General features: G+C 46.3%; 196 protein-coding genes. 101 read left to right on the forward strand and 95 right to left on the reverse strand.

Annotated features, from left to right (window positions below; all coding sequences use genetic code 11):
- Positions 1-134: 134 nt before the first annotated feature.
- From SD450_RS13010 to porX, 7 genes are all read right to left on the reverse strand, one after another.
- A complete protein-coding gene (locus SD450_RS13010; protein WP_318344887.1) occupies positions 135-1,841 on the reverse strand; it encodes a helix-turn-helix domain-containing protein in 1,707 nt (568 codons plus the stop codon).
- Between the two features lie 101 nt (positions 1,842-1,942).
- A complete protein-coding gene (locus SD450_RS13015; RefSeq protein WP_318344888.1) occupies positions 1,943-2,302 on the reverse strand; it encodes a DUF4258 domain-containing protein in 360 nt (119 codons plus the stop codon).
- 6 nt (positions 2,303-2,308) lie between these two features.
- Entirely contained in the window at positions 2,309-3,508 is a 1,200-nt protein-coding gene (locus SD450_RS13020; RefSeq protein WP_318344889.1) for an alanine dehydrogenase, read from the reverse strand.
- Between the two features lie 43 nt (positions 3,509-3,551).
- The gene (locus SD450_RS13025; RefSeq protein WP_318344890.1) at positions 3,552-3,791 is read right to left on the reverse strand and encodes a hypothetical protein; all 240 of its coding nucleotides are present in this window, start codon (positions 3,789-3,791) and stop codon (positions 3,552-3,554) included.
- Positions 3,792-4,186: 395 nt separating this feature from the next.
- Complete coding sequence (locus SD450_RS13030; RefSeq protein ID WP_318344891.1) at positions 4,187-4,315, reverse strand: hypothetical protein; 129 nt, start codon at positions 4,313-4,315, stop codon at positions 4,187-4,189.
- Positions 4,316-4,490: 175 nt separating this feature from the next.
- A complete protein-coding gene (gene tsaE / locus SD450_RS13035; protein ID WP_318344892.1) occupies positions 4,491-4,907 on the reverse strand; it encodes a tRNA (adenosine(37)-N6)-threonylcarbamoyltransferase complex ATPase subunit type 1 TsaE in 417 nt (138 codons plus the stop codon).
- 7 nt (positions 4,908-4,914) lie between these two features.
- Positions 4,915-6,459 carry a T9SS response regulator signal transducer PorX gene (gene porX, locus SD450_RS13040; RefSeq protein WP_318344893.1) on the reverse strand — a complete coding sequence of 515 codons (1,545 nt, stop codon included), beginning with the start codon at positions 6,457-6,459 and terminating at the stop codon, positions 4,915-4,917.
- A gap of 36 nt (positions 6,460-6,495) precedes the next feature.
- Between porX and SD450_RS13045 the strand changes: the two genes are divergently transcribed.
- The 21 genes from SD450_RS13045 (at position 6,496) to hisIE (ending at position 26,034) form a co-directional block, all read left to right on the forward strand.
- Positions 6,496-7,722 carry an HD domain-containing protein gene (locus SD450_RS13045; RefSeq protein WP_318344894.1) on the forward strand — a complete coding sequence of 409 codons (1,227 nt, stop codon included), beginning with the start codon at positions 6,496-6,498 and terminating at the stop codon, positions 7,720-7,722.
- A 23-nt stretch (positions 7,723-7,745) separates the two neighbouring features.
- A complete protein-coding gene (lpxD, locus tag SD450_RS13050) occupies positions 7,746-8,786 on the forward strand; it encodes a UDP-3-O-(3-hydroxymyristoyl)glucosamine N-acyltransferase (protein ID WP_318344895.1) in 1,041 nt (346 codons plus the stop codon).
- Positions 8,767-10,179 carry a bifunctional UDP-3-O-[3-hydroxymyristoyl] N-acetylglucosamine deacetylase/3-hydroxyacyl-ACP dehydratase gene (locus SD450_RS13055; RefSeq protein WP_318344896.1) on the forward strand — a complete coding sequence of 471 codons (1,413 nt, stop codon included), beginning with the start codon at positions 8,767-8,769 and terminating at the stop codon, positions 10,177-10,179. The genes lpxD and SD450_RS13055 overlap by 20 nt, the downstream gene beginning before the upstream one ends.
- Positions 10,180-10,965, forward strand: coding sequence for an acyl-ACP--UDP-N-acetylglucosamine O-acyltransferase (lpxA, locus tag SD450_RS13060; RefSeq protein WP_108425573.1), 786 nt, complete (start codon positions 10,180-10,182; stop codon positions 10,963-10,965).
- A 4-nt stretch (positions 10,966-10,969) separates the two neighbouring features.
- Entirely contained in the window at positions 10,970-11,536 is a 567-nt protein-coding gene (gene efp / locus SD450_RS13065; protein WP_318344897.1) for an elongation factor P, read from the forward strand.
- Between the two features lie 3 nt (positions 11,537-11,539).
- Positions 11,540-12,475, forward strand: a complete 936-nt coding sequence (locus SD450_RS13070; RefSeq protein WP_318344898.1) for a UDP-3-O-(3-hydroxymyristoyl)glucosamine N-acyltransferase — start codon at positions 11,540-11,542, stop codon at positions 12,473-12,475.
- Positions 12,476-12,536: 61 nt separating this feature from the next.
- On the forward strand, positions 12,537-13,409 hold the full coding sequence (gene sucD / locus SD450_RS13075; protein ID WP_318344899.1) for a succinate--CoA ligase subunit alpha: 873 nt from the start codon (positions 12,537-12,539) through the stop codon (positions 13,407-13,409).
- A gap of 194 nt (positions 13,410-13,603) precedes the next feature.
- A complete protein-coding gene (fabG, locus tag SD450_RS13080; RefSeq protein WP_318344900.1) occupies positions 13,604-14,353 on the forward strand; it encodes a 3-oxoacyl-[acyl-carrier-protein] reductase in 750 nt (249 codons plus the stop codon).
- A 5-nt stretch (positions 14,354-14,358) separates the two neighbouring features.
- Positions 14,359-16,389, forward strand: a complete 2,031-nt coding sequence (locus SD450_RS13085; protein ID WP_318344901.1) for a vWA domain-containing protein — start codon at positions 14,359-14,361, stop codon at positions 16,387-16,389.
- An 11-nt stretch (positions 16,390-16,400) separates the two neighbouring features.
- Positions 16,401-17,216, forward strand: coding sequence for a prohibitin family protein (locus tag SD450_RS13090; protein ID WP_318344902.1), 816 nt, complete (start codon positions 16,401-16,403; stop codon positions 17,214-17,216).
- A 203-nt stretch (positions 17,217-17,419) separates the two neighbouring features.
- The gene (hisG, locus tag SD450_RS13095; RefSeq protein ID WP_318344903.1) at positions 17,420-18,277 is read left to right on the forward strand and encodes an ATP phosphoribosyltransferase; all 858 of its coding nucleotides are present in this window, start codon (positions 17,420-17,422) and stop codon (positions 18,275-18,277) included.
- 9 nt (positions 18,278-18,286) lie between these two features.
- Positions 18,287-18,736: a GNAT family N-acetyltransferase gene (locus SD450_RS13100; protein WP_318344904.1), complete on the forward strand. Its 450-nt coding sequence runs from the start codon at positions 18,287-18,289 to the stop codon at positions 18,734-18,736.
- On the forward strand, positions 18,720-20,009 hold the full coding sequence (gene hisD, locus SD450_RS13105) for a histidinol dehydrogenase (RefSeq protein ID WP_318344905.1): 1,290 nt from the start codon (positions 18,720-18,722) through the stop codon (positions 20,007-20,009). The genes SD450_RS13100 and hisD overlap by 17 nt, the downstream gene beginning before the upstream one ends.
- A 59-nt stretch (positions 20,010-20,068) precedes the next feature.
- Positions 20,069-21,115 carry a histidinol-phosphate transaminase gene (gene hisC / locus SD450_RS13110; RefSeq protein WP_318344906.1) on the forward strand — a complete coding sequence of 349 codons (1,047 nt, stop codon included), beginning with the start codon at positions 20,069-20,071 and terminating at the stop codon, positions 21,113-21,115.
- Positions 21,116-21,117: 2 nt separating this feature from the next.
- Positions 21,118-22,254: a bifunctional histidinol-phosphatase/imidazoleglycerol-phosphate dehydratase HisB gene (hisB, locus tag SD450_RS13115; protein ID WP_318344907.1), complete on the forward strand. Its 1,137-nt coding sequence runs from the start codon at positions 21,118-21,120 to the stop codon at positions 22,252-22,254.
- A gap of 166 nt (positions 22,255-22,420) precedes the next feature.
- Entirely contained in the window at positions 22,421-23,005 is a 585-nt protein-coding gene (gene hisH, locus SD450_RS13120) for an imidazole glycerol phosphate synthase subunit HisH (protein ID WP_318344908.1), read from the forward strand.
- Entirely contained in the window at positions 23,006-23,422 is a 417-nt protein-coding gene (locus SD450_RS13125) for a GNAT family N-acetyltransferase (protein ID WP_318344909.1), read from the forward strand. It abuts the gene before it with no gap.
- Between the two features lie 3 nt (positions 23,423-23,425).
- The gene (gene hisA / locus SD450_RS13130; protein WP_318344910.1) at positions 23,426-24,172 is read left to right on the forward strand and encodes a 1-(5-phosphoribosyl)-5-[(5-phosphoribosylamino)methylideneamino]imidazole-4-carboxamide isomerase; all 747 of its coding nucleotides are present in this window, start codon (positions 23,426-23,428) and stop codon (positions 24,170-24,172) included.
- On the forward strand, positions 24,150-24,665 hold the full coding sequence (locus SD450_RS13135) for a DinB family protein (RefSeq protein ID WP_318344911.1): 516 nt from the start codon (positions 24,150-24,152) through the stop codon (positions 24,663-24,665). Before hisA ends, SD450_RS13135 begins: the two co-directional genes overlap by 23 nt.
- Before the next feature lie 12 nt (positions 24,666-24,677).
- Positions 24,678-25,433 carry an imidazole glycerol phosphate synthase subunit HisF gene (gene hisF / locus SD450_RS13140; RefSeq protein WP_318344912.1) on the forward strand — a complete coding sequence of 252 codons (756 nt, stop codon included), beginning with the start codon at positions 24,678-24,680 and terminating at the stop codon, positions 25,431-25,433.
- 4 nt (positions 25,434-25,437) lie between these two features.
- Positions 25,438-26,034 (forward strand): bifunctional phosphoribosyl-AMP cyclohydrolase/phosphoribosyl-ATP diphosphatase HisIE, encoded by a 597-nt coding sequence (gene hisIE / locus SD450_RS13145; protein ID WP_318344913.1) that lies wholly within the window; start codon positions 25,438-25,440, stop codon positions 26,032-26,034.
- 13 nt (positions 26,035-26,047) lie between these two features.
- Here the strand turns inward: hisIE and SD450_RS13150 are convergent, their stop codons facing one another.
- The 5 genes from SD450_RS13150 to SD450_RS13170 form a co-directional block, all read right to left on the reverse strand.
- On the reverse strand, positions 26,048-26,770 hold the full coding sequence (locus SD450_RS13150) for a head GIN domain-containing protein (RefSeq protein WP_318344914.1): 723 nt from the start codon (positions 26,768-26,770) through the stop codon (positions 26,048-26,050).
- Positions 26,771-26,954: 184 nt separating this feature from the next.
- On the reverse strand, positions 26,955-27,620 hold the full coding sequence (locus tag SD450_RS13155; RefSeq protein WP_318344915.1) for a hypothetical protein: 666 nt from the start codon (positions 27,618-27,620) through the stop codon (positions 26,955-26,957).
- Between the two features lie 72 nt (positions 27,621-27,692).
- Positions 27,693-28,778, reverse strand: coding sequence for a hypothetical protein (locus tag SD450_RS13160; RefSeq protein ID WP_318344916.1), 1,086 nt, complete (start codon positions 28,776-28,778; stop codon positions 27,693-27,695).
- Entirely contained in the window at positions 28,762-29,301 is a 540-nt protein-coding gene (locus SD450_RS13165; RefSeq protein ID WP_318344917.1) for a hypothetical protein, read from the reverse strand. Before SD450_RS13165 ends, SD450_RS13160 begins: the two co-directional genes overlap by 17 nt.
- Entirely contained in the window at positions 29,301-29,840 is a 540-nt protein-coding gene (locus tag SD450_RS13170) for an RNA polymerase sigma factor (RefSeq protein ID WP_318344918.1), read from the reverse strand. The genes SD450_RS13165 and SD450_RS13170 overlap by 1 nt, the downstream gene beginning before the upstream one ends.
- 182 nt (positions 29,841-30,022) lie before the next feature.
- Between SD450_RS13170 and SD450_RS13175 the strand changes: the two genes are divergently transcribed.
- From SD450_RS13175 to SD450_RS13190, 4 genes are all read left to right on the forward strand, one after another.
- Positions 30,023-32,428: a TonB-dependent receptor gene (locus SD450_RS13175; protein WP_318344919.1), complete on the forward strand. Its 2,406-nt coding sequence runs from the start codon at positions 30,023-30,025 to the stop codon at positions 32,426-32,428.
- A gap of 3 nt (positions 32,429-32,431) precedes the next feature.
- On the forward strand, positions 32,432-33,280 hold the full coding sequence (locus SD450_RS13180) for a DUF4249 domain-containing protein (RefSeq protein ID WP_318344920.1): 849 nt from the start codon (positions 32,432-32,434) through the stop codon (positions 33,278-33,280).
- Between the two features lie 117 nt (positions 33,281-33,397).
- A complete protein-coding gene (locus SD450_RS13185; RefSeq protein WP_108425548.1) occupies positions 33,398-34,561 on the forward strand; it encodes a vWA domain-containing protein in 1,164 nt (387 codons plus the stop codon).
- A 7-nt stretch (positions 34,562-34,568) separates the two neighbouring features.
- Positions 34,569-36,038, forward strand: a complete 1,470-nt coding sequence (locus tag SD450_RS13190) for a MoxR family ATPase (protein WP_318344921.1) — start codon at positions 34,569-34,571, stop codon at positions 36,036-36,038.
- A gap of 9 nt (positions 36,039-36,047) precedes the next feature.
- Here the strand turns inward: SD450_RS13190 and SD450_RS13195 are convergent, their stop codons facing one another.
- From SD450_RS13195 to epsC, 3 genes are all read right to left on the reverse strand, one after another.
- Complete coding sequence (locus tag SD450_RS13195; protein ID WP_318344922.1) at positions 36,048-36,530, reverse strand: hypothetical protein; 483 nt, start codon at positions 36,528-36,530, stop codon at positions 36,048-36,050.
- Positions 36,531-36,684: 154 nt separating this feature from the next.
- Positions 36,685-37,569, reverse strand: a complete 885-nt coding sequence (cysM, locus tag SD450_RS13200) for a cysteine synthase CysM (protein WP_318344923.1) — start codon at positions 37,567-37,569, stop codon at positions 36,685-36,687.
- A complete protein-coding gene (epsC, locus tag SD450_RS13205; RefSeq protein ID WP_318344924.1) occupies positions 37,562-38,353 on the reverse strand; it encodes a serine O-acetyltransferase EpsC in 792 nt (263 codons plus the stop codon). The genes cysM and epsC overlap by 8 nt, the downstream gene beginning before the upstream one ends.
- Positions 38,354-38,445: 92 nt before the next feature.
- Here epsC and SD450_RS13210 point away from each other — a divergent pair, with 92 nt between their 5' ends.
- Positions 38,446-39,126 (forward strand): DUF2461 domain-containing protein, encoded by a 681-nt coding sequence (locus SD450_RS13210; RefSeq protein WP_318344925.1) that lies wholly within the window; start codon positions 38,446-38,448, stop codon positions 39,124-39,126.
- On the opposite strand, the gene SD450_RS13215 is transcribed toward SD450_RS13210, so the two are convergent.
- The gene (locus tag SD450_RS13215; RefSeq protein WP_318344926.1) at positions 39,115-39,528 is read right to left on the reverse strand and encodes a glyoxalase; all 414 of its coding nucleotides are present in this window, start codon (positions 39,526-39,528) and stop codon (positions 39,115-39,117) included. The genes SD450_RS13210 and SD450_RS13215 overlap by 12 nt on opposite strands.
- 164 nt (positions 39,529-39,692) lie before the next feature.
- Here SD450_RS13215 and SD450_RS13220 point away from each other — a divergent pair, with 164 nt between their 5' ends.
- From SD450_RS13220 to SD450_RS13235, 4 genes are all read left to right on the forward strand, one after another.
- Positions 39,693-40,457: a 3-keto-disaccharide hydrolase gene (locus tag SD450_RS13220; RefSeq protein ID WP_318344927.1), complete on the forward strand. Its 765-nt coding sequence runs from the start codon at positions 39,693-39,695 to the stop codon at positions 40,455-40,457.
- A 67-nt stretch (positions 40,458-40,524) separates the two neighbouring features.
- Positions 40,525-41,049 (forward strand): hypothetical protein, encoded by a 525-nt coding sequence (locus SD450_RS13225; protein ID WP_318344928.1) that lies wholly within the window; start codon positions 40,525-40,527, stop codon positions 41,047-41,049.
- A gap of 39 nt (positions 41,050-41,088) precedes the next feature.
- Positions 41,089-41,988, forward strand: a complete 900-nt coding sequence (locus SD450_RS13230; protein ID WP_318344929.1) for a DUF72 domain-containing protein — start codon at positions 41,089-41,091, stop codon at positions 41,986-41,988.
- A gap of 166 nt (positions 41,989-42,154) precedes the next feature.
- Positions 42,155-42,565, forward strand: coding sequence for an acyl-CoA thioesterase (locus SD450_RS13235; RefSeq protein ID WP_151888862.1), 411 nt, complete (start codon positions 42,155-42,157; stop codon positions 42,563-42,565).
- Positions 42,566-42,568: 3 nt separating this feature from the next.
- Here the strand turns inward: SD450_RS13235 and SD450_RS13240 are convergent, their stop codons facing one another.
- Positions 42,569-43,852, reverse strand: coding sequence for a dipeptidase (locus SD450_RS13240; RefSeq protein ID WP_318344930.1), 1,284 nt, complete (start codon positions 43,850-43,852; stop codon positions 42,569-42,571).
- A gap of 131 nt (positions 43,853-43,983) precedes the next feature.
- On the opposite strand from SD450_RS13240, the gene SD450_RS13245 reads away from it, so the two are divergent.
- The gene (locus SD450_RS13245; RefSeq protein WP_318344931.1) at positions 43,984-44,763 is read left to right on the forward strand and encodes a hypothetical protein; all 780 of its coding nucleotides are present in this window, start codon (positions 43,984-43,986) and stop codon (positions 44,761-44,763) included.
- A 15-nt stretch (positions 44,764-44,778) separates the two neighbouring features.
- Positions 44,779-45,132: a hypothetical protein gene (locus tag SD450_RS13250; protein ID WP_318344932.1), complete on the forward strand. Its 354-nt coding sequence runs from the start codon at positions 44,779-44,781 to the stop codon at positions 45,130-45,132.
- Positions 45,133-45,529: 397 nt separating this feature from the next.
- Here SD450_RS13250 and SD450_RS13255 read toward each other — a convergent pair whose 3' ends face one another.
- Positions 45,530-46,393 carry a sigma-70 family RNA polymerase sigma factor gene (locus tag SD450_RS13255; RefSeq protein ID WP_151888866.1) on the reverse strand — a complete coding sequence of 288 codons (864 nt, stop codon included), beginning with the start codon at positions 46,391-46,393 and terminating at the stop codon, positions 45,530-45,532.
- A 245-nt stretch (positions 46,394-46,638) separates the two neighbouring features.
- Here SD450_RS13255 and SD450_RS13260 point away from each other — a divergent pair, with 245 nt between their 5' ends.
- On the forward strand, positions 46,639-48,150 hold the full coding sequence (locus SD450_RS13260; protein ID WP_318344933.1) for a DEAD/DEAH box helicase: 1,512 nt from the start codon (positions 46,639-46,641) through the stop codon (positions 48,148-48,150).
- A 103-nt stretch (positions 48,151-48,253) separates the two neighbouring features.
- Positions 48,254-49,492, forward strand: coding sequence for a glycosyltransferase (locus SD450_RS13265; RefSeq protein WP_318344934.1), 1,239 nt, complete (start codon positions 48,254-48,256; stop codon positions 49,490-49,492).
- A gap of 11 nt (positions 49,493-49,503) precedes the next feature.
- Here the strand turns inward: SD450_RS13265 and SD450_RS13270 are convergent, their stop codons facing one another.
- The 9 genes from SD450_RS13270 to SD450_RS13310 form a co-directional block, all read right to left on the reverse strand.
- Positions 49,504-51,186, reverse strand: a complete 1,683-nt coding sequence (locus tag SD450_RS13270; protein WP_318344935.1) for a CocE/NonD family hydrolase — start codon at positions 51,184-51,186, stop codon at positions 49,504-49,506.
- Entirely contained in the window at positions 51,183-52,223 is a 1,041-nt protein-coding gene (locus tag SD450_RS13275; protein ID WP_318344936.1) for an agmatine deiminase family protein, read from the reverse strand. The genes SD450_RS13270 and SD450_RS13275 overlap by 4 nt, the downstream gene beginning before the upstream one ends.
- Complete coding sequence (locus SD450_RS13280) at positions 52,223-53,110, reverse strand: carbon-nitrogen hydrolase (RefSeq protein WP_318344937.1); 888 nt, start codon at positions 53,108-53,110, stop codon at positions 52,223-52,225. The genes SD450_RS13275 and SD450_RS13280 overlap by 1 nt, the downstream gene beginning before the upstream one ends.
- A gap of 153 nt (positions 53,111-53,263) precedes the next feature.
- Entirely contained in the window at positions 53,264-53,863 is a 600-nt protein-coding gene (locus SD450_RS13285; RefSeq protein ID WP_318344938.1) for an antibiotic biosynthesis monooxygenase, read from the reverse strand.
- Between the two features lie 127 nt (positions 53,864-53,990).
- Complete coding sequence (locus SD450_RS13290; RefSeq protein WP_318344939.1) at positions 53,991-54,575, reverse strand: porin family protein; 585 nt, start codon at positions 54,573-54,575, stop codon at positions 53,991-53,993.
- Positions 54,576-54,832: 257 nt separating this feature from the next.
- Positions 54,833-56,287, reverse strand: a complete 1,455-nt coding sequence (locus SD450_RS13295) for a Gfo/Idh/MocA family protein (RefSeq protein WP_318344940.1) — start codon at positions 56,285-56,287, stop codon at positions 54,833-54,835.
- Between the two features lie 211 nt (positions 56,288-56,498).
- Positions 56,499-57,080 carry a Swt1 family HEPN domain-containing protein gene (locus tag SD450_RS13300; protein WP_318344941.1) on the reverse strand — a complete coding sequence of 194 codons (582 nt, stop codon included), beginning with the start codon at positions 57,078-57,080 and terminating at the stop codon, positions 56,499-56,501.
- Positions 57,073-57,708, reverse strand: coding sequence for a DUF5343 domain-containing protein (locus SD450_RS13305; protein ID WP_318344942.1), 636 nt, complete (start codon positions 57,706-57,708; stop codon positions 57,073-57,075). The genes SD450_RS13300 and SD450_RS13305 overlap by 8 nt, the downstream gene beginning before the upstream one ends.
- A gap of 181 nt (positions 57,709-57,889) precedes the next feature.
- Complete coding sequence (locus tag SD450_RS13310; RefSeq protein ID WP_318344943.1) at positions 57,890-60,061, reverse strand: endonuclease MutS2; 2,172 nt, start codon at positions 60,059-60,061, stop codon at positions 57,890-57,892.
- A 285-nt stretch (positions 60,062-60,346) separates the two neighbouring features.
- Here SD450_RS13310 and SD450_RS13315 point away from each other — a divergent pair, with 285 nt between their 5' ends.
- The gene (locus SD450_RS13315) at positions 60,347-61,012 is read left to right on the forward strand and encodes a uracil-DNA glycosylase (protein WP_318344944.1); all 666 of its coding nucleotides are present in this window, start codon (positions 60,347-60,349) and stop codon (positions 61,010-61,012) included.
- Between the two features lie 2 nt (positions 61,013-61,014).
- Here the strand turns inward: SD450_RS13315 and SD450_RS13320 are convergent, their stop codons facing one another.
- From SD450_RS13320 to SD450_RS13350, 7 genes are all read right to left on the reverse strand, one after another.
- Positions 61,015-61,863 carry a substrate-binding domain-containing protein gene (locus SD450_RS13320; RefSeq protein WP_318344945.1) on the reverse strand — a complete coding sequence of 283 codons (849 nt, stop codon included), beginning with the start codon at positions 61,861-61,863 and terminating at the stop codon, positions 61,015-61,017.
- Positions 61,864-61,907: 44 nt separating this feature from the next.
- Positions 61,908-62,792 (reverse strand): nucleoside phosphorylase, encoded by an 885-nt coding sequence (locus tag SD450_RS13325; RefSeq protein WP_318344946.1) that lies wholly within the window; start codon positions 62,790-62,792, stop codon positions 61,908-61,910.
- Between the two features lie 4 nt (positions 62,793-62,796).
- On the reverse strand, positions 62,797-63,729 hold the full coding sequence (locus SD450_RS13330; protein WP_318344947.1) for a DUF1835 domain-containing protein: 933 nt from the start codon (positions 63,727-63,729) through the stop codon (positions 62,797-62,799).
- A gap of 143 nt (positions 63,730-63,872) precedes the next feature.
- Positions 63,873-64,202, reverse strand: coding sequence for a translation initiation factor (locus tag SD450_RS13335; protein ID WP_318344948.1), 330 nt, complete (start codon positions 64,200-64,202; stop codon positions 63,873-63,875).
- 35 nt (positions 64,203-64,237) lie between these two features.
- The gene (locus tag SD450_RS13340) at positions 64,238-64,579 is read right to left on the reverse strand and encodes a DUF5615 family PIN-like protein (RefSeq protein ID WP_318344949.1); all 342 of its coding nucleotides are present in this window, start codon (positions 64,577-64,579) and stop codon (positions 64,238-64,240) included.
- Entirely contained in the window at positions 64,579-64,800 is a 222-nt protein-coding gene (locus SD450_RS13345; RefSeq protein WP_318344950.1) for a DUF433 domain-containing protein, read from the reverse strand. Before SD450_RS13345 ends, SD450_RS13340 begins: the two co-directional genes overlap by 1 nt.
- 105 nt (positions 64,801-64,905) lie before the next feature.
- Entirely contained in the window at positions 64,906-65,856 is a 951-nt protein-coding gene (locus SD450_RS13350) for an isopenicillin N synthase family dioxygenase (RefSeq protein WP_318344951.1), read from the reverse strand.
- A gap of 111 nt (positions 65,857-65,967) precedes the next feature.
- On the opposite strand from SD450_RS13350, the gene SD450_RS13355 reads away from it, so the two are divergent.
- From SD450_RS13355 to SD450_RS13385, 7 genes are all read left to right on the forward strand, one after another.
- Positions 65,968-67,944, forward strand: coding sequence for an alpha-ketoacid dehydrogenase subunit alpha/beta (locus SD450_RS13355; protein ID WP_318344952.1), 1,977 nt, complete (start codon positions 65,968-65,970; stop codon positions 67,942-67,944).
- 132 nt (positions 67,945-68,076) lie between these two features.
- Entirely contained in the window at positions 68,077-68,520 is a 444-nt protein-coding gene (locus SD450_RS13360) for a lipocalin-like domain-containing protein (protein WP_318344953.1), read from the forward strand.
- A gap of 7 nt (positions 68,521-68,527) precedes the next feature.
- Positions 68,528-69,220, forward strand: a complete 693-nt coding sequence (locus tag SD450_RS13365) for an OmpA family protein (protein ID WP_318344954.1) — start codon at positions 68,528-68,530, stop codon at positions 69,218-69,220.
- A gap of 169 nt (positions 69,221-69,389) precedes the next feature.
- Positions 69,390-69,722 (forward strand): hypothetical protein, encoded by a 333-nt coding sequence (locus tag SD450_RS13370; RefSeq protein WP_318344955.1) that lies wholly within the window; start codon positions 69,390-69,392, stop codon positions 69,720-69,722.
- A gap of 114 nt (positions 69,723-69,836) precedes the next feature.
- On the forward strand, positions 69,837-70,754 hold the full coding sequence (locus tag SD450_RS13375; RefSeq protein ID WP_318344956.1) for an EamA family transporter: 918 nt from the start codon (positions 69,837-69,839) through the stop codon (positions 70,752-70,754).
- A gap of 67 nt (positions 70,755-70,821) precedes the next feature.
- Positions 70,822-71,382 carry a DUF4251 domain-containing protein gene (locus SD450_RS13380; protein WP_318344957.1) on the forward strand — a complete coding sequence of 187 codons (561 nt, stop codon included), beginning with the start codon at positions 70,822-70,824 and terminating at the stop codon, positions 71,380-71,382.
- A gap of 227 nt (positions 71,383-71,609) precedes the next feature.
- On the forward strand, positions 71,610-72,803 hold the full coding sequence (locus SD450_RS13385) for a PQQ-dependent sugar dehydrogenase (RefSeq protein ID WP_318344958.1): 1,194 nt from the start codon (positions 71,610-71,612) through the stop codon (positions 72,801-72,803).
- 6 nt (positions 72,804-72,809) lie between these two features.
- Here SD450_RS13385 and SD450_RS13390 read toward each other — a convergent pair whose 3' ends face one another.
- Together SD450_RS13390 and SD450_RS13395 are read right to left on the reverse strand one after the other, a co-directional pair.
- Entirely contained in the window at positions 72,810-73,142 is a 333-nt protein-coding gene (locus SD450_RS13390; protein WP_318344959.1) for a hypothetical protein, read from the reverse strand.
- A gap of 257 nt (positions 73,143-73,399) precedes the next feature.
- Entirely contained in the window at positions 73,400-73,525 is a 126-nt protein-coding gene (locus SD450_RS13395; protein WP_318344960.1) for a hypothetical protein, read from the reverse strand.
- A 41-nt stretch (positions 73,526-73,566) separates the two neighbouring features.
- On the opposite strand from SD450_RS13395, the gene SD450_RS13400 reads away from it, so the two are divergent.
- From SD450_RS13400 to SD450_RS13410, 3 genes are all read left to right on the forward strand, one after another.
- Entirely contained in the window at positions 73,567-73,944 is a 378-nt protein-coding gene (locus SD450_RS13400; protein WP_318344961.1) for a hypothetical protein, read from the forward strand.
- A 21-nt stretch (positions 73,945-73,965) separates the two neighbouring features.
- A complete protein-coding gene (locus SD450_RS13405; RefSeq protein ID WP_318344962.1) occupies positions 73,966-74,415 on the forward strand; it encodes an HAD domain-containing protein in 450 nt (149 codons plus the stop codon).
- Positions 74,416-74,874: 459 nt separating this feature from the next.
- Complete coding sequence (locus SD450_RS13410; RefSeq protein WP_318344963.1) at positions 74,875-76,056, forward strand: DUF4062 domain-containing protein; 1,182 nt, start codon at positions 74,875-74,877, stop codon at positions 76,054-76,056.
- 7 nt (positions 76,057-76,063) lie between these two features.
- On the opposite strand, the gene SD450_RS13415 is transcribed toward SD450_RS13410, so the two are convergent.
- The gene (locus SD450_RS13415) at positions 76,064-76,684 is read right to left on the reverse strand and encodes a JAB domain-containing protein (protein WP_318344964.1); all 621 of its coding nucleotides are present in this window, start codon (positions 76,682-76,684) and stop codon (positions 76,064-76,066) included.
- A 132-nt stretch (positions 76,685-76,816) separates the two neighbouring features.
- Positions 76,817-79,015 carry a transferrin receptor-like dimerization domain-containing protein gene (locus SD450_RS13420; protein WP_318344965.1) on the reverse strand — a complete coding sequence of 733 codons (2,199 nt, stop codon included), beginning with the start codon at positions 79,013-79,015 and terminating at the stop codon, positions 76,817-76,819.
- A gap of 528 nt (positions 79,016-79,543) precedes the next feature.
- On the opposite strand from SD450_RS13420, the gene SD450_RS13425 reads away from it, so the two are divergent.
- The 10 genes from SD450_RS13425 to SD450_RS13470 all read left to right on the forward strand — a co-directional run bounded on the left by SD450_RS13425 (position 79,544) and on the right by SD450_RS13470 (position 87,033).
- Positions 79,544-79,867 (forward strand): ArsR/SmtB family transcription factor, encoded by a 324-nt coding sequence (locus SD450_RS13425; RefSeq protein ID WP_318344966.1) that lies wholly within the window; start codon positions 79,544-79,546, stop codon positions 79,865-79,867.
- A gap of 2 nt (positions 79,868-79,869) precedes the next feature.
- Positions 79,870-80,334: an SRPBCC family protein gene (locus tag SD450_RS13430; RefSeq protein WP_318344967.1), complete on the forward strand. Its 465-nt coding sequence runs from the start codon at positions 79,870-79,872 to the stop codon at positions 80,332-80,334.
- Positions 80,335-80,351: 17 nt separating this feature from the next.
- A complete protein-coding gene (locus tag SD450_RS13435; RefSeq protein WP_318344968.1) occupies positions 80,352-80,738 on the forward strand; it encodes a DoxX family protein in 387 nt (128 codons plus the stop codon).
- 2 nt (positions 80,739-80,740) lie between these two features.
- Entirely contained in the window at positions 80,741-81,322 is a 582-nt protein-coding gene (locus SD450_RS13440) for a YdeI/OmpD-associated family protein (RefSeq protein WP_318344969.1), read from the forward strand.
- Positions 81,323-81,343: 21 nt separating this feature from the next.
- Positions 81,344-81,697 carry a VOC family protein gene (locus tag SD450_RS13445; RefSeq protein WP_318344970.1) on the forward strand — a complete coding sequence of 118 codons (354 nt, stop codon included), beginning with the start codon at positions 81,344-81,346 and terminating at the stop codon, positions 81,695-81,697.
- Complete coding sequence (locus SD450_RS13450) at positions 81,694-82,317, forward strand: YdeI/OmpD-associated family protein (protein ID WP_318344971.1); 624 nt, start codon at positions 81,694-81,696, stop codon at positions 82,315-82,317. Before SD450_RS13445 ends, SD450_RS13450 begins: the two co-directional genes overlap by 4 nt.
- A gap of 62 nt (positions 82,318-82,379) precedes the next feature.
- Positions 82,380-83,657, forward strand: coding sequence for an aminotransferase class V-fold PLP-dependent enzyme (locus SD450_RS13455; protein ID WP_318344972.1), 1,278 nt, complete (start codon positions 82,380-82,382; stop codon positions 83,655-83,657).
- A 53-nt stretch (positions 83,658-83,710) separates the two neighbouring features.
- Positions 83,711-85,723, forward strand: coding sequence for a M13 family metallopeptidase (locus SD450_RS13460; RefSeq protein ID WP_318344973.1), 2,013 nt, complete (start codon positions 83,711-83,713; stop codon positions 85,721-85,723).
- A 131-nt stretch (positions 85,724-85,854) separates the two neighbouring features.
- On the forward strand, positions 85,855-86,457 hold the full coding sequence (locus SD450_RS13465; RefSeq protein ID WP_318344974.1) for a YkgJ family cysteine cluster protein: 603 nt from the start codon (positions 85,855-85,857) through the stop codon (positions 86,455-86,457).
- Positions 86,458-86,604: 147 nt separating this feature from the next.
- A complete protein-coding gene (locus tag SD450_RS13470; RefSeq protein WP_318344975.1) occupies positions 86,605-87,033 on the forward strand; it encodes an FKBP-type peptidyl-prolyl cis-trans isomerase in 429 nt (142 codons plus the stop codon).
- A 61-nt stretch (positions 87,034-87,094) separates the two neighbouring features.
- On the opposite strand, the gene SD450_RS13475 is transcribed toward SD450_RS13470, so the two are convergent.
- Positions 87,095-87,331: a hypothetical protein gene (locus SD450_RS13475; protein WP_318344976.1), complete on the reverse strand. Its 237-nt coding sequence runs from the start codon at positions 87,329-87,331 to the stop codon at positions 87,095-87,097.
- 118 nt (positions 87,332-87,449) lie between these two features.
- Between SD450_RS13475 and SD450_RS13480 the strand changes: the two genes are divergently transcribed.
- The 3 genes from SD450_RS13480 to SD450_RS13490 are packed head-to-tail and all read left to right on the forward strand — an operon-like array spanning position 87,450 to position 89,584.
- Positions 87,450-87,692, forward strand: coding sequence for a helix-turn-helix domain-containing protein (locus SD450_RS13480; RefSeq protein WP_318344977.1), 243 nt, complete (start codon positions 87,450-87,452; stop codon positions 87,690-87,692).
- An 18-nt stretch (positions 87,693-87,710) separates the two neighbouring features.
- The gene (locus SD450_RS13485) at positions 87,711-88,262 is read left to right on the forward strand and encodes a hypothetical protein (RefSeq protein ID WP_318344978.1); all 552 of its coding nucleotides are present in this window, start codon (positions 87,711-87,713) and stop codon (positions 88,260-88,262) included.
- Positions 88,259-89,584: a hypothetical protein gene (locus tag SD450_RS13490; protein ID WP_318344979.1), complete on the forward strand. Its 1,326-nt coding sequence runs from the start codon at positions 88,259-88,261 to the stop codon at positions 89,582-89,584. Before SD450_RS13485 ends, SD450_RS13490 begins: the two co-directional genes overlap by 4 nt.
- A 102-nt stretch (positions 89,585-89,686) precedes the next feature.
- On the opposite strand, the gene SD450_RS13495 is transcribed toward SD450_RS13490, so the two are convergent.
- The 3 genes from SD450_RS13495 to SD450_RS13505 all read right to left on the reverse strand — a co-directional run bounded on the left by SD450_RS13495 (position 89,687) and on the right by SD450_RS13505 (position 92,991).
- Positions 89,687-90,448 (reverse strand): universal stress protein, encoded by a 762-nt coding sequence (locus tag SD450_RS13495; protein ID WP_318344980.1) that lies wholly within the window; start codon positions 90,446-90,448, stop codon positions 89,687-89,689.
- Positions 90,449-90,587: 139 nt separating this feature from the next.
- Positions 90,588-91,958: an aldehyde dehydrogenase gene (locus SD450_RS13500; protein ID WP_318344981.1), complete on the reverse strand. Its 1,371-nt coding sequence runs from the start codon at positions 91,956-91,958 to the stop codon at positions 90,588-90,590.
- A 244-nt stretch (positions 91,959-92,202) separates the two neighbouring features.
- Complete coding sequence (locus SD450_RS13505) at positions 92,203-92,991, reverse strand: hypothetical protein (RefSeq protein ID WP_318344982.1); 789 nt, start codon at positions 92,989-92,991, stop codon at positions 92,203-92,205.
- Positions 92,992-93,148: 157 nt separating this feature from the next.
- Between SD450_RS13505 and SD450_RS13510 the strand changes: the two genes are divergently transcribed.
- The gene (locus SD450_RS13510; protein WP_318344983.1) at positions 93,149-93,292 is read left to right on the forward strand and encodes a hypothetical protein; all 144 of its coding nucleotides are present in this window, start codon (positions 93,149-93,151) and stop codon (positions 93,290-93,292) included.
- A 52-nt stretch (positions 93,293-93,344) separates the two neighbouring features.
- On the opposite strand, the gene SD450_RS13515 is transcribed toward SD450_RS13510, so the two are convergent.
- Positions 93,345-93,599, reverse strand: coding sequence for a MoaD/ThiS family protein (locus SD450_RS13515; protein ID WP_318344984.1), 255 nt, complete (start codon positions 93,597-93,599; stop codon positions 93,345-93,347).
- Between the two features lie 215 nt (positions 93,600-93,814).
- On the opposite strand from SD450_RS13515, the gene SD450_RS13520 reads away from it, so the two are divergent.
- Complete coding sequence (locus SD450_RS13520) at positions 93,815-94,897, forward strand: vWA domain-containing protein (protein WP_318344985.1); 1,083 nt, start codon at positions 93,815-93,817, stop codon at positions 94,895-94,897.
- A gap of 70 nt (positions 94,898-94,967) precedes the next feature.
- Positions 94,968-95,915, forward strand: a complete 948-nt coding sequence (locus SD450_RS13525) for a 3-keto-disaccharide hydrolase (protein ID WP_318344986.1) — start codon at positions 94,968-94,970, stop codon at positions 95,913-95,915.
- Between the two features lie 53 nt (positions 95,916-95,968).
- On the opposite strand, the gene SD450_RS13530 is transcribed toward SD450_RS13525, so the two are convergent.
- A complete protein-coding gene (locus SD450_RS13530) occupies positions 95,969-96,580 on the reverse strand; it encodes a 3-keto-disaccharide hydrolase (protein ID WP_318344987.1) in 612 nt (203 codons plus the stop codon).
- A 150-nt stretch (positions 96,581-96,730) separates the two neighbouring features.
- Here SD450_RS13530 and SD450_RS13535 point away from each other — a divergent pair, with 150 nt between their 5' ends.
- Positions 96,731-96,898, forward strand: a complete 168-nt coding sequence (locus SD450_RS13535) for a hypothetical protein (protein WP_318344988.1) — start codon at positions 96,731-96,733, stop codon at positions 96,896-96,898.
- On the opposite strand, the gene SD450_RS13540 is transcribed toward SD450_RS13535, so the two are convergent.
- The 4 genes from SD450_RS13540 to SD450_RS13555 all read right to left on the reverse strand — a co-directional run bounded on the left by SD450_RS13540 (position 96,895) and on the right by SD450_RS13555 (position 100,712).
- Positions 96,895-98,340 carry a M14 family zinc carboxypeptidase gene (locus SD450_RS13540; protein ID WP_318344989.1) on the reverse strand — a complete coding sequence of 482 codons (1,446 nt, stop codon included), beginning with the start codon at positions 98,338-98,340 and terminating at the stop codon, positions 96,895-96,897. The two genes, SD450_RS13535 and SD450_RS13540, sit on opposite strands and share 4 nt — an antisense overlap.
- A 151-nt stretch (positions 98,341-98,491) precedes the next feature.
- Entirely contained in the window at positions 98,492-99,151 is a 660-nt protein-coding gene (locus SD450_RS13545; protein ID WP_318344990.1) for a peptidoglycan recognition protein family protein, read from the reverse strand.
- Positions 99,152-99,364: 213 nt separating this feature from the next.
- Positions 99,365-99,799, reverse strand: coding sequence for a 3D domain-containing protein (locus SD450_RS13550; protein ID WP_318344991.1), 435 nt, complete (start codon positions 99,797-99,799; stop codon positions 99,365-99,367).
- A gap of 40 nt (positions 99,800-99,839) precedes the next feature.
- Positions 99,840-100,712, reverse strand: coding sequence for a pirin family protein (locus SD450_RS13555; protein ID WP_318344992.1), 873 nt, complete (start codon positions 100,710-100,712; stop codon positions 99,840-99,842).
- A 51-nt stretch (positions 100,713-100,763) separates the two neighbouring features.
- Here SD450_RS13555 and SD450_RS13560 point away from each other — a divergent pair, with 51 nt between their 5' ends.
- A complete protein-coding gene (locus SD450_RS13560) occupies positions 100,764-102,098 on the forward strand; it encodes a serine hydrolase domain-containing protein (RefSeq protein ID WP_318344993.1) in 1,335 nt (444 codons plus the stop codon).
- Between the two features lie 1,026 nt (positions 102,099-103,124).
- Here SD450_RS13560 and SD450_RS13565 read toward each other — a convergent pair.
- Positions 103,125-103,967 (reverse strand): 1,4-dihydroxy-2-naphthoyl-CoA synthase, encoded by an 843-nt coding sequence (locus SD450_RS13565; RefSeq protein WP_318344994.1) that lies wholly within the window; start codon positions 103,965-103,967, stop codon positions 103,125-103,127.
- Positions 103,968-104,247: 280 nt separating this feature from the next.
- On the opposite strand from SD450_RS13565, the gene SD450_RS13570 reads away from it, so the two are divergent.
- The 3 genes from SD450_RS13570 to SD450_RS13580 all read left to right on the forward strand — a co-directional run bounded on the left by SD450_RS13570 (position 104,248) and on the right by SD450_RS13580 (position 108,070).
- Entirely contained in the window at positions 104,248-106,242 is a 1,995-nt protein-coding gene (locus SD450_RS13570) for a Piwi domain-containing protein (protein WP_318344995.1), read from the forward strand.
- The gene (locus SD450_RS13575) at positions 106,230-107,270 is read left to right on the forward strand and encodes a PD-(D/E)XK nuclease domain-containing protein (protein WP_318344996.1); all 1,041 of its coding nucleotides are present in this window, start codon (positions 106,230-106,232) and stop codon (positions 107,268-107,270) included. The genes SD450_RS13570 and SD450_RS13575 overlap by 13 nt, the downstream gene beginning before the upstream one ends.
- 374 nt (positions 107,271-107,644) lie before the next feature.
- Positions 107,645-108,070, forward strand: coding sequence for a thiol-disulfide oxidoreductase DCC family protein (locus SD450_RS13580; RefSeq protein WP_318344997.1), 426 nt, complete (start codon positions 107,645-107,647; stop codon positions 108,068-108,070).
- A gap of 557 nt (positions 108,071-108,627) precedes the next feature.
- Here the strand turns inward: SD450_RS13580 and SD450_RS13585 are convergent.
- From SD450_RS13585 to aroC, 4 genes are all read right to left on the reverse strand, one after another.
- Positions 108,628-108,972 carry a GIY-YIG nuclease family protein gene (locus tag SD450_RS13585; RefSeq protein ID WP_318344998.1) on the reverse strand — a complete coding sequence of 115 codons (345 nt, stop codon included), beginning with the start codon at positions 108,970-108,972 and terminating at the stop codon, positions 108,628-108,630.
- A gap of 280 nt (positions 108,973-109,252) precedes the next feature.
- On the reverse strand, positions 109,253-110,425 hold the full coding sequence (locus SD450_RS13590; RefSeq protein WP_318344999.1) for a flavohemoglobin expression-modulating QEGLA motif protein: 1,173 nt from the start codon (positions 110,423-110,425) through the stop codon (positions 109,253-109,255).
- Positions 110,426-110,512: 87 nt separating this feature from the next.
- The gene (locus SD450_RS13595; RefSeq protein WP_318345000.1) at positions 110,513-111,832 is read right to left on the reverse strand and encodes a dicarboxylate/amino acid:cation symporter; all 1,320 of its coding nucleotides are present in this window, start codon (positions 111,830-111,832) and stop codon (positions 110,513-110,515) included.
- A 56-nt stretch (positions 111,833-111,888) separates the two neighbouring features.
- Complete coding sequence (gene aroC, locus SD450_RS13600; RefSeq protein WP_318345001.1) at positions 111,889-112,953, reverse strand: chorismate synthase; 1,065 nt, start codon at positions 112,951-112,953, stop codon at positions 111,889-111,891.
- 194 nt (positions 112,954-113,147) lie between these two features.
- Between aroC and SD450_RS13605 the strand changes: the two genes are divergently transcribed.
- Complete coding sequence (locus SD450_RS13605; RefSeq protein WP_318345002.1) at positions 113,148-114,065, forward strand: UDP-2,3-diacylglucosamine diphosphatase; 918 nt, start codon at positions 113,148-113,150, stop codon at positions 114,063-114,065.
- On the opposite strand, the gene SD450_RS13610 is transcribed toward SD450_RS13605, so the two are convergent.
- Positions 114,036-116,942, reverse strand: coding sequence for an FAD-binding and (Fe-S)-binding domain-containing protein (locus SD450_RS13610; protein ID WP_318345003.1), 2,907 nt, complete (start codon positions 116,940-116,942; stop codon positions 114,036-114,038). The genes SD450_RS13605 and SD450_RS13610 overlap by 30 nt on opposite strands.
- Positions 116,943-117,031: 89 nt before the next feature.
- Here SD450_RS13610 and SD450_RS13615 point away from each other — a divergent pair, with 89 nt between their 5' ends.
- Together SD450_RS13615 and SD450_RS13620 are read left to right on the forward strand one after the other, a co-directional pair.
- Positions 117,032-117,532: a hypothetical protein gene (locus SD450_RS13615; protein ID WP_318345004.1), complete on the forward strand. Its 501-nt coding sequence runs from the start codon at positions 117,032-117,034 to the stop codon at positions 117,530-117,532.
- Positions 117,533-117,634: 102 nt separating this feature from the next.
- The gene (locus tag SD450_RS13620) at positions 117,635-118,750 is read left to right on the forward strand and encodes a TlpA disulfide reductase family protein (protein WP_318345005.1); all 1,116 of its coding nucleotides are present in this window, start codon (positions 117,635-117,637) and stop codon (positions 118,748-118,750) included.
- Between the two features lie 186 nt (positions 118,751-118,936).
- Here SD450_RS13620 and SD450_RS13625 read toward each other — a convergent pair whose 3' ends face one another.
- Positions 118,937-119,587 carry a rhomboid family intramembrane serine protease gene (locus SD450_RS13625; protein ID WP_318345006.1) on the reverse strand — a complete coding sequence of 217 codons (651 nt, stop codon included), beginning with the start codon at positions 119,585-119,587 and terminating at the stop codon, positions 118,937-118,939.
- A 52-nt stretch (positions 119,588-119,639) separates the two neighbouring features.
- On the opposite strand from SD450_RS13625, the gene SD450_RS13630 reads away from it, so the two are divergent.
- The 3 genes from SD450_RS13630 to SD450_RS13640 all read left to right on the forward strand — a co-directional run bounded on the left by SD450_RS13630 (position 119,640) and on the right by SD450_RS13640 (position 122,224).
- Complete coding sequence (locus tag SD450_RS13630) at positions 119,640-120,536, forward strand: lysophospholipid acyltransferase family protein (RefSeq protein ID WP_318345007.1); 897 nt, start codon at positions 119,640-119,642, stop codon at positions 120,534-120,536.
- A gap of 115 nt (positions 120,537-120,651) precedes the next feature.
- Complete coding sequence (locus SD450_RS13635; protein ID WP_318345008.1) at positions 120,652-121,635, forward strand: sterol desaturase family protein; 984 nt, start codon at positions 120,652-120,654, stop codon at positions 121,633-121,635.
- 76 nt (positions 121,636-121,711) lie between these two features.
- Positions 121,712-122,224 (forward strand): YybH family protein, encoded by a 513-nt coding sequence (locus tag SD450_RS13640; protein ID WP_318345009.1) that lies wholly within the window; start codon positions 121,712-121,714, stop codon positions 122,222-122,224.
- Here the strand turns inward: SD450_RS13640 and glmM are convergent.
- Positions 122,221-123,612 carry a phosphoglucosamine mutase gene (gene glmM, locus SD450_RS13645; protein WP_318345010.1) on the reverse strand — a complete coding sequence of 464 codons (1,392 nt, stop codon included), beginning with the start codon at positions 123,610-123,612 and terminating at the stop codon, positions 122,221-122,223. The genes SD450_RS13640 and glmM overlap by 4 nt on opposite strands.
- A gap of 91 nt (positions 123,613-123,703) precedes the next feature.
- Here glmM and SD450_RS13650 point away from each other — a divergent pair, with 91 nt between their 5' ends.
- The 4 genes from SD450_RS13650 to SD450_RS13665 are packed head-to-tail and all read left to right on the forward strand — an operon-like array spanning position 123,704 to position 127,937.
- On the forward strand, positions 123,704-124,297 hold the full coding sequence (locus SD450_RS13650; RefSeq protein WP_318345011.1) for an acyl carrier protein phosphodiesterase: 594 nt from the start codon (positions 123,704-123,706) through the stop codon (positions 124,295-124,297).
- The gene (gene ggt / locus SD450_RS13655) at positions 124,285-125,967 is read left to right on the forward strand and encodes a gamma-glutamyltransferase (protein ID WP_318345012.1); all 1,683 of its coding nucleotides are present in this window, start codon (positions 124,285-124,287) and stop codon (positions 125,965-125,967) included. Before SD450_RS13650 ends, ggt begins: the two co-directional genes overlap by 13 nt.
- 11 nt (positions 125,968-125,978) lie before the next feature.
- A complete protein-coding gene (locus tag SD450_RS13660; RefSeq protein ID WP_318345013.1) occupies positions 125,979-126,905 on the forward strand; it encodes an ATP-grasp domain-containing protein in 927 nt (308 codons plus the stop codon).
- Between the two features lie 36 nt (positions 126,906-126,941).
- Positions 126,942-127,937 carry an SMP-30/gluconolactonase/LRE family protein gene (locus SD450_RS13665; RefSeq protein ID WP_318345014.1) on the forward strand — a complete coding sequence of 332 codons (996 nt, stop codon included), beginning with the start codon at positions 126,942-126,944 and terminating at the stop codon, positions 127,935-127,937.
- A gap of 4 nt (positions 127,938-127,941) precedes the next feature.
- Here SD450_RS13665 and SD450_RS13670 read toward each other — a convergent pair whose 3' ends face one another.
- Entirely contained in the window at positions 127,942-128,694 is a 753-nt protein-coding gene (locus tag SD450_RS13670; protein ID WP_318345015.1) for an XRE family transcriptional regulator, read from the reverse strand.
- Between the two features lie 215 nt (positions 128,695-128,909).
- On the opposite strand from SD450_RS13670, the gene SD450_RS13675 reads away from it, so the two are divergent.
- Together SD450_RS13675 and SD450_RS13680 are read left to right on the forward strand one after the other, a co-directional pair.
- Positions 128,910-130,172, forward strand: a complete 1,263-nt coding sequence (locus SD450_RS13675; RefSeq protein ID WP_318345016.1) for a putative DNA modification/repair radical SAM protein — start codon at positions 128,910-128,912, stop codon at positions 130,170-130,172.
- A 111-nt stretch (positions 130,173-130,283) separates the two neighbouring features.
- Positions 130,284-131,057 (forward strand): TIGR03915 family putative DNA repair protein, encoded by a 774-nt coding sequence (locus tag SD450_RS13680; RefSeq protein WP_318345017.1) that lies wholly within the window; start codon positions 130,284-130,286, stop codon positions 131,055-131,057.
- A 333-nt stretch (positions 131,058-131,390) separates the two neighbouring features.
- Here SD450_RS13680 and SD450_RS13685 read toward each other — a convergent pair whose 3' ends face one another.
- Positions 131,391-131,912: a hypothetical protein gene (locus tag SD450_RS13685; protein ID WP_318345018.1), complete on the reverse strand. Its 522-nt coding sequence runs from the start codon at positions 131,910-131,912 to the stop codon at positions 131,391-131,393.
- A 211-nt stretch (positions 131,913-132,123) separates the two neighbouring features.
- Between SD450_RS13685 and uvrA the strand changes: the two genes are divergently transcribed.
- The 5 genes from uvrA (at position 132,124) to SD450_RS13710 (ending at position 141,586) form a co-directional block, all read left to right on the forward strand.
- Positions 132,124-134,985, forward strand: a complete 2,862-nt coding sequence (gene uvrA / locus SD450_RS13690) for an excinuclease ABC subunit UvrA (protein WP_318345077.1) — start codon at positions 132,124-132,126, stop codon at positions 134,983-134,985.
- An 18-nt stretch (positions 134,986-135,003) separates the two neighbouring features.
- Positions 135,004-135,690: an LOG family protein gene (locus SD450_RS13695; RefSeq protein WP_318345019.1), complete on the forward strand. Its 687-nt coding sequence runs from the start codon at positions 135,004-135,006 to the stop codon at positions 135,688-135,690.
- An 11-nt stretch (positions 135,691-135,701) separates the two neighbouring features.
- On the forward strand, positions 135,702-138,539 hold the full coding sequence (locus tag SD450_RS13700) for a gluzincin family metallopeptidase (protein ID WP_318345020.1): 2,838 nt from the start codon (positions 135,702-135,704) through the stop codon (positions 138,537-138,539).
- A gap of 159 nt (positions 138,540-138,698) precedes the next feature.
- Positions 138,699-141,110 (forward strand): alpha-ketoacid dehydrogenase subunit alpha/beta, encoded by a 2,412-nt coding sequence (locus SD450_RS13705; protein ID WP_318345021.1) that lies wholly within the window; start codon positions 138,699-138,701, stop codon positions 141,108-141,110.
- 98 nt (positions 141,111-141,208) lie between these two features.
- A complete protein-coding gene (locus tag SD450_RS13710; RefSeq protein ID WP_318345022.1) occupies positions 141,209-141,586 on the forward strand; it encodes a DoxX family protein in 378 nt (125 codons plus the stop codon).
- A 1-nt stretch (position 141,587) separates the two neighbouring features.
- On the opposite strand, the gene holA is transcribed toward SD450_RS13710, so the two are convergent.
- On the reverse strand, positions 141,588-142,589 hold the full coding sequence (gene holA / locus SD450_RS13715) for a DNA polymerase III subunit delta (protein WP_318345023.1): 1,002 nt from the start codon (positions 142,587-142,589) through the stop codon (positions 141,588-141,590).
- Between the two features lie 26 nt (positions 142,590-142,615).
- On the opposite strand from holA, the gene SD450_RS13720 reads away from it, so the two are divergent.
- The 3 genes from SD450_RS13720 to SD450_RS13730 all read left to right on the forward strand — a co-directional run bounded on the left by SD450_RS13720 (position 142,616) and on the right by SD450_RS13730 (position 145,046).
- Positions 142,616-143,062: a type I restriction enzyme HsdR N-terminal domain-containing protein gene (locus tag SD450_RS13720; RefSeq protein ID WP_318345024.1), complete on the forward strand. Its 447-nt coding sequence runs from the start codon at positions 142,616-142,618 to the stop codon at positions 143,060-143,062.
- A gap of 12 nt (positions 143,063-143,074) precedes the next feature.
- Positions 143,075-144,076: a glycosyltransferase family 2 protein gene (locus tag SD450_RS13725; RefSeq protein WP_318345025.1), complete on the forward strand. Its 1,002-nt coding sequence runs from the start codon at positions 143,075-143,077 to the stop codon at positions 144,074-144,076.
- A 97-nt stretch (positions 144,077-144,173) separates the two neighbouring features.
- Positions 144,174-145,046, forward strand: a complete 873-nt coding sequence (locus SD450_RS13730) for an OmpA family protein (protein ID WP_318345026.1) — start codon at positions 144,174-144,176, stop codon at positions 145,044-145,046.
- Positions 145,047-145,097: 51 nt separating this feature from the next.
- On the opposite strand, the gene SD450_RS13735 is transcribed toward SD450_RS13730, so the two are convergent.
- Positions 145,098-145,718, reverse strand: coding sequence for an L-threonylcarbamoyladenylate synthase (locus SD450_RS13735; protein WP_318345027.1), 621 nt, complete (start codon positions 145,716-145,718; stop codon positions 145,098-145,100).
- A 273-nt stretch (positions 145,719-145,991) separates the two neighbouring features.
- Positions 145,992-148,322 (reverse strand): ATP-dependent helicase, encoded by a 2,331-nt coding sequence (locus SD450_RS13740; protein ID WP_318345028.1) that lies wholly within the window; start codon positions 148,320-148,322, stop codon positions 145,992-145,994.
- Between the two features lie 139 nt (positions 148,323-148,461).
- On the opposite strand from SD450_RS13740, the gene SD450_RS13745 reads away from it, so the two are divergent.
- The 5 genes from SD450_RS13745 to SD450_RS13765 all read left to right on the forward strand — a co-directional run bounded on the left by SD450_RS13745 (position 148,462) and on the right by SD450_RS13765 (position 151,962).
- On the forward strand, positions 148,462-149,001 hold the full coding sequence (locus tag SD450_RS13745; protein WP_318345029.1) for a DsrE family protein: 540 nt from the start codon (positions 148,462-148,464) through the stop codon (positions 148,999-149,001).
- Between the two features lie 11 nt (positions 149,002-149,012).
- Complete coding sequence (locus SD450_RS13750) at positions 149,013-150,299, forward strand: amidohydrolase (protein ID WP_318345030.1); 1,287 nt, start codon at positions 149,013-149,015, stop codon at positions 150,297-150,299.
- A 38-nt stretch (positions 150,300-150,337) separates the two neighbouring features.
- A complete protein-coding gene (locus SD450_RS13755; protein ID WP_318345031.1) occupies positions 150,338-150,553 on the forward strand; it encodes a hypothetical protein in 216 nt (71 codons plus the stop codon).
- 40 nt (positions 150,554-150,593) lie between these two features.
- Entirely contained in the window at positions 150,594-151,367 is a 774-nt protein-coding gene (locus SD450_RS13760; protein WP_318345032.1) for a hypothetical protein, read from the forward strand.
- 73 nt (positions 151,368-151,440) lie between these two features.
- Positions 151,441-151,962, forward strand: a complete 522-nt coding sequence (locus SD450_RS13765; protein ID WP_318345033.1) for a DUF7935 family protein — start codon at positions 151,441-151,443, stop codon at positions 151,960-151,962.
- A gap of 93 nt (positions 151,963-152,055) precedes the next feature.
- Here the strand turns inward: SD450_RS13765 and SD450_RS13770 are convergent, their stop codons facing one another.
- Positions 152,056-152,970: a patatin-like phospholipase family protein gene (locus tag SD450_RS13770; RefSeq protein WP_318345034.1), complete on the reverse strand. Its 915-nt coding sequence runs from the start codon at positions 152,968-152,970 to the stop codon at positions 152,056-152,058.
- Positions 152,967-155,051, reverse strand: coding sequence for a M1 family metallopeptidase (locus SD450_RS13775; protein ID WP_318345035.1), 2,085 nt, complete (start codon positions 155,049-155,051; stop codon positions 152,967-152,969). Before SD450_RS13775 ends, SD450_RS13770 begins: the two co-directional genes overlap by 4 nt.
- 46 nt (positions 155,052-155,097) lie before the next feature.
- Between SD450_RS13775 and recG the strand changes: the two genes are divergently transcribed.
- A complete protein-coding gene (gene recG, locus SD450_RS13780) occupies positions 155,098-157,203 on the forward strand; it encodes an ATP-dependent DNA helicase RecG (RefSeq protein ID WP_318345036.1) in 2,106 nt (701 codons plus the stop codon).
- A 30-nt stretch (positions 157,204-157,233) separates the two neighbouring features.
- Here recG and SD450_RS13785 read toward each other — a convergent pair whose 3' ends face one another.
- The 3 genes from SD450_RS13785 to SD450_RS13795 are packed head-to-tail and all read right to left on the reverse strand — an operon-like array spanning position 157,234 to position 159,060.
- Positions 157,234-157,605, reverse strand: a complete 372-nt coding sequence (locus SD450_RS13785) for a nuclear transport factor 2 family protein (protein ID WP_318345037.1) — start codon at positions 157,603-157,605, stop codon at positions 157,234-157,236.
- Positions 157,602-158,192: an FMN-dependent NADH-azoreductase gene (locus SD450_RS13790; RefSeq protein ID WP_318345038.1), complete on the reverse strand. Its 591-nt coding sequence runs from the start codon at positions 158,190-158,192 to the stop codon at positions 157,602-157,604. The genes SD450_RS13785 and SD450_RS13790 overlap by 4 nt, the downstream gene beginning before the upstream one ends.
- Positions 158,193-158,235: 43 nt before the next feature.
- Positions 158,236-159,060: a sigma factor-like helix-turn-helix DNA-binding protein gene (locus SD450_RS13795; RefSeq protein ID WP_318345039.1), complete on the reverse strand. Its 825-nt coding sequence runs from the start codon at positions 159,058-159,060 to the stop codon at positions 158,236-158,238.
- A 261-nt stretch (positions 159,061-159,321) separates the two neighbouring features.
- Between SD450_RS13795 and leuC the strand changes: the two genes are divergently transcribed.
- The 4 genes from leuC to leuB all read left to right on the forward strand — a co-directional run bounded on the left by leuC (position 159,322) and on the right by leuB (position 164,128).
- Complete coding sequence (leuC, locus tag SD450_RS13800) at positions 159,322-160,731, forward strand: 3-isopropylmalate dehydratase large subunit (protein WP_318345040.1); 1,410 nt, start codon at positions 159,322-159,324, stop codon at positions 160,729-160,731.
- Positions 160,732-160,812: 81 nt separating this feature from the next.
- The gene (gene leuD, locus SD450_RS13805) at positions 160,813-161,409 is read left to right on the forward strand and encodes a 3-isopropylmalate dehydratase small subunit (protein ID WP_318345041.1); all 597 of its coding nucleotides are present in this window, start codon (positions 160,813-160,815) and stop codon (positions 161,407-161,409) included.
- Between the two features lie 21 nt (positions 161,410-161,430).
- A complete protein-coding gene (locus tag SD450_RS13810; RefSeq protein WP_318345042.1) occupies positions 161,431-162,948 on the forward strand; it encodes an alpha-isopropylmalate synthase regulatory domain-containing protein in 1,518 nt (505 codons plus the stop codon).
- Positions 162,949-163,069: 121 nt separating this feature from the next.
- Entirely contained in the window at positions 163,070-164,128 is a 1,059-nt protein-coding gene (gene leuB / locus SD450_RS13815; protein ID WP_318345043.1) for a 3-isopropylmalate dehydrogenase, read from the forward strand.
- 69 nt (positions 164,129-164,197) lie between these two features.
- Here leuB and SD450_RS13820 read toward each other — a convergent pair whose 3' ends face one another.
- The 11 genes from SD450_RS13820 to SD450_RS13870 form a co-directional block, all read right to left on the reverse strand.
- Positions 164,198-165,790, reverse strand: coding sequence for an NADP-dependent glyceraldehyde-3-phosphate dehydrogenase (locus SD450_RS13820; RefSeq protein ID WP_318345044.1), 1,593 nt, complete (start codon positions 165,788-165,790; stop codon positions 164,198-164,200).
- Between the two features lie 161 nt (positions 165,791-165,951).
- Entirely contained in the window at positions 165,952-167,220 is a 1,269-nt protein-coding gene (ilvA, locus tag SD450_RS13825) for a threonine ammonia-lyase (protein ID WP_318345045.1), read from the reverse strand.
- Positions 167,221-167,235: 15 nt separating this feature from the next.
- Entirely contained in the window at positions 167,236-168,711 is a 1,476-nt protein-coding gene (gene ilvC, locus SD450_RS13830) for a ketol-acid reductoisomerase (RefSeq protein WP_318345046.1), read from the reverse strand.
- Positions 168,712-168,733: 22 nt separating this feature from the next.
- On the reverse strand, positions 168,734-169,261 hold the full coding sequence (ilvN, locus tag SD450_RS13835; protein WP_318345047.1) for an acetolactate synthase small subunit: 528 nt from the start codon (positions 169,259-169,261) through the stop codon (positions 168,734-168,736).
- Between the two features lies 1 nt (position 169,262).
- Positions 169,263-169,820: an O-methyltransferase gene (locus SD450_RS13840; RefSeq protein WP_318345048.1), complete on the reverse strand. Its 558-nt coding sequence runs from the start codon at positions 169,818-169,820 to the stop codon at positions 169,263-169,265.
- Positions 169,821-169,845: 25 nt separating this feature from the next.
- Positions 169,846-171,579, reverse strand: a complete 1,734-nt coding sequence (ilvB, locus tag SD450_RS13845; RefSeq protein WP_318345049.1) for a biosynthetic-type acetolactate synthase large subunit — start codon at positions 171,577-171,579, stop codon at positions 169,846-169,848.
- A 48-nt stretch (positions 171,580-171,627) separates the two neighbouring features.
- Positions 171,628-173,304 carry a dihydroxy-acid dehydratase gene (ilvD, locus tag SD450_RS13850; RefSeq protein ID WP_318345050.1) on the reverse strand — a complete coding sequence of 559 codons (1,677 nt, stop codon included), beginning with the start codon at positions 173,302-173,304 and terminating at the stop codon, positions 171,628-171,630.
- Positions 173,305-173,676: 372 nt separating this feature from the next.
- On the reverse strand, positions 173,677-174,516 hold the full coding sequence (locus SD450_RS13855; protein ID WP_318345051.1) for a 5-oxoprolinase subunit C family protein: 840 nt from the start codon (positions 174,514-174,516) through the stop codon (positions 173,677-173,679).
- Positions 174,509-175,243, reverse strand: coding sequence for a 5-oxoprolinase subunit PxpB (gene pxpB / locus SD450_RS13860; RefSeq protein WP_318345052.1), 735 nt, complete (start codon positions 175,241-175,243; stop codon positions 174,509-174,511). The genes SD450_RS13855 and pxpB overlap by 8 nt, the downstream gene beginning before the upstream one ends.
- Positions 175,240-175,983, reverse strand: a complete 744-nt coding sequence (pxpA, locus tag SD450_RS13865) for a 5-oxoprolinase subunit PxpA (RefSeq protein ID WP_318345053.1) — start codon at positions 175,981-175,983, stop codon at positions 175,240-175,242. The genes pxpB and pxpA overlap by 4 nt, the downstream gene beginning before the upstream one ends.
- A gap of 190 nt (positions 175,984-176,173) precedes the next feature.
- A complete protein-coding gene (locus tag SD450_RS13870) occupies positions 176,174-177,370 on the reverse strand; it encodes an Nramp family divalent metal transporter (protein ID WP_318345054.1) in 1,197 nt (398 codons plus the stop codon).
- 211 nt (positions 177,371-177,581) lie between these two features.
- On the opposite strand from SD450_RS13870, the gene SD450_RS13875 reads away from it, so the two are divergent.
- Complete coding sequence (locus SD450_RS13875) at positions 177,582-177,998, forward strand: hypothetical protein (RefSeq protein ID WP_318345055.1); 417 nt, start codon at positions 177,582-177,584, stop codon at positions 177,996-177,998.
- On the opposite strand, the gene SD450_RS13880 is transcribed toward SD450_RS13875, so the two are convergent.
- The 7 genes from SD450_RS13880 to SD450_RS13910 all read right to left on the reverse strand — a co-directional run bounded on the left by SD450_RS13880 (position 177,995) and on the right by SD450_RS13910 (position 188,225).
- A complete protein-coding gene (locus SD450_RS13880; protein WP_318345056.1) occupies positions 177,995-178,405 on the reverse strand; it encodes a hypothetical protein in 411 nt (136 codons plus the stop codon). The genes SD450_RS13875 and SD450_RS13880 overlap by 4 nt on opposite strands.
- 164 nt (positions 178,406-178,569) lie before the next feature.
- Positions 178,570-180,105 (reverse strand): YifB family Mg chelatase-like AAA ATPase, encoded by a 1,536-nt coding sequence (locus SD450_RS13885; RefSeq protein WP_318345057.1) that lies wholly within the window; start codon positions 180,103-180,105, stop codon positions 178,570-178,572.
- A gap of 119 nt (positions 180,106-180,224) precedes the next feature.
- On the reverse strand, positions 180,225-182,618 hold the full coding sequence (locus tag SD450_RS13890) for a penicillin acylase family protein (RefSeq protein WP_318345058.1): 2,394 nt from the start codon (positions 182,616-182,618) through the stop codon (positions 180,225-180,227).
- 83 nt (positions 182,619-182,701) lie between these two features.
- On the reverse strand, positions 182,702-184,681 hold the full coding sequence (locus tag SD450_RS13895; RefSeq protein WP_318345059.1) for a protein-disulfide reductase DsbD family protein: 1,980 nt from the start codon (positions 184,679-184,681) through the stop codon (positions 182,702-182,704).
- A complete protein-coding gene (tilS, locus tag SD450_RS13900; RefSeq protein WP_318345060.1) occupies positions 184,678-185,985 on the reverse strand; it encodes a tRNA lysidine(34) synthetase TilS in 1,308 nt (435 codons plus the stop codon). Before tilS ends, SD450_RS13895 begins: the two co-directional genes overlap by 4 nt.
- Positions 185,986-186,401: 416 nt before the next feature.
- Positions 186,402-187,685 carry a chorismate-binding protein gene (locus tag SD450_RS13905; protein ID WP_404828247.1) on the reverse strand — a complete coding sequence of 428 codons (1,284 nt, stop codon included), beginning with the start codon at positions 187,683-187,685 and terminating at the stop codon, positions 186,402-186,404.
- 6 nt (positions 187,686-187,691) lie between these two features.
- Entirely contained in the window at positions 187,692-188,225 is a 534-nt protein-coding gene (locus SD450_RS13910; protein WP_318345062.1) for an NADPH-dependent FMN reductase, read from the reverse strand.
- Positions 188,226-188,355: 130 nt separating this feature from the next.
- Here SD450_RS13910 and SD450_RS13915 point away from each other — a divergent pair, with 130 nt between their 5' ends.
- The gene (locus SD450_RS13915; RefSeq protein WP_318345063.1) at positions 188,356-189,552 is read left to right on the forward strand and encodes an acyltransferase family protein; all 1,197 of its coding nucleotides are present in this window, start codon (positions 188,356-188,358) and stop codon (positions 189,550-189,552) included.
- A 65-nt stretch (positions 189,553-189,617) separates the two neighbouring features.
- On the opposite strand, the gene lpdA is transcribed toward SD450_RS13915, so the two are convergent.
- The 9 genes from lpdA to SD450_RS13960 form a co-directional block, all read right to left on the reverse strand.
- The gene (gene lpdA, locus SD450_RS13920) at positions 189,618-191,021 is read right to left on the reverse strand and encodes a dihydrolipoyl dehydrogenase (protein WP_318345064.1); all 1,404 of its coding nucleotides are present in this window, start codon (positions 191,019-191,021) and stop codon (positions 189,618-189,620) included.
- Between the two features lie 570 nt (positions 191,022-191,591).
- On the reverse strand, positions 191,592-192,731 hold the full coding sequence (ribB, locus tag SD450_RS13925) for a 3,4-dihydroxy-2-butanone-4-phosphate synthase (protein ID WP_318345078.1): 1,140 nt from the start codon (positions 192,729-192,731) through the stop codon (positions 191,592-191,594).
- Positions 192,731-194,242, reverse strand: a complete 1,512-nt coding sequence (locus SD450_RS13930; protein ID WP_318345065.1) for an LptF/LptG family permease — start codon at positions 194,240-194,242, stop codon at positions 192,731-192,733. The genes ribB and SD450_RS13930 overlap by 1 nt, the downstream gene beginning before the upstream one ends.
- A 3-nt stretch (positions 194,243-194,245) precedes the next feature.
- Positions 194,246-194,893, reverse strand: a complete 648-nt coding sequence (locus tag SD450_RS13935) for a LolA family protein (protein WP_318345066.1) — start codon at positions 194,891-194,893, stop codon at positions 194,246-194,248.
- A 4-nt stretch (positions 194,894-194,897) separates the two neighbouring features.
- Complete coding sequence (locus SD450_RS13940; RefSeq protein ID WP_318345067.1) at positions 194,898-197,279, reverse strand: DNA translocase FtsK; 2,382 nt, start codon at positions 197,277-197,279, stop codon at positions 194,898-194,900.
- A gap of 61 nt (positions 197,280-197,340) precedes the next feature.
- Positions 197,341-197,706 carry a diacylglycerol kinase gene (locus SD450_RS13945; RefSeq protein WP_318345068.1) on the reverse strand — a complete coding sequence of 122 codons (366 nt, stop codon included), beginning with the start codon at positions 197,704-197,706 and terminating at the stop codon, positions 197,341-197,343.
- On the reverse strand, positions 197,699-198,205 hold the full coding sequence (gene tpx, locus SD450_RS13950; RefSeq protein WP_318345069.1) for a thiol peroxidase: 507 nt from the start codon (positions 198,203-198,205) through the stop codon (positions 197,699-197,701). Before tpx ends, SD450_RS13945 begins: the two co-directional genes overlap by 8 nt.
- 116 nt (positions 198,206-198,321) lie before the next feature.
- Complete coding sequence (gene nhaC / locus SD450_RS13955; RefSeq protein ID WP_318345070.1) at positions 198,322-199,800, reverse strand: Na+/H+ antiporter NhaC; 1,479 nt, start codon at positions 199,798-199,800, stop codon at positions 198,322-198,324.
- Between the two features lie 453 nt (positions 199,801-200,253).
- Positions 200,254-201,453 (reverse strand): aminotransferase class I/II-fold pyridoxal phosphate-dependent enzyme, encoded by a 1,200-nt coding sequence (locus SD450_RS13960; protein ID WP_318345071.1) that lies wholly within the window; start codon positions 201,451-201,453, stop codon positions 200,254-200,256.
- A 149-nt stretch (positions 201,454-201,602) separates the two neighbouring features.
- Between SD450_RS13960 and SD450_RS13965 the strand changes: the two genes are divergently transcribed.
- Positions 201,603-202,064: an Lrp/AsnC family transcriptional regulator gene (locus SD450_RS13965; RefSeq protein ID WP_318345072.1), complete on the forward strand. Its 462-nt coding sequence runs from the start codon at positions 201,603-201,605 to the stop codon at positions 202,062-202,064.
- Positions 202,065-202,314: 250 nt separating this feature from the next.
- On the opposite strand, the gene SD450_RS13970 is transcribed toward SD450_RS13965, so the two are convergent.
- Positions 202,315-202,446 carry a hypothetical protein gene (locus SD450_RS13970; protein WP_318345073.1) on the reverse strand — a complete coding sequence of 44 codons (132 nt, stop codon included), beginning with the start codon at positions 202,444-202,446 and terminating at the stop codon, positions 202,315-202,317.
- Positions 202,447-202,478: 32 nt separating this feature from the next.
- Between SD450_RS13970 and SD450_RS13975 the strand changes: the two genes are divergently transcribed.
- Entirely contained in the window at positions 202,479-203,627 is a 1,149-nt protein-coding gene (locus tag SD450_RS13975; protein WP_318345074.1) for a BspA family leucine-rich repeat surface protein, read from the forward strand.
- 117 nt (positions 203,628-203,744) lie between these two features.
- Here the strand turns inward: SD450_RS13975 and SD450_RS13980 are convergent, their stop codons facing one another.
- Positions 203,745-204,005 carry a hypothetical protein gene (locus SD450_RS13980; protein ID WP_318345075.1) on the reverse strand — a complete coding sequence of 87 codons (261 nt, stop codon included), beginning with the start codon at positions 204,003-204,005 and terminating at the stop codon, positions 203,745-203,747.
- A gap of 36 nt (positions 204,006-204,041) precedes the next feature.
- Between SD450_RS13980 and SD450_RS13985 the strand changes: the two genes are divergently transcribed.
- Positions 204,042-205,750, forward strand: a 1,709-nt coding sequence (locus SD450_RS13985) for a BspA family leucine-rich repeat surface protein (protein ID WP_318345076.1), incomplete at its 3' end; no start/stop codon positions are given.

The raw sequence follows: 205,750 nt of genomic DNA on the forward strand, positions 1-205,750 counted from the left end.
TTTCGGGGTTTTATTATACCTAAATATACGAATTAATTATCTGATAATCAAATAATTATGTCGCTTCTGAACGTGCCAACATAAGAAGAAGCCACAAACCATGAGCATAAATCAATAAGCTCTCCCCCTTTTTTCTACAGTTCCAATTGTAGTAATTGCTTGAAAAAAACACCGGGAGTCACCCCGATTTTATTCTTAAAAGCTGTTGAGAACACTCCCACGGAATTGAATCCATACATTTCCGCAATTTGGATCATGGACTTTGTTTTCACGATTTCAGGGTTTTCTTTCAAATGGTTTACGGCATGGGTGATTCTCAAGTCTTTCAGGTAATTGGCAAAGTTTTGTCCCTTATACGTGTTCACCACCTTGGACAGATAGGAGCTGTTGGTGTTCAGTTTTTTGGCCAAACTTTGTTGGGTCAGGGCATTGTCCAAAAATCCTTGCTGCTCTTCCCATATTTTAAGGTTCTTCAAAACCATATCTGCCGTCTCTTCGTCCAATTTGTTTTCCAAGACCTGTGTGCTTCCCTCATAACCTTCACTTTCCAGAAGTATGCTGTGGCTCATTGCATGGTTGAGTTTTTTCTTGGTGGTGGTATATTTGATGTAATACGCAGCCAACCCAATGAGCATGACCCCAGATATGACATAAAGCCAGGTAAGCCATGTGTTTTTGGTCGAAATGATATTGCCGAGCAATTGCTTCTCTTCCTCCTGCATGGGGAGATCAAACTTTTTTAGGGTGATCTCGCGTAGGTTCTTTTGGGTTTTGAGCAACAGGCTGTCATAATATACAAGCCTATCCAGATATCTGTCCACCAATTGTTTTTCATTATTATTGATAGCCTCCTTCAACAAAAATTGATAGACTTCATTTGAATTATCATACAGAGGACAATCAAATCTTCCCATTATACTATCATAAGATTCAAAGTACCTTCTTTTATTTTCCGTATTTCCCAACTTACCTTCAATCATTCCCAAATAAAATTGAATGTCCGCCTTCGAGGTGCCACTCTCTTCTCTCACATATTTTTCTAACGTATCCCTTGCCTTTAATAACCTTCCCTCATAATAATTTATCTGTGCTTCAAGTATCCTGAGTTCATTTATAATCGGTTTTTCTTTTTCCTCCATAGCGAGTTGCAAACCCTTATTGATATAAACTGTTGCTGAATCTGTATCTTCATTAAAGGCAAAACACCTAGCCATGCAACAGAGATTTTCCAAATGAACTTCTTTGTAATCCAGGACTTCATTTTTTCTTTCCTCCAAAAATTCCATGTTCCTTCTTTGGAGCAAGATAGCCTCGCTTTCTTGACCAAACTCAGCCTTAATATTAGCAAGTATGGCCAATGTCCTAATCATTAAGTCATAATGATTTATCTTTTTGGAAAAATTGAAGCACTGAATAAAAGCTTCAACTGCTTTTTCATCATCATAATTACTATATAAAATATTTGCTTTAGTATAATATGTAAGTGCCATGAAATCATCATATTCCTTTGTTTTCCTCTTCTGAATACTGTTGGCTACGGATATTGCGGAATCAATACTTTTTAACCCATCGGAAATGCCCAAATCATATGACCTAAGGCGGAGTGCCTTTGCCAATTCCAATGTATCCTTGCCACTTTTGGCTTTTCTCGCATAAGCATGGAACACTTTGGCATTAAATAGGGAATCTTCGCTGGAAACCAATAAATCATACATTTCCTTATAATCCATGTCCGCTAATTCTTGGGACACATGGGAATCGGATTGCGACTGGCTACGGATAGAAATCAGGAGAATAAGTAACAATTGTATTTTGAGCCATATCTTGAAAAAATACGCCATTTTATAGATTCCTTTTAAATATGTAAGAAATATAGGTCAATAAGTATTAATTCTTTTACAAAAATTGACGAATGTGCCTTTTGAATTGATAAATGCCGTTTTTAAGGTTTCTCAACAACATCAAGGATCAGTGAGTCTGGGCAGTTTTTGAACTTGTACAAAGTTTTTTCCTTTTCCACATAATAAATTTTACAAGGCTCTGCCTTGGTGTCGCTTTTGCCAAAATCCACATCGCCATCGGTCAAAATGGATTTGACCATCACGGTGTCCCGATATGATTCCGGAACAGCATCTCCAAAGGAGATGGGTTTGGAGCGCATGTCCTTCAATACCCTACAATTGGGAAAATAGCAGAAATCCATACCTTCGCCCCCGGATTTTTTTTTCAAGAAGAATACCAAAAACACTATCCCGATGGACAGTCCTACCAAGTACCATCCCAATCGCCTTAAAAATCCCATGCGTATTTAAAAAATAAGAAAGTTAATATCGCTATAATTCATTCCAAACCATTCGCCGACCGATTTATTGGTCAAAATGCCATGGTACATATACAGGCCGCTGCGCAACCCCTTGTCGAACCGTAACGAATGTTCCAAGCCCCCATCTTCACCAATTTTCAGCAGATAAGGAGTAAAAATATTGCTGATGGATATGGAAGAGGTCCGCGGATAACGGGACGGGATATTGGGTACCCCGTAATGGATGACCCCGTATTTTTCAAAAGTGGGCTTGGTGTGCGTGGTCACCTCCGAGGTTTCAAAACAACCGCCCATGTCTATGCTCACATCAATGATCACCGCGCCTTTTTTCATGTTTTCCACCATGGAACTGCTCACCACGACAGGGGAACGGTCCTTGCCCCGTGTGGCACCAATGGCCACGTCGCAGCGTTTCAAGGACTTTATTAGGTTCTTGGGCTGGATGGTGGAGGTATAGACGGTGCGGTTCAGATTGATCTGTAAGTTTCTGAGTTTGCTGATGGAATTGTCGAACACCTTGATGTTGGCCCCAAGTCCCAAAGCGGAACGGGCCGCAAACTCCCCAACGGTCCCAGCCCCAATGATCACTACTTCCACGGGGGGCACCCCGCTGATGTTCCCGAACATCAGTCCATTGCCCTTGCCTGTGGCGGCCATCAGTTCCGAAGCGATGAGTATGGAGGATGTGCCCGCAATCTCACTCAGGGAACGCACGGCAGGATAGTTGCCATCCTCGTCCCGAATGAATTCAAAAGCGATGGCGGTCAGCCTTTTTTTGGCCAAGACCTCAAAATATTCTTTTCGCTGGGTCTTTATCTGCAATGCAGAAATGACAATGGTCTGGGGATTCAGCAAATCGATTTCAGATAGGGTGGGAGGCTCCACTTTAAGGATGATGGGACACGAAAACACCTTTTTGGTATCCCGCGTGATCTCTGCTCCGGCGTTGGTATAGTCAATGTCCGAGAAATTGGCACCATCCCCGGCCCCGGATTCCATGAGCACCCGGTGTCCATGTGCCGTGATGGCATTTACGGCATCCGGAGTGAGGCAGACCCTCTTTTCCTGGTATTGGTTTTCCCTTGGGATTCCTATAAATAGTTCGCCCTTTTGTTTAAGGACTTCCAAAGTTTCTTCTTGGGGCAGCAATTGCTGTTTGCTAAAGGGGGAAGAAGGCTCGTTCATAAGCAGTAAATCTGTTCAGCATACCATCAGGTATTTAACAAATTTACATTTTTTTTGAAAGGGTCTTCCGCCGTAGTTCGAGTTTCTCCCGTTCCTTGCGCAATTCCTCTTTTTCCTTCAATATTTGGAGTTCGGTGTCCATCGCATCCAGATCTATTCCATGCACATGCTTGTCCACCAATTTGACCCTTATAAAGTATACAATGGGAACCACCACCATAGTTACGGCCACGACATATAGAATTTCATTTTCATCGATGCGATTGCTATTTGAGTAATTCAAAACAGTATACAGCTGAAAACTGTACATTGAAATTGGAATCAAAATGGCATGGTACCACCAGTTCTTAGAGGTTACGAACCAAATGACCAACAGGAGCAATGGAACAACCTTACTTAAGTAAAAGTAAATTGCCGTGCTTACGTCTCCAAAATTATTTTCATTTACAGTAATTCCCAATATGGTTAAAGTTGTAGCATCTTGTGGCAAGTATTTATAGCTATAAAACATTATGGGAGATATCGCTATAAATAATGCAATAGCACCTTCTATAATGAAACGCTTTCTTATCGTAGATTTTTTGCTCATCACTTTGTTAACTCAAAAAACCTAGGATTATTGTAAAAAAAAATCCCTTTTCGAAAAAAGGGATTCATACTTGTAGGATGAAAGTCAGATTAAACCTTAACGATTTTTGACTTTTCAATACTTACAGTTTGCTTCTTGTCTATAGATACAGTAGAAACAGCAGTCATTGCCAAAAAAGCAACGGCAAGTAATCCAAAAAAAACTTTTTTAGTGTTCATCGTAAAAGAGTTTTTGGTTAATAAATGAATTCATTCACAGGACAAATGTAGGAAAATATTTCAACCTGACCTACGTTTCATCGATAAAATTGGTTTTTTAACGCAAAAAACAAACGTTTTATCGAATAGTTATTGCCCTGCACAATAATTTCGATGAAGATATAGGAATCAGTTGTTAAGAAACATTTAACTCGATTGAGCGTGTGTTTTCATCGACAAAGTGCAGGAATACACCCACAGCGTCGCTTGGGATGAACGACTTTATCTTTTCCGGCCATTCAATGAACACCCAGCCATCTTGTGCCAAGTAGTCCTCGAAGCCCATGTCCAAAGCTTCTATTTCATCGTTCAATCGATAAAAATCAAAGTGGTGGGCGATGAGCCTGTCGTTTTCCCCGCGATATTCGTTGACCAACCCAAAAGTAGGGCTATTGGCCTCGTCCACAGCGCCGAGTTCCTTCACCATGGCCTTGACCAATGTGGTTTTTCCAACACCCATGTCACCATAAAAACAGAGGACCTTTCCCGGAGCGGTCCTGATAACTTCCTTGGCCACGTCCCGGATTTCGTTCAATTGAAAAGTTTTCTTCACTAGTGCATCATTTAGCTTCCAAAACTACAAAAGGAACGATCATTTCTTCCAAAGAAACCCCTCCATGCTGGTAGGTATTCCGATAATAGCTCACATAATGGTTATAGTTGTTGGGGTAGGCGAAGAAGAGATCGTTCTTCGCAAAGATGAAACTGCTGCTCAGGTTGATGTTGGGCAGGTGTATTTCCTGGGGATTCTTGGTGGCCAACACTTCTTTGTCCTCATAAGTAAGGCTTTTTCCCGTTTTGTAGCGTAGGTTCAGGCTGGTTTCACGATCACCAATCACTTTTGAGGGTTGCTTCACGTTGATGGTGCCATGGTCCGTAGTCAGGATGAGCTTCATGCCCAAGGCCTGTGCCTGTTGGATGATTTCCAGCAAGGGGGAGTTCTTGAACCAACTCAAAGTCAAGGAACGGTAGGCCTTGTCGTTGGAAGCCAATTCTTTCACCACCTCCATTTCGGTCTTGGAATGGGACAGCATGTCCACAAAATTATAGACCACCACGGTGAGGTCGTTTTCCTTTTGTGATTTGAAATTCTGGGCCAGTTGCTTGCCCTGTTTTAGGTTATTGATCTTATGGTATTCCCATTTCAGGTCGAGTCCCAATCGCTTTAGTTGGGCACCCAAAAATTCAGCCTCAAAGAGATTTTTCCCCCCTTCATCAGTGTCATTTTTCCACCAATTGGGATACTGTTTTTCCATCTCCAAGGGCATCAAACCAGAAAAAAGAGCATTCCGGGCATATTGTGTGGCGGTGGGGAGAATACTGAAATAGGCACATTCCTGCTTCTTTTTATAATGCGCGGAAAGGATCTCTTCGAAGGCCATCCATTGGTCGTATCGAAGGTTATCGATCACCACCATCAAGGTTTTGCCCCCTTTCAGTTCGGGCTGCACCTTGTTCCGGAACAGGGTGTGCGACATGATGGGTGCATTCCCATCCTTGAACCAGCTTTTGTAGTTTTTATCCACAAACTTGCCAAACTGTGAATTGGCCTCTACTTTTTGGGATTCCAAGATCTCGAACATCCCGGTATCCTCAATGTGTTCCAATTGCAGCTCCCAATAGATCAACTTCTTGTACAGATCCACCCATTCCTCATGGGAATTGACCATGGAGAGGTCCATGGCTATCTTTCGGAATTCCTGTTGGTAATTGGAGGTTGTCTTTTCCGAGATCAATCGGGAGTTGTCCAAACTCTTTTTTAGGGAAAGTAAAATCTGGTTGGGATTCACGGGCTTGATCAGGTAATCCGCGATCTTGGAGCCAATGGCTTCGTCCATGATGTATTCTTCTTCACTTTTGGTGATCATGACCACTGGAATGGAGGCATCGTACTTTTTGATCTCGTTCAAAGTTTCCAGACCGGATATGCCCGGCATGTTCTCATCCAGAAAAACAATATCGAAAAATTGTTCCCTGAGTTCCTCCAACGCATCCTGTCCGCTTTGGCTGGTGACCACTTCGTAGCCCTTGCCTTCCAAAAAAAGTATATGTGGTTTGAGCAGATCGATCTCATCATCTACCCAAAGAATTGTAATCTTGTTCATATAGTGATTATCTTTGTGGGATAAAAACAAAAATCCTTGGTAAAAACCAATAAGCTTAACGTTTTTAACGACCCAATTTACGGTTTTATTGGAACTCCCAACGAACTAATTTTTAGACTCATTGCCCATCCTTATTTTCAAAGGTTGCGGAGAATATCCCAAATGGGTCTTTCCTATTTGGTGTATCCAGGGGCCCATCATACTCGGTTCCACCACGCGTTGGGGAGCATGCACTTGATGACAAGGGCTATCCAGGTCCTAAGGGTGAAAGACGTTGAAATCACAGAAGAGGAAGAAAACGGACTGCTCTGTGCCATACTGCTCCACGACATCGGCCACGGCCCATTTTCCCATGCGTTGGAAGGCGTCGTGGCGAAGGACCTGAGCCATGAAAAGCTGTCGTTGCAGTTCATGAGGGCCTTGAATGATGAATTCGACGGTCAACTGGAAACCGCCATATCCATCTTTATGGGTGATTATCCCAAACCTTATATGAACCAACTGGTGTCGAGCCAATTGGACATGGACCGTTTGGATTACCTGAAGAGGGACAGCTTCTATTCAGGGGTCACCGAAGGCAACATCAATTCCGAACGACTCATTTCCATGCTCAATGTGGCCAATGGCAATCTGGTGGTGGAGGAGAAGGGAATCTATGCCGTGGAGAAGTTTCTCATGGCCCGAAGGTTCATGTACTGGCAGGTATATCTCCATAAAACAGGTTTGGCTGCCGAGCAATTGTTGATACGGGTCATGCAGCGCGCCAAGATATTGCTTGCCAAGGGCGAGGAACTGTCAGCAAGTCAATCCTTGTTGTTTTTCCTGAAACAAGAAGGGGCGATTGCCTTCAACAAAGAAATTCTTGAAAAATTTGCCCAGTTGGACGATGTGGACATACTCAGTGCCCTAAAATCATGGCAGTTCCATGATGATTTTGTGCTTTCCAAAATGTGCCGGATGCTGCTCAACCGGAAACTGTTGCACATCAAGATCAAAAAACGCCCATCCGACGCAGAAAAAATGAATGGAAAATTGGAAAGAATCATGCAAAAACACGATCTTTCACTCGAAGAAGCCTCCAACTTTGTATTTGAGGGAGAAATATCGAACAAGGCCTATAGTCAGGAACAACAGGCCATTTACATTCTCAAAAAGAGTGGAAGAATAACCGATGTGCTCAAAGAATCCGATCAGCTCAGCTTGAAGGCACTTTCCAAAACCGTTACCAAATATTACAGCTGCTACCCGAAGGAAGCTGTTTGACAAATTTTGTTACTTTTGCACAAATGAAATTTACAGCTACCCAAATTGCCGGCATCCTAGAGGGGGAAGTTGAGGGAAATCCTCAAATCGCTGTCCATAAATTATCCAAGATCGAAGAAGGGGAGAAAGGGTCGCTGACCTTTTTGGCCAATCCAAAGTACACCTCATACATCTATTCCACAAAGGCCTCCATAACCATAGTGAACAAAGACTTTGTTCCGGAACAGACCTTGTCCACCACATTGATCAAAGTGGACGATGCCTACAAGTCGTTCTCCAAATTGTTGGAATATTACAACCAGGTGAAGAAGAACAACAAAGTTGGGGTGGAAAACCCTGCTTTTGTATCTGAAAGTGCGGTGTATGGTGAAGGTTTTTACTTGGGTGCTTTTTCCTATTTGGGCGACAATGTGAAGATCGGTGACAATGTGAAGATATACCCCAACGTATATATAGGTGACAATGTGACCATAGGCAACAATGTTGTGGTCTTTGCCGGGGCGAAAATCTATTCGGAATCCTTGATCGGGAACAATTGTGTCATCCACAGTGGAGTGATCATCGGGGCCGATGGTTTTGGGTTCACCCCCAATGCCGATGGAGAATATAGCAAGGTTCCCCAGACCGGGAACGTGATCCTGGAGGACAATGTCGATGTAGGTGCAGGAACCACCATAGATAGAGCTACTTTGGGCTCCACCATATTGCGAAGGGGCGTGAAGCTGGATAATCAAATTCAGATAGCCCACAATGTTGAAATAGGGGAGCACACTGCCATTGCTGCACAGACAGGTATAGCGGGCTCAACAAAGATTGGAAGAAATTGCCTCATTGGAGGGCAAGTGGGCATCGTAGGCCACATCACCATAGGTGATAGGGTTAAGATTCAGGCCCAATCGGGAATCGGAAGAAACGTAAAGGATGATGAAGTACTCCAAGGGTCACCGGCCCTTAGTTATGGAGACTTCAACAAATCATATGTACATTTTAAGAATTTGCCCAAGCTGGTAAATCAAATCTCCAACATAGAAAAAAAGGTTGAAGGTGAGCAAAATAAGCAATAAACAACGCACCATTGCAAAGAAGGTGACCCTACAGGGCGTAGGTTTGCACACAGGGGAGAATGTGACCATGAGTTTTTTGCCTGCAAAGGAAAACCATGGATTTGCATTCAAGAGGATAGATCTGGAAGGCGAGCCCATCATTGAGGCCGATGCCAATTATGTGGTCAACACCCAACGTGGCACCAACTTGGAAAAGAATGGGGTGAAAATCCATACTTCGGAGCATGTACTCGCTGCTTTGGTGGGATTGGATATAGACAACGTCCTTATCGAATTGGATGCACCAGAACCTCCAATTATGGACGGTTCCTCCAAGTTTTTCGTCAAGGCCTTGGAAGAAGCGGGCATTGTGGAACAGGAGCAAGAACGCGAGGAATACATTGTAAAGGATGTTGTGTCCTATAAAGACGAAACCACGGGCAGCGAGATCACCGTTATCCCATCCGATGAATACCAGATCACCACAATGGTCGATTTTGGGACCAAAGTATTGGGCACCCAGAATGCTACCTTGGAAAAAATAAGTGACTTTAAAGAGGAAATTGCCGATGCGCGAACCTTTAGCTTTCTGCACGAACTGGAAATGCTCTTGGAGCATGGCCTGATCAAGGGAGGTGACCTCAATAATGCCATCGTCTATGTGGACAAGGAAATATCCGAATCCACCATGAAAAAATTGGAAAAGGCTTTCAACAAGGAAAAGCTGTCTGTAAAGCCCAATGGCATCTTGGACAATCTCACCCTCCATTACCCCAACGAAGCGGCACGCCACAAGCTGTTGGATGTTGTGGGCGATTTGGCCTTGGTAGGCTCCCGGATCAGGGGAAAAGTGATTGCCAACAAGCCAGGACACTTCGTGAACACCCAGTTTGCCAAAAAACTCTCCAAGATCATCAAAATTGAAAAAAGGAACAAAGTACCCACCTACGATCTGAACCAGACCCCGTTGATGGATGTCACCCAGATCATGAACATGTTGCCGCACAGACCGCCATTCTTGTTGGTGGACAAAATATTGGAACTTTCGGACTCCCATGTGGTGGGCGTAAAGAACGTGACCATGAACGAACCTTTCTTCGTGGGGCACTTTCCCGGAGCACCTGTAATGCCTGGCGTGCTTCAAGTGGAGGCCATGGCACAGACGGGGGGAATCCTTGTGCTGAGCACGGTCCCTGACCCTGAAAACTACTTGACCTTCTTTATGAAGATTGATAATGTGAAGTTCAAGCAACAAGTGGTTCCAGGGGACACCTTAATATTTAAATGCGATCTGATTTCCCCTATCCGTAGGGGCATCTGCCACATGCAGGCCTATGCCTATGCCAATGGGAGATTGGTGTCTGAGGCCGAACTGATGGCACAGATCGTTAAAACAAAAAACACAGACTCGTAGATGAACCAACCTTTAGCATACGTTCACCCAGGGGCCAAGATTGCCAAAAACGTGGTCATTGAGCCCTTTACCACTATCCATAACAATGTGACCATCGGGGAAGGGACTTGGATCGGTTCCAACGTAACCATCATGGAAGGCGCACGAATCGGCAAAAATTGCAACATTTTTCCCGGGGCCATAATATCGGCCATGCCGCAAGACCTCAAATATCAAGGAGAGGAGACCACAGTACATATCGGCGACAACACCACGATCAGGGAGTGCGCCACCATCAATAAAGGTACCTCGGACCGCATGAAAACCGTGATAGGCAACAACTGTCTCATTATGGCCTATTGTCACGTGGCCCACGATTGCGTAGTAGGTGATGGCTGTATTTTTAGCAACAACTCCACTTTGGCAGGACATGTCACCATCGGTACCAACGTAGTCTTGGCCGGAATGGTAGCCGTACACCAATTCGTATCCATTGGCAACCATGCCTTTGTGACCGGGGGGTCCTTGGTCAGAAAGGATGTGCCACCCTATGTGAAGGCGGCAAGGGAGCCTTTGTCCTATGTGGGGATCAACTCCATTGGGCTGCGAAGAAGAGGGTTTGAAGCGGACAAGATCCGGGAAATCCAGAATATCTACCGAATCCTTTATCAAAAAAACTACAACAATTCACAAGCGGCATCCATTATAGAAGCAGAAATGGAAGCCACCCCAGAGCGTGATGAGATCTTACAGTTCATCAAGGACTCGCAAAGGGGCATCATGAAAGGCTATTTCAGTACAAATTAAATATATGGCAAATACTTCTGATATACGAAAAGGGTTGTGCATCCGATACAACCACGATATCTTCAAGATCATCGAGTTTCTTCATGTGAAACCAGGCAAAGGCCCGGCCTTTGTGCGTACAAAACTAAAAAGTGTGACCACGGGAAAGGTCATTGACAACACCTTTTCCGCAGGACATAAAATAGAGGATGTAAGGGTAGAGACACGTACCTACCAGTACTTATATCCAGAGGGTGAAACCTTCCATTTCATGAACACGGAAGACTATAACCAAATCTCTTTGCCAAAGGATTCCCTTGATGCACCTGATTTGCTGAAAGAAGGAGAGGTTGTGACCATTATCTTCAATGCAGAGGATAACAGTCCGTTGTCCGTGGAAATGCCGGCCAGTGTTATTTTGGAAGTGACCCATACCGAACCAGGTGTGAAGGGCAATACGGCTACCAATGCCACAAAACCTGCCACAGTGGAGACCGGGGCGAGGATCAACGTGCCACTTTTCATCAATGAAGGGGACAAGATCAAGATCGACACCGAGAAAGGTGCCTATCTGGAACGTGCTAAAGAGTAGGGAATGAAATTTCCCAGGACCCATTCATTAAAGGAGATTGCCGAAATCATCGGTTCCGAATTTGTCGGGGACGAAACATTTCCGGTTTTGGGGATGAACGAGATCCATGTGGTGGAAGAAGGCGACATTGTATTTGTGGACCATCCCAAATATTATGACAAGGCCTTGCAGTCCAGGGCCACCGTGGTACTCATCAACAAAGAAGTGGAATGCCCCGAAGGTAAGGCACTCTTGGTCTCCGATGATCCCTTTAGGGATTTCAACAAATTGACCAAGCATTTCAAGCCTTTCGAAAGGGCGAACAGCAACATTTCTGAAAGTGCGGAAATAGGCGAGGGCACCATCATCCAACCAGGGACCTTTATTGGCAATCATGTAAAAATTGGTAAGAATTGCGTCATCCATCCCAATGTCACCATTTATGATGGCTGCGTGATCGGGGACCATGTCACCATTCACGCCAATACCGTTTTGGGGGCGGATGCCTTTTACTATAAAAATCGTCCCGAGGGATTTGACAAACTATTGTCAGGCGGGAACGTCGTCATTGAAAACCATGTAGATATTGGGGCATCTTGCACCATAGACAAGGGCGTGACCGCAGCAACGACCATCAAGGAGGGATCTAAACTGGACAATCAGATTCAAGTGGGCCACGATACCATCATCGGAAAAAAATGTTTGATTGCATCCCATGTGGGCATTGCAGGTTGTGTGGTGATCGAGGACGAAGTTACCCTTTGGGGGCAGGTCGGGATTACCAGTGGGGCCACCATCGGAAAAAAAGCCGTCATTTTGGCCCAAACAGGAGTAGCCAAATCCTTGGAAGGTGGGAAAACCTATTTTGGAAGTCCAGCTGAGGAAGCACGTGAAAAGCTCAAGCAAATGGCCTCGGTGAAAATGATTCCGGAAATCCTTCAAAAACTCAAAAAGAATTAAAAAATCGATAGATTAAAACCATAGCAAACCGTATTTTTGCACCTATTATTAAGTTAAACCTATGAGCGTCTTAGTAAACAAAGATTCAAGAATAATTGTACAAGGATTCACCGGTAGTGAAGGAACCTTTCACGCCGAGCAAATGATCGAATATGGAACCAACGTTGTCGGCGGTGTCACCCCAGGAAAAGGTGGTCAAGAACACTTGGGCAAACCCGTTTTCGACACTGTGGAAGAAGCCGTTAAGGAAGTAGGTGCCGACACCACAATTATTTTTGTACCACCCGCATTTGCTGCGGACGCCATCATGGAAGCTGCCAGTGCAGGTATCAAGGTGATCATCACCATTACAGAAGGTATCCCTGTGGCCGACATGGTAAAGGCCAATGACTATATAAAAGGTATGGACTGTACCTTGATCGGTCCCAACTGCCCAGGTGTCATCACACCAGGAGAGGCCAAAGTGGGTATCATGCCCGGGTTTGTCTTCAAAAAAGGGAAAGTGGGCATTGTATCCAAATCAGGTACCCTTACCTACGAAGCTGCGGACCAAGTAGTGCGACAAGGTTTGGGCATTACCACCGCCATTGGTATCGGAGGAGACCCCATCATTGGGACCACGACCAAAAAAGCAGTGGAGCTTTTGATCAACGATCCTGAGACCGAATGTGTGGTCATGATTGGGGAAATTGGAGGTCAATTGGAAGCCGAAGCCGCCAGATGGTACAAAGAAAGTGGCAGCAAGAAGCCCATTGTTGGTTTCATTGCAGGGGAAACTGCCCCGGCCGGACGTACCATGGGACACGCCGGAGCCATTGTGGGAGGAAGCGACGACACTGCACAGGCCAAGAAAAGAATCATGCGCGAATGCGGTATCCATGTAGTGGATTCACCCGCGGAAATCGGAGCCAAAGTAAAAGAAGTGGTTGGATAACCAACCGTTAAATCCTATACAAATCCCGTTCAATGCGGGATTTTTTTTCGTCTAAACGTAAAACAACCACTATATTTGGCGGACAACCGTTCCAACACAATGGTTGCACAAAACCAGTCAAGACCATTGCGGTCATAGACCGAAATGTTGATTGGCAGACAAGTCTGACCACTTAAAAAACTAAATAACAAGAGATGAAACTTTTGGAAGGAAAAAATGTCATCATTACCGGAGCAAGCCGGGGAATTGGAAGAGGAATTGCCGAAGTCTTTGTAAAGCACGGGGCCAATGTTGCCTTCACCTATAGTTCCAGTGAAGCACCTGCCTTGGAATTGGAAAAAGAACTCACGGGCATGGGCGTAAAGGCCAAGGCATACAAGAGCAACGCTGCCAGCTATGCAGATTCGGAAGCCCTTGTGGCCCAAGTTCTGGAAGATTTTGATGGACGTATCGATGTTTTGATCAACAATGCGGGCATCACCAAGGACAATCTGTTGATGCGCATGGGCGAAGAGGATTTTGATTCCGTGATCGAGATCAACCTGAAATCCGTTTTCAACATGACCAAGGCCGTTCAGCGTACCATGCTGAAACAGCGCAAGGGATCCATCATCAACATGAGCAGTGTGGTAGGGGTGAAGGGCAACGCCGGACAGACCAACTACGCCGCTTCGAAAGCAGGTATGATCGGGTTCACCAAATCCGTGGCACTCGAACTTGGATCTAGGAACATCCGTTGCAATGCCATTGCACCAGGTTTCATTGAGACCGAGATGACCGAGAAATTGGATGAGAAAACAGTTCAGGGCTGGAGGGATGCCATTCCGTTGAAAAGAGGTGGGTCTCCCGAAGATGTGGCAAACGCCTGTCTGTACTTGGCATCCGATCTTTCCGACTATGTTACCGGACAGGTGTTGAACGTGGATGGTGGCATGCTAACCTAGAATGAATGGAGCTGCACACGGTGTTCCTTATTGTTCTTGCCGCGATCATCGCGCTAGGCGTTGTATTTTTTCAATACTACTATAGGAACCCTAGAAAAGGTCCGTTAAAGATCATATTGGCCGCATTGAGGTTCATTGCCTTGTTTTGCGGCCTTTTACTTTTGATCAACCCCAAATTTGAAGACAATGATTACTATCTGGAAAAAGCGAATTTGATCCTGATGGTGGACCATTCCACTTCCATGAAAGAGGCCACAACGGAGGGAACTCTTTCCGAAGTATTGGAAAAAATCAGGGGGAATTCACAACTTCAAGATCGTTTTTCCATTCATGGGTTTGGTTTTGGAAGTACAGTTGACCAAACCGACTCCATTGTCTTCAACCAAAGGAATACCGATATTTCCAAAGCCCTTTCCACGGCCAATGAGCTTTTTTTGAATGGCACCAATGCCGTCATACTGATCACGGACGGCAACCAGACGCTGGGAAGAGATTATGAATACCTCAATTTGGGCGGAAATCTATCCGTAAACCCAATCGTGGTCGGCGACACTACCCAGTATGAGGATATTTCTGTTGGGCTCATCAATACCAACACCTACGCATTTCTAAAAAATAAGTTCCCAGTTGAAACCACCATCCGCTACCAAGGTTCCGCAGCAGTTTCCAAAACCGTGACCATTTCCATCAATGGTAATAGGGTCCATCAGCAAAGGGTGGAATTGGATGGTTTGAAGAACAGCCAGACCCTGAACACACTTGTGGAGGCCCAAAGCGTAGGGATAAAGACCATCAAAGTGGAGGTAGGTGCTTTGGAAAATGAAAAGAACACGACCAACAACGTAAAGGAAGCAGCCATTGAGGTGATCGATGAAAAAACCAATGTGGTGATTGTTTCCGATATGCTCCATCCGGACATCGGCGCACTGAAAAAATCCATTGAGGCCAATGAGCAACGATCGGTCTCCATTACCAAACCCACTGGAACTGCCCAAGATTTGGAAGAAGCGGATATTCTGATCTTGTACCAACCCAATAGGAATTTCCGTCAGGTATATGAGTTTTTACAAAATTCAAAAGCCAATTATTTCACCATAACGGGCAGCAAAACGGATTGGAACTTTTTGAACGGGGCCCAGCAAAGCTTTTCGGTGGATAACAGCCAATCCGAGGAAATCTTGCCCATTTTGAACAATGCCTTCGGAATTTTCGGCCTTGGGGAGTTCAATGTGGACGGTTTCCCGCCCTTGGTCGGCAACCTTGGGGATATTACGTTGAAAAAAAGCGGGGAAGTCATCATGTCTCAAGAAATCCGAGGAGTAGATCTGGACAAACCTTTGTTTTCCATCCTTACTGAAGGAAAGCAACGAGAGGCGGTACTGTTCGGGGAAAATATTTGGAGGTGGCGGGCCCAGACCTATCGGAACGATCAGAGTTTTCAAAAATTTGATGATTTTATGGGAACCCTGATGGTCTATTTGACCTCCAACGACCAGCGGAGCAGATTGGATGTGGACTATGCGCTCATATTTGAAAATGCCAGCATGGCCAAGATCAGGGCATCGTATTTTGACGAAGGCTATCAATTTGACCCCAATGCACGCATTTCCATTCAGATTGAGGGAACGGACAACGATTTCTCCCGTGAATCGCCCATGTTGTTGAAAAGCACCTATTACGAAGTGGACCTTAGCGATTTAGCATCGGGCGAATATCGATTTACCGTTTCCGTGGAAGGTGAAAACCACAAGCGTTCCGGGGTTTTCCGAATTTTGGATTTTGATCCTGAAAAACAGCTTACCTCCGCCGATCATAAAAAATTGGGTCGCTTGGCTGGAAAGACTGATGGAAAGTTGTATTATGTGGACAATGTGGAAGCATTGATGGAAGATCTTGCGGCATCAGAACAGTTTCTTCCCGTTCAAAAGAGCAGAAAGAATGTGGTATCTTTAATAGATTTCCGTATTTTACTAGGATTGATGGTGCTTGTCCTTGCGGCAGAGTGGTTCATCAGAAAATATAATGGATTAATGTAAATAATAAGTATATGGACAAATTACCAAAGGTTGTTTTGCCTGCCATTGCAGGTATCATCATTCTCATCATATTCATCTCAAAATCCGCAGTGACCATAGGTTCCGGTGAAGCCGGCGTTCTGTACAGGACTTTTGGCGGTGGGGTGGTAACGGATGAACCCCCACTGGATGAAGGTTTTCATATTGTGGCCCCTTGGAACAAGGTGTTCATCTATGAGGCCCGTCAACAGGAAAGACTGGAAAAAATGAACGTGCTATCCTCCAACGGGTTGGATATCAAGCTCGAAGCATCGGTCTGGTTCCAACCTAAATACAACGAATTAGGGAAATTGCACCAGGAAAAAAGCGAGCAGTATATTGAACGTGTATTACTTCCTGCAATTCGCTCTGCTGCCCGAAGCGTGGTAGGAAGATACACCCCGGAACAGCTCTATTCCAGCAAGCGGGATGCGATTCAACAGGAAATTTTTGAGGAGACCCAGAAAATTGTGGCGGACCAATACATCCAACTCAATGAAGTATTGGTAAGGGATGTGACCCTGCCACCCACAATCAAGGACGCCATAGAACGCAAATTGAAGCAAGAGCAGGAATCATTGGAATATGAATTTCGATTGGTGACCGCCCAAAAGGAAGCCGAAAAGGTACGGATTGAAGCCCAGGGTAAAGCGGACGCCAACCAAATATTGAGTGCTTCCCTGACCGATAAAATATTACAGGACAAGGGAATCGAAGCCACTTTGAAGTTGGCCCAGTCCCCAAACGCCAAAGTGGTCGTAGTGGGATCGGGCGAGGATGGGCTTCCCCTTATTTTGGGAAATAACTAAATAACGCTTTTTTGATAAAAAAATATGTTCTACATTTGACATGTAATGAGAAATAACACTGTACATCATCACCATTTTTATACTTGCCCTCAAGCGAGATAGAAGTGTATTGTTGTAACTAAAATATATTCTAACCCGTTTGAGAAATCAAGCGGGTTTTGTTTTTATGCCCATTTGGTTTTTCGAACAAAACAGTTGAACTAATGACAAAAATTCGGATTGCTGTACAAAAGAGCGGTCGCTTGAACGAAGATTCGCTTCAGATTCTAAAGGATTGTGGTATTTCCATCGACAATGGAAAGGACCAACTAAAGGCCACTGCAAGAAACTTTCCTTTGGAAGTTTTCTATCTGCGAAACGGGGACATTCCCCAATATTTAAGGGATGGGGTAGTGGACATTGCCATTATCGGGGAAAATGTATTGGTGGAAAAAGGAACTGACATTGCTGTGGCAGAAAAACTGAATTTCTCCAAATGTCGCGTGTCCCTTGCCGTGCCCAAAGGGGTCAAGTACAATTCCGTCAAGGATTTTGAAGGAAAGAAGGTCGCGACCTCTTACCCAAACACGGTGAACGAATACCTCAAATCCAAAGGAGTCACGGCAGAATTGCATATCATCAACGGTTCGGTGGAAATAGCACCCAACATTGGCTTGGCCTATGGTATTTGCGATATTGTTTCGAGTGGCAGCACCCTGTTCAAGAACAATTTGAAGGAAGTGGAGGTCATTTTGCAAAGTGAGGCCGTACTGGCCGTTTCGCCCACAATATCCGAAGAGCGGAAAGAAATCCTCAAGAAAATACAGTTCAGGATCCAATCCGTGCTCCAAGCCAGACAGAACAAATACATCCTGCTAAATGCCCCCAACGACAAGCTTGATGAAATCATTTCCATTTTGCCCGGAATGCGCAGCCCCACAGTATTGCCCCTGGCAGAAGAGGGTTGGAGCTCCGTTCACTCCGTCATCACTAGGGATACCTTCTGGGAGGTCATCGACGAACTGAAGCAAGCAGGTGCCGAGGGCATTTTGGTCTGCCCCATCGAAAAAATGGTCCTTTAGGTTTGGAAGATGGAAGCGCAGTATACCATAAAATGGATTCCGAAGGAAAAGCTCAAGGACATTTTGCCGTTGGCGTATATCCTCAACCGAGAAAAAATTCCTCTGGGAGTATTGGAAAAACGACTGACCGAGATGATTCCCATGGGCTATAAATGCATCGGGGTGTATGACGAAGAAGAATTGATCGGCATTTGCGGCGTATGGGTACTCAACAAACTCTATTCGGGAAGACACGTAGAACCCGATAATGTCATCATTTCTCCCAACTATCAAGGAAAGGGCATTGGCGAGCTTATGATGGATTTTTTGTTCAACTACGCCAAAGAAATTGATTGTGAGACAGCAGAAGTCAACTGCTATGTTGAGAATACAAGAGGAAAGAAGTTTTGGGAGACCCATGGTTATGTTCCCTTGGGCCACCATATGATAAAAAAATTGAAAAATGAACAGAGTCAATAACCCCAAAAGAGAAGACTGGCCCGAGATACTTAGACGGCCAACCCAAACGGTGGCCGATATTGAAAAAATCGTGGAGTCCATTTTTCAGGAGGTACAAATGGATGGGGATGGGGCCATCAAAAAGTATACAGACCGGTTTGACCAAGTTCAATTGGATACCTTTTTGGTGACAGCCGACGAAATCAAGGAGGCGTCCGATTCGGTTCCAACTGAACTGAAAAAAGCCATTTCCCTAGCGAAATCCAACATTAAAAAATTCCATGCCGCCCAAAAAACAACCAAAGTAGAATTGGAAACCATGCCCGGAGTGATGTGTTGGCAGGAAAAGAGACCCATCCAAAAAGTGGGACTTTATATTCCCGGGGGAACAGCACCCCTGTTCTCAACCATTTTGATGTTGGCTGTTCCTGCAAAATTGGCGGGTTGCAATGAAATTATATTGTGCACACCGCCGGACAAAAAGGGAAACGTAAACCCCACCATCCTCTACGCCGCACAACTGTGTGGAGTGACAAAAATATTTAAAGTAGGGGGCATTCAAGCCATTGCAGGAATGACGTTCGGCACGGAAACCATTCCCAATGTGTACAAAATATTCGGTCCTGGGAACCAGTTTGTAACGGTGGCAAAGCAATTGGCCACCAAATATGGGGTTGCCATCGATATGCCAGCCGGACCGAGTGAGCTTTTGGTCGTTGCTGATGATTCTGCCAACCCTGCCTTTCTGGCTTCGGATTTGTTGAGTCAAGCAGAGCATGGGACCGACAGTCAAGTGATTTTGGTTTCCACGTCGGAAAAATTGATAGATGCTGTTGAAAAGGAAATTGAATTCCAAATAAAGGCATTACCTAGAGTAGCCATTGCAGAAAAATCGATTGGGAACAGCAAGCTCATCTTGGTGCAGAATGATGAAACGGCCATGGATTTGATCAATCACTATGGCCCGGAACACTTTATTGTGTGTGTGGAAAATGAAGATTTTTACCTCCAGAACATCCAAAATGCCGGTTCCGTATTCATTGGTGATTATACGCCCGAAAGTGCCGGGGACTATGCTTCGGGCACCAATCATACCCTGCCGACCAACGGCTACGCCAAGCAGTACAGCGGTGTAAATCTGGACAGTTTTATGAAGAGCATGACCTTTCAAAAAATATCAAAAGAAGGGATGGAAGCGATAGGTCCTTCCATCGAATTGATGGCGGAAGCCGAAGGATTACAGGCCCATAAAAATGCGGTGACTCTTCGCCTAAATACGATAAAATCAAACTAAATGTCAGGTCGAGCCCTTCGACTACGCTCAGGATAAACTAAAGTAGAGACCTCAATGATATGACTAAAACCTTCAACATAAATAACATCGTCAGGGAATCTGTAAAGGCCCTAAAACCCTACTCTTCGGCGCGGGATGAGTATGTTTCCGATGGATCTACCATGATTTTTTTAGATGCCAACGAAAATCCCTACGAAAATGGGGTCAATCGTTATCCCGACCCGTACCAAAGGAGCTTGAAAGCGGTTCTTGCCGAACAAAAAGGGGTGTCCGAGAGCAACATGCTTTTGGGCAATGGCAGCGACGAAGTTTTGGATTTGATCTACAGGGCCTTCTGTGAGCCCCATCAAGACAATATCATCACCTTGCCGCCAACGTATGGCATGTACAAGGTTTTGGCCGGAATCAATGCTGTGGAAAACAGGGAAGTGTTGTTAAACAAGGATTTTGAACCTGATGTCCGAGCTATTTTATCGGCTGTGGATGAAAACACCAAACTGATTTTCATTTGTTCTCCCAACAATCCAACCGGTAATTCCTTTAAAAAGGAATATGTGGAAAAACTATTGGAATCCTTCAACGGGTTGGTGGTCATTGACGAGGCTTATATCGATTTTTCAGCGCAGGAAAGCTGGTTGCACAGTTTGAACAACTATCCCAACCTGATCGTAACCCAAACCTTGTCCAAAGCCTATGGCCTGGCCGGAATCCGATTGGGCATTTGCTACGCATCGGAAGAGATCATTGCCATTTTGAACAAGATCAAACCACCCTACAACGTCAATCAATTGACCCAACAAAAAGCGTTGCAACGTGTTCTGAACGAAGATGCCGTGCAACAGGAAGTGGTTCAAATTTTGGAAGAACGGGCAAATCTGGAAAAGGCTTTACAGCACTTGGACTTTGTGGAGCAATTATATCCCTCCGATGCCAATTTTGTATTGGCCAAGGTCGATGATGCCGACAAGCGGTACCAACAATTGTTGGAGCAACATGTGGTGGTGCGAAACCGAAGCACCCAGCCCCTTTGCGAAAACACGTTACGGTTTACGGTAGGGACCCCAACTGAAAACAAAGCATTGATAGCCATTTTAAAGCAACTATAACCATGGGCAAAAAAGTATTATTCATCGATCGCGATGGGACCATCATCAAGGAAACCGTTGACGAACAGATAGATTCCTTTGAAAAATTGATTTTCTATCCGAAGGTATTCACCTATTTGGGGAAAATCGCCAAGGAACTGGATTATGAACTGGTCATGATCACCAATCAGGATGGATTGGGCACCGACATTTTCCCCGAGAACACTTTTTGGCCTGTTCACAATTTCATCGTCAATTCATTTGAAGCGGAAGGGGTGGTTTTCGATAATGTCTTTATCGACAAAACCTTCGCAAAAGACAATGCTCCAACACGCAAACCGGGCACTGGAATGTTGACATCTTATTTTTCGGAGGAATACGATCTTGCCAATTCCTTTGTGATCGGGGACCGTTTGACCGATGTGGAACTGGCCAAAAATCTTGGGGCAAAAGGTATTTACATCAACGATGAAACCCATTTGGGAACCGGGGAAATCACCGTAAAACGGGAAGAATTGGACCCTTACATTGCCTTGGAGAGCAACGATTGGGAAAAGATCTATGAATTCTTGAAACTGGAAAACCGCGTTGCCGAGATCAGCAGAAAGACCAACGAAACGGATATCCAGATCAAGTTAAATCTGGACGGTACCGGTAAAAGTGACATAAAGACCGGATTGGCCTTTTTTGACCACATGTTGGACCAATTGGCCCGCCACGGACAAATGGATTTGACCATCAAGGTAGATGGAGATCTGGAGGTGGACGAACACCACACCATTGAAGATACTGCCATTGCTTTGGGCGAAGTGTTTGCCAAAGCCCTGGGCAACAAATTGGGCATTGAACGCTATGGGTTTTGTTTGCCCATGGATGATTGCCTGGCTCAGGTCGCCATTGATTTTGGCGGAAGGAACTGGCTGGTTTGGGATGCCGATTTCAACAGGGAAAAAATTGGTGAAATGCCCACGGAAATGTTCTTTCATTTCTTCAAATCGTTCACGGACGGGGCCAAGGCCAATTTGAATGTAAAAGCGGAAGGCACCAACGAACACCATAAAATCGAAGCCATATTCAAGGCATTTGCAAAATCCATCAAAATGGCGGTAAAACGGGATGTGGAGAAAATGGTATTGCCATCAACAAAAGGAATGCTCTAAAAGTTGGAAGTACGAAACTCGAAGTACGAAGGCCAATGAAGAAGGATTTAAAAAATAAGAGCAGAGCATTTAGCGTAAATTTTCTTCCATAAAAACAGCAAGAACCAATGGAAAGTAATAGTATAGATAAACAACTTCGTACTTCGTACATCAAACTTTGTACTTTATGAAGATAGTCATTATTGATTACGGTGCTGGAAACATCCAAAGCATCATCTTTGCCATCAAACGGTTGGGATATGATGCGGTGTTGTCGCATGACGCCAAGGAAATCCAAGAAGCGGACAAGGTGATTTTTCCTGGAGTCGGGGAGGCCAGTTCGGCCATGGCCAAATTGAGAGCAAGTGGTTTGGACGCCGTCATACCAACATTAAAACAACCCGTTTTGGGCATTTGTCTGGGCATGCAACTCATGTGCCGTTCCTCCGAGGAAGGGAACACTGAGGGGCTTGGTATTTTTGACCTCGACGTGAAGAAATTTTCAAATAACGTAAAGGTACCTCAGATCGGCTGGAACCAAATCACCGATCTGAAAACCGATTTGTTCAAAGGGATTCCTGAAGAGTCCTATATCTATCTGGTACATAGTTTTTACGCCCCATTGGACAAGGAAACCATTGCCAGTTCCGAATACGGATTAGCATATAGTGCGGCCCTTCAAAAAGACAATTTTTATGGGGTACAGTTTCACCCCGAAAAGAGCAGTGATATAGGCAGTGCCATTTTAAACAATTTTCTAACGGTTATTTAGATGGAATTCTACATCTCTGAAGACAAGGCCCAGTTGGACTTCGAAAAAGTCCACAAAGAAATCAAGGCCACCTATTGGGGCGGGTACAGAAGCCCGGAGGAAACCAAACGAACCATTGACAACAGCATTTGTTTTGGACTTTTCAATTCCGACAACGAACAGATAGGTTTTGCCAGATTGTTGACCGATTCCGTGGTATTCGCCTACATCATGGATGTGGTAATCTTTGACCCCTACAAAGGTCGCGGATTGGGCAAAATGCTGATCAAGCACATCATGGACAGGCCCGATGTACAAACCGTAAAAACGGTTGCACTAAAAACGAAGGATGCCCACACCTTATATGAGGCGTTCGGCTTTGAAAGAGTAGGAAATTCAGAAATGTGGTTGGCCATCGACCGCGCAAAATATGATTAAGCCATGAGATTGATTCCGGCCATAGACATTATCGAGGGGAAATGCGTTCGGCTTTCCAAGGGGGATTATGGGACCAAAAAAGTCTATAATGAAAATCCGTTGGAAGTTGCCAAACAGTTTGAATCCCACGGTATCCAACACCTTCATTTGGTGGATCTGGATGGTGCAAAATCCAAACACATTGTCAACCATAAGATTTTGGAGCGCATTGCCTCCCAAACTAGCCTAAAAATTGATTTTGGAGGAGGTCTAAAATCGGACGAAGACTTAAAAATCGCCTTTGAAAGTGGAGCTTCGCAAATTACTGGCGGCAGCATTGCCGTAAAGGACAGGGACACTTTCTTGGGTTGGTTGCAGGCCTATGGTCCTGAAAAAATTATTTTGGGGGCCGATGCGAACAACGAAAAAGTGGCCGTGTCGGGCTGGTTGGAAGAATCCGAACAGGAATTGGTTCCATTTATCCAACATTATCAGCAGGAAGGCATTCACTATGTGATCTGTACCGATATCAGCAAAGATGGGATGTTGCAAGGACCTTCATTCGATTTGTACCAAAAAATCCTGTCCCAATCGGCAGCAGGGTTGAAATTGATTGCCAGCGGGGGCATTTCTGCCTTTGACGAACTTCCCAAACTGGCCGAAATGGGCTGCGAGGGGACCATTATTGGCAAGGCCATTTATGAAAATAGAATCAGTTTAAAACAATTGGAACAATACATTCTCGAAAATGGACAAGGAACAAGAGCTTAGGGATGAACTGATCTGGAACACGGGCTATCGCATGAACGAAAGCCTTCGTATGATCAAAATCTGCTTGGACAAATTGCCAGAGGACAAAATTTGGCTAAAGCCGAACGAGTCCAGCAACAGCATTGGCAACCTGATACTGCATTTATGTGGCAACATTACCCAATATGGGATAGCTTCCATCAAAAATGAAGAAGACAATCGCAAGCGCGACGAGGAATTTGAGGCCACATCGGGGTACACCAAAGCGGAACTGATCCAAAAACTGTCCGACACCATTGATGAGGCAAAAAGGGCATTTTATGAAGCACCCTTGGATGAACTGCTGCGTAAAAGATTTGTGCAGGGATTCAACTTTTCCGGGGTGGGGAACATCATCCACGTCACAGAACACTTGTCCTATCACACAGGGCAGATTGCGCTTTGGACCAAACTATTGGAAAACAAGGACTTGGGATTTTATGATGGTGTGGATTTAAATGTAAAGAACGAATAACGAATTCAAAGAATGCTTACAAAACGAATCATACCCTGTCTGGACATCAAAGACGGACGTACCGTGAAAGGTGTCAATTTTGTGGACCTTCGGGATGCCGGAGATCCTGTGGAATTGGCTTCCATTTATGCCAAGGAAGGCGCGGACGAGTTGGTGTTTTTGGACATTTCTGCCACAGAGGAAAAGCGTAGGACCTTGGCCGAACTGGTCTATCACGTAGCGGAGACCATCAACATTCCGTTTACGGTGGGCGGTGGTATTTCTTCGGTGGAAGATGTGGATATTTTGCTCAAAAATGGAGCGGACAAAGTTTCCATTAATTCCTCGGCGGTAAAAAGACCGGAACTCATCAACGAATTGGTGGCCAAATTTGGTTCCCAGTGTATTGTGGTCGCCATCGATGCCAAACAGATTGATGGCATTTGGAAAGTGCACTTGGTGGGAGGAAAAGTTCCAACCGAAATCAATCTATTTGAGTGGGCCAAAGAAGTGGAAGAGCGTGGAGCAGGGGAGATTTTGTTTACCTCCATGGACCATGATGGCACCAAAAATGGGTTTGCCAACGAAGCCTTGGCGAAATTATCGGGATTGGTGAACATTCCCATCATTGCATCGGGAGGTGCCGGGACCATTTCCCATTTTACCGATACCTTTGTGAAAGGAAAAGCAGATGCCGCCTTGGCAGCCAGTGTCTTCCATTTCAAGGAGATTGAAATACAAGATTTAAAGAACGAATTGAAGAAGGAAGGGATTCCTGTAAGAATTTAAAATGATGAAAATAGATTTCGACAAAAACCCAGAAGGCCTCGTACCGGCCATCATCCAAGATGCGAAGACCAAGAATGTGCTCATGCTGGGATATATGAACCAAGAAGCATTCGATACTACCCAAAAAACGGGAAAAGTGACCTTTTTCAGTCGTTCCAAGCAACGCCTTTGGACCAAAGGCGAGGAAAGTGGCCATTTTCTGAACCTGGTCGACCTAAAGGTTGATTGCGATAACGATACCCTTTTGGTCAGGGTGAATCCCGTTGGACCCACCTGTCACAAAGGAACCGACACCTGTTGGGCAGAAGAAAATGCACAAGCCTATGGCTTTTTGTCCACCTTGGAAAACATTATCGAATCCCGAAAAAATGATCCCGACAATCCAGATAGCTACGTGGCGTCTTTGTTCCGAAAAGGCATCAACAAAATAGCCCAAAAAGTAGGGGAGGAAGCCGTGGAGACCGTTATTGAGGCCAAGGACAACGACGATGATCTTTTCCTGAATGAAAGTGCCGACCTATTGTTCCACTACCTCATCTTGTTGAAGGCCAAGAACTTTAAGCTCAGTGACGTGGTCAATATCCTGGAGCAGCGACACTGACCACGCCAATGATTCAATCTTTTTTGGTGACGTGCGAAGACCCAGACAGCTCACTTTTCAATAGGATCGCGTCTCCCTTATAATTCAAGGTACTGGCGCCAGAGGCCTTCACCCTAATGGTTTCTTCCACCGAGAGAAATGCGGTACTGGCACCCGAAAGATCAATGTCCAAATTGGAAATGTCCAACCCATAATCCAATAAGTCACTGCTTCCCGAAAGTTCCGCATCCAAGAATGAAATGCTTCCTGACACATCAATGGAAGAAGCTCCATCAAGATCCACCTCCAATCGGTCAGCAATCATTTCCCCTTTGAAATCGGAGGCCCCGGAAACCCCAATTTTTCCATCCTGCACTTCCCATTGATCGTCCAAGGTCAATCGGGATGCTCCGCCGAGACGAAATGTGGATAGAGTTGGGGTGGTAATGTAAGCGTTCATAACGGCCTTACCTTGTATCGAGGTATGGCTTTTCAATCGGATGACCAATTCGTCACCGTCTTTTTCTACCACAATTTTGTCATGCAAGTTGTCATTGGCCGCGATACGGATGCCTTGGTCAAGCTCAGAAAAATGGACATAGACTTGAAATGCATCGGAAACCCTTAAGCCAGTATAGCCCTCTATGTCGTGATATACCGAAGTCACCTCGCCATGGGCATGGATGGTGTCATGGTCGCAGGAAGAAAAAAGGGCCAATAGCCCAACGAGCAGTATGGCATTGATTCGTGTTTTCATTTTGTTCGATTTTTGATTGATGTGATGACTATTTGAAAATACTACCGATTGATGAATGGGATAGAGACCCATTGAAAAGGAATGGCGGACCATCCCTTCTTTTCATTTTGGGTGAATACCTGTTCGTTTTTTGAATAGACCCGCAATGTGTTGATCGGATGGTGAAAGCGATTGAAATTTCCCATCAGTCCAGTTGTTTTCGATATCGGTTACGGCCCATGTTGAAGACTCCCAGTTTTACCCCGATTCCGCCCGAAAAACCATTGAGGCGTTCTATCGGACTTTGTGCGAGATCGATCCTACTGGTCATCCTGTAGCGCACCCCCGCTTCCAATTGGACATATCGGGACACATTGAACAGAACGTTCATGCCGGGTTCCAATACAAAAATGGCGTCGATATCATCTTCGTCAAGGTCCACATTTTCATCCCTTCGAACCGCGTCATGGTCCACATAGCCCATACCACCGCCACCGATCAGCAGTGGAAACGACAGACTCACCCTTGACTTTCCAAAAAGAATGGGTTCCAAATGCAATCCTCCATATACGGCAACAATATCATCGTTGTTGACCGTCCGTGGATTGAAAATGTCCTGTTGGGAATAAAGGATGTTGGCCATAAAACCGACCTCGAACTGACGGTTGGCCACATAGGCCACTTTCAGTCCCCCGATGTAGGTGTCCTCGCCCTCAATTTCCCCAAAATAGGTGGACAGGCCCAAATAGACCCCATGCACCACATTCTTGCGGTCGTTGAAGGTGATGTATTCCCCATCATCATCCTGGGCAAAGCTCAATAGACCCCAGAACAGAAAGAGTAGGGGCAATGTCGTTTTTTGATTGATCATATGCATGCGATTTTTTGATTGATTTTTTCTAAAGACAATGTATTCTCCAAAAGGTTGCACCATTGGTATTATTTAATCGTTCAACGTTACAATTCCCTTTTCCCCATTGATGGAAATGCTCCCTTTTTTCTCCTGTCCATAGGTCGCTTCAATTTTGCGGAGCCTGCGTCCCTTGTCCAACATTTCGGAGTTGACATTCTCAAAGGATTTGGGCAAGCGCACCACTCCTTCCTCCAGAGTAGCGGTGAAACGGTGGGAAAAATTGGTGACCGATAGACTGATATCCGCCGATTCCTGTTCGATGGATATTTCTGCGGAAGGGTTGGTGATCTCGTACACCCTAAAATCCACAATCTTTAGCTTCAGGTCCACTTCTTGGGCCAATCGGTCCAACTTGAACGTGGTGAATTCCATACTCCCGTACAAGGTGCCCGCCTCGCTCACCAAAATATTGTCCTTATTGGAATAGATTTCCAGTGAACTGACCGAATGGATATTGATTTCGGTGCCATCGCTCCGCAAACGCAAGCTTTTGGAGTCTTCCATGTCCAGTTCACCGTTTTTTAGCTCCAAATCGGCATAATTCAGGTTCTTGGCCCTTACTTTCCCATATTTTAAGATAATGTCCGCTTTGTTCAAATTTTCCCCGATCCACAGATTCCCATGCTCGATTAAAGCGGTCAATGGACCATCGCAATTTTCCAGGACCACATCCCCAAAACGGTTGGTGACCTTTATCCCCGCCTTTACGGGAAGGTGTATCTCGTAATCGATCTGCACATGGCTTCGGTCAAAATCGATGGGGTTGTTCCGATTGAAAAAGTCGGCAAACCAGCCCGTATTCTTATTGGATATTTCGGAAACAATGGAAACATAGCTATTGCTTGTCTTGATCTCGGGGTTGATGCGTTGCAACAGATCTTCGGCATTTTCCTTCCTGCGATGGTTCACCTTGATCGAAATCGTAATGGAAACTTTGTTCTGGTCCCATCCCTTGAGGGTCACGTTTCCATACTTGTTCTCCAATTGAAGTTCACCGGTGCCCAACAGTGGAAAACTCTTTTCGATGGTCTTTTGTACCCTTTCCTGTGCTTTTGCCCCATGTACCGCGAACAGCACCAAGGCCATCCACAATATCTTTTTACAACGTGTACCCATAATCATCATCCATTTTTTTAGAATCGTTCAACTGCCGTAATAAATTTTCAATGAGTTCAATACGCTTTTTATAATTGCCCACAATGGCTTCCAGCACCTGCTCATTGTCAAGGTTCTTTTGCATTTCTTTCTTCAAAACATCATATTCCGCATCCAACTCGTCCATAAAGGACAGGAACTCGGCCTTGTTCTCTTCGGAAAGGCTGGGATTGTTCTTGACCAACTGCACTTGATAGGAGACCAGGTCTTTGTAGTACATGTCTATTTCCATCAATTCCTCGGAAGCATATTGTGCATTGTCGGTGCCATTGCCCAACCAGACCAGCCCGAAGAACGAGGCAAATCCCACCAATAGCAACACGGATGCCGCTATGCGGAACAGGGGTCTTCTCCAAAGAGGAATCACTTTAGGTTCTTCCTTCTTCAGCTCCGCAGTGATCTTGACCCACATTTTGGCCTTGTCCGCCCTCTCCCCATCAAATTGGGCGGCATTGCGTCTGATATGTTTTTCAAAATTGTCCATTACAATTCATTGATGATTTCCAATAATTTTTTCTTGGCCCTGTGGTATTGGGATTTGGATGTACTGGTAGATATGCCCAATATCTCCCCGATTTCCACATGATCATATCCTTCAATCAAATATAGATTGATGATCTCCCGATAACCGTCCGGGAGTAGGGCAATGCCCTTTTTCACTTTTACGATATCCGTTGCCTCGGCCTCAATGGGCTCTTCATCCGCCAAATGGAACTCGTGCACCTCCATGGGTACTACGGGAATCCGTTTGGTTTTCAGATGGTTGATACTTTTATTGATGACAATGCGCTTGAGCCAGGCACCAAAACTGCTTTCATACTTAAAGTTGTCCAGGTTCTTGAAGGCATCCACAAAACTGTCCTGCACAATGTCTTCCGCATCTTCCGTATTGCCCAAAAACCGAAGCCCCACGTTGTACATGGCATCCACATAGCGGGAATACAGCTCATATTGCGAGCTGGCATTTCCTGCTTTGCACTGTTCCACTATGGATCTATGCGTAAAACGGATGTCTGTTTCCAATGGCTTAGGTTGATGCCTTGTTTGAGCTAAAGACAAATGCAAAAGTAAATGGTTGCACCAGTGTGGAGAAACTTATCAAAAATTTTAAAAAAAGTACAAAAAAAGGAATCCGTGCAACCCTTCATTTTTTGTGCTGTCTATGGTTCTGAACAATAAAAATACAATCATCAAAACATCAAAAAATGAACAGAAGATCACAAGTGGGCCCAGTGACCAAAACCACCGTTTGGTTACTGTGGCTTTTCCTTTTGGGCTGTGCACTGGCCATGGGACAGAACAGTTACACCGTAAGCGGGACCATTACCGACAAAAGCAACGGGGAAACCCTTTTTGGGGCTTCGGTGCTCTTGGCAGGGACCTCAATCGGGGGAATAACCAATGAATATGGTTTTTATTCCATCACGGCCCCGGCCGGGGAATACACCCTTAGGATTTCCTACATGGGCTACAATGAGATTCAGATGAAGATCAATCTGGATAGGGACCTGAAAAACGATGTAGAAATCGCTGAATTCTCCACCGAATTGGACGAAGTCGTGGTCACCGCAGACGAACCGGAACGGGCCCTATTGGGCAAGCCCGAAATGAGCGTGGTCAAAATGAACATGGGCACCGTCAAACAGATGCCCGTAGTGCTCGGGGAAGTGGATGTGCTGAAATCCCTGCAAATGTTGCCCGGCGTCACCAACAATGGGGAAGGTACCGGAGGTTTCCATGTTAGGGGAGGGGCACAGGATCAAAACCTGGTATTGCTCGACGAGGCCATCATTTATAATACTTCGCACATGTTCGGTTTCTTTTCGGTGTTCAATGCCGATGCCATCAAGGACGTGAAACTCTACAAAGGAGGCATCCCGGCCCGTTTTGGGGGTAGGGTCTCCTCGGTATTGGACATCCGTCAAAAGGATGGGAACAACAAAAACTTTGCCCTTACAGGGGGTATCGGTGTCATCTCCAGCAGGCTAACGGCCGAAGGGCCCCTCTTTGGAGACAAGGGTTCCTTTTTGGTTGCCGGCCGCCGTTCCTATGTGGATCTATTGCTCAAAGCTGCAGGAGAGGAAAACAGTGTCAGCTTTTACGACCTGAACCTGAAGACCAATTATGCCATCAATGCCAATAACAAACTTTTTCTGAGTGGTTATTTTGGCAGGGATGCCTTTAAACTGGGCAGCAGTTTCGACAGCAGCTACGGTAATGCTTCGGGCAACCTCCGTTGGAACCACATCTTCAATGATCGTTTGTTCTCCAACCTTTCCGCTATTTGGAGCCAATATGACTACGACTTGGAGTTTGCCCAGGATGAATTTGAATGGGTCTCTTCCATCACCAATTACAACCTTAAGTATGATTTCAAATATTATTTGAGCGATGCCTTCAGTTTGGATTTTGGGGCCAATGGCATCTACTATGATTTTGATCCAGGCGAAGTGAACCCAACGGCAGACACCTCTCCGGTAAATCCATTGAAATTGGACCAAAAAAGGGCATTGGAAAGTGGCATCTATATCAATGCAGAGCATAAACTGACCCCCAGCCTGACCTTACAGTACGGTATGCGGTACAGTGCCTTTTCGCGCTTGGGCGGACAGCCCATCTCCGAATATGCGAACGGGCAACCAGTGGTGTACAATTCCCTGTTGGGCATTTATGAAAGGGGTGAGGCCACAGGGGAAACGGAGTATGCCAAAAGTGAGACCATTGAGACTTTCGGTAATCTCGAACCTAGGGTTTCACTGGCCTATCTTCTCAATGAGGATTCGTCTATCAAGGCTGGGTATTCTAGAACGGCACAGTACATTCACTTGTTGTCGAACACTTCATCGGTGACTCCATTGGATGTCTGGACGCCCAGTGGCCCTTTTATCAAGCCGCAGTTGTCCAACCAATATGCCTTGGGCTATTTCCGTAATTTTTTGGACAAGGCCTATTCTTTGGAAGTGGAGACCTATTACAAGACGGTGGACAATCGAATCGATTATATAGATGGGTCTGACCTGATTGGCCAGAATACCATAGAAACCGAAATCTTGAATGGGGAAATGCGTGCCTACGGACTGGAACTCCTACTTCGCAAGAATGAAGGTGATTTCACAGGGTGGGTTGCCTACACGCTTTCCAAATCCGAACAGCGGACTTTGGGAGGGACCGCGGGTGGTCCGGGCATCAACAATGGCGACTGGTACAATTCCGCTTTTGACCGGACCCACGATATTTCCGTTTCTGGGGCGTATCAGTTGAACGATCAATGGAGCTTTGGGACCAATTTGGTCTTTCAAACAGGAAGACCGGTGACCTATCCCAATGGACAATATGTGTACGAAGGTCTCTCCATAGCCAGTTATGCGCCACGAAATTCGGACCGTTTGCCCGCCTATCACCGAATGGACATTTCTGTGAACTACAAGCCTCGGAAATATCAGAACAGACGCTTCAAAGGGGAATGGGTGCTCAGCATCTATAACCTCTACAACAGAAAAAATGCAGCATCGATTTCCTTTGGTCAAAATTTGGAGACGGGTGCCAATCAAGCGACCCGGACAGCCATTTTTGGCATTGTTCCCTCATTGACCTACAACTTTAAATTCTAAACTATGAAAGCACTAAAAAAAATCATATTTGCCATGATCATCATCGTTTTTGCCTCATGCGAAGACGTGGTGGATGTAGAGGTCCAGGATGGTACCACACGATTGGTGGTGGAGGCATCCTTGAATTGGGAAAAGGGAACCGAGGGGAACCAACAGACCATCCGTTTGAGCGAATCCACTCCATTTTTTGGCACGGGAACCAATACGCAGGTCACTGGCGCATCTGTGGTCGTAACGAATGATTCAAGCGGCGATGAATTTGTCTTTATCGACCAAGGGAATGGGGAATATCTTTCCACGACTTTTGAACCTGTATTGAACCAAACCTATTCCTTGCGTATCGAGCACAACGGAGAAGTCTATACCGCCACCGAGACCATGACCCCTGTGACCGACATCACCGACATTTTTCAAAACCGAGAGGAAGGATTCAATGACGAGGAATTGGAAGTCCATGTGGTATTTAATGATCCCGAAGAGGAAGGCAACAATTACCTCTTCAAATTTTATCGGGAAGGTGATCTGCTGCCAAGTTTGGAAGTGGGCGAGGACAGGTTCTTGAACGGAAATGAGATAGATTGGTGGTACGAGATCGAAGAGGACGAAGATGAAAACATTGAACCTTTTCAGCCCGGAGATGTATTGCAGATTGAAATGTATGGGATTTCACGCCCCTATTATGACTACATCAAGATCTTGGTCGAACAATTGGGCGGCACTGGCCTTTTTGAATCTACCCCGGTAACGGTTCGGGGGAACTGTATCAATGAGACAAATCCAGAAAACTATGCCTTTGGATACTTCAGGTTGACCGAAGTGGTGAAGGCCAGTTACACCTTTGTAGAGGAATAGTTTAGGTTGGCTTGATGCCGAAGCGTCGGGTTTCTAGGGCCCGGCGCTTTTTTTATGCCTGCGTTAAGATTTTTCTAAAGCAACGGCCCTTACATAGAAATGTCTTAATTTTATGTGATGGCTATGAATACAAGAAAAGGGTTTCGTTTTACCACTTACGAAGCTCCCGACCAAACCCCGTTCGAAAAACTCTTCGAGATTTTTCAGGAACTTGTCACACACACCTCGGGTGATGTGGAAGAAGCCTTGGACTGGCTCCGTGAGTTGGACAAGGAATACGAGCTTACCGATGACGATTACACCATCGACGATTTTATAGAAGACCTCAAGGCCAAGGGATACATCCGTGAAGAATTTGACATGGATGGCGAAAAAGGCGGTGATGGGGAAGAAGGTGATGAAAAAGGCGGTGGAGGGAACCTTTCCATTACGGCCAAACTGGAACGCATGTTGCGCCAGCGCGCCTTGGATCAAATCTTTGGCAAGATCAAAAGAAGCGGCTCCGGAAACCACAAGACCGGAAAGTCGGGCAGGGGAGATGAGCATACGGGCGAGTTTCGGGAATATCGTTTTGGGGATTCCCTGGAACACATTTCCATGACGGAAAGTCTTAGAAATGCACAAGTGAACCACGGATTGGACAATTTCTCCTTGAGTGAGGAAGATCTCGTGGTCGAGGACACCCAGTACAAAGCCCAGATGAGCACTGTACTGATGATCGATATCAGCCACAGCATGATCCTGTATGGTGAGGACCGCATCACCCCGGCCAAGAAAGTGGCCATGGCACTTGCTGAATTGATCACCACCCGTTATCCGAAGGACACATTGGATATTTTGGTCTTTGGAAACGATGCTTGGCCCATTCCCATAAAGGATTTACCCTACTTGAGGGTAGGTCCCTATCACACCAATACGGTGGCTGGACTTCAATTGGCCATGGACATGCTCCGCAGAAAACGGAACACCAACAAACAGATTTTTATGATCACTGACGGAAAGCCTTCATGCTTGAGACTTCCCAACGGGGATTATTACAAGAACAGTGTGGGACTAGATGATTATATTGTGGAAAAATGTTATGCAATGGCCCAACAGGCCAGAAAACTCCACATCCCCATAACCACCTTTATGATTGCCGAAGACCCTTACCTGATGCAATTTGTACAGGAATTTACCAAGGCCAACAAAGGCAAGGCCTTTTACACAGGGCTGAAGGGATTGGGCGAAATGATATTTGAAGATTACGAACAGAACAGAAAACGAAGAATTAAAGGATAAAGACCTTATGAAATTGGAACATACCAACATAAAGACTTTAGGTGAATTGAAATCTGCTGGATACACAAGCAGGAGCATCAAGGATGAATTGCGTGAAAACCTATTGGCAAAAATTTCCAAGAAAGAAGAAGTGTTCGAGGGCGTATGGGGTTATGAAAACTCCGTGATCCCAGAATTGGAACGGGCGATTCTGTCGCGACACAACATCAACCTTTTGGGACTTCGGGGCCAGGCCAAGACACGCCTCGCCCGCTTGATGGTGCAGTTGTTGGACGAATGGATGCCCATTGTGGCCGGTTCTGAGGTACACGATGACCCCTTGGCTCCCATTTCACGGTATGCCAGGGAACTCATCAAGGAAAAAGGGGACAAAACCCCCATAGACTGGATTCCAAGGGAGGAGCGTTTCTATGAAAAATTGGCTACACCAGATGTTACCGTGGCCGACCTGATCGGAGATGTGGACCCTATAAAAGCCGCCAATCTGAAATTATCCTATGCCGATGACCGTGTGATCCATTTTGGGATGATCCCAAGGGCCAATCGGTGCATCTTCGTCATCAACGAATTGCCCGATCTACAGGCCAGGATCCAAGTCGCCCTGTTCAATATTTTGCAGGAAGGTGATATACAGATCCGTGGGTTTAAATTGCGATTACCGCTGGATATGCAGTTTGTGTTTACGGCCAACCCTGAAGATTATACCAACAGGGGGAGCATCGTGACCCCATTGAAGGATAGGATCGGTTCGCAGATTTTGACGCATTATCCCGAAAGTGTGGACATTGCCAAAAAAATCACCAAACAGGAAGCAAAGTTGGATCAACGGCAGTCAGACAAGATCTATGTGCCAGAGATTGCCATGGATGTGTTGGAACAGATCAGTTTTGAGGCCAGAAAAAGCGAATATGTGGATGCGAAAAGTGGCGTGAGTGCCCGTATGAGCATCACCGCTTTTGAAAACCTGTTGAGCACTGCCGAGCGCAGGGCCGTCTTGGCCGGGGATACCCAAACCGTGGTCCGTCTGAGCGATTTCATGGGTGTGATCCCATCCATCACTGGAAAAATTGAACTGGTGTATGAAGGAGAGCAGGAGGGGGCAGGCTTTGTTGCCGAAACCTTGATCGAGGAAGCCATAAAATCACTCTTTTCCGAATATTTCCCCAAGATAGACAAGCTCCAACGCAAAGATGCCCAAACGGAATACGATGAGTTGATCAGCTGGTTTTTTGAAGGGGAAGGGTTCGATCTTTTGGATGATGACACCGATGCCGCTTACCGAAGTAAATTGGATAGTATTGCTCCGCTCAACAATTTGATCAAGGAATACCAACCTGAAACCTCCAAAGAGGATTCCTATTTCTTGAAAGAGGTATTACTTTGGGGCTTGGTGGCCCACAACAAATTGAGCAAACACCGATTTGTCCAAGGTTTTCAATTCAAGGATATGTACGGAAGCTATATCCGCGGGCTATAAGAAGGTTGCTTATTGCCAAATATTGAGGTTGTCGTTGTAATTTTCAAAATTGTACACGCCAACATATCGTCTTCTGAGCCAGAAGGTATATATCGTCAATATGGGCAAAATACTGTACAACACCAGAGTAAGGGTTGCCACAGGCTTAAAAGTCATGGGAATGACATGTTCTTCGTAATACTTCACCGAGCCAATAACTTGAATGCTATCATATATCTTGAAAACATACACGATCATGATGGCGTAGAGCACATACTCAATGTTCCGCATTTTGGGATCGGGAAGCTCTCCCTCGGAAATTTTGAACCACACCACATAGAGATACAACAGGTGCACTAAGGCCAAAAGGGGAAATATATAATTGTCCGCTTTTAGGAAATAGAACTTGTTGGTGTACACACCGTAAAAGTCCAATACGATCAGAACCAACAAAACGGCCAAAGAGGCCAGTATGTTTCTTTTCCAGGTAATGATTTTCGAAAGTGTATTCATATCAAACAGAGATTTGGGACTCTAATTTGATATAAAGAACGGGGTTTGAAATGACATTATTTTAAACAGATCGACGAACCGCCGGCAATGTTGGATAATCAGAAAAATCTGATATGAAACTCCGAATAGTTGATAGTAAAATGAGTTGGAAAACTTAATCGAACAGGTCTGAAGAAAGGTATCGGTCCCCTCGGTCGCATACAATGGATACGATGGTTCCGCTCTCCAAAGTTTCGGCCAACCTGAAGGCCACAGTGGCGGCCCCACCACTGCTCATCCCTGCAAAAATTCCTTCTTCCTTGGCCAATTTCTTCGCCATGAGCGCGGCATCCGCTTCACTGACCTCCATTACCGTGTCCACTTTTTGCGGATTGAATATTTTGGGAAGATATTCCTCTGGCCATTTGCGGATCCCAGGAATTTTGGAATCGTCCGTAGGCTGCACGCCCACAATCTGGATGTCCGGATTTTTCTCCTTCAAAAAAGTAGAGGTCCCCATAATGGTTCCCGTTGTCCCCATACTTGATACAAAATGGGTGATCTGACCGTCAGTATCGCGCCAAATTTCAGGACCTGTGGTTTTGTAGTGGGCCTTCCAATTGTCCTCATTGGAAAACTGGTTCATCATGATGTACCCTTCATTCGCTACTTTGGCCTCGGCATAATCGCGGGCACCCTCAATGCCCACATCGGCAGGGGTCAGGGTTACTTTGGCACCATAGGCCCGCATGGTCTGAACTCGTTCCTTGGTCGAATTTTCGGGCATCACCAACTCAATGTCCAATCCAAAAAGACTGGCGATCATCGCCAGTCCGATCCCCGTGTTGCCGCTGGTGGCCTCGATCAATTTGGAGTTCTTGGAAAAATCCCCTCGTTCCAGACCGCTCTTAATCATGTTATAAGCGGGCCTATCTTTGACGCTACCGCCAGGATTGTTGCCCTCGAGCTTAAAGAGTACTTTGACGTTGGGATTAGTGTTTAATACCTTGGCCTCCACCAAAGGTGTGTTGCCAATCAGGTCTAATATGGTTTTAGACATTGGGTGTTGTCTTTATTTTGATTTCGGGGGTATGGTAAACTTTTGAATTGGGAGGTATAGAAGAAGTGATCCATGCATTTCCCCCGATAATGGAGTTTTCGCCCACTACCGTATCACCTCCCAAAATGGTGGCATTGGCATAGATGGTGACATTGTTCTGTATGGTGGGATGCCTTTTCGTCTTCTCCAGATTTTTGGCCACATAAAGGGCGCCCAGTGTTACCCCTTGATATATTTTTACGTTATCATGGATGATTGCCGTTTCCCCAATGACCACACCCGTGGCGTGATCGATGAAAAACGACCTTCCAATCTTGGCCCCGGGGTTGATGTCCACACCCGTCTGTCTATGCGCATACTCTGTCATCAATCTGGGAATCAATGGTACGCCCTGTACATATAGCTCATGCGCCAATCGGTAAATGGCAATGGCATAAAACCCTGGATAGGCCATATAGATTTCCTGTAGGGACAAGGAAGCGGGATCACAATTCAGGATAGCCTCTGCATCCAAATTGAGTTTTTCCAAAATCTCGGGCAAATGGGAAACATATTCGTCCCACAATTCATTGTTGGGCCTTTCGAGTTCCCAGCAGGCCATGTCCAATAAGTCGTTGAATTTTTTCTCCAATAGCTCCAAATTCACCGCCACAGGGGTGTTGGAATCAAAAAGGGTATAAAAGAGGGTATCGGTGAAATCTTCGGTCTCTTGTTTCAGTCTGAAATCCAGATAAGGGAGCTTTTTGTGCCGATTCAGTTCCGAAATTATTTTTTTCTTGTCCATACTGCACTTTGTTGTCTTAAAATTAGATAAATCCTTACCATATGCAGATAGAAAAAACTAACTTTAGTTTAAAAATAACATATTATCGACATATGGTTGATCATACCGCTATTTCCAAAACGACTTTCGATTTTTTGAAGGAACTGGAAAAAAACAACAATAAGGAGTGGTTCGAGGCAAACAAGGCCACTTTCAAATCCCATGAAACAGCGGTCAAGTCTTTTTTTGAGGCGGTCAAGGACAAGTTGAGCCATCATGACGAGATCGAGAAGATGAAAATGTTCCGCATTTATCGCGATGTGCGCTTCTCCAAGGACAAAACTCCCTACAAGACGCATTTGGCCGCGTCCTTTTCCAGATTGGGAGCCCATCTGCGAGGCGGGTATTACATCCATTTGAAGCCCGGAGGGTCTTTTTTGGCCACCGGATTTTGGGACCCCAACAAGGAAGACCTGTTCAGGATCAGAAAAGAGCTGGAAATGGATGCCGAAGAGTTCCGAAAAACCATCAACCAAAAAACGTTGAAATCTGTGTGGGGGGATATCCAGGGAGATGCTCTAAAGACCATGCCCAAAGGCTTTGATAAAGAACACCCAGATATTGATTTCATCAAACTAAAGCAGTTCATCTTTGTCCGTAATTTCAAGGACAGCGAGGTGCTTTCAGGGGAGTTTTTGGAAGAGGTGGACAAGTCCTACCGTGCCATCAGGCCCTATTTTGACCTAATGAGCAACATTCTCACCACCAATTTGAACGGGGAATCAGTGCTGTAGCAGGACTTCATGGTCCAGAAGTTGCACTTGGTCCTTCAACCGTTCGATGACCATGTTCATCATCCGCTTGTTCAGTGCCGAGGAATTGGAGATATAGTCCCGATACTCCTCAACGGTAAACTGGCCAATGACCATTCCTTTTAGCGAGTTCCTGAATTTGATGTCCTTTTGGATGGCCCTTTCGATGTACTGGAGCTTTTTTTCAAGGGGGAGATCATAAAAAACACCTTTGTGCTTCCCCACATAATTCTTGAAAGCCTCGATCAGCAAATCGTTCTGAATCTTGATCACAGGTCGTAAAGTTTGGTTCTGAAAACGTTCATCAAAACCCATTTCGCTATTAAAATGTGACTGTTTAACGTCCGGACGAATGTCCAAAAGACTCTTGGATCGTGAATCCATGGCAGAAGTTTTATTAAAGTTACATATTCAAAAAGGCGATACTTTTTCAATTCACAATAATTGTCAACGATGTTATGAACAGCTTCATTTTCATCAACAGAAGAATCGTATGTCCCAATTTGAGTATCTTTAACCAGAACCAAAACAATCGAAAACCAAAAAACATGCGCATAAAATTTCTTGGCCCGGTCATTTCCATTCTTTTGATCACGGCCTGCAAGAATGACAAACAGAAACAGGAACCTGAAACTTGGCACACCAAAAAAGTGGCCCTGGAAAACGAAACGCACAACCAACTGCTCGATATTGAAAAAGAGCAGGGGTGGGAGCTACTCTTTGATGGGAAGACCCTGAATGGGTGGCACCTGTACAATGCTCCGGGTGCCGATTTGGCTTGGGAGGTCAAAAATGGGGAACTCTACTGCAATGCCAAGGATGAAAGCAAACAGCAAGGGGACTTGGTCACGGACAAGGCCTATGAGAACTATGAACTGGTCTTGGAATGGAAAATCTCTGGTCGGGGCAATAGTGGCATTTTCATCAATGTGCAGGAAAAACCGGAACTGGGTGCGGCTTGGCAGAGTGGACCCGAATATCAGATTCTGGATCCAGACCACATGGACCAAGACGTAGCAGTCAAAAAATCAGGTTGTCTTTATGCGTTTTCGCCACAGGAAAATGAGGCCGAAACCAAATCGGGGCAATGGAACCAAACACGCATCAAGCAGGTGGATGGAAAAGTGGAGTTCTACCTGAACGGGACACTTACAGCGGTCCAAGACTTTACCACGCCAGAGTGGGAAGAAAAAGTGGCCGCGACCCATTTCAAAAACCATCCGGAGTTTGGAAAATATACGCAAGGAAAGATAGCCCTTCAGGATTGGTATTTTGAAGCCTGGTTCCGGAATATAAAGATCAGGGAGCTGTGATAAGGTTTGGTTTTATAAAATCAGTCTACGTATTACCCGCAGTGATACTACTTTTGATAAAAACAATATGAAAAGAATTCTGATTCTTCATTTTTTTATACTGGTCATAAGTTGTGCGACTAATTCTAGAATTGAAGAAAGCGAGTCTTTGGCAAATCAATTGAACAACACAAAGTACAAGTTGACCTTGCGAGATGATTGGCATCCTTTTTTAGATATTCATGGAGAATTAAGCTATAAGCCAAAACAGTATTCCAATGAATATCCTGATGTGTATATTAGTATTGGGAATATTCCAACTACGAGACACCAAAATATGCCTTTGGGCAAAGTGGTAGATAGAATAACCACTCCAATAGATTATCATGAAAACTATTCAATAAAAAAAACATTCATCCAAACTAAATTTGGGGAAACCTATGTTGTTGACGAACAATTTAGGTTGAACTCTAAAAATTATATTACTAGAACCATGTATTTTAAACATAGTGAGGAATATCTTTCTTACCATTATGGCGCAAGTGCAAGGTCATTTAACAAATATATCGATGACTATGCTTCCATATTTGAAAGTTTGGAGTTCAAAGAATAGTCCTAGTTTTGTAGCACAAAAAGAATACATTCAAAAACCATGAAATTCGGAAAGGTAGAACATCCAGAGCTTATCGACTTCACCATCCCGAAGGACCACCCCGACACGGCGACCCTTCTTTCAAAATATAGCGAAGATGGCGATACGCAAGTCTATGTGGGCTGCGCAAAATGGAACCGTCAGGACCTCAAGAATTTTTATCCTTGGGGCACCAAGGACGAATTGGCCTACTATTCCTCCCAGTTCAATTGTATAGAACTCAACGCCACTTTCTATCGAATTTTTCCAGCTGAGCAGTACGAGAAATGGTATGAAAAGACCCCGGAGGGATTTAAGTTCTTCCCCAAAATGAGCAATGAGGTGAGCCATTTGCGCCGTCTCAACGAGCAAGTATATCCCGTGGTAGATCATTATTTGGAGGTAACTTCCTTACTAAAAGAAAAACTGGGTACCATTTTTCTGCAGATGCACAACAACTTTGGTCCCAAAAACTGGGACAGGGTAGCGCGGTTTGTGGAATATTGGCCCAAAGAATTTCCCCTGGCCCTGGAGTTCCGGCATACGGACTGGTTCAATGATGAAAAAGTGGCCGAAGAACTTTATTATTTGTTGCAAGAGAACGGCATTGCCAATGTGCTGGTGGACACGGCTGGTAGGAGGGACCTAATGCACATGCGCCTTACCAACAATGAGGCCTTTATCCGATATGTCGGCGCCAACCACGAATCTGATCTCCCACGATTGGATGATTGGGTGGAACGTCTGGTCGCATGGAAATCCCAAGGACTGAAGAATATCCATTTCTTTGTACACCAAAACCTAGAGCTCGAATCCCCTTTGCTATCGGCCTATCTCATCAAACGGTTGAATCCGGCATTGGGTTGCAATCTGCACGTCCCCAAGAATACCTTGAACACGCTGGGGGACCTGTTCGGTTGATCTCAAAATCATCAATTTTGGAATGTGGAGCTTCCAATTTTAACGACTCCATACTACCTGATACTGAAATATTTCAAATTGATAAATACGGAAAATTCACTCCCGCGCCGAGGAAAACCTTTGCGATATTGCGCTACCTTTGTTCCAAATTTTAAAAGTTTCAACCATGCGATTTCATACAAGGAAATGGGTAAAACCAGAGGATTTGAACGCCAATGGAACTCTTTTTGGCGGTAGGGTACTGGCCTGGGTGGATGAGGAAGCTGCCCTATATAGCATCATTCAGTTGGAGAACAAGAAAGTGGTCACCAAATATATGTCCGAAATCAATTTTATGAGCACCGCTGTGGAAGGTGATATCATAGAAATAGGTATCGATGTGATCAAATTCGGGACAACCTCTATATCCCTGAACTGTGAGGTCAGGAACAAAATGACGCACGAAAGCATTGTCACCGTGGACAACATCATCATGGTAAACCTAGATGAAAAAGGAAATCCCAAGCCCCATGGAAAGACCAAGATCGAATACGTAAAGGACCGTTTGGCCAAAAAGGAAAAGGAAGAAAATTCCTGATCCTTAGTTGAGGGTCTTGGCCACGGCCTGGACTTCGTCCAGAACGCGCAATAGGTTTTCTCCCCACAATTTGGCAATGTCCTCTTCGGAGTAGCCACGTTTCACCAATTCCAAGGTCACGTTGAAGGTCTCCGAGGCATCGGACCAACCTTCAATACCGCCACCTCCGTCAAAATCGGAGCTGATACCGACATGGTCTATCCCGATCAACTTCACGATGTAGTCGATATGGTCCACAAAGTCGGAAACATTTACCGCGGGTGGAACGTTCGGATCCTTTTCTGCCAATTCCTCCCCAATATCCCTTACTTTACCATAATTTTCAAAGAATTCCTGGCGTTGTTCCGGAGTCAACGAAGCAAACTGCGAACGTTCGTACCATGCTATCCCTAGGGAATCGGCCACTTTTTGGTACACACCTTTCATGTATTCGGCACGCGCCTCGTGTTTTTCCGTGTTCAGATAAGAACTAAAGGCCACTGTTTGGACCACACCACCATTTTCCTTCAGCATCAAAAGCTGCTCATCGTCAAGGTTTCGGCTATGTCCGCACAACGCACGCGCGGAGGAGTGGGAGGCAATGATTGGCGCCTTGGAGAGCTCCACCATCTGTACCATTGCTGCTTTGGAAGGGTGGGAGATATCGATCATGATCCCCAATCGGTTCATCTCGGCCACCGCTTGCTTGCCCAGCTCGCTGAGCCCATTGTGCAGCCAAATGCTATCCTGCTCTCCCGTATTGGAATCGCTGAACTGGCTATGGCCATTGTGCGCCAATGAAATATAACGAGCACCCCGCTTATGGTATTCTTCAAATTTGGACATATCCTCTCCGATCGGATAGGCGTTTTCGACCCCGATCATTGCCACTTTCTTTCCAGAGGCCACAATGCGTCTCACATCGGCAGAATTCAAGGCCAATTCTATTTGGTCAGGAGCGATTTCCTCGCACAGCCTATGGATGGCCTCAAACTTAGAGATTGCATTCTCGGATGCCTTGGCATAACCCTCGGCGTTCAGGGAGTCCTGTCCGGTGTAAACGATCAGCCAGGCCACATCCAGTCCACCCTCCTCCATTTTGGGAAGGTTCACCTGGGTGTCCAGTCGTTGGGTATAGTTGATGCTGTCCGTGAAATTATTGATGTTGATATCGTCATGCGTGTCGATGGTGATGACGGAATCATGGATCCGTTGTGCTTTTTCTTCCAAGGTTTCAGCTTTTTTGGGTTGTTTTTCCCCACAGGAAATGAACAAGAGTAGGCTACAGAAAAGATAAAAGTGTTTCATGGTCGGTTTTTTACACCTACAAATAACGCAATTTGACAACAAAATCCGAATCCTACGGAACAATAAATTGTGATCCCTTGGTTTTATCCAGATTTTTAGTATGGAATATTAACTTTTTTACCCGTACAATTTTGGGAACACGAGAACTGCTTTCATACTTGGAAAAACTGGAAATAGGATTGAGCTCTTTTTCTTATGAGGAACTGGGCACGGTAGAGGCCGGTGAACTGAAAAAATCCTTTGAAGTATTCAAACATGGCCTAGAGGACAAAGTCTTTGGCGTGAGCGAGATCAAACAGCTTGAAGAAATTTGCCAAAGAGCGGGCATTCAAGGCTTGGGAGGAAACCCTGTGGACCGACAAAAAGCAGCCCAAAAGCAGCCTACCATTATGAAATTGATCAGTGCCCTGGAAAACACCCCATTGAACAACGAACAACGGGAACTGCTACAAGCACTGAGGACACTGGTCCAAAGCCAGGAAAACAATAAAACGAATATAGGAAACCCTATGCCAGCATATTTTCATACCATAGAAAGAAACCTCGAACCGGATGCGGACCACAGCATAAGCCTGAAATCCGTTTTGGAGGAATGCATGGGCCAAATGGACCTTATGGAAGAATTGGTACGGATGTTCCGGCAAAATGTACTGGAGTTCATTGGCGGTGCCCATGTCCATATCAAAAATGAGGACCACGAATCCTTGGACCTGGCCTGCCAGAAAGTGGTTCCCAATCTTCGGATGATGAAGACCTTTGGTCTTTTGGAGACCGTACAGCAAATGGCCATCCTCTGTAGGACGGACAAGGACATGAAACACCTTTCGTTCCTGTACAATCAGTTCTTGGCGGAATTTCCCAAAGTTGATGAGCAAGTGGACTTCGAAATGCAAGTGCTCAGAGCCATTTAAAAAAAAACGAACATCATGACAGAAAACGGACTCCCGACCTACCTGCAAAGTGTTTTTTACCCCTTGTTCCAGCACACCAAAGATCTGGAGTGCCGATTGATGCTCATCAATGAAATGTTGGAAGTGGGGGACAAGAAGGAAATCCCGTTCCTGGCCGAACTGGAAACCCACGAAGATCCCAAGATCAGCAACAAGGCCTTTGAGATCAAATGCGCCCTTTTGTCCAAGTTGGGGCTGATCACGGAGAGCGAACGCAGAAGGTTGCCCATGAACCTTTGCTTTATTTATGACGAATTCAACATCAGGCCGAGCAAGGTGGATCCCGATCTTGATTTTGAAGTGGCACTGGATATTTTGGAAACAAAATGAAAATGGGATTTCACAACCATTGTCCCGCGTTTCGCCACAATTTGTTGTCATCCCATAATCTTTGGACTAGATTCACGTTATAACCAAGGACCCAAACATAAACCGACGACAGCGATGTTATACGATACCTACGGAGAAGAATACTTGGCATTCCTTCAAGAACTCAACGAGATCTTGAGCATCAATGAACTTGCCGAACTTGATTATTTATAGTTGCTAACCCCAAATGTTGCCCCATGAAAAATCACAACCAAGAAAACACAGCCTACCTGAACTTTATCCGGGATTTGAACGAAATGCTCGTTGATTCTGATATCAATCAATTGAGCCACCCTTAAGTGTTTATGGATATCATGGAAAAGGGGATGCAGTAGTGCATCCCCTTTTCTATTTTCGGTCACCCCAAATACGATTTTAAGATCTTGCTCTTGGAAGTATGCCTCAGTTTGCGGATGGCTTTTTCCCGTATCTGTCGCACACGCTCACGGGTCAGGTCAAAAGTGGTCCCGATTTCCTCAAGGGTCATGGAAGGCTGGTTCCCGATGCCATAATACAACCGCACCACATCAGCTTCACGGGGCGATAGGGTGTCCAGCGCCCGGTTGATTTCCGTGTTCAGGGACTGGTGCATCAGGCCTTTGTCCGGTTTTGGGGAATCCCCGGCCCTGATCACATCATACAGATTGGACGTTTCCCCTTCCTTGAGCGGGGCATCCATGGACACGTGTCTGCCTGTGTTTTTCAACGATTGTTTCACCTCTGTAACGGTCATGTCCAGTTCCTTGGCGATTTCCTCTGCGGATGGTGGCCGCTCATGGGCCTGCTCCAGATAGGAAAATGTTTTTTTGATCTTGTTGATGGAGCCAATTTTGTTCAGGGGAAGTCGGACCACCCTTGATTGCTCCGCAAGGGCCTGAAGAATGGACTGCCTGATCCACCAAACCGCATACGAAATGAACTTGAAGCCCCTGGTCTCATCAAACCGTTTGGCCGCTTTCACCAAGCCCACATTTCCCTCGTTGATCAGATCGGGCAGCTTGAGTCCCTGGTTCTGGTACTGCTTTGCCACGGATACCACAAAACGGAGATTGGCATTGGTCAGCTTTTCGAGGGCCAATTGGTCCCCGGCCCTGATCTTTTGGGCCAGTTCCACCTCTTCCTGTGCGGTTATCAAATCGATTTTGCTGATGTCCTGCAAATATTTGTCCAGTGATTTGGATTCCCGGTTGGTGACCTGTTTGATGATCTTTAGCTGCCTCATTCCTGTATATGGTTTCTTAGTGTTATAAGCTTACATAATACATTTTTATGCCCTATTTTCCAAACCGTAAATGTTATTGTTATCAAAATGTTATACCCAAAATCAGGAATTGGAAGAAATTACCCTTCTAAACCAATTGTTGATAGTATCTTGATAGAAAAGCAAGGTCACTTCTTCCCTGAAGCCCAAAAAACTCCTAATTTTGTAGGGTTTTTTAATTTGGAACCCATCTAACCCATTTTCCTTTGGAGGTAAAGAAAGAAATCAACAAGAAAACCCTATACGATTACCAGCAAGAAGACCTACGCAAGATCTTCAAGCATCTGGATGAGCTCCCGGAAGGGACCAACATCCTGTACCAATTGCCCACAGGTGGGGGCAAAACGGTGGTGTTTTCCGAAATTACCCGAAGGTTTATCCAGAATACCGGCAAAAAAGTGATGGTGCTCACCCACCGGATAGAGCTGAGCAAACAGACCTCCCAAATGCTCCACGGTTTTGGGGTGGCGAACAAGATCATCAACAGCGAGGTCAAGGAACTCCAGGACCAGGCGGACTATATGTGCTTTGTGGCCATGGTGGAGACGCTGAACAACCGGCTACAGGAGGAAAAGGTGAAAATTGACAACATAGGCCTTGTCATCATCGATGAAGCACATTACAATTCCTTCCGTAAACTGTTCAAATACTTTGAAAAATCCACCATTCTTGGGGTGACCGCAACGCCTTTGAGCTCCAACATCAAGCTCCCCATGAAGGACCATTACAAGCACCTGATCATTGGGGAATCCATCAAATCATTGATTGAAAAGAACTTTTTGGCCAAGGCCAACCTGTACAACTACGATGTGAGCCTCAAAACCCTCAAACTGGGCATTCACGGGGACTATACCGTAAAATCTTCCGATGAGTTCTATGGCAACCACAGTATGTTGGGCAAACTGCTGTCCGCCTATGAAGAGATCGCAAAGGGGACCAAGACGTTGATTTTCAACAATGGGATCAATACGTCGTTGTATGTGTATGAAACCTTCAAGAAGGCCGGATACAACATCCGTCACTTGGACAACAAGAACACCGCAAATGAACGACGGGAGATCTTGGACTGGTTCGCGGAGACCCCAGATGCCATCCTGACCTCAGTGAGCATCCTCACCACAGGTTTTGACGAACCCACGGTGCAGTCCATCATCCTGAACCGGGCCACTAGATCGCTCACGCTCTATTTTCAGATGATCGGAAGGGGGTCTAGGATACTGCCCAACAAGGACGAGTTCAACGTGGTGGACATGGGGAACAATATTGCCCGCTTCGGACCATGGGATTCGCCCGTGGACTGGCAGGAAATTTTTCATTTCCCTGATTTCTATCTGGAGAACATCAAGAACGATGAGGATATTGAACGTGATTTTGTCTATGAAATGCCCGATGAGCTTCGGGCAAAGTTCAGCAAGTCCGACAACATCACCTTTGACATCAAGGAAGAATACAAAAAGGTGTTTGCCGAAGGAAAAAAATCCAAATTGGTGCTGGAGCGCAGCATAGAACAGCATGCCCAAATCTGTGTGGAGAACAGTGAGGATGTGTTCGATGCCCGCCTGCTGGCCAAAGAGCTGAAGGATGAGATTGCCTATCGGGTGAAGCAGTATTCCTATTGCATCATGAACAACACCAAAAACTATAAAGAATGGCTGGAGGAAGATTATGAACGAAAACTGCGTTCCAGCATCTCCCAAAAATTTGCCGCACGCATGTAGGGAGTTATTATGTTATTTGGTTATTGGGTTATTTGGATTTAGTGCAACTTGCGGCCAAGCAAAGACAACTTGAATCTTGGAATTGTAGCGAAAGCCCTTTCGTATGGCAAAAAAACTTCTCGTCATCGGCCATGTGTGGCCAGAACCAAAGACCACGGCAGCCGGTTGCCGCATGTTGCAATTATTGGAAACTTTTATTGCATTTGGGTATGAGATCACTTTTGCATCCACTGCAGCAAAAACTGAATTCAGTCTGGATTTGACTAGTTTGGGCATTACTGAGGCAACCATTACCCTTAACCATTCCAGTTTTGATGACTTCTTGGTCAAACTGAAGCCCGATGCAGTAGTTTTTGACCGTTTTATGGTGGAAGAGCAGTTTGGCTGGCGGGTCGCTGAGTTTGCCCCCAAAGCTTTGCGCATCCTCAACACCGAAGACCTTCATTCTTTGCGAAAGGCCAGGGAAGGGGCCTTGAAAAAAGACCGGGAGTTCACGTTGGACCAATGGAGAAACCATCCGATGACCCTTCGGGAAGCAAGCAGCATCTACCGGAGCGACATCACCCTGATCATCTCCCTATATGAAATGGACCTCTTGCAACAAGAATTGGCCATTCCCGAAGCTCTCCTGTTTCATTTGCCTTTCATGGTAGATGCCATTTCCCCGAAAACTGCCCAGCAATGGCCAAGTTTTGAAGAGCGGAGCGATTTTGTGTGTATTGGCAATGGAAAGCATGCGCCCAATGTGGATTCCCTTGTCGTATTGAAAAACTCCATTTGGCCACTCATCCGAAAGGAATTGCCCTCTGTCAATCTCTATATTTATGGGGCTTACCTGCCACAGATGGTCAAGGACATGCACCATCCCAAAACCGGATTTCATGTGGAAGGTTGGGCCGAAAATGTGGGTGATGTGCTCCAAAAATACCGATTGCTCTTGGCTCCTTTACGTTTTGGGGCGGGCATCAAAGGTAAATTGTTGGACGCCATGATCCACGGCATTCCAAGCATCACAACTTCCATCGGTTCGGAAGGCATGCATGCTGGACTACCCTGGAACGGAGCCGTTACGGATGATTGGGCTTCTTTTGCAAGAGCAGCGGTGGAATTATACCGACATCAAGAGCAATGGACGGCCGCTCAAACCAATGGAACCGTCTTGATCCATATCCTATATCAAAAGGAAAACCTCCAAAACAGACTGAAAATACATTTAAGCGAGGTGACGGAATACCTGGCCCGTCACAGAGACCAAAATTTTATTGGACGCTTGTTGCACCATGAAACTTTGACCAGTACAAAGTACTTGGCCAAATGGATCGAGGAAAAGAACCGGAAGTAGCCATTAAAAAATCAATCCTTCCAAATAGGTACATTGATATGACTGTCATTGTGCCATTTGACAAGCAATGGTTCCGATGCATCTTTTAGGGTTTCATCGGACACCAATTTCCCAGAACCGTAATTGATGACTTCAAAAGGATGTTTATTGATATTGAGCAAAATGACAAGTCGGCTGCCCTTTGTGATCTTTTTGCTCACAAATCGGGTGTTATCGAAGGGAATGTTCTCCTTTTTACGGGGTCTTAATAATTGTCGCTTGGTATTATCCTCGGCATAGCTGGCCCTTCCCACAAATCGGGTGAGAAAAAAATAGCTTCCGTCGGGCCTTTGTTCATATAGGGCAAGGGAGATATCCATATCTTTTTTGTTGATGGTCGCTGCAAGGTTTCCCGAAAATGAGCCGTTCGCCAAAAAATCCCTTTCAAAAAGTCTTGATTTGAAAACCAAACCATTACTTGTATCCAACGTATCAAAAACAATCTCTGGGGTAAAATAATTATTTTGGTTTTCCCTGTCCTTAAAATCCACCAACAGTTCCCTAAACGCTTTCTTTACAGGTTTTTTGTCGGACAGTATATGCCCATCCAGATAAAGGGTCAAGGTATCATTGCTGATTTCGTTAAGGCTTGGTGCATGTTTCCATTCATTTGTCCCCATCACTTGATAGTTCACCTTGTCTTTGAGCAATCCTGGCTTTGGTTTTCCCTTTAACACGTAATCGAGCCAATCGTAGGCCAAATTGGACATGCTGACATTTGCAACGCTGTCGATTTCATAGCCCATCAAGTTTTTGGAAGGATTGCGCTGGCCTCCCCAGTGATCGTACGGACCGATCACCAAATAGTGTTCTGCTTTTTTTCGGTACTTGTTGTGCAGCTTGAAATATTGTATGGCCCCAATCTGTGAGCCGTCATAATATCCAGTCGTTGTCAGGATAGGAATGTTGATCTTCGCATACTCTTCGGGCATAGGGACCATGGATTGCCAGTACTCATCATAAGCTGGATGTTGCAGCCATTTCTGGAATATTGGGTTTTCTTTTCCGGCCAAACTATCCAATTTGCGCCATGCAATGCCACTTTCAAACCATTCAAAAGGCAGGCTTCTTCGTATGTTCCCACTTTTATAGATATTGTCGTTTGGCCAATACAGTCCCAGATTCATCTGTACATTGTTTTCCATGGGGGTATCGTAGCCGGGCATCACGGCCACTTGGGGCACAATGGTCTTCAGGGCAGGATGAACGTTCTTTACGGTAGCCCATTGGGAAAAACCAGTATAGCTTCCTCCCAACATCCCAACTGTTCCGTTGCACCAAGGCTGTTTGCTTACCCAATCTATAATGTCATAAATGTCAGTCCCTTCGTGTTCATATGGGTCATAATGGTTTAAATCGGCGCGAATACCGCGGGCATAGGCCACAATGCCCACATAATCCCTGTCCGCCGACCTTTTCCCCAAAATGGTATCACCAGGTCCTTGGTGATAGGTAGTATAAAATAAGATAACTGGCAAAGACCCTGTGCTTTCCTTTTTCCTAACAATGGTTGCAGAAATGGCGACCCCGCTACGGGTAGGTATCAATACACTATCCTGAATCGTATAAACCGAATCGTTCTGTACGGAGGGTTGGGCCGAAACAGAAAGGGCGGTAAGTATAAAAAGAAAACAGAAGAAGTATTTCATGTTCATTCCGGTATCTGCTGGCTCAAACAATGCAAGGTTCCAAATCCCCAAATCAGGTCTATGGCGCTGATCCCGATGACCTCCCGATCGGGAAAAACACTTGTCAAAATGTTGAGGGCGTCACGGTCTCGGGCATCATTGAAGGTAGGCATCAACACGGCCTTGTTCAGGATCAAGAAATTGGCATAACTGGCCGGAAGTGTTATTCCATCAAAATCAATCCGTTTGGGCATGGGAAGCGTTACCAATCTGGGTCTATTTCCATTTTCCAAAACCGCACTTTCCAATCGTTTCAGGTTGTCCTGAAGAGGTGCATAGTTGGCATCCGAGGTGTCCGATTCCACAACGGTGACAATGGTTTCCGCGTCCACGAACCGCGCCAGATCGTCGATATGGCCGTGGGTATCGTCCCCTTTGATGCCATCACCCAGCCAGATGGTGTTGGTGACCCCCAGATATTCTTTGAATATGGTTTCGTAATCCTCTTTGGTGAATCCTGGGTTCCGGACTTGGATCTTGGGGTCCAAAAGACATTCTTCGGAAGTGATCAGGGTTCCTTTTCCATTCACATCGATGGCGCCACCTTCGAGCACCACAGGTTTCCCTTTGTAGGTCACCTGTTCCAAAGGAACGTTCAAAAAGTCGGAGACCTTCTGCGGGACATGTCTGTCAAGTTTGTAATTGGCATATTTGGCCCAACCATTGAAATTGAAGTTCAATGCTTTTCGTTGCGCTCCACTCTTTACGATGATGGGACCGGAGTCCCTCATCCAACTGCGGTTGGTTTTGTGGACAATGAAGGACACCCTATCGGTGTCCACGTGGGCCCATTTGAGCATTTCATGGACCTTGTCCTTGAGCTGTTCGGAAGCGACTACGAGAAACACTTCTTCAAAAGTGGCCACTTTTTTGATGAATTCCACAAAGGCCCATTGAATGGCCCCATATTTACCGGGCCAATCGTTTCCATTGTGCGGAAAGCACAACAAAATGCCCTGTTGTTTCTCCCATTCCGCAGGAAATCGCCATGATACTGCCGCCATTAGTCAATAGCTCTTTTGGTGATGGCCCCATACATATCGATTCGTCTATCGCGAAGGAAGGGCCAGTTTTGGCGAACACTTTCTTGTAGATCTAAATCGATTTCTGCCAACAATATTTCTTCTTGGTCCGAAGAGGCCTGGGCCAAGATCTCGCCCTGAGGCCCACAAATAAAGGAGGAACCCCAAAATTCGATGCCCTCTGTATCGGGCAAATATTTTTCCAAACCAATTCTGTTTGCTGCTGCCACATAGACCCCATTGGCCACGGCATGCCCCTTCATCACGTTCATCCAGGCCCCATGCTGTTTTTCCCCAAATTCCTCTTTTTCCTTCGGATGCCAACCTATGGCCGTGGGGTAGAAGAGGACTTCCGCACCTTGGAGGGCCGTCAAACGGGCCGCTTCCGGGTACCATTGGTCCCAACAGATGAGGGTGCCCACTTTGCCTTTTTGGGTGGGTATGGTCTTGAAGCCCAGATCTCCTGGGGTGAAGTAGAATTTTTCATAAAAGTGGGGGTCGTCCGGAATGTGCATTTTTCGGTACAATCCTGCCTCGGAACCATCAGAATCAATAATGTAGGCACTATTATGGTACACGCCGGACATGCGCTTTTCAAAAAAGGGCACAATGATGACCACTCCAAGCTCCTTGGCTAGGGCACTGAAAGCTTTGAAGGAAGTGCCATACAAAGGTTCTGCCAATGAAAAGTTGTCGGTGTCCTCACTTTGGCAGAAATAATGGCTACTGTAAAGTTCGGGCAGTGAAATGACCTCGGCACCTTTGGCCGCGGCTTTTTTTACCCACTCCATGCATTTTTTCAGATTGTTTTCAGGGGTGTCGTTCAGATTCAGTTGTATGACCGAAATGGTGTATGTGTTCTTTGCCATGCTCAATTTTCAAATGTTCTTAAAAAAACAATGTAAAGATAGTTTTATTGTTTTCAAAAAATGACCCTTATTTATTGTATAGAATATGGTTTTTCCTATCCCTGGAAACATAAAGTATCTGATTAAACTGAAAGCTTAGTACCTCGCCCATACTTAGCTGTAAAGCCATTTCTTGATGAGTCTGGTGTAATTCGGCATGATGAGATACACCATCAGAAAAACAATCAATCCTGTGACCAATAATGAACTTATATATCGATATTCACTGATTTTCAATTCTTTGAATAACGGCATCAACACTAGCGGGACTCCTATGGACAATGGAAAGATAGCAGACCAGGTAATCAGGAACTGTTTCCATTTTGCGGGAGGTTTGCTCTTGTTGCTTTGGGGTGTGAACAAAAAATCAAGACCACTGTTTATCTCATAACTGTCATCTTTGGCCAAGAGTGGGCGAACTGCCGAAATTAATTCCTTTCTAGCATGGGAACCCATCCAATTTTTTAGGTTGGATACTGTATTGAACCTAATGATCACCGTGTAAATGAATGTAAGGTTGGGAATGGGGCGGACAATCTGCCAATCCATAAAACCCTCAGATTTCTGGCACAAAGGACCAATCTCTTTGAGCCATGCCTCGTACTGATCTTGTTTTCCATCAATGATGTGATGGCTGATAACCACAGTTGCTCCTTTTTTTTCCATGGATTTCCCAAAAATTGAAATGCTTCCCATCAATACTTTGTTCGTCACAAAGTTCGGTGATTTTCCTAAAAAAAGTATGGTGAGCCACGCAAGATCAAAGTGCCCACTAAAAAACTCCATCCTAATGGGGTAGGATGGAGGTATTCATTTTCTTTTTCAGCAATTTGTTGTTTTCCTAGAACATAAATCCAAGTCCAGCGGAAAATACGGAGTTATGGACATCCACGTCCTCGATCATTTCGGAGAATCCGTAGGAATATCTTCCTTGGATAAAGAATCCTGAAGGAAACTTATATTCCAATCCTGCTGTTCCCTGAAAATCGAAGTCCCTGATGGAATCCGAATCAAAATCCCCTGGGTCTTCCGTGGGATCAAAGTCCAATTCCTCATTCACCTTGAAGCCAAATTGTGGCCCCGCCTGAATGTTAAGCCCATCAGCGATGTAGAATTTCAAAAGAACGGGCACTTGGATGTAGTCCACTTGAAACTGGGCATCCGGAGTGTCGGGTTCATCAGTGATATCAAAACCTTGGCCCGAATAAAAGACTTCCGGCTGTAGGGAAACGTGATCGGACAAGGGGGCCTCGGCCACTAAACCTACATAAAATGAAGTCCGGGAGTCTGGACTATCAAAGTCGTCGCCGGCCACGGTGGCAAAATTGACACCGCCACGTGCGCCCAACTGTACATTGTTCGTGTTCTGTGCAAAGCAGGTCGCTCCGATGAGAAAAGCCACTATAATCAATACATTCTTTTTCATTTTGTAAAATTTAAGGGTTTCTAAACGGTCACTAAATTAGGGTTCGGTCTCTGGATGCTTTGATGCGAATCATCTAGATATTGACTCAAAAGCACAGGTGCAACAACCCCAAAAACGGGCAAACATCCTCCACTAAAGGGAAAACGGCACGTTCCTAGGGTTGGTGCTGTGGAACCCCATTTTTTAGACAATCAGTATACTATCAAAAAGGGCCGCCATTGGCGACCCTTTTGTTTGTATATGGTGATTTCCAACGATTACACTTCCCACCCTTCACGATAGGTCCGGGTAACAAATTGGTTGGCATCTTCAAAATTGGTGACCTTCATGTTCTCTCCGTCCCATAGCAGCTTTTTGCGGCCATAGAATTCAAAATTGCCCTCGGCATTCGGTCTGCGCAGCATATAGCTACGGATGGCCAAGTTGCCCATGAGAACGGTTTCCGTCATAGGTCCTGCATAATCAAAGGAGGACGTCAGGTCCAAGTGTTCCTGGCTGCCAAAACCGGCTTTACAGGCATCCACCCATTTGCGCTGGTGTCCATATTCGGGCTCTGGCATGTCCTCTACCTCTGGTCCGAACTCGGTGGTGCCATTGTTCAAATAGAGTTTTGGTGTCAAAGGTGAACTGTCGTTGATGTTGGTGGAGATCACCCCGTTTTCCCCATGGATCAGCACACCGTTGTAACTTCCCGGTCCACCAATGTCGCTGTCCGCAGGAATGATCTCTGGATGGGAGGGACGTATGCCCCCATCGCTCCAGGTCATGATCAAGGGCGCTCCGGTTTTCTCGGTCGCTTCGTAGTTCAACGTGATGAACGAGGTGGCCGGACAACCTTCAGGATGGTAATCGGGGTTCCACATTTGGGAAAACACTGTTCCCACGCTACATTCTGCAGCTGTAGGGTAGCCCAGTTTCAGGGTTCGGTACGGAATGTCCACCAAATGGCATCCCACGTCGCCCAAAGCTCCGGTTCCATAGTCCCACCAGCCCCGCCAGTTGAACGGATGCAGGTTGGGAATGTAGGGTTTCTCGGGAGCAGGGCCCAACCAAAGGTCCCAGAACAGGTCGTCGGGTTTACCTTCGGGGTTGGGTTCGGGCATGGCGTAGCCTTGCGGCCACACAGGGCGGTTGGTCCAAATTTCCACTTTGGTGATCCGGCCCAATGCCCCGGAATCCACCCATTTCTGCACCAGACCCAATAGCGGGTTGGACCCTCCTTGGTTGCCCATTTGGGTCACTACTTTTTTGTCCCTCGCCATTTGGGTCAACACCCTTGCTTCGCGGATGTTGTGGGTGAGGGGTTTTTGGACATACACATGCTTGCCACGCTGCATGGCGTAGGCCGCTGCGGGTCCGTGGACGTGGTCCGGGGTACTGATGGTCACCGCATCGATGTCCTTTTCCTTATCGAGCATTTCCCGATAGTCGTTGTAGAGCTTCGCCTTGGGAAAAAGTTCCACCGATCGCTTGGCCGACCCTGAAAAATCCACATCGCAAAGGGCCACTACGCGTTCGCGCCCGTTCACGGACGCATTGGCAATATCGCTGGCACCTTTACCGCCGGCACCGATTGCAGCTAGGTTCAGACGGTCACTGGGGGCCAAAAAGCCCGGCCCACCCAACACGTGGCGGGGTACGATGAAGATACTGGAAGCCATTGCAGTGTTCTTCACAAAGTTTCTTCTACTTGAGGATGATTTTTTCTTCATTTTTTGTTTACGTTGTTTTGGTCGTGAATTGCCAAACAAGATAGGAAAAAAATAGAAGGAGTTGGTTTCAGGTTGGACCGGGATAACAAAATGATAAAGAAAAGTGGGTTTTGCTATCGTTTCTTGTATATGGCTGCGGTGTGTCTCGGCACAGACCTCTCCAAATGTGGACTGACCAAGCTATAGCTTATTTATGGTGTGTGCATAGTTTTTATTCCATTAGTCTAAACCAATCTTTCACGGTTAGTTCAAGTCTTACGACTTCATCTTCTGCTAACGGGCTACAATGGGCAATTGGACCTCTTAACTGATTTAAGTTGGTCATGATTCTTTGAAAAGAGCGTTGTCCTCTTTTGAATAAATCTTCAAAAGCAACCCAATTCCCTGATACAATTTGACTTAATTCACCGAAAGTTGTGTAGTCGATTGGTTCTTCGGATCGAATTGTAAAACCAGAGTCTTCATCTCTTTTAATGTTGTCTCGAACATTTTTCTTTATTGGCTCACTTACTTTTTCTTCCCACCAATCAATTCCAAATTTCTCGTCCATTAATTCTCTAATAAGTTTCCTAATTGATTTTTCTAAGCAGTAGAATACTTCGTAGTGCTCAGCCATAAACTTTGCTTCTTTTCTAAACTCAGCATCAAATTGAAGGTAATATTCCTTTTTCTGAACTTCAACCTTTGGTTCTCTCCCTAGGTTAATATCAAACTCATTCTCTAACTTATCTAAATGATGCTCGGTAAGTGAGTTTGCAAGACTGAAGAGTTTGATTTTATCAATACTATTCATCCAATAAATTTTCTTTTAATGATTTAAAAATGGCATCGTATATCGCTGGGTCATCAGTTTTGGGCAAAACTAAATTGATGGTATAGTTTAAGCCTAGCTTAACTCTATTACTCTTTGCTTCTTGTGGAACTTGAATAGCTTCGGATTTATTTAACTTTTCATCAATCTTTCTTTCTTCTACCACTTTATCGGATGTTTTTGCTTCGAAATCTGCAAATTCTTTAGCATTAACAAACGATCTTACTATTACCGCCACCGTATTATTATCATGAGCTTTACCAGTTATTTCAGAAATTAATTTCTTTACATCTTTATCGGGAAGGTCATGTGCATACTCATTTCTCATATAAAGTTCTTCATATCCGATTTTTAGAGCTTTTGCCATCGCTGCACCTCTAAAATCAGGGTTTCTGAAATTCTTGTAAAGTTGAGTTGGCGTTCCATCTGGATTAAGTAATCCGCATTTCTTTGCCCATGAAATAAATGTTCTTTGATTTCCACCAGGGAAACCAAGTTTGGTTCCTAAAAAATCTGCATTAAAGGATTCTGGAACACTAGCTTCGATGATTTTATTTAGAATTTTTCCAAGTGTTCCGGGAGAACTCATGTATGGTAAATCTTTATTCATGTATTATTTTTTAGATTATGCACAACGTTAGAGATATGATTCGGTTTTAAATGAATTATATTATCCGACACCGAAGTCAACCGAAAAATCGGCAAAAAAACAATACGGTAAGTTATTGATTTATGAGGAGTTATCAACATTCTAAAAAAGGGATTCCGTACCAAGTGCGGAATAAAAGTGCCTATTTCTTAGCCTCTACCAACTCCAACTGCTCCACGCCCACATTGGTAGTGAATATCCCGTAGTTCACCACGGCCTTGCCCTTCTCCAGACTATCGATACTGCCCACGGCCTTGCCGTCCATCAAACGGACGCGGTCGCCCACCTTAAAGACAGGCCTGGGCTTGTTCTTTTCGGCTTGGACCTCTTTTTTCTTTTTCTCCTTTTTCTCCACCCGCACTTTTTGGATCTTTTGCTCCAGTTCTTGGGCCACCTGTTGCTGCTGTTCCTGTTTTTCCTTGGCTTTTTTTGCGGTGGTCTTTTTTCGCTTGCTGTTCTCGGTCTCCACGATCCTGAGCAGTTCCGAGATCAACGGACGTTTTTTATTGTCGATGAAATAGCGTTCCGCAATGGTATTCACCTTGTTGCCCAATTGGATCATCCGCTGGTTGTGGTCATATAGTTCCTGATAGCTCTCCAACTTTGACTTGATCTTGGTGTTGAGCTGTTCCAAACGTTCGGATTCTTCACGGGCCTTGGTTTCCTCTTCTTTGAGTTTGGAGCCGGTCTCCACCATTTTGCTCCGTTCCTTTTGCAACTTGGCAATGGTGGCATCGAACCGGACCTTGCCCCGCTCGATTTTCTTCTTGGCTTTGTTGATCAAAGAGTAGGGGATGCCGTTCTTCTGCGCCACCTCAAACGTAAAGGAGCTTCCTGCTTCGCCCAGCACCAGTTGGAAGGTAGGCTCCAGGGTCTTGGCATTGAAGAGCATGTTCGCATTGGTGGCATGGGGCAGCTCATTGGCCAGTGCCTTCAGGTTGGCGTAGTGGGTGGTGATGACACCGTAGGCCTCACGCTCATAGAACACTTCCAAAAAGGCTTCCGCCAAGGCCCCGCCCAGCTCGGGATCACTTCCGGTGCCAAATTCATCGATCAGGAACAGGGTCTCATCATTGCACTTTTTCAGGAACTGGTTCATGTTCTTTAACCGATAACTGTATGTACTCAGATGATTTTCAATGGATTGATTGTCCCCAATATCGGTCAAGATCTTTTCGAACAGGCAGACCGAGCTGCGTTCGTGTACGGGAATGAGCATACCGCTCTGCAACATCACCTGCAAGAGGCCAATGGTTTTCAGGGTGATGCTTTTTCCCCCGGCATTGGGACCAGAGATCACGATAATGCGGTTCTCCTTGTGCAGTTTGATGGTCTGCGGCCACGTTTTTTGTTGTTTTCGTTTGTTGGACAAATAGAGAAGGGGGTGATAGGCATCCCTTAGGAACAGTTCCCGCTCCTGATTGATTTCGGGCAAAATGGCATTCATGTCCAAAGCGTATTTGGCTTTGGCTGCTGTGATGTCCGTATCCACCAAATAGGCCTGGTAGGTTTTTAACAGTTCCAGATAAGGTCTGATCTGGCCTGTCAACTGGTTCAATATTCGTTGGATCTCCTCTTTTTCCTCAAATTCCAGATTGTTCAGTTCACGGGCATAGGTCAGGGTCGCTTCGGGAACTATATAGACAATGCTGCCTGTTTTAGAGGCACCCATCACACTGCCTTTCACCTTTTTGCGGTGCATGGCCTTCACGGCCAACACCCTTCGGTTTTCCATGACGGATTCCCGGATTTCGTCCAAATAGTCCAGTGATTGGCAACGTACCAGTGCAGCCCCAAAACTTTGATTGATCTTGCCCCGCACCTCATTGATCAGGCTACGGATATGTCTCAAATCGGCAGACGCCGAATCCTTGATTTCCCCGAATTTATCGATAACGGCATCAATGGCTTCCGAAATCTCCGAATTGGGTTCCAACCCTTCCGATTTTTGAAAGAGCAATGGATAGTATTCCTTAAACTTTTTCAGGAATTTTTGATGGATGGCCACTGTTTTGCAAATGTTCCCGATTTTTCGGAAACCCATGATCTCCAGCGTACTGTTATCTATCTTCAACAGCCCGAGTTCTGGATTGATTTGATCAAAACCATGGTTGGGAATGCGGTTGTCGTTGGAAAAAGAAGCCAAATACTCCGAAGTTTGCCCCAAAACTTCCATCAATTCCTCCTTGTCATCAATGGGGACAATGTGCAGGGCGTGTTCTTTACCGAGCTCTGTGTTGCAGCGGGCCGATATTTGGTTCAAGACCGTTGGAAATTCGAGGTCTTGTAGTGTTTTGGGGTGAATGTTGCGCATCTTTTTCCGTTAGCAGGACAAATATAGGATTTTGCTGTTTTTGTTCTGACCCCATAAAGTAAAAGCATAGCAATACGTACATTCAATGGCATTGTTTATTGGTCAATGAAATTTGTCAGTTCGAGTGATTTTTCGAAAGAAAAATAGTATCGAGAACCAGAATTTCAAATCAAAACCTCTTAGCTTCGCCAAAGCTTTAAGTTCTCGATACAAAATTCCTCCGGAATTTCACTTGAACTGACAGTTGATTAGATTTGTGTAAGCATTATCAAAAAGAAATAGCACATGGATGTTGCCATTGAGCCCAGTTGGAAGGCCCATTTACATCAAGAGTTTGAAAAGCCCTATTTTCAACAATTGACCCAATTTGTGAAGCAGGAATATCAACACTATACCTGTTACCCAAAGGGTAAGGATATTTTTGCCGCTTTTGACCATTGTCCGTTCCAAGAGACGAAGGTGGTCATCATCGGGCAAGATCCCTACCACGGCCCCGGCCAGGCAAACGGCCTCTGCTTTTCCGTAAAGGATGGCATTCCCCATCCTCCTTCCTTGGTCAATATCTTTAAGGAAATCAAGACGGACGTGGAAAAACCCTATCCGAAGAGCGGCAACCTGGAGCGCTGGGCCGACCAAGGAGTGCTCCTCCTGAACGCTACCTTGACTGTGCGGGCACATCAGGCGGGAAGCCATCAGAACAAAGGTTGGGAAACGTTCACGGATGCGGTCATCCGAACGGTATCGGAACAATTGGAAGGGGTCGTTTTTCTACTTTGGGGCGGGTTTGCCAAAAAGAAATCCGCTTTGGTCGATCAACGGAAACACCATATCCTGACTTCCGGACATCCCTCGCCTTTGAGTGCCAACCGCGGACTCTGGTTTGGGAACCAACACTTTAGCAAAACCAATCGATTGTTGGCCCAAATGGGCAAGACGAGCATTGAGTGGTAGGTTTATTTCCAAAGAAACCGCGAAGGTTCTTTGATTTCTTCAACCAAATTGAGCTGGAACAGGCGGGATTGGATGCCTTCCAAGGTTTTTGGGGCCATCTGTTGTTGCCCCCAAGTGGTTTTTCCCAGCCACTCCTGAATATCTTCCAGTTGTTGCCCATATCGATTGGAAAGGGTCCTGTCGATACTCGGAATATCCTTGAATTCCAACGTATAGGTATTGATGATGTCCAGAATGTGGCCTACAATCCCTCTGTTGTCTTTCAGGAACGAATCGGTGGCCGCAATCACAAAACAAGGCCAAGGGGTAGGGCAGTCGCCCAATCGTTTAAAGGTCCCATTGTCCACCAAAGGTTTTGTGGTGAAATGTTCCCACATGAAATAGGCATTCGAGCCTTCGGTCAGATTTTTTACGGCACCGTCGAGGTTGTCCACGATTTCAAATTGGAGCTTTTCTGTGTCCCAACCCTGGTTTTGGGCATTCACATAGGCCATCAAATGGCTTCCGCTTCCCATTCGGCTTATGGCCACTTTGTCGTGCTGCAATGAAGCTATGGACGTTCTTTCACTGTCCGCCGCCACATGGATGCCCCAGAGCAGGGGTGATGAGACGAATTCTTGGACAATCTTGCTGGGATTTCCTTGGGATATGCTCTTGATGATGCCCTCCGTTAGGATAATGGCCATATCGGCCTCCCCAGTTTCCAGCAACTGACACATTTTTCCTGTGCCTTCGGGGACATCTGTCCAGTCAAGCGCTATACCCCTGTCCTCAAAAGCCCCTTCTTCCATGGCCAAGTGCCAAGGCAGGTTAAAATGTTCCGGTACCCCGATGATGTTCACGTTCTTCATCTCTTCATGTTGATAGGACAAAAATAAGTGTTCCGCACGGTATTTTATACCGATGGATCACTCACTAGCCGTTCCAGGGTAAATTTGATCAAGGAATCTATGGTCTTGCCGCCATCCGTTGAGAATTCCCCAGTGGCCCGATTGGCCAAGATAGCGTTCAACGACACGGCTTTGTGCCCCATCAATTGAGAAAGTCCGTAAATGCCTGCGGTTTCCATTTCCAGATTGGTGATGTGCTGGCCTTCAAATGAAAATGAAGCCAGTTTGTCCTGAAAATCCAACACTTTTGGAGCCAAGCGGAGTATTCTTCCCTGAGGGCCATAAAATCCTGGATTGGTGACCGTTATGCCTGAATGAAAGCCTGGGGAAAGGAATAGTTTTTTTAATTGCACATCGGAATCCACGACATAGGGCACAATGTGGTGTCCGCCCCAATCCAAATGCTTGATGAGCGCCCTTTCCATAGCTTTGTTTCTGGGGTCGGAATTGCCATAGAAATGCATGAGTCCATCAAGGCCAATGGCCGAAGTGCTCATCAGGAACGAATCAATGGGAATTTCCGGACGGATAGTGCCCGATGTACCGATTCGTATGATACCAAGCTGTTTTTTTTCATTTTTGACCTGTCGCGAAGCGAAATCGATATTGACCAGCGCATCCAATTCGTTCAGCACAATATCGATATTGTCCGTGCCGATACCCGTGGAGATCACGGTGAGGCGTTTTCCCGATAAATGTCCGGTATGGGTCAGAAACTCGCGCTTGCCTTTTCGTACTTCGATGCTATCGAAATATTTGGATACTTCGGGAACACGTTCCGGGTCCCCGACCGTGATGATGGTTTCCGCAATATCCTCAGGCAAAAGATTGAGATGGTAAATGCTGCCATCAGGGTTCAGAATAAGCTCTGAGCTTCCTAATGAAAACATCCACTTAGAGTTTTAAGATGCGGTTGGTGTCGGTATTATACAGGAAGTTATACTTTAAGGAGCCACCCAAATATAATTGATTATCACGTATTTGCGAATAATAATTTGATTTGTTCTCCAATACTTCCTTGCCTTTTTTGGTCAATTTGACAGGATTGAAGGAATTGAAGAGTGGTTTCAAGGAAGTGATGATGCGTTCGTATTGCGTGTCGCCAAAACCATAATACCCTTGATCGGACAGCAACTGCCCCATGAGGGCGTTCCTCGATTCTGGTTTTTTGGCCACCGCGGTTTTCAACACATGGTTTTCCAGTTCGTTGAGGCCATTTTTTATGGTTGGGAATCGCTTGAGATGGGTTTTTAGGGCTTCGTTTAGATACTCAAATTGAAAATCGTTGTTGGCCAACTGATTTTCCATACGTATGGGATTGTCACTGCAATACAGCTGCCAGATGTAATCCGCATACTCAATATCATCCTGGGAAAGCATGGTACGGCTTTCGTACAATTGCAGCAATCTTTCGTCGCTGAGTTCATTGAGTCCGTACAATTTGCCACTTTCATCTTCCTTGCCACTGCACACCAGTGAAATTTCGGCATGTCGCCTGTGCTCCTTCAGCCAACTCAGGACAGCCAGCATGTTTATTTGGCAAAAAAGGTCGTATTCAAACCATAAAACAATATGGTCCTGCTGTTTATGGTTACAAAGGGAACGGTATTCCTTGAGTGTCTTTTCTACGAACCAAGACTTGGTGACCTTGTAATTTTTGTTGAGGAATTCAAACCGGGTCTTCCAAAAAGATTCGCTTCCCACGGCGCAAAGGGTCTTGCCCTCGCATAGCATTTCCCGCCATGTGATAATGTCGCCCTTTAGCTGTAAGGACTGCAATCTGGACGTAAAACTGTCCCCGTTGGTAATGTGCAACAGTGATTTCATTTTCAGCTTTAGTTTTTGTTGGTTAGGAAGAATAAAATTAAAACATCTACCAAGAACACAAAAATTTTTTCACAAAACATTGGTTTTCAGCATCTAATTTTAACACGTAAAAGCCTCGTACTTTCATTTTGGGGAAATTCCAGTCATCCCCCGACCCGTTTCACTGAAAAACCATTCTCTTTCAGAAAGGTCATGATCTTGTCCCTGTAATCGCCTTGGATAATGATAGTATCATTCTTGAAACTGCCCCCAACGCCCAAAAATGTTTTCAGGTCCTTGGCCAGTTTTTTAAAATCACTTTCGGCCCCGTTATAGCCTTCCAAAATGGTAATGGGTTTGCCCTTACGCTTTTCATATTTGCAGATAATGGGGTCGTCCTGCAGCCAATAGGATGGGGCATCATTGTTTTTTTCGGGCTCCTCATCGGGCACGTGGTCGGGAAACAGATTTTTGAGCTGGTCGTGTAGATCCAATTTTTTAGTGTATGTGATAAAAAAATTTCTAAATGTCAATCAATTTCTAAACAGGATAAGTCCCTGAAGTCTTCATTGCTCAAGAAATTATGGATTGTTAATTTGTGTTGGATGAGGCGGTCAACAATTTCACTTGTAGTCAAATTACCGGATCGAATCCAAATTATTTTTGGCGGATGCCCATTTATAATACTGATGTCATAAAAATCAGAATCAAAAGTTACGACTGCATATCCATTTTTCTTGGCGTAATCCCAGATTTTAGAATCTCCAACGTTGGTTAAATTGCATTCTGAAACATGAGCGCATCCTTCAAAATCCTTTCCAAGTTTAGAAACTATCCTAAATGAAATATTCTGATCAAAGAGCAATTTCATTAGTTGGCATACTGTAATTTTCGTTCTTTGTCGGCAGCATAGGCCAAGCATGCCTTAATGTCATCCGTTGTCAGCTCCGGAAAGTCATTGATAATTTCCTTAAACGTCATTCCAGAAGAAAGCCAACCCAATACATCATAGACCGAAATGCGGGTTTCCCTAATGCATGGTTTCCCAAAACGCTTGTGGGGATCTCTTCTTATGATAGTCTTGTAATCCATAGCCATGATTTCACACAAAGATAACCAAATGTGCCAGTGATACAATGTGCCAAAAAGCAAATCAACGAAAGGCATCACAAGATTACCCTCCCTGATTCCTTATCTCTATTTTTTGACCAGCCCCAATTCAATGAGCCTTTCGTGCAAAAATTCCCCTGCGGTAATGTCCTCGTAGGCTTTGGGGTTTTCCTCATCGATACAGTTCTCCAAGCAGTTCAATGGCATTTCGCTGATGGGGTGCATAAAGAACGGAATGGAGTATCTGGACGTGCCCCACAGTTCCCTTGGCGGGTTCACCACTTGATGGATCGTGGATTTTAATTTATTGTTGGACAGTCTGGAAAGCATGTCCCCCACATTGATCATCAATTGGTCGGGTTTAGCAATGGCATCCACCCATTCCCCTTGGTGATTTTGCACCTGCAGTCCCTTTCCGTGCGCACCCATGAGCAGGGTAATCAGGTTGATGTCTCCATGCGCCGCAGCCCTGACCGCATTTTTGGGCTCCGTGGTGATAGGAGGGTAGTGGATGGGCCGCAGAATGGAGTTTCCGTTCTTGATGAAGTCATCAAAATAGGTTTCCTCCAGATCAAGGTGCAGGGCCAGTGCACGCAACACATATTTGGCTGTTTTTTCCAGCATTTGATAGGTTTCCTTGCCAACGGCGTTAAATTTGGGCAGCTCCTCCACCGTCACATTGGCCGGATATTCCGCTTCCAGTTTCGGATTGTCCTCCACATATTGGCCAAAATGCCAAAACTCCTTCAGGTCGCCCTCCTTTTTGCCCTTGGCATGCTCCTTTCCAAAGGAAGTGTACCCCCTTTGTCCGCCAATGCCCTCAATCTCATACTTGTCCTTGACCTCTTGGGGCAGTTGGAAGAATTTTTTGATCTCGGAATAGAGGTCGTCCACCAGTTCATCGGATAAAAAATGTCCGCTCAGGGCCACAAAGCCGATACCCTCAAAAGCAGCACCTATTTCCTTGACAAACTTTTCCTTTCGGGCCGGGTCCCCGGAGATGAAATCCTCTAGGTTTACACTTGGAATCGCACTCATATCTAAATGGTTTGTAATAAGGTCAAAAGTAATGAATCTTACCGAAGATTTTTGAAGTTTACGGAAAGATGGGGGGGGTTTTACTACTTTTAGACCGTTGAATTTTATCGTATGAGATATCATATTGGCGACCTGGGTCAACAGAAATTGCTGGACCTGTACACTGGGATGCTCAAGCCCCGGATGATTGAGGAAAAAATGCTGATCTTGCTGCGACAGGGCAAGGTTTCCAAGTGGTTCAGCGGCATCGGACAAGAGGCCATTTCCGTGGGCGTGACCCAAGCCCTGAAAGAGGACGAATATATTTTGCCCATGCACCGCAACCTTGGGGTCTTCACTTCCAGAAGCATCCCCTTGAACCGATTGTTCTCGCAATGGCAGGGAAAACAGAGCGGTTTCACCAATGGCAGGGACCGCAGTTTCCATTTTGGCACCCAGGAATATAAGATTGTGGGCATGATCTCCCACTTGGGTCCACAGTTGGGGGTGGCGGATGGTATTGCCCTGGCCGATATGCTTCGGCGCAAAAAAAGGGTGACGGCCGTTTTTACGGGCGAAGGTGCCACCAGCGAAGGCGATTTCCATGAAGCGCTCAATGTGGCATCCGTATGGAACCTGCCCGTATTGTTCTGTATCGAAAACAATGGCTATGGACTTTCCACGCCCACCAATGAGCAATACAACTGTGAACACCTGGCGGACAGGGCCAAGGGATATGGCATGGAATCCCGCATCATCGACGGCAACAACATTTTAGAGGTCTATGCCAAGGTGGACGAGCTCTGCAAGGCCATCCGAAAAAGGCCGAGGCCCATACTTTTGGAGTTCAAGACCTTTCGTATGCGCGGGCATGAGGAGGCCAGTGGCACCAAATATGTTCCTGAAAAGTTGATGAAAGAATGGGAAAAGAAAGACCCTATTGCCAATTATGAAGCCTTCTTGCTGGAAAATGGATTGTTGTCCGAAGAAAAAATAGAACAGCTAAAAGCCGGAATATCAGAAGAAATCGATGAAAATTTGAAACTTGCTTTTGATGAGCCGACGATTTCCTTTGATGAAACCAAAGAGTTAGGTGATGTTTACCAACCATTTGACTATCAAGAAATAAATCCAAAAGAAGGGGTGAAAAACATCCGCTTTGTGGATGCCATTTCGGAAGGATTGGAGCAATCCATGTACCGCCACAACGAATTGATTTTGATGGGACAGGACATTGCCGAGTATGGTGGCGTCTTCAAGATCACGGAAGGTTTTGTCCCCAAGTTCGGAAGGAGCAGAGTACGGAACACGCCCATTTGCGAATCCGTGATTGTCTCCGCGGCCATGGGGCTTTCCATCAACGGAATGAAAGCCGTGGTGGAAATGCAGTTCGCTGATTTTGTGAGTTCCGGATTCAACCCCATTGTGAACTACTTGGCCAAATCGCATTACCGCTGGAACGAAAAAGCGGACGTGGTGATCCGTATGCCCTGCGGGGCGGGAGTAGGGGCGGGACCTTTCCATTCGCAGACCAACGAGGCTTGGTTTACGAAGACCCCCGGCCTCAAAGTCGTCTATCCCGCTTTTCCCGCGGATGCAAAAGGCTTGTTGAACACGGCCATCAACGACCCCAATCCCGTGCTGTTCTTTGAGCATAAGGGACTGTACCGAAGCGTGTACGGCGAGGTGCCTTCCGACTATTACACGATACCTTTTGGCAAGGCCAATTGGGTAAGGAAAGGCGAGGCCATTTCCGTGGTCACCTATGGTGCCGGGGTACATTGGGCCATCGAAGTATTGGAAAAACATCCAGAAATCGACGCGGATCTCTTAGATTTGCGCACACTTCAACCTCTGGATTTTGATGCCGTCAAGACTTCCTTGAAAAAGACAGGCAAACTGATCATTCTGCAAGAGGACACCCTGTTCGGGGGCATTGCGAGTGATATTTCCGCCATGGTCATGGAAGAATGTTTTGAGTATCTGGACGCCCCGGTAAAGCGCATCGGCAGTCTGGAGACCCCTGTTCCGTTTGCGAAGGAACTGGAGGCAAATTACCTGCCCAAGAAGCGGTTCGAGGCGGCATTATTGGAATTGTACGCATATTGATTTGCAAACATTTAACCATTTTTTGATGGATAAAACAACTTTATATTGACCCATTTCGTATCTTTTATTGAACATTAACTTTTAAATCTTATGGTAAAACGATCATTATTATTCGTCGCAATAGCAAGCTTTTTGCTTGTTTCGTGCTCAGTATCCAAAAGTGCCCGATCCCAAAGGGATATTTTCAGCGGTACCTGGAATTTGGACAATGTGTACTACGAAAACAACTCCGGCAATTTCAAGTCGGTCATCTTCAACGACGCAGAGGACATCTGCTTCGAGGACAGTGAGTGGTTCTTTAGGGACAACAACAGTACGGGAAGGTACACCATCAAGCAGAGCTCCCTTTGCCAAGGTGGCGACCGTTTTTTCCGTTGGTCCGTGGTGGAGCCCACCTCCAACTACTCCAGCCAATTACAATTCAAGTTCATCGATGAAAACCGGAAGGACATTTCCGGAGGTTATGGGTATCGATTGAACATTGTGAGCCTAACAGAACAGGCCATGACCCTCAAATCCAACGTATCGGTGGACGGACAACCCGTGACCGTAGTATATGAATTCTCAAGAAAATAAAAACAACATGAAAAAGATCTTCTTAAAAAGTACAACAGCATTCTTGGCCCTGAGCCTTATCCTGAGCTGTGATGCCGTAAAAAATGCAAACAACACCCAAAAAGGTGCCGCCATTGGTGCTGGTAGTGGTGCCGTCATTGGCGGTGTCATCGGGAACAACGTAGGAAAAGGAAATACGGCCCTTGGCGCCATCATCGGTGCCGTGGTGGGTGGTGCGGCCGGAGGCTACATCGGTAACCGAATGGACCGTCAGGCCGAGCGAATCGAGGAAGAGATCCCCGGCGCAGAAGTGCAACGGGTGGGAGAAGGTATCAACGTGACCTTCAGTGGTGAAAACGGTGTGTATTTTGACACCAACAAAGCTGAGATCAAAGGAGCTTCCGCCACTACTTTGGACAAATTGGCCGGAATTTTCAAAGAATACCCCAAAACCAATGTCTTGGTGGAAGGCCACACGGATTCTGATGGTGCCGCTGAATATAACTTGGGGCTTTCCCAACGCAGGGCACAGGCCGTGACCAACTACTTAGTGAGCAAGGGCATCTCCAGCGGACGCTTTACCACCAAATGGTACGGCGAGGAGCAACCCATTGAAAGCAATGAAACGGCGGCCGGCAAAGCCAAGAACAGAAGGGTGGAGTTGGCCATCATCGCCAGCGATGAGCTGAAACAGGAAGCCTACGAGGAAACCAACAATTAAATTCATCACGTCGATGATGTTTGATATAAAGGCCCGGTGCAAATGCATCGGGCTTTTTGTTCATAGAAGTTGATGAAACCATTAAATCAACGTTAATGCCGATCCAACTATCCCCATTATTTCGTAACTTAATGGACACAAGCAACTTCCAATCCCAAAACACCAGGCCATGAACACTGTCAACGAAAAGAACACGCACCACAAACAAGAGTTGCTCATCCGCATGGAACGCAACCACGAAATCATCCAACGGTTGTCCAAAAAACTATGTTCGTACACCTGTGAGCCCAAATGTCCCGCTAGTTTTGAGAAATACAGCGATCTAAAGCGAAACTTCAAGCTGTTTGAAAAATACCAAAAACAGATTACCTCCCTGATCCAAGGAAAAAAGACGGGAATGGTGCATGGTCTTGAACGGGAGGTCCAACTCCACCTGAAGCGTTTCAGGGAATTGGAAGCGGACATCGCCGCCTATCTTTTGGAAACCATGGAGCATTCCTGATTTTTCCGTTTCTGTCCCAAAAAGCAAAGCCATTTTGATGTAAAAGATGGCCATCAAATGTTTTTTACTCTTTTAAACATCCGTAATATTGCAAGGCCATAAACTTGTGCTGGAATGGGAAAATCCTCTAACTCCGTCTTGGTCATCCTTGCCTTTTTTGCCATCTACGTCATCTGGGGATCTACCTACCTGTTGAACAAGGTCGCAGTGTTGGAACTGGAGCCTTTCATGTTGGCCTCTTGCCGCTTCACCACCGCCGGAATCCTGATCTTTATCCTGGCCAAGATCATGGGAATCCCCCTAAAGATCACCAAAAAACAATTGTGGAACGCCATCATTGCGGGCATTCTCTTTCTCAGCTTTGGGAACGGGGTAGTGGTGTGGGCCCTCAAGTATGTGGACAGTGGGTTCGCCGCTCTGGAAATATCTGCCCAACCACTCATCATCCTATTGCTGATGCGGGTGCTCCAGGGCAAAAAGATACAGCCCATGTCCGTCATCGGTGTCGTTTTGGGCATCGTGGGCATCTATTTGCTGGTGAGCCAGAAACAGATCATTGCCAAGGAAGAATCCATCATCGGCATGGTCATGATCTTCTTTTGTATGTTGAGTTGGGCCTACGGCAGCCTTTTTGTGGCCAAGGCGGACCTGCCCCACAACTATTTTGTGAACACCGGCTACCAAATGTTCACTGCGGGCATCACCTTGGCCCTGATGAGTTTGGCATTTGGCGAAAACTGGACGGCGCCCCTCGATTGGAGCGGCGAGGTCCAGCTCTCCATGGTCTTGCTGATTGTTTTCGGGAGTATCTTGGCCTTTACCTCGTTCAATTACCTGCTGAAGGCGGTTTCCCCGGAAAAAGTGGCCACCTCCACCTACGTCAACCCCATTGTGGCCCTCTTGTTGGGCTGGTACTTTTTGGACGAGCAGATCACGGCCCAATCCATAATCGCCGCCACCATCCTTTTGACGGGCGTCTATTTCATCAACACCAAAAAGACATTGGCCATTTTTGAACGGTTCAAACGTTAATGTTTTGGAAGGGTTCTGGGAAATCTAGCCAAGAATCCTTATTTTCAAGAAGGTTAACGACTTGATTATGAAAACTTGGACAGCTTACACTTTTTCCCTTTTGGTTTTATTTGCCATGGCCTGTGCCTCAGGACCGAAGTCCCAGGCCACCCCGGCCGAATTGGCTGCTTTTGAAACATTCGTCTCCAACAAAAGTTTCCAAATAGATGCAAAATGGGCACAACCCATGGCCAGTCAAGGGCTGAACAGTATCGCCAATGCAGGATTGCTCCCTCCAGGAAGCACGGCCAGCAGAATAGATGTCACAGGGTCGGGTGGATACCTTCGGGTGGTGGGCGACAGTGTGATGGCCGATCTTCCCTATTTCGGGGAACGCCAGATGGGCGGTGCGTACAATCCACAGAACGGCGGTATCCAATTCAATGGCATTCCCAAGGAATTTTCCATCGAACCGAACAAAAAAGGGAATGGAAAAATCCTACGCTTCAGCATCAACCATGATCTGGAAGCCTATCGGGTAATCGCCCAGATCTATCCGTCCAATTTCAGCTCCATCACCATTGCCAGCACCCATCGCACCACGATTTGGTATCAGGGTACCGTTTCTCCTTACGAACAAGAAAATTGAACAAGATCAAGTTCAAGAATCAAGTTCAAATGTATTCCGACTTCCGACTCCAAACACAAGTTCAAACTCAAGGATCAAGTTCAAATATATTCCGACCTCCGACTTCGGACTTCGGACTTCAGACATCGGACTTCCGACTTCGGACATCAAACACCCAACTTCTTCCATCTTCCATCATTTTGTTTTAGCTTTATGGGTTTAGAAACCAAAAACACCCATTCATTGCGATGAAGATGAACTATTTGCCCAAAAGCTCCCTTTTTGTATTGATGCTATCCCTTGCCGTGCTCTCCTGCAATGGTAAAAAGAAAGGGGACAACGAAGAAAATACAGACGAAAATACCCAAGCGGAAACTCCCGTACACGAAACCGACCTGCCCTTGGCACGGTTGAACCTTCCCGAAGGCTTCAACATCCAAGTCTTTGCCGAAGGCATTGACGGTGCCCGGTCCATGGCCATGGGGGAGGACGGGACCCTATTTGTGGGCACCCGCAACGAGAACAAAGTGTATGCCCTTCGGGATGAGGACGGCGATTTTTGGGCCGAGAAGGTTTACGAAGTGGATACCGACCTGGAGCAGCCGAACGGGGTTGCCTTTCGGGATGGCTCCCTTTATGTGGCCGCCGTCAGCCGTTTGTACAGATATGACAACATTGAGGCCCAATTGTCCGATCCGCCGGAGCCTGAGCTGATCTATGACGATTACCCCACGGAGTTCCACCACGGATGGAAATACATTGCCTTTGGCCCGGACAATAAGCTCTACGTGCCCGTGGGCGCACCCTGCAACATCTGCGACCGCACCGACGAGGACGAGCGTTTTGCCACCATCACCCGAATGGATGCCGATGGCAGCAACCGCGAGATCGTGGCCCATGGCGTGCGCAACACCGTTGGCTTTACGTGGCACCCAACCACCAACGAGCTGTGGTTTACCGACAACGGCAGGGACATGATGGGCGACGACGTTCCCCCTTGCGAACTGAACCGCCTCACCGAGGTGGGCCAGCACTTTGGCTATCCATTTTGCCATGGGGGCACGGTCAAGGATCCCGAGTTTGGCGACCAGCGGCCCTGTTCGGATTTTGTGGCCCCGGTCCAGGCGTTGGGGGCACACGTGGCGCCCCTTGCCGTGAAGTTTGCTTCCGGCCCCATGTTCCCTGAGCGCTACAAGGGACATGCCTTTATTGCCGAGCATGGTTCCTGGAACCGTTCGTCCAAGGTGGGCTATCGGATCTCGTTGGTGAAACTGGACAATAACAAGGCGGTGAGCTATGAACCGTTCATAGACGGATGGCTGGACGAAGGGACCCAAGAGGCCTTTGGCCGCCCCGTGGACCTGTTGTTCCTCGAAGATGGGTCGCTGCTCATCTCCGACGATGTGGGCGATGCCATATACCGCGTTACCTATAAGGGCTAGATAGCCTCACAAAAGACCTTCTAAGTACTTGGGAAGTGGTTTTTCCTCCATTTTCCAGGTACTTTTTTGATTGTCCCCGTCCGTGACCTCCAAAAAGATGTGCGTAGTGGCATATTTGCCCTTGGAGACAATGCGCTCCAGAGTATAGGTAAGGTCCCCGTCCCGGAACACATATTCGGCTTTGTCCATGCCGGGGCTTTCGGTGCATTTGCCATTGCGGATCACCAGATTGGGCTTTTCCAAGATCCCTTTGGGCTTTTGCCAACAGAGGTAGCGGATTTCCCCGCTCCAGTGCTCGTCCACCCTAATGGTGTAGTGCGGGTTGTGGCACAGGACCAAAAAACGCTTTATGCTGGGGTCTATGGGAAAAATGGTCGTAGGTTTATGATTGGTTTGGGCACTAATGGAAACGGCACCGTACCGCTCCGTATTGTGCTACACCTTGTTTCTTTTCCACCACCGTGCCCCATGCAGGAACCCGAACAGATAAACGATAAAGGCAATCAGCACCAAACTGATTTTTTGTAAGAGGTTTATGGTCTCTAAAGTCGTCATTTTCTTGTGTTTTTGGCTAAGCTACAAGATGCGTAGGATTTTTACGCATCCAATTGACGGATGACGGGTTTGAATTGACGGATGGGGGAGTTGGGTTGATGGATGAAGGAAATCCGGTGGGCAGATTCTTCTTTTTTTGCCTTTGGGATTACAACTGCACGATACATGTTTTAAAAAAATATATATTGGACGCCTTAATTTGTCCCAAATGAACGAAATTGACCTAGAAACCGTTAAAAAACTGTTGAATTCCAACGTATTGAACTTAACGGCAACCCAAGAAGCATTATGTCTGCCCATCCTACAACGGATATACAAGAAAATGAAAATTGGAATAAAATTTGAAGGTATAAAAGTGAAAGATTCCCGAATTGTGAACGGCCACCATAGATACATCTGTTCCCAGTTGGCAGAAGTTGAAGTCAAGTATATTGGTTGGGAAATAGCAAAAAGTGCGGTTGACTATGAATGGTCCAAAATAAAAATAGTTGAGGAAGATTATGAGAATGAGGACCAGATCAAAGATCATAACAAAAGGGATGCGGAATTGAACGATGTGGCCGAAAGTATTTTCAAGGATTTGTGAAATATGGATTAACTTTGCAACATGTTGATATTATTGGACATAGACGGTGTAATGGTTCCCAACAGCAACTGGAAAAGACCTGAATTTGAAGACGATGGTTTTCCAAGGTTCAGTAACAGGGCCACCAACAGCCTTCAGAAGATTATTTCTGAAACAGGCGCAGGTATTCTATTGACCACATCGCACAAGTCCAATTATCCCCTAAAAACATGGCGGAACATTTTTACCACCCGGGGATTGGGCAATGTGAACATCCAAAAACTCAGGACAAACACCTTGCAGATGGACCGAAAGGAAGAGCTGATACGATGGTGGAACAACAGGAACGAAGATCACTTTGTGATCATTGATGATGACAAGACCCTGAACAGCCTCCCGGCCCCCATGAAGGCAAAACTGGTACAGCCCAGTGCCACGGTGGGGCTTAACGAGGAGTTGGCCGACACCGCCATACAGATTCTAAGATCGTAAAAAGACGTTTCTTTATATTTGAATGAACCCGCTTTTGGCGGGTTTTTTCTTGGACGAGATCGGCAAGGACAACCTGCCCGTGACCGAGGGTACGCGCGAAGTGGCTCGCGACTGCCTGCAACAGTAGAGCTTACTAAAAACAGACCTACAAAAAATAAAGACCCAGGAGGTGGTCGCGGTAAATACCCGTATCAAGAGCAGCGGCCTGCCGGAACTGTATGTATCGTAGTAACTTGGTTTATAATTTTAAAAAATGGGAAGACCCTTTGTCCCTCCCATTTTTTTTATTACCGTAGATTAATGTGATAACTGTTATAATTATTGATGACTTTGAACTTATTCTTAATTTATCGCGTGCTATTATTTCTTACATTTAATAAATAGAATAAACCAGAGAGGGTTTTGATATAAAAACTCAAGAAACTCTATTAATATGAAATGCATTGCACATAGAAAACCATGCCTTCTCAGATAACGAATTATAGAGTTTTTTTAGCATCACCCGGTGATTTGTTGGACGACAGAATTGTAGTTGATGAAGCAATAAATGAACTCAATCACACTTTTAGCCCATCACTTGGCATTCATCTCGAATTGGTGAGATGGGAAACGCATTCCGCTCCCGGTGTTTCAAAGGAGAGTGTTCAAAAAATAATAAATAAAGACATAGGGGATTATGATCTTTTTATTGGACTTCTGTGGAAGAGATTCGGCACTCCTACGGATGAATATAACTCTGGTACAGAGGAGGAGTTCTTTAATGCCTATCAAAAATTCAAAGAAAAACCAGAATCAATAAAAATTCTCTTTTATTTTAAGAATTCACCCTTTACCCTTGATGATATTGACCCTGACCAATTGAAAAAAGTAAAGGAGTTTAAGTTAGATATCGCACAAAATAAAAATGTCCTTCATGGTGAATACAATGATTTACTTCAACTTGGATCGTATTTAAGAATGCATATTCCCAAACGAATTAGGGAACTACATGCGAATCATGATAAAAGATTGGAAAGAACTGAGAATGAAGATGAGGTTAAGAAGTTATCCGTTTTTGCGGAAGAAGAATACGGAATAATTGATTACCAAGAAATTTTTGATGAGAGTATTGCAAATTCCAATCAAGCCTTAAACAGAATAACTGAAGCCATAAATTGGGTTTCTAATCAGTTTCAGAGTAAAACCACCGAACTAAATGCGTTAATTGCTAACAAAACAAAACCTCCTGGAAGAAACGATATTAGGCAAATTCTGGCTAGAGTTGCAAAAGTAATGGATAATTTTGGGGCTAGAGTAGAAACTGAATCTCCAATATATTTTGATAATTTCCAAAATGCTATTAATAGTATTCAAGGTATTTTGAATATTTACAGAAATGATTTTGGAAATTATGATATGAATGAGATTATTGAAACTAGGGATTCTCTTAACGATTTGATTAGCGCAATGGAAGAGAATATTCCAACCATGGAAGGTTTTACACATTCATTCGATAAGTTTCCAAGAATATCAAAAGAATTAAACAAATCTAAATCTAATACTGGTCTAATAATGGGGAGTTTATTAGATAATTTATATATCAGTCTTTCTATTGCAAAAGATTTGAGGGATTCCTTCGACGATTTTATTTCAGACTTTTGAGTTTATATTACAACCCCCCAATAACCTTTAAACTCAACCCCGTAAGTTCTTTAATGGTGGCATCGTCATAACCTTTGGCCTTCATCTTTTTGGCAAACCTTATTCGTTCCTCTTTTACGGCCCGTTTTTTCTCGGTATCAATCTTAAACTGTTCCAATTCCTGCTTTTCGGGCCCCATGATCTCAAACAGGCCACTTTTGCGCAGTTCTTCCATCACGCCTTGGTCCTCAAAACTGGTGTACTCGGTCTCGGTGATCACCAAATGGTCCAGCACTTCTATCTGTAGCAGTTTGCCCGCCTTTAGCATATGGTCGGTAAAGAGGATATCGGCATCCGTCACCTTGTGGTTGCCGCTGGGGTGGTTGTGCACCAAGATGAGCTGGGAGGCCAGTTTGTAGATGGCCATGCGGAACACATCGGGCGGGTCGGCGTTCACCCGGTTGTGCGCGCCCAGGCCAATGAGCTCCACAAACAGCACCTTGTTGGCATGGTTGAGGCCCACCACCCAAAAATGCTCTTGGTTGCGGCGTATCTTGTTCTCCCGCAGCAACACCTGTTGCATGATCGCATAAATGTCCGTGGAGTTCAGCACTTTGATCCGTTGTTCTTTGGTAAGCCGTACGTTCATGGGTAGGTGTTTGCAATTTTTGGGTCTGGGAAAGGTAATCCAAGCTTTTGAGAAAAACAAAAATGCCCTGGGGTATAAAAAAACCGACCCCCACAAATCGCAAGGGACGGTTTTTAGGCGGTGACAATACCGTTATTTCGCGATGCTGTTCAATTTCTGCACCTGCACATCAAAATTCTTGAGGGTGGCGGCCAGCACCCCGATCTGTTCCTGGGCCTCTTTCCAATCTTTCTGCTCAATGGCCTCGCGCACGCCTGGAAGTGTCTTTACCCCATAGCCGGTGTAAAATCCGGGGGCGTAGATCTGGTGTTTGAACCAGTCCCTTCGGGGGAGTCCCTTATCCTGTAGCAACACCTGCTCCATGCCCATCAGTTCCTGGTTGAGCTGCGCCTTTTTGGCACTGGACAAGGCCATGAGGTCCGCTTTGGAAAAGGTGTCTATGCTTTTCTTGAGGTCGGCGATCACATTTTGTAGGGGCGAGAAGTCCAGATACGGCACTTCGGCCTCCTTTTTCGCGGGTGCCACGGGCTTTTTGGGGTCCATGGTCAACTCGTACACCTTTGCCTCTACTTTTTTGTTGTGTTTTTCCACTTCGGAGCGCATGTTTTCCAAGGTCTTCATCACTTCGCCCAAATAGGTCTCAATGGTGCCGTGCCACTGGGTCAGCTCAAACGGCAACACCTCGGCATTGGCCAAGCGCAGGGTAATGCGGCCCGCCGTATTGGCCAGGGCCACGCCATACTGGAAGCCGGGGTCCTTAAAACGGGTGTAGTGGGTATAGGTATCGTAAATGGTGTGGTATTCCCCACCGGAGCCTTCGCCACCGAAACCGAGGTTCAACGAGGCAATGCCCGAATGCTGAATGAAGGGGGTGTAGTCCGATCCAGAGCCGAGGGCGGACAGTGTAAAGGAATTGTCCCCACCGCGCACTGCATTGGCGGCCTTGCGGCGCTCCGCCACGGACACGCCTTTTTGCGGGTCGGTCACACTATGGGCCACCTGAGCCACCATCGCCTGGAGCGAGTGCGACCCTCCGGCACCCAGATACCCACGGCTGTTGCCATCGGTGTTGATGTAGGCCACGGCCTTTTGCTGCAGTTCGTCCCTGTGGTCTTCCACCCATTCCGTGGAACCGATGAGTCCGGGTTCCTCCGCATCCCAGCCACAATAGACCAAGGTGCGTTTGGGTCTTTTGCCCTCCTTGGCCAGTTGACCAATGACGCGGGCCTCTTCCATGAGAGCCCCCATACCACTGACGGGATCACTGGCCCCGTGCACCCAGGCATCGTGGTGGTTGCCACGCACGATCCACTGATCGGGGAACTCCGACCCTTTTAGGGTCGCGATGAGGTTGTGGGCCGGCTTCAACTGCCAGTCAAACTCCAGTTTCAAATGTACCTTGGCCGGACCGGGACCAATATGGTAGGTGAGAGGCAGGGCACCTCTCCAGTCATCGGGGGCCACGGGACCTTTCAGGGCTTCCAACAAAGGCTGGGCATCTTCATACGAAATGGGCAGCACGGGAATCTTGGTAATGGTCGGGGCCTCCTCACGGTCCAGGCGTTTGGCATCCTTGGTGGCGGCATAGCCGGGGGTGAGCACATCGCCGGGATAAAGGGGCATGTCCATCACGGAGCCACGCTGCACCCCGGTCTTGTTTTTATAGGGCCCTTCGGGATATACATCGCCCTGGTAATACCCATCATCCTTGGGGTCGGAATAGATGATGCAGCCGATGGCGCCTTTCTCGGCGGCCAATTTTGGTTTGATGCCACGCCAAGAGCCATAATATTTGGCAATGACGATCTTTCCTTTCACATCGATGCCCAATTTTTCCAGTTCCTCATAGTCGCTGGGCACGCCATAGTTCACAAATACGAGTTCGGCCTCCACATCACCGTCGGTGGAGAAAGCATTGTAGCTGGGCAGCAGTTTGTCACCCTGTGCGGTGTACGGGTCGCCTTCCACGGGAACGGCCTCGAGGGATGCCGAGTAGGTGGTGGGGGCGGTCAGTTCCAGAACCCGGACCTTGGGGTAGGGGAAAAGCACGTGGTAGGTGTCGATTCGGGTATCATAACCCCAGGATTTGAACTGTTTTTCCATCCACTTGACGTTTTCCTCGCCAAATTTGGTGCCCACCCAATGGGGTTCGGCGGCCATGCGTTTCATCCAATCGTCCAGATTGGTCGCGGAAAGTCGTTTTTCAAATTCAGTTTCGAGCTTCAATTCTTCATCCGAAGCGGTTTTACCGAACCCAATAAGCTGTGCTTGGGCCGATATGCTCAAAATGCTGAGCAACAGGAGTAAGGGGAGTAGAGGTCTTTTTCTCATAATTTTTGAATTAGCACTTAAATGTAAGTATTTGTTGGCTAACTGGCGCTAAATGTCAGAGGTCAGAAGCTCGAAGTGGGAAGGTAATTTGTGCCAATTCGTGAAATTTGTGTCAGAAGAGACGAAAGAGAATAGAAAATAGACAAAAGACGTCCATTCCTGTTCTTTTGAAGAATTTATTCCTAGAAAAGGGATTCTTCGCGTTGCTCAGAATGACAAAGCTTGGTCCAATGACTACTGCCTACTGGAATTTGGTGCTTGGGATTTGGAGAGTGGAAGATAGTATGCAGATAGTAGTGGCAGTGGGCAGGAATTGCACAAATGTTCACGAATGTATTTGAGCTTGAGCTTGATTCTTGAACTTGTGTTTGGTGCTTGGAATTTAGGATTTGGAAATTGGAATATAGTATGCAGAGGGCAGTGAGAAGTAACTGAATAACCCAGTAACCAAATAACCGACAAGTTTTCAAAAATAAATTTGCGCAGTCAAATAACTGCATTTATATTTGCAGTCAAATAGCTGCATAAATGGAATTGCGTAGAGATGTATTTCAGGCCATTGCCGACCCCACCCGTAGGGCCATCATTGCCATGGTGGCACTGAACGCCATGACGCCGGGCGCCATAGCCGCGGAGTTCGATTCGTCCCGGCAGACCATTTCAAAACACATACGTATCCTCACCGAGTGCGAACTGCTGACCCAGGAACAGCAGGGGAGGGAGATCCATTACCACTTCAATCCTATCAAAATGAAGGAAATAGCAGATTTTATCGCACCATTCAGGGATATGTGGGACGATAGGTTCAACGCTTTGGAGGACATCATGAAAAAACAACCGCCTAAAAAATAACAATGGAACGAAAAACAAAGGTCCACGCTGAGGACGGAAAACAGGAAATCTGGATCACCAGGGAATTTGAGCTGCCGCTGGAATCCCTTTTTAGGGCCTACGAAGACGCTGAGATTGTGGCGCAATGGATGGGCACCAATGTCCTAAAGCTGGAAAACCGCAGACATGGCAGCTATCAGTTCGAGACCACCGATCCCATGGGCAACAAGCACCGGTTCAACGGCACCATACACGAATTTGTATCCAACCGGAAGATCATACGGACCTTTGAAATGGAAAACGGACAGTTTCCCGTGCAATTGGAGTTTTTGGAGTTTGAGGCCCTGACCGAGACCAGGAGCAAGCTCACCATCCACATGGTCCACAAATCGGTGGAGGACCGTGACCGCATGCTGAAACTGCCCTTTGCGCAGGGCATCAACATGGCGCACGACCGCTTGCAGCACGTAGTACAACACTTAGGATAACCTTTAAAACCTTACAAATGACAAAAAGAAACAAAATCATCTATTGGGTGGCCACAGTTTGGCTGGCCTTGGGAATGGCTTCCACGGGCATTGTGCAACTGATGGGCATGGAAGAGGAAGTGGCCGTGATGGACCATTTGGGCTATCCCATCTACTTTCTGACCATAATCGGAATCTGGAAACTTTTGGGCGTAGTGGCCGTATTGATCCCCAAGTTTCCCTTGCTCAAGGAATGGGCATACGCAGGGTTTGTTTTCACCATGACCGGGGCGATAGCGTCCCATCTGGCCGTCAGGGACGCCGCTGTAGATCTTTTCGGACCCACCCTGTTATTGGCATTGTCCATAATTTCTTGGTATTTTAGACCTCCAAGCCGAAAGACAATCATCAAGCAAAACGCTTAAGCATGAACCCAAAAGTCGATTTTTTCTTTGAAAAGCCCTCCCAATGGCAGGATGCCTACCGACAGTTGCGTAAAATTGTTCTGGACACGGGCCTTACCGAGGAACTGAAATGGGGCGTACCCTGCTATACCTTTCAGGGCAGCAACATTGTTTTGATCCACGGTTTTAAGGAATACTGCGCGCTCTTGTTCCATAAAGGGGCATTGCTGAAGGATACGGAGGACATGCTCATCCAGCAGACCAAGAACGTGCAGTCTGCCCGCCAGATCAGGTTCACCGATGTCAAGGAAATCGTGGACAGGAAAAAAGCACTGACGTCCTATATCCATGAGGCCATTGAAGTGGAAAAGGCAGGTCTGGAAGTAAAAATGAAGAAAACCTCCGAATTTGACATGCCGGAAGAGCTTCAGGAGAGATTGGACAATGATTCCGATTTCAAAAAGGCCTTCGAAGCCTTGACACCGGGACGCCAACGCGGGTATATGCTCCATATTTCCCAGGCCAAGCAATCCAAGACCCGCATATCAAGGATCGAAAAGTCCATTCCCAATATTTTTGAGGGAAAAGGATATAACGAAATGTAAACCCTGATCACACCCTAAACCATGCGAAGAATTGTGCCCAATATCTATTCCGATGACCTAGCAGCGAGCAAATCGTTCTATATCGATTTTTTGGGAATGGATATGGCGATGGATCTAGGGTGGATCATAACGTTCGCCTCAAAGGAAAATCCCACGGCCCAAATCAACATTTTTCAAAACGAAGAGGGCAAAGATCTGAATAACGCATCCGTTTTCCTTTCCATAGAACTGCCCGATGTGGACCAGATGTATGAACGGGCAAAAGAATTTGGTCATGAGGTGGTTTATGACATACGAAATGAAAATTGGGGCGTGCGGCGGTTTTTTGTGAAAGACCCGAACGGTGCCACCCTTAACCTTTTGACCCACTTATGAACCCACTCATTGACGCTTATTTGCAGGAAGGTTGTGGCCGCTGCCCTTTGGGCGGCACCCCGGAATGCAAGGTGCACAGTTGGCAGGAAGAATTGAAATACCTCCGCAGGCTGGTACTGGAGTGCGGACTTACCGAAGAACAGAAGTGGGGCGTGCCCACCTATACCCATAACGGCACCAATTTGGTGATGGTGGCCGCGTTCAAGGACAATTGCACCCTGAGTTTTTTTAAAGGGGCATTGCTGAAAGATGACCACCAAATTCTGGAAAAACCAGGGGAGAACACCCAATCGGGCAGGGTGGTCCGGTTTACCGATGTGAAGCAGATCGCCCAACTAGAACCCGTGTTGAAAAGCTACATCTTTGAAGCCATTGAAGTGAAAAAAGCAGGTTTGAAGGTGCAAATGAAACCGGTTTCGGACTACGACATCCCCGAAGAGTTCCAACAACGATTGGAGGAAGACCCCGAACTGAAAGAAGCCTTTGAAAACCTTACCCCGGGAAGACAAAAGGGGTATCTGCTCTATTTTTCCGGGGCAAAACAATCCAAGACCCGGGAAGACCGTATCGAAAAATACATCCCCAAGATCATGAAGGGTTTGGGGTTTCACGATAGATAACCTCCTGCACCAGGGTTTTGTGTCCAATATTCACTATTTTAGGAGGACCAACCCAAACCGATATGGAACAGCGCAGAAAATTTTTAAAACAAGGGGCCATGGCCATGTTGTCCATGCCCTTGTTGTCCTTTGATTCCCAAAAAGATTGGTCCATTGAACCCCTCAAAAATGCCACTGCCACGGACGAGGCCTATTGGAAAATGGTCCGAAAGCAATTTCCACTGAAAGAAGGGCAGACCTATTTCAACAATGGTACCATGGGCCCCACACCAGGCTACGTGCTGGACAAAATGTTCGACCACATGATGCACTGGAACGTGGAAGCTGCGACCGTGGACTACAAGAACGGTTCAGGACCCGAACTGCTGACCGGGTACTTTCCCTACGAGGAACTACGGACCAAATTGGCAAAGATCATCAATTGTGATTTTAAGGAAATTTCACTGGTGCAGAATGCCACTTTCGGGATGAACTATGTGGGCATGGGCCTCGACCTGAAGAAAGGGGACGAGCTGCTGAACACCAATCAGGAACACGGTGGAGGATTTGGGGCCTGGCAACTCTTGGCCAAACGCAAAGGCTGTGTGTACAAGCAGGCCACCCTACCCGAACCCGCCAACGATCCGAAGGCCATTGTGGATGCCATTTTTAAGGAAGTGACCCCAAAGACCAAGGTCATCGCCATACCGCATATCATTTCTGGGTTCGGGACCGTAATGCCGGTCAAGGAAATCTGTACCGAGGCCAGAAAACGGGGTATTTTTTCCGTTCTGGACGGTGCGCAGTGCGTGGGCCACGTAAAAGTGGACGTCAAGGACATTGGTTGCGATGCCTATTATTCCAGTCTGCATAAATGGCTGTTGGCCCCGGCGGGCAGCGGTTTGTTGTACATCAATAAAGACGTAGTGAGCGATGTTTGGACCACCATTGCCAGCTATAACTGGGACAATCAGGACGATCATGGGTTCCGGTTGATGCAGAACGGTACGGGCAATGCCGGGCTCATGGCTGGCTACGATGCCGCTGTGGATTTCTTCAACACCATTGGCCACGATGTTTGGATTGGTAGAATCAAGGAATTGGGCATGCACCTTCGGGATGGGCTGAAGCAAATGAAACACGTAACCATCTTTTCATCCACCAATGAAGAACTGGCAGCCGGGATCACCACCTATGGGGTCGAAGGCATTTCAGGGCCAGAGCTCCAAAAAACCATGTGGGAACGTGAAAAACTGCAACCCCGCTCGGTAGGGGACAAGATGATCCGTCATTCCGTACATATCTATAATTCCAAAGAAGAAATAGACCGGGCCTTGGAAGTTGTGGGGAGTTTGGGATAACATTACATTTAAAAAATCTGAAAATACCATTATTTATATATTCTTACAATCACATGAAAAACCTCTCTCTAACTGTACTGCTCGTGTTGCTTTTGGCCTCCTGTAAAAAAGAAGTAAAGCCGACCGAATCTCCCAAAATAGCCTATACCGGAATCACCGAATCCATCAGACCGGGCGATAACTTCTTTATGCGCGTGAACAAAATCTGGTACGATTCCATCCAAATTGCGGAGGACCAAGTAGGGGTGGGGTCCTATAGTTTTTTGAACATTCCACAGAAAAAATTACTTCAGAATATCTTGGAAGAAGTTTCCGCCACGGAACATGAAGCGGGAACGGTAGAGCAGAAAGTGGGCGATTTTTATGCTTCGGGCATGGATACGGCCCAAATCAACAAAAGGGGGTATCGGCCCATAAAACCCATCCTTGAAAAAATCGATGGGATTGCGGACACCAAGGCCCTCATGCATTTTGTGACCAACGAGATGCAATCCGGCAACAATTCGTTCATCGGCCTCAGGGTGGGGCCGGACAACAAGAACAGCAGTGTGAACATCCTGCACGCCGGGCAATCGGGACTTGGACTTCCAGATCGGGATTATTACTTCAAGACGGATTCGTCCACCGTGGGCATCCAAAAAGCCTATCGGAAATACCTGACCACCCTCTTCGAGCTTACGGAGCAAGAAAATGCGGCCAAAAAGGCGGAAACGGTATATGCCATTGAAAAACAACTGGCCGAGGTGCACAAGACCCGTATCGAACGAAGGGACATTCAAGCCAACTACCACAAACTTTCGGTGGCGGACCTCACCAAGAGCAATCCGAACATCCATTGGGCAACCCTGTTGGAACAACTGCAAATGGAAGCCGATTCCATAAATGTTCAGCAACCCGCTTACTATGACCAACTGGACCAAATGCTGGCCTCCGTTCCACTGGAGGACTGGAAAACCTATCTCAAGGCCCACACCTTGGACAATTATGCAGGTTTTCTGAGCACGCCTTTTGAAATGGCGGTTTTTGAGTACAACAAAATATTGCTCGGACAGTCGGAACAACAGCCCCGTGCCCAGTTGATGGTGCAGCAGGTGGACCGCTTGCTCGGTTTTGCGCTGGGGCAACTCTACGTAAAGCGCTATTTTGACGAAGAGGACAAGAAAAGGGTGTCCGACTTGGTGGACAACCTTCAAAAAGCCTTTGAGAACCGGATGTCGCAATTGGACTGGATGAGCGACAGCACCAAGGCCAAGGCGAAGGAAAAACTATATGCCATCACCAAAAAGGTAGGCTATCCCGATGTTTGGAGGGAATATGATGTGACCATGGAGCGGGACAACTATTTCGAGAATGTGGTGGCGCTGCGCAAAAATGCCTACGAGTATGCCACCAAGGACCTGAACAAGGCCCCAAACAAAGAGGATTGGGGCACTACGCCCTCAACGGTGACGGCCTATTACCGGGCATCTCATAATGAAATCGTCTTCCCGGCCGGGATACTCCAATTTCCCTATTTTGACAAAGAGGCGGACGATGCGGTGAACTATGGCGGCATCGGGATGGTGATCGGACATGAGCTCACCCATGCCTTTGATGACAACGGGTCCCAGTACGACAAGGACGGAAACCTGAAAAACTGGTGGACGAAGGACGACCTGGAAAAATTCAAGGCGAAGACCCAACAGCTCATAGACCGTTACAGCACCTTTACCGTGCTGGACACCGTGCACGTGAAAGGGGCGATGACCATTGGGGAGAACACAGCGGACAACGGCGGTATTGCAATTGCCTACGACGCCTTCAAAATGACCGAACAAGGGCAGGACACCACCCGAATTGGGGGCTACACGCCCGATGAACGCTTTTTTATGTCCATAGCCCGCATCTGGAGGGTAAAGGTCAGGGACGAGTTCATGCAGAATTATGTGAATACCAATTCCCATTCCCCGGCCATTTGGCGGGTGAACGGTCCGTTGATGAACTTTACGCCCTTCTACGAAACGTTTGACCTCCGACCGGAGGACGAAAACTACAAACCCGAGGAGGAACGCATCAAGATTTGGTAAAGGAAATATTATTTAAACCATTGTATTTCAATGGACTGGTGATTAATCCTAAGGCGTTGTAGCATCCGTTATTTTTTCAAAAGATTTTTAATCTACGTGTCCAAATTAGATATACCTTCGGCGAAAAATTTGTGACGTTAGAGCAGAAGGTCCGAAGGGTCGAGGAGCTATTCGGACAATTGGAAAAGGAAACCGCCCAGTTTCAGCAAAAGTCAGGTTTGGGCTGTGTTTCGGGCTGTGGAAAATGTTGTAACTACCCCCATGTAGAGGCCTCTCCCTTGGAGTTTTTACCTTGGGCCTTCCATCTTTTTTTGCAGGGCGAAGCGGAGACCACTTTGGACACCTTGAGCGGGAACCAAAACCCCACCTGTTTTCTGTTCGCGCCCCTCTCCATGGTGGACCAGGGCCACTGCGGCACCTATCAGTACCGGGGGCTCATCTGTCGTTTGTTCGGCTTTGCCGCCACCCGCGACAAATATGGAAGCCTGCGCTTGGCCACCTGCAAGATCATCCGTGAGGGACAGGCCGAACAATACCGTACCGTTTCGGAGGCCATCGCCAAAGGGCTGTATGTCCCCGTTTTCACGGATTACTACATGCAGCTGAACCAGATTGATTACCAAATGGGCACTAAGATGCTGCCCGTGAACAAGGCGTTGAAAGTGGCCTTGGAAGAAGTGCTCCAATACTACACCTACAGGCCGCTCCCCAATGCAGGGAAATGGTGTGTTTGATGTTTTATGCCGATGAAGGGTAGCCCATTCCCAAAAATTTTCTTAAAAGTTACGCTTTTGGGGAAAGCAATGTCCATCTCGTTCGTTGAACCATTTTGTACCCTATATATTTGTAACGATTTGATTATAAATGTATAAAACAAAATTATGAACAAAGTAAAGGAAAACGACACTGTGAAGGTGCATTACACGGGCAAACTGGTCAATGGACAGGTTTTTGACAGTTCATTGGAAAGGGAACCCATGGAAGTCGCCTTAGGGCAGGGTCAACTTATCCCTGGATTTGAAAAAGGACTGATCGATATGGCCGTGAACGAAAAGAAGACCATTACCATAGACAAGCAGGATGCCTATGGAGAGGTGAACGAGCAACTTTTTCAGAAAATCTCCAAATCGCAGTTGCCGGACGACCTGAAGCCCGAAGTGGGCATGGGCTTGGTGGGTGCCAATGCCGAGGGACAACAGCAGCAGTTCCGCGTTGCCAAAGTGGAAGAAAACGATATTATCCTGGATGCCAACCATCCGTTGGCGGGCCAGGATTTGGTATTTGACCTTGAGGTGGTAGCGATACTTTAGGCGTAGCCATCATATAAAGAACAAAGACGCCCTGACACTTCGACGGGGCGTTTTTTTGGCCCTATGGCCTAAGGGGAAAACATTTTGCCTGCTGTGCCACATGGATGTCCATGACCGCCCCTTTGAGTTCCATAAGCACATGACAAACATTTTGGCGCTCCGTTTCTGAAAAAGCATCCGCAGGAAGGTAATGGAACATATAAATGGCCTTGTCCAACCATTGCGTAAAGGAAAGCAAATCTCCTTCGTGGCATTCTTCAAAGTAGGAGAGGAGGGGGAGTAGGTTAATATTTGACATTCACAGCAGAAATTAAGGATAAATATTCCGATTATCGGAATAAATATACTTAAAATCGGATATAATTGATGTGTTTAGTTCTGATTTTAAGATAAAACGTTCATAAAATCTAACTTTAATGAACGAAAATCAGATAAAAATGACCGAATTAGGTTTGTTTTTGGCAAAGAAATCGGTAAACCGCTCAGATGTTGCCAGAAAAACTGGAATAAGCAAAACCCGTTTAAGCGAACTTTCTAATAACAAAAAGACCAAACTTCGTGTGGATGAGTTATATCTCATTGCATTGGCTATTGATGTGGACCCTTGTGATATCTTTAAAGAAATCTGTTCTGAATTAAAATTAAATGAGACTTCATAGTGCTATAGAAACTTTTAAATGGAATCATTAATGAAAGTATACAGCTTATCTGAAACTGTAGATAAATTAAAAGGACCTACAAGAGAGCAAATAATAGTTGGAAATCAATGGGCCGCGGTAGCTTTAAACAAATTTCACAATGCTTCTAAAGCAAATATCGTAGTGATAAATGATAATAAATCTGAAACTTTGGAATTAAAATGGGATTCGGATTTTTCTGCATCCGCAATGGTAGAAAATGTTGATATGGCAAATCATGGAGGTGTTGCACTGGCTTTTTTTCTAATGTCAGTTTTAAATGATTACGATTATGTTGAACAATCTGAAATTGGCGATGGTGTTGATTATAGATTTAAAACCCATGAACCGAGTGATGACGACCTAAACTTTTTGAACGATTTTCATTATGTCGAAATTTCTGGAATTTTAAAAGAGACACAAACAAATACTTTAAAAAAGAGAATTAAAGCTAAACATGAGCAAATAAAAAGAGGTGCAAAAAAGGATAAATCATCATCAGTTATTGTTACTTTGTTTAGTCAACCACAAACTGTAAGAGAGATTCATTGATGAAAGTAAAGCAACTACATCAAGAAGCTATGGATTATTCATTCAGGGCAAAACAAGCTGCCTCGGAGAATAATCACTATGCATCTTTTGAACTGTTTTGTAAAGCAGCTGAACTTGAAAGTAAGGTGGCTAAATTTTATTTTGATAAACCTGAACTAGAACCGACAAGGAGTGTTCTTATACGAAGTGCTGCGTTTTTAAATCTGAAAGCAGGTTTAATCGATAATGCACAAGAGTTTATTTTTTTTGGTTTACTTAATGTGGAAGATGAAGTAATAAAATCTCAATTAAATGATGCTTTAGAAATTTCAGTGGCATTAAAAAATATGTCTCCTTACAATGCTAGTAATGAATACAACTATCTTAATATTTTAAGACAGAAAAGTATTCACTATGTTTTAGAACCTGCAAACCCAATGTTTGGTGGATCTGTCAGTTTAGAAATGATAAGTGATTTTAGCAATAACTTTCTTAAATCGCTAAAATCTTACGCCACAAGTATGTTTACAAGAATGGCCAGTAACAATGAATATTCTGAAGAAGCAGAAAAAGCTTTTGGTAGATTGGCCAACCCCTTGATAACTGGATCATCTTACGGGAGTTTCAAGTTTTCTTTGGCAAATGATTTTTTAAATAGACTAGGAGAAGATGAAAAGGTGAACAAGTTAAAATCCAATATTATAGAGAAGTATCATGAAAACATCTTCACAAACCCTTTAGACGAAGAAAGCATACAAGCAGTAAAGAAAGAATTTAATAATGAAGAATTAAACAATATATTCAGACCTCTTACAAGAATAAAAGCAAAGAATACTCCATACAAAGTTGGTTATTATGATACACAAAACTTCACTAAAGTTTATCTCCCTAAAATAGCCACAGCACAAAGAAAAAGCTTGTTGCCAATTCATGAAATTAATAAAGATGATATTGGGCAACTTGAAAACTCAATAGTTCATAGACGAGAACTAACGTCAGGTAAAGTATCAAAAAAGACTATTTTATCCGAAGATCTCAAATCATTGGAGTACGAGCAATTGGTTAAGGAAATTACTCCAAAAAATCACCCACCTTTAATTCTTAATGAAGAAATACTCTTGAGTATAAATTTCAACTCAGAAAAGGGATTTACTTTAAGTTTTCCAGATCTTAATATTGAAGTTACAGATACTGAGTATCAAAGAAGTTTAGATAAGTTAAATGAACTTTTTTATTTAAAAATCATCAAAATTTCGGAAAAGGAAATCAGGAACGATTCGGAGGAAGCGGATTGGGATTTTATTAAAAGAATTATTTCAAACCCTGATGCTCTTAAAAAATGAATTAAGTTGGTTTATTCTGATATTTTAAAACCTCATTGATTGTTCTATAATTTACATTATGTAAAATAGTAAATCAGGAAACCTACTATCCCTTCCCATCCGCTACGCTAAAATCATCAACGGAATCTTGGCTTTGTGCAGCACTTCCCGCACCGCATTAGTTTGGAACGCAAAGGTTCGGCTTGGTCCCTTTGGCATGCACAGCAGTTCCGTCTGCGTCCGGTTCACATAACTGATCAGCGCATCCAAGGCCGTCGCACTTTGGGTAAACACATACGGAATGGTCCGTTGCCACGGATATGCCGGCTGTTCATTTTCCCCGTTCTGCAGGTTAATGTCGAACAAACGCACGGCGCTCTGGCTGTCCTTCTTCAAGTCCATGATGATATTTTTTCCCTTTTCGTTCAGGTTTCGACCAAATACCCCCAAATGCAGTTCATCAAACGAGCCCAATCGTTGGCCTTCGCCAAAAATAAAGATGTTGGTCGCATTCGTCTGGTCGATCACAAATTCGGTGATGCTCTCCCCCAAGATGCCCATTCTGTTCCGCCGCTTGCCCATCACCAGCACATCGGGCTTCACCAAGGCCAGATAATCCCGGATGCGGTGCCTCACATTGCCGTATTCCAGTCTGTGGCCAATGGGTATGCGTTCCTCTTGCTTCTGGAGCTGCGCAATCAGTGATTCGATCTCCGAAAGCGCATCCGCGGTGGACTGCCCTGCGGATTTCACATGGAACACCTCCAAAGTGCCGCCCAGCCGCTTGGTGAGTTGCACCGCATTGTACAGTACGAGCTCAGGGTTGTCCATCAGGTCCAATAAAACGGAAACACGGTAATCCGGGGTGTTTTGTGGCGTCTCCATAGCGTTCAATTTTAGGGATTTACATCTCTTAAGTTAGAACCAAATCCATTAACAATCAGGTATTTAACGTTTTGTTGACAGAAAAATGCGGACTTGTCAAAATCTGGGCGTCCAAATTGGGAAAGGCGCAGTTTTTCCCCTAGAAAAGATGCTTGAACTTCTTCACCCAACGGATGGGAATCCGGTACGGTGCGTAGCGCAATGGCACATCCAGCCAAGTGCCCCGCCTCACCACGGATTTGCTGTGGGAGAACAGGTCAAAGGAATGCTTGCCGTGGTACCCGCCTATTCCGGAGCTGCCGACACCGCCAAAGGGCAGGTTCTTGTTGCTGATGTGCACCACCGTATCGTTGATGGTCCCACCCCCGAATGGATATTGCGCCATCAGCTGCTTTTGAAACTTTTTGTTGCTGGAGAACACATAAAATGCCAATGGTTTTTCATATCGGGACAGGTTTTGGTGCAGCTCGTCCTCGGTTTCATAGGAAATGATGGGCAGAATTGGGCCAAAGATCTCGCCCTGCATCACAGGGCTCCCCCAATCGGGTTCGTCCACCAAAGTAGGCTCCACATAGCGTTCCCCATCATCACAAACACCCCCAAAAAGAAGATGCTGCCCTTCAAGCATCGCTTTAAGTCCCTGATAGTGTTTTGCCGTGGTAATGCGTGCAAAATCAGCGGATTGCTTGATGTCCTGTCCATAAAATGCAGTGATTTGGGCCTTCAAGGCCTCCACCAAGGCATCTTTTTGGGTCTTGTGGACCAAAATATAATCGGGCGCGATGCAGGTCTGCCCCGCATTGATGAACTTGCCCCACACTATCCGCTTTGCAGCGAGAGACACATTGGCTGAACCATCCACGATACAGGGATTTTTTCCACCAAGCTCCAAGGTGACCGGGGTCAGATGCTCCGCTGCGGCTTTATAGACAATCTTGCCCACCTGTGTGCTGCCCGTGAAAAAGATATACTCCCATTTTTCAGCCAAAAGTTGAGTGGACACCTCCACTCCCCCTTCCACAACGGCCACATATTCCGAAGGAAACACCTTTTGGATAATGGATGCGATGATCCCGGACGTATGGGGACTGAGTTCGGACGGTTTCAACACGGCGGTGTTGCCTGCGGCCAAGGCCCCAACCAAGGGGGCAATGGTGAGCATGAAGGGATAGTTCCACGGGGCCATGATCAATGCCTTTCCGTAGGGTTCTGGCTGGATCCATTCGCTGGAGGGAAAATTGGTCCACGAAGGGGCCACTGGGGTCGATCGGCCCCACTCTTCCACGTTTTGGATGGCATGTTTCAGTTCGGCAAGCACCAACTGTGTTTCCGTGGCCAGGCTCTCGAACCGCGGTTTTTTGAAATCGGCATAAATGGCATCACAAATGGCATCTTCCTGTGCCAGGATTTCCTGTCGCAACCGTTTCAGGGCTTCTTTTCGGAACTGGATGTCCTTCGTCTGCTGGGTGGCAAAAAAGACGTTCTGGGACTGGACCAACTGCTGGATCATAGGCGGTTCTTAGATTCCCTTAAATATAAACGAAACCGCCACAAAAAGAAAAGCACCGATATAAAATCGGTGCTTTTGTGTTATTTAGATTTGTGATGGATCTCGATTGAAATCTGTCAGTTCGAGTGATTTTTCGAAAGAAAAATTGTATCGAGAACCAGAATCTCAAGTCCAAAACCGGTTCTCGATATAAAAATTCCCCTGGAATTTCACTCGAACTGACGGTTTTGAATTACGAAACTCTTTATAAATCAACTTCCTCTGTCGCCCCGTTGGGATAGATCAGCGTGGCCTTGTCATCACATTCGCCATTGCCAAAGTCCACGTTCACGGCCAGTCCGTTCTTGGCAACCACCATGCTGCCGCTGCTCACATATTCACAGGGCGAGGTCATCTGAAGGTCTTCCAAGGTTTCCACGGCATAAACATTTTCATCGATTTGTACGGTCCAGTTTCCGGAAAGCGTGAAGGTGACGCTGCTCAAGTCCTCACTGAAATCAATACCAAAGGTTTTTTTCCCGGTCTCACTGATGGTGGTACCATCTTCCAGTTCAATGGACATGTCGCTGGTCACGGTGAACGAAACCGAACTTTGGTCGGTACTGGTGTTCACCACAAAGGTCCGGGTACCATTGATCTTGATGGTCCCTACGTAAAAATCAGTAAAAGTCGCCGTAAAGGAGGCACTCCCCTCTCCCACTTCGTAGGTCACGGCCACGGTACCGTCCACATTTTCGGTCCCGTTGAGCACACAGTTGTTAAAAGTGGCCACGAACCCAGTTTCGGAGTATTCGGCGGTATAGCAGTCGTTTTCCTTGGCTGTGAAGGATTTGGCGGTATCGCCCATATACAGTTCCGCAAGGGCGCTATCGGCGGCCCCGGCAAGGTCGTCTGTCATCAAAATGGTCTGTAGCTCTGCAGAGGTCACTTTTCCCCCATCACCGGGCATACTGTCCTCACTACAGGATTGAAAAGCAATAAATGCCATACCCAAAAAGGCAATGGCTTGGATTTTTTGTGCAAGTCTGTTCATGGATAACTTTAGTTAAGATTTAGTAGGATTAACGGCCCATCTCCCTATTTAGTGCATGAAGGGGATTATAGATCGATGAAAGGTTAATTTTAGGATAATGTTCTGATTGTCAAAATAAAAAAGAGGTAACTTTCGTTTAGGAACAAATTTTATTTCCATGCAGTACCTGAACAAGCAGATCGAAGCGATGGTCAAGCGGAAAAAATCCGCCTCATTGGTGAAAAAACAGATTTCCTGTGGTATTTTCCAAGATTTGGAGACCGTTGGCAACGATTTGAAGAAGCCAGAAAACAAGGATTAAGATTCCGTTTTTCCGTGGTTTGAACACCATTCAACCACGTGGTCCACTCCCTTTATCTTCCGCTCACCGGAGGAATCAGCGCAATTTCGTCATAGGAATTGATGATTTCATGGTCCTCTGCATAATTGTGGTTCACCGCCACGGCCATGGAGGACAGTTTATTGAGTTCCGGGTAAGTTCCCGACAAAAATGTTTTCAATTCCCCAACGGTCTTTGGTATTTTTTTTCCCGTTACACTGGATGTGGGAACCGATAGCGTGGGACTTCCTACAATGTCCTTTACGATTCCGAACAAAAGTATTGTCATAATATCAACCTATTTTCTGTTAGTGGTCTTTGGTTAGATAGGTTGGTATGGTATGTTTCGTATGATGGGATGAAATTACCAAAAATTATAGTGAACGTTCCCATTTTAACAGGAGCGGTATATTTTTAACTTTTCTTTAAATCAAATGTACGGCACCAAAATACTTTTCGGTAAAATTGAACGTTGTGCATGAAGAACCTTAACTTCTTTTGAAAATGAAACACACACTTCAATATTTCTTGCTTTTTTCCCTTACACTTATCCTTTTTTCCTGTGGCAATGCCGATGATGATGTAAGTTTTGACTTCAACGATAACGAACTGGGAATTGGCAAGGAGCCGGACGATTGTCTGGGTTTTGATGATAATGAACTCCTGTTGTCCATCCAAGATGAATTCACGACCCTACCGGGCAAGGTTTCCATCCTGTTCAAGGTTTCCGACCTTCAGGGAAATCCGGTTTCCGGATTGACCGCGGACCAGTTCACCATATATGAACAAGGTAGGAACGATGACTGTTTCAACCTAATTTCCGCCTCGGAATCACAGGCCCGGATTTCCCCAAACTCCCAGGTGTTCAACAACAACACCCTTTTGGTGCTGGACTTGAGCAACAGTGTACTGGACAGCAGTTTGGATGAATTGAAGGCCGCTTCCACCAGTTTCATCAACAATGTGATGCCAACTCCTGCTACGGATTCCTTCCAAATGGCCATTTATTGGTTTGATGGGGAGGATGAACTTCATCTTTTGAACCCCCTTACCTCTTCCGCAACAGAATTGACAACCGCCATTGATGGGATCACAGCCGATATCAGCAACGACCCTTCCACTGATTTATATGGGGCGGTCATCAAATCCACGGCCAAGGCCAAGGAATTGCTCAACCAAAATTCAGAGGTCATTGGGGCCGCTTCGGTCGTCCTTTTCACCGATGGAACGGACCAAGCATCACGGTATAGGGAATCCGATGCCTTAAAGGCTGTGAAGGAAGCGGATAGGAACATTTCCTATTTTACGATTGGTCTGGGTGCTGAGATCGACACGGAAGTACTGACCGAGATTGGAAAAACGGCCAGTGTCTTTGCTTCAAACAAAGAAGAGTTGGAAAACACCTTCAACCAGATATCGCAACGTGTTGCAGAGCAAGCAAATAGCTTTTATCTGTTTGAATACTGTACGCCCAAAAGGGATGGCAGCGGGGAGAGCAACCTTGTGATCCAACTTACCAATGGCAGTCTCCAAGGTGCGGTGCAGACCAAATTCAGTGCCAAAGGATTTATAGGAGGTTGTGAATGACCCCTGTGTTTAGAGCGTTCACTTTTTTGGATAAATCCCTATCTTGGACCTCCATTAAACTGAACAAATTATGACATTCTTAAAAAATTCCCTGCGTATTCTTATATGCACCTTGATCATGGTAGCAACACTTGGCACATACGCCCAGAAAACATATCCTTTAGAGGGTCGATGGGACCTGGAGATGGACTTTATGGGCAAGACCGCCCCATCGTGGTTGGAAATACGGCACTCGGGCCATGCGACCTTGACCGGTCGGTTTGTGTTCGCATTTGGAAGTGCAAGGCCCATATCCGAGGTCAAGACCTATGGGGACAACAAATTCACCTTTAGCATTCCCAACCAATGGGAGCCCAAGGGAAGCGACATGATCTTTCATGGGGAGTTGACCGATGGAAAACTGAAAGGCACCTTAATCTATACCGATGGTTCCGTTCTCCACTGGACCGGGTTGAAGGCCCCAAAATTGGAGTACACGGAAAATCCGAAGTGGGACAAACCCATCAATGTGTTCAATGGAAAGGACCTGACCGGATGGCATGTGGATGGCGAAAAGAACCAATGGGTCGTAAAGGATGGTACCTTGACCAGCCCAGAATCGGGTTCCAACCTCATCACGGACGAAAAATTCGAGGATTTCAAACTACACGTGGAATTCCGCTACCCCAAAGGGAGCAATAGCGGTATCTATCTTCGCGGCCGATATGAACTCCAAATAGAAGATGACAAGGGGTTGGACCCTATGGACATTTATATTGGAGGCGTGTATGGTTTCTTGGAGCCCAATGAGAATGCGGCCAAAGATGCGGGAGAATGGCAGACGTATGACATTACCCTGATCGGCAGAAGGGTCACAGTGACCTTGAACGGAAAGACCGTAATCACGGACGCCACCATTCCTGGAATAACGGGAGGAGCGTTGGACAGTAAGGAAGGGGAACCTGGACCGTTCATGATCCAAGGAGACCACGGACCCATTGAGTACAGAAGCTTTGTGGTGACCCCCAGAAAAAAATAATACGGACCATTATCAATCAAAAGCCCGATACTAAAAGTATCGGGCTTTGTTTTTTATTCGACTTCCGCAGGTTTGATTTTGATGTTTCTCCATTTCACCCTAATGCCGCCGCCATCGTGTATCTGAAGGGCAATGGCTCCTTCTCCTTTTCCAATGATCTCATCGGTCAGGTGTACCATTTCCACTCCGTTCAACCAAGTGATCACATCTGGGCCGTTCACGCGGATCTTGAACGTGTTCCACTCCCCCATTTTCAATACCTTCTCTTTTTCAGGTTCCGGTATGGCAAGCCAATTACGGCCATAGGATTCATAGATGCCGCCCGTATGCAGCCCTGGAGGGGCCACCTCTACTTGCCATCCACTGACGATGTTCCCTTCAAAAGTGGAACGGATAAAAACCCCACTGTTGCCATCGGCTTCTTGTTTGAACTCCAAGGAAAGTTCAAAATCCTTGTAGAAATCCTTGGTGGACAAGTAGCCGTAGTCGGCCTTGGGGCCACTCTCACAGATCAGTTCGCCGTTCTCCACAAACCACTTTTCATCACCATGCATGACCCAACCGTCCAAATTTTCACCATTGAACAGGTCTTTGGTAGGCGTTTGCGCCCAACCCCATTGAAAGGCCAGGGCAAACAGGGCCGTAGATAGAATCAATTTTTTCATAAATATTAGTTTGATTAAAAAAGGTCAAGTTATGTAAATCCCTACAAAACAATCAAAAATATAGGGTTTTTAGCCCAACAGTTGTTCCATATATACAAACGACGACCAAATACCTACTAACGACCGCAAGAAAATCAAACTCAAAACACTATGGATCTCGTAAAGGAAATCATTCAAAACAGTGCCATCGGTCCACTTCACAGCACTTTCAAAGGCATCGTGGTGGCGTTGTTCCTCAGCATTGTTTCGGCATTATTGATCATGCTGACCTTGTTGCTCTTACATGGGTCAACGCTCACTTTTCATTATGGGTATTAACGAACAATCAACCCATTCCCGAAATTCTGCTCTTCAATGGGCTTGGACAGATCCAAGAGCGATCCATTGATAACGGCATGGGTCAGCTTACCATCCTTTTCCAAAAAGAAGGTGGGGTTTGCCCCGGGCCACAGTCCAAAAGGACGCAGTTCAAAATCCTGGTCCACCAAAAACAACGGGGCTTCCGTATAGGCCTTTTTTTCGGGCAGGGCAGTTTTGACATAGGCCACGCCCTCGTTAAGCAATTGTAAGGGTTTAGAGATATTGTCCGCCGAAGCCATTTTTGGGGGCACAATTTTATACCCTGTGGCGTCAAAGGTCTCGTACCCATAAAAAGTGGAAAGATCGCCTTGGTCACCCACCGAACCCCTATAATAAAAATCATCATGTCCGTTCAGGTCCACCTCGTTCCGGAAAATGCCCAGGTCAATGATATAGTCCTTCCCCAAAAGTTCATAAGTGGCGTTCTCGATCTTCAGGTCGAACAATTGACGGTCGTTGTGGGGAATTTTTTCGTAATCCTCAACAGGGATATCCTTGTAAGTGCCCTTGGCAATGGTGTATAATGCCGACAGAATGGACACGTAGTTCAGTTTACGGATTTCCTGCTTTTCGGGGTCATTGGTGTAACCTCCGGATTCGATCAGGATGAGGCTGGTGCCCCACTTGGCAATGTTGTCCCCAAAGGCCCTTGGCTCAAAATCGTCGCTGTACCTTCCCACCTGGCCCGGTGCATAATTTTGGATGATCTTGTTCATATACACGATCACCTTCATGGCATTGGCCCGCACTTCGTTGATATCCTTTTCATAGTTATAGGCCGTTGCCAGATAGGAAATGGTGGCCGGCTTTGCGGTACGTTCCGCGTTGTAGTATTTGCTCTGGTCGTGCAGGTTGAACCCAAAACTGGCATCCAGACTGTCGCGGATACGCTTGAGTACCTGTCCTTCGGGCGATTGCAGCCGCAGCGCATCCCTGTTGATGTCTATGCCCAACGCATTTCTACGCTGGAAGGTCTCCGCCCCATCGGGATTTACCATAGGTAAAAAATGAAGCTTCAACTGGGAAAGGATCACCTCCTTTTCTTCCTTGAAATCCGGTGCGTCCAAAAAATGGAGGATGTCAAAAATGGCCTGTGTCGCCGTGGGTTCGTCCCCGTGCATCTGCGACCATAGGAAAATATTCTCATTGCCCGTTCCCACGCTAATCAAGTGTAGGTCGCGCCCCTGAATGGACTCCCCTACTTTCTGCACCTCAAACTTGGGATTGGCCTTGATCTTTTGGATCAGGGGCTGGATATCACTGTGCTTGATGCGTCTTTTTCCCAGGCTAGGTTCCTTGAACTGATCATACGTTTCATAAAGTTTGGAGGTGAGTGCATCTTGGGCACCAACCGATAGTGATAGGAAGGCAATTGCCAGTGATAATATATTTCTGATCATAGTTTGTTATCAAATTAAAGATTACAGCCCTGCAATTTATGTTCACTACAGGTTATTTAGTTATTTAGTTACTAAGTTACTGATTGTTGATATGTTGCATATGGTTAAATAATCCAATAACTTAATAACCAGTATACTTAGATTACATTTCCTAACTTTTTGGAACAGGTTTAAAGTTAAATTTTTTCGTGGCTTTTCGCACTTTCCCCATAAAATCCATACCGGGATCGGTCTTTGTGGTGCGGTATCCATCGTCCACTTCCAGCCAGAGCGGATGGCCTTCAAACTGGGTGTATTCTTGGTGTCCGATGACATATTCGATATCGTATTTGGAAGCCAGGTATTTTACAAGGAAAATATTGGCCTTCAACTGTTGTTTGGTCAACGGGAGTTCCTGGCCTCCCCCTACATTTTCAATACCAATGGCGCAATGATTGAGGCCGATGGTGTGTCTGGCCATGGTGGTTTCGGGCATCAATCGGTAAATGGTCCCGTCCCGGTCCACCAAAAAATGGGAAGAGACATTGAGACCGCTCACATTTTCCAGATCGGGCCGCCAATTGGGCAATGTGGACCTGTTGAACGCCTGAAAGGATTTTTTTAACGAAGGGATCGCCGTCCAGTGGAGCACCACCATTTTAGGGACAATCTGGGTGGAATCATTTTCCAGGCCATAGCGTTGGGCCATATATTCTTCTGTGAGTTCAATGCGTTGGTCATCAAAAATGATAGGGATGTCCACGATATCTTTTTGGGAGCCGCAGGCCCCGAATAGCAGTGTTGATAATGCAATCAGTCCAATTTTCTTCATTTATGGTTCTTTTTGTTGAAATACATATGATTCATTAAAGACATTCAGTTTTTGAAAACACCATCAACTTGAGAGTTATTGAGTTACTGATTATTGCCAGCCTACTGCAGGCACGGGTTATTAAAACGTACCATCTGAATAACCAAGTAACATAATAACCTTGTGCAATTCCAGTGCTTTTCAAAACCTATAGATTTTTCAAATTATAATGCATTAATCAAAAGTGCCTAAGGTAACATTTGTGGTGTCCACCGGAACGGCATAGCAGATCATCAGTTTTTTTCTGCCCCATTCCCTAGCTTTTTGTATATCCTTTCCCATGTAAATATCTATCCGGTTCCGCCAACGCCAATGCATTTTGTCCTTGACATAGAACGTATCCGGAAAAGTATCGATTTTCACCATGGTATTGTGTGTCAGCCCCAGTTTGATGAGGTCCCTGGACACGGCAATACTCTTCATTCCCGGTTTTAGGGTATCGCCCCAAGCGGCCACGGAAGGATTGATGCTGTCCGTTTGCCAGAACACGGAGTTGTATGCCGAAGCCGTGACCTGGTGCCCATACCATTGGTGCGAGTCCGGCTGCGGGGTTTCCGGCGCTTTGGCACAGGAAACGACCATCATACAACTGAGGAGTATTTTTTTCAATAGGTTCGGTGTTGTACCTAAAGGTACATATTATTGTGCTTTAGGACGGAAGCGGCACATAGGTGTCGTCATTTTCCATCATAGGGAACGTTTTATCCGCCCATGCCTTTTTGGCCTGTTCGATCTTCTCTTGGCTGGATGACACAAAGTTCCAATAAATGAATCGCTCTTCCGGGAAGGCCTCTCCGCCAAACAGCAACAAATGGGTATTCGGTTCCAAGATGATGTTGCAGGTATCCTCTACTTTGGAGACCAGAATGTTCCCTTTTTCCACCGTTTCGCCACAAGCTTTGATGCTTCCCTCCACAATGCAGATGCCTATTTCCCCTTTCAGGTTGCCGTTGACGTTCAAGGTGTATTCATCGGTATTCTTGATCTCGACCATAAAAAGGTCGGAATGCACGGGAACAGGGGATTTTTTTCCATATCCATCGCCAGCGATCAAGGTGAATGCTGCACTGGCATCGGTCCATTTGGGAAGGTCTTTCCCCTCAATATGGTGAAATTGCGGTTCCATATCCTCCAATTCCTTGGGCAGGGCCACCCAAATCTGGTAGCCATGGGCGGTGAATGTCTTACCGTTTCTCAGGTCAGGTGGTGTTCGTTCGGTATGGGTCACCCCTTTTCCGGCTGTCATCCAGTTCACCGACCCCGGACGTATGCGTTGATGGGTGCCCAGACCATCTTCGTGCATGATCTCGCCCTCCAACATAAAGGTCAGGGTGGAAAGCCCCATGTGCGGATGCTGGTCCACATCCATGTATTTTGAGGGACCCAGTTGCGTTGGGCCCATATGATCTATAAAGATGAAGGGGCCTATCATCCGTTTTTTTCGAAACGGGATGAGACGCCCTACCAAAAAGTCACCGATATCCCTGCTGCGTTCTTCGATGATCAACCCGATGTTGGACATATGTTTAATGTTTATATTTAGGAGCAGAAAGTTACAAATACATCCAAAACCATGAAACTACTGAAGCGTGTTTTGCTGCTCCTAGTCCTGATCATAGGAGTGGTCGTTTATCTGAACTACCCCAAACTGAACATTATTTCCGGTTATGCGGCCAAAAATGTGGCTTCGGGGGTCTATGTGGCCCACCGCTCCGCGGCAAGCATGAACCAATTTGACAACAAGGCCCCTTTGATTGAGCTGGCGTCCACCGAACTGGACGAGAGCAAGGAAGCGGCCTCTGCCACGGTCTATGGCCTGATGAAACGCACCGCGGTCTACCGTGATGGCCTTGGCGCCGTGTTGGTGAATGACGATTATGACCCAACAAAACTCACCATTCGCCCCAATCGAAACCAAAAAAAGGATACCATCCCCTATCCCTACGGACAGGCGGACCCCTTGGACACCATTTTGCCGGAAGTGGACATGGATTTGATCAACAAAGCGGTGGCCATGGCCTTTGCCAATCCTGAAACACAGAAAACCCGAACTTTTCTAGTATTGTACAAAGGACATTTGATCGCGGAGCGGTACATCGATGGATTTGACAAGGATACGCCTATTTTGGGTTGGTCCATGACAAAGAGTGTATTGGCCACTTGTTTTGGGATTCTGGAACACCAAGGGAAACTGGAGATGGATTGGCCTGCCCCCATTGCCGAATGGAAGGATGATGAACGAAAGAACATCACCTTGGACCACCTGCTTCGCATGCAGAGCGGACTGGAATGGGACGAGGACTACAGCACCATTTCCGATGTGACCCGAATGCTGTTCCTGGACAGCGATATGACAAAAGCCCAAAAGGATAAAAAAGCCATTGCAAAACCCACGGAAATCTGGAACTACTCCTCAGGCACCAGCAACCTGCTTTCGGGAATCCTCCGCCAGCAGTTCAGGAGCCATCAGGAATATCTGGATTTTCCCTACGCGGCCCTTATCGATAAAATAGGGATGCAGTCCATGGTCCTCGAGGCCGACATCGCCGGTAATTATGTGGGCTCGTCCTACGCCTGGGCCAGTACGCGCGATTGGGCCCGTTTTGGACAATTGTACCTCAATAAAGGGAACTGGAATGGTGAACAGGTCTTCGCCCCGGAATGGGTGGACTACATCACTACGCCCACCATCCATTCAAACGGTACCTATGGGGCCCACTTTTGGTTGAACGCCGAAGGGAAATACCCCGATGTACCCAAAGACCTCTTCAGTTGCAATGGGTATGAAGGGCAGCATGTGTTCATGATCCCTTCGAAGGATTTGGTGGTCGTGCGGACCGGATTGGCCGAAGAACCCTATTTTGATGTCAACGGCATACTGTCAAACATCGTGAAAGCCGTACCGTAAATCGAGCTGATGGTATAAAAGTGGAACCTAACCACAACAACGGGACAGTTCACAACAATAATTTCATTTGCGGGAACACTGGTGGTACATTTACGATGTAATTAATTCTGAAAGTAATTTTTTCATTTTCATATAGTGTTCTCGTAAAAGAGTCTTGACCCAAGTGGCAAGGCTCTTTTTGGTTTTGTACATTCCTGGTGGACACGCCTGCCTGCCGTGGTCATTGAGTTGTCACCCTGAGCGCAGTCGAAGGGCTGTCGAAATGCAGGCAGGAATTGCACGAATGACACTAATGGCTTTTTTTGATTTAGAAGAATGATCTATTTTCTATCATCTATTTTCTACTGTCCCCGTTGACACGCCTGCCGTGGTCATTGAGTTGTCACCCTGAGCGCAGTCGAAGGGCTGTCGAAATGCAGGCACGAATTGCACGAATGACACGAATGGCTCTTTTGATTCAGAAAAATGGTCTATCTTCAATCATCTATTCTCTATGGTCTGCGTTGACACGCGAATTTGCAGGAATAACTCGAATAGCTTGTCATTCTGAGCAGAGCGAAGAATCTCTTCACTGTCTATTCAAAATCAGAAAAAACGGGATGGATTTCAAAAAAACACGGAATGACCACAATTCCGAGGAACTTCACAACAATAATTTCATTTGTGGGTATATCGGTGGTACATTTACGATGTAATTAATTCTGAAAGTAATTTTTTTCATTTTCATATAGTGTTCTCGTAAAAGAGTCTTGACCCAAGTGGCAAGGCTCTTTTTGGTTTTGTACATTCCTGATGGACACCAATTGCACGAATGACACTAATGGCTCTTTTGATTCAGAAGAAAGGTCTATTTTCTATCATCTATTCTCTATGGTCTCTGTTGACACGCCTGCCTGCCGTAGTCATTGAGACGTCAGCCTGAGCGCAGTCGAAGGGCTGTCGAAATGCAGGCAGGAATTGCATGAATAAGTCGAATAATTTGTCATTCTGAGCAGAGCGAAGAATCTTTATTAAATAAACAATGAATTACGGAATCCACTTGTCCTTGCCAAAATCGGGTTTGCGCTTTTCCAAAAAGGCATTGCGACCTTCCTTGGCCTCGTCGGTCATGTAGGCCAAACGGGTCGCTTCCCCTGCAAAGACCTGTTGCCCCACCATCCCATCGTCCGTGAGGTTCATGGCGAACTTCAGCATTTTGATGGACGTCGGTGACTTTTCCAGGATTTCCTGCGCCCATTGGTAGGCGGTGTCCTCCAGCTCGTCATGTGGGATCACGGCGTTCACCATGCCCATTTCATAGGCTTCCTGCGCGGAATAGTTTCGTCCCAAAAAGAAAATTTCACGTGCTTTTTTCTGTCCCACCATCTTGGCAAGATAGGCCGAACCGTACCCCCCATCAAAACTGGTGACATCGGCATCGGTCTGTTTAAAAATGGCGTGTTCCTTACTGGCCAAGGTCATGTCGCAGACCACATGCAGGCTGTGCCCTCCCCCAACGGCCCAACCGGGCACTACGGCAATCACCACTTTGGGCATAAAACGAATCAGGCGCTGCACTTCCAGGATGTTCAGACGGTGATAGCCATCCTCACCCACATACCCTTGTTGTCCACGCGCTTTTTGGTCGCCCCCACTACAGAAGGCCCATTTGCCGTCCTTGGATGAGGGTCCCTCGCCGGAGAGCAATACCACGCCAATGCTGGTGTCCTCCTGCGCATCGTAAAAGGCCTTGTACAGTTCGCTGGTGGTCTTGGGCCGGAAGGCATTGCGTATATCCGGGCGGTTAAATGCAATACGGGCCACACCGTTGCATTTTTTATAGGTGATGTCCTCAAATTCCATGGCGGTCTGCCAGTTGGGTGATTCCATAGGTGTGTGTTTTGTTGGATTACAAAATAACGGAAAATCTGCCTTATGCGGGTTTGGGAAAGAACAGCAACTGCAATCCTATCTGTGCCAACGGGTTAGTGTTGATAACATGGTTGAGAATTGGATTGGTTTTGACAACGATTTGAAGGAAATTTCAGCGAAATTTGGGATTTGCGCCGAACTTAGTATGGTGTATATAAGTGTAACTCAATAAAATTAGTCAAATTTTAACGTTGCCATCAGGTACAATGGAAATTAAATTATACTGAAGGAAAATTAAATGAGTGGATTATTTTTAAACTTCTATCAAATAGATATTACTAAAAATGCTACTTCAATTGATTCAATTGAATACAGCCTATATGCTTCAAAAGAAGCTTACATTAGATTAAAAGAAGATTTTCCAAACCTATCATTCTATCGTGACAATGATAAAATATTACTCTGGAAGAGATCTAGTGAGTCTGAACTTCCAGAAAATACCATATCAATAAAAGTTCACTTTACTGAGAAACCAAAGGTGCTTTCCAAAATTTTAGAAAGGTCTATTATTGATTTCGTAGAACCCAAAGGTTATCGGATATTCAAGAATAAACATTCAAACTCTTGGGAAATAATCTCCCCGAAAGATGTTTTAAATGGAAGTATTGAAGGTTTATCTGTCAACAGAATTGTGCATTTTTCACCTTATTTCTTTTTTAAAGAAAATAAACTGTTATTGGGCTTTTCGTTATCTACTTCACTCAAAAACTCTTTTACTTGGAGCAAGGCAGAGTTTGAAAAATACGGTATTGACATTAAAGGATTAAAAGGTGATGATGATAGAATCTTTGCAAACAGACAATCAATAAAACGTTTTTTAGAAACCAAAGGAGCAACAACCAAATATGACCAAATAATTAGTGAGGAGAACAAAAACTCAAAATGCTTTGCTGTAATTGACGGCTTTTACAAATGGCTAGATAAAAATAGAGCGGAAATTAAATTGCCTTTTGGACTAGAAATAAATGCTATTTCTAAAAAGTATTTGCCCTTTGAAGATGAATTGGTAAAGTCTGAAATCATTGGAAAGCCACAGAGATATTTTTATAGTAACCGAAAGAACACACAAAAGCTCTTTAAATATGATGAAATGGTTAAGGCTTATCAGCCGTATTCATTGGAACTTTACCAAAACAAGCAAATCAATATTGGTGTGATTTGTCCTTCTGAATATCAGGGCGAAACAGAAGGTTTTGTAAAGAAAATTGAAGCAAAGCTAAAAGAGGTTTTCCATTTCAACTCTTTAAACTTTCATTTTAAAACAATAGCAGGAAAAGATTTAGAAAATTACAAAGAAGTGCTTTATGATGAGGCTTTACAAAAGTGCGATTTGATTTATGTAATCGTAAATGAAGCCCAAGAAAAGTTAAGTCCGAATAATTCACCGTATTACGTCTGTAAAGCAAAGTTTATAGGCAATGGCATTCCAACTCAGGATGTTCAAATAGAAACAATCAGACAGAATTTGAATGGCTTTACAATGACCAACATTGCATTAAACTCTTATGCAAAACTTGGCGGTACAGCTTGGACAATTGAAAAGGAGGACAAACTAAAGGACGAGTTAGTAATTGGCATTGGCTCTACATTATCAGAAAATTGTCAGTTTGTTTTAGGTATAGCACAAGTTTTTCATAATGACGGCAGATATATGACGGGAGATTGTTCTCCCCTCTCTTCATTTGCCAATTATGCTGAAAATTTGGAAAATCATCTTTACAAAACATTAAAGCCATTGGTTGAAGAAATGAGCAAATCTGGCACATTCCGCTTGATTTTTCATTTGTTCAAGTCAGCCAGTGAAGAATATGAAATAAAAGCCATTAATGGCTTAAAAGAGAGATTGGCAAATTACAATTTTGAATTTGCGTTGGTTCATTTGGCGTATGGTCATAATTTTAGATTGTATTACAATGATGGAAGAAATGACATCAACCAAGGAACATACATTCAATTAAGTAAACATTCTGCTTTGCTTCATTTTGTAAGCAAGAGTGATTTGCCCTTGAAAATTGATTTGGATAAGCGTTCTACCTTCACAAGTTTGTTCTACATAGCAAAACAGGTTTATTGGTTTTCACATTTGTCGCATAGAAGTTATATGCCTTCAAAAAGAACAGTTACGATAATGTATCCATCTTTAATGGCAAGAATGACCGAAGAACTCAAAAAAGTAGAGGGTTGGGATTATGAAAGATTAAAAGCAGTAAGCGAAAAACTATGGTTTATTTAAGAGAGATATTAAAGCATAACAGGACGAAGTTAATTCAATACAAGAATATTGAATTGGCCGCCTATCTGTATGTTCAATCTTTCAAGGAATTGCCAAACTATTCATTTGAATTAAGTCCTGATGAAGAAATTGCTTTAATTGGCTATAAAAAAGAAAGCGTTGAAGTTTCTAAAATTGTTTCTATCATATCAAAAGTCCCAATAAAGGGGCTAAGTGCAATTTCCAATGTTTACAAATTAGCTGGCTTGTACTTATCTGCAAAAAGTGAATTGAGCCAACAACTCAAAGAAAAATATCAGCAAAGTGATTTAAAGCAAAAATACTTTCTGACCAAAATTGAACCAACTCTAAAACCTCTATTAGAGAACGAAGTTAAAGCGTTGCAAAATCAACCCTTAGCCGTTTTAATTAAAACAGTTTTTGACATAGACACAGTCAGTGAGACAGAACTGAATACTGCATTGCAAGCTGTTACATCGGGAACCGACATTGATGTTCAGTTGCAAATTCTTTTAGAAGATATTGAAAGTGCTTTGCTAAACATAAGATATATCAATAAGTCTGCTGATGAAGTGGTAAGGGATATTTTGAATAATTTCAGCAATGCTATTCAGAAGATTATCAAGAACCGAAGAAAAGACCATCCCAATTTTGAAATTGAAGATGAATATGACGTGCAGGATATTTTGTATGTGATACTTAAATCGGTATTTCCAAACTTGCGGGATGAAGATGCCATTGGTAAAGTTGGAGCAAAAACAACTAAAATCGACTTGATAATAAGGGAAGAAAGAATTTTAGTGGAAGTAAAAATGATTAAAGAGAAGGATTCAAACGAAACGCATTTCATAGAACAATTAAAAGCAGATTTTGAATCATACCACGAATGTAAATGGTTGAGAAAGCTATTTTGCTTTGTTTACGACCCTTACAAAAAGACTCGTGATGTTTCAAATTTTAATGACTTGAATGGCGACAGAATAAAGGGCGAACACAATTTTAATGTAGAAGTTATTTTAGCGAACTAAAAAACCAGCAGCCACATTGTATAATTATAATACGAAATAATGCCTAAATATGAATAAACATCAGTGCCACAATGAATGTGAAAGATAATTGAATCCCTAACTACACTTTGTTGAACCGACAACAAACCATACCCATACAATCCAACACTTTAGTATTGCTGTCAGACGGCACAACCCATTCAAAACAGATGCCTATCTTTAGCATTACCTCCAAACCATTGGGACATGAGCGTTGACCTATTTTTTCAAAAAATCAGAAGCTACCACCCTATTTCCGAAACAGCGGAAACGGCTTGGAAAAGCCGCAAGTATCTTATACAACTATCCCTCGCCTCATAATCCCAAACTCCCGTATCTTTGTAGTGTCCCTTAAAATGGGTTCAAACACTATGGTGGAAAACGGAAAAAAAATCATTCTTTTCGATGGGGTCTGCAACCTCTGCAACAACAGTGTGCTGTTTGTGATCAAACGGGACAAAAAAGACCTGTTCCGCTATGCTTCGCTGCAAAGCGAGGTGGGCCAACAACTGGTCCGTGAGCGGGGTATCGACACCAGCCATGTGGATTCCATTATCTTGATTGAGCCCGGAGTGGCCTATTTCACCAAATCCGATGCGGCCCTCGAAATTGCGCAGCACTTGGGCGGCCTTTGGAAACTGTCCGCGGTCTTTACATGGATCCCGAAATCCATTCGGGATGTGGTGTACGACTTTGTGGCACGCAACCGCTACAAATGGTATGGCAAGAAAGATGCCTGCATGGTTCCCACCCCTGAGTTGAGGGCCAAGTTTTTGGGGTAAATCTTCAACTACTTCTCGATACGATTTTCTTCGAAAACCACTCGAAGTGACACCACAACATTATTACTTGTCAGTTCGAGTGTTTTCCCGAAACAGAGTGAAGGGAAAATGTATCGAGAACCCTCAATTTCAAATTAAGCCACAATCCAATTTTGATTCTGCACAGTAATACTTCTCGATAAAATTTTCCTCGAAAATCACTCGAAGTGACAACGCAACATTACCACTTGTCAGTTCGAGTGTTTTTCTGAAACAAAGTGAAGGTAAAATGTATCGTGAACCCTCAATTTCAAATTAAGCCACAATCCAATTTTGATTCTGCACAGTAATACTTCTCGATACGATTTTCTTCGAAAATCACTCGAAGTGACACCTCAAGATTCCCTCTTGTCAGTTCGAGTGTTTTCCCGAAACAAAGTGGAGGGAAAATGTATCGAGAACCATAAGTCCTATCTCAGTCAAAACTCCCATTCCGATAAATTAATCCGTGCAAGAACACTTCTCGATACGATTTTCTTCGAAAATCACCCGAAGTGACACCACAACATTACCTCTTGTCAGTTCGAGTGTTTTCCCGAAACAAAGTGAAGGGAAAATGTATCGAGAACCAAGAGTCCAAACTTTTTCTTGGAGAGATTGGGCAACTCATCATATTCACCATCAATAAGCGCCTTCTTTTTCTGTTTCGACCATTTCTTGATACGTTTTTCAAATGTTATGGCCATTTCGGGGTCGGTAAATTCGCAATGGTAAACCAATTTGACGGGACGTCTAGAGTAGGTATAGCTGCCTTTATATTTTCCCATTTGATGGGATTCCAGTCTGCCCATCAAGTCAGACGTGACACCTGTGTAATAAGTGTTGTCCGAGCATAATAATATGTAAACACAATACACTTTCATAAATGCTTCAACTACTTCTCGATACAATTTTCTTCGAAAATCACTCGAAGTGACACCACAACATTACCTCTTGTCAGTTCGAGTGTTTTCCTGGAACGAAGTGATGGGAAAATGTATCGAGAACCATGAGTACTATCTCAGTCAAAATCCCATCCCTATAAATTGATTCGTGCAGAAACACTTCTCGATACAATTTTCTTCGAAAATCACTCGAAGTGACAAACTCGATTTTGAACACTTGTCAGTTCGAAGGTACAAGGAAAATGTATCGAGAACCCTGTTATTTCAAGTTGTTCAAGATAAAATCCAAGGTCTTGTTGGTATTCAATTTCTGGTCGAACGAATAACTTTTATGGGTGATGGGGTGTGCCAATCCCAACCCTTTCAGGTAGTTGATGGTTTCCTCGTACTCCAGGGCCACCTTGCCCGTTAGCAGCACATCCATGGACTCTTCCCTTTGGTAACGCTTGTAGATCTTTCGCAGTCCGCTGAGGTAAAGGCGGTCTTTCGTAAAGCCCCCACCCCGATGAGCACGAAGCGTGATGGTAAAAGCATCGTCCCGGTTCAGTTTGTACTGCCCGTGGATCAGGTCGAACGTATCGGCAAACGTGTAACCCTTGATCAAACTATCGGCGGCCAACACCCGATAGGCAATTTCCTTAAGGCGCTTTAGCGTCAGAGCACCACCCATATACTCGCTGAAAACCGCCAATCCTTCCTGGGTCTCCACATTTTTGGGCAAGCCGTTGGAAAAAATCTTCAGGGGCTGTTGCAGACCGTTGTAGGTGGTCACCAAATGCACGCCGATCTCATGGTTGGCAAGGGTAAGCAATTGGTTCTTGCTGAACTTGGTGTTCTTTTTGATCAACAACGATTGGGTACTGTTGCTCACCATGGCCTCTGCGGCGATGCTGGTGGAATATCTGATGTTCAACGGAAAATTGTACTGCTGCACAAAATCCTCAAAATAGCTGCGGGCCTCCTCGGCCGAGAATACCTTCTCCATGTCGGGAACCATTGGCTCATCGGCAAAATGAAGGATGAAACGGGCATTCTGCACATCTTTTTCGGTAGGACTCCCATAGACCCGCAACGAATTGTAATAGAAATTCCTGCTTTTCCCTATGGTCTCGATGCACTGCACCATGTTGGAATAGTAGTAAATGACATCTTGGTAAAGCTTGCGGAGATGTTCGTTCCGTATCCGTTCCAAACGTTGGGAAAAAAAGAGCCGGTGCAGTTTATAGGGGTCGAACTTGAGTTTGGGATACTTGAACTCTGGTTCCACAGTATATTTTGAGGCAAAGAACCGCTGCTTTTCCTTTTCAATGTTCTGTGGGTTGATGTAGCTCAGCAACTCTATCTTCCGTACCAATCGGTCCAGATTGGCATCTATCTCGAACACATAGGGATATTGTTGTACCAGTTGTTCTGCTTGTTTTTCACCGACCATACTCTTTCTTTTTCAAATGCACATAGCTTTTTGGGAACAAAACGTTTGATTGTTCCTCCGTCAAGCATAGCTTACCAAGGTTTTTTGCTACTTTTTCAGGTTATCGTCCCAGTTCTTCACCTTTGGATCTCCTAGCTTGCCCACGGATTTGGCCACCATCATGGAAACTGTGGCATCGCCCGTAACGTTCACAATGGTACGGCACATGTCCAAAGGTCGGTCAACTGCAAAGATGAGTGCCAGACCAATGGCGAGTTTATCCGAAGGAAAACCAATGGATTCCAACACAATGACCAACATCACCATTCCTGCACCGGGTACTGCCGCCGATCCAATGGAGGCCAACAGCGCGGTAAGCACTATGGTCAGTTGACCAGTGAAGGTAAGGTCAAAGCCCAATGCCTGTGAAATGAAGACCGCGGCCACACCTTGGTAGAGACTGGTACCGTCCATGTTGATGGTCGCCCCGACGGGCAGCACAAAACTGGACACTTCCTTATCCACACCGATGTGTTCTTCCACCCTTTCCATGGTCACGGGCAGTGTTGCTGCACTGGAACTGGTGGAAAAGGCCAACAATTGGGCTGGGCTCATCTCCTTCAAGAACCATAATGGGTTTTTCTTGGTGAAAACAGACACCATGATGCAGTAAAAAACAATCATCAAGGCCAAACCAAGCACCACCACGAGGGCATATTTCAACAAGGCCAACAAAAGATCGGGGTCACTTGAAGAGACCACAACCCCGGCCAAAAGGGCAAATACGGCATACGGTGCGGTGAGCATAATGAGGTCTACCATCTTGAGCACCACTTCGTTCATGGAATCAAAGAAATCCTTCAACGGTTTTGCCTTCTCCTCGCCGATCAACAACATGGAAATGCCCAAAAAGATGGTGAAAAAGATGACCTGGAGCATCAAACCGTTGTCGCTCATGGCGGCAAAGGCATTATCGGGCACCATGTCCTCCAAAAACTGTAAGGGCCCACTGTCCTTCTGTCTCGACGCCTCTTCGATTTTTGAGGTCACACCGGCATCGCCAGCGTAGGTATCCGTCAATTTTTGTACGGTTTCCTGCGAGATTCCATTGCCCGGCTGCATCAAATTCACCAGTACAAGACCAATGGAAATGGCAAAAACCGTGGTGATGATATAGATGCCGATGGTACGCAGCCCTATATTCCTGAATTTTGAAATGTCCTTGAGGTCGGAGATGCCTTTTACGAGGGATGCCACGATAAGGGGAATGGCAATCAGTTTGAGCAATTTCACGAAGATCGTACCCAGGGGTTGGATCCAATCGGAAACAAAATCCTTGCCCCAATCCACGTAGGTCATTGCAAAACCGAAGAGAATACCCAAAAGCATCCCGATAAGGATTTGCCAATGTAATTCTAATTTACGCATAAGTGATTTTTAGGAGAGGAAGATACTATTTTGCCCTGAAACTCCCTAAAATGCCCTCAGATTTTGTTGGTACGCGCCAAAAGGGCGTAATCGGCAAGCACCAAAGCGGCCATCGCCTCCACAATCGGCACCGCCCTAGGCACCACACAGGGATCGTGCCTGCCCTTGCCTTGGGCCATGACCTTCTCCCCTTCCTTGTTGATGGTCTCATAGGATTGAAGTACGGTCGCTACCGGCTTGAAGGCTACGTTGAAGTATATGTCCATACCATTGCTGATGCCTCCTTGGATTCCCCCGCTCCGATTGGTCTGGGTGGTCCCATCCGTGTTGTAGGCATCGTTGTGTTGGCTGCCCTTCATTTTCACGCCTTCGAACCCACTGCCATATTCAAACCCCTTCACAGCGTTGATGGACAGCATGGCCTCTCCCAAACGGGCATGGAGCTTATCGAAAACGGGTTCTCCAAGACCGACCGGTACATTTTGAATCACACAGGTGATCACCCCGCCAATGGTATCCCCTTCTTTTTTTATGGCCTTGATGTATTCTTCCATCTGCTGGGCCATTTCCTTATCGGGGCAACGGACAGGATTGGACTCGATCTGGGAAAAATCGAGTTCTTGGTAGGGTCTGTCCAATTTCATTTCCCCAACTTGGCTGACAAAGGCATTTATTTGGATTCCGTTCAAGAATTGCTTTGCAATGGCCCCTGCCACTACCCTACTTGCCGTTTCCCTGGCCGAACTCCTGCCTCCTCCTCGGTAATCACGGAAGCCATATTTTTGATCGTACACATAATCGGCATGTGACGGGCGGTAAGAGTCCTTGATATGGGAATAGTCCTGGGATTTTTGGTTGGTGTTGTGGATGGCAAAACCGATGGGGGTTCCCGTCGTCTTTCCTTCAAAAATACCGGAGTAAATCTCCACGGTATCGGGTTCCTTGCGTTGGGTGACAATGGCAGATTGTCCGGGTTTTCTTCTGTCCAGTTCCGCTTGGATTTGATCTACATCCAACGGTATCCCGGCAGGACAACCATCGATTACGCCCCCAAGGGCCTTTCCGTGCGATTCACCAAAGGTGGTGAGCCTAAAAAGTTGTCCAAAAGAATTTCCTGCCATTCGGTATAAAATTGTACGGATTCCAAAGGTAGATGTTATCGTTGGAATTCAAAAACAACGGGGACACTTAATGTTATTGTAACATTTTGCGATAGCGATTGATGTTTTTTTAACAATAATGTCATGTATTGATGATCTGGATTTGATTTTAAGTTTATACCTACTGTTTTAATTTGCAGTCAAACCCTATACGATTGAAAAAAAGGAAGATAGAATTGGCCGTGATTTCCGATGTCCACCTAGGAACATACGGTTGTCACGCCGACGAACTTATTGCATATCTGAACAGCATCCAGCCCAAAAAGCTCATTTTGAATGGGGACATTATTGATATTTGGCAGTTCAGCAAACGGTATTTCCCCCCTTCCCATCTCAAAGTGCTCCGAAAGATCATCGGGATGGCTTCAAGGGGCACGGAAGTATTCTACATCACTGGAAATCACGATGAAATGCTCCGTAAGTTCAGTGATACTTCAATGGGCAACTTTAAGATTTCCAACAAGTTGGTCCTAAATCTGGATGGAAAAAAAGCATGGATATTCCACGGGGACGTGTTCGACGTGTCCATCCAAAATGCCAAATGGCTTGCCAAACTGGGCGGATATGGATATGACCTGCTCATCGTGATCAACAGCTTCGTGAACTGGTGGTTGGTGAAAATGGGAAGGGAAAAATATTCCTTGTCCAAACGCATCAAGAACAGCGTGAAAAGCGCGGTGAAATACATCAACAATTTTGAAAGGACCGCTGCGGACCTCGCCATCGAAAATGGATATGACTATGTCATCTGTGGCCACATCCATCAACCCAAAAAAGAGATCTACGAGAACAAGAACGGAAGCTGCACTTACCTAAACTCTGGGGATTGGGTGGAAAACCTGACCGCGCTGGAGTATTCCTTCAAACGCTGGAAAATTTACCACTACAACCACGATAGGCTCTCCCCTTTCTTTGTGGACGAGGACCTCAAGGAAATGGACATGAACGAACTCATCGCCTCCATCACCGACAAGGAAGTGGATATGGAAGACGTGACGGAAGAATACCTCGACGATGCGGAGGAAACCCCGAACACGAAGACCTTAGACAACCAAGGCTTCTCTCAGGATTGAGACCGGGTGCTGCGCCTCGCGTTTGGTGCCGTCCTTGATCTGATGCCTACAGCTGGTGCCGTTGGCCGCAATAATGGTATCCTCGGTGCTTTTGGTCACTGCAGGGAACAATTTCAGGTTCCCCACTTGCATACTGGTTTCGTAATGCTCCTTTTCATACCCGAACGACCCCGCCATACCGCAACAACCTGATGCGATGATGGATACCTTGTAGTTTTTGGGCAAATTCAATACATCAAAAGTCACTTTTTGGTTGCTCAACGCCTTCTGATGGCAATGGTTATGGATCTTGACCGTGCGGGCTTCTTCTGTGAAACTATCTGACGTAATATGCCCTCCTGCAATTTCCAAAGCCAAAAACTCTTCGATCAACAGCGAGTTGACAGCCAATTTCTTCAACAGTTCCTTATCATGGTGCAAACGCTGATACTCGTCCCTAAACGAGAGAATGGCGGAAGGTTCGAGGCCTACTAGGACAACACCATCATCCAGATAGGGCTTTAACTTTTCCATGTTCTTGTCCACCAATCTTTTCGCTTCTTTCAAAAATCCTTTGGAGAGATAGGTCCTACCACTTTCCGCATAGAACAGTTCCACATCATAGCCCAATTTACAGAGCAATTCTATGGCGTCCCTGCCCACTTCCACATCCAAATATTTTACAAACTCGTCCACATAGAGCACCACCTTCTTTTTGGTCGGTTGCCCCTTGAACTTGTTCAGATGGTTTTCAAAATTGAACCGATACACTTTGGGCAAGCTTCTTTCCGGGGCCACACCGGCCATTTTCTTTACCAATCCGCCCAACACACCTGAATCATACACGGAATTGGTCAACCACGAAATTTTGCTTCCCATGGCATTCAAACGGGTATTGTGTGCAAACAATTTGCTCCGAAGTGGGTATCCGTTCGTCTCTTGGTATTGGTAGAGGAATTCCGCTTTCAGTGCCGCGATGTCCACATTACTGGGGCATTCACTGGCACAGGCCTTACAGCTGAGGCAGAGGTCAAAGACCTGCTTAAGTTCTTGATGGTCAAACTGATTGGCTTTTTCGGAATGGGTCAAAAACTCCCGTAGCGCATTGGCCCGCCCCCTTGTGGTATCCTTTTCATTTTTGGTGGCCTGATAGCTGGGGCACATCGCACCGTTCATGTGGTGGCTCTTTCTACAGTCCCCACTTCCGTTGCATTTCTCGGCTGCTTTCAGGATTCCCTCACTGTCCGAAAAATCCATCAGGGTCTTGATCTCGGGCTCTTTTCGGTCCACGACATAGCGCAAGCTTTCATCCATCGGGAAGGCATCCACTATTTTTCCGGGATTGAAGATGTAATTGGGGTCAAAAAGGGCCTTCACCCTTTTCAACAAGGCATAATTCTCCTCCCCGATCATCAACGGGATAAACTCGGCCCGGACAATACCGTCGCCGTGTTCACCACTGAAACTTCCGTTGTATTTTTTGGTGAGTTTGGCCACATCGGTCGTGATGGAACGGAACAGGACCACATCTTCCGCCTTTTTGAGGTTGAGGATGGGGCGCAAATGCAGCTCCCCTGCCCCTGCATGGGCGTAGTACACCGCATCTTGGTGGTATCCCTTCATGATCTGGGAAAACTCCCCGATAAAATCCTTCAGGTCTTCCAAAGCCACCGCAGTGTCCTCGATACAGGCCACCGCCTTTCGGTCCCCGACCATGTTGCCCAACAGCCCAAGCCCCGCTTTGCGCAGTTCTATTGCCTTGTTGATATCATCCCCAAAAAGAACGGGGCTGGCATAGCTTAGGCCCGACTTTTCTATGGTGGCCAACAGCCCTTCCAATTGTTTCTGAAGGTCTTCATCGGAATTTGACCGCACTTCCAACATCAAGATCGCTGCAGGGTCGCCATCCACAAAAAAACGGTTGGCCAACTGCGCCCTGTTGTTCTTGGTACAGTCCAAAATTACCTTGTCCATCATCTCGCAGGTATGCAGATTGTGCTGCATCACCGGGGCAACATCCATAAGACAATCTTCCAGCGTTCTATAATGTGTGGCGACCATGGCGGAAAAACGAGGTGGCAGGTCGTCCAACTGTAGGGTCACCTCCGTAGTGAAGGCCAACGTGCCCTCACTTCCAGACAATAGTTTGCACAGGTTGAAATCTTCCTGACCATTTCCGAATATATCGTTCTTGAGGAGTTCGTCCACAGCATATCCCGTATTTCTTCGGTGTATGCTGGGCTTTGGAAATTCTTTTTCAATGTTTTTTTGGGTCGCTTCGTTGGAAAGTTCCTCGAACAAGCTGGCGTAGATCTTTCCTTCCAGTGTGGGTTCCGATTTCTTCTTTTCAAATTCTGCTTTTGAAACAGCGCCAAAGAAAGCTTCGCTCCCATCGGACAAAACGCAGCGCATGGACACGACTTTGTCCCGCGTCACCCCATATTGGATGGATGTGGTGCCCGAAGAGTTGTTGCCCACCATGCCCCCGATCATACATCGATTGGACGTTGAGGTGTTGGGACCAAAAAACAGTCCGAACGGTTTAAGATATTGGTTGAGTTCGTCCCGCACCACCCCGGGCTGGACGGTCACTTGCTTCTTTTTTTCATCAAATGCGATGATTTCCGTGAACTCACGACTGACATCCACAACAATGCCATCTCCCACGCATTGACCTGCCAGGGACGTGCCCGCTGTCCTTGGGATAAGCCCAATTTTATTTTCGCTGGCAAAAGCCACCAAAGTCTTGATATCACTGGCATTCTTGGGATAGGCCACTGCCAAGGGCAGTTTGCGGTAAACGGAGGCATCGGTCGCATACAAGGCCCTGCTCAAATCATCGGTCAAGAGGTCTCCTTGCAGCCTAGCCGCAAGGTTTTTCAACAAGTTTTTATCCAATTTGGAATATTTTTGGAAACTAAAATGCTTTTTCAAACGTAAATGTAAATACAAAACTATCTCTAATTTTTAACTTAAAAGAGAAACACATGAAGATTACCACATTATTTGCAGCGCTTTTTTTGTTTGTAACAGCATCCATGAGTGCACAGGAAATTTCCAACCATGCCTTGGGGCTCCGATTGGGTGACAGCGACGGCTTTGGTGCCGAAATTTCCTATCAAAAAGCCATAGGAAGCTCCAACCGTGCGGAATTTGACCTCGGCTGGCGCGATAGCCGACATTTTGATGCGTTCAAATTGACCGGCGTGTACCAATGGGTACGTCCATTGGACGGAGACTTTAACTGGTACTATGGCGTAGGTGGTGGATTGGGAAGCGTGGACTTTGACAGCCCTGACCCAGATTTTGATGATGACAATGATGGTCTTTTTGTATTCGCCGCCGGTAACATCGGTATTGAATACAATTTTGACATTCCCCTGCTCTTATCGCTGGATTTCCGACCTGAACTAGGCCTAGTGGGCTACGAAGGGTTCGACAATGATTTTGATTTTGACATTGCATTGGGGATTAGATATCAATTCTAATGTGTCATATCCAATAATTACATACCCTTGGCACTCGATAGAAGTCCAAGGGTTTTTTTATGCCATATGGAATGAATACCTTAGCGACTTAAATAGCAACACATGAAAAAAATATCAGCGATTGTCCTTGGAATACTGTTTTTGGCAGCTTGCAACACAGACCCCAATGGATATACCTTGAACGGCAAAATAACGGGTGAGACCGAGAATGGGGCCAAGGTTTTTCTAAAGACCACGGACACCCTTAACCAGTTGGTGGAAGTGGATACGGCCACCGTGGAAAATGGCATGTTCACCTTTACGGGCAACCAAGCGGAGCCCAAACTGCACTATATCTTTATGGAAGCCAATCGTGGAAACGTTCCCGTGGTACTGGAAAATGGCACCATAGAAATGGAGTTCCAAAAAGACAGTATGAACTATGCAAAATTGAAAGGGACCGAACAGAACGAGATGTTCATGGATTTTTTGGAGGAATCGAGAAAATTGTCCGAAAGGGCCATGTCCATGCAGAACGACATGCGGGAAGCGGCCCAACAAATGGATACGGCCACCGTCACCTCGCTTCGGGAGGAGTTCATGGAATTCCAGGAAGAGGCCAAAAACTTCAACGTGGACTATGCAAAGAACAATCCCAATGCACTGATCTCCGTATTGATCATCGGCAACCTGATGGCGAGCAAGGCCCTTCCCTTGGATGAAGTGAAGTCACTTTTCGAGGGTCTTTCCCCAGAAATGAAGGCCACCGAGCCCGGCAAAAAGATCAAGGAACAGTTGGACAAAATGAAATCCACCGAGGTTGGCTCCACGGCCCCTGACTTTTCGGCACCAACGCCTACCGGGGATATGTTGGCCCTGAGCCAGGTCACCGATAAATCCAAACTTACCTTGGTGGATTTTTGGGCCGCTTGGTGCAAACCTTGTCGAGCTGAAAACCCGAACATTGTCTCCGTTTACGAAAAGTATAAAGACAAAGGGTTCAATATCATCGGGGTTTCCTTGGATACCCGTGCCGAGGACTGGAAAGGCGCCATTGAGGCCGATGGACTGGCCTGGAACCATATTTCCAACCTTCAGCGTTTTCAAGACCCCATAGCGAGACTGTACAACATCAACGCCATACCAGCCGCTTTTTTGTTGGATGAGAACGGCGTGATCGTGGCCAAGGACCTTAGAGGACCAGCCCTGGAGCAAAAAGTGGCCGAACTGCTGAACTAAGCTTAAGTTATTGGGTTAGTGGGTTATTCAGTTAAAGGGTACTTGTACACTGCTGACTGATCACCTATTTCAGATTTGGGATTTTGGACTTGAAACTTTCCCTTGAACTTTTTAACAGCTTTCTGGGTTAATAAATTATTGCCCGTTGCTTACTGGATTTTGATATTCGTGGTTTGATGCTTTGAATCAAATCTTCCCCATTTTCTCCAATACAAATAGGATAATGATGGGAATGGCCAATAGGATAACAATCAATGTATCGGTAACGAACAGTTCGGGCCTGAACAATAAGGTAGTGGCATATCCGCCAATGGCACCACCAAAATGCGCCGTGTGCCCAATATTCCCCAACCTACTCCTCATTCCATAAATGGAATACAGCAAATAAGCGATGCCCAGCACATAGGCGGGCAATGGAATAGGAATGAACATAATGCCCAATTGCATATCCGGATTCAATAAAATGGCGGCATAGAGAATTCCTGTAACGGCACCACTGGCCCCCACTGCACTATAGAAGGGCTCATCTTTATGGAAAAACAGGGCCAAAAGGCTCCCTCCCAACAAACTGACAAAATAAATGATCAAAAATTTGCCCGGCCCAAACCAATTGATCACCACATTGGCAAAAAAATACAGGGTGAACATATTGAAAAAGAGATGGGAAATATCTACGTGGAGGAACCCCGAAGTGGCCATCCGTTCCCGTTGTCCCGCCTGTATGCCCCCTATGCTGAACTTATATCTATCAAAAAAAGCGGTATCGTTGAACCCCCGAAGGGACACCAGCACATTGGCAGCTATGATGGCAATGGTGGCAATATGTAAATTGTACATGTACTAAAAGTTTGGTTTCAAATATAGCTATATTTGCACACAAGAATCGCTTATGCAGTTGGCCATATATATCCTGGTTTACCCATTGCTCTGGTTGGTCTCCAGACTTCCTTTCCCAATTTTGTACGCAATATCCGATGGTGTATATGCATTGCTGTATTATGTCATTGGCTACCGGAAAAAAGTGGTCCGCACCAATCTTGAACTTGTATTTCCTGAAAAGTCAAAGGAAGAACGCTTACGGATAGAAAAAAAGTTCTATCATCATATGTGCGATATGTTCCTGGAGATGATCAAGACCATGGGCATTTCCAACAGACAGCTCCAAGAGCGGTTCACTTTCACCAATCTGGAGGTCTTGCACCGATTGGAGGCCCAAAACAAAAGCGTGATGCTGATGTTCCCCCATTATGCGAGCTGGGAATGGGTGATCGCACTCGACAAACATATTGCTTCCAAGGGCTACGCCATCTATCAAAAAATCGGGAACAAATATTTCGACAAACTTGTGCGCGATATCCGAGAAAAGTTCGGTACCACCCTGATCACCACCAAAGACACCCGTGACATCGTGGCCTGGAACAAAAAAGAAGGAAGGTTGAGCATGTACGGTATTTTGAGCGATCAATCGCCCATGCTCAAAAAAGCCCTGCTATGGACCCCTTTTATGGGAATCACCGTACCAGCGCATACAGGTGCCGAAATGCTCTGTAGAAAATTGGACCTCCCTGCGGTGTATTTAAAGGTCAGCAAAGAGAAGCGCGGACATTATCGCGGAACTTTCAAACTGATTACGGAACAGCCCGAGGAAATGGAGGAATTTGAACTGACCAAATCCTTTTTGAAATTGGTGGAAGAATCCATCCGGGAAGCGCCCGAATATTATTTTTGGACCCACAAGCGGTGGAAGCACAGGAACAAAATTCCCCAAGCTTTTCAGAATCCCTAAGCTATCTAGTTACATAACAGCAATATACATCAATAGGATGTAAATTGTCATTGGTCGAAATTATTGTATTTTTTTCCTCTGAAAATTTTACATTTTTTGGACCAAATAGACTCCTATGGATTTTTTACAGACACTTTTCAATGAGGTCATAGGATTTTTGGGCATATCCCAGGCCCTCGAAATCCTAAGATCCGGCGATTACGCTTCATTTACCACCTATGAGGGCATCGTCTCCTTGATCTATCCCATCATTCCGTTGCTCATCATCCTTGAACTGATTTTGGGTTTGATCTATAAAAAACCCCAGACCAAGGTCTATAAGGTGAACTTTTTGATCTATGTTTTCAATCGGTTTGTGGGACGCTTCATCGCCATTGCCATGGTGGCCCTGTGCATTGGCCTGTTCCAACAATACGCTCCGTTCCAGACCACGATGAAGTGGTATTGGATCGTTTACGGATATGTGGTCTGGGAGCTTGGGCATTTTATCTATCATTACTTGGGGCACAAGGTGCGTATGTTCTGGTGCCTGCACTCCACCCATCATGCCCCTGAGGACATGAACCTGTCCGTGACCCATGCCCATTTCTTTTTGGAAGCACCCTATGCCGATACCATCCGGACCACCATCTGCATACTTTTGGGCGTACAACCGGAGCTGTTGTTTTTGATTATGTTCATTGATGGCACCTATGGTGCGTTCATCCATATTGGGGAAAATCTGTTGAAAAATGGTCGGTTGGGTTTTTTGAACAAGATCATCCTTACCCCTTCCCACCATCGGGTACACCACGCCAAGAACCCCCTCTACATGGACACCAACTTCTGTAATCTGTTGAACATTTGGGACCGGGTGTTCAAAACCTATCAGGAAGAACGGCACGACATAAAGATTGAATACGGCATAACGCGAGAAATGGACTCGGGGAACTTCATGGATGTGTATTTTGGGGAAATCGTGGCTTTGGCGAAAGATGTATGGAAGGCACCTGGGCTTGCCAACAAATTCCGCTACCTCGTAATGCCCCCAGGATGGAGCCATACCGGCGAACACAAGACCGCCAAAGTGGTTCGGAAAAGCTATTTGGAGTCCATCTGAATCCGTAAATTTTTTGATGGATCCACGACGGTTTTGAAGTTATTTTATACCTTCATCCGTATCAACAATCAGAAAAATGAAACAGTCCATCCTCTCAGCAGTTTTATGCTGCCTTACTTTGTTTTCCTTCGGACAGACTTCGGATGAAATCCTTGAAGAGATAGAAAAAGACGTATGGATTCCTTTCATGGAGGCCTATGATGAATCGGACCCGGAAAAATTGAAATCCATCCATACCAAGGACATCATTCGGGTAATCATGGAGCAAGGTGAAATCAAAACGGGCGAAAGCTATCTGCAAAATTTTGCGGATTTTGTGGCTACCAACCGGGTGAGCATCGCTTTTGCCATCCTTTCCACTTCGGTGGACCCCAATGGTGAACTGGCTTACCAAAATGGATATTACCGGTTCAGCTCCAAAGGCGAAAATGACGATGGCCTTGTGGTAAGGGGGTATGGCGAGTTCAATGTTGGGCTGCGCAAAGAGAACGGTTCATGGAAAATTTGGTTGGATTCGGACAAACGCACTCCCATTTCCCATGAGGAATTCAATTCACACAAAATCGTTTATAAATTGATCGAGGACTAGCTCAATCCCGCCACCTCTTTTATTTCACCAATGATACGGTCCGCCAAGGCATCCGCTTCTTTTTGCGATTTGGCCTCGGTATAGATTCGAATGATGGGTTCCGTGTTGGATTTGCGAAGATGCACCCAATTTTCAGGAAAATCGATTTTCACCCCGTCAATGGTGGAAACCTGCTCGTTCTTGTATTTGTCGTGCATGGCCTCAAGTAGGGCATCCACATCCAGTCCGGGAGTAAGCTCTATCTTCTTTTTGCCCATAAAATAGCTAGGGTAGCTTGCCCGTAGTTCGGCCACGGTCCCGCCCCGTTCGGCCATCAACATCAAGAAAAGGGCCGTGCCCACCAAGGCATCGCGACCATAATGGCTCTCTGGATAAATGATGCCCCCATTGCCCTCACCTCCTATAATGGCATTGCTCGCCTTCATTTTGGCGACCACGTTCACCTCGCCCACGGCTGCAGCCTCATAAGTGCCGCCATGCTTTTCAGTAATATCGCGAAGGGCGCGTGAAGAGGACAGGTTGGACACCGTGTTGCCCTTGGTCTTGCCCAATACGTAATCCGCACAGGCCACCAAGGTGTATTCCTCACCGAACATTTCCCCATCGTTGCTGATAAAGGCCAAACGATCCACATCCGGGTCCACCACGATACCAAAATCGGCCTTTTCTTCCACCACTTTCTTGCAGATGTCCCCCAAATGTTCCTTCAAGGGTTCTGGATTGTGAGGAAAATGGCCCGTGGGATCACAGTAGAGCTTCACCACTTCCACCCCAAGTTCTTGCAACAATTTGGGAATGGCAATACCCCCCGTGGAGTTGACCCCGTCCACGACCACCTTGAATCCCTTGCCCCTGATCACATCGGCATCCACCAAGGGAAGCTCCAGTACTTCATCAATATGGATATCGATGTAGGAATCGTTTTTGGTGATTTCCCCTAAATCGTCCACTTCGGCAAAATCAAAATCCTCCTTTTCAGCAAGTTCCAAAATCTTGGCCCCTTGTGCCGCATCCAAAAACTCCCCACGTTCATTGAGCAATTTTAGGGCATTCCATTGTTTTGGATTGTGGCTGGCGGTCAGGATGATGCCTCCATCGGCCTTTTCCAAAGGAACGGCAATTTCCACTGTAGGGGTGGTGGACAATCCTAGATCCACGACATCGATTCCCAGTCCCACCAAGGTGGACACCACTAAGTTTTGGATCATCTCGCCCGACAAACGGGCATCCCTGCCTATGACAACGGTCAATTTCTCTTTCTTGGAATAGTCCTTCAACCAGCTCCCATATGCTGCCGCAAACTTCACAGCGTCCAGTGGGGTCAGGTTATCGTTTGTTTTTCCGCCTATGGTTCCTCTAATTCCAGAAATAGATTTGATCAGTGTCATAATTGTTAAAAAAGTTTGTGCAAATATAACCCAGCATCCCCTATTCCATGTTTTGAATTTGTAAATTTCGACACAAAAGGATTTTGCCCCGATGAACTTCTTGGCACATATTTACCTTTCCTTTGATGACAAGGAGATCACGTTGGGCAACTTTTTTGCCGACCATATCCGTGGAAACCGCTACAAACACCTGCCCGAAAAAATCCAAAAAGGTATAATGCTACACCGTGAAATAGATACTTTCACGGACGCCCACCCCATCACAAGGCAGAGCAGTAAAAGGCTGCACAAGAATTACAGTCATTACAGCATGGTCATCGTGGACATCTTTTACGACCATTTTTTGGCCAAAAATTGGAATGATTATTCAGAAACTCCCTTAGCAGAATATGTGGAGAACTTTTATGACCTGTTGGAAGACAACTATGACATCCTTCCCATGGCAACCAAACGGATGATGCCCTACATGATCGCGGACAATTGGTTGCTCAACTATGCCAATCTCACTGGGATAGAGCGCGTACTCAACGGCATGAACCGAAGGACAAAAAATAAATCCAAGATGAATCTGGCCATTTTGGACCTTGAGGAACACTACACGGATTTTGAAAACGAGTTCATCACTTTTTTTGAAGAATTGATTACCTTTTCCCGTCAAAAATTCATTTCCCTATGCGAAGACTGATACTCCTTCTGCCCTTCATCCTTTTCATCAATTGCAAACAACAACCCGCAACTCCCACGGGACTTGTCACGGAAAAGGCCATGGTGGTCTCGGCCCGTGAGGAGGCTTCCCAAATTGGAGTGGAGATCATGAAAAAAGGGGGCAATGTCTTCGATGCCATGGTGGCCACAGAACTGGCCTTGGCCGTTTCTTTCCCTTTTGCCGGAAATTTGGGCGGGGGTGGCTTTATGGTCTATCGAAAGAACAATGGCGAGATTGGTGGCATCGATTATCGGGAGAAAGCGCCCTTGGCGGCCCACAAGGACATGTACCTGGATTCGTTGGGCAATGTCGTCCCCGATATGAGCACCTCTGGCGGTACCGCTGTTGGGGTACCCGGCACGGTGGCCGGTGTCATGGAAGTACACAAAAAATTTGGCTCCCTGCCCCTATCCGAAATCATGGAACCCGTCATTGCCTTGGCCAAAAAAGGAGTGGTCGTCACCGAAATGCAGGCCAAACGATTGGAAGGATACAGGGAAAGTTTCATCAAGGCGAACGGGGACAGCACCAAATTTGCAGGTCCGTTCAAGGCGGGGGATACCATAAAATATCCCGAATTGGCCCAAACCTTGGAAATCATTATGGAAAAAGGAAAAGATGGATTCTATAAAGGCGAAGTAGCCCAAAAACTGGCCGCTTTTGTGCAGGAAAATGGTGGCTACATCACCGAGGAGGATCTTTCACGATATGAAGCCAAGTGGAGAGCCCCCATCGAATTCGATTACAAGGACCTTCATGTGATTTCCATGAGCCCCCCCAGTAGCGGCGGCGTCACCATCAATCAGATTTTCAAGATGATGGAACCTTATAAAGTGGCCAAGTTTGGACACAATTCCGCCAAGACCATCCAACTGTTCACCGAGGCCTCCCGTCGTGCCTATGCGGACCGGAATTACTTCTTGGGCGACCCCGACTTTGTCGATATTCCCGATGATGTCCTTTTAAGTGATGCCTATTTGCAGAAACGGATGGCCAATTTCTCCTTTGACAAAGCAACGTTGTCATCCGATGTGAGCCATGGTGAGGTGGAAATCATCGAAAGCTCCGAAACCACCCACTACTCCATCGTGGACAGCGAGGGCAACGCCATTTCTGCCACCACCACCTTGAACGGCGGCTATGGTTCCAAACTCTATTGTGCCGAACTGGGTTTCTTTTTGAACAATGAAATGGACGATTTCAGTGCCAAACCCGGTGTGCCCAATATGTTCGGGTTGGTCGGTGCCGAGGCGAACAGCATTGCTCCGGAAAAGCGGATGCTGAGCAGTATGACGCCTACCATTGTGGAAAAAGAAGGAAAACTGTACATGGTTGTGGGAACCCCGGGCGGTTCCACTATCATCACTGCGGTGGCCCAGACCATTTTGAACGTTTACGAATTCAACCTGAGCATGCAGGATGCCGTGAATGCCCCCCGTTTCCATCACCAATGGTTGCCCGATGCAGTCATTTTTGAACCCGAAGGATTTTCCGAGGAACTAATATCGGAGCTGAAATCCAAAGGATACATCATCAACGAGGAACGCACCCCCATCATTGGCAAAGTGGATGCCATACGCGTGCTGCCCGATGGCAAACTGGAAGGCGGGGCCGACAAACGGGGCGACGATACTGCTGTTGGATTTTAAATTTTTCTGTTATGGAGTTTGATATTGTAGTCTTGACGGACCATCGGTATGTGTCACCCCAAAAAAAGACACCCTATATTGAAAATGTACTGTTGGAAGACCGTCTGGTTGTGGAGGCATTGCAGGCAGAAGGTTTGAAGGTCGCCCGAAAATCGTGGGATGACCCCCATTTTGATTGGTCCTCCACCAAATTGGCCCTCTTCCGCACCACTTGGGACTATTTTGACCGATTTTCGGAGTTCTCAACATGGTTTGAAAACACCTCCAAACTGACCCAGTTCATCAATTCCAAAGAATTGATCGCTTGGAACATGGACAAACACTACCTCCAAGATCTTTCCCAGGCAGGGGTCACCATTCCCAAGACTATTTTTGTGGAAAAAGGGACCCAAACCACATTGCAAGCCCTTTTTTCCGCTACGGTGCAGGAACACGGGTTCAGGAAAGAGCAATTTGTGTTGAAACCCTGCGTATCCGGCGCGGCCCGACATACCTACAAAATCAATACAACAGAGATTTCAAAGTACGAAGCGCTGTTTGGACAATTGATTTCCGAAGAGGCGATGATGCTCCAGGAATTCCAAGAGAACATCGTTTCCGAAGGGGAAATTTCAATGATGCTGTTCCATGGGGAGTTCACCCATGCCGTGCTCAAAATTGCCAAGCCTGGTGATTTTCGGGTACAGGACGATTTTGGCGGCAGCGTCCACGAATATGATCCATCCAAGGAACAGATTACTTTTGCAGAAAAGGTGGTCAATGCCGCTCCCGAACTTCCCGTTTATGCACGGGTGGACCTATTCCGGGACAATGAAGAAAATTGGACCTTGGCGGAATTGGAGATTTTTGAACCCGAATTGTGGTTCCGGCGTAATCCGTCAGCAGCACAAAAGTTGGCCAAGACCATAAAGGATACCTGTTTGTCCGCTCAGGTCTAGACCATTGAGATAACACATAACTTTAACTATTTCAAAATGAATAATTTAACCCTCCTATTGTTAAGCGTTGGCTTAGGGTGTACCGCCCAACAGAAAACCACTGGCCAACTAGTCGCTTTGGACGATGCCTTTTACGATTACGTGGATAAAGATGCAAAAATAGAAGTGCTCGCCGAGGATTTTATATGGTCCGAAGGCCCTGTTTGGGTCAAGGAAGGTGGGTTCCTCCTATTTTCTGATGCTCCACAGAACACCATTTTTAAATGGGATGAAAATGAAGGGATCACACAATTTTTAGAACCTTCTGGCTACACCGGAATACTGCCATACAGCAAAGAGCCCGGCAGCAATGGACTTATCATCAATAACGAAGGGGAGTTGGTCGCCTGCGAACACGGCGACCGAAGAATATCCCGGATACCGCTATCTTTTGGTGGAAAAGTAACTGTGGCCGACAAATGGAACGGCAAGCGTTTCAATAGCCCAAATGACATTGTACAGACCTCCAAGGGTACCTATTATTTTACAGACCCTCCGTATGGCCTGCCAGAGCAGGAAAATTCCAAAACTCGGGAAATTGATGCATTTGGGGTCTTCAAAGTCGATGTTGGGGGCAAAGTTGATATAGTGGTCGACAATCTTTCTCGTCCGAATGGGCTTGCGCTGTCCCCTGACGAAAAAATACTGTATGTGAACCAATCGGATGGCAAAGCGCCCTATATCATGGCATACAACATCCAAAATGATGGTTCATTGGATGGGGGCACTATCTTCTTTGATGCCACTGAACTACGGAAAGAAGGATTGGTTGGCTCTTTGGATGGTCTTAAGGTGGCCAAGGATGGAACTATTTTTTCCACAGGGCCGGGCGGGGTTCTAGTCATTACTCCCAAAGGAAAACTTTTGGGACGCATCGGAACGGGGCAGCTCACGGCGAATTGTGCTTGGGGCAACGATGGCTCTGTGCTCTACATGACAGCCCATAGCTTCCTGATGCGGATCCAGACCAAAACGGTCGGGGTCGGTTTCTGAAATCTTACTTGGCAATCTGTCGCTTCAATTCTTCCATGGACTGTTGCAACTGCTTCAATAGCCCGGTTTCTGTCGTGGCATCCACATTGAAGGTCAGTTTACTACTTACCTCCCAGATTTCCTGGATCTGGAATGGCTTGATCTCATATGGAGGATAAGTCTCGTTCAAAGAAACCAAGGTTATGTTGTTGGAATTGGGCCTTCGCTCTATTTTCTTGACCATTACGGAATCTTGGAGCACGACCACATACATTTTATTGGGACTCACATGGTCAATATGTTCAATGGCACGCGCCAACACCCAGTCGTTGGGCCTTAGATTGGGCAGCATGCTGTCCCCTTCCACCTGAAACCCCCTGTACGTGGCATTTCGGAATTCGGGAATGGGCATGTCAAAGGCGGGCAACTGTTGGTACCAACTCGTATCGGAAATGTTTTGCGGATAGCCTGCAGCGGCCTTGGCGTTCACCAATACCATGTTGTCCTGATCGGAATTGTCCACGGTGACCACCTTGGGGATCACACTGGTCCTGGAGGTGTCCAGGTATTTCTGATCACTCTCCCCGAACAGCCACATGGGATTGATCTTGAACTGTTTCAATAGCTCCGATACCACTTTGCCCGATAGCTTGGTCCTCCCCCGTTCAATATCGGCCGTGGTGTTCTTCACACCCAACAGTTCCGCAAACTCGGCCTGTGTGTGGCCCAGTTCCCTTCGGATGTCCGTAAACCGCTTTAAGGTAATTTCGTTTTCCATTTCTGCATTTTTGTGTCACTTCGTACTGTCATCCTGAGCGCAGTCGAAGGAGCTTTCGAGAAAGCATTGACCTTCTCCTTAAATTAGGTCTCAACTGCGTTCGACCTGACATCTCTTCCCAAATATATACAATTTGGATTATTTCCAAAACTTTTTATGGAATATTTCCATTTATTGGATTATTTCCATATTTTTGATTGGAATATTTCCAAGTTATGGATTTTGATAGAATACGGGGAAAACTGAACATTCTGGCCGATGCGGCCAAATATGACGTGTCATGCGCCAGCAGTGGAAGCGACCGGACCAATACCAACAAGGGACTTGGAAACGCTTCCCGCATGGGGATTTGCCACAGCTATACGGAGGATGGGCGCTGTATTTCCTTGTTGAAAATCCTGCTGACCAACCATTGCATCTATGACTGTGCCTATTGTGTCACGCGCAAAAGCAACGATGTTAAACGAGCGGCCTTCAAGATCCAAGAAGTGGTGGACCTGACCATCAATTTTTATCGTAGAAACTATATCGAGGGATTGTTCCTGAGTTCCGGCATCTTCAAAAATGCGGATTATACCATGGAGCGTTTGGTAGCGGTGGCAAAAAAACTGCGGGAAGAAGAGAATTTCAACGGGTATATCCATTTGAAGTCCATACCCGGGGCCAGCGATGAACTCATGTACGAAGCAGGATTATACGCGGACCGTCTTTCCGTTAATATTGAAGTGCCCACGGTTTCTGGCCTGAAACTCTTGGCCCCAGATAAAAAACATGAGGATTTCACCAAACCCATGCTTAAGGTGAAGAATGAGATCGTACGCTTCCAAACCGAACGAAAGATCATCAAAAGCACTCCCAAATATGCCCCGGCCGGGCAAAGCACCCAGATGATTGTGGGCGCTTCCGGGGAAACAGACAAGGACATCATGTATTCCGCCACCTATTATTACAAGACTTATCAAATGCGACGGGTGTATTACTCCGGCTATGTGCCCGTAGCCGATGACGCCCGTTTGCCTGCCATTGGTTCGCAGGTGCCCATGCTCCGGGAGAACAGGCTCTACCAGACCGATTGGCTCTTGCGCTTCTACGGTTTTGCTGTGAACGAAATTTTGAACAGGGAACACCCCAATTTGGATATGGACGTGGACCCCAAACTTTCGTGGGCGTTGCGCAACCTGCATCATTTTCCAGTGGATGTGAACACGGCGGACAAACGCCTCTTGGCCCGCATACCCGGCATAGGCATGCAGTCCGTGGAAAAAATAATGAAAGCTCGAAAATTTCGAAGGTTGAACTGGGACCACCTCAAAAAAATCGGAGTGGCCCTCAACCGCGCCCAGTATTTCATGGTATGCGATTCCCGCCACTGGGAACGCCGTGATCTGGATGCGGAGAAAATCAAGGGGATGATCTTGCAGGCTTCGTCCGGCAAGTTCAGGAACCAGTATAGTAACCAATTGTCATTGTTCAATTGACAATGGACAGTTTACCATGAACAATGGTGTCATTTCGAACGAATGTGAGAAATCTAGATTTCTCGGTCGGGAATTCCTTCGAAAGGACAGCAAAAACTAAATTCAAGCGTTATGAATGCTTCAACAACCTTAATTTACGACGGCAGTTTCAACGGCTTTCTCACAGCTGTGTTTGTCGCTTTTGACGAAAAGATCAATGTGGCCGACATCCAAAGGAACGGTCAGTGCCAAAGTGGGCTTTTTTCGGACACCGAGACCATTTTCACCCATGTGGAAAAGGCAAAGCGGGTCTGGAACGGCATCAAGGGCAAAAGCCACAACGCCATTTCCAATGTGTATTTTGCTTTTTTGAGCGAAGCCGAAGGGGTGGAAATGATGCTGTACACCTACATCCAAAAATTGATGCGCACCCAGACCGGCAAGTATCTGGACTATTCGGACAGTACGGTGTTGCACATCAGCCAATTGGCACGGAAGGTGGGCCAGGAAAAACACCGCATGGAGGCCTTTGTGCGGTTCCAGTTGACGAAGGACAACATCTATTTTGCGAACATAGAGCCCGATTTTGATGTGTTGCCCCTCATTTCCAAGCATTTTCGGGACCGCTATGCAGACCAGCAATGGCTCATTTATGATGTGAAGCGCAAATACGGCATCTATTACGACCTGGACCACGTGGAAATGGTGTCCTTGGACCTACGGGAAGTACATTTCAACAAAATCCATAAAAGTGATGCTTTCCTGAGCGAGGAGTACGATTACCAGACCCTCTGGAACGATTATTTCAAAAGTACGGGCATCAAGTCCCGCATCAACCCCAAATTGCATACGCAACATGTGCCCAAACGGTATTGGAAGTACCTTTCTGAAAAAAAGGCAAGTTAGTGATGTGGGTAACCTTTAGCCCAGACGGGTTACATGGAGCCCTGAGCGAAGTCGAAGGGTGAGTGAAAAAAGGAGGATGTTTAAAAAATTAGAGTAATTTCAAATGATACAATATGTATACAGCTCCAAAAGAAATTATAAAAAAAGATATAAAACCGACAACGACATTCATAACATGCTGTTCAAACATGCTATAATTTCCTTGCTTTTTCTTTGTACCAGAAAAATAATCCAATGGCTTTTCTTTTCCGATAAATTTAAAGAAATAAAACCTGGTTCGCTTACCCAAAAAATCAATAATAAGCCCTTGTAAAATTATTTCGAAAATAAAATTCATTTGCTTCGCTCCCCCACAAAATGGTCGCTCTTATTTTTAAAGAGTACATTAAAACTGGTCAAACTGCCATAAATGCGGGTGATGTATTGCTGTAGGTCAATTTTATCCTGATCGTCCAGATTGCTACTGTTGATCTTTTGTTCCATCACACGGATACGGTCGCGCACCATCACGATCTTGTGAAAAAAGGTATCAATGGGCATTTCTTTGTTCTGGGTGGCATCCCCGGGATCCAGGATCAGTTTACCACCTTTCCACTTATCCGCAATGGCCACTTTCTCGTGGGTATCGCTCCATTTCTCCAAAATCTTGACCAAGGAACGTTCCACTTCAAAAAAGCTGACGGTGTCCACTTCGTCCTCCACCGCCTCGATCACCTCAAAATCGGCATCAAGGTCAATGGTTTCCAGACCACTTTCCAAAAAAGTGACCCAATAATGCCTGGATGATACGTTGGTCACCACCCCTTTTCCGTGTTCAGGATGGTCTATTCGAGAGCCAATGCCCAGTAGTTTCATAGTTTTCAATTTATAGTGTCAGGTCGAGCGCAGTCGAGACCCAATGTGCCAATACACCTTTCGACAGTTCCTTCAACTGTGATTGGAATGACAGCTCGAAGTGACAAATGATACTATGTCAAAAATAAGCCATCAATTAACAATAACGAAAATCCAACCCCTTTCTTTTTTACATCCCAAATCGCTACTTTTGAAGCTTTGCTATGAATTTATGATCCACTACGAAGAACATATTGAGGTCAAGGGTGCCCGGGTGCATAACCTGAAAAATATCGACGTCACCATTCCCCGTGAAAAGCTGGTGGTCATCACCGGGCTATCGGGCAGTGGAAAATCCTCCCTGGCCTTCGATACCATCTATGCCGAGGGCCAACGCCGCTATATTGAGACTTTCTCGGCCTATGCCCGACAGTTTTTGGGCGGGCTGGAACGCCCCGATGTGGACAAGATAGACGGGCTTTCGCCCGTGATCGCCATAGAACAGAAGACCACCTCCAAATCGCCCCGCTCCACGGTAGGTACCATCACGGAGGTGTACGATTTTCTCCGACTCTTGTTCGCACGCGCCGGGGATGCCTACAGTTATAATACCGGCGAGAAGATGGTGAGCTATAGCGACGAACAGATCAAGGAACTCATCATAGAATCCTATCTCGATAAAAAAATAAACGTGCTGGCCCCCGTGATCAAATCCAGAAAGGGCCATTACCGTGAACTTTTTGAGCAGATTGCAAAGCAAGGTTTCGTAAAAGTGCGGGTGGACGGCGAGATCATGGACATCACCAAGGGCATGAAGGTGGACCGCTACAAGACCCACGACATCGAGATCGTGATCGACCGCTTAAAAGTCTCCGATACCGAGGATTTCCACAAACGTCTTGCGGAGACCATCAACACGGCCATGTACAGTGGCGAAAACGTTTTGATGGTATTGGAAGAGGGCGAGACCGTGCCCCGCTATTTCAGCCGGGACCTTATGTGTCCTTCCACAGGCATTTCGTACCCCACGCCGGAACCCAACACCTTTTCGTTCAACTCGCCCAAGGGCATGTGCCCCGATTGCAGTGGTCTAGGCCATATCTACGAAGTGAACGAGCGGAAGATCATCCCCAATCCCAAACTGTCCATCAAGGCGGGCGGACTTGCCCCACTGGGCGAATACAAGAAATCTTGGGCCTTCAAACAGTTGGAGACCATTGGGCAGCGGTATGGTTTTGACCTTTCGGACGCCATCGAAAAAATCCCCGAGGAGGCCATGGACGTCATTCTCAACGGTGGTAAGGAAAGTTTTGAGGTCGATTCCAAATCCCTCGGTGTAAAAAGGCAGTACAAAATTGATTATGAGGGCATTTCCAACTTTATCAGGACCCAATTTGAAGAAGCCAATTCCACGTCCATAAAACGATGGGCGAAGGATTACATGGACAAAATAAAGTGTCCCACCTGCGAAGGTGCCCGCTTGCGCAAGGAATCCCTCTATTTTAAAGTGGGCGAAAAGAACATTGCCGAACTGGCCCAAATGGACATTGCCGAACTGGCCACTTTTTTCAAGAACTTGGAAGAGACCCTTGAGGGCAACCAAAAGATAATCGCGGAGGAAATCATCAAGGAAATCAAGGCCCGTATCGGGTTTTTGCTGGATGTGGGACTGGACTACCTTTCCCTGAACCGAAGCTCCAAATCCCTGTCCGGGGGTGAGGCGCAGCGCATCCGTTTGGCCACCCAGATAGGTTCCCAACTGGTGGGGGTGCTCTATATTTTGGACGAACCCAGCATCGGTCTGCACCAACGGGACAACGAACGCTTGATCCATTCCTTGGAATCGCTCAGGGATATCGGGAATTCCGTAATCGTTGTGGAGCATGATCGGGATATGATCGAACGTGCCGACCACGTGATCGACATCGGTCCAAAAGCAGGAAAACATGGTGGGGAAATCATTTCCGAAGGGAAACCATCCGAACTGAAGGACCATCATACCCTGACCGCCCAATACATTACCGGCGAACTGGAAATTCCTGTTCCAAGTGAAAGAAGAAAGGGAACGGGCAAAAAAATTGTGCTTTCTGGTTGTACGGGAAACAACCTGAAGGATGTCACCGTGGAGTTCCCTTTGGGAAAACTCATCGGCGTCACGGGTGTATCGGGCAGTGGAAAGTCCACCTTGGTGAACGAGACCCTCTACCCTATCATGAACGCCCATTACTTCAACGGGGTAAAAAAACCGATGCCCTACAAAAAAATCACCGGGCTACAGCATATCGACAAGGTCATCGACATCAACCAATCGCCCATTGGACGCACCCCGCGATCCAATCCAGCGACCTATACCGGAGTTTTCAGCGAGATCCGGACCTTGTTTGCCAAGACCACCGAAGCAACCATCCGCGGATACAAACCGGGACGTTTCAGCTTCAATGTGGCAGGAGGGCGTTGCGAAACCTGCCAAGGCGGCGGGTTGAAGGTTATCGAAATGAACTTTCTTCCCGATGTGTATGTGGAATGTGAGACCTGCAACGGCAAACGGTTCAACAGGGAGACCTTGGAAATCCGATACAAGGGCAAGTCCATTTCGGACGTATTGGAAATGACCATCAACGAGGCGGTCGATTTCTTTGAGAACATTCCCAAGATCCATCGAAAACTGAAGACCATCAAAGATGTGGGGTTGGGCTACATCTCATTGGGACAGCAGTCCACTACCCTTTCCGGCGGTGAGGCGCAACGGGTGAAACTGGCCACCGAACTTTCCAAACGCGATACCGGAAACACCTTTTACATCTTGGACGAGCCTACCACAGGGCTGCATTTTGAGGACATCCGAGTGCTGATGGAAGTGCTCAACCAACTGGTGGACAAAGGAAATACCATCTTGGTGATAGAGCACAACATGGACGTCATCAAAATGATGGACCATATCATAGACATTGGCTACGAAGGCGGCCGGGGCGGCGGCATGGTTGTTGCTACAGGAACCCCGGAGGAAGTGGCCAAGGACAAAAAGAGCTACACCGCCAAGTTTTTGAAAAAGGAACTGGAAAACACAAAAGAAAAGATTGCAAAGGCAGTCTGAAAAGCATAAATTGAGCGAATGAGAAAAGAACAGCACTCCAAGGGGTGGAATGAGATCAAGACGAACGATTCGTGGGCCATATTCAAGATCATGGGCGAGTTCGTCAACGGATTCGAGAAAATGAGTGTCATAGGTCCCTGTGTATCCATTTTTGGGTCCGCACGGGTACGGGAAGGCAACCACTATTATGATCTTGCGGTAAGGATTGCGCAAAGAATCGCCGAGGCAGGCTATGGGGTCATCACCGGGGGTGGACCCGGCATCATGGAGGCTGGCAACAAAGGGGCCAGTCTGGCCGGAGGGACATCTGTGGGGCTTAACATCGACCTGCCCTTCGAGCAGCACGACAACCCTTATATTGACGATGATAAAAGTCTGGATTTTGATTACTTTTTTGTCCGCAAGGTCATGTTTGTCAAATATTCTCAGGGTTTTGTGGTGATGCCCGGGGGCTTTGGTACTTTGGACGAGCTTTTTGAGGCCATCACCCTCATCCAGACGCATAAAATACATACCTTCCCCATCATTTTGGTGGGCACCGATTTTTGGAAGGGCCTCCTCGATTGGATCAAGAATACCATGCTGGAAGTTAAAAACATCAGTCCGCGGGATCTGGACCTGATCCAATTGGTGGACACCGAGGACGAGGTGGTGGAGATCATCGATGCCTTCTACAAAGGCCGAAACCTTAGTCCCAACTTTTAATCCCTACCCATTTGATAGTCAAACGGTTCCTTTTGCGGTTTCCATTGCTGTTGCTCATTCTGTGCGCCCCTGTTTGGGGACAGCACAAAAATGAGATTGTGGCCACCTTGGATGGCCGGTTGCAACAAATCAGGATACGCCAGCACTTCACTTATGTGAACCGTTCAGATAAAGGACTTACCACGCTTTATTTCAATGATTGGAACCACGCTTATTCCAACAAGAGTACGGCACTTGCCAAGCGTTTTGCGGAAGAGTTTAACCGAGGACTGCATTTGGCAAAGGACAGGGAAAGGGGGCATACCACCATCAAGACCCTAGTGGATGACAATTACGGTGGATTGGACTGGAACAGGGTGGAAAACAGGGACATTATTGCCATCAACCTGAATGAGATCCTACGGCCCGGAGAATCCATACAATTGTTCTTTACCTATACCATAAAACTTCCATCGGCCAAATTCACTGCCTACGGTTACACCGCGAATGGAGGGTACAACCTAAAGGATTGGTACCTCACCCCTGCCGTTTTTGACGGTGAGGACTGGAGATTGTACGACAACATGAACCTGGATGACCTCTACACAGATGTTGCCCAGACCCACATCAACCTGACCTATCCTGAAAAATTGTTCCTGGCCTCCAATTACAGGCAGTCCAATGTTTCCAGATTTCCTGGCGGACAGCATACACAACTCTTTGGCGACAACAGGAAAAGTTGCGAGATTATCCTTACCACGGAAGAGACCTTCACCAAGCATGTCACCGCTCCCCTAACTGTCATCACCGATATTGAATCCAACAAATACGATAAGATATCACAAGGGATTTCCATTGAAAGAATAGCCCGGTTCCTCCATGGGAACTTGGGGGAATATCCGCATGAAAACCTTTTGGTAAGCGATTTTGATTACAACAGGTCTCCGCTTTATGGCATCGGGCAGCTTCCTTCCTTCATTAGGCCTTACGAAGAGCAGTTCCAGTTTGAGATGAAATTCCTGAAAACGGCCATCCGCAATTACCTGGAAGAAACCCTCTTTCTCGACCACAGACAGGAACGGTGGGTCAATGACGCCATTGGGTACTACCTGATGATCAAATATGTGGAGGAACACTACCCCGACCAAAAACTGATCGGTAAACTTTCCCGAATTTGGGGCATCAAAAGTTTCCATTTGGCCAAAATGGATTTCAATGAGCAATATGCCCTCTTCAGCATGTTGTCCGCCCGAAAGAACATTGACCAGGCTTTGACCACACGCAACGATTCCCTCATCAAGTTCAACGAGAAAATAGCGAATGGCTATAAGGCCGGGCTCGGCATGTCCTATCTATCCGCTTATCTGGATGAGAAAAAGGTGGACAGCAGCATCATTGACTTCTATAAAAACCATAAGCTGAAACAGGACGTGACCGCCGACGATTTCCGAGAGACCTTGGAAAAATATGCGGATAAGGACATCGACTGGTTTTTTGACGAATACGTTTCCACGGACAAAAAGATTGACTTCAAGATCAAAAAGATCAAAAAATCGGAAGATTCCATCACCCTTACCATCAAGAACAAAAGGGGAACCGATGTCCCTATCTCCCTTTTTGGCCTTCAGAACGATACTGTGATCTCCCAATATTGGTTTTCTGGTATCGATACGACAAGGACCGTCACCATACCGCGAAACGGAGAGGACCGACTGGTGCTCAATTATGACCAAAAAATCCCTGAGTTCAACCAAAGGGACAATTGGAAGACCCTGAACGGCTTTTTCTCCAGCAACAAAAAATTGAAGTTCCAGTTTTTCAAGGATACCGAGGACCCTTATTACAATCAAATTTTCTACGTTCCCATTGCCAATTTCAACATCTATGATGGGGTGACCCCGGGAATGCGCCTTTACAACAAAACCTTTCTGGAGCGGCCGTTCCAGTACGACATTTCACCTACCTACTCCTTTTTGGAGCGCACCTTGGTGGGCAAGGCCAGCTTCAAGTACCGCAAGTACCACAAAAAGACCGGGCTATTCTATACCGATTATTCCATTTCGGGATCCACTTCCCATTTTCAACGGAACTCCCGTTTTTCAACGCTCACCCCGGCCATTGGTTTTGGTTGGCGGCCAAATGACCTGTTGTCCAATCGCAGACAGTATCTGACGTTCAGGTACAGAAACGTTTTCAGGAACATTGCCGACAATCTGGTGGGGGAAATCGATACCGATCCCGATTACAACGTAATGAACGTTCGGTTCGTGGACGTGGACAACAACATCCTCAATTACACGTCGTGGTTCGTGGATGCGCAGCATTCCAGCGATTTTACCAAACTGGCCTTTGAAATGGAATACAGAAAATTGTTCCACAGCAACCGACAATTGAACCTTAGGTTCTATGCCGGAAAGTTTTTGAGGAACAAGACCGAGTCCGACTTTTTCAGCTTCGCCCTAGATCGCCCAACTGATTACATGTATGATCTTTCCTATTTGGGCCGTTCGGAAAGTTCCGGGATCTACAGCCAACAGATCATCATTTCGGAAGGAGGTTTTAAGTCCAAATTGGAAAATCCCTTTGCCAACGATTGGATCGCCACCACAAACGCCAGCACCAATATCTGGAGATGGGTGGAAGCCTACGGTGACCTCGGGTTCATCAAAAGCAAGGGGGAAAACACCCGTTTTGTCTATGACGCTGGGGTGCGGTTGAACTTGGTCACCGACTATTTTGAACTCTACTTTCCCGTATATTCCAATTTAGGTTGGGAAATTGCACAGGACAATTACGGCCAACGGATACGGTTTGTGGTCACCATCAGCCCCAAAACACTTACTGGACTGTTTACCAGAAAATGGTTTTGATTTTATCAAATTCACAAAAACATAATATAAATACCACACTTATTTAACTATTATGTTTCAATGCAGTCTATTTTTTATCAAATTGTTAGTTTATTAACGCTCGTCGCTATTGCTGATTTGAATGTATTTTAGTATTTTCGCAAAAACCTGCAACGGCACATGAAACCCGATCCAAGTACAAGCAACGACATTTCTTTTGAAGATTTCAGATCGCAGATCCTCCAAGATTATGAGATTGCCGTGATGAGTAGGGAATGTAGTATTTTGGGCAGACGCGAAGTGCTATCGGGCAAGGCCAAATTCGGGATTTTTGGCGATGGCAAGGAACTGCCACAGCTCGCCATGGCCAAGGCCTTTCAGGATGGGGATTTCAGGAGCGGCTATTACCGGGACCAGACCTTTATGATGGCCCTTGGTTTCTTGACCCCGAAGGAATTTTTTCATGGGCTTTATGCCACGACGGATTTGAAAAAGGATCCTATGAGTGCCGGAAGGCAAATGGGCGGACATTTCATCACCCATAGCCTGAACGAGGACGGCACGTGGAAAAACCTTACCGAACAGAAGAACAGCAGTGCCGATATTTCCTGTACCGCAGGACAAATGCCCCGCTTGTTGGGATTGGCACAAGCCTCCAAAATATACAGGAACGTAGAAGGACTGGACCAGACCAACTTTTCCAACAACGGAAACGAAGTGGCCTGGGGCACCATTGGCAATGCCAGCACGAGCGAGGGACATTTCTTTGAGACCTTGAACGCTGCCGGGGTGATGCAAGTACCCATGGTGATCTGTATCTGGGACGATGATTATGGGATTTCGGTGCCTGCCGAGTTCCACACCACCAAAGGTGACATCTCCGAAGCACTGAGCGGACTGCAACGGGACGGGGAAAATGATGGATATGAGATCCTGAAGGTAAAGGGCTGGGACTACACCGCCCTTATCCATACCTTCGAAAATGCATCGGACATTGCCCGCGAAGGACATGTACCCGTACTGATCCATGTAACAGAGCTTACCCAACCACAAGGGCATTCCACTTCCGGATCCCATGAACGTTACAAATCTGCCGAGCGTTTGGATTGGGAACGTGAAAACGACTGCAATAAAAGGTTCAAGGAGTGGATCTTGGAAAACGGCATCAGCACCGAAGAAGAGCTGAAAAAGCTTGAAAGGGAAATAAAACACAAGGTCAGGGCCTCCAAAAAGGAAGCGTGGGCAGAGTTTCTCAAGCCCCATTTGGAAGCCAAGAAAGAACTCGTTCTATTGCTGGACAAGGCCGCGAACAGTAGCCCTAATCGAACCTTTATCCTAAAGGCCAAAAACGACCTCATTGCCATTGAAGAGCCTTTGAAAAAAGATCTCGCCGCCAAATCCCGCAAAGCACTCAGGTATCTGATCGGGGAAACGACCCCGGAGAAAAAAGAGCTGCAGGCATGGATCGATCGGTTTTTGGAGGAAAGCGAATACAAGTTCAGCTCCCATCTGTACAGTGAACTGGACAACAAGGCCACCAACGTAAAAGCAGTGCTCCCCTCCTATTCCAAAGATGCGGAGGATGTGGATGGCCGAATCATTCTGAGGGACAACTTTGACGTGCTCTTTGAAAAATATCCCGAAGCGCTCATCTTTGGTGAGGATACGGGAAATATTGGCGATGTGAACCAAGGACTGGAAGGTCTCCAGAAAAAATACGGTGAACTTCGGATTGCCGACACCGGAATCCGGGAAACCACCATCATAGGACAGGGTATTGGTATGGCCCTTCGGGGGCTGCGGCCCATCGCCGAGATCCAATACTTGGACTACATCCTGTATGCGCTCCAGACCTTGAGCGACGATCTGGCCACCTTGACCTACCGAACTGTAGGCAAGCAAAAGGCCCCTCTCATTGTCCGTACAAGGGGCCATCGATTGGAAGGCATCTGGCACTCCGGATCGCCCATGGGTGGACTCATCCATTTGTTGAGGGGAATGTACATCTTGACCCCTAGGAACATGACACAGGCTGCAGGGTTCTACAACACCTTGATGAAGAGTGATGAACCTGCTTTGGTCATCGAAAGCCTGAACGGGTATCGATTAAAGGAAAAAATTCCTTCCAATCTCGGGGAATTCTGTACTCCGATCGGAAAAGTGGAAACCCTCAAAGAAGGAACGGACATTACCTTGCTCTCTTACGGCTCTACCCTACGGATTGTGGAAAGGGTGGCCCAGGAACTTTTGGAAGTAGGTATCGATGCAGAGGTCATCGATGCGCAGTCCCTGCTGCCATTCGATTTGGAACACGATGTGGTCAAGAGCCTCCAAAAGACAAACAGATTGCTCATCATAGATGAGGATGTGCCAGGAGGGTGTTCCGCATATTTGCTACAGGAAATATTGGAAAAACAAGGCGGGTATCACTATTTGGACAGTGCCCCACAGACCTTGACAGCAAAGGCACACCGACCTGCCTATGCATCGGATGGGGACTATTTCTCCAAACCCAATGCGGAGGATATCTTCGAAAAAGTATATGACATCATGCACGAAGCGGACCCAGAATCCTACCCCCAATTAAGGTAGTTTTCCCTCATCCGTCAATTCAAAACCGCATTTCGTCAATTAATGTTGTGATATTCGGAACTTAATTTTTATTTTCACGGCAACTAAATCCCCCTTACATGAAAAACAATACGTTGGTACATTTGGGCTTGGCACTTTTAAGAATCGTTCCTTCTGCATTTATGCTGACACACGGTTATCCCAAACTCATGAATCTTATCAATGGCAACACTGAGTTTGCCGATCCCTTTGGGATTGGACAGGCTCCTACCCTATTTTTGGCCGTTATCGGTGAATTTATCTGCCCAGTTTTGATGATTATCGGTTTTAAGACAAGATGGGCGGCCATTCCTACTGCAATCACCATGTTTGTGGCTGCATTCATGGTACACGGTGCCGATCCTTTTGGAAGAAAGGAGATGGCCCTGCTCTATCTGACTGTTTTTGTGGTGGTCATGCTATTGGGACCTGGAAAATATAGTGTGGACAAAAGCTAGTTCAAACAATTTCCGCCAACAGTTCCTTCAACAGATCGGATTGGTCCATATTGTTGGCACCAACACCCTTTCCTTTTAGATCCAAGCGACGAAGGCTTGAAATAATGCCACTCACCCTTTTCATGGGATAATTTTTGGCCGCTACGGAAAACTCGTTCACAAAATAGGGGTTTATCCCCAGTACTTTGGCCACATTGCCCGGAGAATGGTCGTTGAGGCCATGATATTGCAATAGCTGGGTAAAGAAAGTGTTCAAGAGCGTGACCGTGACCGCGAATGGGTTGTCCTTCGGGTTCTGTGAAAAATAATCGATGATCCGGGAAGCCTTTTTCACATCTCTTTCCCCGATTGCTTTTTTCAACTCAAAATTATTGAAGTCCTTGCTGATTCCTATGTGCTTTTCGATCAAATCGGGCGTGATCTCCGTGGTAGGCGGCACCACCAGGGCCAATTTATCCAACTCATTGCTGATCTTGCTCAAATCAGTACCTAAGAACTCAACGAGCATTATGCAGGATTTGGGCGATATGTTGTAATTTTTCCCTGCAAGGGTCCTTCGCACCCAATCCGCCACTTGGTTCTCATACAATTTGTTGCTTTCAAAAAGCACCCCGTTTTTCTGGATGGCCTTATAGAGTTTTTTCCGCTTGTCCAGTTTCTTGTATTTGAAACAAATGACCAAAATGGTTGTGGGTTGCGGGTTCTCCGCGTAGGAAAGAAAATTCTCGATGGTTCGGGAGAGATGTTGGGCCTCCTTCACGATGACGACCTGGTGATTGGCCATCATGGGATACCTTTTGGCGTTCGAGACCACTTCTTCAACGCTGGTGTCCTTTCCATAGAGCACCATTTGGTTGAAGCCTTTTTCATCTTCCGTCAGCACATTTTCTGCAATGTATTGGGAAATCTTATCGATGTAATAGGGCTCTTCCCCCATCAAGAAGTAGATGGGCTTGGGCGCCCCTTTGTTTATTTCCGCTACAATCTCTTTTACCCTGTCCATTCAGAAAAAATCATCAATTTTGTGGAATGCAAGCATTGAATTTTCCCAACTATACCTTCCGAATCAAAAATAGCCAAAATAGACAGTACATCTTTGATGGCATCCGTAAAAAATTTGTGGTGCTGCAAGCTGAGGAGTGGGTAAGGCAACATGTGCTGCATTACTTGGTCGTCACGAAAAATTTTCCAAAAAGCTTCATCAACGTTGAGAAACAATTGATGGTGAACGGGTTGAAAAGGCGTTACGATGTGGTGGTCTTCAATCCCGATGGTACCATTTTTCTTTTGGTGGAATGCAAGGCCCCGGAAGTGAAGGTGGAACAGACCGTTTTTGACCAGATTGCCCGCTACAACTACCAATTGAAGTCAGCATACTTGATGGTAACCAACGGTTTGGAACACTATTGTTGCGAAATGGACCATGAGAATGAAAAATACAGGTTTTTAAAGGAAATTCCTGATTTTAGCCGTTAATTTGCCTCCGTTTTGAAAATCGCCGTAGTCATACTCAACTGGAACGGGGAAGCCTTGCTCAAAAGGTTTCTGCCCGCCGTCATGGAGCACTCCGAAGGTGCCGATATCTATGTGGTGGACAATGCCAGTACCGATGGGTCCGTTCCTTTCTTGGAAGCGAATTATCCCACTATCGGCATCGTGCGCAACACGTCCAACGGAGGGTTTGCCAAAGGCTACAACGACGGACTGAAACACATTGAGGCCGACATTTTTTGCCTCTTGAACTCCGACGTGGAGGTTACGCCGAACTGGTTGGGACCCATTAAAAAAGGTTTTGAAACCATACCCGGGGTTTCCATCATCCAGCCCAAAATCTTGGACCTGAAGCAAAGGGACCACTTTGAATATGCCGGTGCCGCGGGCGGGTTCTTGGATGCGCTGGGCTACCCTTTTTGCAGAGGAAGGATTTTCCAGTCCATCGAAAAGGACCAAGGCCAATACGATGATGTCAGGGAAATATTCTGGGCCACGGGCGCGTGTATGTTCATCAAAAGCGAAACTTATTGGGCACTGGGCGGTTTTGATGAGGACTATTTTGCCCATCAGGAGGAGATAGACCTTTGCTGGCGCGCCCAAAATACCGGACACAAAGTGTATTATGTGGGACAGAGCCACGTATTCCATTTGGGAGGGTCCACCCTATCCAACATGAACCCGAAAAAAACCTTTCTCAATTTTAGGAACTCCCTATACTCCATCACCAAAAATCTGCCGCGAAAAAAGGCCCTTCCGATTGTGCTCCTTAGGTTGATACTGGATGCCATCGCCGCCCTAAGATTTATTTTTCAGTTCAAATTCAACCATTGTGTAGCCATTCTGCATGCACATATCAGTTTTTATGGTAACTTTAGGAAGATGTACAAGAAGCGGGAAAAAGCTAATTTTATATTAAAGTACCATGTAGCGACATCCATAGTTTGGTCCTATTTCGTACATCAGATAGAGAATTTTAACATTTTAGTAAAAGATTAACGATGCCGAAATATGGAAACCTTGCTTTTTCTCTAATTTTGGCCCACATTGATTTACATTGATATATCTAACAATCCTTAAATTATAATTCAGAACTATGAAAAAAGCTTTTCTAGGAACATTGGCACTGGCAGTTCTATTGTCTTCATGTGTATCACAAAAAAAATATGCTGAACTGGAGGCCAAGCATAAAGAAACCCAAGACCTATTGAATTCAGCCACAGTCAAACTCAACGACTGTTTGGAAGAAAAAGCAACCGCAAGTTCAAGGTTGAAGACCCTTGAAGACCAAAACGCTTTCTTGAAAGCCAACAACCAAGAGCTCATCAACAACATGGGCAACTTGACGACCCTTACCACCAAAGGTGCTGAAAACCTTGAAAAATCTTTGGAAAGTCTAAAAGAAAAAGACCTTACCATCAGAAAATTGCAAGATGCCGTTACCCGTAGGGACTCTGTAAACCTTGCTTTGGTACAGAGCTTGAAAGGTGTACTTGGCAACTTGGATGATGAGGACATCGAAATCAGCGTGGAGAAAGGCGTTGTATTTGTTTCCATTTCCGACAAACTATTGTTCAGAAGCGGAAGCTACAACGTGACCAACGCTGCCAAAGAAGTATTGGGCAAAGTAGCCAAAGTGGTGAACAACAAGCCTGATTTTGAATTCATGGTAGAAGGACACACGGACAATGTGCCGATTAAAACTTCAGAACTTGCTGACAACTGGGACTTGAGTGTCAAGAGAGCGACTTCTGTGGTCAGGATTCTTCAAAATGATTTTGGTGTGGATCCTGCCAGGATGACCGCTGCCGGACGTAGCTACTACATCCCACTTGTGGACAATGACACCTCTGCCAACAGGGCCAAGAACAGAAGGACCCGTATCGTTGTGCTTCCAAAAATCGATCAGTTCTACAACATGATCGAGGAAGGAATGAAAGACCCATCCATCGGAGGTACTGGCAAATAATCCAGTAAAATATAGATAAGAAAAGCGGCCTTTTGGGCCGCTTTTTTGTTTCTAGAATATTTCCAAACTTCCCTTTCCTTCCCTGACGACCAAGGGTTCGCCTTCCGAAAGGTCTATCACCGTAGAGGCCACATTGCCGCCGTACCCACCATCAATGACAATATCCACCAAATTCTGCCATTTCTCATAAATGAGTTCGGGGTCGGTGGTGTATTCCAAAATATCGTCATCATCGCGAATGGAGGTGGAAACAATGGGATTGCCCAATCCGGTCACCAAAGCCTGTGCGATTGCATTGTCAGGAACCCGTATGCCGACGGTTTTCTTCTTTTTGAAATCTTTGGGGAGGTTGTTGTTGCCCGGAAGAATGAAAGTGTAGGGTCCGGGCAATGTCCTTTTTAAAATCTTGAAGGTAGAAGAATCTATCTGTCTGACAAAATCGGACAGGTTGCTCAAATCCGCACACACAAAGGACCAGTTGGCCTTTTCCAGCTTGATCCCTTTTATCCGGGCAATGCGCTGCAAGGCTTTGGAATTGGTAATATCGCATCCCAAACCATATACGGTATCAGTGGGATAGATAACAAGTCCGCCCCGTTTGAGCACCTCCACTATCTTTTCCACCTGCCGTGGGTTCGGGTTTTCTTCGTAAAGTCGTATAAGTTCTGCCATGTCGCATATGGAAGACCGTATGTCTCCCTCCCAACAAATTAATAAATATTATTGATTCTTCCTGCAAAAAGCCAGCTGTTAAGTTTCTTTATGGGTACCAAAACCCATGCATCTCCTCTCTTTTGTTCATCATTTCCTGCGAAATGCCCAACCCAATTGAATTTTCCGATTCTTAGGTAGTTTTAAGGATGGAATAAAGGTAAACTGCTCCAGAGGTTAGAAGTAATCCATCATACAGCGAAAGGAAAAATGCGCTCGCGAAGAGCATAGGGACTAACTATCCAACACTTCCAACTTGGCAAAGCGGAGCAATAGTTTCTTCACGCCACCTTGATCAAAGAGAATCTCGGCCTTTTTGTCGCTGCCCACCCCTTCGATATTGAGGATTTTGCCCCTTCCAAAACGGGTGTGGTTCACCAAGGTCCCTTCTACCAATCCTGGGTCAATGTCGGTACCGGTTTTGGTCGGTGCGGAAAGTTCAGGTTTTAATTTTCTGAGTTTTCGGAGTTGGTTCTCATTAGGTCTTTGGACCGAAGGCGGTGTACTGTTCTGAGGTTTCACTTGACGCAGTTTGCTCTTGTCCACATCTCCGAAAATATCAACATTGATCATGGACTTGTACCGATACCCATCATTGACCGGGGTGAGGTTTTCCACATATTTTTCATCGATTTCCTCCAAAAACCGACTTGGTTCGGCATCAATGAGCTTGCCCCATCGGTAACGGTTCTGGGTGTAGGTAAGATACGCCTGCTTTTCGGCACGGGTCAGGGCCACGTAGAACAATCTTCGCTCCTCCTCCAACTCGCTACGGGTGTTCATGCTCATGGCCGATGGAAAAAGGTCTTCTTCCATCCCCACCACATAGACATACGGAAACTCCAAACCCTTCGCCAAATGAATGGTCATCAGGGCCACACGGTCATCGTCACCCACTTCCTTGTCCATATCCGTAGCAAGGGCCACATCTTCCAAGAATTCGGTAAGGCTTCCCGTTGCATCTGCCAGTTCCTTTTGGCCTTCCACAAAATCCTTGATCCCGTTCAAGAGTTCTTCGATGTTTTCCATTTTGGCAATGCCCTCGGGCGTACCATCTTTTTTGAACTCCAGCAACAGCCCTGTTTTCTTGGCCACATGCTCCGAAAGCGTGAAGGCATCCACACCTTCGTTCATGATCTGGAAACTCTTTATCATGGTGACAAAGTCATCCAACTTGCGCTTGGTCCCTGCATTGATGTTCAGATTGAGCTTGTCCAAATGCTCCATCACCTCAAAGACAGAACGTCCGTATTGGTTGGCCGCCACAACAAGCCTGTCGATGGTGGTCTGTCCAATGCCCCGCGCAGGAAAGTTGATGACCCGTTTCAAAGCTTCCTCATCCTTTGGATTGATGACCAACCGCAGGTAAGCCAACACATCCTTGATCTCTTTACGCTGATAGAAAGAGAGTCCGCCATAGATCCGATAGGGAATGTCCCGCTTCCGCAGGGCATCTTCAATGGCCCTTGACTGTGAATTGGTGCGATAGAGTACGGCAAAATCCCCGTTTTGGAGCTGGTGCTGCATCTTGTTCTCAAAAATGGAACCCGCCACATACCTTCCCTCCTCTGCATCGGTCACACTTCGGTGTATAATGATCTGTCCCCCGTCGTCATTGGAGGTCCATACATTTTTCTCCAACTGGTTCTTGTTGTTGGCAATGATGGAGTTGGCTGCATTGACAATATTTTTGGTAGATCGATAGTTTTGCTCCAAACGATATACGGCCACATCGTCATAGTCCCGTTGAAAATTGAGGATATTGCTGATGTTGGCCCCACGGAACGAATAGATACTCTGCGCATCGTCCCCCACCACACAAATGTTCTGGTACCTATCGGACAGTGCCTTTACGATGAGGTATTGCGAATGGTTGGTATCCTGGTACTCATCCACCAAAATATATCGGAACCTGTCCTGATACTTCATCAAAACATCCGGAAATCGGGTCAGCAGTTCGTTGGTACGCAGCAGCAGGTCGTCAAAATCCATCGCACCGGCCTTGAAGCATCGGTCCACGTAGTTTTGGTAAATCTCCCCCATACGTGGTCGTTTGGCCATGGCATCCGCTTCCACCAGTTCGGGGTTTTGGAAATAGGCCTTTACGGTGATCAAACTGTTCTTGTAGGAAGATATCCGGTTCTGGACCTGCTTGTATTTGTAAATATCCTTGTCCAGCCCCATTTCCTTGATGATGGAAGCGATCAAGCGCTGGGAATCCTGGGTATCGTAAATCGTAAAGTTGCTGGGGAAGCCCAGTTTGTCCCCATCAAAACGTAGCAATTTGGCAAAAACGGAGTGGAACGTACCCATCCAAAGGTTTTTGGCCTCAGAATTGCCCACAATGGTGGCAATCCGTTTTTTCATTTCACGCGCAGCCTTGTTGGTAAAGGTCAGGGCCAGAATATTGAAGGAATCCACCCCTTGTTCCATCAAATGGGCAATCCGATAGGTCAATACACGTGTCTTTCCAGAGCCGGCCCCCGCAATCACCATCAACGGACCGTCCTTGTGAAGGACAGGGGCACGCTGCGCATCATTCAATTCATCCAAAAAAGTACTCAATTGCCAGGGTCTTTAAAAAGTAGGCGTGAAATTAACCAATAATGCCCTTTTGCTAAAATCATCCTTTCAATATTTATAAACACTACCATGATTATCGGATGAATTTTAAATATATTTAAGCACTCAACCATTTTTGCTGATGAATCATCATTACTTTTCGCTCTTTCTTCTGATTCTTTTTTCCCTTCCCTGTATTTCCCAAGAAAAAAAGGCCGGGCCCATCATAGAAAAATACGGAGAGGTCTGGACGATAGAAAACCCTGACTTTGCAACCGATACTTCGCAAGAGTTCAAAGTGGTCTTCGATGTCATGGACAGTCCAAGTTCACATGACGAGATCAACAAGAAATTGGAAACAGCCGCCCGCTTCCTGAACATGCACGCCCAAAGCGGAGTTCCCAAATCGCAGCTCAAGGTGTCCCTTATTGTCCATAATCAGGCCTCAAAAGATATCACCCATGACGAAGCCTACCGCAAAAGATTTGGCGTGTCCAATCCCAATTTGGGACTCATCAAGGCCTTGCTGGATGCTGATGTAGAGATCATCTATTGCGGACAATCCTCATTGACAAGGGATTTTCCCAAGCAGGACTTGGTGCCCGGAGTAAAAATTGCACTGTCGGCCATGACGGCAAGCATTCAACTACAAAATGAAGGATATCGACTTATAAAACTATAAACCAACTCATTATGAAAAATTATATCTCTTGCGCCGTTTTTTTGGCCTGTATGGCCACCCAAGCACAAGACCACGGTCTGGGAAAAGACATTGCCGCAGTGGAATCCAAAGTGATCGAGTGGCGGCGGGACATCCACCAACACCCAGAACTGAGCAATAGGGAGTTCAAAACCGCAGAAAAAATAGCCGACCACCTCAAATCTTTGGGCATTGAGGTACAGACCGGAGTGGCCCATACAGGCGTTGTTGGTCTTCTCAAAGGCAAACGCCCTGGAAAGGTGGTGGCACTACGAGCGGATATCGATGCATTGCCCGTTACCGAAAGAAATGATCTTCCGTTTAAATCCACTGTGAAATCTGAATATTTGGGTGAGGAAGTTGGGGTCATGCATGCCTGCGGACACGATACTCACATTGCCATTTTGATGGGCGTTGCCGAGGTGCTCTCCAAGAATACGGACAAGATCCATGGCACGGTGAAATTCATTTTCCAGCCTGCGGAGGAAGGAGCGCCTCCGGGTGAGGAAGGCGGTGCCGAACTCATGGTAAAGGAGGGCGTTTTGGAAAACCCCAAAGTGGACGCCATTTACGGTCTTCACATCGGTTCCTACCTTCCCGTGGGACAGATTGCCTACAAACCGGGAGGTGCCTTGGCTGCGGCACAACGCTTTGTGGTGGACATCAAAGGAAAACAGACTCACGGTTCCGCTCCTTGGGGCGGGGTTGACCCCATTTTGGTGGCCGCTAAAATCGTGGACGGTTTTCAATCCATCATAAGCCGTGAACTGGAACTCACCAAAGAGGCCGCTGTGATCACCGTTGGAAAAATAAGTGGTGGCGTTCGGAACAATATCATTCCTGAAAGTGCGGAACTCATTGGTACCATCCGTACCTTGGATTACGATATGCAAAAACAGGTGAACGAACGGATGAAGGAAATGGCCTCCACCATTGCCAAGGCCTATCGTGCCGAAGCCACCGTGGAGATTGCCAAAGGGGTGCCGATCACCTACAACGACCCTTCCCTGACCGAAGCGTCCCTGCCCAGCCTGAAAGAAGTGGCGGGAGAAGGAAATGTGCACCTCATCAAGGCTATTACAGGTGCAGAGGATTTTTCGTTCTATCAGGAAAAAATACCTGGCTTTTTCTTCATTTTGGGAGGAAAGGACCCCAATGCCGGACCGGATGACCACTTTCCCCACCACACCCCGGATTTCAAGATCGATGACAGTGGGTTGTTGCTTGGGGTGAAGGCCATGACGGAAATCGCCTTGGATTATCTGGACAGATCCAAATAGGCTAAAAAGGAATCGATATCCTTTTAAAATCGGACCGGTTGGCCCAGTATTTCAAAACCTTCAGAAAGGAACTGAAGGAAATCACATATGTGGAAGGCTATGAACATTCCTGTCAATTGCATATGGAAGATATCCAGGCACATGTGGACGATGACTATCTGAGTAGCAGCCTACGGAAGCAAAAAGAGCCTGTACCATTCGTCTCCATGCCATCATTATTTGATCGTGAACAGCTAGGAGGCCAACCTTCTTAAAAAAAAACATCATAACTTAGCCTCAAATATTTTATCTTATATGAAAACAAGATTATCCATCATACTATTGCTTGTTCTTTCCACAGGAGTGTTCGCACAGAAAAAAAGTGAACTCATTGCAGAGATCGATAACCTGAAATCCAAAATATCCGAGGTGGAACAAGAACTGGCCAAGGCCAAACGTGAAATTTCATCGAGCAATGCCAAGGCAGAGACCCTTGAAACGGAAAACATTGGGCTACGCGATGCGAATGCCACTCTTTTGGGCAATCTGAGCAATTTCTCCGAGCTCTCCAAACAGAACTCCGAAAACGTGAACAGGGCCATGGCTGCATTGGCCAGAAAGGAAAAACAGCTCAGTGGCATCAACGATATGATATCAGCCAACGATTCCACCGCCATTGTTTCGCTCACCAGGATCAAACAGACCTTGGGCGAGAATGCCAATGTCAATGTGGCCGAAGGGGGCATCGTTATTTCCAACAAACTGGACGATCTTTTTGGCTCGGACACTTCCACTAAACTTACGGAAGCAGGAAAGGCCTGGCTAGTGAATGTTTCCAAGGTCATCAAATCCAATCCATCCTTCAGGACCCAGGTGGAAGGACTCAACATCACAGGGGAGTTCGGCATCACTTTTGACCAAGCTACGGCGGTGGCCAAAGAGTTGGTCGGAGTTTTGCAGATCCCTTCGGACCAAGTGGGTATCTCCGTCAAGGATGGCAACTTCAAGGAAGGGATCAACATACGGCTGCAGCCCGACTACAAAGGTTTTTATGCCAAGGCCAAGGAAAGTGCCAAAGCGGCACAATAAGCCCCTCCGAAATACTTTTTGGGATTTTGATGCGTTCATGGTAGTGTAAAATCAATAAAAACCAAACTATCCTATGAGTGGAGATGAAATCCTTCAGCTTTTTGCCTATTTATTGCCTGCCGTGGTAACCGGCGTGGTCACCTTCTATTTTTTCAGGCTGCATACCCGAAACGAGGAAGGTAGAAGACGCTTTCTGTTGCACAAGGACTCCCAAAAGGACACCCTTCCGGTTCGACTTCAGGCCTATGAACGTATGACCCTTTTTCTGGAACGGATTGCCCTGAACAGTCTAGTGGTAAGGGTCGCGCCAAAAAGCAAGAGCAAGAGTGAGTACGAGAATTTGTTGATCAACCAGATCGAGACCGAATTCGAGCACAATCTTTCACAACAGATCTATATGTCCGACGAATGTTGGAACATCATCAAAACAGCAAAAAACGCGACCATCCAGATCATCCGCTCCGCTGGGATGAGCGAGACCGACTCTCCGGATAAGCTTCGGGAAGACATCCTTAACCAGACCATGGAGAAGCAATCACCCTCCAATACCGCTTTGGCCTATGTGAAAAAAGAGGTCGGCGATCTTTGGAACTGATCGGGCGTGCTAGATTCAAGTACCAAACTCAAAGCACCAAATTCCAATGGTTCAATATGCAGTTTGCACTAACATAATAACTCAACAAATATCCTATTCCTGCCTATCCGGGTCGATGGGATTTACTTCTTCATTCTTGTTCTTGGCATAGAGATAACCGCGCTTCCACCACAGAGTCATTCGTTCCTTGTTGAATATCAATGAGTTGGTGGTAAGAACGGTTGGCGTGTAATAAAAATTGATGATGGCATTCTTTTGATTGGCCACCAGCTTGCCAATACGGATGTTCTGGTTCTCGATCCTGTCCAGCATAAAACCAAAAATGGTCGTGATCAGATCGAACGGGTTTTTGGATGACATCCGGTTGAGATAGTTCACTTCCGTGTGCAGCACCACCACATCCACTTCGGTGGCCCCGCGATTGAGCGCTTCCTCGATAGGCACCAGACTCCCCAGACCCCCATCCGCATATTCGCAGCCATCTTTCTTGGCCAAACTCATAAAAGGGGTATAATTGGAGGAAATCCAGATCCAATCACAAAATTCATCATAGGTGCACTCGTTCACGGACTTGTATTCCACTTGGTTGAGGGAAAGATTGGATACCGTAACCACTACATCCGCATGGCTTTCTTTGAGTTCGATGAACTCTTCCACGGTAATGGACTGCCGAATGAGTTTTCGCAGGTTCTCACTTTCCCCAAAAGTTTTTTTCCCCCTGATGAAATTTTTCACCACATTCCAGTGATTGATGGCGATAATCTCCACCCCGTGCTTCTTTTTGATGACAAACGGACAGTTGTTGAAAATACTGTCCTGATTGACCGAGGAATAGATCTCCTTGATCTTGTCCAACTTGTTCAGCGCCAAATGTGAAATCAGAAGGCTGCCCGTGGAAGTCCCCACAAACAGATCATATTTGTGCTGGGCCTCCTGGATCAGGAATTGGGCCACACCCCCTGCAAAAGCACCTTTGCTACCCCCGCCAGAAATGACCAATGCCCTCATTCTCCCAATGTTTTGTCCAAATATTGCTTTTCTTGTTGATTTAGCAAAGGATATATTGCCTTTACCCTCGCCAAACCGTCTTCGTTCTTTAAAAATTCCTTCAAAATGTCCCTAGCTGATTTTTTAAAATGCCACACATGGTGTCCACAGGCCTCCACCAAATTTTTCAAGGTCTCATCGTTGTACCCTCCAATGCTGCTCAAATACTGGAACACCAACAACCGTGTTTCAAAATGATGTTCAGGCCCCGAATATCCGTTCAATTCCTCAAAATAGGAAGGTTTCATTCCGGTATTGTATCCTGGCGTCACCAACGCCAAGGTCAACCATAGCACCCGAAGGTTCTTGTTGGGAAACCCCTCCAATTCTTCTGTCTCATCAAGATACTTTTCCCTGTTGTCCGGAAAATCTCCCCACAGCTTGTACAATGCACTTTCAATCGTGGTATAGCTCTGGTCCAGGAGAAGACTTTCTGTTTCTTGCTGTAGTTCTGCTGGTATTTTTGCCATGGAAAGAATAACGGCCTGTCTCACTTTGATGTCGCCCGTCTGGAGAATGGTCGATAGGAACTGGGGCGAAAAATGGCTCCCATATTCCAAGACCAAGTGTTGTTTCAGTTGGCTGGACTCCAAGGAGCCCCAGATATCCTTCAAATGATTTTCTGCAGTTTCAGCTTGTTCGCCTATTTTTTCCTTCAATTCAAAAAACTGCTTGATGGATTTATTTTTTTGGACCAAAAATGATTGGGCTTCGGCATATCGGAAATTGGGGTCTTCCAGCCACTCCCGTTCAAAATCGGAAAGGTCCATGCCTGAAACCTTTTCCATTTCCTGCATAAAATCGGGGATGGTCACATTTTGATAGGCGTATTTTTGAAGATAGTTGCGGATTCCCTGCTTGAAGTTAGAGTCCCCTACCCTTGCATGGAGCATCATCAAGGCCCAGGCCCCTTTTTCATAAAACGTGAGGCTGCCTGCACCTGGATTTCTTAATGCCTCTCCCTGATCGTCCTCGGAAAAACTTTTCAATGCTTCGGCCGTGCCCAGCAAATGCCAATAGAAATGGTCTTCCCCAAATAGATCCTTTTCGGCCAGATAGGCATAATACGTAGCAAACCCCTCGTGCAGCCAATGGTGCTCGCTACTGGTTTCGGTAACAAGATCACCAAACCATTGATGGGCCAGTTCATGCGCATTGACGTTCACGTAGTTTTTGTCCACAAAGGCCGTGGAATCGATGACATATTGGTTGGAAAAAATGGTGCAGGTGGTGTTTTCCATACCCGCATACAAAAAGTCATGAACGGGTACTTGTTTGTAGTTCTGCCAGGGGTAGGCTACGCCGATTTCCTTCTCCAAAAAATCAAAAATATGTTGGGTATGGCGGTAGGTCGGCTCTACTTTTAAACTGTCCTGGGGTTCATAATACAGTTCAATGGGAACTCCGGATGAAGATTGGAGCTCTTTTTTATCGAAATCCCCAATGACGAATCCCAGCAAATAGCTGCTCATGGGTTTTTTCATGTCGAATCGCAAAAGAAGCTTATCCTTCAACTGTTTGTTACTTTTGAGTTTTCCATTGGTCACCACAGTGTAATGTTGAGCGGTCAAAATTGAAACGTCAAACTCTACCTTTTCAATCATATCATCAAAACTGGGCAACCAGTGACTGGTATATTTTCCTTGCCCCTGGGTCCAAATTTGATTGTTGCCGGGAATATCATCATCCCAACCCAAAAAATATACTGTCTGTTTTGGATAGGCAACATATTGCAACTTCAAACTATGGGAGTCTCCTCTTCTAAATTGATTGGAAATGACAAGCTTTTTTGTTGTGTTTTTGTATTTCAGTGTGCTTCCATCAAGAAGCACGGCGGTAAAATCCATGTCGTGGGCATCCAAAAAGATGGAATCCACATCCTTGAGTACATTGAATTCATAGGTGACGTCCCCAACTACCTTCTTTTCCGAAGGAAAAAGTTCGACCACAACTCCCCCTCGGATAAAATCCACTTTATCCTGAACTTGGGCGCTCAGCAATTGCACAAATAGGAAAAAAATAAGAGTCGGGCTCAGCTTCATGCCATCATCGTATCAAAAGTCCTTCCAAATTACATATTTTAGTTCGATGAATCCCAATTTTCTACAAACTCCCATAGCCTATCTCAAAGGTGTCGGTCCCAACAGGGCCGATGTTTTAAAGGCCGAACTGGGCATTGAGACCTATCGGGACCTGCTCCATCTTTTTCCCAACCGCTACTTGGACCGCACCAGTTATTACAAGATCAACCAATTGCAACCCAGTGGTGCCGATGTGCAGGTGGTCGGGAAGATCATCCACCTGAAAATGGTGGAACAAAAGCGCGGCAAACGGCTAGTGGCCACCTTTGTGGACGAAACTGGGCAAATGGAACTCGTTTGGTTTCGCGGCCATAAATGGATCAAGGAAAGTCTGAAAATCAACGAACCCTACGTGGTGTTCGGTCGGGTTTCGCAATACGGCAGCACGTTTTCCATACCGCACCCGGAAATGGAACTGTTGCACAAACACCAGCAAGGGTTGAAAATTGCCATGCAGCCCATCTACCCATCCACCGAAAAGTTGAGCACTTCGGGCATTACCAACAGGGTGGTTTCCAAAATGGTACAGCAACTTTTGCTGGAGTCCAAGGGCTATTTTCCCGAATCATTGTCCAAAGACATACTGGAAGAGCTTCGGCTGATCCCGAAAGCGGAGGCATTGTTCAACATCCATTTTCCCAAAAACCAAGAGCTTTTGGCGCGCGCGCAGTTCCGATTGAAGTTTGAAGAACTGTTTTTTGTGCAGATGCAATTGATTTCCAAAAAAATGCTCCGCAAACAAAAGATCAAGGGACTGCCTTTTGAAAATGTGGGTGAACATTTCACTACTTTTTTTGAAAAACACCTTCCCTTTGAACTCACAGAAGCCCAAAAACGGGTCATCAAGGAAATCCGTAACGACATGGGCAGCAATGCACAAATGAACCGCTTGCTGCAGGGCGATGTGGGGTCCGGGAAGACCATCGTGGCCCTGATGTGCATGCTATTGGCCATCGATAATGGATTCCAAGCCTGTTTGATGGCCCCCACGGAAATTTTGGCCACCCAGCATTACAACGGACTCAAGGAACTTTTGGTGAACATGGACATCAAGATTGCCCTGTTGACGGGTTCCACTAAAAAATCCGAACGTACCCTTTTGCACAATCAATTGGAAAACGGGAACCTGAACATTTTGGTGGGCACCCATGCCGTTTTGGAGGATAAGGTCCAGTTCCACAATCTAGGACTGGCCATTGTGGACGAGCAACACCGCTTCGGGGTGGCCCAACGGTCCAAATTGTGGCATAAAAACGATATCCCTCCACATGTGTTGGTGATGACGGCAACCCCTATTCCCCGAACCTTGGCCATGAGCTTGTATGGGGATTTGGATGTTTCGGTCATAGATGAGCTACCACCGGGCCGAAAACCTGTCACTACCGTACATCGATTTGACAACAATCGCCTAAAAGTGTTTGGCTTCCTCAAAGAGGAAATCAAAAAAGGGAGACAGGTGTATATCGTATATCCGCTGATCCAAGAATCGGAAGCGATGGATTACAAGGACTTGATGGATGGCTACGAAAGCATTGCCAGGGATTTTCCGCAACCGGAATATCAGATTTCCATTGTGCACGGACAAATGAAACCTGCGGACAAGGACTATGAAATGGAGCGCTTCGTAAAGGGTGAGACCCAGATCATGGTGGCCACTACGGTCATAGAGGTCGGGGTGAACGTGCCCAATGCCTCCGTGATGATCATTGAAAGTGCAGAACGCTTTGGGCTATCCCAACTACACCAGCTACGGGGGCGTGTGGGCCGTGGAGCAGAGCAAAGTTTCTGCATTTTGATGACGGGCCACAAACTGTCCGAAGACGCCAAAACCCGATTGCAGACCATGACCAGCACCAACGATGGCTTCGAAATTGCAGAAGTGGACCTCAAACTCCGGGGTCCCGGTGATTTGATGGGCACCCAGCAGAGTGGTTTGCTCACCCTGAAGATTGCCGATATCGTCAAGGACAACCAAATTTTACAGACCGCTCGGTATCATGCCCTGCAATTGCTGAAAAACGATCCCAAACTGGAAAAAGAGGAGAATGCACCCGTGCTCCGGGCCTTTACCCGAATGATGGCACAAAAGACGATTTGGAACTATATCAGTTGAGCAAACCGAGTGCATCCCCCAAACAGGATCTTATCCTTTCCCAACAATTTTTGGAAAGTTGTTCAATATCTGCCAATCCGAGCTTTCCCTGACGACCACGATCACAGAATTGAACAACAGCGCCTCACTTTCCAAAGTAACGTTCACCACAGCTAAATGGCTTCCGTATTCTTCAATGGAATGTACCTTAATCGTTCGGGGTACTCCCCCAAACGTTTTTTCCCCTACCAATCGTTTATATTCTTCCTTGGAGAACTGGTATAGGCCCGGCTTATCGAAAAAACCATCTTGCACATTTCGATAATCTTTGTGCAACACCCGATCCAGTAGTTGGATATCGTTTGTGTCCCCTGCCCCGATAAAATCTTTTACGGCCTGTTCTATTTGAATGATCTGATTCATATCATTTGTTTTACTTGATTTATATAATGTATTTCTTGGTCCAAAATGAAATCCGCCGATGCGGTTCCACTTATGGATACCATTTTAACGTCTTCAATCCCGACAAAGCCCAATAGTTGCTGTAGGTATTGTTCAAAAGGTTCGGACATTTCCGGATAGGTCTTTTTTCCTCCCATCGAGGTGATCAGGTAGGCCTTTTTGTTTTTCAACAGACCCTCATAGCCTTGGTCACCGTGATATCGAAACGTTTGATTTACCCTGATGATATGGTCAAAATAGGATTTCAATGTGGAAGGAATCCCAAAATTGTACATCGGACAGGTAAGCAGCAACACATCACTTTCCCTTATCTCTTCACAGAGCATGTCCGAAGTCTCCAGCAATCCATCATCTTCGGTGCCGGCAAAAAAGGCCTGTGTGACTTCTTGGGTCAAATGGGGTATCCGTTCCTTGTTGAGATCCCTGTAATTGATTTTAGAACCAGGGTTCCTTTCTTTCCACATTTGAAGAAAAATGTCCCCATACTTGCGGCTAAACGATCCTTCTTCCCGTAGGCTACTGTCAATTCTTAATAAAGTTTGCATCATGTTTTTTTATTGAAGACAATCCCAATGAAAAAAACGTGACAGCTTACCGGACTTTTAGCAATTTTAATTTTTGGGGATCTACAATGGAGTACAAGCTGGCAATGCGATGACCTTCGCAAACCAAGATCTGGCAATTATAGACCTTCTCATTTTCATGGAAGACGACCGCTGGTTGATGATTGATTTCGGCGATAAAGTATTTTTTGTCCTGCAAGAACAGTCCATACACATTTTGGAGCAGCTTTGCCGTACTGTTTGCCCCGACCAGGCTTCCTGTAATGACCTTGACAGTGCTGCCTCCGTCGGCCATGAGTTCGATATCCTCTACCAACAATGATTCAAGTTTGTCCAGATCTGCATTCGCAATGGCATTTATGTAGGCATTCAGCACTTCTGGCTCCGTTCGCTTTTCAATATAGCTGGTCTTCTTCAGTGATTTCTTTGCCCGAAGGAACAGTTGCCTTGAATGATCGGTCTGGATATCCAATACATCCGCAATCTCTTTGTGCTTATAGGCAAAACCCTCTTTCAAGATGAACACGGCACGTTCCATTGCGTTCAGTTTCTCCATCAGCACCAAAAGGGAATACGAAGCTGTCTGCTCTTTTATGATATGGCTATCGGCCTGGTTCAGGTCTACAGGATCGGGGAGCCATTCGCCATATTTGGACTTGTAGGATTTTCGTTTTTTCAAGTTTATGGCATGGTTCACCACCGATTTGATCAGATAGTTCCGTTCATCCTCAATATGTGATCTATCGGCTCCTATATATTTTTCAATAACATCCTGAACCACATCCTTGGCATCTTCCATGGAGCCTGAAATATTATAGGCATAGGTTGTCAGGATTCTATGAATGTTTTCCATTGGGGTTTTATATAGGAAAACAAGATAGCAGTATAAAACGTGACAACATAATCGTTTTTTTTCAGGAAAAGGGCCGATTTATATAAAAAAATGGAAGGTCAATTCTTCAGTTGTGATAATTTGCATCTGGACCGAGGCATTTGTTAACATTCCGAAAATTTCATTGAAACAACCGTTGGACATCGTAATTTTAAGGGGCTTTAAAAAATAGATTTGCATTCATATCTTAACTTTGAAAGCTTACAAAATTTGATTGATACAATGAGCAAGACACTATTTGACAAAGTGTGGGACTCCCATGTGGTAAAACATATTGAAAATGGCCCGGATGTGCTGTTCATCGACAGGCATTTGGTGCACGAGGTCACCAGTCCCGTGGCTTTTCTAGGATTGAAGAACAGGGGCATCAAGGTGCTGTATCCCGAGCGGACCTTCGCGACCGCCGATCACAACACCCCTACCCGGAACCAACATTTGCCCGTGCAAGATCCATTGTCGGCCAACCAATTAAAGGCTTTGGAGGAAAATGCCGCAGCGCACAACATCCCTTATTGGGGTCTTGGGCATGAGAAAAATGGTATTGTCCATGTCATTGGTCCAGAAAATGGAATCACGGCTCCCGGCGCGACCATCGTGTGCGGGGACTCACATACTTCAACACACGGCGCTTTTGGTGCCATCGCCTTCGGAATTGGGACCAGCGAGGTGGAAATGGTGCTCTCCACGCAGTGCATCATGCAGCCAAAGCCCAAGAAAATGCGCATCAACATCAACGGGAGCCTGAGCAAGGCCGTAACACCCAAAGATGTTGCGTTGTTCATCATCTCCAAACTGACCACTTCCGGTGCCACCGGTTATTTTGTGGAATATGCAGGAGATGTGTTCAAGAACATGTCCATGGAAGGCCGTATGACCGTTTGTAACCTGAGTATCGAGATGGGTGCCCGCGGCGGTATGATCGCTCCCGATGAGAAGACCTTCGAATACATCAAAGGACGTGAGTACACGCCTAAAGGAGCTGATTGGGACAACGCCATGGCATACTGGAAAACCCTGTATTCCGACAGCGATGCCGTTTTTGACAAGGAACTTACTTTTGAGGCTTCCGAAATAGAACCCATGATTACCTATGGCACCAACCCTGGAATGGGAATGGGCATCAAAAATGATATTCCATTGGCCGAGGCCGTGGAAGGCGGTGTGGCCACCTACAAAAAATCATTGGAGTATATGGCGTTCCACGAAGGCGATGCCATGATCGGCAAACCCATCGACTTTGTGTTCCTGGGAAGCTGCACCAATGGCAGAATCGAGGATTTCAGGGCATTTGCTTCCATCATCAAGGGAAGAAAGAAAGCGGAGAATGTGACCGCTTGGCTGGTACCCGGTTCGCACAGGGTGGAAGAAGCCATCAAGGAAGAGGGCATCTTGGACATACTTCACGAAGCTGGATTTGAACTTCGGGAACCCGGTTGTTCCGCTTGTTTGGCCATGAACGATGATAAAATTCCCGCAGGAAAATATGCAGTGAGCACTTCCAACCGAAACTTTGAAGGAAGACAAGGTCCAGGCGCCAGAACCCTATTGGCAAGTCCATTGGTGGCTGCTGCGGCGGCCGTGACCGGAAAGGTGACCGACCCAAGGGAACTCATGGAAGAAGCTTACGCATAAAAATTTACAATGAACAATGACCAGTGAACAATTAGCAATACAAAATCAATTGTTAATTGAACATTGATAACTGATAGAGAAATGGCATACGATAAATTCAACATATTGACAAGTTCAGCGGTACCATTGCCCATAGAGAATGTGGATACTGACCAAATCATCCCTGCCCGATTTCTAAAGGCCACTGAGCGAAAAGGATTTGGCGATAACCTGTTCAGGGACTGGAGGTATAACGCTGACGGAAGTCCAAAAGAGCATTTTGTACTGAACAACCCCATCTACTCCGGAAAAATCTTGGTAGGTGGCAAAAACTTTGGTTCTGGTTCATCTAGGGAACACGCTGCATGGGCCGTTTACGATTACGGGTTCCGATGCGTGGTGTCCAGCTTTTTTGCCGATATTTTTCGCAACAACTGCTTGAATGTAGGTGTGTTGCCCGTTCAGGTGAGCGCTGGTTTTCTGGACAAGATCTTTACCGCTATCGAGGCTGATCCTGAAACAGAACTGAAAATAGACCTGTCCGAGCAGACCATTACCATTTTGGCCACTGGCGAAAGCGAAAGCTTTGAGATCAATGGGTACAAAAAACAGAACATGCTCAATGGTTTTGATGACATTGATTATTTGTTGAACATCAAAAAGGACATAGAGGTCTTTGCCGAGAACACTCCCCTTTAAATTGGGCGTACTGCATAGCGAATGAAAAAACGTACCATTGAAATCATGGACACCACCCTTCGGGATGGTGAACAAACCTCTGGGGTCTCCTTTTCAGCTTCCGAAAAACTCACCTTGGCCAAGTTGCTATTGGAAGAACTCAAGGTGGATCGGATTGAAGTGGCCTCTGCCCGTGTTTCCGAAGGAGAACTGAAAGCCGTCCAAAACATTACGGAATGGGCAGCCTCGGAAGGCTATCTTTCCAAAGTAGAGGTGCTCACTTTTGTGGACAATGGTGTATCCTTGAATTGGATGCTAGAGGCAGGTGCAAAGGTACAGAACCTGCTCACCAAAGGTTCAATAAATCATTTAACACATCAACTCAAAAAGACTCCGGAACAGCATTTTAATGAGATTGAAGATGTGATTTCCAAAGCCCAAGAACTCGGTATCGAAACCAATGTATATCTGGAGGATTGGAGCAACGGAATGCGGAATTCCAAGACGTATGTTTTTCAGTTTTTGGACTTTTTGACCCAGCAACCTGTCAAACGGATTTTGCTGCCCGACACCTTGGGAGTGCTCACACATACGGAGACAGGTGCATTTTTTAAAGAAATCATTGAAAAATACCCCAACTCCTATTTTGATTTTCATGGACACAACGATTACGACCTGAGTGTCGCCAATGTCATGGAAGCGGTAAAAGCGGGAGTTCATGGATTGCACCTGACCGTCAACGGCATGGGTGAACGCGCAGGAAACGCCCCATTGGCCAGTGTTGTGGCCGTAATCAACGATTTTCTGCCGGAAATTCATATCGGCGTCAAGGAATCCTCATTGTATAAAGTGAGTAAACTGGTATCGGCATTTACCGGTTTTGGCATACCTGACAACAAGCCCATCGTTGGAGATAATGTTTTTACACAAACCGCTGGAATACACGCAGATGGAGACAGTAAAAAGAATCTTTACTTTAACGATTTGTTGCCGGAGCGTTTTGGCAGGAAGCGGAAATACGCCCTAGGAAAAACTTCAGGAAAAGCCAATATCCAAAAGAATTTGCAGGAGCTTGGACTCACCTTGAACGATGATGAACTGAAAAAGGTCACCGAACGCATCATTGAACTGGGTGACAAAAAGGAACGGGTCACGAAGGACGATCTGCCCTACATCATCTCGGATGTACTGGACAGCAACCTCTATAAGCAAAAGGTATTTGTAAAGTCCTATGTACTCACCCATTCCAAAGGATTGAAGCCCTCCACTACCCTTTCCATCGAGATAGAAGGAAAGTTGTACGAGGAAAGTTCACAAGGTGATGGTCAGTTTGACGCCTTCATCAACGCCCTGAAAAAAGTGTACAAAAAAGAGAATCGGGAGCTTCCCAAGTTGGTGGACTATGCCGTGCGCATACCTCCTGGCAGCAATTCCGATGCGCTTTGCGAAACCATAATCACTTGGCAGACCAAGGAAAAGGATTTCATTACCCGTGGATTGGATTCCGACCAAACGGTATCCGCCATAAAAGCCACGGAAAAAATGCTCAACCTAGTATAACGGACGGAAGTTCAAGGCACAAGAGCAAACACAAGAGCAAAAGGAACAAAGAGCAAAAACAAAAGGTGGATTTCAGTAACTAAATAACCCAGTAACTCAATAACACAATAACCACAGATAAATGAAATTAAACATAGCCCTCTTGGCCGGGGATGGAATTGGCCCGGAAGTGATCGACCAAGCCGTAAAAGTATCCGATGCCGTAGCTGCAAAGTTCGGACATGAAATCAACTGGACACCGGCCCTCACCGGAGCCGCTGCCATCGATGCCGTTGGAGAACCCTACCCCGATGCAACCCACGAAGTGTGCGTGGCCGCTGATGCCGTATTGTTCGGGGCCATTGGACACCCACGTTTTGACAACGACCCATCCGCCAAGGTCCGTCCCGAGCAAGGTTTGTTGAAAATGCGCCAAAAATTGGGATTGTTCGCCAATGTCCGTCCCACGTTCACCTTTCCATCCTTAATAGACAAATCGCCTTTGAAAAAGGAACGTATTGAAGGGACCGATTTGGTCTTTTTGCGTGAATTGACCGGAGGTATCTATTTTGGAAAAAGAGGACGCGAAGACAATGACAATACTGCATATGACACTTGCACCTACACCCGTGCCGAAGTAGAGCGTTTGGCCCGAAAAGGTTTTGAAATGGCCCTACAGCGTTCCAAAAAACTGTGTTGTGTGGACAAAGCCAACGTATTGGAGACATCCCGCCTATGGAGGGAAACCGTTCAGAAACTGGAAAAGGAATATCCAGAAGTACAGGTTTCCTACGAGTTTGTGGATGCCGTAGCTATGCGTTTGGTGCAATGGCCAAGCTCTTACGATGTATTGATCACCGAAAACCTATTTGGGGACATCCTTACCGATGAGGCATCCGTGATTTCGGGTTCCATGGGATTGATGCCCTCGGCTTCCTTGGGAGAAAAGACCTCTTTGTTCGAGCCCATCCACGGATCTTATCCGCAGGCAGCTGGAAAGGACATTGCCAATCCCTTGGCCACCGTACTTTCTGCAGCCATGATGTTCGAGACCGCTTTTGGTTTGAAGGACGAGGCCGAAGCCATCCGCGAAGTGGTAAACAAATCACTGTCCGAAGGTGTGGTCACCGAAGACCTTGCCGATGGCGGAAAAGCCTATAAGACCAGTGAAGTTGGGGACTGGTTGGCGAAAAATATTTAATCAACCTCCACATAGACCAAAAAAGAAAGCCCCGATAGTTCGGGGCTTTTTATTTCACTATGGTTTTATCTACAAAATATAATCCGTACTCAAGAAGTTGCTCACCTTGGCCTCCATCAACTGCTCCACGGTTTGGGTGTTCAACTCGTTGTCCTTAAACGCCACAAAGGTTCGGATAGAGAACGATCTCAACGCATCGTGCACACTCAAGGTAGCCTGTGCCGAATCCTTTCTTCCTGTGAACGGATATACGTCCGGGCCACGTTGACAAGAACTGTTCAGGTTCACTCGACATACCAAGTTGGCCAATGTATCGATCAACGGTGACAAGGTATAGACATCCTTGCCAAACAAACTCACCTGTTGCCCATAATTGGACTCCGCCATGTCATCCAAAGGCTCCTCGATATCCTTGAAGGAAAGTACAGGAATAATCGGTCCAAACTGCTCTTCCTCATACACCCTCATATCCTTCGATACCGGGTAGAGCACCGCAGGCCAGATGTAGTTATCAAAATGCTTTCCGCCTTTTTTATTAATCACCTTGGCGCCCTTCGCTTTCGCATCGTCCAAAAGTTCTTGGATATAGGCAGGCTTGTCCGGCTCTGGTAGTGGCGTAAGACTCACCCCATCGTCCCATGGGTTTCCAAATTTAAGGGCATCTACTTTTTCCGAAAAACGTTTCAAAAATTCGTCCCTGATATCCTCGTGCACATAGACCACTTTGAGTGCCGTACAACGTTGCCCATTAAAGGACAAGGTTCCTGCGATACATTCGTTGATGGTCAGGTCGAGATCTGCATCGGGCAGCACAATGGCCGGGTTCTTGGCTTCCAATCCCAACACCAGACGAAGTCGGTTGCTCTTTGGGTGCTGGTCCTGCAGTGCATTGGCCGATTTACTGTTGCCGATCAAAGCGAGAACATCCACCTTCCCTGTCTTCATTATAGGCGCCGCCACGGCCCTTCCGCGTCCAAAGAGTATATTGACCACTCCTTTGGGAAAACTGCTCTGAAATGCCTCCAAAAGTGTTGTAATGAGCAGAACGCCGTGCTTTGCGGGCTTAAAAACGGTCGTATTTCCCATAATGATGGCCGGAATAAGCAGGGCAAAAGTCTCGTTCAAAGGATAGTTATAGGGGCCAAGGCACAAAACCACGCCCAACGGACCCCTACGGATATGGGCATACACCCCATCGTGTTTGTCAAACTTGGCACTGTTACGGTCCAATTGCTTGTATTCCTCGATGGTATCATAAATATACTCAACAGTACGATCGAATTCCTTGTACGAATCCGGCTTGGATTTTCCAATTTCCCACATCAGCAGCTTGACCACTTCCTCCCTCTTCTTCTCCATCTTTTTCACGAAGGTCACCATACACTCAATACGATCCTTGACCTTCATGGTGGGCCAAACCCCTTTTCCCTTGTCATAGGCCGCCATTGCAGAATCCAAAGCCTCCAAAGCTTCGGTTTCGCCCATGTCCGGAATACTGCCCAAAACTGTCGGCGCATATTCTTTGGTGGATGATATGGTGGAGACCACAGGGGTTGTCGCCCCGTTCCATTTGCGGAGCTCACCGTTCACCAAATAGGTCTTTTGATGGATTTCTTCCTTGATTTGAAATGCTTCCGGTATTACGGTCTTGGTTGTTGACATAAATTGTTGTTTATAGAATTAGTGTTCTCAAAAAAATGGTCGAGGGAACTTCACAAAGCTAACATAAAAACATTTGGAAAACGCCTCATTTCCATAGGTTTTACTGCGAAAACGATGTAGGTGGACCGATATCAAAACTGACCCAAAAATTGTTGTGGGAATCACACCAAATACTGGAACAGGTCCGGTTTGTCGTTAAGATAGTCCCCAAAAAAATTGTTGGCCTTCATGCGCTGGATCAAAGGCTCTAGATCATCGGCCGACTTGAGTTCTATCCCCACAACGGCAGGTGCATTCTCCCTGCTCGACTTTTTGGAATATTCAAAATGGGTGATGTCATCGTCCGGACCCAAAATATCGGCCACAAACTCTTTCAACGCCCCGGGTCGCTGCGGAAACCTCACTATAAAATAGTGTTTGAGGTTGGCATACAGCAGTGCTCGCTCCTTGATCTCAGCAGTGCGGGTAATATCGTTATTGCTCCCACTGACCACACAGACCACATTTTTACCCTTGATCTCTTCCGCAAAATCATCAAGGGCCGCAATGGTCAATGCCCCGGCAGGCTCCACCACAATGGCATCCCGGTTATACAGGTCCAAAATGGTCTGGCAGACCTTTCCTTCGGGCACAGTTTCCATTCCATACAAATGATCCCTGCAAATGGTATAGGTCAATCGCCCCACTTGCTGAACAGCAGCTCCATCAACAAACTTGTCAATGGCTCCCAACTGCACCAAATTTCCTTCGGCAATGGACCTTTTCATCGAAGGCGCTCCTTCAGGCTCCATTCCAATGATCTTGGTCTTTGGGGACAATGCGTGAAACGTGCCACACAGTCCAGAGGCCAAACCTCCCCCGCCCACGGCCACAAAAAGGTAGTCGATGGGGGCATCGCTTTGCTGAAGGATTTCCAGACCCACGGTGGCCTGCCCTTCAATAATCTTTTCATCATCAAATGGGTGGACAAAAGTCTTCCCCTCCTGCTCACAATAGCTTTGGGCCGCCCTGTTGGAGTCATCGAACGTATCCCCTTCCAGGACCACTTTCACCCAATCGCCACCAAACATCTTGGTCTGGTCAATCTTCTGCTTTGGGGTCACTACGGGCATGTAGATGGTGCCCTTCACCTCCAAATGGCTACAGGCAAACGCCACACCTTGGGCATGGTTTCCCGCGCTGGCGCAGACCACACCCCTATCCAATTCTTCCTTGGACAAAGAAGCGATCTTGTTGTAGGCCCCACGGATCTTATAGCTTCGGACCCGCTGAAGGTCTTCCCTTTTGAAAAAAATATTGGCCCCATAAGCCTTGGAATAGCGGATACTTTGCTGCAAAGGAGTTTCTTCCGCCACTTGGGCGATGATTTTTGCCGCTTCATAAATATCCGCTATTTGCGGAAAATACGTTTCCACAGTTTCTTTGCTCATGGGGCCAAATATAATTTATGCGATGGGCTTCATTGCCGTCATGGAGGCACGGAGTCTTGCTCCTACCACTTCCACATCATGGGTACGGATGGCCTTGTTTACAGCGATAAGTTTGATGTTGTCCACACCGTTGTCCTTTCCTTCGCCAAATTTCTTCCCAATGACATCCGTTTCGATTTTCTTCATGAAATCGGTCAATAAAGGCTTACAAGCATGGTCAAAGAGATAGCAACCATACTCAGCGGTATCGGAAATGACACGGTTCATCTCGAACAATTTCTTTCTGGCGATGGTGTTTGCGATCAATGGGGTTTCGTGAAGCGACTCGTAGTAGGCAGATTCACCAATGATCCCGGATTCGGTCATGGTCTCATAGGCCAATTCAACCCCGGATTTTACGAAAGCGACCATCAAGACACCGTTATCGTAGTACTCCTGCTCGGAAATGGACACATTGCCCGCAGGCGTCTTTTCAAAGGCAGTTTCGCCGGTAGCGGCACGCCAATCCAATAGATTTTTATCGCCATTGTCCCAATCTTCCATCATCGTCTTGGAGAAATGACCGCTCATGATGTCGTCCATGTGCTTTTGGAACAAAGGACGCATGATCACTTTCAATTCTTCGGCCAAATCAAAGGCCTTTATCTTGGCAGGGTTGGACAAACGGTCCATCATATTGGTGATTCCACCCTGTTTCAATCCTTCGGTGATGGTTTCCCATCCATATTGAATCAATTTGGAGGCATATCCGGCATCCACACCTTTTTCAATCATTTTGTTGAAGGAAAGGATAGATCCTGTCTGCAACAGACCACAAAGAATGGTCTGCTCTCCCATCAAATCCGATTTCACCTCGGCCACGAAAGAAGATTCCAGAACACCTGCCTTATCACCACCGGTAGCGGCTGCATAAGCCTTGGCCTGCTCCAAACCTTTGCCTTCTGGATCGTTCTCTGGGTGCACAGCAATCAAAGTTGGCACACCGAAACCTCTTTTGTACTCTTCGCGCACTTCGGAACCTGGGCTTTTGGGGGCCACCATGATCACGGTGATGTCTTCACGGACCTGCATTCCTTCCTCCACAATATTGAATCCGTGGGAATAGGACAAGGTAGCTCCTTTTTTCATCAAGGGCATTACCGTTCCCACCACGCTGGTATGCTGCTTGTCCGGGGTCAGGTTGATGACCAGGTCGGCAGTCGGGATCAATTCCTCATAGGTTCCAACAGTAAAATTGTTCTCTTTGGCATTTTTAAAGGATTGTCTTCCTTCCTTGATGGCGGCGGCACGGAGCGCGTAGGAAATGTCCAGTCCGGAGTCCCTCATGTTCAACCCTTGGTTCAATCCTTGGGCACCACAGCCCACAATCACGATTTTCTTTCCTTTCAATGCGGTAACACCATCAGCAAATTCGCTGGGGTCCATAAACCTACATTTTCCCAGTTGGGTCAATTGCTCGCGAAGCGATAGTGTGTTGAAGTAATTTGCCATTTTATGTATCTGATTTTACTATTTATTGATTTTGAAATTCTGCTAAAATATTGGTGATGGGCATAGCGGCCTTACTGACAGCTATCCGGCCCGTGCGCACAAATTGCATGATGCCATAAGGCTCCAGGGCCTCGTGCATCTCATCGATTTCGTGTCGACGTCCTGTTTTGGCCAACACGAAGAACTCACGGCTCACGGTTACGATCTGAGAATGGCTGTCCTTGATGATATTCTGGATCTGACGCTCATCGAACAGGAGGTGTGATGCAATTTTGAACAGGGCAGACTCTTGATAAATGGTCTCCTCATCGGTATGGTAATAGGCCTTGATAACCTCCACCTGCTTTTCAATTTGGTTGACGATCTTTACCGCCCAATCTTCGGTGGAAAAAATCACAATCGTGAATTTTGAAACGCCTTCAATTTCTGATTTTGAAACATTTAGACTTTCTATATTAATGTGTCTCTTTAAGAATATTCCCGATATTCTATTGAGCAAACCTACATGATTTTCGGAATAGACCGAAATGGTAAACCATTGTTTTTCCATGCTATTTTATTTTAACTGCAACGATAAGTCCTGTGGACCAATCCATCTTTGTAAGTGTTATATCCTCTCTCTTTTCCAGTATTTGAACCAATTCCTTGACTTTTTCTTCGTGTCCTGATGGCCAATTGGGCTGTTTGCGCATGTCATCGATCACATAAAATCCACCGACTTCCAGCAATTCCAATGCTTTGTCCAAATGACTGTATTTTCCGGGCCAAGCATCCGCGAAAATCAAATCGAAAGCTGCTCCATTATAAGATTCCAGCCAGTCTCCACCGTCAGCGCAAACCAATTCCAATCTAGACTCCCCGTCAAAAAAGGCATTGGCGATCTGAATGAGCTCTGGATCATTATCAACACTGATGATTTGGGAATCTTCATCCATCCCTTTGATCATCCATGCCAAAGACAGTCCGATGCCCGTGCCCAACTCCAAAAAATTTCCGTTGGGTTTGGAAGCCACCAACGTTTTCAAAAGGGTACCAATGTACACGTCTGAAGACATGCCAAAGCCTATTTCCCTCGATTTCTCAAGCATTGCCGAATACCTTTCCGGCATTTTTAAAATATTGGCTTGGTCCATCTTACTTCAATAAGATATCGGAAATGGAAGCCCCTGTTGGAACCATTGGGAACACATTGTCTTCCTTCTCTACCCTAACTTCCAAGAAATAAGGGTCTTTGGAGGCCATCATTTCTTGCACGGCATTCTTCAGATCGGAACGCTCCACTACCCTTCTGGCCTTGATGTGATAGCCTTCCGCTATTTTCACGAAATCAGGGTTGGTCATTACGGTTGAAGCATAACGTCTTTCAAAGAAAAGTTCCTGCCATTGGCGCACCATGCCCAAGTGATCGTTGTTGAGGACCACAATTTTTACGGGAAGATTGTGTTGGAAGATGACCCCAAGTTCTTGAATGGTCATCTGGTAACCACCATCTCCGATGATGGCCACCACTTCCCTATCCATGGCGCCCATTTTGGCACCGATGGCCGCTGGAAGGGCAAATCCCATGGTTCCAAGGCCACCAGAGGTGATATTGCTCTTGGTCTGCTTGAACTTGGCATATCGACAAGCTATCATTTGGTGCTGTCCCACATCGGAAACAATGACCGCCTTATGCCCAGAAGCCACATTGATCTGCTCAATGACCTCACCCATGGTAAGGCCCGGCTTGGTAGGATAGATATCTTTATCGATTACGGTATCGTATTCTATTTGTCGCTTTTTCTCAAACTCGGCCACCCACTCCTTGTGCTCATTCTTGTTGACCAAGGGCAACAAAAGTTCCAAGGTTTGCTTGGCGTTGCCCAAAACCGCAACGTCCACGGGCACATTTTTGTTCACTTCGGCAGGATCTATCTCAAAATGGATGATCTTGGCCTGCTTGGCATAGGTTGCGAGGTTTCCGGTCACACGATCGTCAAATCGCATTCCGATGGCGATAAGCACATCGCATTCATTCGTCAGGACATTGGGTCCGTAATTGCCGTGCATGCCCACCATACCCACGTTCAATGGGTGATCGGTATCCATTGCGGAAAGACCCAAAATGGTCCAAGCAGCAGGGATACCCGCCTTTTCCACCAATGCCTTGAGTTGCTCCTCGGCCTCACCCAAAATAATCCCTTGTCCAAAAACGATGTAGGGTTTTTTGGCATTGTTTATCAATTCCGCTGCCTTTTCAATAGCACTCATATCGGGCTTTGGAGCTGGTTTGTAGCTTCTCACCCCTGTGCATTTTTCATACACAAAATCCAACTCGTCAAACTGGGCATTTTTGGTGATGTCCACCAATACGGGACCTGGCCGTCCTGACCTTGCAATATAGAAGGCCTTGGCCATGATTTCGGGGATTTCATCCGCACGGGTAATCTGGTAGTTCCATTTGGTCACCGGGGTAGAGATGCCCACAATGTCCGTTTCCTGAAAAGCATCGGAACCCAACAAATGCCGCGCTACCTGGCCTGTGATGCAGACCATAGGTGTGGAATCTATCTGGGCATCGGCGATACCTGTCACCAAGTTCGTGGCTCCCGGACCGGAAGTGGCCATGGCCACGCCGACTTTTCCACTTACCCTGGCATATCCTTGTGCTGCATGGGTTGCCCCTTGCTCATGTCGGGTAAGGATATGGGTCAGCTTATCCTGAAACTTGTACAATTCGTCATACACGGGCATGATGGCCCCACCGGGGTAGCCATATATCAAATCCACACCCTCTGCCAGCAAACAATGGATGATGGCCTCAGCTCCGGTGATACGGATTGCTGTCTTTTTTTTCGTGTCTTTTTTTTCCGCTTTTAATGTTTCCATAAGCTTATATTTTGGGATTGTCCCGCTATGCTCTTCTGGAGCTTGTTGTTAAATCATATCCGTTACACATCCTTTGGATGCTGATGAGACCGTCTTGGCATATTTGTACAAACTGCCCGATTTCACTTTCAGTTCCGGCTGTTTCCACTCTTTTCTTCGCTTTTCCAGTTCTTCATCTGAAATATTCATGTTGATGGTGTTCTTCACTGCATCTATGGTGATGGTGTCACCATCCTTGACCAATGCGATGCCGCCTCCAACTTGTGCTTCGGGGGAAACGTGTCCCACCACAAAGCCGTGCGATCCCCCTGAAAACCGTCCATCGGTGATCAAGGCCACATCTTTTCCAAGACCTGCACCCATGATGGCAGAGGTAGGTTTCAACATTTCGGGCATGCCGGGCGCACCTTTGGGTCCTTCGTAACGAATGACCACTACGTCACCTTTCTGCACCTTTCCATTGCGGATGCCTTCATTTACTTCAATTTCACCATTGAAAACCCTTGCGGTTCCAGTGAAACTCAATCCTTCTTTTCCTGTGATCTTGGCCACGGCACCTTCGGAGGCCAAATTGCCGTACAGAATGCGGATATGCCCTGTTTCCTTGATGGGCTGCTCCAAAGGCTTGATAATATCTTGACCTTCGGCCAAATCGGGAACATCCAAGAGGTTTTCCGCCAATGTTCTGCCCGTAACTGTCATACAATCCCCATGCAGCATGCCTTTCTTCAACATATATTTCAATACAGCCGGCACCCCACCAATTTTATGAAGGTCTTCCATCAAATATTTTCCACTGGGCTTCAAATCGGCCAACAACGGGGTCGATTCGCTGATACGTGTGATGTCTTCCAAAGAGAAATCCACCTCGGCGGCATGGGCAATGGCCATAAAATGCAATACGGCATTTGTGGAACCTCCCAAAACCGTCACCAACCTAAAGGCATTCTCCAATGCTTTTTTGGTCACGATGTCCTTGGGTTTCAAATCCATTTCCAAAAGGTTGAGAATGGCTTCTCCTGCAGCTTCGCAATCGGCACCTTTGGCAGAGTTCATCGCAGGGATGGAGGAATTGTGGGGCAATGACATCCCCATCGCCTCAATGGCCGAGGCCATGGTATTGGCAGTGTACATACCGCCACAGGCCCCAGCTCCCGGACATGCCTTGTGGATAACTGACTTAAATTCGGTTTCATCTATGGTTCCCGCCACTTTTTGGCCGTAGGCCTCAAAGGCGGAAATGATATCCAATTTCTTATCGTTATGGCAACCAGGGGCAATGGTGCCTCCATAGACCAAAATTGAAGGCCGATTCAGCCTTAATTGGGCCATAAGGGCTCCTGGCATGTTCTTATCGCAGCCCACAACGGTAACCAGTCCATCATAATACATGGCCTGCATCACGGTTTCGATGGAATCGGCAATAATGTCCCTCGATGCCAAGGAATAACGCATTCCCGGGGTTCCATTGGAAATTCCATCACTAACACCGATGGTATTGAAGATGAGTCCGACCATGTTGGAAGCCTCCACTCCCCTTTTTACCTCTTTGGCCAATCCGTTCAGGTGCATGTTACAAGGGTTCCCCTCATAACCGGTACTGGCTATTCCAATAAATGGTTTTTGTAAATCTTCATCTGTGAGCCCCAATGCATGCAACATGGCCTGTGCGGCCGGCAGCGTAGGGTCTTGGGTCACGTTCTTGCTAAACTTGTTCAATTCCATTATCAAATTTCATTCTAATGCAGCGTTCAACTGAATTTATCTCTGCAAACCAAAGATAGATGTTTAAAAAGCCTTAGATTTTTAACAGAAAAGGGCTGTTTAAATCCATTTGGAACATAATAAACTTTAATTACTGTGAATCAGCTACTTAAATCATTTTAAAATCCAACATTCAATTATTTTTACCGGTAAAGAAAAAGGGCCTGCATCAGCTTTTGATACAGGCCCTTTCCATCAACAGCACGTCTGTATCATTCCAGATTTGGAACAATAATGACCACGCTGATGACTGGATTATTTCTTTTCATGCTTCAATGTTACGAAAAATTTGGGCGTTATTCCACCATCGTATCAAAAAAAAAGAATCGGAACTCACACCAGTTTGAAGGTAAGCTTGTCCCCCGACTTTTTCTGGGCCAAGGTACATATCGAATCTTCTGAGAGTTGCAAGATACGCGGATAGCCTCCTGTGGTCTGCCCATCTTTCATCAGGACGATCAATTTTCCTGCCGGGGTGAACTGTACCGTACCTGGCAAAGTGCCCGAGGTGAGCATGGAATGGGAATGCCCGGCTATCGTCTCCGAAAGTTGGTAGGCCATCCTATTGTTTTCCTTGGAAACGGTGAACGTCTTTGTGAAGATCTCGGTGAGTTGGGCATCGGAGAGGATAGAAAACTCAGGACCCTTATACACTTCCAAATAGTTTTTATGAAAATGCTCCTCAATCTTCACTTCGGAAATAATGGGACTGTATGCGAGCATTTTCCCATATTTCACCTCATCGCCATCCTTGAGCCTTTTTTTCTTGGTCACCGGAACATATTGCGAACGGCTCCCCATGACCACATCGGTCTGAAAACCACCTTTTACCGCCAAATAGCCCCTAAAACCGTCTTCCAACCTGCCATAGGACAGGATATCCCCTTTGTCCACTTTCACCACGTGGTAGTTTTCTATGGGTTGGTTGTTGAGGGTGGCGGCAATATGGGCCCCGGAGAGGCAGATATAGGTGGGCTCATCAAATTGGAGCGTGGGGCCCGTCATGGTGATTTCCATAACGGCGGCGTTGGGGTCATTTTCCAACAAAAGGTTAGCCTTTTTTACCGATAGCACGTCCATGGCCCCTGAAATGGGCACGCCGATGTCACGGTATCCAAATCTCCCCAAATCTTGAATGGTCACAAAAAAACCGGATTTCAACACTTTAAGCATCCAACGCTACTTTTTCTGGTTTATAAATGCCCACTTCTCCTTCTATTTTGTGCAGTTCGTATGCTGCTTTCGATATTTTTTCAAACTGGATTTTGTCCCCGACCTTTACAAAACAAGGCTCCTTTGCATTGGGGTCGAACAAAGTGACCGGACAATTCCCGATGATGTTCCAGCCTCCCGGGGAGTCCTGTGGGTAAATCCCCGTTTGTTTTGCCGCCAATCCCACGGAACCTTTGACCACTTCCAACCGAGGTTCGGCCCTTCTCGGAATTTCAAGGGATGGTGGGAGTCCGCCCAAATACATGAAACCTGGTAAAAACCCAATGCCATAGACCACATATTGGTGGGATGTATGCTGATGGATGAGTTCTTCTATGGACAGACCCAAGGTTTTTGAAACCTCTTCGATATCGATCCCGAATTCCAGGTCATAACACACTGGAATGGTCCACAGATGTCGTTTTCTTTTGATGGATGGGCTTACTTGTTCGGCATGGCAGTCCAAAATGAGTTTTTTGACCTCCTCGAAATCCAAATGGTCCTCATTGTAGACCATGGTCAAGGAATTGTAGGCCACGGACATCTCCCAGCCCGGTAGTTTGCGCTCCTTAAAAGCATCCATAAAATCGAGGATATCTGCCAGAATGGATTCTTCAACCTTGTTGGGCCATTCGATCAAGACGGCCCGTTCTCCAAATGGTTTGATGGTGATGGGGTAACTTTTCACTTTTCTAGGTTCACCTGATGTTTGGGTAATTCACGTGAAAGATACGTCAATATTTCCAATGCCGAAGGAGTATCCCCGTGCACACAGAGGGTTTTTGCCTCTATTTTTCGGATTTTTCCCTCCACAGTGGCAACAGTTCCGTCTTTTATTATGGGCAATATATGCTCCAAGACCTCTTTAGGTTCCTCAATCAGGGCTTTTTCACTTTTTCTGGAAACCAAACTCAAATCCGGATTGTAATTTCTGTCCGCAAAGGCTTCGTGCCATACCTCAAAACCCATGGTTTCTGCCTTAGTTGCCACCACAGACCCGAATGGGGCATACACAATGGCCTTGCCCCTATATTCTTTGATGGCCTCCAAATACACATCGGCCGCCCCAACATCCTTTGCGGTTTGGTTGTACAATGCACCATGCGCCTTGATATGATGCAGTTGCCCCCCCTCTTTTTTCAGGATGCCGAAAAATGTATCCAATTGATCTCTTATACTTTGTATAAGCGCATCTGCAGGAATGTCCATTACTTCCCTTCCAAAGTTGGCCTTATCGGGATACGATGGATGGGCGCCTATTTTCACATGGTACTTTTGGGCCAACAGGATGACTTCCCGCATGCTCTGGATATCACCCGCATGTCCGCCGCAGGCAATATTGCACGAGCTGATGAAGGGAAAAATATCGGCCTCATTGCCCACTCCCTCTCCTACGTCACAATTGATGTCCATTTGCCATGTTTTCATTTGTTGGGTTGATATGTTACTTAGTTATTGGGTTATTATGTTATTGGTTTCGGGTTTCGGGTTTCAGGTTTCGGGTTTCAGGCTTCAGGTTTCGGGTTTCCGACGTTTCGACTACGCCTGTCTGCCGACAAAGGCAAGCTCAACGTGACACTTCCGACTTCCGACTTCCAACTTCCAACTTCCGACTAAATCAAAACACTCCTGCTACTTTGAGGATGCTTTTTACCCCCAGAAAAATACTGAACAGCACTATGGCCAGTCCGAAGGCATTCTGAAGCATCGTGTTCTTGAACTGGCCCATAACAGACCTTTTGTTCACCACCCAAAGCAACAATAGGGCCATTATTGGAAGCAACAGGCCATTGGCCACTTGGGCAAATTGTATCACTTCGATGGGCTTGATGTCAAACGACAAGGAGACAACCCCACAGAAAAGCACAAAGGCCCAAGTCCATTTGAATCGCTTGTCCTGCATGCCGCCAGACCACCCAAAACAGCTACTGGCCACATAGGCTGCGGCCAATGGTGCGGTGATGGCTGAAGTTACCCCGGCCGCCAACAGTCCGACAGACATAAAGTAAACGGCCATTTTTCCGAACAAGGGTTCCAACCCCTTTGCCATGTCCAAAACTTGGTTCACATCAGCAATGGGAGCCGCAGAGGCGGTCACCAAAATGGCCAGGGATACAATTCCTCCCAAGGCAATGGATACGATCGTGTCCCATTTGACCTCATTTATCCCACCCACGGACTTCCACTTCTCCTTCACCAAAGATGTATGCAGAAAAAGGTTGTAGGGGACCACCGTGGTGCCTACCAAGGCGATGACGGTGAACAAGCTTCCTTCGGGCAACCTGGGCACAAACATCCCTTTGACAATTTCCATAAAAGAAGGTTTGACAATGATGGCACAAACGACAAAACTAGCTCCCATGATGCCCACCAGCCCCACAAAAATGCGTTCCAATATCTTATACGTACTGAACCAGAGCAACAGGAATATGAAAATCCCGATCAGCATGGGCAAATAGGGTTTTACCCATTCGTGGCCTACCAATTGTTCCAACCCCAAGGTGGCACCTCCAATATTCCCTGCTTCATAGGCAGCGTTGCCAATGAGTATGGCGGCCAAAACCACGGTGATGACTGTTTTCTTCATCCAGGGCACTTTCAGTTCCTGGCGAACCACATCCACCAGTCCACTTTGGGTGACCACTCCTATCCTGCCTGCCATTCCCTGCAGTACAATGGTAGCCAAAATGGAGACGGCCAAGGCCCAGATAAGGGCATATCCGAAACGTGCTCCCGCCAAGGTGCACATGGCTATGGTTCCCGGTCCCACAAAGGCCGCGGCGACCAATACTCCCGGTCCTATTTTTTTAAACATTACTCAGTTGGTTCATGCAATGAATTTAACAGGATATTGGGACAAACCATGTATTTCATCCAAAAAAATGTATTTCGTCTAAAAAAGGGATGTTTTACATCGACCGATTATACGAATTTGCAAAAGCGAAAGTTATTATGAATACCAAATCGTACTACAAAACTTGAACTTGACAAACGCACTTATGACCTGTAAGGATTGTGGCAAAAGTATGGATCATCCTCAGTACAGGGCATCGATGGATTCCCTAGGTGTTCCGCTTTGCGAAAGACATACCCGACTTATCAAAAAAGTCATCCTCGATAACGATACTCCCCCAGAAGCCATCCATCTATTTTATGCATTGAAGGAAGCGGGTGCCCATCCCATGTTGGAATGGTGGGACGGTAAAAAATCGGTCGATATTGCCATTTCACGGGTAAAACTCAACATTGAAATAGACCGTGATTATAGTAGAATTACCCACGAACAGGCCATAAGCGATCTTGAAGATGCCATGCACTCGTTCAAAAATGGGTTTACCACTATTCGGATTCCCCATTTGGCCGTCGCCTACTACTTGGAAGATACCGTTCAGAACATTTTGGGGATCATCTCTGGGCTCAAGGCAAACATCAAGGCCATTTAGTCACAAAACTGGAACCTATTGTCCTTTTTGGTGTCTTTGTACTCCAAGATGTTGATGATGATAGGATGTTCGCCGATGTTCTCCAGGTCGTTCACGTAGTTTTTGCCCCTGTACTCAAAATATTCCGTATCCCCGGGGTTCAACTTTACCATGTCTATTTTGCCGTTTCCGTACCGGGTAAGGGCCAATCCCCCCGTGGTGCAGACCCAGCCATAATTGGTATTGTGCTTTCGGAAAGGAATTCGTTCACCCGGGGCCAGGTGTAGGTCCCAAAGTTTGACACTTTCGTTCTCGAATACCAATCTATTACTTAAAGAACTTGTTATATTTTGATGTAGCAACTCATCGATCTTCTCCTGCTCCCAGGGGTCAAAGTTGCCCACTGGGTTCAATTCCACACATTGCATTCTTATGTATTTTTGAAAATGGCGGCAAAAATACGCCATAACTTACTCAAATACAGATCGGTAAGAATGTTTAACGTATTTTTTACACTTCTTTCCCAAAAAGACTGTTCCATTGCCAATCCCATTATAAAAGCACTACTTTTTTTAGATTTTTAAAAATGGACTCAGCCCAACCAACCGTCCCTGTCCAGACTTCTATATTGGATGGCTTCGGAAATATGGTTCTGGTTGATGTTTTCCTCGTTTTCCAGATCAGCAATCGTCCTGGACACCTTCAGAATCCTGTCATAGGCCCGTGCCGAAAGGTTCAGCCGCTGCATGGCGTTCTTCAACAATTCCTTGGAAGAATCGCCCAAAGGGCAAAACTGCCGGATGTGCTTGGTATCCATCTGCGCATTGTAGTGGATACCTTCCCATTCCGAAAATCGGGCCGTTTGGATATCCCTTGCCACCTCCACCCTTTTTCTGATGTCCATACTGCTCTCCCCTTTTCGTTCTTCGGAGAGTTTTTCGAAAGGCACTGGGGTCACTTCAATATGAATGTCGATCCTGTCCAGCAGTGGCCCCGATATTCTGCCTAAGTAGCGTTGCATCTCCGCAGGGGAAGAAGTAACGGGTGCGTCGGGATCATTGAAGTAACCCCCTGGACTTGGGTTCATGCTCGCCACCAACATAAAGCTGCTGGGATAAGTGACCGTGTACTGGGCCCGTGCAATGGTGACCTCCCTGTCTTCCATGGGCTGCCGCATTACCTCGAGGACCCTGCGTTCAAATTCGGGAAGCTCGTCCAAGAAAAGCACACCGTTGTGCGACAAGGAGATTTCCCCGGGCTGTGGATAACTGCCCCCGCCTACCAGTGCAGCGGAACTAATGGTATGATGCGGGCTTCTGAACGGGCGTTGACTCATCAATCCCTTGTTCCTTACCTTGCCCACCACACTATGGATCTTGGTTGTCTCCAACGCTTCATGCAGGGTCATGGGGGGCAGAATGGAGGGCAACCGCTTTGCCAACATGGTCTTTCCTGCTCCCGGCGGACCTATCAAAATGATATTATGCCCTCCTGCCGCCGCAATTTCCATACATCGTTTAATACTCTCCTGACCTTTTACATCGGCAAAATCGTATTCCGGAAAGTTGAGATGTTCGTAAAACTCTTGGCGGGTATCCACATGGGTCCGTTCCAAAGGGATATCTTGATCAAAAAAGTCCATCACCTCCTTGATGTTCTCCACGCCATAGACTTCAAGGTCCTTTACAATGGCGGCCTCACTGGCATTTTCCTTTGGAAGGATAAATCCCTTGAATCCCTCTTGCTGGGCCTTTATGGCAATGGGCAGGGCCCCTTTTATAGGTTGAAGACTGCCGTCCAGCGACAATTCGCCCATAATAATGTAGTTCTGGATACCCTCCGACTTGATTTGGCCTGAAGCGGCCAAAATCCCCAATGCCAGCGTAAGATCGTAGGCAGAGCCTTCCTTTCTGAGGTCGGCGGGGGCCATATTGATGGTTATCTTTTTTCCTGGGATTTTGTACCCATTGTTCTGTAACGCGGCAGCTATGCGGTAATTGCTTTCCTTGATGGCGCTATCGGGCAGTCCCACCAAATGATAGCCTATGCCCTTGTCCACATTTACTTCCACTACCACAGTGGTCGCTTCAATGCCGAAAACGGCACTGCCATGAATTTTTATCAGCATCTGGAATTTTGTCAAATAAGGGCAAAAAATAAGCAAAGCCTATTTACCAAAAGCCCATCGATTGACAATAGCGTGGTTTGAGTTGATGGATAGCCCTTCCCGACCAATGGATGAAAAAATCACTCTTTGGTGAAGGTGAGTACAGATTCGGCTTTTTCTTCGATCTCCTGTTTGTTAATCATCATTTTTCGGAACTCGCCCTTCACGTACATTTCCGCTTGATCTTTGTAATGTTTACTGAGTGGATTGCCTGACTGTCCCGTGGGCAATATGCTGATACTGTTCTCGATATCTGAGAAATCAACGATCATTCGTGTGGATGGTCCCGAACTTACTTTGTAAAATCCTGTGTCGTCGTAAGGAAACGACAGGTTATTGATGACCTCTCGGGTGCCTTCAACAGGAAATGGCCCTACATTGAAATATTTGCGAAGGGATGCCACTTGACCAATGGGGTGTTGGTGCTCCAAGGTGTGCACCTTGTCCCAGGTCCATTCGCTCGGATCGGCCCCAAAATCATTGACCAAGGACTCCCAAGCATCGGCAAAGGATTTCATCACAATGTCCTTCCGCGTTTCCACAACATCCTTGGTATGGACATTGTCCCACCATTTTCCATTCTCCATTTTGGCACCCCAAGCAATTTGACGTTTAAAGACATGGGTGGCCAAAAACTGGTTGAACATTTCCGTCCCCAATTCGTCCTCCACGGTATTTTTCACCATAAAGTATTCACAGCGATGGTACAATGTTGGGCTGGTGCTCGTCAATGTATATTCCCCGGTCCAATTTTCGAGGGAATCCACCATGACCAATTGCTCTTGGGTCAAAAGGGACACATCGAACAGTTTGATCAGTTCGGTCACCAATTGCGTGTTCACGGGAGAGGTAACGTCCAAAATCATCTCGGAAACGGCCTCCTTGTCCCAATCCTCCTTGGCATCCAAAAGCTGTACGATCCTTCTTGCCCTGTTCTCGGGCAGGTAATATCCGGGATACAGCATCCCAGCTATGGAATCGGGTTGGTTATTGGCCGAATAAACGTAGTTCCATGGCGGGTTTACGGCGCTTGGATTTTCGGAAAAATCCAAATAGCGCAATGGTTCTTCTTTGCCCGAGGTGCCGTCCAAAATATATTTGGTGGACAGGCTGTCCGGCATTTGATACAATTTTGCAGTGGCCCACCAGCCCACGTTGCCCTCCGCGTCACCGTACATCACATTCAGTCCGGGGGCATGGATCTTGGGGAGCGCACTTTTGAATTCTTCAATATTGGTGGCATGGCTCAGCCCATAAAGAGCATCCATCACCTCGTTCTTGGGTTTGGTGTATATCCACGACATGGACACGGGCCTTTCCCCGGAAATCTGATCGGCAATTTGGTTCAAGACAGGCCCGTGCTGCGTTTTTCGGTAGGTGAACGGCACATCTTTCCCTTCCTTTACCTTGATGGTCTTGTTCACGTATTCATATTCCTTCCAACCATCGGCGGTCTTGTATTTGGTGCTGTCGGATGGATGTGTTTCCTCGTAATAAAAATCAATATCATCATTCTCGAACATGGTCAACCCATAAGCCAAATTCCTGTCGTGTCCCAATAAGGGAAACGGTACCCCTGCCAAATGATAACCATATTTTTCATAGGTGGGTGTACTGATATGCGCTTCGTACCACACGGAAGGCTGGGCAAATCCGATGTGGGGATCGTTGGCCAAAATGACTTTGCCGCTCTTGGTCTTCTGTGGGGCAATTACCCAACTGTTGCTTCCCTCAAACTGGGGAATGGGCAATTTTTCCAAGGCTGCTGTCACACTTGCCGTAATGTTTGAAGGCAGTGAATCTGTATCGGCCCCTTTGTAGTTCTTGATCCAAACCGTGGAGGTATCGGAATCAATGGCAAGTTCTCTCATGTATTCCTCGCCCAATTTGTCCCTCATACTGGTGAGGAGAGGGTCTGTTTTGTGCGCCATGGCAAAACTGAAGGCCATGTAGCCCACCGCATTGTGTATGTCGTCCAAGGAAAAAGGTTCCTTATCCAAACCCGTGAGGTAAAACTCAATGGGTGTCGGTCCCTTTTCGATAAATGCGTTGATACCGTCCAGATATGCTTGGGAAAGAACGGCCGTTTTGCCATTCCGGTCCATGTTGGCCACCGTTGCTGCCGAGTTGTCATCAATGCCTAAGGAAAGAAAAAACTTGTCTGTTTTCAGGAGGTCTTCGCCAAATACTTCGGATAGTCTGCCTTTGGCCACCCGCCTCAACAGTTCCATTTGCCACAGACGATCTTGCGCATGTACATAACCCAATGCCCTTAGGGCATCTTCTTCATTGTCCGCATAAATATGGGGGATTCCGTAGGTATCATAAAGTACTTTGACCTCATTGTCCAACCCTGACAATGTCTTTTCCCCGCTGTAATCAGGTTTGAGACCGTTCAGGAAAATGGCAATGCCAATGAGGGTCAACAGGATCAACCCCGCAAGGACCAGAAGTACTTTTTTCAGTTTTTTCACTACTGTTTAGGTTAAGCTGATTAGCATCCCTAAGGTAAAACTAATTTTCTGACCCCATTAAAAAAAGTAGAAGGACATACCAATTATTTCTCCATGGAGAGATGGTGCTTTTCCAAGCCCGACCTTAGCCATTCCCCATAGGTTTCCACATCCACATACTGGACAGCGTCGTTCAAAATTTCAAGATTGGGGGAAAGTAGCACGTAATAGGGTTGCGAGGCCGCATTGAAGTTGATGGTCTGGAAAGTCCCCCATTTTTGTCCCACGGTCTCAATGGCCTTTATCCGGCCGGAATCGTATCTGAAATCGAACCTTTCCTCTTCGGGAAGTTCCTTTCTGTCGTCCACGTAGAGGGAGATCAGCACATATTCATCCTTCAAAAGGGGGTAGATGCTACTGTGGCTCCATACATTTTCTTCCATCTTCCGGCAATTCACACAGGCCCATCCCGTGAAATCGAGCAAAATGGGTTTGTTCACGGCTTTGGCATGGGTCACACCTTCCTCAAAGTCCTTGAAACAATCCAGGCCAAGGGGGCAATCGCTTTCGGTTTCGACCACACTATAAAAATCCGGAGGCGGAAATCCACTCAACAGTTTCAAATGGGTCACTTGGAAAAGGCCCAATAGCAAGTACACCGAAAAGGCCAAACTCAATACCCCAAAGATTTTTCGGGTCGTGGTCAGTTTTTTCTTTGGTCCATCATGCGGAAAACGGAACAGCCCAAACAAATACAGGGTCATCAATACGAAGAGCACTATCCAGATGCCCACAAAAATCTCTCTTTTCAACAATCCCCAATTGCCCACCAAATCGGCATTGGAAAGGAACTTGAAGGCCAAGGCCAGCTCCAAAAAGCCCAAGACGACTTTCACGGTGGTCATCCATCCGCCCGATTTGGGCAAGGAGTTCAACCAGGCCGGGAACATGGCAAACAATGCAAATGGCAGGGCCAGGGCCAAACCAAAACCGACCATTCCCGCCGATAGGTTGGTCGCCACATTGCCCTCTGCCAAGGTAGTGCTTCCCAACAGTCCGCCCAAAATGGGACCGGTGCACGAAAAGGACACTATGGCCAAGGTCAGCGCCATGAAAAAGATGCCCAATCCCCCTCCCACTTTGGACGAAGCGGAGTCCATTTTATTGGCCCAAGAGCTGGGCAGGGTCAATTCGTAATAGCCAAAAAAGGAAAAGGCAAAAAAGACGAAAATGATGAAGAAGAACACATTGAGCCAAACATTGGTGGCAATGGTGTTCAGTATCTGCGAGTCCACCGAATTGAACAAATGGAAGGGCAAACTCAGCAAGAAGTAGATCAATACAATGAAAAATCCATAAAGAACGGCATTTCCGATACCCTTGGACTTGTTCTGTGACTGTTTGGTGAAAAAGGAGACCGTCAACGGGATCATGGGGAACACACATGGGGTCAACAAGGCGATGAGCCCACCCAAAAATCCAAGCCCAAAGACCATCCATAGGTTGGACTTACCTTCGGCGTCCACAGAACTTCCTTGGTTCAACAGATGCTTGTTCTTCAAATCCACCTTCAACGACTCACCCAAGGCCACACTGCGGCCATCCAATTCCTGGGTAGTTGCCACAAAGTCGCTTCCATCCAAAGAGATCTGGAAAAGATGGTCCAAGGGGATACAGACCTCCTTACAGATCTGATAAAACAGGTTCACCGAAATCTGGTTGACTTTTGGGTCGAGCAGTTTTATCTTTTGGGTGAAGATGGCTTCTTTCTTGAAAAAAGTCTCATCTACCTCAAAGATGTCGCTGTATTCGGTAATGGTCTCGCTCTCTTCGGTTTGGCCTACAAGTTCATAATCCTCCCCTGCTTTTTCAAAAGTGAATTCACTGGGCAGGGAACCTCCTTCGGCCGTGTATTGGGAATAGATGTGCCACCCATCCATGATCTTTGCCGTGAAGACGAGTTCGTATTCGGTGTCCGATATTTTGTTGACTTGATGGCTCCAAACGGCCGGATTGGCATCTGTTTGGGAAAACAGGGAAAGGTTGATCCAAAAAAGTCCTAAAAAAAGTAGTACTGCTCTCATGTAGCCCATGTAATCTTTACTATATGTCGGGTCGAATCCTCGACCTTGAAACGTTCGTCCGCTCTTTTGCCCACCACCCAGACAATATCGTTGTCCGAGCAAAGCAGCCATTGTTTTTCCTTGGACACCACATCCATCTTCTCGTCCTTGAAAAACTTGGACAGCTTTTTTCTTCCTTGCATACCAAAAGGATAAAAATAGTCGCCTTTTTCCCAATTTCTTAACACCAACGGGAAGTTTAACTTTTCCTTATCCATAAAAATGGTATTATGCCCTGATTTTTCAATGCTTTTAACGTTTTCCAGACTTAAATTGAGGGGCAAATCCGGCTGTTTTTCATCTTCAAAGATCAAGTATGATCTTTTCGGTCCGCTCTCCAATTCTGAAAGGATCAAATACTGCCTGTCCTTCACCAATCTGTGGGTCTTGGAAACCACTTCCTTGCCACTCATGGCCGTCAAAAGGTGGTTCACATCGTCCCATTCCGTGAAACCGTATTCCTTAAAAAGCGCATACACATAAGCCGCTGTGGGCTGTAAACGCTCCAACTCGCCAATATCGATTGTAATGTTTCCTGCATTTTCCACAAAAAGCTTTGCTTTGACCGTCTGGATATGGTTTTCCACCAAAGTATGGCTCTGGAGCAGATGGGATTGGGTCTGTATAAAATTTTGGAGAAACGTAGGGTGCAGCTCCTTCAGTTTGGGCAATACTTCGTGCCTTATCCTGTTCCGAAGGTATTTGTTGCTGGCATTGCTGCTGTCCTCCCGCCATTGGATTTGTTCAGACTGGGCATACTCCAACACTTCATCTTGTGAAAAAACAAGTAGGGGACGGATAATTTTTTCGTTCACTTCGGGAATCCCCAAAAGACCTTCGATGCCCGTGCCCCGGGACAGATTGATGAGAAAAGTCTCCAAGTTGTCATCGGCATGATGGGCCGTCACCAAAAAATCAAAGCCCTCTTTTTCCAAAACTTCTTGAAACCATTGATAGCGTAGGTCCCTTGCTGCCATTTGGATGGAACCCCGGTTGTTCTCCGCATACGCTTCCGTGTCGAATCGTTTCACCAAGACTTCCACACCCAATTTTTCCGCCAATCGGCGCACAAAATCCTCATCGCCATCACTTTCCGCACCTCGCAGCCCAAAGTTGCAATGGGCCAATGCCATGTCCAATCCCAATTTTTGGGACAAATGGGCCAGAACCACGCTGTCCACTCCCCCACTACAGGCCACCAACAAGCGCTTTCCCTTCAAGAAAGGTAAATCGAGGTCCAGATGCTTTTTGAACTTTTCCAGCATACCGCAAAAATACGATTCGTTGTTGAGTTATTGGATTATTCTGTTATGGGTTATTCAGTTACTGAGTTATTTAGTTATTGGAATTTGGTGTTTGATGCAGGAAGAACAAAGAACAAAGAGAGGAGACAACCATCCCTGTCATTCTGAAAACACGAAGTGTTTGAAGAATCTGACCCTGCAAGAGATTCTTCACGTTGCTCAGAATGACAAAGGTCACTGCAAACTGCCTACTGCAAACTGTTTACTGCCCACTGGAATTTGGCGACTGATGCTTGGATCTTCAATTTTTCGTAAAGATTCGTGATATTCGTGTCCACTCTATAAAAAACACCACTAAAGTCCCCTCAAGGGGACAGTTGTTCTTGTTCCTTGAAACTTGAATTTGAACTTAAACCTGAAACCCTAAACCTCTAACCTTAAACCTCTTCACCCAATACACTTCGCATGGCCCTAGCCTTCAGCAGGCATTCCTGATACTCCATTTCGGGGTCGGATTTTGCAGTGATGGCACTTCCCACGGAATACGAAACGAACCTGGTCTTTTCGTTGTACAAAATGCTCCGTATGACCACATTGAAATCGAAATTCCCCTTTGGGTCAAAATAACCCACTGCCCCACTGTACAGACCCCGTTTGGTCTCCTCCAAGGCTTCGATAATCTTCATAGCGGATATCTTCGGTGCACCGGTCATACTGCCCATTGGAAAGGTTTCCGTTATTAGGTCAACAGGATTAATATTTGGATTTACACTTGAAGTAACAGTTGAAATCATCTGGTGTACCTGTTTGTATCCATAAACTTTACAAAGTTCTTCAACCACAACACTTCCTTTGATGGCACTTTTGGACAAATCGTTCCGCACCAAATCTGTGATCATGATGTTCTCCGCCCTTTCCTTTTCATCTTGGGCCAGTCGTTCCCATATCCGTAGATCGTCAGCAGCATCCTTTCCCCGCGGGGCAGTACCCTTTATGGGTTGGGAAATCACTTTTTCGCCCTGTTTTCTCAAATACCGCTCTGGGGAGGCGCACATCAAATACCTTTCGCCCAAGCGCATATAGACCGCAAACGGGGGTTCGGATATGGAATTCAGCTTTTTATAGGTCTCCAAAGGAGCAATTTGTGCGTCTTGGGCATAAAACTCCTGACAAAAATTGGCCTCATAAATATCCCCGTGATGGATGTGCTCCAAAAAGCGGTTCGCTTTTTCAAAATAGGCATCTTTGTGGATACGCATCTTTATGGAAATGGGAGAAGTTTTGCTATTGATGGGTCCTTCCTCACCCATCAACGAGACAATCCCTTCAAAATCCTTTTCAATGTCATCCGCATCCAAATACAAAAACTGGAGTTGGTCCCCATCCAGAATGATGATTTTTTGGGGCTGGAAAAAATACAGGTCCGGGAACCCAATACCATCCTCATTATGGGAGGTCAAATCCTCCAACTGATTTTTCAGGTCGTATGAAAAATACCCGAAGAGCCAGTCGGATTGATGCTCGAAATGCTTCCTGAGCTCCTCCAAACCGTAAAATTCCCTAAATCTACCCACGGCCAGACAGGCTTCAAAGGAAGAATAGTTGCCCCGATGCCCATTGCTGTCCAACCACACCACGTCGGTGTAGTTTTTGGACCATTCCAAAAGGGCATTTTTACTTTGTAAAGGTGAAGTTGTCTGATAAGAACGCTGTGTCCGCAATGCCCATTATTTTAAGGAATCCAAAAAGGTTTGGAGTGCCTTTTGGTGTTCTGCTTTCAAGGATTCGTCCAAAATCCCGTCCTCGGAAAAAGTATCATGGAACGACGGCAGGGAAAACGTGGCGATGATTTCCGCCCCGAACCTTGGCAACATGTTCTGGATCACGCCCAAAGAGCCCATGCCCCCTCGTTTGCCTCCCGAAGTGGACATAAGGAGCACCTTTGTCCCTTCCAAGAATTTTCGGTCCAAGCGGGACAGCCAATCCAGAACATTCTTGAAGTAGGCCGATGGGTTGCCGTTATGCTCGTTCACGGAGAGTATGAGCCCATCCGCATTCCTAATATCTTCCTTGAACTCCACCAAAGCATTGGAATATCCATTTTGTTTTTCATCATCCTCACTGAAGATGGGAAAAGGATGGTTGGCCATGTTCAATACACGAACATCATGACCTTCTACCAAAGATGCGGTTAATTTTACAAGTTTGAAATTAATGGATGTTGAAGAATTGCTTCCGGCGAATGCCAAAATCGCTGCCATAGAAAAAAATCGTTGATTGTTTCGCTAAAATACCCCAATTGGGGCAGAGTTGTGAGTATTTTGTATAATTTTGGCGCGGAAAGCATCCAAAGTGCTTGCTAAACAAGTATATAGGAATAGATCAAACCGAATGACAGTTAAGACCAACAGGTTATTTTTTGTAGATGCCATGCGTGCGTGGGCCATATTGATGATGCTCCAAGGGCATTTTATCGATGGGCTTCTGGAACCTGCCTTCAGGGACCTCAACAATGGTGCTTTCCGTGTCTGGCTCTATTTTCGGGGGATCACCGCACCTGTTTTCTTTACGGTTTCTGGGTTCATTTTTACGTATTTGCTCATCCGGGTGCCCCAGAAAGGGATGGACAATCCAAGGGTATCCAAAGGCATTCGTCGCGGACTTCAACTCGTTTTTATTGGTTATCTGTTGCGTTCCAATCTTTTTGGACTCCTCAAAGGGGAGATTTATCCCTCTTTCTACTTTGTGGATGTCCTACACTGCATTGGGCTTTCCATTTTGGCCTTGATCGGGATCTATCTGTTGACCATCAACCGAAAAAAATATGTTTTCCCCTTGGTGCTGGTAGGCATCACTGTGGTCCTGTTCCTGTTTGAACCGCTTTACAAGCAGTGGTCATTTTCCTTTTTACCGGAATTCATCGCCAATTATTTTACCAAGGCTAATGGTTCTGTGTTTACCATCATTCCTTGGTTGGGATATGCCACCATCGGGGCTTTCATCTCCATTCTGTTCTTTAGGTTCAAGGATTTCAGATACCTCTACCCTGCGGCCATTGCCATTTCTTTGGGACTTGGTGCCGTTCTGTGCTACGCATTGTCGCCAACCTTCCTTGCCATTTACGAATGGACCGGAGTGGAACTTTTCAACTTGCTGCAGATCAACAACTACCTGTTCATCCGATTGGGCAATGTATTTGTGGTGTTTGCCGTGTTCATGCTGCTTCGGCGGTTCATCAACAACCGCACCATCCTGAACATTGGTTCCAGCACCCTTTCCATTTATGTGATCCACTACATGGTACTTTATGGCAGTTTGACGGGATTGGGCCTCTATCGGTTCTTCCACCATTCTTTGACCCCTTCCTTGGCCATACTCGGAGCGGTCCTCTTTATGTTCACCTGCACCTTTTTGGCACTGAAGTATAGCCGATACGAAGAGGATATCAAGTCCAGCATTGCTTGGGCCTGGGATACTGCGAAGAAACAAACGCTCGAAATCAAGGAAATTTCAGTTTCCATACTGAAAGAACTGTTGTCCAGGGCCGGGCTGGTGCTCAAAAGACTTTTCCGTACCGTAAAAGGGTAATCCCAATAAAAAAAGGCATTCCATCTTGATAGACCGAATGCCTTTTCCTCTTTATTTTCTTTTGACTAACTGTGTATTGCCCTGTTGTCCGTTGCGGCCAAGGCTGCTTCCTTGACAGCTTCGGCATACGTCGGGTGTGCGTGGCTCATTCGTGCAATGTCTTCGGCAGAAGCCCTAAATTCCATGGCGGTAACGGCTTCTGCGATCAAATCGGCACAACGTGCTCCCACCATGTGGACGCCCAACACCTCATCGGTCTTTTTGTCCGCCAAAATTTTCACAAATCCGTCCAGGTCCATGCTGGCACGTGAGCGACCCAATGCCCTCATCGGAAACTGGCCCACTTTATAGTCCACACCTTCTTCCTTCAACTGCTCTTCGGTCTTGCCCACAGCGGCCACTTCTGGCCAGGTATAGACCACCCCGGGAATCAGGTCGTAGTTGATGTGCGGTTTTTGTCCGGCCAAGAGTTCGGCCACCAAAACGCCTTCTTCTTCGGCCTTGTGTGCCAACATGGCCCCTTTGATGACATCCCCGATTGCGTAGATGTTGGAGACGTTGGTCTGTAGGTGGTCGTTCACCGCTACCCTACCCCTGTCATCCAATTTCACGCCGGCCGCATCCAGGTTCAATCCATCGGTATAGGGCCTACGTCCCACACAGACCAAGCAGTAATCGCCGGTCAACACCACTTCCTCTCCTTTTTTGTCGTCCGCTTTCACGATGACTTCTTTTCCTTTGCGCTCCACCGCTTTCACTTTGTGGGACAGGTTGAATGACATCTTTTGCTTTTTTAGCACTTTCATCAATTCTTTGGAAAGGGCGGCATCCATCGTAGGGATAATGCGGTCCATATATTCCACAACGGTCACTTCGGAACCAAGACGTTTATACACCTGGCCCAATTCCAGACCGATGACCCCTCCCCCGATAACGATCAGGTGTTTGGGGATTTCTTTCAGTTTGAGCGCTTCGGTGGACGTGATGATACGTTCTTTGTCCAGTTGGATGAACGGCAAAGTGGAAGGTTTGGATCCCGTGGCAATGATGATGTTCTTTGCCTCGATGGTCTCTGTTTTTCCTTCTTTTTCAATAGTGATGTGGGTAGCATCCTTGAAACTTCCGAGTCCATGGTAGACATCTATCTTGTTCTTGCCCATCAAAAACTCGATGCCTTTGGTGTTCTGTTCCACGACATCCTCTTTACGGGCGATCATCTGCTTTAGGTTCACCTTCACTTCGCCAGGAATATCGATTCCGTGCTCGGCAAAGTGCTTTATGGCGTCCTCGTAGTGGTGCGATGAGTCCAAAAGGGCCTTGGAGGGAATACAGCCCACATTGAGGCAGGTGCCTCCCAAGGTGTCGTACTTTTCGATGATTGCGGTTTTCATTCCCAATTGGGCGCATCTAATCGCTGCCACATAGCCTCCGGGGCCCGAGCCAATGACAGCTACATCATATTGATTCATATTTTATGGTTTGTAAGGATAATCCGTTCTTCAAAAAACAGTTGTAAAAATACGAATGTTTTTTCGTTGGAACGTCGGGATGGTGAAAGTTTCGGGTTTGAGGATGAAAGGTGAATGGTCAAGGGGTAAAGGGTAAAGGAAAACCAATTTACAATAATAAATGACCAATAACAGAATAAGCAAAACAAAGTTCAAGTTTCAAGTTCAAGGTCAGACAGTAAACAATAGGCAATGACGAATGACCTAGTAACAGAATAACCTGAAACCAAAAACCTGAAATTCCAAATTCCAATAATCCAATAATCCAATGACTCAGTTTGCAGTAGGCAGTTTACAGCGGTCAATAACCCAATAACAGAATAACCCAAGTCTATCCTCTATCGTCTATGTTCTTTCGTCTATTTTGACACGAATGTCACGAATTATTCGAATCAATGTTCGGATTAAAGACGTCAGATATCAGAAGCTAGACTTCATATGATCGAAGAGTCCAAATGATCAGTAATCAGCAGTCTTTTTTCTTTTCTCTTGGTTCTTTTGTCCACCAGACAAAATAGCGTTAGGCCAAGATTAATAATTCACATACTCCACAATCTCAAGACCGTATCCCACCATTCCCACGCGACGGGTCTGTCCGGAATTGCTCAATAAGCGAATCTTGGAAATGTTGAGGTCGTGCAGAATTTGGGCGCCAATGCCAAAGTCCTTGGTGTCCATATCAATCTTGGGTGCCTTGTGGATACCTTGGGCCTGTAGCTTTTTCAATTCCGACAGACGGCTCAAGAGATTGGTGGACTGGTTGCCCTGATTGATAAAGATCATAGCGCTCTTTTCCTCGGCATTGAGTACATCGAACATCCGTTGCAGCGTTTCATCCGGATTGTTGGTCAAGGTGCCGAGCATATCATTGTTCACCAAAGTGGAATTGATTCGGGTAAGAACGGGTTCGCCGGATTTCCAACTTCCCTTCACCAAGGCGATATGCACTTGGTCGTTCGTGGTCTGTTGGTACGCACGTAACCTGAAATCGCCAAATCGGGTCTTTATGTCAAAAGCTTCCTTGAGTTCTATCAAACTGTCGTGCTCCATCCGATAGGCAATCAGGTCTTCGATGGAAACAATCTTCAGATCAAATTTTTTGGCCACTTCCATAAGCTCGGGCAAGCGGGCCATGCTGCCATCCTCGTTCATGATTTCCACAATGACCCCTGCAGGCTCCAATCCGGCCAATCGGGCAAAATCTATGGCGGCCTCGGTATGTCCCGTACGTCGCAAGACCCCGCCTTCCTTGGCAATCAGGGGGAAAATATGCCCCGGCCTTGCCAGTTCATGGGGTTTTGTGGAAGGGTCTGTCAGCGCCAAAACGGTTTTGGCCCTATCCGCAGCGGAGATTCCGGTCGTGACACCATTGCCTCTCAGGTCCACGGAAACGGTAAAAGCGGTTTCCAAAGGGTCGGAGTTGTGGGTCACCATCTTGTGAAGTCCGAGTTCCTTACATCTTCCTTCGGTGAGGGGTGCACAGATGAGGCCCCGGCCATGGGTTGCCATAAAATTAATCATCTCAGGGGTGATCAACTCTGCTGCTGCCAAAAAATCGCCCTCGTTCTCCCGGTTTTCATCATCCACTACAATAATGACCTTGCCCTGACGGATGTCCTCAATGGCTTCTTCTATGGCGTGCAGTTGTATTTTTTTGTCCTTGGCGACCATCATTCTTCAGAATCTTTTTTCTTCTTTTTAAATATCGATTTTATACGGTCAAAAATATGACCAAACCCAAACAGTCCTTTGTCGGCCGTGGCCCTTTTGGTGAGCGAAACGCCCAAGGGCAACATGATCAAGGTGGAAAGCCAGGCCCCAATTGCTGGGTGTATGTTGCCTTCCTTGGCATAGTTCCCCGCAAATACCCCTATAAAATAATAGGCCAAAAATAAGATAATGGCGATGACCATGGGCAATCCGAGCCCTCCTTTTCTGATGATGGCGCCCAACGGAGCACCTACAAAGAAAAGGATGATACAGGAAAGTGCGAGTGCATATTTTTGGTGGAGCGACAGGATATGGCTGTTGTAGAACTTGTATCTGCTCTGCAGTTCATCTTTTTTGGCCGTCACTGTGCTCATGATGCCCGAAACGGAATTCTTGGCATTCTTCACCACCTGTAGCCGTTGCCATTCCTCAAGATGGTCCAATAGGCCGTCTATGTTCTTGATGGAATCCTTTTGGATCTTTTTCTTCTTCTGTTCTTCTGTCTGGACGAGTTCCAGTTTTGGGTTTTCTGCCTTTTGGAGATTTTTTTTGGGAAGTACGGGAAAGGCCCCCATACGGTTGACGATGTTCTTTGAGAAGGCTTCCACCTTTTCAAGATTGTTTTCGCGAAGGGAGTCGATATCCTTGATCAATCGGCTCACATTCTTCATCTTGTTGGTGGTGATGTTCTGGTCTTCCTCCATATCCTGATCGTTCAGTTCGGAGATGTCAATATTGATGGTGTAGGTCTTGAAGTCCGCTTTGGCAAAGGGTTTTTTGCGCTGCTCCTTCGGGTCCTTGGAAGCCAGTTCCTCGTAATAATTGCCATCTTTCAACACCAATTGGATGATGTCGGATTCCTCGCTACTGATGAGTTCGCCGGATTTGGCCTTGATGACCGTGTTGTTGATGTTCTGGTCCGTTTTTCTATGGATGATCACATTGTCCAAAAATCGATCTTGTTCCCCATATTTCTTGTCCACCTTGATGTTCATGCCCTCCCCAGTGCCTTCAAAATCACTGAAAACCCCTTCAGTGATGGCCGCTGCCGGTTTGACCTTGGCAATGTTCCTCCTTAGGTTGAACATTTTCTGTTCGGATTTGGGGATCACATTGTTCGCAAAGAAAAAGGTTACCACGCCCAAAAAGAGCACAAAAACAATAAGACTGCGCATGCCACGCTGCAATGAAATACCGGAAGCCTTCATGGCCGCGAACTCATAATTTTCGGCAAAGGTGCCGAAAGTGAGGATGGACGAAAGCAATACGGTCAAGGGAAGTACCTTGTCAATCAACGTAGGGATAAAATAAAAAATGAACTTGGCAATGATGACAATGCCAAGCCCTTTTCCTGCCAAATCATCGATGAAAAGCCATATTCCCTGAAAAATGAATATGACGATCAGGATGAAGAAGGAACTGAAAAAATTGTATAGAAACCTTTTTAATATATACTGGTCTAGTATTTTCAATGCCTAGTTTCTTGTGATATAATACCCTTTGTCCTCGTATTTTTTCTCGTTAAAGGTAAACATAGCCCCCGAAATGGGTTGGTCGGTTTTGAAAGAATTAACGGTAATGGTGGTCTTTGTGCCGTTGTTCCCCGTTTGTATGAGCTTGTAGATGTGCTTGGTCTGCGTGTCGATGCCCAACAATATCGATTTGACCTCGGTATTGGAATCGATGGGGGTCAATTTCACATATTGGATTTTTCGGCCGCCCACATTCTGTTGGATGTCCCATTGGTAGTTGTGCCCCGTTTTGTAGAAGGTGAGCATTTTTGATGGGCTCACATTGTCGTCCTCCTCGTTCACGTCTTCAATGGTGACTTCCTCGTTCTCGGGAACGATGGTATATACCTTTTTGCCATCATAGAGCTGTTGCGCACCCAGATAGTTCAAAACGTATTTTTCACCACTCAGGGTAACGTTGCCATTGGTCTCCTGTTTCAGGTCGGCCTCTGTATTTTCAATGGTGGATTGAAAATCGATATAGATGTTCTTGTAGGACTTCACCTTGTTATAGACTTCGTCCAAAAGTGCCTTGGCTTTATCGGAACCCTGTCCGTATGAAAAAACTGCCGAGGCAAAAAGTGCGATAAAAAGAATATGTTTCTTGATCATGGTCTTATTTTGATTCATTTTCTAAAAATTGTTCCAAAGAATAAATGTCCGGGATCAACACTTGCCGTGCCTTGCTGCCTTCGAAGGGGCCCACAATTCCGGCGGCCTCCAATTGATCGATGATCCTTCCGGCCCTGTTGTATCCCAATTTTAATTTCCGTTGGATAAGGGAGGCAGATCCTTGCTGTGCCGTCACGATCACTTCTGCGGCCTCACGGAACATATCATCCCTTTCCGAAATATCATAATCAATACCTGTGCCAGAATCTTCACCGACATACTCGGGAAGCAAATGGGCCTCGGGGTAGGCGCGCTGGGAACCGATATACTCTGTGATCTTGCCCACCTCGGGCGTATCCACAAAGGCGCATTGCAAACGGGTGACATCGTTTCCTTGTGTGTAAAGCATGTCCCCACGACCGATAAGCTGGTCGGCACCTTGGGCGTCCAAAATGGTACGGGAATCTATTTTTGAGGTCACACGGAAAGCGATCCTGGCCGGGAAGTTGGCCTTGATGATACCCGTGATCACGTTCACCGAAGGTCTTTGAGTGGCAATGATCAAGTGGATGCCAATGGCTCGTGCCAACTGTGCCAATCTGGCAATGGGCGTTTCCACTTCCTTGCCCGCTGTCATGATAAGATCGGCAAACTCATCGATCACCAAAACGATATAGGGCAAAAACTTATGCCCATCATTGGGGTTGAGCTTTCGCGCCTTGAACTTTACATTATATTCCTTGATGTTCCGCACCATGGCCGTTTTCAACAGTTCGTAACGGTTGTCCATTTCAATGCAGAGCGAGTTCAGCGTATTGATGACCTTGGTGTTGTCCGTGATGATGGCCTCGTCCGAGTCGGGCAGTTTGGCCAAAAAGTGGCGCTCAATTTTGTTGTAGAGGGTAAGCTCCACTTTTTTGGGATCCACAAAGATGAACTTCACCTCGGCCGGGTGCTTTTTATAGAGCAGGGAGGTGATCACGGCGTTCAACCCGACGGATTTTCCCTGACCCGTGGCACCTGCCATGAGCAAGTGGGGCATTTTGGCAAGGTCCACCACAAAGGTTTCATTGCTGATGGTCTTCCCGAAGGCGATGGGCAGCTCCATTTCCGCTTTCTGGAACTTGTTGGAGGCGATGACCGACCTCATAGAGACCACCGTGGCCTTTTTGTTGGGCACTTCGATACCCACCGTTCCCTTGCCGGGTATGGGAGCGATGATACGAATACCCAGTGCCGCCAAGGAAAGCGCAATATCGTCCTCTAGGTTTTTGATCTTGGAAATACGGATGCCCGCTTCGGGCACTATCTCATAAAGTGTTACCGTTGGGCCGATGGTGGCCTTGATCTGCGCAATGCCGATCTTGTAGTTTTTCAGGGTGCTGACAATGCGGTTCTTGTTCTCTTCCAGTTCTTCCTGGTTGATGGTGATGCCCCCGGATGCTCCATGGTCATCCAGCAGTTCCATGGGAGGGAACTTATAGTTCCCGAGTTCCAATTTCGGGTCGAACTCCCCAAAATCCTTCACCAATTTGGCCGCTTTCACCTCGGTTTCCTCTTCCACAGGGGTTTCTTCTACGGTCAGGTCAATATCGGATTCTTCCTCTTCCGGAAGGTTGACATCGAGTCCTGCCTCACTTTGTAGTGGCGGAATGTCTTTTTTATGGGTATAGGTATCCACTTTTTCCGGTGCAGGGTCGTCCATCTTCAATTCGATACCACCATCTTCATGCTCTATATAATCCTCTTTATCTGCGCTTGGGGTCGTTTCTTGAAAATCGGATTTGATTTTTTCCCTTTGGGAACGGAAGAAATTGGCAAAGCCTTCCGGAGTAAAGTTGAACAGGCGTACCAGGATCACCATCAACACAAACAGCAATATCAGGAACACTCCAATTTTACCTGTATAATCCTGAAGGAAATCGTTCATCTCAAACCCGATGAGTCCGCCCAAAAGGGGAAAGTTGGCAGCGAAGAAGCCCAACGCCACGGACATCCAAATGACGCCCGTGAGGCCCCACACCCATTTCCCGATAAGCCCCTTGGCCTCCAGCCCCAAAAAGAGGTAGAGTCCTGTTACGGCCAGCAGTAAAGGAAAAGCGAAGGATGCCAGCCCAAATCCTTGGTACATGAAAAAATGGCTCACACTGGCCCCAAACTTGTTCAGCAGGTTGCTGGCCTCAGCGTTCCGGTTCGCGAATTCGGACAGCATGCTCTGGTCTTCCTGCCATGTAAAATAGAACGACATGAAGGAGAAGAAGAGCGCAATGCTGAGAACGATCAAAAGACTGCCGAGAATGATCTTGTTCTGCTTGGAGGGCCTAAGCGAAAACTTCTTCTTGGCAGTGGTAGGTTTCGATTTTGATGTGGTCCTTTTCTTTGCCATCAATGATGTTTAATTCGGGGCTAAGTTACAAATTTACGTGCTCCAACAGTCCTTATACGTTTTATAGCAGCTTGGGAACATAGATAATGAGTCCGATAATGCTGGCAATGACGGACACGATCATCACGGCCCCTGCCGAAATATCTTTGATCAGACCAATTTTCGGGTCCCTTTGGGGCTGGATGTAGTCCGATAGCTTTTCGATGGCGGTGTTGACTCCCTCTACCCCCATGACCATCCCAATGGACAGTAACTGTACCATCCATTCGGTACTGGAGATTTCAAAGAAAAAGCCAGCGGCCGTCATCAAAAGTGCGATAAAAAACTGGATCTTGATGCTGGCCTCCGTCCTCAAGAGCAGGAACATGCCTTTTAGGGCATAGCCCACACTACGGATCCTGTTCTTCAAGAAAGATTCCCTAGGCATCCATCAATGCTTCAAGCGCAGCTTTGTAGTTGGGTTCGTCCACTGTTTCGGAAACCTGTTCGGAGTAGGTCACCTTGCCATTTTCGTCCAATACCACAACGGATCGGGACAACAGGCCTTGCAATGGGCCATCTGTAAACTCAACTTTGTATGCTTTTCCAAAATTACCGTCCCTGAAATCGGAAAGGGTCTCCACCTTGTCTATACCTTCGGCTCCACAGAAACGGGCCTGGGCAAAAGGAAGGTCTTTGGAGATGCACAAAATTTTGGTGTTGTCCAATTCTGCGGCCTCTTGGTTGAACTGACGGACCGACTGTGCGCAGGTTCCGGTGTCCACACTGGGAAAAATATTGAGTACCACCTTTTGTCCTTTGTAGTCCGAAAGGGATACGGTGGAAAGGTCGTTCTTTACCAACTTAAAGTCAGGGGCTTGGGAACCATTTTCAGGAAGGTTGCCAAGGGTGTGTATTTGATTTCCTTTGAGGGTGACTGTTGCCATGATCTATTTTTTGTTTGAGGGTCAAAAATACTCAAAAAAAACCTTCTTTTCGGGAGGCTGTACCATGTTGTTGATAAAAATGATGCCTATTGAAAAACGGCTGTTTTGAGGCAAATCTATTCGGTCAATTGCTTGATCTTGATCTTGAAAGCGACGAACAGCAAGGTCATGAAGGGGCTTAGCCAGTTGAAGATGGCATAAAAGAAGTATTCCCCCACCCCCACACCTAGGACTCCACTGTGATAGGCGCCGCACGTGTTCCAGGGCACCAATACCGAGGTGACCGTTCCGGAATCCTCCAGGGAACGGCTCAGGTTCTCTGGGGCCAATCCACGTTCGGCATAGGCCTTTGAGAACATTTTTCCAGGGACCACAATGGCCAAATACTGGTCGGAAGCGGTGATGTTCAGTGCCAAACAACTGCCCACGGTGCTTGCAAAGAGACCAAAGGTGGTCTTGGCCAGTTTGAGAAGCGATTCCGTAATGCGTTCCAACGCTCCAATGCCGTCCATGATGCCCCCGAAGACCATGGCGCAGACAATGAGCCAAATGGTGCCCAGCATGCCCGACATTCCGCCCGAGGAGAAAAGATCGTTCAAGGCAGGGTCACTTGTGGCTATTTCGGTATCCACGGTAATTGCATTCAAAATGCCCTTGTAAGCAGACTCGAAGGTCAAACTGGTACCACCACCAAGGGTAGCCACAATGTCCGGCTGGAAAATAAGGGCAAACAGTCCGCCCAACAATGTTCCGACAAGTAGGGCCATCAAAGGTGGTGCTTTCTTCACGATCAAGAGGATAACGACCAAAGGGACCAAAAAGAGCCACCCATTGATATTAAAGGTAGCACTGATATTCGTTAAGATGGAACTGGTGTCCGCATCACCCGATGTGTCAATGGTAAAGCCCATGATGATGAATACCACAAGGGTGATGATGATGGTCGGGGTCGTGGTCAGGGCCATGTACCTGATGTGGGAGAACAGGTCACCGCCCGCCATGGCCGGGGCCAGATTGGTGGTGTCGCTCAAGGGGGACATTTTATCCCCGAAATAGGCGCCCGAAAGCACCGCTCCCGCGGTCATGCCCAGCGAAATGCCCAAGGCATCGCCGATACCGATGAGCGCAATGCCCACAGTAGCCGAAGTGGTCCAGCTACTCCCCGTCGCCACGGAAATGATGGCGCATATGATCACGCAGGCCGCCAAAAATATGGTAGGGTTCAGGATCTGTAGTCCGTAATAGATCATGGCGGGAATGATACCGCTCACGAGCCACGTGCCCGAAAGGGCACCCACCATAAGAAGGATGAGCAATGCTCCTGTGGTGGAACGGACATTTTCCGCCACCTCGTCGATCATTTGATCATAGGAAACCTTATTAAAAAAACCAACGATGGCCGCTACCGCTCCGCCCATCAACAAAATAAATTGATTGGAACCGCTCAGCGCATCGTCCCCAAATACAAAGACGTTGTAGGCCAACATCGCCACAAGGGCAAAAACAGGGATCAGTGCTTGGAAAATGGTGAGGTTTTTGTCCTCTACAATGTGTTCGTCTTCCCTGTACTTTGGTTTTTCCTCTTTGTTTGGCATATGGTCTGGGTTTGTTAAAGGGTAATATTACGATTTTGAACCCTGTTCTCCAAAAACATAATTTTTCCGTTCAGTCAGAAATCTGCTAAAAAGTATAAGTGCAAGTTTCAAGTGCAAGGAATGAGCATATTTTCGGGATGCGGGTTTCGGGTTCCAAGTTTTGGGTTTCAGGTTACGGATGTTTCAATTTGCAGCAGCCTTTGTCATTCTGAACGAAGTGAAGAATCCAGTTTGCAATGAACAATAATCAACACAGGGACAACCAAAGTCTATGCTCTATCGTCTATTTTGACACGAATTTCACGAATAGGCACGAATCACTTCGGACCTCCGACTTCGGACTTCCGACCAAATCCCAGACCTGAAACCACAAACCTGAAACCACAAACCTGAAACGGAAACAAGCAGAAAAACCCAGTCTATTCTCTATGGTCTATTCTCTAATCTCTCATCTCAGATAATCCCCAATTGCTCCATACAGTCCCGCATGGACAGATAGGTTTTGTGAATGTCGTTGTCCAGACCAATGGAGAATCGGATGAGTCCTTGTGACAGCCCCAGCGCTTCCTGCTCTTCCAAAGGAATCTCTGAGGAAGTGGATGTGCCCGAGGCACTGAATAAGGTTTTGTAGAACCCCAGACTTACGGCCAAATAGCCCAACTTTTTCTCTTGCATGAGTTCCATCAAGGCGTTGGCCTGGTCCACGGAGCCCACATCCAACGTCAGCATGCCGCCAAATCCGTACTCATGGTTCATCTGTGCCTTCATGAGTTGGTGTCCGGGGTGGCTCTCCAAGCCGGGATACACCACTTTGAGGCCGTCCTTTTCAAACTTTTCAGCCAAATAATGGGCATTTTCACTGTGCTTTTTGATGCGGATGTGCAACGTGCGCATATTTTTAAGGATAGAGGCTGCTCGCAGACTGTCCAGCGTACTGCCCAAGAGCATGCCCGCGCCATTGTTCACATCTTTCAACCCAAGACAAAAATCGGTGGTGGCGCAGACGGCACCTGCCACACAATCGCTGGTCCCGTTGATGAACTTCGTGAGACTGTGCACCACAATGTCCGCACCCAATTGGGCCGCATTGATGGTCAATGGGGAAAACGTATTGTCCACCACTAGGGGCATAGTGTTCTTTTGGGCGATTTTGGACAGTGAAGGGATGTCGGCAATTTCCAACAGCGGATTGCTGACGGCCTCGCAATAGACCATCTTGGTTTTCGGGGTGATGGATTTCTCCACCGTATCCAAATCCGTAATGTCCACAAAGGACACTGAGATGTTGAATTTCTTCACGAAGTTTTTCAGGAATGCGTAGGTGCCGCCATAGATGGTCCGGCTACAGACGATATGGTCGCCTGCATCGCAAAGTTGAAGGATGACAGCTGTGATGGCGCCCATTCCACTGGCATAGACATTGGCGGATTCCGTTCCTTCCAACTGGGCCATGGCTTCCCCCAAATAGAGGTTGGACGGGGAAGAGTGACGGCTGTAGAGATAGCATCCTTCCGTGTTTCCCTCAAAGGTATCGAACATGGTCTTTGCCGACAGAAAAGTATAGGTGGAAGAATCTGATATGGAAGGATTTACCCCTCCGAATTCACCAAAATATTGAAGGCCTTGAATGTGCTCCGCTGCTTTATAGTCCATAATATGATTTTTTGTAAAACTAATCGAATATAGTCTCAAAATCAATATACATGTTGATATATAGAATAAAGTACATTTAAAGTAATATATTTTGGATTTTAGTTCTATTTTTATCCATCTCAAAAGCATTGAACCGAAAAATAATCAGCATGGAATTGGATTTGATGGACCAACAATTGGTAAAACTGTTACAGGAAGACTGCAAGAAGACCACAAAACACTATGCGGACATTCTCCAACTTTCCAAAACTGCGGTCTATGAGCGTATCCGTCGATTGGAACGCACGGGCGTGATCACCCAATATGTGGCCTTGGTGGACAAAAAGAAACTGCAAAAGGACTTTACGGTGCTTTGCCACATCCGTTTGGTGCAGCACACCAAGGACAATGTGCTGCGGTTTGAACGAGAAGTGCTGAAACTGGAGGAAGTCTCGGAATGTTTCCACGTCGGGGGCGATTATGACTACATCCTAAAAATCAATGTGGCGGACATGAAAAGCTATCGGGAGTTCATGCTCACCAAACTCACCACTATCAATAATATAGGAAATACCCAAAGTTCGTTCGTAATCAGTGAGGTAAAAAACACCCCATCGGTGCATATCGGTTGATTTCAGGGTCGGGTTATTGGATTCTCAGTTGTTTGATGATAGAGGTCAGGAGTCAGAAGCTCGAAGTTTGAAGTAATTTGCCAGTTCCTGTCTGAAAGGACGTAAGAAAATAGACAAATGATAAAAGACGTCCGCATGTCATTCTGAAAACACGAAATGTTTGAAGAATTTCAACCTGTAAAAGGATTCTTCGCTTCGCTCAGAACGACAAAGGTTTCCGCCAACTTCAAACTGTTTACTGCCACCTGGATCATTGGAATTTTGAATTTGGCGCTTGAAATTTGCACTTGAACTTTTTCTCCGTCAATTCAAAACGTGCATCCGTCAATCCAAACCCATCATCCGTCAGATCGTCGTCATCAATTTGATGAAAACTGCTCACCTTGCCATAGTTTTCAACTAAAAAATCATGTTATGAAAAAAGCAACGAAGAGTTTTGGAACAATACTTATGACGCTTGTCCTTGTTTGGTCCTGTAGCAAGGATGACGGTCCCGCTCCCCCTTCCGATGAAGTGAACGGGGCCCCTGTGATGGCCGCACAGGAGTTCACGGCAAAAGAGGACATAGCCGACACCAAGGTGATCGGCACCGTAAAGGCGACCGATCCCGATGGGGACAAACTGGCCTTCACCCTTAAGGCGGACAATGACGGCCTATTTGAGATAAGTGCCGCCGGGGAGCTTTCGCTGGCAGCAGGCAAGGCACTGGACTTCGAGAACAAGGCGCAGCACACCATCACCGTGGAAGTGGGCGACGGTGAAAAGACAGCCACCGCCACTGTCACCATCAAGGTCACCAACGTGAGCGATAGCCTGGCAGAAGACCCTACCTCCTTCATCACCACCTGGAAGACCACTGTTGCCAACGAGGAAATCTATATTATGACGTCTGAGGGACAGACCTACAACTACACCATCGACTGGGGCGATGGCACCGTGGAGCAAATTACCAACAATGGCAAAAAGATCCATGCCTATAGCACTCCGGGCACCCATACCATGGCCATCAAAGGGGAGTTGCCCTGGGTCGTGTTCGCTACCGATCTGGACGACCCAAACGCCCTCAAGCTGCTATCCGTAGAGCAATGGGGCAGCAACCAGTGGAAGAGCATGAACAGTACCTTCGCCCTTTGTTCAAATATGGTCCTCAATGCCACGGACATACCAGATCTCTCCCAAGTATCCGATATGGGCCTCATGTTCTATGGCGCAACTTCCTTCAATGGGGACATCAGTGGGTGGGACACCTCCAACGTGGCCGATATGACACATGTGTTTTCGGGAGCCACGGCATTTGACCAGAATCTCGGAAACTGGGACATTTCCAATGTAACAAACATGAACAATATGTTGGACAACAGTGGCATGTCCGTAACCAACTTAAGGGACACCCTGGTGGGATGGAATGCCTTCGTTACAGAGAACGGAGGCCCTAAGGATGTAGTCCTGGGCATCGAGGGGCTTGTACTCTGTTCAGAATCCATAATTGCAGCAAACAATTTGGCTGCCAGCCATGGCTGGACATTCGAGGGGACATATACTGGTCAGGTGAATTGTGAATGAGAAACAGATCAATGAAATAAACCACCGGGAGGCCCTTGGGTCTTTCGGTGGTTTTTTTGTTGAGTTATGGGGTTATTAGTCTCTTCCGTAAACTGATTATTGGATTGTCGATGCCTGTCATTCTGAAAACACTCCGTGTTTGAAGAATCTCAACGAAAAAGGATTCTTCGCTTCGCTCAGAATGACAAAGATCACTGAAAACTGCATACTGCGTTCTGAAACACCCAAAACTTGGAACCCAAAACCCACTGTCCCACCTCCCTTTGAACTTGAAACCAGAAACCCGAAACTTTTCCCCATCAACCCAAACACCACATCCGTCAACCCAAACGGGGCATCCGTCAGATCGTGCCCAAAACATTTCCACGATCTCCCCATCTTGCCATATTATCCATTTTTAAAAAGAAAACTGTTATGGAAAACACCATGAAAAAATTAGGTGCTGTCATCCTCGCCATGGCCCTCCTATGGGCCTGCAGTAAGGACGATGGCCCTACTCCAACACCCGAACCCGAACCAATGAACAGTGCCCCGGTAATCGCGGCACAGGAATTCACCGCCGGGGAGGACATCTCGGACACCTCCGTGATCGGCACGGTAACGGCCACCGATTCCGATGGGGACGAACTGGCCTTCATCCTAAAGGCGGACCCTGACGGCCTCTTTGAGATAAGTGCCACAGGGGAACTTTCGCTAGCGGATGAAAAGGCACTGGATTTCGAGAGCAAGGTACAGCACAGCATCACCGTGGAAGTGGGCGATGGCGAAAAGACGGCCACGGCCACCGTGACCATAAAGGTCACCAATGCGATCGAGAGCCTGGCGGAGGACCCCGCCTCCTTTGTCACCACTTGGATGACCACCGTTGCCAATGAAGAGGTTGTCATCGGAACAAACGATGCCTATACCTACGACTATACCATCGACTGGGGCGATGGCACCGTGGAGCAGATTGCCAACAGTGACCCTCCCTCCCATGTCTATGCCAATGCGGGCACCCATACCGTGGCCATCAAGGGACAGTTTCCCTCCATCTATTCTTATGATGAGATGGGTGAAAAGACCACATCTTCGCTCCTTATGTCCATAGAGCAATGGGGTACCGCACAATGGATGAGTATGGAAAGTGCCTTTTACGACTGTCAAAAAATGGTGTACAATGCCACGGACGTACCCGACCTTTCACAGGTGACCAATATGTATGGGATGTTCAGTGGGGCCGGTTCATTTAATGGGGACCTTAGTGATTGGGACACCTCCAACGTGACCGATATGAGGTCGATGTTCTATGGGGCCGGTTCATTTAATGGGGATATCAGTGGATGGGACACGGCCAACGTGACCGACATGTCCTATATGTTCTACCAAGCCACTTCCTTTAATGGGGACATTAGCAATTGGGACACCTCCAACGTGACCAATATGCAAAGTATGTTCTATAATACTTCCTTCAACGGGGACATCAGTGGCTGGGACACTTCCAACGTGACCATTATGAAGGGGATGTTCTATGGGGCCACGGCCTTCAATGGGGATATTGGCAATTGGGACACGGCCAACGTGACCGATATGTCCTTTATGCTGTATGATGCCACTTCCTTTAACGGGAACATTAGCAATTGGGACACGGCCAAGGTGACGGATATGTCCTATATGTTCTACCTAGCCACTTCCTTTAATGGGGACCTCAGTGGATGGGATACATCCAACGTGACCGATATGCAAAGTATGTTCTCCCGTGCCACTTCCTTCAACGGGGACCTCAGTGATTGGGACACCTCCAACGTGACCAATATGCAGACTATGTTCTACGAGGCCACTGCCTTCAACGGTCAAATCAGCGGATGGGACACCTCCAACGTGACCAATATGTATGCTATGTTTTATGGGGCCATAGCCTTCAACAGAATTCTGAGCAACTGGGACATTTCCAGTGTCCAGACCATGGGTAGTATGTTGGACAACAGCGGCATGTCCGCCCTTAACTTCTCCAATACCCTGATCGGATGGGCCAACTTGGCGGTCCAGCCCAATGTGGCGCTTGGAGCTGCCGGGGTGAACATCTGCGAGAACGGCGGCGGCTTCGCTGCCTATGCGGCCCTCAGCGGTGCACCCAACAACTG

The sequence above is a fragment of the Flagellimonas baculiformis genome, assembly GCF_033441575.1.
GTDB lineage: Bacteria > Bacteroidota > Bacteroidia > Flavobacteriales > Flavobacteriaceae > Flagellimonas > Flagellimonas baculiformis.

Bases quoted from the DNA above. Each gene is read 5' to 3' on its own strand.
- SD450_RS13810 (WP_318345042.1), top strand. From the start codon at position 161,431: ATGAAAAAACGTACCATTGAAATCATGGACACCACCCTTCGGGATGGT.
- SD450_RS13695 (WP_318345019.1), top strand. From the start codon at position 135,004: ATGAGAAAAGAACAGCACTCCAAGGGGTGGAATGAGATCAAGACGAAC.
- SD450_RS13320 (WP_318344945.1), bottom strand. From the start codon at position 61,863: ATGAAGAACGTGAACATCATCGGGGTACCGGAACATTTTAACCTGCCT.
- ribB (WP_318345078.1), bottom strand. From the start codon at position 192,731: ATGGTCGCCAAGGACAAAAAAATACAACTGCACGCCATAGAAGAAGCC.
- SD450_RS13365 (WP_318344954.1), top strand. From the start codon at position 68,528: ATGAAAAAGATCTTCTTAAAAAGTACAACAGCATTCTTGGCCCTGAGC.
- SD450_RS13370 (WP_318344955.1), top strand. From the start codon at position 69,390: ATGAACACTGTCAACGAAAAGAACACGCACCACAAACAAGAGTTGCTC.
- SD450_RS13915 (WP_318345063.1), top strand. From the start codon at position 188,356: ATGACAGTTAAGACCAACAGGTTATTTTTTGTAGATGCCATGCGTGCG.
- SD450_RS13330 (WP_318344947.1), bottom strand. From the start codon at position 63,729: ATGAAATCACTGTTGCACATTACCAACGGGGACAGTTTTACGTCCAGA.
- uvrA (WP_318345077.1), top strand. From the start codon at position 132,124: ATGATCCACTACGAAGAACATATTGAGGTCAAGGGTGCCCGGGTGCAT.
- SD450_RS13410 (WP_318344963.1), top strand. From the start codon at position 74,875: ATGCCTTCTCAGATAACGAATTATAGAGTTTTTTTAGCATCACCCGGT.
- SD450_RS13240 (WP_318344930.1), bottom strand. From the start codon at position 43,852: ATGAAACACTTTTATCTTTTCTGTAGCCTACTCTTGTTCATTTCCTGT.
- SD450_RS13460 (WP_318344973.1), top strand. From the start codon at position 83,711: ATGAAAAACCTCTCTCTAACTGTACTGCTCGTGTTGCTTTTGGCCTCC.
- SD450_RS13340 (WP_318344949.1), bottom strand. From the start codon at position 64,579: ATGAAATTGCTCTTTGATCAGAATATTTCATTTAGGATAGTTTCTAAA.
- SD450_RS13415 (WP_318344964.1), bottom strand. From the start codon at position 76,684: ATGAACGTACGGCTTACCAAAGAACAACGGATCAAAGTGCTGAACTCC.
- SD450_RS13500 (WP_318344981.1), bottom strand. From the start codon at position 91,958: ATGATCCAGCAGTTGGTCCAGTCCCAGAACGTCTTTTTTGCCACCCAG.
- SD450_RS13760 (WP_318345032.1), top strand. From the start codon at position 150,594: ATGAAAACAAGATTATCCATCATACTATTGCTTGTTCTTTCCACAGGA.
- SD450_RS13305 (WP_318344942.1), bottom strand. From the start codon at position 57,708: ATGAATAAAGATTTACCATACATGAGTTCTCCCGGAACACTTGGAAAA.
- SD450_RS13975 (WP_318345074.1), top strand. From the start codon at position 202,479: ATGAAAAAAGCAACGAAGAGTTTTGGAACAATACTTATGACGCTTGTC.
- porX (WP_318344893.1), bottom strand. From the start codon at position 6,459: ATGAACAAGATTACAATTCTTTGGGTAGATGATGAGATCGATCTGCTC.
- SD450_RS13910 (WP_318345062.1), bottom strand. From the start codon at position 188,225: ATGGCAGCGATTTTGGCATTCGCCGGAAGCAATTCTTCAACATCCATT.
- ilvB (WP_318345049.1), bottom strand. From the start codon at position 171,579: ATGGAAACATTAAAAGCGGAAAAAAAAGACACGAAAAAAAAGACAGCA.
- SD450_RS13510 (WP_318344983.1), top strand. From the start codon at position 93,149: ATGCAGTACCTGAACAAGCAGATCGAAGCGATGGTCAAGCGGAAAAAA.
- SD450_RS13230 (WP_318344929.1), top strand. From the start codon at position 41,089: ATGAAATTCGGAAAGGTAGAACATCCAGAGCTTATCGACTTCACCATC.
- SD450_RS13310 (WP_318344943.1), bottom strand. From the start codon at position 60,061: ATGCGCAACATTCACCCCAAAACACTACAAGACCTCGAATTTCCAACG.
- SD450_RS13705 (WP_318345021.1), top strand. From the start codon at position 138,699: ATGAAACCCGATCCAAGTACAAGCAACGACATTTCTTTTGAAGATTTC.
- SD450_RS13315 (WP_318344944.1), top strand. From the start codon at position 60,347: ATGGATGTTGCCATTGAGCCCAGTTGGAAGGCCCATTTACATCAAGAG.
- SD450_RS13720 (WP_318345024.1), top strand. From the start codon at position 142,616: ATGCAAGCATTGAATTTTCCCAACTATACCTTCCGAATCAAAAATAGC.
- holA (WP_318345023.1), bottom strand. From the start codon at position 142,589: ATGGACAGGGTAAAAGAGATTGTAGCGGAAATAAACAAAGGGGCGCCC.
- SD450_RS13730 (WP_318345026.1), top strand. From the start codon at position 144,174: ATGAAAAAAGCTTTTCTAGGAACATTGGCACTGGCAGTTCTATTGTCT.
- SD450_RS13660 (WP_318345013.1), top strand. From the start codon at position 125,979: ATGGAGTTTGATATTGTAGTCTTGACGGACCATCGGTATGTGTCACCC.
- pxpA (WP_318345053.1), bottom strand. From the start codon at position 175,983: ATGAAAACATGGCAAATGGACATCAATTGTGACGTAGGAGAGGGAGTG.
- ggt (WP_318345012.1), top strand. From the start codon at position 124,285: ATGCGAAGACTGATACTCCTTCTGCCCTTCATCCTTTTCATCAATTGC.
- SD450_RS13555 (WP_318344992.1), bottom strand. From the start codon at position 100,712: ATGTCCAACATCGGGTTGATCATCGAAGAACGCAGCAGGGATATCGGT.
- SD450_RS13620 (WP_318345005.1), top strand. From the start codon at position 117,635: ATGAAAAAAATATCAGCGATTGTCCTTGGAATACTGTTTTTGGCAGCT.
- SD450_RS13150 (WP_318344914.1), bottom strand. From the start codon at position 26,770: ATGAAAACACGAATCAATGCCATACTGCTCGTTGGGCTATTGGCCCTT.
- SD450_RS13685 (WP_318345018.1), bottom strand. From the start codon at position 131,912: ATGAAACTACTGGGCATTGGCTCTCGAATAGACCATCCTGAACACGGA.
- SD450_RS13180 (WP_318344920.1), top strand. From the start codon at position 32,432: ATGAAAGCACTAAAAAAAATCATATTTGCCATGATCATCATCGTTTTT.
- SD450_RS13280 (WP_318344937.1), bottom strand. From the start codon at position 53,110: ATGGCAAAGAACACATACACCATTTCGGTCATACAACTGAATCTGAAC.
- lpxA (WP_108425573.1), top strand. From the start codon at position 10,180: ATGAACCAACCTTTAGCATACGTTCACCCAGGGGCCAAGATTGCCAAA.
- SD450_RS13385 (WP_318344958.1), top strand. From the start codon at position 71,610: ATGAAGATGAACTATTTGCCCAAAAGCTCCCTTTTTGTATTGATGCTA.
- hisB (WP_318344907.1), top strand. From the start codon at position 21,118: ATGGGCAAAAAAGTATTATTCATCGATCGCGATGGGACCATCATCAAG.
- SD450_RS13960 (WP_318345071.1), bottom strand. From the start codon at position 201,453: ATGGACTATAAAGCAGCGGAGCACATTCAAGGCCTTCAATATTTTGGT.
- hisD (WP_318344905.1), top strand. From the start codon at position 18,720: ATGAACAGAGTCAATAACCCCAAAAGAGAAGACTGGCCCGAGATACTT.
- SD450_RS13670 (WP_318345015.1), bottom strand. From the start codon at position 128,694: ATGGAAAACGAAATTACCTTAAAGCGGTTTACGGACATCCGAAGGGAA.
- fabG (WP_318344900.1), top strand. From the start codon at position 13,604: ATGAAACTTTTGGAAGGAAAAAATGTCATCATTACCGGAGCAAGCCGG.
- SD450_RS13535 (WP_318344988.1), top strand. From the start codon at position 96,731: ATGGATCTCGTAAAGGAAATCATTCAAAACAGTGCCATCGGTCCACTT.
- SD450_RS13870 (WP_318345054.1), bottom strand. From the start codon at position 177,370: ATGTTTAAAAAAATAGGACCGGGAGTATTGGTCGCCGCGGCCTTTGTG.
- glmM (WP_318345010.1), bottom strand. From the start codon at position 123,612: ATGACACTGATCAAATCTATTTCTGGAATTAGAGGAACCATAGGCGGA.
- hisH (WP_318344908.1), top strand. From the start codon at position 22,421: ATGAAGATAGTCATTATTGATTACGGTGCTGGAAACATCCAAAGCATC.
- SD450_RS13175 (WP_318344919.1), top strand. From the start codon at position 30,023: ATGAACAGAAGATCACAAGTGGGCCCAGTGACCAAAACCACCGTTTGG.
- SD450_RS13505 (WP_318344982.1), bottom strand. From the start codon at position 92,991: ATGAACAGACTTGCACAAAAAATCCAAGCCATTGCCTTTTTGGGTATG.
- SD450_RS13650 (WP_318345011.1), top strand. From the start codon at position 123,704: ATGAACTTCTTGGCACATATTTACCTTTCCTTTGATGACAAGGAGATC.
- SD450_RS13325 (WP_318344946.1), bottom strand. From the start codon at position 62,792: ATGTTTTCATTAGGAAGCTCAGAGCTTATTCTGAACCCTGATGGCAGC.
- tpx (WP_318345069.1), bottom strand. From the start codon at position 198,205: ATGGCAACAGTCACCCTCAAAGGAAATCAAATACACACCCTTGGCAAC.
- SD450_RS13250 (WP_318344932.1), top strand. From the start codon at position 44,779: ATGACAGAAAACGGACTCCCGACCTACCTGCAAAGTGTTTTTTACCCC.
- SD450_RS13640 (WP_318345009.1), top strand. From the start codon at position 121,712: ATGAAACAGTCCATCCTCTCAGCAGTTTTATGCTGCCTTACTTTGTTT.
- SD450_RS13945 (WP_318345068.1), bottom strand. From the start codon at position 197,706: ATGCCTAGGGAATCTTTCTTGAAGAACAGGATCCGTAGTGTGGGCTAT.
- SD450_RS13455 (WP_318344972.1), top strand. From the start codon at position 82,380: ATGGAACAGCGCAGAAAATTTTTAAAACAAGGGGCCATGGCCATGTTG.
- SD450_RS13795 (WP_318345039.1), bottom strand. From the start codon at position 159,060: ATGGAAAACATTCATAGAATCCTGACAACCTATGCCTATAATATTTCA.
- SD450_RS13770 (WP_318345034.1), bottom strand. From the start codon at position 152,970: ATGAGGGCATTGGTCATTTCTGGCGGGGGTAGCAAAGGTGCTTTTGCA.
- SD450_RS13570 (WP_318344995.1), top strand. From the start codon at position 104,248: ATGAGTGGATTATTTTTAAACTTCTATCAAATAGATATTACTAAAAAT.
- SD450_RS13635 (WP_318345008.1), top strand. From the start codon at position 120,652: ATGGATTTTTTACAGACACTTTTCAATGAGGTCATAGGATTTTTGGGC.
- SD450_RS13275 (WP_318344936.1), bottom strand. From the start codon at position 52,223: ATGGCGGCAGTATCATGGCGATTTCCTGCGGAATGGGAGAAACAACAG.
- leuB (WP_318345043.1), top strand. From the start codon at position 163,070: ATGAAATTAAACATAGCCCTCTTGGCCGGGGATGGAATTGGCCCGGAA.
- SD450_RS13565 (WP_318344994.1), bottom strand. From the start codon at position 103,967: ATGGAATCACCCAACTGGCAGACCGCCATGGAATTTGAGGACATCACC.
- SD450_RS13015 (WP_318344888.1), bottom strand. From the start codon at position 2,302: ATGGGATTTTTAAGGCGATTGGGATGGTACTTGGTAGGACTGTCCATC.
- SD450_RS13350 (WP_318344951.1), bottom strand. From the start codon at position 65,856: ATGAGTGCGATTCCAAGTGTAAACCTAGAGGATTTCATCTCCGGGGAC.
- SD450_RS13405 (WP_318344962.1), top strand. From the start codon at position 73,966: ATGTTGATATTATTGGACATAGACGGTGTAATGGTTCCCAACAGCAAC.
- SD450_RS13270 (WP_318344935.1), bottom strand. From the start codon at position 51,186: ATGAACATGAAATACTTCTTCTGTTTTCTTTTTATACTTACCGCCCTT.
- SD450_RS13790 (WP_318345038.1), bottom strand. From the start codon at position 158,192: ATGATGCAAACTTTATTAAGAATTGACAGTAGCCTACGGGAAGAAGGA.
- SD450_RS13750 (WP_318345030.1), top strand. From the start codon at position 149,013: ATGAAAAATTATATCTCTTGCGCCGTTTTTTTGGCCTGTATGGCCACC.
- SD450_RS13155 (WP_318344915.1), bottom strand. From the start codon at position 27,620: ATGATCAATCAAAAAACGACATTGCCCCTACTCTTTCTGTTCTGGGGT.
- SD450_RS13010 (WP_318344887.1), bottom strand. From the start codon at position 1,841: ATGGCGTATTTTTTCAAGATATGGCTCAAAATACAATTGTTACTTATT.
- SD450_RS13745 (WP_318345029.1), top strand. From the start codon at position 148,462: ATGAATCATCATTACTTTTCGCTCTTTCTTCTGATTCTTTTTTCCCTT.
- SD450_RS13475 (WP_318344976.1), bottom strand. From the start codon at position 87,331: ATGTCAAATATTAACCTACTCCCCCTCCTCTCCTACTTTGAAGAATGC.
- SD450_RS13630 (WP_318345007.1), top strand. From the start codon at position 119,640: ATGCAGTTGGCCATATATATCCTGGTTTACCCATTGCTCTGGTTGGTC.
- SD450_RS13440 (WP_318344969.1), top strand. From the start codon at position 80,741: ATGAACCCAAAAGTCGATTTTTTCTTTGAAAAGCCCTCCCAATGGCAG.
- SD450_RS13595 (WP_318345000.1), bottom strand. From the start codon at position 111,832: ATGCGTAAATTAGAATTACATTGGCAAATCCTTATCGGGATGCTTTTG.
- SD450_RS13485 (WP_318344978.1), top strand. From the start codon at position 87,711: ATGGAATCATTAATGAAAGTATACAGCTTATCTGAAACTGTAGATAAA.
- SD450_RS13160 (WP_318344916.1), bottom strand. From the start codon at position 28,778: ATGGGTACACGTTGTAAAAAGATATTGTGGATGGCCTTGGTGCTGTTC.
- SD450_RS13735 (WP_318345027.1), bottom strand. From the start codon at position 145,718: ATGGCAGAACTTATACGACTTTACGAAGAAAACCCGAACCCACGGCAG.
- hisA (WP_318344910.1), top strand. From the start codon at position 23,426: ATGAGATTGATTCCGGCCATAGACATTATCGAGGGGAAATGCGTTCGG.
- leuC (WP_318345040.1), top strand. From the start codon at position 159,322: ATGAGCAAGACACTATTTGACAAAGTGTGGGACTCCCATGTGGTAAAA.
- SD450_RS13445 (WP_318344970.1), top strand. From the start codon at position 81,344: ATGCGAAGAATTGTGCCCAATATCTATTCCGATGACCTAGCAGCGAGC.
- SD450_RS13425 (WP_318344966.1), top strand. From the start codon at position 79,544: ATGGAATTGCGTAGAGATGTATTTCAGGCCATTGCCGACCCCACCCGT.
- SD450_RS13935 (WP_318345066.1), bottom strand. From the start codon at position 194,893: ATGATCAAGAAACATATTCTTTTTATCGCACTTTTTGCCTCGGCAGTT.
- SD450_RS13785 (WP_318345037.1), bottom strand. From the start codon at position 157,605: ATGAATCAGATCATTCAAATAGAACAGGCCGTAAAAGATTTTATCGGG.
- SD450_RS13940 (WP_318345067.1), bottom strand. From the start codon at position 197,279: ATGGCAAAGAAAAGGACCACATCAAAATCGAAACCTACCACTGCCAAG.
- SD450_RS13165 (WP_318344917.1), bottom strand. From the start codon at position 29,301: ATGGACAATTTTGAAAAACATATCAGACGCAATGCCGCCCAATTTGAT.
- ilvD (WP_318345050.1), bottom strand. From the start codon at position 173,304: ATGGAATTGAACAAGTTTAGCAAGAACGTGACCCAAGACCCTACGCTG.
- SD450_RS13875 (WP_318345055.1), top strand. From the start codon at position 177,582: ATGGATCATCCTCAGTACAGGGCATCGATGGATTCCCTAGGTGTTCCG.
- SD450_RS13480 (WP_318344977.1), top strand. From the start codon at position 87,450: ATGAACGAAAATCAGATAAAAATGACCGAATTAGGTTTGTTTTTGGCA.
- SD450_RS13235 (WP_151888862.1), top strand. From the start codon at position 42,155: ATGCGATTTCATACAAGGAAATGGGTAAAACCAGAGGATTTGAACGCC.
- SD450_RS13220 (WP_318344927.1), top strand. From the start codon at position 39,693: ATGCGCATAAAATTTCTTGGCCCGGTCATTTCCATTCTTTTGATCACG.
- SD450_RS13615 (WP_318345004.1), top strand. From the start codon at position 117,032: ATGAAGATTACCACATTATTTGCAGCGCTTTTTTTGTTTGTAACAGCA.
- lpdA (WP_318345064.1), bottom strand. From the start codon at position 191,021: ATGAATCAATATGATGTAGCTGTCATTGGCTCGGGCCCCGGAGGCTAT.
- SD450_RS13420 (WP_318344965.1), bottom strand. From the start codon at position 79,015: ATGAGAAAAAGACCTCTACTCCCCTTACTCCTGTTGCTCAGCATTTTG.
- SD450_RS13585 (WP_318344998.1), bottom strand. From the start codon at position 108,972: ATGAAAGTGTATTGTGTTTACATATTATTATGCTCGGACAACACTTAT.
- SD450_RS13880 (WP_318345056.1), bottom strand. From the start codon at position 178,405: ATGCAATGTGTGGAATTGAACCCAGTGGGCAACTTTGACCCCTGGGAG.
- SD450_RS13185 (WP_108425548.1), top strand. From the start codon at position 33,398: ATGGCTATGAATACAAGAAAAGGGTTTCGTTTTACCACTTACGAAGCT.
- SD450_RS13090 (WP_318344902.1), top strand. From the start codon at position 16,401: ATGGACAAATTACCAAAGGTTGTTTTGCCTGCCATTGCAGGTATCATC.
- SD450_RS13450 (WP_318344971.1), top strand. From the start codon at position 81,694: ATGAACCCACTCATTGACGCTTATTTGCAGGAAGGTTGTGGCCGCTGC.
- tilS (WP_318345060.1), bottom strand. From the start codon at position 185,985: ATGCTGGAAAAGTTCAAAAAGCATCTGGACCTCGATTTACCTTTCTTG.
- SD450_RS13395 (WP_318344960.1), bottom strand. From the start codon at position 73,525: ATGTATCGTGCAGTTGTAATCCCAAAGGCAAAAAAAGAAGAATCTGCC.
- hisIE (WP_318344913.1), top strand. From the start codon at position 25,438: ATGAAAATAGATTTCGACAAAAACCCAGAAGGCCTCGTACCGGCCATC.
- SD450_RS13030 (WP_318344891.1), bottom strand. From the start codon at position 4,315: ATGAACACTAAAAAAGTTTTTTTTGGATTACTTGCCGTTGCTTTTTTG.
- ilvC (WP_318345046.1), bottom strand. From the start codon at position 168,711: ATGGCAAATTACTTCAACACACTATCGCTTCGCGAGCAATTGACCCAA.
- SD450_RS13885 (WP_318345057.1), bottom strand. From the start codon at position 180,105: ATGCTGATAAAAATTCATGGCAGTGCCGTTTTCGGCATTGAAGCGACC.
- SD450_RS13525 (WP_318344986.1), top strand. From the start codon at position 94,968: ATGACATTCTTAAAAAATTCCCTGCGTATTCTTATATGCACCTTGATC.
- SD450_RS13135 (WP_318344911.1), top strand. From the start codon at position 24,150: ATGGACAAGGAACAAGAGCTTAGGGATGAACTGATCTGGAACACGGGC.
- SD450_RS13020 (WP_318344889.1), bottom strand. From the start codon at position 3,508: ATGAACGAGCCTTCTTCCCCCTTTAGCAAACAGCAATTGCTGCCCCAA.
- epsC (WP_318344924.1), bottom strand. From the start codon at position 38,353: ATGGACAAGAAAAAAATAATTTCGGAACTGAATCGGCACAAAAAGCTC.
- SD450_RS13855 (WP_318345051.1), bottom strand. From the start codon at position 174,516: ATGCTTAAAGTGTTGAAATCCGGTTTTTTTGTGACCATTCAAGATTTG.
- SD450_RS13895 (WP_318345059.1), bottom strand. From the start codon at position 184,681: ATGAGAGCAGTACTACTTTTTTTAGGACTTTTTTGGATCAACCTTTCC.
- aroC (WP_318345001.1), bottom strand. From the start codon at position 112,953: ATGGCAGGAAATTCTTTTGGACAACTTTTTAGGCTCACCACCTTTGGT.
- SD450_RS13380 (WP_318344957.1), top strand. From the start codon at position 70,822: ATGAAAACTTGGACAGCTTACACTTTTTCCCTTTTGGTTTTATTTGCC.
- nhaC (WP_318345070.1), bottom strand. From the start codon at position 199,800: ATGCCAAACAAAGAGGAAAAACCAAAGTACAGGGAAGACGAACACATT.
- SD450_RS13545 (WP_318344990.1), bottom strand. From the start codon at position 99,151: ATGAAGAAAATTGGACTGATTGCATTATCAACACTGCTATTCGGGGCC.
- SD450_RS13300 (WP_318344941.1), bottom strand. From the start codon at position 57,080: ATGAATAGTATTGATAAAATCAAACTCTTCAGTCTTGCAAACTCACTT.
- SD450_RS13085 (WP_318344901.1), top strand. From the start codon at position 14,359: ATGGAGCTGCACACGGTGTTCCTTATTGTTCTTGCCGCGATCATCGCG.
- SD450_RS13980 (WP_318345075.1), bottom strand. From the start codon at position 204,005: ATGGGGAGATCGTGGAAATGTTTTGGGCACGATCTGACGGATGCCCCG.
- SD450_RS13070 (WP_318344898.1), top strand. From the start codon at position 11,540: ATGAAATTTCCCAGGACCCATTCATTAAAGGAGATTGCCGAAATCATC.
- SD450_RS13675 (WP_318345016.1), top strand. From the start codon at position 128,910: ATGGATTTTGATAGAATACGGGGAAAACTGAACATTCTGGCCGATGCG.
- ilvA (WP_318345045.1), bottom strand. From the start codon at position 167,220: ATGAGCAAAGAAACTGTGGAAACGTATTTTCCGCAAATAGCGGATATT.
- leuD (WP_318345041.1), top strand. From the start codon at position 160,813: ATGGCATACGATAAATTCAACATATTGACAAGTTCAGCGGTACCATTG.
- SD450_RS13515 (WP_318344984.1), bottom strand. From the start codon at position 93,599: ATGACAATACTTTTGTTCGGAATCGTAAAGGACATTGTAGGAAGTCCC.
- SD450_RS13580 (WP_318344997.1), top strand. From the start codon at position 107,645: ATGGGTTCAAACACTATGGTGGAAAACGGAAAAAAAATCATTCTTTTC.
- SD450_RS13625 (WP_318345006.1), bottom strand. From the start codon at position 119,587: ATGTACAATTTACATATTGCCACCATTGCCATCATAGCTGCCAATGTG.
- SD450_RS13575 (WP_318344996.1), top strand. From the start codon at position 106,230: ATGGTTTATTTAAGAGAGATATTAAAGCATAACAGGACGAAGTTAATT.
- SD450_RS13375 (WP_318344956.1), top strand. From the start codon at position 69,837: ATGGGAAAATCCTCTAACTCCGTCTTGGTCATCCTTGCCTTTTTTGCC.
- SD450_RS13765 (WP_318345033.1), top strand. From the start codon at position 151,441: ATGAGTGGAGATGAAATCCTTCAGCTTTTTGCCTATTTATTGCCTGCC.
- SD450_RS13470 (WP_318344975.1), top strand. From the start codon at position 86,605: ATGAACAAAGTAAAGGAAAACGACACTGTGAAGGTGCATTACACGGGC.
- sucD (WP_318344899.1), top strand. From the start codon at position 12,537: ATGAGCGTCTTAGTAAACAAAGATTCAAGAATAATTGTACAAGGATTC.
- SD450_RS13400 (WP_318344961.1), top strand. From the start codon at position 73,567: ATGAACGAAATTGACCTAGAAACCGTTAAAAAACTGTTGAATTCCAAC.
- SD450_RS13255 (WP_151888866.1), bottom strand. From the start codon at position 46,393: ATGAGGCAGCTAAAGATCATCAAACAGGTCACCAACCGGGAATCCAAA.
- SD450_RS13820 (WP_318345044.1), bottom strand. From the start codon at position 165,790: ATGTCAACAACCAAGACCGTAATACCGGAAGCATTTCAAATCAAGGAA.
- SD450_RS13840 (WP_318345048.1), bottom strand. From the start codon at position 169,820: ATGCCGGAAAGGTATTCGGCAATGCTTGAGAAATCGAGGGAAATAGGC.
- lpxD (WP_318344895.1), top strand. From the start codon at position 7,746: ATGAAATTTACAGCTACCCAAATTGCCGGCATCCTAGAGGGGGAAGTT.
- ilvN (WP_318345047.1), bottom strand. From the start codon at position 169,261: ATGGAAAAACAATGGTTTACCATTTCGGTCTATTCCGAAAATCATGTA.
- hisF (WP_318344912.1), top strand. From the start codon at position 24,678: ATGCTTACAAAACGAATCATACCCTGTCTGGACATCAAAGACGGACGT.
- SD450_RS13100 (WP_318344904.1), top strand. From the start codon at position 18,287: ATGGAAGCGCAGTATACCATAAAATGGATTCCGAAGGAAAAGCTCAAG.
- SD450_RS13355 (WP_318344952.1), top strand. From the start codon at position 65,968: ATGAGATATCATATTGGCGACCTGGGTCAACAGAAATTGCTGGACCTG.
- SD450_RS13430 (WP_318344967.1), top strand. From the start codon at position 79,870: ATGGAACGAAAAACAAAGGTCCACGCTGAGGACGGAAAACAGGAAATC.
- SD450_RS13290 (WP_318344939.1), bottom strand. From the start codon at position 54,575: ATGAAAAAGAATGTATTGATTATAGTGGCTTTTCTCATCGGAGCGACC.
- SD450_RS13495 (WP_318344980.1), bottom strand. From the start codon at position 90,448: ATGGAGACGCCACAAAACACCCCGGATTACCGTGTTTCCGTTTTATTG.
- SD450_RS13965 (WP_318345072.1), top strand. From the start codon at position 201,603: ATGGAATTGGATTTGATGGACCAACAATTGGTAAAACTGTTACAGGAA.
- SD450_RS13190 (WP_318344921.1), top strand. From the start codon at position 34,569: ATGAAATTGGAACATACCAACATAAAGACTTTAGGTGAATTGAAATCT.
- SD450_RS13540 (WP_318344989.1), bottom strand. From the start codon at position 98,340: ATGATCAGAAATATATTATCACTGGCAATTGCCTTCCTATCACTATCG.
- hisG (WP_318344903.1), top strand. From the start codon at position 17,420: ATGACAAAAATTCGGATTGCTGTACAAAAGAGCGGTCGCTTGAACGAA.
- SD450_RS13590 (WP_318344999.1), bottom strand. From the start codon at position 110,425: ATGGTCGGTGAAAAACAAGCAGAACAACTGGTACAACAATATCCCTAT.
- SD450_RS13775 (WP_318345035.1), bottom strand. From the start codon at position 155,051: ATGAAGCTGAGCCCGACTCTTATTTTTTTCCTATTTGTGCAATTGCTG.
- SD450_RS13210 (WP_318344925.1), top strand. From the start codon at position 38,446: ATGGTTGATCATACCGCTATTTCCAAAACGACTTTCGATTTTTTGAAG.
- SD450_RS13195 (WP_318344922.1), bottom strand. From the start codon at position 36,530: ATGAATACACTTTCGAAAATCATTACCTGGAAAAGAAACATACTGGCC.
- SD450_RS13265 (WP_318344934.1), top strand. From the start codon at position 48,254: ATGGCAAAAAAACTTCTCGTCATCGGCCATGTGTGGCCAGAACCAAAG.
- SD450_RS13125 (WP_318344909.1), top strand. From the start codon at position 23,006: ATGGAATTCTACATCTCTGAAGACAAGGCCCAGTTGGACTTCGAAAAA.
- SD450_RS13345 (WP_318344950.1), bottom strand. From the start codon at position 64,800: ATGGATTACAAGACTATCATAAGAAGAGATCCCCACAAGCGTTTTGGG.
- SD450_RS13215 (WP_318344926.1), bottom strand. From the start codon at position 39,528: ATGGATTCACGATCCAAGAGTCTTTTGGACATTCGTCCGGACGTTAAA.
- recG (WP_318345036.1), top strand. From the start codon at position 155,098: ATGAATCCCAATTTTCTACAAACTCCCATAGCCTATCTCAAAGGTGTC.
- SD450_RS13225 (WP_318344928.1), top strand. From the start codon at position 40,525: ATGAAAAGAATTCTGATTCTTCATTTTTTTATACTGGTCATAAGTTGT.
- hisC (WP_318344906.1), top strand. From the start codon at position 20,069: ATGACTAAAACCTTCAACATAAATAACATCGTCAGGGAATCTGTAAAG.
- SD450_RS13530 (WP_318344987.1), bottom strand. From the start codon at position 96,580: ATGAAAAAATTGATTCTATCTACGGCCCTGTTTGCCCTGGCCTTTCAA.
- SD450_RS13710 (WP_318345022.1), top strand. From the start codon at position 141,209: ATGAAAAACAATACGTTGGTACATTTGGGCTTGGCACTTTTAAGAATC.
- SD450_RS13560 (WP_318344993.1), top strand. From the start codon at position 100,764: ATGAAACTACTGAAGCGTGTTTTGCTGCTCCTAGTCCTGATCATAGGA.
- efp (WP_318344897.1), top strand. From the start codon at position 10,970: ATGGCAAATACTTCTGATATACGAAAAGGGTTGTGCATCCGATACAAC.
- cysM (WP_318344923.1), bottom strand. From the start codon at position 37,569: ATGTCTAAAACCATATTAGACCTGATTGGCAACACACCTTTGGTGGAG.
- SD450_RS13520 (WP_318344985.1), top strand. From the start codon at position 93,815: ATGAAACACACACTTCAATATTTCTTGCTTTTTTCCCTTACACTTATC.
- SD450_RS13435 (WP_318344968.1), top strand. From the start codon at position 80,352: ATGACAAAAAGAAACAAAATCATCTATTGGGTGGCCACAGTTTGGCTG.
- SD450_RS13680 (WP_318345017.1), top strand. From the start codon at position 130,284: ATGAATGCTTCAACAACCTTAATTTACGACGGCAGTTTCAACGGCTTT.
- SD450_RS13665 (WP_318345014.1), top strand. From the start codon at position 126,942: ATGAATAATTTAACCCTCCTATTGTTAAGCGTTGGCTTAGGGTGTACC.
- SD450_RS13295 (WP_318344940.1), bottom strand. From the start codon at position 56,287: ATGAAGAAAAAATCATCCTCAAGTAGAAGAAACTTTGTGAAGAACACT.